The organism is Lacticaseibacillus huelsenbergensis, from assembly GCF_029726355.1.
Taxonomy (GTDB): domain Bacteria; phylum Bacillota; class Bacilli; order Lactobacillales; family Lactobacillaceae; genus Lacticaseibacillus; species Lacticaseibacillus casei.
Window position 1 is genome coordinate 1,903,158 of record NZ_CP120687.1, and the last position, 230,686, is coordinate 2,133,843.

Annotated in this window: 205 protein-coding genes, 30 tRNA genes, 6 rRNA genes, 1 pseudogene, 1 riboswitch and 1 other annotated feature (1 of these 244 running past the window's edge); of the genes and pseudogenes, 161 read left to right on the forward strand and 81 right to left on the reverse strand. The window is 48.5% G+C overall.

The annotated features are described in order from the left end of the window. The first annotated feature begins 107 nt into the window (after nt 1-107). Complete coding sequence (celB, locus tag LHUE1_RS08655) at nt 108-1,469, forward strand: PTS cellobiose transporter subunit IIC (protein ID WP_025012752.1); 1,362 nt, start codon at nt 108-110, stop codon at nt 1,467-1,469. A 166-nt stretch (nt 1,470-1,635) separates the two neighbouring features. On the opposite strand, the gene LHUE1_RS08660 is transcribed toward celB, so the two are convergent. The 4 genes from LHUE1_RS08660 to LHUE1_RS08675 all read right to left on the reverse strand — a co-directional run bounded on the left by LHUE1_RS08660 (nt 1,636) and on the right by LHUE1_RS08675 (nt 6,726). Next, nucleotides 1,636-2,343 carry an MIP/aquaporin family protein gene (locus tag LHUE1_RS08660; RefSeq protein ID WP_049171027.1) on the reverse strand — a complete coding sequence of 236 codons (708 nt, stop codon included), beginning with the start codon at nt 2,341-2,343 and terminating at the stop codon, nt 1,636-1,638. A gap of 14 nt (nt 2,344-2,357) precedes the next feature. Beyond that, on the reverse strand, nt 2,358-4,211 hold the full coding sequence (glpO, locus tag LHUE1_RS08665; protein WP_279280243.1) for a type 1 glycerol-3-phosphate oxidase: 1,854 nt from the start codon (nt 4,209-4,211) through the stop codon (nt 2,358-2,360). 49 nt (nt 4,212-4,260) lie between these two features. Beyond that, nucleotides 4,261-5,778 carry a glycerol kinase GlpK gene (glpK, locus tag LHUE1_RS08670; RefSeq protein WP_049171032.1) on the reverse strand — a complete coding sequence of 506 codons (1,518 nt, stop codon included), beginning with the start codon at nt 5,776-5,778 and terminating at the stop codon, nt 4,261-4,263. A 228-nt stretch (nt 5,779-6,006) separates the two neighbouring features. Further along, complete coding sequence (locus tag LHUE1_RS08675; protein ID WP_049171035.1) at nt 6,007-6,726, reverse strand: glycosyltransferase family 2 protein; 720 nt, start codon at nt 6,724-6,726, stop codon at nt 6,007-6,009. A gap of 355 nt (nt 6,727-7,081) precedes the next feature. Here LHUE1_RS08675 and LHUE1_RS08680 point away from each other — a divergent pair, with 355 nt between their 5' ends. The 10 genes from LHUE1_RS08680 (at nt 7,082) to LHUE1_RS08725 (ending at nt 16,683) form a co-directional block, all read left to right on the forward strand. Next, complete coding sequence (locus LHUE1_RS08680; RefSeq protein WP_010493473.1) at nt 7,082-8,248, forward strand: galactokinase; 1,167 nt, start codon at nt 7,082-7,084, stop codon at nt 8,246-8,248. Between the two features lie 67 nt (nt 8,249-8,315). After that, nucleotides 8,316-9,311 carry a UDP-glucose 4-epimerase GalE gene (gene galE, locus LHUE1_RS08685; RefSeq protein WP_277848320.1) on the forward strand — a complete coding sequence of 332 codons (996 nt, stop codon included), beginning with the start codon at nt 8,316-8,318 and terminating at the stop codon, nt 9,309-9,311. Continuing rightward, nucleotides 9,308-10,765: a UDP-glucose--hexose-1-phosphate uridylyltransferase gene (locus tag LHUE1_RS08690; protein WP_277848319.1), complete on the forward strand. Its 1,458-nt coding sequence runs from the start codon at nt 9,308-9,310 to the stop codon at nt 10,763-10,765. Before galE ends, LHUE1_RS08690 begins: the two co-directional genes overlap by 4 nt. Nucleotides 10,766-10,807: 42 nt before the next feature. Continuing rightward, entirely contained in the window at nt 10,808-11,803 is a 996-nt protein-coding gene (locus LHUE1_RS08695) for a LacI family DNA-binding transcriptional regulator (protein WP_049171042.1), read from the forward strand. Between the two features lie 29 nt (nt 11,804-11,832). Next, on the forward strand, nt 11,833-12,843 hold the full coding sequence (locus tag LHUE1_RS08700; protein WP_049171044.1) for an aldose epimerase family protein: 1,011 nt from the start codon (nt 11,833-11,835) through the stop codon (nt 12,841-12,843). Between the two features lie 654 nt (nt 12,844-13,497). After that, the gene (agaB, locus tag LHUE1_RS08705; protein ID WP_025013201.1) at nt 13,498-13,992 is read left to right on the forward strand and encodes a PTS galactosamine transporter subunit IIB; all 495 of its coding nucleotides are present in this window, start codon (nt 13,498-13,500) and stop codon (nt 13,990-13,992) included. Between the two features lie 30 nt (nt 13,993-14,022). Next, on the forward strand, nt 14,023-14,829 hold the full coding sequence (gene agaC, locus LHUE1_RS08710) for a PTS galactosamine transporter subunit IIC (RefSeq protein WP_049171048.1): 807 nt from the start codon (nt 14,023-14,025) through the stop codon (nt 14,827-14,829). Beyond that, nucleotides 14,816-15,628 (forward strand): PTS galactosamine transporter subunit IID, encoded by an 813-nt coding sequence (agaD, locus tag LHUE1_RS08715; protein ID WP_049171050.1) that lies wholly within the window; start codon nt 14,816-14,818, stop codon nt 15,626-15,628. Before agaC ends, agaD begins: the two co-directional genes overlap by 14 nt. 33 nt (nt 15,629-15,661) lie before the next feature. Further along, the gene (locus LHUE1_RS08720) at nt 15,662-16,090 is read left to right on the forward strand and encodes a PTS sugar transporter subunit IIA (RefSeq protein ID WP_025013202.1); all 429 of its coding nucleotides are present in this window, start codon (nt 15,662-15,664) and stop codon (nt 16,088-16,090) included. A 113-nt stretch (nt 16,091-16,203) separates the two neighbouring features. Then, nucleotides 16,204-16,683, forward strand: a complete 480-nt coding sequence (locus LHUE1_RS08725; protein ID WP_049171053.1) for a hypothetical protein — start codon at nt 16,204-16,206, stop codon at nt 16,681-16,683. A 245-nt stretch (nt 16,684-16,928) separates the two neighbouring features. Here the strand turns inward: LHUE1_RS08725 and LHUE1_RS08730 are convergent, their stop codons facing one another. The 9 genes from LHUE1_RS08730 to LHUE1_RS08770 form a co-directional block, all read right to left on the reverse strand. Further along, on the reverse strand, nt 16,929-17,696 hold the full coding sequence (locus LHUE1_RS08730; RefSeq protein ID WP_049171056.1) for a sulfite exporter TauE/SafE family protein: 768 nt from the start codon (nt 17,694-17,696) through the stop codon (nt 16,929-16,931). Between the two features lie 119 nt (nt 17,697-17,815). Beyond that, complete coding sequence (locus LHUE1_RS08735) at nt 17,816-18,856, reverse strand: serine hydrolase domain-containing protein (RefSeq protein ID WP_277848318.1); 1,041 nt, start codon at nt 18,854-18,856, stop codon at nt 17,816-17,818. Between the two features lie 66 nt (nt 18,857-18,922). Then, on the reverse strand, nt 18,923-19,603 hold the full coding sequence (locus LHUE1_RS08740) for a DUF4867 family protein (RefSeq protein ID WP_049171060.1): 681 nt from the start codon (nt 19,601-19,603) through the stop codon (nt 18,923-18,925). A 20-nt stretch (nt 19,604-19,623) separates the two neighbouring features. Then, nucleotides 19,624-20,562: a tagatose-6-phosphate kinase gene (lacC, locus tag LHUE1_RS08745; protein WP_049171061.1), complete on the reverse strand. Its 939-nt coding sequence runs from the start codon at nt 20,560-20,562 to the stop codon at nt 19,624-19,626. A gap of 249 nt (nt 20,563-20,811) precedes the next feature. Next, the gene (locus LHUE1_RS08750; RefSeq protein WP_213291570.1) at nt 20,812-21,813 is read right to left on the reverse strand and encodes a tagatose-bisphosphate aldolase; all 1,002 of its coding nucleotides are present in this window, start codon (nt 21,811-21,813) and stop codon (nt 20,812-20,814) included. A 59-nt stretch (nt 21,814-21,872) separates the two neighbouring features. Beyond that, nucleotides 21,873-22,391 carry a galactose-6-phosphate isomerase subunit LacB gene (lacB, locus tag LHUE1_RS08755; RefSeq protein WP_025013209.1) on the reverse strand — a complete coding sequence of 173 codons (519 nt, stop codon included), beginning with the start codon at nt 22,389-22,391 and terminating at the stop codon, nt 21,873-21,875. A gap of 47 nt (nt 22,392-22,438) precedes the next feature. Continuing rightward, nucleotides 22,439-22,867, reverse strand: coding sequence for a galactose-6-phosphate isomerase subunit LacA (lacA, locus tag LHUE1_RS08760; RefSeq protein ID WP_010493495.1), 429 nt, complete (start codon nt 22,865-22,867; stop codon nt 22,439-22,441). Nucleotides 22,868-22,929: 62 nt separating this feature from the next. Continuing rightward, entirely contained in the window at nt 22,930-23,694 is a 765-nt protein-coding gene (locus tag LHUE1_RS08765) for a DeoR/GlpR family DNA-binding transcription regulator (RefSeq protein WP_047107290.1), read from the reverse strand. Between the two features lie 499 nt (nt 23,695-24,193). Then, nucleotides 24,194-24,820 carry an HAD family hydrolase gene (locus LHUE1_RS08770; protein WP_025013211.1) on the reverse strand — a complete coding sequence of 209 codons (627 nt, stop codon included), beginning with the start codon at nt 24,818-24,820 and terminating at the stop codon, nt 24,194-24,196. A gap of 65 nt (nt 24,821-24,885) precedes the next feature. On the opposite strand from LHUE1_RS08770, the gene LHUE1_RS08775 reads away from it, so the two are divergent. The 5 genes from LHUE1_RS08775 (at nt 24,886) to LHUE1_RS08795 (ending at nt 30,870) form a co-directional block, all read left to right on the forward strand. Beyond that, nucleotides 24,886-26,010 carry an exonuclease SbcCD subunit D gene (locus tag LHUE1_RS08775; RefSeq protein ID WP_049171527.1) on the forward strand — a complete coding sequence of 375 codons (1,125 nt, stop codon included), beginning with the start codon at nt 24,886-24,888 and terminating at the stop codon, nt 26,008-26,010. After that, complete coding sequence (locus LHUE1_RS08780; RefSeq protein WP_217774591.1) at nt 26,007-29,132, forward strand: AAA family ATPase; 3,126 nt, start codon at nt 26,007-26,009, stop codon at nt 29,130-29,132. The genes LHUE1_RS08775 and LHUE1_RS08780 overlap by 4 nt, the downstream gene beginning before the upstream one ends. 125 nt (nt 29,133-29,257) lie before the next feature. Then, nucleotides 29,258-29,587: a helix-turn-helix transcriptional regulator gene (locus tag LHUE1_RS08785; RefSeq protein ID WP_080978136.1), complete on the forward strand. Its 330-nt coding sequence runs from the start codon at nt 29,258-29,260 to the stop codon at nt 29,585-29,587. Nucleotides 29,588-29,745: 158 nt separating this feature from the next. After that, nucleotides 29,746-29,889, forward strand: coding sequence for a hypothetical protein (locus LHUE1_RS08790; RefSeq protein ID WP_005684115.1), 144 nt, complete (start codon nt 29,746-29,748; stop codon nt 29,887-29,889). Nucleotides 29,890-30,393: 504 nt separating this feature from the next. After that, nucleotides 30,394-30,870, forward strand: coding sequence for an Hsp20/alpha crystallin family protein (locus tag LHUE1_RS08795; protein WP_016363742.1), 477 nt, complete (start codon nt 30,394-30,396; stop codon nt 30,868-30,870). Here LHUE1_RS08795 and LHUE1_RS14375 read toward each other — a convergent pair. Next, nucleotides 30,864-31,090, reverse strand: a pseudogene (locus tag LHUE1_RS14375) (hypothetical protein). The gene LHUE1_RS08795 and the pseudogene LHUE1_RS14375 sit on opposite strands and share 7 nt — an antisense overlap. A gap of 207 nt (nt 31,091-31,297) precedes the next feature. On the opposite strand from LHUE1_RS14375, the gene mutY reads away from it, so the two are divergent. The 6 genes from mutY (at nt 31,298) to LHUE1_RS08825 (ending at nt 35,565) form a co-directional block, all read left to right on the forward strand. Next, nucleotides 31,298-32,413, forward strand: coding sequence for an A/G-specific adenine glycosylase (gene mutY, locus LHUE1_RS08800; RefSeq protein WP_213291589.1), 1,116 nt, complete (start codon nt 31,298-31,300; stop codon nt 32,411-32,413). A 114-nt stretch (nt 32,414-32,527) separates the two neighbouring features. After that, nucleotides 32,528-33,319 carry an alpha/beta hydrolase gene (locus LHUE1_RS08805; protein ID WP_049171535.1) on the forward strand — a complete coding sequence of 264 codons (792 nt, stop codon included), beginning with the start codon at nt 32,528-32,530 and terminating at the stop codon, nt 33,317-33,319. Next, the gene (locus LHUE1_RS08810) at nt 33,316-33,984 is read left to right on the forward strand and encodes an NAD(P)H-dependent oxidoreductase (protein ID WP_049171537.1); all 669 of its coding nucleotides are present in this window, start codon (nt 33,316-33,318) and stop codon (nt 33,982-33,984) included. Before LHUE1_RS08805 ends, LHUE1_RS08810 begins: the two co-directional genes overlap by 4 nt. Then, nucleotides 33,981-34,160 carry a hypothetical protein gene (locus LHUE1_RS08815; RefSeq protein ID WP_025013219.1) on the forward strand — a complete coding sequence of 60 codons (180 nt, stop codon included), beginning with the start codon at nt 33,981-33,983 and terminating at the stop codon, nt 34,158-34,160. The genes LHUE1_RS08810 and LHUE1_RS08815 overlap by 4 nt, the downstream gene beginning before the upstream one ends. Nucleotides 34,161-34,238: 78 nt before the next feature. Next, complete coding sequence (locus LHUE1_RS08820) at nt 34,239-34,763, forward strand: DUF308 domain-containing protein (protein WP_049171539.1); 525 nt, start codon at nt 34,239-34,241, stop codon at nt 34,761-34,763. Between the two features lie 169 nt (nt 34,764-34,932). Continuing rightward, nucleotides 34,933-35,565, forward strand: a complete 633-nt coding sequence (locus tag LHUE1_RS08825) for a hypothetical protein (protein WP_049171542.1) — start codon at nt 34,933-34,935, stop codon at nt 35,563-35,565. A 104-nt stretch (nt 35,566-35,669) separates the two neighbouring features. Here the strand turns inward: LHUE1_RS08825 and thiD are convergent, their stop codons facing one another. The 3 genes from thiD to LHUE1_RS08840 form a co-directional block, all read right to left on the reverse strand. After that, on the reverse strand, nt 35,670-36,491 hold the full coding sequence (gene thiD / locus LHUE1_RS08830) for a bifunctional hydroxymethylpyrimidine kinase/phosphomethylpyrimidine kinase (protein WP_047107306.1): 822 nt from the start codon (nt 36,489-36,491) through the stop codon (nt 35,670-35,672). 134 nt (nt 36,492-36,625) lie between these two features. Continuing rightward, nucleotides 36,626-37,687, reverse strand: coding sequence for a hypothetical protein (locus LHUE1_RS08835; protein WP_025013224.1), 1,062 nt, complete (start codon nt 37,685-37,687; stop codon nt 36,626-36,628). Then, a complete protein-coding gene (locus LHUE1_RS08840) occupies nt 37,680-38,516 on the reverse strand; it encodes a hypothetical protein (protein WP_010493547.1) in 837 nt (278 codons plus the stop codon). Before LHUE1_RS08840 ends, LHUE1_RS08835 begins: the two co-directional genes overlap by 8 nt. A gap of 175 nt (nt 38,517-38,691) precedes the next feature. Between LHUE1_RS08840 and LHUE1_RS08845 the strand changes: the two genes are divergently transcribed. The 6 genes from LHUE1_RS08845 to LHUE1_RS08870 all read left to right on the forward strand — a co-directional run bounded on the left by LHUE1_RS08845 (nt 38,692) and on the right by LHUE1_RS08870 (nt 47,390). Further along, a complete protein-coding gene (locus LHUE1_RS08845) occupies nt 38,692-39,345 on the forward strand; it encodes an NAD(P)H-binding protein (RefSeq protein ID WP_049171545.1) in 654 nt (217 codons plus the stop codon). A gap of 814 nt (nt 39,346-40,159) precedes the next feature. Beyond that, a complete protein-coding gene (locus tag LHUE1_RS08850; protein ID WP_049171548.1) occupies nt 40,160-42,547 on the forward strand; it encodes a beta-glucosidase family protein in 2,388 nt (795 codons plus the stop codon). Nucleotides 42,548-42,994: 447 nt separating this feature from the next. Then, nucleotides 42,995-43,951 (forward strand): ABC transporter substrate-binding protein, encoded by a 957-nt coding sequence (locus LHUE1_RS08855; protein WP_049171551.1) that lies wholly within the window; start codon nt 42,995-42,997, stop codon nt 43,949-43,951. Nucleotides 43,952-44,613: 662 nt separating this feature from the next. Continuing rightward, complete coding sequence (locus tag LHUE1_RS08860; RefSeq protein ID WP_049171553.1) at nt 44,614-45,582, forward strand: ABC transporter substrate-binding protein; 969 nt, start codon at nt 44,614-44,616, stop codon at nt 45,580-45,582. 31 nt (nt 45,583-45,613) lie between these two features. Then, on the forward strand, nt 45,614-46,585 hold the full coding sequence (locus LHUE1_RS08865) for an ABC transporter permease (RefSeq protein WP_049171556.1): 972 nt from the start codon (nt 45,614-45,616) through the stop codon (nt 46,583-46,585). Nucleotide 46,586: 1 nt separating this feature from the next. Beyond that, entirely contained in the window at nt 46,587-47,390 is an 804-nt protein-coding gene (locus tag LHUE1_RS08870; RefSeq protein ID WP_010493560.1) for an ABC transporter ATP-binding protein, read from the forward strand. 148 nt (nt 47,391-47,538) lie between these two features. Here the strand turns inward: LHUE1_RS08870 and LHUE1_RS08875 are convergent, their stop codons facing one another. The 6 genes from LHUE1_RS08875 to LHUE1_RS08900 all read right to left on the reverse strand — a co-directional run bounded on the left by LHUE1_RS08875 (nt 47,539) and on the right by LHUE1_RS08900 (nt 56,819). Continuing rightward, nucleotides 47,539-48,498 carry an acrylyl-CoA reductase family protein gene (locus LHUE1_RS08875; protein ID WP_277848317.1) on the reverse strand — a complete coding sequence of 320 codons (960 nt, stop codon included), beginning with the start codon at nt 48,496-48,498 and terminating at the stop codon, nt 47,539-47,541. Between the two features lie 177 nt (nt 48,499-48,675). Next, nucleotides 48,676-49,857 carry an RNA-guided endonuclease InsQ/TnpB family protein gene (locus LHUE1_RS08880; protein WP_213291568.1) on the reverse strand — a complete coding sequence of 394 codons (1,182 nt, stop codon included), beginning with the start codon at nt 49,855-49,857 and terminating at the stop codon, nt 48,676-48,678. A 327-nt stretch (nt 49,858-50,184) separates the two neighbouring features. Then, entirely contained in the window at nt 50,185-52,851 is a 2,667-nt protein-coding gene (locus LHUE1_RS08885) for a cation-translocating P-type ATPase (protein ID WP_277848316.1), read from the reverse strand. A 350-nt stretch (nt 52,852-53,201) separates the two neighbouring features. Continuing rightward, a complete protein-coding gene (locus LHUE1_RS08890) occupies nt 53,202-54,179 on the reverse strand; it encodes a glycosyltransferase family 2 protein (RefSeq protein WP_213291567.1) in 978 nt (325 codons plus the stop codon). Nucleotides 54,180-54,211: 32 nt separating this feature from the next. After that, nucleotides 54,212-56,425 carry a glycosyltransferase family 39 protein gene (locus LHUE1_RS08895; protein WP_049172448.1) on the reverse strand — a complete coding sequence of 738 codons (2,214 nt, stop codon included), beginning with the start codon at nt 56,423-56,425 and terminating at the stop codon, nt 54,212-54,214. After that, nucleotides 56,412-56,819 (reverse strand): GtrA family protein, encoded by a 408-nt coding sequence (locus tag LHUE1_RS08900; RefSeq protein WP_010493567.1) that lies wholly within the window; start codon nt 56,817-56,819, stop codon nt 56,412-56,414. Before LHUE1_RS08900 ends, LHUE1_RS08895 begins: the two co-directional genes overlap by 14 nt. Before the next feature lie 212 nt (nt 56,820-57,031). Between LHUE1_RS08900 and LHUE1_RS08905 the strand changes: the two genes are divergently transcribed. Together LHUE1_RS08905 and LHUE1_RS08910 are read left to right on the forward strand one after the other, a co-directional pair. Further along, nucleotides 57,032-57,727 (forward strand): response regulator transcription factor, encoded by a 696-nt coding sequence (locus tag LHUE1_RS08905; RefSeq protein WP_049172450.1) that lies wholly within the window; start codon nt 57,032-57,034, stop codon nt 57,725-57,727. Further along, the gene (locus LHUE1_RS08910) at nt 57,724-59,016 is read left to right on the forward strand and encodes a sensor histidine kinase (protein WP_049172452.1); all 1,293 of its coding nucleotides are present in this window, start codon (nt 57,724-57,726) and stop codon (nt 59,014-59,016) included. Before LHUE1_RS08905 ends, LHUE1_RS08910 begins: the two co-directional genes overlap by 4 nt. A gap of 122 nt (nt 59,017-59,138) precedes the next feature. Here the strand turns inward: LHUE1_RS08910 and LHUE1_RS08915 are convergent, their stop codons facing one another. After that, nucleotides 59,139-59,519, reverse strand: a complete 381-nt coding sequence (locus tag LHUE1_RS08915; RefSeq protein WP_025012277.1) for an iron-sulfur cluster biosynthesis family protein — start codon at nt 59,517-59,519, stop codon at nt 59,139-59,141. Nucleotides 59,520-59,750: 231 nt separating this feature from the next. Between LHUE1_RS08915 and LHUE1_RS08920 the strand changes: the two genes are divergently transcribed. Together LHUE1_RS08920 and LHUE1_RS08925 are read left to right on the forward strand one after the other, a co-directional pair. Continuing rightward, nucleotides 59,751-60,410, forward strand: coding sequence for a nitroreductase family protein (locus LHUE1_RS08920; RefSeq protein WP_049172457.1), 660 nt, complete (start codon nt 59,751-59,753; stop codon nt 60,408-60,410). A gap of 51 nt (nt 60,411-60,461) precedes the next feature. Beyond that, entirely contained in the window at nt 60,462-61,568 is a 1,107-nt protein-coding gene (locus tag LHUE1_RS08925; protein WP_049172458.1) for an alpha-hydroxy-acid oxidizing protein, read from the forward strand. A 155-nt stretch (nt 61,569-61,723) separates the two neighbouring features. Here the strand turns inward: LHUE1_RS08925 and LHUE1_RS08930 are convergent. The 5 genes from LHUE1_RS08930 to LHUE1_RS08950 form a co-directional block, all read right to left on the reverse strand. Next, nucleotides 61,724-61,796 (reverse strand) — tRNA-Ala (locus tag LHUE1_RS08930). A 25-nt stretch (nt 61,797-61,821) separates the two neighbouring features. After that, nucleotides 61,822-61,894 (reverse strand) — tRNA-Ala (locus LHUE1_RS08935). A gap of 100 nt (nt 61,895-61,994) precedes the next feature. Further along, the gene (locus LHUE1_RS08940; RefSeq protein ID WP_217774588.1) at nt 61,995-63,005 is read right to left on the reverse strand and encodes a permease prefix domain 1-containing protein; all 1,011 of its coding nucleotides are present in this window, start codon (nt 63,003-63,005) and stop codon (nt 61,995-61,997) included. A gap of 34 nt (nt 63,006-63,039) precedes the next feature. Further along, the gene (locus LHUE1_RS08945) at nt 63,040-63,360 is read right to left on the reverse strand and encodes a PadR family transcriptional regulator (RefSeq protein ID WP_049172463.1); all 321 of its coding nucleotides are present in this window, start codon (nt 63,358-63,360) and stop codon (nt 63,040-63,042) included. Nucleotides 63,361-63,533: 173 nt separating this feature from the next. After that, a complete protein-coding gene (locus tag LHUE1_RS08950; protein WP_010493599.1) occupies nt 63,534-63,839 on the reverse strand; it encodes a SemiSWEET family transporter in 306 nt (101 codons plus the stop codon). Nucleotides 63,840-63,991: 152 nt separating this feature from the next. Between LHUE1_RS08950 and LHUE1_RS08955 the strand changes: the two genes are divergently transcribed. Further along, entirely contained in the window at nt 63,992-64,291 is a 300-nt protein-coding gene (locus tag LHUE1_RS08955) for a hypothetical protein (RefSeq protein WP_010493601.1), read from the forward strand. Nucleotides 64,292-64,321: 30 nt separating this feature from the next. Here LHUE1_RS08955 and LHUE1_RS08960 read toward each other — a convergent pair whose 3' ends face one another. Next, entirely contained in the window at nt 64,322-65,347 is a 1,026-nt protein-coding gene (locus LHUE1_RS08960) for a zinc-binding alcohol dehydrogenase family protein (RefSeq protein ID WP_049172465.1), read from the reverse strand. A gap of 265 nt (nt 65,348-65,612) precedes the next feature. On the opposite strand from LHUE1_RS08960, the gene LHUE1_RS08965 reads away from it, so the two are divergent. Beyond that, the gene (locus LHUE1_RS08965; RefSeq protein WP_010493605.1) at nt 65,613-65,975 is read left to right on the forward strand and encodes a hypothetical protein; all 363 of its coding nucleotides are present in this window, start codon (nt 65,613-65,615) and stop codon (nt 65,973-65,975) included. 89 nt (nt 65,976-66,064) lie between these two features. Here the strand turns inward: LHUE1_RS08965 and LHUE1_RS08970 are convergent, their stop codons facing one another. Both LHUE1_RS08970 and LHUE1_RS08975 read right to left on the reverse strand, forming a co-directional pair. Beyond that, nucleotides 66,065-66,544 (reverse strand): hypothetical protein, encoded by a 480-nt coding sequence (locus LHUE1_RS08970; protein ID WP_049172467.1) that lies wholly within the window; start codon nt 66,542-66,544, stop codon nt 66,065-66,067. Then, on the reverse strand, nt 66,537-67,703 hold the full coding sequence (locus LHUE1_RS08975) for an AI-2E family transporter (RefSeq protein ID WP_049172469.1): 1,167 nt from the start codon (nt 67,701-67,703) through the stop codon (nt 66,537-66,539). Before LHUE1_RS08975 ends, LHUE1_RS08970 begins: the two co-directional genes overlap by 8 nt. Before the next feature lie 474 nt (nt 67,704-68,177). Between LHUE1_RS08975 and LHUE1_RS08980 the strand changes: the two genes are divergently transcribed. Both LHUE1_RS08980 and lexA read left to right on the forward strand, forming a co-directional pair. Beyond that, nucleotides 68,178-68,372 carry a hypothetical protein gene (locus LHUE1_RS08980; RefSeq protein ID WP_010493614.1) on the forward strand — a complete coding sequence of 65 codons (195 nt, stop codon included), beginning with the start codon at nt 68,178-68,180 and terminating at the stop codon, nt 68,370-68,372. A 126-nt stretch (nt 68,373-68,498) separates the two neighbouring features. After that, a complete protein-coding gene (gene lexA / locus LHUE1_RS08985; protein WP_049172471.1) occupies nt 68,499-69,125 on the forward strand; it encodes a transcriptional repressor LexA in 627 nt (208 codons plus the stop codon). A 97-nt stretch (nt 69,126-69,222) separates the two neighbouring features. On the opposite strand, the gene LHUE1_RS08990 is transcribed toward lexA, so the two are convergent. The 6 genes from LHUE1_RS08990 to LHUE1_RS09015 all read right to left on the reverse strand — a co-directional run bounded on the left by LHUE1_RS08990 (nt 69,223) and on the right by LHUE1_RS09015 (nt 73,594). After that, the gene (locus LHUE1_RS08990; protein WP_191978420.1) at nt 69,223-69,687 is read right to left on the reverse strand and encodes a hypothetical protein; all 465 of its coding nucleotides are present in this window, start codon (nt 69,685-69,687) and stop codon (nt 69,223-69,225) included. A 31-nt stretch (nt 69,688-69,718) separates the two neighbouring features. Then, on the reverse strand, nt 69,719-70,666 hold the full coding sequence (locus tag LHUE1_RS08995; RefSeq protein WP_049172475.1) for an AEC family transporter: 948 nt from the start codon (nt 70,664-70,666) through the stop codon (nt 69,719-69,721). A gap of 21 nt (nt 70,667-70,687) precedes the next feature. Beyond that, the gene (locus LHUE1_RS09000) at nt 70,688-71,305 is read right to left on the reverse strand and encodes a flavin reductase family protein (protein WP_049172476.1); all 618 of its coding nucleotides are present in this window, start codon (nt 71,303-71,305) and stop codon (nt 70,688-70,690) included. A gap of 221 nt (nt 71,306-71,526) precedes the next feature. Then, nucleotides 71,527-72,489 (reverse strand): hypothetical protein, encoded by a 963-nt coding sequence (locus LHUE1_RS09005; protein ID WP_049172478.1) that lies wholly within the window; start codon nt 72,487-72,489, stop codon nt 71,527-71,529. A 180-nt stretch (nt 72,490-72,669) separates the two neighbouring features. Further along, complete coding sequence (locus LHUE1_RS09010; RefSeq protein WP_049172481.1) at nt 72,670-73,230, reverse strand: 5-formyltetrahydrofolate cyclo-ligase; 561 nt, start codon at nt 73,228-73,230, stop codon at nt 72,670-72,672. A 7-nt stretch (nt 73,231-73,237) separates the two neighbouring features. Further along, nucleotides 73,238-73,594, reverse strand: a complete 357-nt coding sequence (locus tag LHUE1_RS09015) for a DUF488 domain-containing protein (RefSeq protein WP_191978419.1) — start codon at nt 73,592-73,594, stop codon at nt 73,238-73,240. A gap of 83 nt (nt 73,595-73,677) precedes the next feature. Here LHUE1_RS09015 and LHUE1_RS09020 point away from each other — a divergent pair, with 83 nt between their 5' ends. Continuing rightward, nucleotides 73,678-74,613, forward strand: coding sequence for a magnesium transporter CorA family protein (locus LHUE1_RS09020; protein ID WP_213291566.1), 936 nt, complete (start codon nt 73,678-73,680; stop codon nt 74,611-74,613). A 79-nt stretch (nt 74,614-74,692) separates the two neighbouring features. On the opposite strand, the gene LHUE1_RS09025 is transcribed toward LHUE1_RS09020, so the two are convergent. Beyond that, nucleotides 74,693-75,577 carry a LysR family transcriptional regulator gene (locus LHUE1_RS09025; protein ID WP_049172486.1) on the reverse strand — a complete coding sequence of 295 codons (885 nt, stop codon included), beginning with the start codon at nt 75,575-75,577 and terminating at the stop codon, nt 74,693-74,695. A 349-nt stretch (nt 75,578-75,926) separates the two neighbouring features. On the opposite strand from LHUE1_RS09025, the gene LHUE1_RS09030 reads away from it, so the two are divergent. Beyond that, nucleotides 75,927-77,594, forward strand: a complete 1,668-nt coding sequence (locus LHUE1_RS09030) for a malolactic enzyme (RefSeq protein ID WP_049172488.1) — start codon at nt 75,927-75,929, stop codon at nt 77,592-77,594. A gap of 4 nt (nt 77,595-77,598) precedes the next feature. Further along, a complete protein-coding gene (locus LHUE1_RS09035) occupies nt 77,599-78,585 on the forward strand; it encodes an AEC family transporter (protein WP_049172489.1) in 987 nt (328 codons plus the stop codon). A gap of 94 nt (nt 78,586-78,679) precedes the next feature. On the opposite strand, the gene LHUE1_RS09040 is transcribed toward LHUE1_RS09035, so the two are convergent. Next, nucleotides 78,680-79,177: a thiol peroxidase gene (locus tag LHUE1_RS09040; protein ID WP_049172491.1), complete on the reverse strand. Its 498-nt coding sequence runs from the start codon at nt 79,175-79,177 to the stop codon at nt 78,680-78,682. Nucleotides 79,178-79,403: 226 nt separating this feature from the next. Between LHUE1_RS09040 and LHUE1_RS09045 the strand changes: the two genes are divergently transcribed. After that, nucleotides 79,404-79,913, forward strand: a complete 510-nt coding sequence (locus tag LHUE1_RS09045) for a flavodoxin domain-containing protein (RefSeq protein ID WP_049172493.1) — start codon at nt 79,404-79,406, stop codon at nt 79,911-79,913. Between the two features lie 82 nt (nt 79,914-79,995). Here the strand turns inward: LHUE1_RS09045 and pepF are convergent, their stop codons facing one another. Continuing rightward, complete coding sequence (gene pepF, locus LHUE1_RS09050) at nt 79,996-81,810, reverse strand: oligoendopeptidase F (RefSeq protein ID WP_049172495.1); 1,815 nt, start codon at nt 81,808-81,810, stop codon at nt 79,996-79,998. A gap of 136 nt (nt 81,811-81,946) precedes the next feature. Between pepF and LHUE1_RS09055 the strand changes: the two genes are divergently transcribed. Next, nucleotides 81,947-82,297, forward strand: coding sequence for a hypothetical protein (locus LHUE1_RS09055; protein ID WP_010493644.1), 351 nt, complete (start codon nt 81,947-81,949; stop codon nt 82,295-82,297). A 104-nt stretch (nt 82,298-82,401) separates the two neighbouring features. Here the strand turns inward: LHUE1_RS09055 and ndk are convergent, their stop codons facing one another. Further along, nucleotides 82,402-82,842: a nucleoside-diphosphate kinase gene (gene ndk / locus LHUE1_RS09060; RefSeq protein ID WP_049172497.1), complete on the reverse strand. Its 441-nt coding sequence runs from the start codon at nt 82,840-82,842 to the stop codon at nt 82,402-82,404. Between the two features lie 88 nt (nt 82,843-82,930). Next, nucleotides 82,931-85,279, reverse strand: coding sequence for a cation-translocating P-type ATPase (locus LHUE1_RS09065; RefSeq protein WP_049172499.1), 2,349 nt, complete (start codon nt 85,277-85,279; stop codon nt 82,931-82,933). A gap of 166 nt (nt 85,280-85,445) precedes the next feature. Between LHUE1_RS09065 and LHUE1_RS09070 the strand changes: the two genes are divergently transcribed. The 5 genes from LHUE1_RS09070 (at nt 85,446) to LHUE1_RS09090 (ending at nt 89,730) form a co-directional block, all read left to right on the forward strand. After that, nucleotides 85,446-86,369 (forward strand): proline iminopeptidase-family hydrolase, encoded by a 924-nt coding sequence (locus LHUE1_RS09070; protein WP_049172501.1) that lies wholly within the window; start codon nt 85,446-85,448, stop codon nt 86,367-86,369. Nucleotides 86,370-86,421: 52 nt separating this feature from the next. Beyond that, nucleotides 86,422-86,769 carry a hypothetical protein gene (locus LHUE1_RS09075; RefSeq protein WP_010493652.1) on the forward strand — a complete coding sequence of 116 codons (348 nt, stop codon included), beginning with the start codon at nt 86,422-86,424 and terminating at the stop codon, nt 86,767-86,769. 503 nt (nt 86,770-87,272) lie between these two features. Continuing rightward, the gene (locus LHUE1_RS09080) at nt 87,273-87,797 is read left to right on the forward strand and encodes a GNAT family N-acetyltransferase (RefSeq protein WP_049171608.1); all 525 of its coding nucleotides are present in this window, start codon (nt 87,273-87,275) and stop codon (nt 87,795-87,797) included. Between the two features lie 24 nt (nt 87,798-87,821). Continuing rightward, the gene (locus tag LHUE1_RS09085) at nt 87,822-88,976 is read left to right on the forward strand and encodes a cation:proton antiporter (RefSeq protein ID WP_277848314.1); all 1,155 of its coding nucleotides are present in this window, start codon (nt 87,822-87,824) and stop codon (nt 88,974-88,976) included. A gap of 82 nt (nt 88,977-89,058) precedes the next feature. Continuing rightward, the gene (locus LHUE1_RS09090; protein WP_049171602.1) at nt 89,059-89,730 is read left to right on the forward strand and encodes an HAD hydrolase-like protein; all 672 of its coding nucleotides are present in this window, start codon (nt 89,059-89,061) and stop codon (nt 89,728-89,730) included. Between the two features lie 87 nt (nt 89,731-89,817). Here LHUE1_RS09090 and LHUE1_RS09095 read toward each other — a convergent pair whose 3' ends face one another. Further along, nucleotides 89,818-90,276, reverse strand: coding sequence for a MarR family winged helix-turn-helix transcriptional regulator (locus LHUE1_RS09095; RefSeq protein WP_010493661.1), 459 nt, complete (start codon nt 90,274-90,276; stop codon nt 89,818-89,820). Between the two features lie 122 nt (nt 90,277-90,398). On the opposite strand from LHUE1_RS09095, the gene LHUE1_RS09100 reads away from it, so the two are divergent. Continuing rightward, nucleotides 90,399-91,331, forward strand: a complete 933-nt coding sequence (locus LHUE1_RS09100) for an alpha/beta hydrolase (protein WP_049171599.1) — start codon at nt 90,399-90,401, stop codon at nt 91,329-91,331. A gap of 8 nt (nt 91,332-91,339) precedes the next feature. Here the strand turns inward: LHUE1_RS09100 and nrdI are convergent, their stop codons facing one another. Next, the gene (gene nrdI, locus LHUE1_RS09105; protein WP_049171596.1) at nt 91,340-91,813 is read right to left on the reverse strand and encodes a class Ib ribonucleoside-diphosphate reductase assembly flavoprotein NrdI; all 474 of its coding nucleotides are present in this window, start codon (nt 91,811-91,813) and stop codon (nt 91,340-91,342) included. Nucleotides 91,814-92,062: 249 nt separating this feature from the next. Further along, the gene (locus tag LHUE1_RS09110; RefSeq protein ID WP_049171593.1) at nt 92,063-92,887 is read right to left on the reverse strand and encodes an aldo/keto reductase; all 825 of its coding nucleotides are present in this window, start codon (nt 92,885-92,887) and stop codon (nt 92,063-92,065) included. A 218-nt stretch (nt 92,888-93,105) separates the two neighbouring features. On the opposite strand from LHUE1_RS09110, the gene LHUE1_RS09115 reads away from it, so the two are divergent. Then, nucleotides 93,106-93,903, forward strand: coding sequence for a hypothetical protein (locus LHUE1_RS09115; protein ID WP_191978412.1), 798 nt, complete (start codon nt 93,106-93,108; stop codon nt 93,901-93,903). A gap of 78 nt (nt 93,904-93,981) precedes the next feature. Beyond that, the gene (locus LHUE1_RS09120) at nt 93,982-94,827 is read left to right on the forward strand and encodes an alpha/beta hydrolase (RefSeq protein ID WP_049171590.1); all 846 of its coding nucleotides are present in this window, start codon (nt 93,982-93,984) and stop codon (nt 94,825-94,827) included. A gap of 8 nt (nt 94,828-94,835) precedes the next feature. On the opposite strand, the gene LHUE1_RS09125 is transcribed toward LHUE1_RS09120, so the two are convergent. Then, entirely contained in the window at nt 94,836-95,483 is a 648-nt protein-coding gene (locus LHUE1_RS09125) for a DUF421 domain-containing protein (protein ID WP_049171588.1), read from the reverse strand. Nucleotides 95,484-95,492: 9 nt separating this feature from the next. Continuing rightward, complete coding sequence (locus LHUE1_RS09130) at nt 95,493-95,954, reverse strand: DUF3290 family protein (RefSeq protein ID WP_049171586.1); 462 nt, start codon at nt 95,952-95,954, stop codon at nt 95,493-95,495. Nucleotides 95,955-96,528: 574 nt separating this feature from the next. Here LHUE1_RS09130 and LHUE1_RS09135 point away from each other — a divergent pair. Both LHUE1_RS09135 and LHUE1_RS09140 read left to right on the forward strand, forming a co-directional pair. After that, nucleotides 96,529-97,662, forward strand: coding sequence for a vitamin B12 independent methionine synthase (locus LHUE1_RS09135; protein WP_049171583.1), 1,134 nt, complete (start codon nt 96,529-96,531; stop codon nt 97,660-97,662). 113 nt (nt 97,663-97,775) lie between these two features. Next, on the forward strand, nt 97,776-98,249 hold the full coding sequence (locus tag LHUE1_RS09140; protein ID WP_010493679.1) for an S-ribosylhomocysteine lyase: 474 nt from the start codon (nt 97,776-97,778) through the stop codon (nt 98,247-98,249). Between the two features lie 105 nt (nt 98,250-98,354). Here the strand turns inward: LHUE1_RS09140 and LHUE1_RS09145 are convergent, their stop codons facing one another. Then, complete coding sequence (locus LHUE1_RS09145) at nt 98,355-98,951, reverse strand: TVP38/TMEM64 family protein (RefSeq protein ID WP_049171580.1); 597 nt, start codon at nt 98,949-98,951, stop codon at nt 98,355-98,357. Between the two features lie 91 nt (nt 98,952-99,042). On the opposite strand from LHUE1_RS09145, the gene ruvA reads away from it, so the two are divergent. From ruvA to dltD, 27 genes are all read left to right on the forward strand, one after another. Then, the gene (gene ruvA / locus LHUE1_RS09150) at nt 99,043-99,639 is read left to right on the forward strand and encodes a Holliday junction branch migration protein RuvA (RefSeq protein WP_049171578.1); all 597 of its coding nucleotides are present in this window, start codon (nt 99,043-99,045) and stop codon (nt 99,637-99,639) included. A 79-nt stretch (nt 99,640-99,718) separates the two neighbouring features. Next, nucleotides 99,719-100,750 carry a Holliday junction branch migration DNA helicase RuvB gene (gene ruvB / locus LHUE1_RS09155; RefSeq protein WP_010493685.1) on the forward strand — a complete coding sequence of 344 codons (1,032 nt, stop codon included), beginning with the start codon at nt 99,719-99,721 and terminating at the stop codon, nt 100,748-100,750. Between the two features lie 19 nt (nt 100,751-100,769). Continuing rightward, entirely contained in the window at nt 100,770-101,855 is a 1,086-nt protein-coding gene (gene queA / locus LHUE1_RS09160) for a tRNA preQ1(34) S-adenosylmethionine ribosyltransferase-isomerase QueA (RefSeq protein ID WP_047107365.1), read from the forward strand. Between the two features lie 468 nt (nt 101,856-102,323). Further along, on the forward strand, nt 102,324-103,466 hold the full coding sequence (gene tgt / locus LHUE1_RS09165) for a tRNA guanosine(34) transglycosylase Tgt (RefSeq protein WP_049171575.1): 1,143 nt from the start codon (nt 102,324-102,326) through the stop codon (nt 103,464-103,466). Between the two features lie 90 nt (nt 103,467-103,556). Beyond that, nucleotides 103,557-103,958 (forward strand): preprotein translocase subunit YajC, encoded by a 402-nt coding sequence (gene yajC, locus LHUE1_RS09170; RefSeq protein ID WP_044113052.1) that lies wholly within the window; start codon nt 103,557-103,559, stop codon nt 103,956-103,958. Between the two features lie 327 nt (nt 103,959-104,285). Continuing rightward, nucleotides 104,286-106,892 (forward strand): bifunctional acetaldehyde-CoA/alcohol dehydrogenase, encoded by a 2,607-nt coding sequence (adhE, locus tag LHUE1_RS09175; protein WP_049171572.1) that lies wholly within the window; start codon nt 104,286-104,288, stop codon nt 106,890-106,892. A 159-nt stretch (nt 106,893-107,051) separates the two neighbouring features. Further along, nucleotides 107,052-107,696 (forward strand): metal-dependent transcriptional regulator, encoded by a 645-nt coding sequence (locus LHUE1_RS09180; protein ID WP_010493697.1) that lies wholly within the window; start codon nt 107,052-107,054, stop codon nt 107,694-107,696. A 29-nt stretch (nt 107,697-107,725) separates the two neighbouring features. Next, nucleotides 107,726-109,213: a glucose-6-phosphate dehydrogenase gene (gene zwf / locus LHUE1_RS09185; RefSeq protein WP_070650289.1), complete on the forward strand. Its 1,488-nt coding sequence runs from the start codon at nt 107,726-107,728 to the stop codon at nt 109,211-109,213. A 278-nt stretch (nt 109,214-109,491) separates the two neighbouring features. Beyond that, a complete protein-coding gene (gene dinB, locus LHUE1_RS09190) occupies nt 109,492-110,598 on the forward strand; it encodes a DNA polymerase IV (protein WP_049171159.1) in 1,107 nt (368 codons plus the stop codon). A gap of 116 nt (nt 110,599-110,714) precedes the next feature. After that, a complete protein-coding gene (locus LHUE1_RS09195) occupies nt 110,715-112,028 on the forward strand; it encodes a DRTGG domain-containing protein (protein WP_025012316.1) in 1,314 nt (437 codons plus the stop codon). Between the two features lie 6 nt (nt 112,029-112,034). Continuing rightward, nucleotides 112,035-112,991: a DHH family phosphoesterase gene (locus LHUE1_RS09200; RefSeq protein ID WP_049171156.1), complete on the forward strand. Its 957-nt coding sequence runs from the start codon at nt 112,035-112,037 to the stop codon at nt 112,989-112,991. 5 nt (nt 112,992-112,996) lie between these two features. Then, nucleotides 112,997-114,343 (forward strand): DEAD/DEAH box helicase, encoded by a 1,347-nt coding sequence (locus LHUE1_RS09205; RefSeq protein ID WP_049171155.1) that lies wholly within the window; start codon nt 112,997-112,999, stop codon nt 114,341-114,343. Nucleotides 114,344-114,348: 5 nt separating this feature from the next. Further along, a complete protein-coding gene (locus tag LHUE1_RS09210; protein ID WP_049171153.1) occupies nt 114,349-115,284 on the forward strand; it encodes a hypothetical protein in 936 nt (311 codons plus the stop codon). 294 nt (nt 115,285-115,578) lie between these two features. After that, nucleotides 115,579-118,224 (forward strand): alanine--tRNA ligase, encoded by a 2,646-nt coding sequence (alaS, locus tag LHUE1_RS09215; protein WP_277848352.1) that lies wholly within the window; start codon nt 115,579-115,581, stop codon nt 118,222-118,224. A 206-nt stretch (nt 118,225-118,430) separates the two neighbouring features. Then, entirely contained in the window at nt 118,431-119,522 is a 1,092-nt protein-coding gene (locus tag LHUE1_RS09220) for a hypothetical protein (RefSeq protein ID WP_087911723.1), read from the forward strand. A 104-nt stretch (nt 119,523-119,626) separates the two neighbouring features. After that, complete coding sequence (locus LHUE1_RS09225) at nt 119,627-119,887, forward strand: IreB family regulatory phosphoprotein (protein WP_003564007.1); 261 nt, start codon at nt 119,627-119,629, stop codon at nt 119,885-119,887. Beyond that, the gene (ruvX, locus tag LHUE1_RS09230; RefSeq protein WP_010493748.1) at nt 119,887-120,321 is read left to right on the forward strand and encodes a Holliday junction resolvase RuvX; all 435 of its coding nucleotides are present in this window, start codon (nt 119,887-119,889) and stop codon (nt 120,319-120,321) included. Before LHUE1_RS09225 ends, ruvX begins: the two co-directional genes overlap by 1 nt. Nucleotides 120,322-120,370: 49 nt before the next feature. Beyond that, nucleotides 120,371-120,691 carry a DUF1292 domain-containing protein gene (locus LHUE1_RS09235; protein WP_010493750.1) on the forward strand — a complete coding sequence of 107 codons (321 nt, stop codon included), beginning with the start codon at nt 120,371-120,373 and terminating at the stop codon, nt 120,689-120,691. Between the two features lie 378 nt (nt 120,692-121,069). Beyond that, nucleotides 121,070-121,315: a cell division protein ZapA gene (locus tag LHUE1_RS09240; protein WP_049171146.1), complete on the forward strand. Its 246-nt coding sequence runs from the start codon at nt 121,070-121,072 to the stop codon at nt 121,313-121,315. Nucleotides 121,316-121,327: 12 nt separating this feature from the next. After that, the gene (locus tag LHUE1_RS09245) at nt 121,328-121,861 is read left to right on the forward strand and encodes a CvpA family protein (RefSeq protein ID WP_049171143.1); all 534 of its coding nucleotides are present in this window, start codon (nt 121,328-121,330) and stop codon (nt 121,859-121,861) included. A 65-nt stretch (nt 121,862-121,926) separates the two neighbouring features. After that, entirely contained in the window at nt 121,927-124,287 is a 2,361-nt protein-coding gene (locus tag LHUE1_RS09250) for an endonuclease MutS2 (RefSeq protein ID WP_049171141.1), read from the forward strand. A 66-nt stretch (nt 124,288-124,353) separates the two neighbouring features. After that, the gene (gene trxA / locus LHUE1_RS09255) at nt 124,354-124,665 is read left to right on the forward strand and encodes a thioredoxin (protein WP_010493758.1); all 312 of its coding nucleotides are present in this window, start codon (nt 124,354-124,356) and stop codon (nt 124,663-124,665) included. 519 nt (nt 124,666-125,184) lie between these two features. Beyond that, nucleotides 125,185-125,334 (forward strand): teichoic acid D-Ala incorporation-associated protein DltX, encoded by a 150-nt coding sequence (locus tag LHUE1_RS09260; RefSeq protein WP_005714493.1) that lies wholly within the window; start codon nt 125,185-125,187, stop codon nt 125,332-125,334. 17 nt (nt 125,335-125,351) lie between these two features. Next, complete coding sequence (gene dltA / locus LHUE1_RS09265) at nt 125,352-126,872, forward strand: D-alanine--poly(phosphoribitol) ligase subunit DltA (protein ID WP_049171138.1); 1,521 nt, start codon at nt 125,352-125,354, stop codon at nt 126,870-126,872. Continuing rightward, nucleotides 126,872-128,089 carry a D-alanyl-lipoteichoic acid biosynthesis protein DltB gene (gene dltB / locus LHUE1_RS09270; RefSeq protein WP_049171136.1) on the forward strand — a complete coding sequence of 406 codons (1,218 nt, stop codon included), beginning with the start codon at nt 126,872-126,874 and terminating at the stop codon, nt 128,087-128,089. Before dltA ends, dltB begins: the two co-directional genes overlap by 1 nt. Before the next feature lie 67 nt (nt 128,090-128,156). Beyond that, the gene (dltC, locus tag LHUE1_RS09275) at nt 128,157-128,402 is read left to right on the forward strand and encodes a D-alanine--poly(phosphoribitol) ligase subunit 2 (RefSeq protein WP_010493765.1); all 246 of its coding nucleotides are present in this window, start codon (nt 128,157-128,159) and stop codon (nt 128,400-128,402) included. Then, nucleotides 128,399-129,670 carry a D-alanyl-lipoteichoic acid biosynthesis protein DltD gene (gene dltD, locus LHUE1_RS09280; RefSeq protein ID WP_049171134.1) on the forward strand — a complete coding sequence of 424 codons (1,272 nt, stop codon included), beginning with the start codon at nt 128,399-128,401 and terminating at the stop codon, nt 129,668-129,670. The genes dltC and dltD overlap by 4 nt, the downstream gene beginning before the upstream one ends. A gap of 148 nt (nt 129,671-129,818) precedes the next feature. Here the strand turns inward: dltD and LHUE1_RS09285 are convergent, their stop codons facing one another. Then, the gene (locus LHUE1_RS09285) at nt 129,819-130,301 is read right to left on the reverse strand and encodes a DUF2507 domain-containing protein (protein ID WP_049171131.1); all 483 of its coding nucleotides are present in this window, start codon (nt 130,299-130,301) and stop codon (nt 129,819-129,821) included. A gap of 261 nt (nt 130,302-130,562) precedes the next feature. Here LHUE1_RS09285 and racE point away from each other — a divergent pair, with 261 nt between their 5' ends. Next, on the forward strand, nt 130,563-132,017 hold the full coding sequence (gene racE / locus LHUE1_RS09290; RefSeq protein ID WP_049171168.1) for a glutamate racemase: 1,455 nt from the start codon (nt 130,563-130,565) through the stop codon (nt 132,015-132,017). Continuing rightward, the gene (locus tag LHUE1_RS09295; protein WP_049171129.1) at nt 132,014-132,532 is read left to right on the forward strand and encodes a metallophosphoesterase; all 519 of its coding nucleotides are present in this window, start codon (nt 132,014-132,016) and stop codon (nt 132,530-132,532) included. Before racE ends, LHUE1_RS09295 begins: the two co-directional genes overlap by 4 nt. 78 nt (nt 132,533-132,610) lie before the next feature. On the opposite strand, the gene LHUE1_RS09300 is transcribed toward LHUE1_RS09295, so the two are convergent. Next, entirely contained in the window at nt 132,611-133,342 is a 732-nt protein-coding gene (locus LHUE1_RS09300; RefSeq protein ID WP_010493778.1) for an MIP/aquaporin family protein, read from the reverse strand. A 561-nt stretch (nt 133,343-133,903) separates the two neighbouring features. Here LHUE1_RS09300 and cbpB point away from each other — a divergent pair. Further along, nucleotides 133,904-134,389: a cyclic-di-AMP-binding protein CbpB gene (gene cbpB, locus LHUE1_RS09305; RefSeq protein ID WP_010493780.1), complete on the forward strand. Its 486-nt coding sequence runs from the start codon at nt 133,904-133,906 to the stop codon at nt 134,387-134,389. 56 nt (nt 134,390-134,445) lie between these two features. On the opposite strand, the gene LHUE1_RS09310 is transcribed toward cbpB, so the two are convergent. Continuing rightward, on the reverse strand, nt 134,446-135,351 hold the full coding sequence (locus tag LHUE1_RS09310) for a DUF368 domain-containing protein (RefSeq protein ID WP_049171126.1): 906 nt from the start codon (nt 135,349-135,351) through the stop codon (nt 134,446-134,448). A 54-nt stretch (nt 135,352-135,405) separates the two neighbouring features. Then, nucleotides 135,406-136,281, reverse strand: a complete 876-nt coding sequence (locus LHUE1_RS09315; protein WP_049171167.1) for a mechanosensitive ion channel family protein — start codon at nt 136,279-136,281, stop codon at nt 135,406-135,408. A 769-nt stretch (nt 136,282-137,050) separates the two neighbouring features. Here LHUE1_RS09315 and LHUE1_RS09320 point away from each other — a divergent pair. The 3 genes from LHUE1_RS09320 (at nt 137,051) to LHUE1_RS09330 (ending at nt 138,665) form a co-directional block, all read left to right on the forward strand. Beyond that, nucleotides 137,051-137,479 carry a DUF948 domain-containing protein gene (locus LHUE1_RS09320; protein ID WP_049171124.1) on the forward strand — a complete coding sequence of 143 codons (429 nt, stop codon included), beginning with the start codon at nt 137,051-137,053 and terminating at the stop codon, nt 137,477-137,479. A gap of 14 nt (nt 137,480-137,493) precedes the next feature. Then, nucleotides 137,494-138,000 (forward strand): YtxH domain-containing protein, encoded by a 507-nt coding sequence (locus LHUE1_RS09325; protein WP_010493791.1) that lies wholly within the window; start codon nt 137,494-137,496, stop codon nt 137,998-138,000. Between the two features lie 143 nt (nt 138,001-138,143). Next, complete coding sequence (locus tag LHUE1_RS09330; RefSeq protein WP_049171121.1) at nt 138,144-138,665, forward strand: transcription repressor NadR; 522 nt, start codon at nt 138,144-138,146, stop codon at nt 138,663-138,665. 138 nt (nt 138,666-138,803) lie between these two features. On the opposite strand, the gene LHUE1_RS09335 is transcribed toward LHUE1_RS09330, so the two are convergent. Beyond that, entirely contained in the window at nt 138,804-139,907 is a 1,104-nt protein-coding gene (locus LHUE1_RS09335) for a M24 family metallopeptidase (RefSeq protein WP_049171120.1), read from the reverse strand. 322 nt (nt 139,908-140,229) lie between these two features. Here LHUE1_RS09335 and ccpA point away from each other — a divergent pair, with 322 nt between their 5' ends. Beyond that, nucleotides 140,230-141,231 (forward strand): catabolite control protein A, encoded by a 1,002-nt coding sequence (ccpA, locus tag LHUE1_RS09340; RefSeq protein WP_010493797.1) that lies wholly within the window; start codon nt 140,230-140,232, stop codon nt 141,229-141,231. A gap of 130 nt (nt 141,232-141,361) precedes the next feature. Here the strand turns inward: ccpA and LHUE1_RS09345 are convergent, their stop codons facing one another. Then, the gene (locus LHUE1_RS09345; RefSeq protein WP_049171114.1) at nt 141,362-144,112 is read right to left on the reverse strand and encodes a transglycosylase domain-containing protein; all 2,751 of its coding nucleotides are present in this window, start codon (nt 144,110-144,112) and stop codon (nt 141,362-141,364) included. A gap of 416 nt (nt 144,113-144,528) precedes the next feature. Between LHUE1_RS09345 and LHUE1_RS09350 the strand changes: the two genes are divergently transcribed. Then, complete coding sequence (locus LHUE1_RS09350; RefSeq protein WP_010493799.1) at nt 144,529-145,212, forward strand: YjjG family noncanonical pyrimidine nucleotidase; 684 nt, start codon at nt 144,529-144,531, stop codon at nt 145,210-145,212. 12 nt (nt 145,213-145,224) lie between these two features. Here LHUE1_RS09350 and LHUE1_RS09355 read toward each other — a convergent pair whose 3' ends face one another. From LHUE1_RS09355 to LHUE1_RS09365, 3 genes are all read right to left on the reverse strand, one after another. Beyond that, nucleotides 145,225-145,971, reverse strand: a complete 747-nt coding sequence (locus LHUE1_RS09355; protein ID WP_049171111.1) for a biotin--[acetyl-CoA-carboxylase] ligase — start codon at nt 145,969-145,971, stop codon at nt 145,225-145,227. A gap of 154 nt (nt 145,972-146,125) precedes the next feature. Further along, on the reverse strand, nt 146,126-147,529 hold the full coding sequence (gene pepV, locus LHUE1_RS09360; RefSeq protein ID WP_049171107.1) for a dipeptidase PepV: 1,404 nt from the start codon (nt 147,527-147,529) through the stop codon (nt 146,126-146,128). 157 nt (nt 147,530-147,686) lie between these two features. Beyond that, nucleotides 147,687-149,027 (reverse strand): glycerophosphodiester phosphodiesterase, encoded by a 1,341-nt coding sequence (locus LHUE1_RS09365; RefSeq protein WP_049171104.1) that lies wholly within the window; start codon nt 149,025-149,027, stop codon nt 147,687-147,689. Nucleotides 149,028-149,305: 278 nt separating this feature from the next. Here LHUE1_RS09365 and LHUE1_RS09370 point away from each other — a divergent pair, with 278 nt between their 5' ends. The 8 genes from LHUE1_RS09370 to LHUE1_RS09405 all read left to right on the forward strand — a co-directional run bounded on the left by LHUE1_RS09370 (nt 149,306) and on the right by LHUE1_RS09405 (nt 155,811). Then, nucleotides 149,306-149,620, forward strand: a complete 315-nt coding sequence (locus LHUE1_RS09370) for a hypothetical protein (protein ID WP_010493806.1) — start codon at nt 149,306-149,308, stop codon at nt 149,618-149,620. Nucleotides 149,621-149,821: 201 nt separating this feature from the next. Next, a complete protein-coding gene (locus tag LHUE1_RS09375) occupies nt 149,822-150,889 on the forward strand; it encodes a YibE/F family protein (RefSeq protein WP_277848353.1) in 1,068 nt (355 codons plus the stop codon). Continuing rightward, the gene (locus LHUE1_RS09380) at nt 150,886-151,626 is read left to right on the forward strand and encodes a YibE/F family protein (protein ID WP_049171098.1); all 741 of its coding nucleotides are present in this window, start codon (nt 150,886-150,888) and stop codon (nt 151,624-151,626) included. The genes LHUE1_RS09375 and LHUE1_RS09380 overlap by 4 nt, the downstream gene beginning before the upstream one ends. A 1-nt stretch (nt 151,627) precedes the next feature. Further along, nucleotides 151,628-152,230 (forward strand): metallophosphoesterase, encoded by a 603-nt coding sequence (locus LHUE1_RS09385; RefSeq protein WP_049171095.1) that lies wholly within the window; start codon nt 151,628-151,630, stop codon nt 152,228-152,230. Nucleotides 152,231-152,330: 100 nt separating this feature from the next. Then, nucleotides 152,331-153,707 carry a bifunctional metallophosphatase/5'-nucleotidase gene (locus LHUE1_RS09390; RefSeq protein ID WP_049171092.1) on the forward strand — a complete coding sequence of 459 codons (1,377 nt, stop codon included), beginning with the start codon at nt 152,331-152,333 and terminating at the stop codon, nt 153,705-153,707. Nucleotides 153,708-153,766: 59 nt separating this feature from the next. After that, the gene (locus tag LHUE1_RS09395; protein WP_049171089.1) at nt 153,767-154,393 is read left to right on the forward strand and encodes a YutD family protein; all 627 of its coding nucleotides are present in this window, start codon (nt 153,767-153,769) and stop codon (nt 154,391-154,393) included. 8 nt (nt 154,394-154,401) lie between these two features. Next, nucleotides 154,402-155,178, forward strand: a complete 777-nt coding sequence (locus tag LHUE1_RS09400) for a TIGR01457 family HAD-type hydrolase (protein WP_049171086.1) — start codon at nt 154,402-154,404, stop codon at nt 155,176-155,178. Next, entirely contained in the window at nt 155,179-155,811 is a 633-nt protein-coding gene (locus LHUE1_RS09405; RefSeq protein WP_049171083.1) for a TIGR01906 family membrane protein, read from the forward strand. An 81-nt stretch (nt 155,812-155,892) separates the two neighbouring features. Here LHUE1_RS09405 and LHUE1_RS09410 read toward each other — a convergent pair whose 3' ends face one another. The 3 genes from LHUE1_RS09410 to LHUE1_RS09420 all read right to left on the reverse strand — a co-directional run bounded on the left by LHUE1_RS09410 (nt 155,893) and on the right by LHUE1_RS09420 (nt 158,164). Next, nucleotides 155,893-156,546, reverse strand: coding sequence for a VTT domain-containing protein (locus LHUE1_RS09410; RefSeq protein ID WP_010493822.1), 654 nt, complete (start codon nt 156,544-156,546; stop codon nt 155,893-155,895). Nucleotides 156,547-156,631: 85 nt separating this feature from the next. Beyond that, entirely contained in the window at nt 156,632-157,135 is a 504-nt protein-coding gene (locus LHUE1_RS09415; RefSeq protein ID WP_049171081.1) for a phosphatidylglycerophosphatase A family protein, read from the reverse strand. 42 nt (nt 157,136-157,177) lie between these two features. Further along, nucleotides 157,178-158,164 carry an NAD(P)/FAD-dependent oxidoreductase gene (locus LHUE1_RS09420; protein WP_049171078.1) on the reverse strand — a complete coding sequence of 329 codons (987 nt, stop codon included), beginning with the start codon at nt 158,162-158,164 and terminating at the stop codon, nt 157,178-157,180. 294 nt (nt 158,165-158,458) lie between these two features. On the opposite strand from LHUE1_RS09420, the gene LHUE1_RS09425 reads away from it, so the two are divergent. The 30 genes from LHUE1_RS09425 (at nt 158,459) to LHUE1_RS09570 (ending at nt 167,732) form a co-directional block, all read left to right on the forward strand. Then, the gene (locus LHUE1_RS09425) at nt 158,459-159,043 is read left to right on the forward strand and encodes a peptidylprolyl isomerase (RefSeq protein ID WP_049171076.1); all 585 of its coding nucleotides are present in this window, start codon (nt 158,459-158,461) and stop codon (nt 159,041-159,043) included. Nucleotides 159,044-159,106: 63 nt separating this feature from the next. Further along, complete coding sequence (locus LHUE1_RS09430) at nt 159,107-159,490, forward strand: CvfD/Ygs/GSP13 family RNA-binding post-transcriptional regulator (protein WP_049171072.1); 384 nt, start codon at nt 159,107-159,109, stop codon at nt 159,488-159,490. 844 nt (nt 159,491-160,334) lie between these two features. Further along, nucleotides 160,335-161,904 (forward strand): 16S ribosomal RNA (locus tag LHUE1_RS09435). Between the two features lie 219 nt (nt 161,905-162,123). Continuing rightward, nucleotides 162,124-165,041 (forward strand): 23S ribosomal RNA (locus LHUE1_RS09440). Between the two features lie 200 nt (nt 165,042-165,241). Continuing rightward, nucleotides 165,242-165,358, forward strand: a 5S ribosomal RNA gene (gene rrf / locus LHUE1_RS09445). Together the 16S, 23S and 5S rRNA genes with 25 tRNA genes alongside form the textbook arrangement of a ribosomal RNA operon. A gap of 8 nt (nt 165,359-165,366) precedes the next feature. After that, nucleotides 165,367-165,439, forward strand: a tRNA-Val gene (locus LHUE1_RS09450). Between the two features lie 2 nt (nt 165,440-165,441). Continuing rightward, a tRNA-Lys gene (locus tag LHUE1_RS09455) sits at nt 165,442-165,514 on the forward strand. A 42-nt stretch (nt 165,515-165,556) separates the two neighbouring features. Further along, nucleotides 165,557-165,629, forward strand: a tRNA-Thr gene (locus LHUE1_RS09460). Nucleotides 165,630-165,663: 34 nt separating this feature from the next. After that, a tRNA-Gly gene (locus tag LHUE1_RS09465) sits at nt 165,664-165,735 on the forward strand. A 60-nt stretch (nt 165,736-165,795) separates the two neighbouring features. Further along, nucleotides 165,796-165,869: transfer RNA gene (locus LHUE1_RS09470), tRNA-Arg, on the forward strand. Nucleotides 165,870-165,874: 5 nt separating this feature from the next. Beyond that, nucleotides 165,875-165,948, forward strand: a tRNA-Pro gene (locus tag LHUE1_RS09475). A 26-nt stretch (nt 165,949-165,974) separates the two neighbouring features. Next, nucleotides 165,975-166,048 (forward strand) — tRNA-Met (locus LHUE1_RS09480). An 8-nt stretch (nt 166,049-166,056) separates the two neighbouring features. Continuing rightward, nucleotides 166,057-166,130: transfer RNA gene (locus tag LHUE1_RS09485), tRNA-Ile, on the forward strand. A 48-nt stretch (nt 166,131-166,178) separates the two neighbouring features. Next, nucleotides 166,179-166,252: transfer RNA gene (locus LHUE1_RS09490), tRNA-Met, on the forward strand. A 6-nt stretch (nt 166,253-166,258) separates the two neighbouring features. Further along, nucleotides 166,259-166,332, forward strand: a tRNA-Asp gene (locus tag LHUE1_RS09495). Nucleotides 166,333-166,337: 5 nt separating this feature from the next. Further along, nucleotides 166,338-166,410: transfer RNA gene (locus tag LHUE1_RS09500), tRNA-Phe, on the forward strand. A gap of 19 nt (nt 166,411-166,429) precedes the next feature. Beyond that, nucleotides 166,430-166,500 (forward strand) — tRNA-Gly (locus LHUE1_RS09505). 13 nt (nt 166,501-166,513) lie between these two features. Further along, a tRNA-Ile gene (locus tag LHUE1_RS09510) sits at nt 166,514-166,587 on the forward strand. A 27-nt stretch (nt 166,588-166,614) separates the two neighbouring features. Beyond that, nucleotides 166,615-166,702 (forward strand) — tRNA-Ser (locus tag LHUE1_RS09515). A 4-nt stretch (nt 166,703-166,706) separates the two neighbouring features. Beyond that, nucleotides 166,707-166,778 (forward strand) — tRNA-Glu (locus LHUE1_RS09520). A gap of 9 nt (nt 166,779-166,787) precedes the next feature. After that, nucleotides 166,788-166,879: transfer RNA gene (locus LHUE1_RS09525), tRNA-Ser, on the forward strand. Nucleotides 166,880-166,889: 10 nt separating this feature from the next. Continuing rightward, nucleotides 166,890-166,963, forward strand: a tRNA-Met gene (locus LHUE1_RS09530). Between the two features lie 6 nt (nt 166,964-166,969). Beyond that, nucleotides 166,970-167,043: transfer RNA gene (locus LHUE1_RS09535), tRNA-Asp, on the forward strand. A gap of 48 nt (nt 167,044-167,091) precedes the next feature. Beyond that, nucleotides 167,092-167,164 (forward strand) — tRNA-Phe (locus LHUE1_RS09540). 4 nt (nt 167,165-167,168) lie between these two features. After that, a tRNA-Tyr gene (locus LHUE1_RS09545) sits at nt 167,169-167,249 on the forward strand. Between the two features lie 5 nt (nt 167,250-167,254). Further along, nucleotides 167,255-167,325: transfer RNA gene (locus tag LHUE1_RS09550), tRNA-Trp, on the forward strand. A gap of 9 nt (nt 167,326-167,334) precedes the next feature. Beyond that, a tRNA-His gene (locus LHUE1_RS09555) sits at nt 167,335-167,407 on the forward strand. Nucleotides 167,408-167,414: 7 nt separating this feature from the next. Beyond that, nucleotides 167,415-167,486, forward strand: a tRNA-Gln gene (locus LHUE1_RS09560). Nucleotides 167,487-167,532: 46 nt separating this feature from the next. Then, nucleotides 167,533-167,603 (forward strand) — tRNA-Cys (locus tag LHUE1_RS09565). Nucleotides 167,604-167,648: 45 nt separating this feature from the next. Beyond that, nucleotides 167,649-167,732: transfer RNA gene (locus tag LHUE1_RS09570), tRNA-Leu, on the forward strand. Between the two features lie 417 nt (nt 167,733-168,149). On the opposite strand, the gene LHUE1_RS09575 is transcribed toward LHUE1_RS09570, so the two are convergent. Both LHUE1_RS09575 and LHUE1_RS09580 read right to left on the reverse strand, forming a co-directional pair. After that, nucleotides 168,150-168,344 carry a hypothetical protein gene (locus LHUE1_RS09575; RefSeq protein WP_049172871.1) on the reverse strand — a complete coding sequence of 65 codons (195 nt, stop codon included), beginning with the start codon at nt 168,342-168,344 and terminating at the stop codon, nt 168,150-168,152. Between the two features lie 753 nt (nt 168,345-169,097). Continuing rightward, nucleotides 169,098-169,640 carry a sigma-70 family RNA polymerase sigma factor gene (locus LHUE1_RS09580; protein WP_010493845.1) on the reverse strand — a complete coding sequence of 181 codons (543 nt, stop codon included), beginning with the start codon at nt 169,638-169,640 and terminating at the stop codon, nt 169,098-169,100. 450 nt (nt 169,641-170,090) lie between these two features. Between LHUE1_RS09580 and LHUE1_RS09585 the strand changes: the two genes are divergently transcribed. From LHUE1_RS09585 to LHUE1_RS09600, 4 genes are all read left to right on the forward strand, one after another. Beyond that, the gene (locus LHUE1_RS09585; protein ID WP_390882697.1) at nt 170,091-171,791 is read left to right on the forward strand and encodes an APC family permease; all 1,701 of its coding nucleotides are present in this window, start codon (nt 170,091-170,093) and stop codon (nt 171,789-171,791) included. A 234-nt stretch (nt 171,792-172,025) separates the two neighbouring features. Beyond that, entirely contained in the window at nt 172,026-173,234 is a 1,209-nt protein-coding gene (locus LHUE1_RS09590) for a glycosyltransferase family 4 protein (RefSeq protein WP_049172865.1), read from the forward strand. 2 nt (nt 173,235-173,236) lie between these two features. Next, nucleotides 173,237-174,265 carry a glycosyltransferase family 4 protein gene (locus tag LHUE1_RS09595; RefSeq protein WP_277848361.1) on the forward strand — a complete coding sequence of 343 codons (1,029 nt, stop codon included), beginning with the start codon at nt 173,237-173,239 and terminating at the stop codon, nt 174,263-174,265. A 12-nt stretch (nt 174,266-174,277) separates the two neighbouring features. After that, a complete protein-coding gene (locus tag LHUE1_RS09600) occupies nt 174,278-175,297 on the forward strand; it encodes a lysylphosphatidylglycerol synthase transmembrane domain-containing protein (RefSeq protein ID WP_277848362.1) in 1,020 nt (339 codons plus the stop codon). A 134-nt stretch (nt 175,298-175,431) separates the two neighbouring features. On the opposite strand, the gene LHUE1_RS09605 is transcribed toward LHUE1_RS09600, so the two are convergent. Then, nucleotides 175,432-176,604, reverse strand: coding sequence for a pyridoxal phosphate-dependent aminotransferase (locus LHUE1_RS09605; RefSeq protein ID WP_049172859.1), 1,173 nt, complete (start codon nt 176,602-176,604; stop codon nt 175,432-175,434). 166 nt (nt 176,605-176,770) lie between these two features. On the opposite strand from LHUE1_RS09605, the gene LHUE1_RS09610 reads away from it, so the two are divergent. From LHUE1_RS09610 to LHUE1_RS09645, 8 genes are all read left to right on the forward strand, one after another. After that, nucleotides 176,771-177,046: a YkuJ family protein gene (locus LHUE1_RS09610; protein WP_010493839.1), complete on the forward strand. Its 276-nt coding sequence runs from the start codon at nt 176,771-176,773 to the stop codon at nt 177,044-177,046. A 493-nt stretch (nt 177,047-177,539) separates the two neighbouring features. Then, a complete protein-coding gene (locus LHUE1_RS09615; protein ID WP_049171180.1) occupies nt 177,540-179,636 on the forward strand; it encodes an LTA synthase family protein in 2,097 nt (698 codons plus the stop codon). Between the two features lie 301 nt (nt 179,637-179,937). Then, nucleotides 179,938-180,399 carry a Fur family transcriptional regulator gene (locus LHUE1_RS09620; RefSeq protein WP_025013988.1) on the forward strand — a complete coding sequence of 154 codons (462 nt, stop codon included), beginning with the start codon at nt 179,938-179,940 and terminating at the stop codon, nt 180,397-180,399. 473 nt (nt 180,400-180,872) lie between these two features. Continuing rightward, nucleotides 180,873-182,442 (forward strand): 16S ribosomal RNA (locus LHUE1_RS09625). A 219-nt stretch (nt 182,443-182,661) separates the two neighbouring features. Continuing rightward, a 23S ribosomal RNA gene (locus LHUE1_RS09630) occupies nt 182,662-185,579 on the forward strand. A gap of 120 nt (nt 185,580-185,699) precedes the next feature. Further along, nucleotides 185,700-185,816 (forward strand): 5S ribosomal RNA (rrf, locus tag LHUE1_RS09635). 7 nt (nt 185,817-185,823) lie between these two features. Then, nucleotides 185,824-185,896, forward strand: a tRNA-Asn gene (locus LHUE1_RS09640). A gap of 8 nt (nt 185,897-185,904) precedes the next feature. After that, nucleotides 185,905-185,994 (forward strand) — tRNA-Ser (locus LHUE1_RS09645). Between the two features lie 268 nt (nt 185,995-186,262). Here the strand turns inward: LHUE1_RS09645 and LHUE1_RS09650 are convergent. After that, nucleotides 186,263-188,158, reverse strand: a complete 1,896-nt coding sequence (locus tag LHUE1_RS09650) for a SpaA isopeptide-forming pilin-related protein (RefSeq protein ID WP_279280244.1) — start codon at nt 188,156-188,158, stop codon at nt 186,263-186,265. Between the two features lie 516 nt (nt 188,159-188,674). Between LHUE1_RS09650 and LHUE1_RS14430 the strand changes: the two genes are divergently transcribed. The 6 genes from LHUE1_RS14430 (at nt 188,675) to LHUE1_RS09680 (ending at nt 194,510) form a co-directional block, all read left to right on the forward strand. After that, complete coding sequence (locus LHUE1_RS14430) at nt 188,675-189,034, forward strand: hypothetical protein (protein WP_277848342.1); 360 nt, start codon at nt 188,675-188,677, stop codon at nt 189,032-189,034. Further along, complete coding sequence (locus LHUE1_RS09660) at nt 189,031-191,175, forward strand: WxL domain-containing protein (RefSeq protein ID WP_449273587.1); 2,145 nt, start codon at nt 189,031-189,033, stop codon at nt 191,173-191,175. Before LHUE1_RS14430 ends, LHUE1_RS09660 begins: the two co-directional genes overlap by 4 nt. An 86-nt stretch (nt 191,176-191,261) precedes the next feature. Next, nucleotides 191,262-192,272, forward strand: a complete 1,011-nt coding sequence (locus tag LHUE1_RS09665; RefSeq protein WP_241484798.1) for a DUF916 and DUF3324 domain-containing protein — start codon at nt 191,262-191,264, stop codon at nt 192,270-192,272. Then, nucleotides 192,269-193,315 (forward strand): DUF916 domain-containing protein, encoded by a 1,047-nt coding sequence (locus tag LHUE1_RS09670; protein ID WP_277848343.1) that lies wholly within the window; start codon nt 192,269-192,271, stop codon nt 193,313-193,315. The genes LHUE1_RS09665 and LHUE1_RS09670 overlap by 4 nt, the downstream gene beginning before the upstream one ends. A gap of 30 nt (nt 193,316-193,345) precedes the next feature. Continuing rightward, nucleotides 193,346-193,501: a hypothetical protein gene (locus LHUE1_RS09675; RefSeq protein WP_152902711.1), complete on the forward strand. Its 156-nt coding sequence runs from the start codon at nt 193,346-193,348 to the stop codon at nt 193,499-193,501. Between the two features lie 106 nt (nt 193,502-193,607). Continuing rightward, nucleotides 193,608-194,510, forward strand: a complete 903-nt coding sequence (locus LHUE1_RS09680; RefSeq protein WP_025012484.1) for a WxL domain-containing protein — start codon at nt 193,608-193,610, stop codon at nt 194,508-194,510. A gap of 284 nt (nt 194,511-194,794) precedes the next feature. On the opposite strand, the gene LHUE1_RS09685 is transcribed toward LHUE1_RS09680, so the two are convergent. Then, nucleotides 194,795-195,442 (reverse strand): hypothetical protein, encoded by a 648-nt coding sequence (locus tag LHUE1_RS09685; protein WP_049169107.1) that lies wholly within the window; start codon nt 195,440-195,442, stop codon nt 194,795-194,797. Nucleotides 195,443-195,536: 94 nt separating this feature from the next. Then, a riboswitch (SMK box riboswitch) is annotated at nt 195,537-195,624 on the forward strand. On the opposite strand from LHUE1_RS09685, the gene metK reads away from it, so the two are divergent. Further along, on the forward strand, nt 195,622-196,806 hold the full coding sequence (metK, locus tag LHUE1_RS09690) for a methionine adenosyltransferase (protein WP_010489553.1): 1,185 nt from the start codon (nt 195,622-195,624) through the stop codon (nt 196,804-196,806). (Overlaps the previous riboswitch by 3 nt.) 378 nt (nt 196,807-197,184) lie before the next feature. Next, nucleotides 197,185-198,678: an MDR family MFS transporter gene (locus tag LHUE1_RS09695; protein WP_049169106.1), complete on the forward strand. Its 1,494-nt coding sequence runs from the start codon at nt 197,185-197,187 to the stop codon at nt 198,676-198,678. A gap of 163 nt (nt 198,679-198,841) precedes the next feature. Here LHUE1_RS09695 and LHUE1_RS09700 read toward each other — a convergent pair whose 3' ends face one another. Beyond that, nucleotides 198,842-199,333 carry a MerR family transcriptional regulator gene (locus tag LHUE1_RS09700; RefSeq protein WP_049169105.1) on the reverse strand — a complete coding sequence of 164 codons (492 nt, stop codon included), beginning with the start codon at nt 199,331-199,333 and terminating at the stop codon, nt 198,842-198,844. A 120-nt stretch (nt 199,334-199,453) separates the two neighbouring features. On the opposite strand from LHUE1_RS09700, the gene LHUE1_RS09705 reads away from it, so the two are divergent. Beyond that, nucleotides 199,454-200,932 (forward strand): MDR family MFS transporter, encoded by a 1,479-nt coding sequence (locus LHUE1_RS09705; RefSeq protein ID WP_277848344.1) that lies wholly within the window; start codon nt 199,454-199,456, stop codon nt 200,930-200,932. Continuing rightward, complete coding sequence (locus LHUE1_RS09710; RefSeq protein WP_277848345.1) at nt 200,929-201,654, forward strand: DUF4811 domain-containing protein; 726 nt, start codon at nt 200,929-200,931, stop codon at nt 201,652-201,654. Before LHUE1_RS09705 ends, LHUE1_RS09710 begins: the two co-directional genes overlap by 4 nt. 81 nt (nt 201,655-201,735) lie before the next feature. Here the strand turns inward: LHUE1_RS09710 and LHUE1_RS09715 are convergent, their stop codons facing one another. Next, nucleotides 201,736-202,410 carry a phosphatase PAP2 family protein gene (locus LHUE1_RS09715; RefSeq protein ID WP_277848346.1) on the reverse strand — a complete coding sequence of 225 codons (675 nt, stop codon included), beginning with the start codon at nt 202,408-202,410 and terminating at the stop codon, nt 201,736-201,738. A 126-nt stretch (nt 202,411-202,536) separates the two neighbouring features. Next, nucleotides 202,537-202,730 (forward strand) — a binding site (T-box leader). Nucleotides 202,731-203,045: 315 nt separating this feature from the next. Between LHUE1_RS09715 and leuS the strand changes: the two genes are divergently transcribed. The 3 genes from leuS (at nt 203,046) to LHUE1_RS09730 (ending at nt 208,322) form a co-directional block, all read left to right on the forward strand. Then, nucleotides 203,046-205,457, forward strand: a complete 2,412-nt coding sequence (leuS, locus tag LHUE1_RS09720; protein WP_049169101.1) for a leucine--tRNA ligase — start codon at nt 203,046-203,048, stop codon at nt 205,455-205,457. Nucleotides 205,458-205,963: 506 nt separating this feature from the next. After that, nucleotides 205,964-207,607 (forward strand): putative polysaccharide biosynthesis protein, encoded by a 1,644-nt coding sequence (locus LHUE1_RS09725; protein ID WP_025012494.1) that lies wholly within the window; start codon nt 205,964-205,966, stop codon nt 207,605-207,607. Between the two features lie 4 nt (nt 207,608-207,611). Continuing rightward, nucleotides 207,612-208,322, forward strand: a complete 711-nt coding sequence (locus LHUE1_RS09730) for a pseudouridine synthase (RefSeq protein WP_039639336.1) — start codon at nt 207,612-207,614, stop codon at nt 208,320-208,322. A 142-nt stretch (nt 208,323-208,464) separates the two neighbouring features. Here the strand turns inward: LHUE1_RS09730 and LHUE1_RS09735 are convergent, their stop codons facing one another. Both LHUE1_RS09735 and LHUE1_RS09740 read right to left on the reverse strand, forming a co-directional pair. Beyond that, on the reverse strand, nt 208,465-209,289 hold the full coding sequence (locus tag LHUE1_RS09735; RefSeq protein WP_049169100.1) for an NAD(P)H-hydrate dehydratase: 825 nt from the start codon (nt 209,287-209,289) through the stop codon (nt 208,465-208,467). After that, on the reverse strand, nt 209,286-209,786 hold the full coding sequence (locus LHUE1_RS09740) for an NUDIX hydrolase (RefSeq protein WP_274784574.1): 501 nt from the start codon (nt 209,784-209,786) through the stop codon (nt 209,286-209,288). Before LHUE1_RS09740 ends, LHUE1_RS09735 begins: the two co-directional genes overlap by 4 nt. 310 nt (nt 209,787-210,096) lie before the next feature. Between LHUE1_RS09740 and LHUE1_RS09745 the strand changes: the two genes are divergently transcribed. Continuing rightward, nucleotides 210,097-210,723 carry a hypothetical protein gene (locus tag LHUE1_RS09745; protein WP_049169097.1) on the forward strand — a complete coding sequence of 209 codons (627 nt, stop codon included), beginning with the start codon at nt 210,097-210,099 and terminating at the stop codon, nt 210,721-210,723. 284 nt (nt 210,724-211,007) lie between these two features. On the opposite strand, the gene LHUE1_RS09750 is transcribed toward LHUE1_RS09745, so the two are convergent. After that, nucleotides 211,008-211,092 (reverse strand) — tRNA-Leu (locus LHUE1_RS09750). Nucleotides 211,093-211,225: 133 nt separating this feature from the next. Here LHUE1_RS09750 and LHUE1_RS09755 point away from each other — a divergent pair. Both LHUE1_RS09755 and LHUE1_RS09760 read left to right on the forward strand, forming a co-directional pair. Further along, a complete protein-coding gene (locus tag LHUE1_RS09755) occupies nt 211,226-211,699 on the forward strand; it encodes a glutathione peroxidase (RefSeq protein WP_049169096.1) in 474 nt (157 codons plus the stop codon). Nucleotides 211,700-211,804: 105 nt separating this feature from the next. Further along, nucleotides 211,805-213,010, forward strand: coding sequence for a MalY/PatB family protein (locus LHUE1_RS09760; RefSeq protein ID WP_049169095.1), 1,206 nt, complete (start codon nt 211,805-211,807; stop codon nt 213,008-213,010). Nucleotides 213,011-213,130: 120 nt separating this feature from the next. Here LHUE1_RS09760 and LHUE1_RS09765 read toward each other — a convergent pair whose 3' ends face one another. Continuing rightward, complete coding sequence (locus tag LHUE1_RS09765) at nt 213,131-214,459, reverse strand: metallophosphoesterase (RefSeq protein ID WP_277848347.1); 1,329 nt, start codon at nt 214,457-214,459, stop codon at nt 213,131-213,133. A 201-nt stretch (nt 214,460-214,660) separates the two neighbouring features. Here LHUE1_RS09765 and LHUE1_RS09770 point away from each other — a divergent pair, with 201 nt between their 5' ends. From LHUE1_RS09770 to LHUE1_RS09780, 3 genes are all read left to right on the forward strand, one after another. Continuing rightward, nucleotides 214,661-214,927: an ACT domain-containing protein gene (locus LHUE1_RS09770; protein WP_010489536.1), complete on the forward strand. Its 267-nt coding sequence runs from the start codon at nt 214,661-214,663 to the stop codon at nt 214,925-214,927. Nucleotides 214,928-214,959: 32 nt separating this feature from the next. Further along, complete coding sequence (locus LHUE1_RS09775) at nt 214,960-216,303, forward strand: PFL family protein (protein WP_213291559.1); 1,344 nt, start codon at nt 214,960-214,962, stop codon at nt 216,301-216,303. 136 nt (nt 216,304-216,439) lie between these two features. Next, entirely contained in the window at nt 216,440-217,507 is a 1,068-nt protein-coding gene (locus LHUE1_RS09780; RefSeq protein WP_049169092.1) for a competence protein CoiA, read from the forward strand. A 345-nt stretch (nt 217,508-217,852) separates the two neighbouring features. Here LHUE1_RS09780 and LHUE1_RS09785 read toward each other — a convergent pair whose 3' ends face one another. Next, nucleotides 217,853-218,488 carry a DsbA family protein gene (locus LHUE1_RS09785; protein WP_025012499.1) on the reverse strand — a complete coding sequence of 212 codons (636 nt, stop codon included), beginning with the start codon at nt 218,486-218,488 and terminating at the stop codon, nt 217,853-217,855. 69 nt (nt 218,489-218,557) lie between these two features. Continuing rightward, nucleotides 218,558-219,151, reverse strand: coding sequence for a CYTH domain-containing protein (locus LHUE1_RS09790; protein WP_049169091.1), 594 nt, complete (start codon nt 219,149-219,151; stop codon nt 218,558-218,560). A 166-nt stretch (nt 219,152-219,317) separates the two neighbouring features. On the opposite strand from LHUE1_RS09790, the gene LHUE1_RS09795 reads away from it, so the two are divergent. Genes LHUE1_RS09795 through LHUE1_RS09805 form a run of 3 tightly spaced genes read left to right on the forward strand, consistent with a single transcriptional unit; the run spans nt 219,318 to nt 221,696 of the window. Next, a complete protein-coding gene (locus LHUE1_RS09795) occupies nt 219,318-219,995 on the forward strand; it encodes a GTP pyrophosphokinase (protein WP_049169090.1) in 678 nt (225 codons plus the stop codon). Nucleotide 219,996: 1 nt separating this feature from the next. After that, a complete protein-coding gene (locus tag LHUE1_RS09800) occupies nt 219,997-220,794 on the forward strand; it encodes an NAD kinase (protein WP_010489527.1) in 798 nt (265 codons plus the stop codon). Beyond that, the gene (locus tag LHUE1_RS09805) at nt 220,794-221,696 is read left to right on the forward strand and encodes an RluA family pseudouridine synthase (RefSeq protein ID WP_277848348.1); all 903 of its coding nucleotides are present in this window, start codon (nt 220,794-220,796) and stop codon (nt 221,694-221,696) included. Before LHUE1_RS09800 ends, LHUE1_RS09805 begins: the two co-directional genes overlap by 1 nt. Nucleotides 221,697-221,814: 118 nt before the next feature. Here LHUE1_RS09805 and LHUE1_RS09810 read toward each other — a convergent pair whose 3' ends face one another. The 4 genes from LHUE1_RS09810 to LHUE1_RS09825 form a co-directional block, all read right to left on the reverse strand. Then, a complete protein-coding gene (locus tag LHUE1_RS09810) occupies nt 221,815-222,873 on the reverse strand; it encodes an FAD:protein FMN transferase (RefSeq protein WP_049169110.1) in 1,059 nt (352 codons plus the stop codon). 217 nt (nt 222,874-223,090) lie between these two features. Beyond that, nucleotides 223,091-223,726 carry a copper homeostasis protein CutC gene (locus tag LHUE1_RS09815; protein WP_213291558.1) on the reverse strand — a complete coding sequence of 212 codons (636 nt, stop codon included), beginning with the start codon at nt 223,724-223,726 and terminating at the stop codon, nt 223,091-223,093. A 20-nt stretch (nt 223,727-223,746) separates the two neighbouring features. Then, nucleotides 223,747-224,565 carry an undecaprenyl-diphosphate phosphatase gene (locus LHUE1_RS09820; protein WP_025012504.1) on the reverse strand — a complete coding sequence of 273 codons (819 nt, stop codon included), beginning with the start codon at nt 224,563-224,565 and terminating at the stop codon, nt 223,747-223,749. Between the two features lie 221 nt (nt 224,566-224,786). Continuing rightward, a complete protein-coding gene (locus LHUE1_RS09825) occupies nt 224,787-225,827 on the reverse strand; it encodes a lactonase family protein (protein WP_049169087.1) in 1,041 nt (346 codons plus the stop codon). A gap of 267 nt (nt 225,828-226,094) precedes the next feature. On the opposite strand from LHUE1_RS09825, the gene LHUE1_RS09830 reads away from it, so the two are divergent. Continuing rightward, nucleotides 226,095-226,478 (forward strand): PTS glucitol/sorbitol transporter subunit IIA, encoded by a 384-nt coding sequence (locus tag LHUE1_RS09830; RefSeq protein ID WP_049169086.1) that lies wholly within the window; start codon nt 226,095-226,097, stop codon nt 226,476-226,478. 86 nt (nt 226,479-226,564) lie between these two features. Here LHUE1_RS09830 and rpsN read toward each other — a convergent pair whose 3' ends face one another. The 3 genes from rpsN to LHUE1_RS09845 all read right to left on the reverse strand — a co-directional run bounded on the left by rpsN (nt 226,565) and on the right by LHUE1_RS09845 (nt 229,070). After that, nucleotides 226,565-226,834 (reverse strand): 30S ribosomal protein S14, encoded by a 270-nt coding sequence (gene rpsN, locus LHUE1_RS09835; protein ID WP_003564153.1) that lies wholly within the window; start codon nt 226,832-226,834, stop codon nt 226,565-226,567. A 116-nt stretch (nt 226,835-226,950) separates the two neighbouring features. Next, nucleotides 226,951-227,928: a GMP reductase gene (locus tag LHUE1_RS09840; RefSeq protein ID WP_032958395.1), complete on the reverse strand. Its 978-nt coding sequence runs from the start codon at nt 227,926-227,928 to the stop codon at nt 226,951-226,953. Nucleotides 227,929-228,122: 194 nt separating this feature from the next. Beyond that, nucleotides 228,123-229,070 carry a magnesium transporter CorA family protein gene (locus LHUE1_RS09845; protein WP_010489474.1) on the reverse strand — a complete coding sequence of 316 codons (948 nt, stop codon included), beginning with the start codon at nt 229,068-229,070 and terminating at the stop codon, nt 228,123-228,125. Between the two features lie 66 nt (nt 229,071-229,136). Here LHUE1_RS09845 and LHUE1_RS09850 point away from each other — a divergent pair, with 66 nt between their 5' ends. Next, the gene (locus LHUE1_RS09850; protein WP_213291557.1) at nt 229,137-229,979 is read left to right on the forward strand and encodes a methyltransferase domain-containing protein; all 843 of its coding nucleotides are present in this window, start codon (nt 229,137-229,139) and stop codon (nt 229,977-229,979) included. 339 nt (nt 229,980-230,318) lie between these two features. Then, nucleotides 230,319-230,686, forward strand: the 5' portion of a protein-coding gene (trmL, locus tag LHUE1_RS09855; RefSeq protein ID WP_049169083.1) for a tRNA (uridine(34)/cytosine(34)/5-carboxymethylaminomethyluridine(34)-2'-O)-methyltransferase TrmL. It continues 142 nt past the right edge of the window; only the first 368 of its 510 coding nucleotides appear in the window; the start codon lies at nt 230,319-230,321; its stop codon lies beyond the right edge, outside the window.

Here is a 230,686-nt window from a genome sequence, read left to right on the forward strand (position 1 = left end):
AAATGGTTAAATGTCGGTCATGAGATTTAGGACCATTAGGTGTCATTCTTGATGTCATCTCAAGTATTACCGCGCTGGCCCGCTCATAAAAGTAGGAGGGAACAGTAATGGAAAATAACGGACGCTTTTTCAATTTTATGACGAAGACCTTGCTTAAACCCATGTCGAAGGTAGCCCAGTATCGGATTGTACGTGCGGTCATGGCAGCCGGCATGGCAAGTATTCCTTTCACAATTGTCGGCTCAATGGTATTGGTTCTTAATGTTATTCCTTTAGTTTGGCCGGTGACAGCCGGTTTTTGGAACGCCACCTTTATGAAGTTCAGTGATCTTTATATGGTTATCAACACAGCGACCATGGGCATCTTAGCAATGTACTTTGCGCTGGCGATCGGCTATGAGCTGACCAGAATCATTCAAACAGAGGATAAGCTGAAAGTTGCACCGCTAAACGGCGCGTTCTTGTCACTCTTTGCCTTTTTCATGTGTTTACCTGAACTGGTTGTCAAGGGCGGAAAGATCATTCTACTCAACTCTATTACTTCAAAAGAGAAAGTGATCAATGGGTTTAGAATGACGGCAACGATCGATCGTTTGGGAACTTCAGGCATTTTCACAGCAATTATTATGGCGATTGTGGCTGTCTATTTATACAAGTTTTGTGTCAAGCATAATTGGACGATTAGAATGCCGGAAGCTGTCCCTGAAGGTGTTTCCCGTTCTTTCACTGCTTTGATTCCAACCGCTGTCATTGCCCTTGTTGTGATGGTCATCAATGGTTCGCTTGTCTTGTTGGGGACGGATATTTTCAAAATGATTTCAATTCCGTTTAGTTTTGTCACCAATCTGACGAGTACATGGATCGGCGTCATCATCATCGAATTCTTGATCCATGCCCTGTGGATTGTCGGTATTCATGGTGCAAACATTATCAGTGCCTTTATCACTCCAATTTTATTGACGAATATGGCCGCTAATGCAAAAGGTGCACATATTCCGTTTGCCGGGGAATTCAACAACTCATTTGCCATTATGGGTGGCTCCGGTGCCACACTCGGCCTTTGCCTTTTCATTGCCTTTGCTGCACGCTCGGAACAGCTGAAGGTTTTGGGGAGAGCGTCTTTGGCACCAGCATTTTTCAACATCAACGAACCGCTGATTTTCGGCTTGCCAATTGTTTATAATCCATACCTGGCGATTCCATTTTTCTTGGCACCGATGGCAAGTGCTTCATTGGCCTACGCCGCCTTTTATTTCCGATTAATCAATCCGATCATCACACAGGCACCATGGCCATCACCAATTGGCTTCGGCGCATTGATCAGTACCGTTGATATACGAGCGGTGATTGTAGCCATCTTGTGCGGCATCGTGGCATTTCTCATTTGGTTTCCGTTTATTAAACTGTACGATGCTAAATTGGTCAATGACGAAAAGCAGGTTGCTGCTGGAAAAGAGGCTGAAGCATAGCACTCTCAATCGCATGACTATCGTTGTATAGCCAAAAGGAAGCTGTTCGCAAGATGCTGGAACAGTTTCAGCTTATTAGGAGCTTGCTTTTTAGATGATTCAAAGGTATACAAAAAACCGACATCAATCGCGATGTCGGTTTTTGTGGTTCAAATCAAGTGATAGATTATGGCAAAGCTGCAAAGATCAGCGCGCCAGCCACACCGCCTGCCAGTGGGCCTAAAACCGGTACCCAGGCATAGGGCCAGTCGGAGTCGCCTTTGTTGGCAATTGGCAAAATGGCATGCGCCAGCCGCGGGCCAAGATCTCGGGCCGGGTTAATGGCATAACCGGTGGTGCCGCCAAGTGATAAGCCAATCGCGGTGATCAGGATGCCGACGCCGATTGGATTCAGGCCGTCTGTCCATTTGCCTTTAGTGAAGGCCAACAGTCCGAAAATCAAGACAGCAGTGCCGATGAATTCGGAAATGAAGTTGGCCGCGTAACTGCGAATGGCTGGGCCAGTAGCAAAGACGCCTAAGGTTGCTGCAGGATCTTTGGTAGCTGCCCAGTGCGGGTAGTAATGCAGCCAGACAGCAGCTGCTCCGAGCAACGCACCCAGTAACTGGGCGATAATGAAGGGCAGTACCCACGCCCAAGGGAAGCGGCCAATCGCCGCAAACGCTACGGTGACTGCCGGATTAAGGTGTGCCGGTCCTAAGAAGGCGGCGGTATAAACGCCCATGGTTACGGCCAATCCCCATCCTAGGGTAATGGCAACCCAACCGGCCCCATTGGCTTTGGACTTGTTCAGCGACACGCCTGCGACCACACCATCGCCAAGGAGGATCAAAACGAAGGTACCAATGAATTCACCTAATGCTTGTGTCCACATATGGGTGCCCCTTTCTAGGCTTGAGGAGCCGAAGCCGGCGCCTTCTTCAAGTCATCCAACCGACTCTCACTGATCGCTTGTTCCAAATCAGCCAATTGTTGTGCCTTTGTGGCTTCGTCCCAACCCAAGATGCGGGCCATTTCGTCTACCACCGGCTGTTTCAAGTCAGCCAGCGTTTCGGCATGGAAAAGAATGGCATTGGTCCGGCGCAACAGGTAATCAACCGGCGTCAGCGTCATTTCTTCATTGATTGAATAGCGCAGACTCATGGTTTCCTTGAGACTCAGACCCGGTGCCGGCTGGCCGTCAGCATACGTGACCACGCGACTGATGTTGGAGCCGTAGCGATTGGCAAGGTCGGCCGCATCCTTTTCAGGCATGCCAGCGTCAATCCCGATCCGGGTGTAGAACGCAATCGTATCGTCAACGTTGGTCGGATCAAAATGACCGCCGGAGACTTGAAGCTTTTTGGAGTCAACGGTGCGGGTTTCGGTCGCAAATTTTTCAGCCAAGACACGACGAATCAAGGCGAGGGCGCCAGCCGCCATTTTCCGGTAGTCAGTGATCTTCCCACCGGACAGCGTGATCATGCCATCATCGGCTTGGCGCAGCGAACTACCGCGAGAAATCTGGGATGGGCTTAAGGATGCTTCGGCATGGGCGGTTTCCAGCTTGGAAATGGCGTGCTCAACATCGGATCGGGTCGCTTGGTTGTCTTCGTAATCGTTAACGACTTTGACCAAGGCCTCAAACGAATCATCCGAAACCTTACCAGTGTTAGCGCCACCGCCGTTATAATCGGAGCTGCCGTTGTTGGCAATCAGTGACCGCAGACCGGCCCAGCTGGCCTCGATGTCGTCGATCGTGATGTGGCTTTCCGGGAAGCGCTTGTTGATCACTTTTAGCAGGTAATCCACATCGGCTTGTTCGACACGCGGATGCTTGAAGTCGCCGGTATAATCGGTATCGGTCGTGCCAAAATAAGTCTTGCCTTCACGCGGCACCACGAAGAACATCCGGCCGTCATTCAAACCGGTATCCATATAGGTCGGTTGCGGTACCGGCAGACGTGAACCATCGACAACCAAATGAACCCCCTTGGTTGGGCGCAGCGTCGGAGCCTGATTTTCGTTCTTGTCGAGCGCTTTAAACTTGTCGGACCATGGCCCGGTGGTGTTGATCACGAGTTTGGCATGAATGTCGAATTCGCTGTCATCCAAAAGATCCTTGACGCGCAAACCGATGACTTGGCCAGCGTCATTGTGCAAGACACCGATCGCCTTCACGCGGCTGGCCATGAGTCCACCGAGTTCAGCCGCTTCTTTGATGTTTTCGATAACCAGGCGCGCATCATTGTTCACGAAGTCGAGGTAAACGCCACCGCCTTGCAGCCCGTCTTTTTCCAGCTGTGGTTCACGTTGTAGAATTTCATCTTTCGTAACGGTGTAGTTGGCGTATTGCGAGCCTTCAACGTTTGCCAGTCGATCATAAAGATCCATCGCGATTTTGATGCTGAACATGTCGAAAGTACTGCCAGGTTCCTGGAAAATCGGCAGTAACATCGGGAATGGCCGCGGAATGTGCGGGGCGATGCCTTGAACAACGGCTCGTTCCTTGACGGTATCGGCGACGACGCCAACATCAAACGTCTTGAGGTAACGAATGCCGCCGTGGACCAGTTTGGTCGAACGTGAGCTGGTTCCTTCAGCAAAGTCCTGCATTTCGATCAAGCCAGTCTTGATGCCACTTGCGGCCGCCTGAATCGCCACCCCGGCACCGGTAATGCCGCCACCGACAACCAGAAGATCCAGTTCGGTTTGCTTTAATTGTTCAATCGTTTGCTTGCGGGTTTCCTTTGAAAATGCCATTTTGATAAGCTCCTTTTGAATAATGATTGAATGATATTTTTAAAAAGAATTAGTTGTGATTTTTCGTATGCTTGTACATCTGAGTGGCGGCAACCGCTTGCTTCCAGCCTTCGTACAGATAGTCACGATCGACAGCATCCATTTGCGGTTCGAACCGCTTGCCGACCTTAACAATGCTTTGCAGTTCATCGGTGTTGTTCCAGAAACCGGTGGCCAAGCCGGCAAAGAAAGCGGCGCCCATCGCAGTAGTTTCAAGGTTAGCGGCCCGCTCGATCGGAATCCCCAGAATATCCGCCTGGAATTGCATCAGGTAATCATTGTTGGCGGCCCCGCCATCAACGCGCAGTGCCGGAATCGGCATACCGGTATCGGCGTTCATTGTGTCGACAACATCGCGGGATTGATATGCAAGCGATTGCAAAGTTGCCTTAATAAAATCTTCGCGGGTCGTGCCGCGGGTAATACCAAAAATGGCACCGCGGGCATCGGAATCCCAGTAAGGAGCCCCTAAGCCGGTAAAGGCAGGAACGACATAGACTTCATTTTGACTTTTTGATGCCAAAGCGGCGGCTTCTGAATCACTTGAGCGTTCGATCATTTTCATTGCATCGCGCAGCCATTGAATGGCACTGCCGGCAACGAAGACCGAGCCTTCAAGTGCGTAGGTGACTTTGCCATCAAGACCATAGCCGATGGTGGTCAGCAGATTGTGATTGGAAAGGGTTGGCTTGTCGCCGGTATTCATGACGATGAAGGCACCGGTTCCGTAAGTGTTCTTGACCATACCCGGTTGAATGGCCAGCTGACCGAACAAAGCGGCTTGCTGATCCCCGACCATGCCGGCGATCGGAACAGTGCTGCCAAAGAAGTGATAAGCAGCGGCATCACCATAGATTTCCGAGTTACTGCGGACTTCCGGCAACATTTGCTTAGGAATGTTCAAAATGCGCAGAATCTCATCGTCCCAATCCAACTTATGAATGTTAAACAGCATGGTACGCGAGGCATTGGTGTAATCCGTGACGTGAATCGCGCCGCCGGACAGCTTCCAGGAAAGCCAGGTGTCGATCGTTCCAAAAAGCAGTTCACCTTTTTCCGCACGTTCCTGGGCACCCGGAACGTGATCCAGAATCCAGCGAATTTTGGTTGCTGAGAAGTAAGAATCAATCAGCAGGCCTGTAGCATCGTGAATAAGATCGTCGTATCCATCGGCTTTGAGCTGATCAGCAATCTCGCTGGTTTGCCGTGATTGCCAGACAATGGCGTTATAAATCGGTAAGCCCGTTTGCTTATCCCAGACAACCGTGGTTTCCCGCTGATTCGTGATGCCGATTCCGACGATTTGCCGCGGTTGAATATGTGATTCAATGAAAGCCGTGGCAATCGTTGACAGGGCAGCGTTCCAAATTTCGTTAGCGTTATGCTCTACCCAGCCAGGATGGGGAAAATACTGCGGAAACTCGCGTTGTGCATCCGCCACTTTTTGCCCATTATGGTCGATGATGATGGTCCGCGTGCTGGTGGTTCCTTCATCAATCGCTAAAATATATTGTTGTTCGTTTGTCACGATTAGCTACCTCCAGTGAAATATAATTGCACACAATGAAAACGTTTCCGATAATAGTTATACCTGATCGCCGGGACGAATGCAAGCATTATGCTTATATAAATCATAAGTTATTTTAACCATAAGACCTATATTCGCAATTGAGAATATAGATTGCTTGTTTTTCGGTGAAACTGCGCCCCGACTAAACAGAAAACCCGGCATGGCGGCCGGGTTAGGTAGGGCTGATTAGATGAGTTGCTTGAGCTGATAAATGTGGTCAAAAATTTTGTCTTCCTGTCGCCGATCGTCCCAAGAAAAATTGTGCATGGTGCTGTTCGGCCGGTTGATTTTTTTATACAGAACCGTTGGATTGTAAGCATACTTGCCGCGGGTATGGGCAACATATTCGGCAGTGAAGTCATAGTCTTCAGCAATCCGCAACTGCTCTTTGTAGCGAATGTTGCCGGCATCCAAAGCGGCGTGGGAAAAGGCTTTGTTCCAGATATACCCGCCGATTTCCGTTCCGTGATGGGAAACCTGTTCAAACATTTCGGCCTGGGACAACAAGCGGAACCGATCCGGACCGCCGCGACTGCGATGCCACCAATCGTAACCAACCGCGGTCGCAACGACGCCTGGGGTGAAACCGCGGACAAGCGTCTCGGCAAAAGTCGGCGCGATTAAATCGTCACCGTCAACAAAGGCAATAAACCGGCCATTGGCGTGATCAATCCCGAAGTTGCGGGCGGCGCCGATCCCACGGTGACGATCAAAAGCCGTAGCGTGGTAAGTTGGCACGCCGCGCACAAAATCGGCCGCTGTTTGTGCCGTTCGGTCCGATGAAGCATCATCGATGAGCCACAGTTCCACATCAATTGTCTGTTCCTGAATGGTTTTAAGGGTAGCCGGCAGATACCGGCCAAGATTATACGTTGGCACAATAATGGATATGTCTAAATTTGTCATAAAAACCTAAACCTCCTTGGCGGCACCTCAATTATGCACGGCGCCTAAGCGGTTAAATCATTGCAATATCGAATCTTTGCTTTGATCATTATCGTCAGATTTTGGTAGGCGTCAATTAAAACGACTTGGTTGCCCGCAAGCACGCTGATCAACTTGGCATAAGCAGCAGTGGGATATTAAAATTTTAGTAAAACACAACTAGATAACACAGCAAGGGACGGACATATGTCTCAATCCAAATAAAATATTTTGACAATAGCGCTTCCATTTGCGTGACTTTTTTAGTAAAATAAAAACGGTTACAAAAATCGTGAACAAATTGACTTATCTGTTTTAAATATAGGAGGAATTTAGAGTGAACAGTACAGATGTCACGAAAGGCTTTACGGAGCAATTTGGTAAGCAGGCGGAGCATACGTTCTTCGCGCCTGGGCGAATTAACCTGATCGGCGAACATACCGATTACAATGGCGGGCACGTTTTCCCTTGCGCGATTTCGCTTGGTACTTATGCCGCAGTTGGTGCGAATGAAGACAATGCGTTCCGTTTGTATTCAGCCAACTTTCCTAAGGTAGGGATTATTGACATTCCGTTCCCGGATCTTTTTCAGGAAAAGCGCGGCTTGTGGACGGATTATTTCCAAGGCATGGCGCGAGTGATGAAGACGGCGGGGATTAATTATACCCACGGCTTGAATGTTTATATTAATGGTAATTTGCCGGATGGCGCGGGCTTGTCGAGCTCAGCTTCATTGGAAATGCTGGTCGGCACGATTCTGAACAATCTTTTTGACGGTGGATTTGCCCCGTTGGATTTGGTTAAGTTCGGCGTGAAAGTCGAAAACGATTATATCGGCGTTAACTCCGGGATCATGGATCAGTTTGCCATCGAAATGGGCCGCGCCAACCAAGCAACACTGCTGGATACGAACACGATGAAATACGAATATCTGCCAGTTGAAATGGGCGACAACGTGATCGTTATCATGAACACCAATAAGCGTCGCGAATTGGCTGATTCCAAGTACAACGAGCGCCGCAGCGAATGCGAAAAGGCTTTGGCAATGCTGCAAAAAGGCATTGACGTGAAGAGCCTTGGCCAACTGACTGAAGACGAATTTGACGAAAACACGTATCTCATTTATGACCCGATTCTGATCAAACGTGCCCGCCATGCGGTTTTTGAAAACCAACGGACACTGACGGCGGCACAAGCACTGCAAAAAGGCGACCTGACGACCTTCGGCAAGCTGGTTTCCGCATCTGGGGTTTCCCTGGCATTTGATTATGAAGTTACCGGCGTTGAACTCGATACTTTGGTGACCAACGCCTTGAAACAACGCGGCGTCTTAGGGGCACGGATGACTGGTGCCGGTTTTGGCGGCTGCGCGATCGCGATTGTTAACAGCGCTGACGTCGAGGACTTTATTAGTAACGTTGGCAAAGCTTATACTGAGAAGATCGGCTATGATGCGCACTTCTATGTGGCAGACATTGCCGACGGAGCTAAGCAGTTAAACTAGCGCTGACGAAATATATCAGTTAGTGCAGACGGATGCGGAAGCAAAAAGTAAAGGAGAAAATATTAACATGACAATTGCAGTTTTAGGTGGCGCAGGCTACATCGGTTCACATACGGTTAAGCAACTATTGGCTGACGGGGAAGATGTCATTGTTTTAGACAACTTGATTACCGGTCATCGCAAGGCGGTTGATCCGCGCGCCCGGTTCTACCAAGGCGACATTCGCGATTACCACTTCCTGAGCCAGGTTTTCAGCAAGGAAAAGATCGACGGCATCGTGCACTTTGCGGCCTTTTCAATTGTGCCAGAATCCATGAAAGATCCGCTGAAGTATTTTGATAACAACACCGGTGGTATGATCACCCTGCTTGAAGCGATGAACCAGTTTGGCATTAAAAAGATTGTCTTCTCATCGACTGCTGCAACTTATGGCGAACCGAAGCAGGTGCCAATTAAGGAAACCGATCCGCAAGTGCCAACCAACCCGTACGGCGAAAGTAAACTGGCCATGGAAAAGATCATGCACTGGGCCGACATTGCTTATGGTCTGAAGTTTGTCGCACTGCGGTATTTCAACGTGGCTGGGGCAATGCCGGATGGTTCGATTGGTGAAGATCACCATCCGGAAACCCACTTGATTCCAATCATCTTGCAGGTTGCGGCAGGCACCCGTACCGGTCTGCAAATCTATGGCGATGATTACCCAACCAAGGACGGCACCAATGTTCGTGATTATGTACATGTGGTTGATTTAGCTGATGCCCACGTGTTGGCATTGAACTATCTGAACGCAGGCAACCAGTCATCGGCCTTCAATATCGGCTCCGCTCATGGCTTCTCGAACTTGGAGATTTTGAATGCTGCCCGTAAAGTAACCGGACAGAAGATCCCGGCAACCATGGCACCGCGGCGTGCAGGCGACCCAAGTACCTTAATCGCCAGCTCGGACAAGGCCCGCGACATCTTAGGCTGGAAACCGAACTATGACGACATCGACAAAATTATCGAGACTGCCTGGAACTGGCACGAGAATCATCCGGAAGGCTTTGGTGACCGTAATTGACCGCAATTACCAATCATATTGAGACCATTATTAAGCTGAATCCTGATTATACCCACATGGACGCCGTGTACCTGACCAACAAGTTGCTGAACCTAATCGGGGATGCAGCACTGGACCTGCCAGGTGACGAGGATCCGTTGGAAAATCTGGATTTGATGGTTCAAGCCGCCCAGGATAACGGTAAAATTCCGGATTCACTGTCAGCCCGCCAGATTCTTGAAGCGCAGCTGATGGATTTTGCCACGCCAACTCCGAGTCGTGTTAACCAGATGTTCTGGGATAAGTATCAAGCCGGCCCGCGGGTCGCAACTGACTGGTTCTTTGCTTTAAGTCGGGCGAATAATTACATTCAAACCCGGGCGATTGCCAAGAACCTGGTCTTTCCGGCCAAAACCGAGTATGGCGATCTGGAAATTACGGTCAACCTCTCCAAGCCGGAAAAGGATCCGAAAGACATTGCTGCAGCGGCGCACGCTCAATCCGGCTACCCGGCCTGTGCATTGTGCCTGCAAACGGAAGGCTATGCGGGTCGCAGTAATTTTGCCGCACGCACCAACCACCGGATTATCCGCTTCCTGTTAGGTGGGAAAACCTGGGGCTTCCAGTACTCGCCTTATGCGTATTTCAATGAGCATGCGATCTTTTTGGATGCCATCCATGAGCCCATGGTGATTGATCAAAGCACGTTTGAAAATCTGCTGGCGATTGTGGCCATGTTCCCGACGTATTTTGTCGGCTCCAACGCTGACTTGCCAATTGTTGGCGGTTCGATGCTGGCTCACGAGCATTATCAAGGTGGGCGGCATACGTTCCCGATGGCTAAGGCACCGATTGAGACCCAAGTCGAGATTAGTGGCCATCCGCATGTTTTCGCCGGTATCGTGAAGTGGCCGATGAGTGTCATTCGCTTGGTCAGCGCTGATCGCGAAGAGTTGGTGAATGCCGCTGAGCATGTTCGGCAGGTATGGGATCAGTATACGGATGAATCCGTTGACGTGCGGGCATTTGTGGACGGTAAGCCGCACCACACCGTAACGCCGATTGCCCGTCGTGTCGGCTCCGAATACCAGCTTGATCTGGTTTTGCGTGACAATCAGACCAGCAAGCAGTATCCTGACGGTATTTTCCACCCGCATCAGGATGTCCAACATATTAAAAAGGAAAACATCGGACTGATTGAAGTGATGGGACGCGCCATTTTACCAGCACGGCTCAAGACGGAATTGGCTGAAGTGCAAAAATATTTATTAGGTGAAGCCAATGACATGAAGCCGATGCACAAAGCATGGGCAGACCAGCTTAAGGCCAAATACCAGTGGACGCCGGAGAATGCAGAGGCTCAGCTGCAAGAAGCCGTGGGCCGCGTCTTTGCCCGCGTGCTGGAAGATGCCGGCGTGTTCAAACGCGATGAAATCGGCCAGGAAGCGTTTGGCCGCTTCTGCCGCACACTTTAAGCGCACCTTTTGGCAGCACAGTCAGGGAAACGGAGGGAATCGATGACCACGATTACAGATATTGCGAAGGCGGCGGGGGTGTCGATCGCTACGGTTTCGCGAATTTTGAATTATGACGCGACGCTGGCTGTGACGCCAGAAACGCGGCAGCGCGTTTTGAAAACCGCTGAGAAACTAGCGTATAAACCGCGACGACGCAAACGGGTGCCCACTCAGACAACGGTAGCCCTTGTCCAGTGGCGCAGTGAACAGGAAGAACTGAATGATCTTTATTACCTGCAAATTCAATATGCGATTGAAGCCAAGGCGGCTGGCGTCGGCTACCATTTGCAGAATTTTCACCTTGAACAGCTGGATAGCGACAGTGTTACCAACATCCAAGGCATCATTGCGTTAGGCAAATATGACGCCGGCGAAGTGGCTAAAATGAAAGCACTGGGACTGCCGGTGGTCTTTGTTGATCAGAACATGCTGGCGTTCGACTGCGATTCGGTTACCGCCGATTATGCCGGGCCAATTAAAGAGATCATTGCGCATTTTCGCAAAGTCGGCATTGACGATATTGGCTTTCTCGGCGGACTTGAGACCAGTCGCAGCGGCCGCGAGCAGTTTCAGGATGTGCGCACGGTAACGTTTGATCGTGTGGCGAAAGACGCCGGATTCGCACGCCCTGAGTTTCGGCTGATCGGCGAATTTACGCCGGATTCAGGTTACCGCTTGATGAAAAAGGCGATCGAAACGTTAGGCGATCAATTGCCGCACGGCTTCATTATCGCCAATGACACCATGGCGGTCGGCGCGTTGCGGGCGTTGAACGAGGCTGGCTTAGCAGTGCCGCAACGGGTGTCTGTCATCAGCTTTAACGATGTGGCGGTCGCCAAGTTCACGACCCCGCCACTGTCCACGGTTCATGCTGCCACGGATCAAATGGGGCAGACTGCCGTTGAGTTACTGCAGGCAAGGCTGGGTGACGCCAAGCGGGTGCCACGCCAAGTCAATTTTAAGAGTGAGCTTGTGATGCGGGCTAGCAGTTTGTAGCGTATGCATCACTGATTAAGGAGGGTATGATGGACGTTTCAGTTGAACAATACGGTCAGTACCAAGGACACGACTTGTATGAACTAACATTGACCAATGATCAGGGAATGGTAGTCAAACTGTTAAACTACGGCGCCACTTTGGAAAAAGTGCTGCTGCCGGAAGCTGACGGGTTGCACAATATGATTCTTTCGCTGCCAAGTCGTGAGGATTACTCAAAAGAGCGTAATTTTCTAGGCGGGACGGTTGGCCGCATTGTCGGCCGGATCCGCGGTCACGTTTGGCAACACGGCGATGTCAAAGTCGACTTGCCCATGAATGAAGGCAACAATCACATTCATGGCGGGGATGATGGTCTCGATCGGCAAGTTTACAACTTCCGCATCGAGAAAACGGCAACGACCGCCAGCGCCAGCTTCACGTTTGTCGATCCGGACGGCCACAACGGCTATCCCGGCAATCTCAAACTGCAAGTCACCTATACGCTAACCAACACGAACGCCTTACAGTATCGCGTTGATGCGCTAAGTGACGCGGAAACGCTCTTCAATCCGACTAACCATACTTACTTCGCGTTGGATCAACCAGCATCGATTGATGACACGACGTTGACGATTCCAGCTGATGACTACAAGCCATTAGACGCCGAACACCTGCCAAATCAAGGCTGGCAGCCGGTATCCGGCACTGTGTTCGATTTTCGCCACGGCCAAAAACTCGGCGATGTCATCCACACCCGCGCCGATCAAATCACGTCCGAACGCGGCATCAACCATCCATTTCTTTTGAAAAACGGCAAAACACTGGCGGCCAAGCTTCAAACAGCCAAGCACACTATGACCCTAGTCACCACGGCACCAAGTGTGGTTGTCTACACCGCCAATCACTTCGATGGCACGGGTATTCCTCACAACATCAAACAATTCGACGGTGTGGCCCTTGAATGCCAGTTTGCGCCGGTTAGCGGGGATGACCTCTCGGCGATTACGCTGTTGCCAGGGGAGCCGTTTACGTTGGCGAATACTTGGACGTTTGAATAAGGCATAGTGGTTTTTAATTAGTGGGTTATTTGCACAGAAAGAAGCTTTCCTTGATGGGGAAGGCTTTTTTCTTGTGCTTGGATGTTAATGGCATCAGGTTATGCGTCATAGATGGCAAAAAGCGAAATCAATGGTAGTCAATTAAATTGAGGTCCATTTGTTTAAACCTGTTCTTTTTTGTTAGGAAAAATTATGTCGTAAATAATCTACATGATTAATTTGCAAAGTTTCATAGATTGTCTAAGTACTTACACAACAAGGGGTTAAACTCTCTATAAAATTTATTCAATATTTTGCCAACCTTTTTGAAGATTTTCTTGACTACTGAAAACGCTTGTTTATAATTAAAAGTGAACAGGAACAAACAATAGTTAACAAATTACTGACAGATGATTAAGCGGTGGCCGACGGAACTTTTTGATTCAAAATTGGCATTTCCCCAGATGTTGTTCATTTAAAAAACATCCGATCGATTTTGTAACGCCGCTCAGTCAGACTGGTTTTTGATCTAGTTTTTGAAAGCGCTATAAAAGACCTATCCTGGTTTATTTTGTGAGGATGATCAGGTTTGCAAATAGCATGACGCAGAGCAAAAACACACCGTCAGTTTCTGTTCACGCTGCGAATAATATTTTTATAAGGAGGTGAAAAGTGATGGCTGCAAATATTGTTTTTACACGAATTGACAACCGTTTGGTTCACGGCCAGGTTGGGGTTACATGGACACGCGCCGTTAATGCAAACTTGATTCTGGTTGCTAACGATCAGGCTGCTAATGATCCGCTTCAGCAGAAATTAATGGCAACGACAGCTGATTCGTCAGGTGCAGGAATTCGTTTCTTTACGGTTCAACATACCATTGACATTATTGGTAAGGCTGCTGATCGTCAGCACATCTTTATCGTCATTAAGACACCGGCTGATGCTCGCAAGTTAGTTGAGAATGGTGTGCCAATCAAGGAAGTCAATGTTGGCAACATGCACTTTGCTCAAGGCAAGACAGAAATTACTAAGAAGGTCTATGTCGATGAACAAGACAAAGAGGATCTGTTAGCAATTGTGAACGCTGGCGTCAATATTTTCATTCAGGACTATCCGGGTGATAAGAAGACACCAATTACTGCTGACTTGTTAAAGAATGTCAAATAGTCAATAGATTAAATTGGAGGTGTCAGGTTCATGGATGTTACCTTAACTCAAGGGGTGTTAATCGCGCTTTGGGCAATGATATCAGGTCTTGATTGCTGGCTACAGGCGTTCTTCATTTTCCGTCCGATTATTGTCTGCACAATCACTGGCCTTATCCTGGGCGACTTACAGCTCGGTGTCATTGCTGGCGGGTTAACTGAACTAGCTTTTGCCGGATTGACTCCTGCCGGCGGGACACAACCGCCGAACACGGTTCTTTGCGGGATTATGACGGTTGTTATTGCGGCAACTAACAAAACTGCTCCAGCAACGGCGATCGGTCTTTCATTACCGTTCGCGATGTTAATGCAATATATTCTGCTGTTCTTCTACTCCAGCTTTTCACTGTTTTTGCCGAAGTTCGATCAATATGCTGCAGAAGGGAATACAGGTGCGTTTAAACGTCTGAATTTCATTCCGCTCACGATCGTTACTTTGTCCTTCGGGATCATGGCTTTCCTGAGTGCATATGCGGCACAGGGCCCAATGAAGGCACTTGTTACTTCAATGCCTCACTGGTTGACACACGGATTTGAATTAGCTGGTGGTATCTTGCCGGCTGTTGGGTTCGCAATGTTGTTGAAGGTTATGTTAAAAGGTCAATACTTTGCATATCTGCTTTTGGGATTCGTTATGGCTTCAATGATCCCATTCTCAAATGTTCTGCCAGTTGCCTTGGTTGGCGCGGTATTTGCAATGATCGAATTCTATCGCAGCCGTGATCAGATCAAGTTAGAGAAGCAAGTTAAGGAAGTTGAAAATCAATCTCAAGGAGGAGGCATGAATGATGGCATCTGATGACAAGAAACAAAAGAAAAGCTTGTTTACCAATCATGAAATCTCCATGCTTGGGATTCGGTCTAACTTAGTTCAGGCATCGTTCTCATATGAACGAATGCATTCACCAGGTTGGACATGGGCACAGCTGCCATACTGGCAAAAGATCTATAAAGATGATCCTAAAGGCCTTAAAGCGGTTATGACCGATAACATGGAATTCATCAATAGTTCACCGCCACTGTATCCTATCCTGATGGGTTTGCTGCTGACGATGGAAGAAGGCCACGTTGATCGGACGACCATTAAAGGTTTGAAGAACGCATTGTTCGGTCCTATGGCCGGCATTGGCGATGCGATTTTCTGGTTCACCATTATGCCGATTGTCGGTGGGATTTCTGCATCAATCGCGAAGAACGGGAACGTTTTTGGACCGATTCTGTTCTTCCTGGTTTACCTGTTCCTATTCTGGTCTCGTATTCCGTTGGCACACTTGGGTTATAACCTTGGTACGCGAGCGATTGATGTCATTCAGGAAAACTCTCGGATCATTTCACACGTTGCTTCTATCCTGGGCTTAACCGTTATCGGTGGTTTGATTGCCAGTTACGTCAAGATGTCTCTGACCATTAAGGTTGGCGCTGGGAACACAGTCATCAACTTGCAAAAGCAGTTGCTGGATAAAATCTTCCCGAATATTCTGCCATTTGCCTTTGTCTTTCTGCTGTATTGGCTGTTGAAGAAGAATGTTAACCCAATTTGGTTAATCGTCGTGACCTTTGCGCTTGCCATCGTTATGGCGGCCATCGGTTGGATGTAGCTGTTAGTAAATGATTTGAGGAGGAATTAGACATTGAGTAAAGTTCAAGTGATCGTCACTGGGCATGGTACTTTTGCCGATGGGTTCAAGGGTGCGTTGCATTTGCTGGCGAGCGTACCTGATAACTGGTCGTTCGTAAACTTTTCAGAAGGTATGAGTGACAAACAACTTCAGGCTAAGTTTGAAACGATTCTTGGATCTGATCCCAAGCCGACATTGTTTTTTACAGATTTAGCTGGCGGAACCCCGTATAAAGTGGCGGCAACTCTAGCAAGCAAAAATCCGCAATTGGCGGTTGTCTCTGGCTGTAACCTAGGGTCGTTACTTGAATCTGTATTCAGTGACTATGACAATGCCGATGCCTATGCTGATGCGATTATTGCTGCATCAAAACAAGGCACGCAAAAGTTTACGCTGGATATGCCAGACAATATGGCTACTGGCTCTGATGACGGTATCTAGTTGTCGCTGACTTATCTAGGAGATACAGTTATTGAGGAAGGGGCGTGGCTTTCTAGTCACACCCCTTTTCTGACAAATTTGCATGGTAGAATCAGTTACATGAGGTGAATGATATGGCGACTAACATTTCGATTCTTGTTTTGGCAATGATTGTGGCCGGTATGGGCATCATGCTCTACCAACGGCGTAAGTACTTCTATTTGGGGACATTCTTCATAGGACACGGTATGACAAGCACTGTCATCAATTTAAAAAACAGCGGGCATTACGTCATCAATATCACTAATGTTAGTGAAAATCCCCAAGCGCCTGCTAGCTTTAAAATAGAAGAAGGATCGTTCCGCAAAGATGGAACAGTCATTGACTTGAAGCCGGAAAAATTATCAACTTTTACCTATCCAAACTCGCAGGCTTTAATGACAAATGATTGGGGTGGACATGAGGAGTCGGAATCAGAAAGTCACCAGATATCATTGCAAAACCATGCTCTGATGCTCTCTGGAGAAGAACTTCAACCACTTAATCAGGGAAAAGTCGTGACAGTTAAGCAATTTATGCAGAATAAGAAGAAGCCAAAGTCTGCTAAAGTGTGACTGGTTGAGTCAATGCTTTGGGGTCTGCGTTTGTCAGTAAGATGGAACCAAAAACAGCTAATCTGTCTATGCGGATTAGTTGTTTTCGTATGGTTTCCTTTGTGGCGGCTTTTGGGGCTGAAAAGATCACTTGTAGGAGTGAGAAAACTTACCTTTTTGTGAATCTGGTGCTGATTATCTGTAACGTCTCCGTTTGGCTTGAGTCTAATAGGGTTTTTTAATTAATTGCTGGCTCAATGGGTTAACTAAAAATAGGCCTGCACAAACAAATCAGCCGCCAGCCCAAACGCAGCAAACGCAATTAAAATCCGTAACAGTCTGACTGGCACATGCCGCACAACGATCGGACCACAGTAGCCGCCGATCAGAAAGCCGATGCCAAGCGGCAGGACGACGACCCAATCAATTTTGCCAGTCCACGCGTAAATAACTGTCGCCACTGCGTTAGCCATGAAAGCCATGACGTTCTTGAAGGCGTTGAGAACTGCAAATCTTTGGGGTAGGCTCAGTGTCAAAATTGCGAGGATAATGACACCACCGGCTGCACCGAAGTAGCCAGTGTAGGCACCGATCAAGAAGAGACCGATAGCTTTTAAAACCAGGCCAAACTTGTTCTGATCGCGTAAGGCAGGGACATTCTTCCGGTCCGCTTGGTGTCCGCTGACTAAGAGGAGAACACCGGCTGACAGAATGAAGAAGGGGACGACGTGTTCGAATGTGGATGCCGGTTCAATAAGTAGGAGTGCAGATCCGAGGATGCCGCCTGCTAGCGTGAGGGCGGTTAAGCCGGTCACCAGTTTGCCTTCGCCGCGAAGTTCGCGGGATGATGATGCGGTTGCGCCAATACCGGAAAGCACGAGTCCGGCTGTATTGGTTACGTTGGCAATGACTGGCGGGATGCCGGCTATGAGGAGTGCTGGGTAGGAAACTAGCGAAGCTAAGCCAGCAATCGAAGCCAATAAGCCGCCGAGAATGCCGGCACCGATAAAGTAAATGAATAGCCAAAATGTCATGGTTGCGCCCCATCTGTTTTTCAAATTTTCTCTGTTAGTGTCTCGCTAAGATGTTATGAATGTCAAGAAAACCCCGGTTGAAGTTGGTGGCTTCAGCCGGGGTTGCTTGTCTATGAAGTTTAAAGTTCTTGTGCAGCCTGCTGAATTTTATCAACGAATTCCGTCATATCAGTTTGCGGCTTTAAGACATTGGTCAGCGCGACCGCAGCCTTCTTCTGCTTGCGGTTGATGCTGAGCAAGCCAGTATAGCCGAGGACACTGCCGCTGTTGCCTAGCCAGCCGTCAGCAAGCTTGTGCCAGCCGAATCCGTAGCCGCCTTCAGCAGCCTTGAAGATGGTTTCCCAGCTTCCTGCTTTGAGCAGCTTGCCTTTCAACACAGCTTGCGCAAACTTTTCAAGATCGTCAATTGTTGTGACTAAGCCGCGATCTGCCTGATTTTCATCACCTTTACCAGCGAGGTTCGGATTGCCGGCAATCCAATGATAGCTTTCGGCAAAAGCGTGTGAGGTGCCGATTTTGGTATGTGTCAAAGCCAAAGGATCGTAAATGTTTTCCTTCAAAATGGCTTCAAGCGGGCGTTCCTCAGTGAGCCGATCAAGCACTTCGCCTAGCAAAATGGCGTTGGTGGCGCTGTAAGCAGTCTGGCTACCTGGCTTGAAGGCTAACGGTTGATCATCAACGACATCCAAGACTTTAGCCAGGTCCATGTCCGCGGCATTGTGCTGGTTGATTTGTAAGGCCAGACGCTCATCCGGCAAAGTTGCCGGCGCGTTCGCCTTGAACGGTTCAGCCATGAGCGTTAAGTAATCGGGAATCCCGCTTTGCATCGTGGCAAGCTGACCGATGGTGATTTTGTCAGCCTGCTTATATTCAGGCACGTATTGTGACAGTTTGTCGGTCAGTTTTAGCGCGCCTTTTTCGACAAATTGCATGAGCAAAACGCCGAAGAATTGTTGCGTGACAGTTCCGGCACCGCTGAGCGTATGCGATGCGAACGGAACCTTCATATCGATATGGGCAAAGCCTTGCGAATCTGCTGCTAACTCTTTGTCGGCAGTCACCACTGCGACTGCGCCGTTATAGTGTTCGGTTTGTAAGGAACGGCTTAATGGTGATTCATCTTTAACTGATCTTGTTCTACCATGTATAAACGCCTCCAAAAATGAACGATCGGTCGAGTCTTAGCTTGTGCTTGTTGGGGCATTGGCGTCATCGGCCATCACTAACTAATCTAAATGTGCTACCTTGACGAGCTCGCCTGTCACGCCTACTTGGATCCCTTGCTTGATTTTATCGGTACGGGTGGCATGAACGACTTGGAACTTATTTTGTTTAACGATCAGTTTGTTGTCAGTGTGGTAATCAGCTGGTAAGGGTTGATTACTGCCACGGATCAGCATCACGATAAACTTGAATCCACTGGCATGGGCTTCACACGGGCTGTAATGCAACGTGTCGCTGAAGAATTCAACCACGGTGCCAGCTGGAACAAAGAACAATTTAGCGTTCTTTTCCGCGTTGAATTTACCAGCGTGCATTTGGCCGCGCTTGCCGATGACCATGACGACATCTGTGAAAAAGACGTTCACTTCACTGCCTTGGTGGAATTCCACGGCGGTTAAAGCTTCGGCGTGGCCAGCACATTCGCCTGCTTCGATTGGCAGGCCAGCGAAAACATCGCGGCCGATTTGCTGAACAACCGGAATCTTTTCCATGTCCGGGTTTGACGGAACATAGAGGTTGGCTGCGGTTGGGGCAGGAATCTTGACGTTTTGGTCCATGAACGTTTTGAGCTCACTGACGTCGTATTGCGGGTAGGTGACGCCGTAATCGGCAAACGCCGGATCCGTTAGCTGATGAATCTGCTTATCTGGATTCAACTGCTGAATCTTTTCAAAAGTTGACATTTGATGGCTTCTTTCCAAAATTAGTAATTTTCAATCGTGACTTTGGCAAAATAGGTATCGAACTTCGCCGGGTTGACGAAGCCGGTTTCTGCTTCCATCGTGTTGAGCATCCCAGTGGTCATCGCCGTCTTCATAATGTCTTCGTCAGACTTGCCATCGTGAATGCCCATGGCGAGTCCGGCTAAGGTTGAATCGCCGGAACCAACCGGATTGACGACCTGGATCTTAGGGATGGCGGCGTGATAGAACTTGTCTTGATGCTTAACAAAGGCACCTGCTGATCCCAAGGAAACGACAATCCAATCAACGCCGTCAAAAATCGGATCCTGGAGGTCTTGTTTCAACGCGGCATAATCGGTTTTATCGACTTCGCGGTTAAGCAAGCCGGCAAGTTCTTCATCGTTTGGTTTGATCAAAAGGGGCTTCACTGGCGCTTCGAGTGCGGACTTCAAAGTGGCACCGGATGTGTCGAGCAAGACCTTGACGTTTTTGGCACCGGCATGGGCGATCATTTGCGTGTAATAGTCTTCCGGAAGCCCTTGTGGCATCGAGCCGGAAATCGTCAGCAAGTCTGCCTGATCCAGCAACTTGTCAAAGTGATCGAGAAACTTCTGCGCATCTTCAGGGGTAATCGTTGGTCCGGATTCAAGAATTTCGGTTTGCTTGCCGCCATCATGCAGCATTGCGATGGAACTACGGGTTTCCGCATCGATCGGCAGAAAATCATGGGCGATGCCATCGCGATCCAATTGATTCTCCAACCATTTGCCAAAATAGCCGCCAATAAAGCCGGTCGCAGTAAGATCGTGATCCAGCATGTGAATCACCCGGGAAACGTTCAGCCCCTTACCGCCAGCGGTCTTGCGAACATTTTTGACGCGATTCACCGTGTCGATTTTAAGATGTTCGAGTGGGTAGGAAACGTCGATTGAGGGGTTTAAAGTGACGGTTAAAATCATGAATTTCTTCTCCTTCTGAGCGTGAGCTGGCGCGGTTAGGAGCCGGAGTGTAAGCGGCCTTGGGCGTGATGGCTCGTTTTTGGCCATTGCGACCAAGGTCCTTACATGCAGGCTCCTGCGCCAGGGAACGCGTTATGATGAGCGTGAGCTGGCGTGCATTCATTCAAACGTAACGCTGCACTGCCGCCAGTCGTTCATTTAATAAAAGCCGATTCCCTGGGGAGTCGGCTTTTATGGCCTGCACACGAACTAATCGTGAGTAACCTTGTCCGTCCAAGGGGTGGCAGTTTCAGCCAAAACCTTGTTCAAACGATCGATGTTAGCTTTGCCTTCGGTTTCCAGCCACTTCTTACCGGCTGCTTCGCCTTCAGCAGCAAATGGCTTAACGCCTGGCTTCCAGGTTGCCCGACCGCAGAGAACACCGTTAAAGGTTGAACCTGCTTCCTTAGCAAATTTGAGTTCTTCGAGGAATAATTCATTTGAAACGCCTGCCGAAAGGAAAATAAACGGCAAATCGGTGGCATCTGACTGTGCCTTGTAGTACTTAGCGGCTTCTTCCTTGGTATAAACCGGTGTGACACCTTCATCAGTAAAGCCTTCAACAAACTTCTGGTCAACCGGAACTTCAACTTTGAGGACAGAAACGTTGTACTGTGGCTTGCTGAATTCCTTGGTGATCTTGATAACCTTTTCAGGCTTAGCCTTGGCCCATGCAGCGGTGCCGGTTTCGTTGGTCTTACCATCGTAAGAAACCAATTCAAGGAACAGCGGCAGGTCGTTGGCTTTAGCTTCAGCACCGACACGTTCAACAAAAGCATACTTGCGATCGTTGATGCTGTCTGGTTCGTCTGGATCAATGTACAGCAAGAACTTAACCGCGTCGCCGCCTTCGTTCTTGATGCGCAATGCACTCTGATTGTCGATCAAATCAGGGAAACGGCCAGGTTCGGTCGCATCGTAGCCAGTCTTTTCGTAAGAAAGCAGCAAGCCGGCCTGAGGTGCCCGAACCTTTGCAGCTGGCAAGCCATATTCCGGATCCAGCAAAATGGAGCTAGCGTACTTGGTTAATTCTTCAGATACAGCTTTTTTGAAATCAACAATCGTAGTTTCGTCAGCCGGTTTGTTGGCAGCAGCTGCCAGCATCTTCTTCAGGGACCCACGTTGATCAATGGCCAAAGCTGAGATAACGTTGTTGTCATCAGAAAGTTGTTGTAAATGTTTAAATTGACCCGCAGTAAGGTTAACAGTCATATGAAAATTCCTCCAATTCAGTAAAGGTTAGTGAGCGCGTTAACGCTCATGAAGCCAAATTAGTCGTGATAAACGCCTTCGTCCCACTTTTCGAGTTCAGCATCGAAGAAGTGCGGATTGTCTTTTTGTTCTGGGTTAGGCTTAGCAATTTTGTCAATCTTGTCGATGATCTTCTTGTTTTCCGGAGTTTCCTTGTAAGTTGCGTCAAGGAAAGCTTTAACCGTATCTTCAATCAAATGGATACCGGTAACGGCGCCACCAATGCCTAAGACGTTGGCATTCAATTGTTCACGCGCATAAACTGCTGAAGTTGCGTCATTAGCCATCGCGGCACGAACGCCTTCGTTTTTATCGGCAGCAGTTGAGATACCGATACCGGTTCCGCACATTACGATACCTAAATCTGCGCGCCCATCAGCAACGTCTTCGGCAACGCGTTTGCCATAAATTGGGTAGTGAGTACGATGCGTGTCATAGGTACCTTCATCAATCACCTTGTAGCCCATGTCTTTCAGCATATTGGAGACTTGGATTTTTTCATTGGTGACAATGTGGTCATTTCCGATTGCAATAATCATTAGGATGAAACTTCCTTTCTTGGCTTAAAAATAAACGGAGACGTAACTTAGATCATCTTTTCCAGCATGTCTAACCGAATCTGATGACGGCCGCCAGCATATTCGGTGTCGAGGTAACGTTGAACGATAGCGATGGCGCGATCAGGACCGGTGATGCCGGTGCCGATAGCAATAGCCTTGGCACCATTGTGTTCAGCGGTCATGTGCGCCGTGTTTTCTTCTTGAACAACGGCAGTGACCATACCCTTAACCTTATTAGAAGCCATAGCTGAGCCAACGCCATAGCGGTCGAACATAATCGCTTTGTGAGCGTCGCCGTTCAGCAACTTCTTTGTAACTGCCAAAGCAGATTCAACAAAATCTTCAGCAGGTTCAGGGGTTACATCAGCAACTTGATACTGATGATCCTCCAAATACTTCTTAACCTGTTCCTTCATTGCAAATCCGTCTTTGTCTGCACCAATAATGACATCCATAATTCAATTCTCCTTCTTTGTTTGTGAGCGTTCACCGGCTCTTAACCGCGCCGGTGAACGCATTATGATTTTCCTACGATAACAGAGGTATACTCGCTAAAATGCTGCTTATCGTCAGCGCTGATACCATCATCCGTGATGAGGCCATCGGTTTGATCGAGGTCATAGAAGCTGTAAAAATCTTGCCGATTCAGTTTAAAATGATCCGCAGCAACAAACTTCATGCCGGCATTGTTGAGGGCAATCCGCTGGGTCTGCCCCTCTTCAGGACTGGCATTGCTGATATGGTTGTCGGCAATCCCGTTGACACTGATAAAGGCCTTGGTGGTCGTGAGGTGAGCTAACATCTCATTAGCTAAGCTGCCAATGAAAGCACCGGAGCGCTCTCGCAGCTGGCCACCAATCAGTTTCAGTGAAAAATAATCTGCACGATCCTGAAAACTCTGAAAAACAGGAAGGCTATTGGTAATAATGCGCACTTCCGGTTTTTTGAGGTACTGGGAAATGAGTTCCATGGTTGTGCCGGGACCGATGTACACCGTATCGCCTGACGTAATGATGTCTGCGATGGTCGCAGCAATTTTGCGTTTTTCGTTGACGTGAATGGATCGCTTCTCGTTTCGGGATAATTCGGTTAGCGGCTTAAAATGCGTGCTTTGGGCACCGCCGTGAATGCGGATTAACTCATTTCGATCGGCGAGCTCTTCCAGATCCCGACGCACGGTCATGGTTGAAACGCCTAAACTATCACCAATTTCGTTTACGGTCACAATCCCTTTGCGATCCACTAAGTTGCGAATTGTCAGCAAGCGCTCGTCTTTTAACATTGAATCACCTCACATGATCTGTTCGTTGTTGTTTGTTTTTGTTCCTTATCACATTTTTAAGTTACCACCGGCGACACCATTCGTCAAGCTCATAATGACAATGTTTAACGCCAAGTTTGCGATTTTTGAACGCCTTGTCCGCTTTCTTAAGTCATCGATTATTGCCTGAATAAACTCACAAAGTGCCCGAAAAAGTGAACAGAATATAACAAGCCTTAACATATGGTATATACCGGTTGTGGAAAATCTCACGGGCTTGTGATTGCAACAGAATAGAAGTCATTAAATGACGAGCTTTTTTGATGAAGGAGAACGTGTGTCACCTGCTGCACCAATCAGTTGATAAAGACAAAGAAAAGTCGGCTCCTGCAGGCAAAGTTTGTCGCGGGTCGGCTTTTCTAAATCTTCTATATGAAAATGATCGATTTCTTGTCCATTTTTGGCCTTCTGAAAATTGCGTTGGCGGATTAAATGCGTAGTATATAATAGAAACGACCGTTTATCCTAAGTCCGGAAGCTTCAGCAAATCGTCAGCTCGCTGCAAGACGGCGATGCGTGGGGCGACAGCTGGTGAAGGCGGCGTTGTCCACCCAGCAAGTGCAAAAGCGACATTCGCGTTGGCAGCTGCTTGGGCATCGGTCGAGGTATCGCCGATATAGACCGTTGTTTCTGGGTTGCCACCTAGACGTTCGCGAGCCAATGTAATCGGATCGCCAAATGGCTTGTTGCGTTTGGCTTCACCAGCGACAACTACCGTCTGAAAATAAGGACTGAAGTGATATTTCTTGTCCTCTTCAAGAAACTGCGGTTTATCTTTTGATGTGACAAGACCGAGTTTATATTGCCGACCTAGCTGTTTAAGAACGGCTTGCATATTAGGAAACCAGCTAACGTCAGTCAAAAAAGCCTTTGAATCTTCCCGCCACTCTTCGTGAACCACGGGAACTTCTTCATCGCTGAAGCCTAGTTCTTTCAAGCTATCAACGCCTGCACGGCCATTGGTCCAAGTCAGATCCTGGATAGGTACCTTGCGACCGTGCCGCCGCAGCGTTTTCTGTAAACCGTAGAGATAACCCTCGACATTATCGAGTAAGGTTCCATCGATATCAAAGATAAACGTGTTCATAAATTTTCCTCCTAAATAACCAATATTATTGTAGCAAGTAAGCGGTAACAAAGAAAGGCGTTCAAATGCGATTCTTACACACAGCCGATTGGCATATTGGCAAAAAATTAAATGATTTTGACTTATTAGCAGACCAGCAGGCAGTTTTTGATCGACTAGTGGCGGTTGCGCAGGCGCAACAGGTAGACGGCATCGTGATTGCCGGCGATTTATATGATCGGGCACTGCCGAGCGAAGCAGCGGTGGCGGTGCTGGACCAGATGCTCGTGAAGTTGAATCGCGACTTGCATTACCCGTTGTTGGTGATCTCGGGCAACCACGATTCGGCGGTGCGTTTGCGAACCGGTCGTTCCTGGTTTTCCGCCACCCAAATGTATGTCAATACGCAGTTAGCCGAAGCATTTACGCCGATTGAGCTTGATGGCGTTCAATTTTTCCTGCTGCCGTATTTTGAGCCGTTCGCGGTTCGCGACTATTTTCAGGATCAGACCATTACAAACGTTGCACAGGCGATTCGGCCGATCGTTACCAAGATGAAGACGCTGTTCAAACCGGGGATGCGGCATATTTTAGTGAGTCATTTTTTTGCGGCTGGCAGTGACCATAGTGCTTCGGAAACAAAAGTGAATGTCGGCGGCTTGGACGCGGTGCCGATTGATGATTTGACGGCATTTGATTATGTTGCGTTGGGCCATTTACATAATCACAATGCGTTGCATGGCGAGCCGAAAATTCAATATAGCGGCGCTTTGCTGAAGTATGCAGTAGGCGAGGCGAAGCAGGAAAAGGGTGTCTACATTGTGGATACCAAAACGATGCAGCGGGAATTTGTGCCGTTGAAGCCGCAGCATGACTTACTGGAATTAAAAGCCAGCTATGCGGATTTGACCGATCCGGCGTATTACCAAAAGCAGGATCGAGATGCCTACATCGGGATTGATTTAACCGATACCCAGGTGATTCCCAACGTGATGGCTCAGCTGCGGCAGATTTATCCACGCATCATCAGCTTACGACGGGAAAATGGTGTCCAAGCGGTGAAGCCATTGCAACAGCGGCAACGTGATCTGGATCCGGTCAGTTTATTGAAAGCCTTTTATGAAGAACTGATGCAAACCGATCTGACGGCTGATCAACTGAAGTGGGCAAAGTCCGGTCTTGCCGCGGCAGAAAGCGAGCAGAAGCGATGAAACTAAAACAATTACACATGCAGTTTTTTGGCCCGTATGCAGATGAAACGGTTGATTTTGATGATTTTCAGACCAGTCCCTTGTTTCTGATCAGCGGTCCGACCGGCAGCGGAAAAACCACCATTTTTGATGCGCTGGTGTATGCCTTATATGGTGAAACTTCTGGCGAGCGGGATGGCGTTCAGATGCGGTCGAATTTTGCCAGTCATCATGATTTGACCAAGGTGACGTTGACGTTTGAGCATGATGGCAAACACTACTCGGTCACGCGGCAGCCGCAACAGTTGCAACAAAAAAAGCGCGGGGATGGGCTTACCGAGGTTAAGGCCAAGGTCGTGCTGGCGATTGCGGATGGCGATAAGCAAGTCGCGGAATATACCAAGAAGAATCAGGTGCAGGCGCAGTTAGATGCGGTTTTGCATCTGGATGCCAAACAGTTTCGCCAGATTGTGCTGTTGCCTCAAGGCGATTTTCGGCACTTTTTGGATGCGGACAGTAATGCTAAGGAAGACTTGCTCCGTGACTTGTTTGGCACGCAGCTCATTCAGCGCTGGCAGACAGCGATGTTAGCCAAAACCAAAGAGCAGGGCGCGGAAATTCAGGATCAGGAACGCATGCTCAACCTGCTGACATCTCAGTTTGATTTTGAAGTCGAGCCAGATGAAAATGCTACCCCAGCGGACAAGTTGGACTTGATGCGGGAGACTGTCGAAAAGCAAGCGGTGACTGTTGCGGCGCGACAAAAAGCCGCTGACAGCAACCATCATGCCTATCAGGTCGCACAGGCAGCGCTTCAGGCAGGCAGACAGTTGGCACAAGCGTTCAAAGACCGCGAACAGACCACCACTGCCCTGGCGGAACTCGCCGAGCAGGAACCAGTTCAGCAAGACCGGCTTAAACGCATGGCTCAATTAACCTGGGTTCAGCAACATGAAGCCGCTGCGCAACGAGTCGAAACCACGACACAGGATTTGGCCACTGCGCGGAAGCAAGCAACGCAGATCAAAGCAACCTTGGTGGCGACCCAACAGTCCATGGATCAGGCTAAAACAAGCTTGGTTGAGCTGCAGCAACAAGAGCCTGCCGTTGACGCGAAGAAAAAACAGCTTGATCAATTACAGTCGGTTCGCGAACAACTGGTTGCCATGAGCGCGCAAAAACAACAGGCAACGATGAAAGCCCATGCGGTCACGAAAGCAAGTGCTGCATTGAAGAAGGCGCAGCAAAAACTTGCGGACGATCAACAATCGCTTACCCAGCAGCAAACCGAATTATCCGACTTGTTAGTGACCGATTTAGCAAACCGAGCGGCTGAACATAAACAATTATTGGCGACCTTGACGCCAATTGCGGCGAACTATCAAGAAGCGCAAACAGATGCTTTTACTTTTGGAGAAAAGCTGGCAAAGGTTAAAACATCGCTGGAAAAAGCGACAGAAACCAGCAAAACTGCGGCGCAGCAATTGAACGATCTGCAACAAACCCAGATCAAGCAGCAAATCGCCCGGCTGGCGGCTAAGCTGGAACCCGGCACGCCTTGTCCGGTTTGCGGTAGTCTTGAGCATCCCCACCGAGCCGTGGCCACGACCGAACCATTGGTAACCGAGGCGGCCATCAAGCAGGCGGAACAAACGCGTCAGCAGGCCGCTGCAAAAGAAACAACCTTGCAAACGCAACTTAAAAATCTTGAAGACCAGCAGGCAACGGTGACCCGAAAAGCTAGTGTTGCCCAACGTGACTTTGTGGAAAAACTGGCCCAGCAACCAAGTCTCCTCAGTTCTGATGCTGACAATGCCGATATTTTGGTTCAATTGAGTGCGTTTGAAGCTGAGACTACTAAAATCGTGAAGAAGCTGGCAGCGGCCGAGGCAAAACAAACAGCGCTTGAGACAGCATTGAAATCGTTGCAAACCGCTGTCACGAAGGATACGGACAAGGTTCAAGCCGCTCAAGATGCAGTTAATACTGCCAAACTTGAGGCCGCTACGGCTACGAGTGCGCTGGCAACGATGCAAGCGGCGCTGCCTGAAGGGACCAGCGATTTGGCAACTGTGACCGCACAGTCAGCGGAACTGACCCAAGCGGTTGACACCTATCAGAAAAACCGCCAAGCCGCACAAGACAAAGTAAGCGACTTGGATCGCCAGCTAGCCGGACTCCATGCCGATGAGCGCCACGCCACGGAGCAAATTGCCAAACTGGAAAAAGACCATCAGGAAGCAACGGCGGCCTTTTTACAAGCAGTAACAGAATATTTTGGCGCAGATGGGTCCAAACAATTTACTGCACTAAAAGAGCAATTGGATCAGTTGCCGATTTTGCAACAGCAGACTCAAGACTATAACAATGCGGTTTTGAAGCAAAAGACGTTATTGGAATCCAGCAATAAAACCATTGGCGATCAGCACGAGCCGGCGCTTGATCAACTTGAAGAGCAGGCCACTTTGACGGAGGCTGCAGCAACCAAAGCCCAGACTGCGTTGATTGAAGTGCAGCAGGCGCATGACACGGCCAAGAAGTTGTTGAAGCAGGCTGCGGACATTTTAGCAAAAAATAAAGCCGCGCTGGCTGCCTATGCTGACTTACAGACGTTGACAACAGTGATGAACGGCAATGGGCCGAAGAAGCTGAGTTTGGAGCGGTATGTTCTGCAAGCCTATCTTCAGCAAATTCTGGATGTTGCCAACACGCGCCTGCAGGTTCTGTCCAATCAGCGTTATCAGTTTGTGCTGCACACCGATCTGGGTACGCAAAAGATTCATTCCGGTTTGGAAATCGATGTTTATGATGATCAGGTTGGCGAACAGCGTGCAGTCCAGACGCTATCCGGCGGCGAAAGCTTCATTGCAGCCCTTAGTCTGGCATTAGCATTAGGCGAGGTGATTCAACAGGAAAGCGGCGGTATCAACATTGATGCGTTGTTTGTTGATGAGGGATTCGGCAGTTTGGACACCAATAGCCTTGATGTGGCCATGAACGCCCTCGAGTCATTGGAAGGCGAATCGCGGCTGATCGGCATTATATCCCACGTTACGGAATTACGCGATAATATTCCCGATCAGCTTCAGGTACAACCGGCAGGAACCGGGCGCAGTCGGCTGAAAGTGTTGCATATGGCTTAGTTAAGGGATGTTGAGCGCGGTGCGACAAAAGTTTTACTTGATAGGAATATACCCATATGGTAATGTTCAATGAAACGATTGGTATTTTTGCAAGCACTGAACATGGCCATTGCCAGGACGGATTTATGTTTGAAGTAGACTTTAATGATTCAGCACCCATGAACATTGTGCCAACGACTTCGGCAGCTGATGCGTTGAAGGAATTGATGGCATATCACAATATTACGCAGTCTGAGTTTGCGGAGCACATTGACGTTTCGCAAAAGCAACTCTCATTTATTTTGAATCGGCATGCGTATATGAGTATCAATGTTGCGCGGAAAATTGAGCAAGCCACTGGTCTTAGTGCTAGATGGCTTTTACAGCTTGACTTTAATTATCGGTTGTCACAGGCTGAGACCGATGACCTTGCTCAGGTTAAACGGTTTGAGTGGGCGAAACCCCAAAAGAATTAAGCTTGAAAAACATATGCTGGAAGGCCAAAAATTCATTTGTTCTTCTCCTGAGTCGGTGATCAGATTAAAATTTGGTGTGTCAAGGTGCCATTTAAGTGGTATAACAGAAGTTGAAAGGGTCAAACCTTCTAACTCACACCAAAAAGAGGCGACATCACATGGCATCATTGAGCAAAGAACAGAAGAAAGCTTTGATCGCTAAGGTCGAAAAGGAGCGCCAAGAACATCCTGAAAAGAAACCTAAGAAGTCAGGTTTCGAAACGATTGACGAAGAAGCAGAACGCCTTGAAAATGAAAACTAATTTTTAGCTGAGTCATGGATTCCAAATGAGAAATTGTTTGGGATCTTTTTTTGTGAGCGTGAGCCAGCGCGCTTAAAAGCTGGAGTATAAGTTATAAGTGGCCTTGGGCTTGATGACCCGGGCTTGGTCATTGCGACCAAGGTCCTTATACGCAGGCTTCTGCGCTGGCGAGCGCGTTATAGAACGTAACAGCCCAACCTATCTTTGCAGACAATAGAACAAATACCGATGCCGCTAAAATCACTTACGGCCACAACCAAAAGTACCCCGATGATGGCTACTTCCAACAAAGGTATAGGTAAATACACAACCCGAAAACACAGTAATGACGCCCCATAACAACCGCTAACCAAACTTTTTTCAAAAAACTTTAGCACTCGGCGTTCACAAGTGCTAATTTGTGGTATAACTATAGGTGGAGCGAGGGAGAAGGAACAAAGGCTCCGGAGCTAAGATCGTTCTCCTGAATCCCCAAAGTCTCTGATTGAAAGGAAGTTATCTGTTATGGCTAATGAAGTTATGAATCGTCGTAATAATGAGTTGATGAATGATGTTAATGATCCGTTCTTTGACAACTTGGCACGTCGGTTCTTCGGCCCGGTATCTGACTGGATGGATTGGGCAACTCCTTCCATTGCCAGCACGGCCGTCAACGGATTGCTGACTGACGTTAAGGAGACCAAGGACGCTTACGAAGTTCATGTTGATGTTCCTGGGATCGATAAGAACAACATCAAGTTGAACTACCATGATGGCATTTTGAGCATCAATGTTCACAAGGATGACATCACAGATCACGCCGACAAGAACGGCAACGTCATGATGTCCGAACGCAGCTATGGCACGATGAGTCGGAGCTATCAACTGCCAAACGTTGATGACAGCAACATCAAGGCAAACTACAAAGATGGTGTTCTTAACATCACATGCCCAAAGTTGACTGAATCAAAGGAGTCTGGTCACAACATTGAAATTCAGTAATGGATTGAGTAGTGTTTGTCGTCAGGCGGCTCAAGACTCACGAACTGCATTGCAAGCATGATCAGAAGCGGCACCACTGTCGTTGATGGGCAAAACCCAGTAGTAAGCAAAACGAATCGATGAGAATTGCAGCAGTTGCAGTGATCATTGAACCGTAAAAAGAAATCACCTCTGCGATACGTATGATCGTAGGGGTGATTTTTTTGTGAGCGTAAGCCAGCCCGCTTAGAAACCGGAGTGTAAGTGGCCTTGGGCGTGATGGCGGTCTTTGCCATTGCGTCCAAGGTCCTTACACGCAGGTTTCTGGGCTGGCGAGCGCGTTATAGAAAGCGAAACTTAACCATTCCATTGCCTCAAATAGAACAATCCCCATCAAGCCACCAAACAGTTTCCCAACACCAAACTCCATGGTAAGCTAACTTCTATGATGACAAACAACAAATTAATGGATTGGCCGCCAGAAAAAGTAGCGGCATTTCAACAGGCACTTTTAGATTGGTATGACGGACACGCGCGAACGCTGCCGTGGAGGCAAGATCATGACCCTTATCATGTGATGGTGAGCGAATTAATGCTCCAGCAGACTCAGGTTCAGACAGTGATTCCGTATTACAAACGCTTCATGACACAGTTTCCAACTGTCGAGGCGTTGGCCGCAGCACCGGAAGCGGCAGTTTTGAAGGCTTGGGAAGGTTTAGGTTATTATTCACGGGCGCGGCGCCTACAGCAGGCAGCGAAACAAATTGTGAATGATTATGGTGGAAAATGGCCACAGACGTCAGCTGAGTTACAAACATTGGCTGGCATCGGCCCTTATACAGCCGGCGCGATTGCTTCGATCAGCTTCGGCGAAGTTGTGCCTGCGATTGATGGCAATGCGTTTCGGGTGTTTGCCCGCTTGTTCAAAGTGGACGCCGATATCGCGCGGCCGCAAACGCGCCAAGTGTTTTACGATCTGATTCGCCCATTAATTCCAAAAGATCGTCCTGGTGATTTCAATCAGGCCGTGATGGATCTTGGCTCAAGCTATATGTCCGCCAGTCACCCGGATCCCGAACACTCGCCTGTGCGTGACTTTGATGCAAGTTACCGTGATGGCGTTGTGGCAGATTATCCGGTTAAAACGAAAAAACCGCGACCAGTTGTGCATCGCTATTTTGCTTTGGTCGTGCGCTCTGATGCCGGTTATTTGTTCGAGCAGCGTCCTAGTACCGGTATGTTGGCAGATTTATGGATGTTCCCATTGATTGATATGGCAGATCTCGAAGCTACTATGATGAGCGATCAACTAGATGAAGTGAGTCAGACTTTTGCTGCATCATCAGGCTTGGCCTTAACTTTCGCCGATCTTGGCGTCAAGCAGGTTCAACATACGTTTACCCACCAACGCTGGCAGATGACGTTAATCGGGGCCGATGCCAAAGCTGAGGAGCTGAAGTTTATCCCTGCACGTTGGGTGGCGCCTAAGGATTTTGGCAAAATAGCACTGCCAACCGTCCAGAAGAAGCTGAATCAGGCGCTAGGATTGGATGATTCAGATTAGATTCCAGGCCATTCATGTCGCGATTAGCAGCAAGCTGAAGCGGGCCAATTTTTAGCTGTTTTATAGAAAAGGGCGTTATACTGTGGTCATCGTGATGATTGAGAGGCGATTATTTTGACAGTTAAAGTCACCAAAGATATTGCTTATGGCGATGCTCCTTTACAGAAACTCGATTTCTATGAGCCGGACAAACCAAATGGTGCGGCGATTCTTGATATTCACGGCGGCGGTTGGTTTCGCGGTGAAAAGAATAAGGAAGGTAGCATGGCCGAACGCTTCGCCGCGCTTGGCTATGCGGTTGCCGTTCCGAACTATCGATTAGCGCCGGAAGCCTTTTTCCCAGCAGCGCGGGATGATGTTTTAGCGGCTTTTTCGTGGCTGCGTGATCATGTGGAAACGAAAAAGCTCGGCGTTTTCGGGTCGAGTGCCGGTGGTTCCTTATCGGTTGACGTTGGCTTGGCTGAAGGCGTGCCGATGGTTTCATGGTCGGGGATTTTTGACATTCAAAAGTGGTTTGCCGCGCATCCAAACGTCGTAGCGCAACCTGATACCAAAACCGATTTTGTGAACACCGCGAGCGCTAAAATCGACCAAGGTGGCCGGAACGATCCATTTTACAAGTGGTTCATTTTGAATTATGTGGATGCAGATGAGACCAAGTTTCCGCAAGTCGAACCGTTTGAACGCTTGACAGCGCAGGCGGGTCCGATGTATCTGGCTAATTCACAAGAAGAGATTATTCCGGTGAGCGGCATTTATCAGCTTGGTCAAGCAGCCGCGACGTTGGGCGTGCCGGTGACGTTGCAGGTCATCCCCGGCGGCCAGCATGCGGAAGGTTATCTTGCCGAAGCGTGGCCGGAGACAGTCGCATTCTTGGCGCAACACTTACTGAAGGGGTCAAATTGAAGACATTAGTGGTTATCAGCCATCCGAATATCGAAAAAAGCGACACACAGCAGTTTCTAAAAGCCAGTGCCGCTTCTTTGTCGCAAGTTGTGTGGCACCATTTAGATGCGAACTTGCCGTTTGATGTCGCTGCCGAGCAGCAAATGATTCAGGAAACTGACCGGATTGTCTTGCAGTTTCCGTTGTATTGGTACATGGCGCCTGCGAGCTTGCATCAGTGGTTGACAGAAGTTTGGGTGAAGCAATTCGTTTATGACACACATGGCGGCCTTTTGAAGGGGAAGTCATTGGGCCTCGTGGTGAGCTTCAGCCAACCGGAATCGGCTTATCAACTTGGCGGCCAGGTAGGGTTTAGTTTGAGCCAATTTTTGGCACCTTATGCCGCGTTGGCCGAAAAGACCGGCTTGCGGCTGTTGGCGCCATTGGCCATTGCCCGATTCGCCAACCAAAATGATTCGGAACACCAGCAATTACTGATCCGCTACCAGCAATATTTGACGCTGCAGCATCCTGATAACTTTGAAGCGCAGGCGCAGTGGTTTATCGATCGGTTGCAGGAAGATCCCAAGACGACAATGCTAGCTGACCAACTGGCTACGCAAACCGATGAAATTGACCGCTTGCGTTTGACGTTACATGAGTTGAAGGCAGGTGAATCGGAATGACAACCGATGAACAGTGGCTGATCAACGCGGCTGCCCAGCATGAAAAAGATGCGGTATCTTATGAAAAGGCGGCCTTCTTTGCGGCGTTGCAAACTTTTGTCGCGCAGCAAGCCGAGCGGCGCGAACAACTGGAAGCAGAAATCGACGGCCGTAGCTGGAATCATGAGCAATGGTAAAGTTCAGTCTGACGACGGAGGGGCATTGCCGGGCAATATGCTATGCTTTAATTAGCAAAACAAGGGAGCATCGGATATATGCAAGCAATGTTTGATCGTCTTCAACGGTGGTCGTGGTTACGCGGCCTTCTTATGATTCTGATCGGAGCATGGATTTTAATTGAACCGCACCAAGTCTATCGGAGTTTTCTATGGATCGTGGCTGCGGTGTTGATTGTTGCGGCCATTCCCAAGCTGGTCGACGGCTTCTCGGCTAAAAAGCGCTCCGGAACTTATAGCACATCGCTTTTTACAGGCATCGTCTATCTGTTAGTAGCCCTGCTATTACCGGCGATTGTCATGCCACTGATGAGCATGGGGCCGTTTATCATCGGCATCGTGTTGATCGTTTATGGCATCAATAAAATTATGAGCGCCCGTCATCAGCAGCAATATGTGAATGTCGCACCGTGGCCAACCATCGTCTATGGGATTGCCCTCATCATTATCGGGGCGATCATGGTGATTAACCCATTCAGAACCGTGATGATGGTCTTCTCGTTATTCGGCGGATTGCTGGTCGTGATGGGGATTCTGCAGTTGTTTGGTAGTAAGCAAAAATAAAACCTATGTGTAGAAAAGTCGCGGACCCTGCTGTCTACGGCTTTTTGTTTCATCAGCAACCAAAAACCGCACTACCTTAACCACCAGACAAATTAATTGTGTTTCACCGCCAACATCGCTAAACTCTGTGGCAGGAATGTGATAAGCGCTTACAGAGAGGGGCAATAAAATGAGCGAATTTAATTGGGAGGAAGTCGAACAGGACGAATATTCACGTTCGGCAACGCCAAGTTTTGTTAAATTGACGACGCGGAGTTATATCACGGCAATGGGGGTTGCGCCGAATCGGTTAGCCGATGAAACGTTTACCGATTTAGCAGCGGCTGTCACGGCAGTAGCCAAGCAAATCAGCGAAGGTCCTAACGTTGGCATTAAGATCCCGAATTTTAAGGCGTATCGACCTTATCCATTGCAGGCGGTTTGGTCAGGCGGTGACAAAATCAGCAGTCGGCATGTTTTCAGAATATGGCTCAAGCAGCCGTTGTTTATTGAAAAGGCGCAATTTACGGCTGCCTTGGCGCAACTTGATTTTGATCCTGCCATCGCCAAACAGCTGCATTTTGAACAATTGGCAGAAGGCTTTGAGATTCAGAGTTTCAGTGACACGCCGCTGGACGATAGCGCAGTTGCCTTGACGCGGATTCAGACGATGATTGCGGACAATCAGCTGGTGCCGAAGTACAATGATCGCCACCGTGAAGTTTACGTGGCCGGGTACTCGAAAACAGCCCCTGTACTTTTGCGAATGGCGTTAGACGAAAATTTTGGACAGATTGATGAAGAGCATGTCGTCTATAACTAATCGATAATTGTGGTATTAAACGGTTAAGGTGGCCAAACTAAAATCGGTGCAGGAAACTGTCTGGGTTTCCTGCACCGATTTTGTTTTGCAGTTCTGTGCGTTGTTTAGTTTTGCGGGTAAACGATCTGATTAGCCCAATGATTGATCGGGCCGTATTGGTGACCAACGGCAATGGGATGGCCGATCGCCTGGTTCGTAAAGCGTTTGGCAATCCGAATGGCGTCTTCGATCGTGTTACCCTTACCGATTTCAGCGGTAATGACGGCTGACAGTGTATCGCCGGTGCCATTGACCCGATCGGTATTGTGGTAAGGTTCGCTCAGCCAGAAGGTTTTGCCGCTTTCCAGCAACACGAAGTCACGAACTTCTTTTTGCTCAGGATTATCGTGTGCGCCTTTTAGAACGACATTCTTAGCTCCGGAATCTTGCAGTTGATGCGCGGCCGCCTCGATGTTGGCGTCCGTATCAAGCTTCATGCCGGTCAGGTGCTCGGCTTCGTAGTGATTCGGCGTCACAACAGTTGCCAGCGGGATGAGATCATTTTTGACGGCGTCGTACGCGTCTTGTTCCAGTAACATGGCACCGTGTTTGGTGATAATGACTGGGTCAACTACCAACGCGCCAAAATCATATTGCTGCCAGTTCTTGATAATGTCCTGTACCAAAGCGCGATCAGCCAACATCCCGGTTTTGGCCGCGCGAATCTTCAGATCAGCGGCCAACGACTTGAATTGGGCATCGATGAACGGCAATGGCATCACCATGCTGTCCTGAATGCCATAGGAGTTGCCGGCAACAGCAGCGGTCAAAACGGTGGCACCATACACACCGCGCATAAAGAAACTATGCAAATCGGCTTGAACGCCGGCACTGCCGTCGCTATCCGTACCGCCAATCGTCATTACTTGCGGAAATTCATTAGCCATGGAAAAACCTCCCAACAAATTGTGAGCGTGAGCTGGCCCGCTTAGAAGTCGGAGTGTAAGTAACCGAAATATCCTCACACGTAGAATTCATCACCAGCGAACACGTTAAGCTGCCTGATCTGTGATGATTAACCTTAATTAAACGCCCGTTTCTGCGGCAATACGGCTTTGAGCCATTCACCAATAAACGGATATTGCCGGTTTAATTCAATTACCTGAGTTTCCGGATCCGGATACTTCAGATAAACCATATTATTATCAGGATCAATCAGAACTGTAAAGAGTTTTTGATTGGGCAGCGGTAATTCGTAGACACCTTTTTGTTTGCCTTGCCGCATTAAAATCGCATTGTTTGACGCAATGACAAATAGTTCGTCTAAAGCAGGAGAGTTATTGCCGGCAGCAACCCGCACGACTAATTTGAGATGGTGATTGACCAGTTCTTCCGGAATTGTCGTCGATGCCCATTCGAAGCGATCACTTTTCACATCTTCCGAACCCAGATCTTTCCAGTCGTGGCCGTCTTCATCCAGAATCTGATAATCGAGCACTTTGCTTTCAAGATCTAAGGTGACATTAATGCTAAAGGCGCCTGCTTTGACAACCGTCTTTTTGGCAACTAATGGCTTGAGGTTGTCAAAACGGGTCTTAAAGTGTAGCCCGTTGACAGGTTGTAAGACTGTTTCATCAATTGATGAGAACTGGTAGCCACCTTGGTTAAGCGCCTTGGTCAACGCAGAAAGTGCCTTGACTTCATCGTCATCGTACGGCAACGCATGGCTGTCGCTGGCGGTTATCTGCAATAAGGTTGGCAGATTGACCGCTTTGAGCGTCGCATCGGCGCTTAAAGGATTCACGATCGTCAACAAGGTGTTATTGTCGTTTTCGGTTGCCTGAATGAGCGTGATTTCGCTGTGCTGTGAATCGGTCGTTGTATCTTTGAACCACAACGTTTGCAAAAAGTTGGCCGGAATTGACGCCATGTTTTGCAACGTCTGATAGAGCTTATCGCGCATGAGGCCGGTGTAGCTGGCTAATAATGCCGTCAAAGCGTCGTCATTGGCGCCCCATAGTGGGGAATCAGCCAGACGGTCGGTTTCGGTTTGATAAGCGGTACTAATTTGTTGCCGTAATTGGGAAACAGATAGGGGCTTGGCAATTAAGGCAGCCAGATGTGTGTCATTCAGATTAAGCATTCGTGCGGCCTCCTTCAAGCTTTAATGACTGCATGAAATCGTCCTTTAAATTGGCAAGGACATTTTCAAATTCAGCAACGGAACTGTAAGTATTCATGACGGCCTGATATTCATAGCGCGTGATGGCTGCAGAAACTTCCAGTTCGCGTTTGCGCTTGTCAAAGGTGTCATCAGCAGCCAGCTTTTCTTTGTCAAAGCGGGCTTTGAGTTGTGAAGCGTCTGCGGCTGAAGTTCGGGATGTCGGTGCAGGATCATCGTCGTCGTTTGGATCGATGAAGTTCTTCAGCAACCCCCGGAATCCGCTACCGCCTTGGGCAGGTTGGTCGCGTTCCGGCGCAGCCTCGGCTTCGAGATTATCGATTTGCGTGTGCAGCGAATCAACATCGCGGTACACTTCCTTGCGCATCGCATCCAGTTGTCGATCTAAATAATGATCAGGATCAGCGGAAAAGGCTTCTAATTGCGGCAGAATTTTACGCTGCTCATCGGTCGACTGGGTGATGGCGCGTAAAATAACGTTGATATGACCGAAGTCACGACGGTGGTACCAGTTACCAAAATAGACGGTTCCTTGGTCGTTGACCTCAAAAAAAGGGATGTGCTGACGTAAAAAATCAATGAACCCGATTTGCAAAAAGTCGTGCAACTCGGCTTGGGCGCTTTTGTCGTAGGCTAAGATGTAACCAGGGGCTTCTTCGATGTCTAGCCGCAAGTTTTCGGCGGTTGCATCGATTCCCTGATATAAGCGATAACGTGATTTTTTATGCCAGGCATCGGTAAAATCACTGAAGAATTTTTTTTGGTAAGTTAGACTCGTTTCGATTGACATTTAATATCCTCTCACATTCTATCCGGTTATTTTAAGTGTACCGCATAAACAGGCATATAAGGAAGTTTTATTCTCATTTTTGCCACAGAGAAGGTTGAATCAGCCGCTTTCATCAAATGCATGCTAGAATGAAATCAAATCTGGTTGGTAAGCGTAAACGAAATGAGGTATGAAGATGAAAATAGCTGTTTTAGGTGCGACTGGCCGGGCTGGGAGCGCGATCGTTGCCGAGGCGCAGCGGCGTGGTCATGAAGTGTTGGCAGTCGTTCGGGACACGCAAAAAGCGGCTAGTCGACTTGGCCAAAATGTGCCGACACTGGTGAAGGCACCACTGGAGTTGACAGAAGCTGATTTAGATAACGTTGATGCCGTTGTGGATGCGCTGAGTGTACCGTGGGGATCCGGTCGCGGGTATTTGCATTTGGACTTTGCGACCCACCTGATTAGTTTGTTACGGAATACGGACACTTTAGCGGTTTTCATTCTGGGGAGTGCGAGTCTGTCGATGCCGGGCGCGGATCATCCCATGATTCTTGATTTTCCTGAAAGTGCTGCAAGCCAGCCGTGGTATGACGGTGCTAAGTATCAGTATTATGAATATCGGTTCTTGCAGATGACCGATAATGTTAACTGGATCGGGATTTCAGCGAGCGAGGCGTTTCCGACGGGGCCGGCCACGAGTTATGTTGCCGGTAAGGATACCTTGTTGGTTGGCGAAGATGGACAGAGCCACATTACCACTGGAAATATGGCATTGGCGATTCTTGATCAGCTGGAACGGCCGACTGCGCTGCAGGATCGGATTACGGTGCGTGATGCGGATGCGTGATGGTGTGGTTGGTTGTTTGAGTGAGTAAAACAAAACACGATCCTTGGTTCGATGGTTGGCGGTGTGGTGTGGCTGGTCATCGGGCGGGGGTCGTGTTTTTTGGTTTGTAAGTATGTAGGTGGACTGTTGTGTTCTGTAAGGCAGTTGATGGCGTGGGGGCTGCTTGTAAGGACTTCGAATGGTTGAAGCCGCGTTAACGGGGGAATGCTTTCTATTATAGGCAAGTATGTAGTCAGAGTTTCGTGTTCTATAACGCGCTCACCAGCCCAGAAACCTGCACATAAGGACCTCAGACCTAAATGGCCAAAGACCAGCCATTTAGGTCTGAGGCCACTTATGCTCCGGTTTCTAACCGGGCTGGTTCGCGCTCAACAAAAAAAGACCCCACGCATTGGGGGTGCGCGGGGTTCCCGTGTCAGTGCCATTGGGGGTGGTACTGACTTATTTTTACTTTGGAGGAGTAAAAATGAAAAAAGTTGGGTTGGGGTAGTAGTAAGAAGGGGGTAAACTTCCTTGCTACGGTTAAAAGAATAATCCGTAAATGTGAACTTTTTATGACGATCTGACACAAAATTTTAGAACACGTGTTTTTTCGCTGGTTTTTTGGCAACCACCAGCGTTTATTTGGGAATAAGCGGCAGATTGTCACTTTCCGTCAAAAATAGTCAATTAATTCGATAAGCCTTGGCAAACGTGACATTTCGCTGGTCTTTTTCCCAAAAATGAGGCCATTAACGGGAAATTTTGGGCGAAAAACGTTAAGATTTAAGGAAGACAAAGATGCCAGTTAGAAATTTAAAAATGGGGTAATTTGATGGATCATTCAGTGTCGCCAGTTAATCTTAATAGTCTGACTACTGAAGAAAAAGTGAAATTGACTTCAGGAAAAGACTTCTGGTCTTCCGAAGCGTTTCCTGAGCACGGTATTCCTAGCATTCGGATGAGTGACGGGCCGCATGGTTTGCGTTATCAAGCTGCGGAAGCCGATCATCTGGGCATCAATGACAGTGTGCCGAGTACTAGTTTTCCAACGGCTAGTGCCAGCGCATCGTCTTGGGATCCTGAACTCATTGCTGCAATGGGTGAGGCGATCGGACTCGAAGCACGGAGTCTGGGCGTTGATGTTGTGTTGGGGCCGGGCGTGAATATGAAGCGCAATCCTCTGTGTGGCAGAAATTTTGAATATTTTAGCGAGGATCCGTTTTTGGCCGGGAAACTTGGTTCGGCTTGGATTCAAGGCATTCAAAAGCAGGGGGTTGCGGCTTGCCTGAAACACTTTGCGGCGAATAATCAGGAAAATGGCCGGTTGTCGTCTAATTCGATCATTGATCCGGTTGCGCTGCACGAAATCTATCTGGAAGCCTTTCGCATTGCGGTTACTGAAGGGCATCCGGAATCGGTTATGTGTTCTTACAATAAAGTAAATGGTCGCTATGCCAGTGATAATCATTATTTGATGACGCAGGTTCTGCGCAACCAGTTCGGCTTTGACGGCGCGGTCATTACGGATTGGGGGGCACTTAACGATAAGGTCGCTTCGCTGAATGCCGGTACGGATTTAGAAATGCCCGGGGATCAGCACCTTTTTGACAAAGAGGCGTTGAAGGCTTTTCAGACCGGCGAGTTGCGGCCTGCCAGTCTGGACCGCGCCGCTGCCAATATTGCCAAAATGGCGCGTAAACAGCGACCTAAGTTCACTGGCTCCCGTGAGGACTTGCTACATCAGCATGCCCAATTAGCGCAAAAAATTGCGGAAAGTGCCATCGTGCTGTTGAAAAACGATGACGGAATTTTGCCTTTAGCTGCTAATGAGCAAGTAGCCGTGGTCGGCGAGTTGGCCAAAGAGACCCGCTTCCAAGGTGCCGGTTCATCGCATATTAAGGCGGCGGAACAGGTGCCGATTTTGACTGGACTCAAGCAAGCTGGCATCGCTTATGATTACGCGGCGGGCTATCGACTGGACGATCAAGTCGATGAGGAAGCAATCGCTCAGGCACTGGAACTGGCCCGCACCCACGACAAGGTCATTTTTGTTGCCGGATTGCCAGATAACTATGAGTCTGAAGGTTTTGATCGCCAAAATATGGCCTTGCCGAAAGTTCAAAATGATTTGCTGCAGGCGATTGCTGCAATTAATCCGCATGTCGTCGTTCTGTTGGTCGCCGGCGCACCGGTTGAGCTGCCATGGTTGGATCAGGTACAGGCGGTTTTGGATTTGTATTTAGGCGGTGAACAGATCGGAGCAGCTGCCGGTCGGGTCTTGACCGGACAAGTAAATCCAAGCGGTAAGTTGGCCGAAACTTATCCGGTTCGTTATGCGGATATACCATCTGCGGAGCTTTACGATCACCGTACGCGTTCCGTACCCTATGTCGAAAGCACGTATATTGGCTACCGTTACTTCGACAAAGCGCAGGTGCCGGTGGCGTTTCCGTTTGGTTTTGGCTTAAGCTATACCTCTTTTGTCATTAAAAATGCGCGCCTCACTGACGATCACGTCACCGATGACCAGCCAGTTACGGTGCAGGTGGAGCTGACGAATACCGGCAGTCGCGATGGTGCAGAAGTGGTTCAGGCCTACGTTCAGGAGCAGGCGGCACGTCCATTGCGCCCAATCAGAGAACTGAAAGCCTTCAAAAAGGTGTTAGTCAAAGCTGGGGAAACGATGACGGTTACGTTAGCAATTCCGGCACAGGCGTTCAAAGAGTGGCATGAACAAACCCAGACATGGGAACTGCCTGATGCCGCAAAAGCCGTGGCCATCGGGACAAGTTCTGCGGATATAGTCAGTGTCTTGCCGGTTCAAGTTCACGGACAGGCCTTTACGAATTTTGAAAATGTCCCTGATTGGTATACCACACCGTCTGGCAAGCCGACCGTTCATGATTTTGAACAACTCACCGGTCAAAAGGTACCGCCGCATCATGAGTTTGTTCCTGGTGAGTTCACGCGTCTGAATACGCCGCGGGAAATGCAGAAATATTCGTGGCTGCTGCGCTTGGTCGCACGGACGGTCATTAAAATGCGTACCAAGGATTACATTGACAAAGACGGTCCAGAGGCCAAGTTCCAGCAGGCGATCGTGTTGGACACACCGCTTATTCGGTTGGCCCAACAAGCAAGTGGCGCACTTAGACTAAGTATGGTAGATCGATTGGTAGCGGCCGCCAATCATCAGTACCTTAAAATGATTTTTAGATAACAAACGTATTGTAAAAAGATTAAAAATTTCTCTTGACGAATGTATCTTCCATTCGGTATTCTTAATCCCATACAAAACCGAAGGAAGTGTTGACCGTGATGAATCATCGGCAAACACAACTGAATACCTTTTTTGGCAGCTTTTTTGGATAGCGGTTTGCAGTCAGATGCAAACCGCGCAAGCAACGGTTTGCATCCATAAGGCTGTCACATTAAATGTGTCAACAACGCCGCATGGATGAACAATAATCCATGCGGCTTTTCTATACCGAAAACACGGGCCAGTCGCATGGAAAAATGTGACTGGCCCGCTTTTTATTAGGCGAATGTGTTTATGGGGAGGGCAAGTCAAGGCCAAACTTCCGCGTGTACCCAGTCATCTGCTAAAAAAGGTCTTCACGGTTTTGTCACAGGGTAAATACGCAACGTCACTTCAAGGAGGACTATCATGAAAAAACATCTTTTACTCGCATTGGCTGGCATGGCGCTAATTGGCTTAACGTTAACGGGTTGTGGCAAGCAATCGAAAGCTGCCAGCAAAGAAACTGTTAAAGTCGGTATTTTGCAATTAATGGATCAGACCGCGTTGACCGAGGCACGCAAAGGGTTTGAGGCGGAACTCGCCAAGGCCGGCTACAAAGGAAAGCGCATCAAGATCGATTATGTGAACGCCCAAGGCGATCAGGCGAATCTCAAAACCATGAGCGATCGGCTGGCGCGCGGGAAGAATGACGTGAATCTCGCCATTGCCACGCCGGCCGCCCAAGCGTTGCAAAAAGCCGACAAGAAGACACCGCTGCTTTTCACCGCGATCACGGATCCAAAGTCAGCCGGATTGGTGACGAACCTGACGAAGCCGGACAAAAATGCCACTGGCGTTACCGATTTAGTTGCCATTAGCGACCAGATTGACTTACTGCACAAAACATTTCCGCAAGCCAAAACGATTGGGCTGATGTACAACGCCGGCGAGCCCAACTCGGTCTATCAGATCAAGCAAGCTAAAGTACATCTCAAAAAGCTGGGCCTGCGTTACCAGATCAAGACAGCCGCTACGACTAACGATGTTCAACAGGCAGCCGAAAGCCTAGCCAAAGATGTCGATGCACTGTATTTACCGGCAGATAATGTAATGGCTGCGGCGATGCCGACCATCGGTAAAGTTGCCAAGGAGAAACAAATCCCAGTCGTGCCAGCGGCGTCCACGATGGTCAAAGACGGTGGCACGATTACCAAAGGCATTGATTATCGCGATCTTGGTAAACAAACCGCCAAAATGGCAATCAAACTGCTGAAAGGCACTCCGGTCAAAAAACTCGCCGTCGAAAAACCGGCCAATGTTAAAACCGTGAAAAATGACGCCATGTTAAAAGCGGTGAAACAAAAAGTTAACTTGCCAAAATAACCGGTATAACAACCTTCTTTGACATTTTAAACCGAGCAAAACCTGAGATGGTCAAAATAATCGTGAAAATATGTGTTGACAAGATGAAATTATGAGGATACTCTTAGAAACAAGCCAGAAGGAACAAACTTCTGGGCACAAGGAGTGTTGATCATGAGACAAAGCAAAACAACACAACTTAATCACGCGTACTATTACGGCTATTTCGGATAATGGTTTGTATCTCATGGATACAAGCCAATCAGGTTTGTATCCATGATGGCCGTGAGTATTTCACTTGCAATTAACTGCCACATGGACGAATTCATCCATGTGGCTTTTTCTTTCCCGGGAAAAAAGTAAGAGGCACGCCACACGGATGAGTAAATCCGGTGGCGGGTCTCTTTTTAGAGCAGAGCGTGAATTGGCGCGGTTAGAAGTCAGAGTGTAAGTGGCCTTGGGCGTGATGGCCCGGGCTTAGGCCATTGGGACCAAGGTTCTTACACGCAGTCTTCTGCGTCAGTGAACGCGTTTCAAACTAGTGTCGGCGGCTTTGCAGTGTTTTCTACATGTACTGCAAACCAGAGCCCGATGCTGTCCTACTCACAACCGTGCGCGGGGACCTTAAGCACCCGCCCAAACCAGCACGTCAATTCACCAAACATCTCAGGAGGAAGAAAAAAATGAAACTCAAACGAATCGCTGCCGTCGCAGCAACCGCACTAGCCATCATGACGTTAGTTGGCTGTGGCAAGTCAACCAAAGCCGCGGCTGACAAGAGTCAGGTAAAGGTCGGTATTTTACAGCTCATTGATCAGCAGGCTTTAACTGCGGCCCGCAAAGGCTTCACAGACGAACTTGCAAAAGCCGGCTACAAAGGCAATAAGATCAAGCTGGATTACGTCAATGCCCAAGGCGATCAATCAAATCTTCAAACCATGAGCCAGCGCCTCGCCCGCGACAAGAATGATCTTAACTTGGCCATTGCGACTCCCGCTGCTCAAGCTTTGCAGAAGGCGGATACCAAAACGCCAATGTTGTTTACGGCGATCACTGATCCTAAGTCAGCCGGATTAGTCGCTAATCCCGAGAAACCGAATAAAAATGCCACCGGTGTCACCGATAAAGTCGATGTGGCGGGCCAGATCAAGTTTATTCATAAGGTCTTTCCGAAGGCCAAAAAGATTGGCTTGCTGTTCAACGCCGCAGAACAAAATTCGCAAGTTCAAGTTAAGTTAGCCAAAGCCGCAATTAAGAAGCTGGGGCTGACGGCCGTCGAAAAAACGGCAGCGACAACCAATGACGTTGAACAAAGTGCATCGGCATTGATGAAACAAAGTGATGTCATCTACATTCCAACCGACAACACGATGGCAGCTTCCATGGCGACGATTGGTAAAGTCAGCACCAAAGAAAAAGTTCCTGTGGTTCCGGCAGACGCGACCATGGTTAAGCTAGCCGGAGTTGCCACTGTGGGCATCAACTACGAAGATCTTGGCAAGCAAACCGGCAAACTAGCCGTGCAGTTGCTGAAGGGTAAGAAGGTTAAAGATCTGCCAGTCGAAGAGCCATCCAAGACGCGATTGGTGATCAATCCGGAACGGATGCGGCAATTCGGGCTGACAAAAGCCATGTTAGAAGAAGCAGAATAAATAAACGATTTAAAAAACGAGGGGATTCGTTATGGACATTGTGACATCGAGTATTGCCCAAGGATTATTATGGTCGGTTATGGCAATCGGCGTGTATCTGACTTTTCGTATTTTAGACATTGCCGATATGACAGCAGAAGGGAGCTTTCCTTTAGGGGCAGCGATTACCGCCCATGCCATTGTATCGGGAACGGGGCCGATTGTGGCAACGCTGATGGGATTTGTAGGTGGCGCTGCAGCTGGGGCAGTTTCCGGATTTTTGACCACCAAGCTGCATATTCCGGATTTGTTAACCGGTATCTTGACGATGACGGGCTTATATTCGGTGAACCTGTTCATTATGGGCAAGGCGAATATCAGCTTAATTGGCACCGTCAAAACAGTTTTCAATTTGACTGACAGCGGTGATGCGACGACAATCGGCATCATGGTTGGCGCCATTGTGGTAGCAATGGTCATCGGCATCTTGGTGTTCTTTTTCCATACTGAAATGGGGTTGGCGGCGGCCGCGGTTGGTAACAATCAGGATATGGCAGCGGCGAACGGGATTAACAATGACGCCATGAAGATCATCATTTATATGCTAAGCAACGGGCTCATTGCCTTGTCGGGCAGTCTCATGGCGCAAACCAATGGCTATGCCGACTTATCGATGGGGATTGGCACGATTGTCATCGCCCTTGCTGCCATTATCATTTCGGAGATTCTGGTTCGCGGCGTACCGTTGTGGGCGCGATTGTTGATGATCATCGTTGGCGCCGTGATTTACCGGTTGATTATTGCGGTGGTATTGGACATGGGCGTGGATCCGAACTACCTGCGTTTCTTCTACGCACTCATGTTGACGGTCTTCCTGTCCTTGCCATTACTGAAGAAGAAACTTTTCCAGCTAAAAGTGCGGCATGGCAATCGGCATCCGGTCAAGCAACGCCAAGCGGTAACAACCAAGACGGCAGATACCATGGCAGTTTCGCCGATGGAACAGCAAAAGGAGGCTCGTTAAAATGGCAGTTCTCGAAGTACACGGTTTGCATCAATATTTTGAACAAGGAACCGTCAATGAAAATCACGCATTGAAGGGTATTGACTTGAGCCTGGAACGCGGCGAGTTTGTGGCGATCATCGGGGGTAACGGCGCGGGCAAATCCACGTTGCTTAACAGTATTGCCGGCACGTTGCCGGTTAATCAGGGACAGATTCTCATTGACGGCAAAGACGTGACCTACCAAAACGTTGCCAAGCGTGCTAAATTAATTGCCCGGGTTTTCCAGGATCCCCGATCAGGCACGGCTTCGTTATTGACGATTGAACAAAATCTGGCTTTGGCCGAAAAACGCGGTGACTGGCGCAATTTTTGGGCGAGTGGCGTGAAGCGGCGCGATCGCCAACACTTCCAAGAGAAACTTGCGACACTGGGATTAGGCTTGGAGAAACGATTAGGTGCGGAGATGGGTTTACTTTCCGGCGGCCAACGTCAGGCGGTCACATTGTTGATGGCGACGTTAAAGAAGCCGGCGCTGTTGTTGCTAGATGAACACACGGCGGCGCTTGACCCGCAGACCAGTGCAACCGTCATGGCGCTAACCGATCAGATGGTGAGAGCACAGAAGATCACCACGTTGATGATCACCCATAACATGGCGAGTGCCTTGAAATATGGCGACCGGCTGATCATGCTGGACCATGGCGAAATTGCTGTGGATGTCCGCGGTGAGGAAAAGCAAAATCTGACGGTTGAAGACTTGTTGACGCTGTTCAAAGAACGCAGCGGGCAGGAGTTTGCTGATGATGCGGTTTTATTAAGTTAATGGTTTGGATGTGAACCAGCTAGTTAGTGAGTGAGTGCTAAAAAGTGGCTTAATTGAAAAGACACCTGAATTCCCAACACGTCTATCGTTGGGAGTCCAGGTGCTTTTTAATTTTGACAGATAGCTGACTTTGCTCCTCTAAATATTCTCAAGCCATACTAACAACCGTTCTGACTGGATGGTGCGTAAAGTGGTTGTTTAACGCTTGCGGCAGGTCGGCTAGGCTGATTTTTTGGAAAGGAACCGGTTTTAATTTTGCCAGTGCCGTCCATGCTTTTTGCCGTTGGGCTGTTGGTGCGCTTACGGAATCCACGCCTAGCAGGCTTATGTTACGTAAGATAAACGGGAAAACCGTCAGCGGCAAGGAAGTACCGGCCGCGTTGCCGCATAACGCGACCGCACCATTATAGCGCATGCTTGGCAGTAAACTGGAAGTGAAGCTGCCGCCGAGTGGATCAATGGCGTAATCAAACTGTTGGCGGCTCAGGGCTTTGCCTTTGGGTAATTCATCTAGCGCCAAGGTTCCGGTGGCACCGAGATCGCGAACTTGGGACTGCTGATCAGGGGTGCGCACAACCGCAATTCGATTTGAAAATCCGGCATTTTCTAACAGTTGTAGGGCAATGCTGCCGACGCCACCTGTCACGCCGCCGACTAAGATCTTGGGATTTTGTTCTGGCGTCATGCCAGCTTGCATCAACGCATTGACGCATAATGCTGCCGTTAACCCTGCTGTCCCGAATGCCATGGCCGTTTCTAGCGTCATGTTCGGCGGTAGTGGCATGGCCCATGTTGCGGGGATGCGGGCATATTGGGCATAACCGCCGCCTTGACTGACGCCTAAACCATGACCGGTTGCCAGAATTTGATCGCCTTTTTTAAACTGCGGATCCTGACTAGCTACAACTGTTCCGCTCAAATCAATGCCGAGAACTTGCGGATATTGGCGGATGATTTGGTTGTGCGGCTGGTAAGCCAAGGCATCTTTATAATTAATGTCTGAATAAGCGACGCGGATTAAAAGTTCGCCCGCGGACAGATCATCTGTGGTGATCGTTTGTAGTGTCGCTTTTTGGCCGTCGTGAATGAATGCTTGAAAGAACTGCATCGAGCTACCTGCTATATAAAACGTGGAAGAATGTCTCTTTGGCACCAATAAAGGTTTTATATATTTCCTTTCTTGATTGACAATCCTACATTTCATTTAGTCCCGTCAACAACGGTATTCCCACTCTGAAATAATTCAGCATGACAGTGACCGTCTCCTGAACTTTAAGGATATAGCCTACCCCGTAACCTTTGATTTTGCATAAGCTATCAGATTCTCCACCGCATTTTCGTCTCGCCGCAACTTCACCCCACACTGGTAACAATGATAGTCATCGTGACCCGTACGATGTTTCAAGTTGCCGCTTAGCGTAACCCGTTCATCAGCAGTCTTCACATAACCGCAGCGGGAACAGCGTTGCGTACTGGGGTAATACTGATCTGCCAGCACCAACGTGTTACCATACCAGTCAGCCTTGTACTGCATGATCACTTTGAACTTACCAAACAGTGATCGATGCAGATTCTTGGCGAGATGTTTATTCATGCGCATATGGCGATTATCTAAGTCCTCAATCCCAATTAGGTCATAATCAGTGATAAGCTTCGTCGTAAACTTTTGCAGCAAATCCGTTTGAATCCGTTCAACTCGTTGGTATTGGCGTTTCAACTTGGTTCTCGTTGTGCGATAAGCCTTGGAGTTAAAATGCTTGGGACTTACTTTTCGCTTACGGGCTAATTGACGCTGATAATGAGCAATGCGGGCGTAAAGTAATGGCAAACGCTCAGGTAAGGTGGGTTGAGTCGCATAGCCAGTTGCCGTTTGATAGTCAAACTTACCGATGTTGGCATCAACCCCAGTGGCCGTTAGAACCGGCCGCTTTTCAACAAAAGTCTGAACCTCAATTGAAAAGGAGGCATAGTAACCATCAGCGTCTTGAACGATGCAAACTTGTTTCAATTCGCCTTGCCAACGCGGTTGCTCGGCTAATTTGATGTCGTACCACGTACCAGCACTATGAGGTTTATCTAAACGTAACTTGCCATTCACAAGTTGCGCCCGATCCGTTTTGAACGTTTTGCGAGATCTTTTCTTAGATTTCCAGTTGGGTTTATCGTGATCTGGCATCTTCGGATTGAAGTAGTTTTTCCAAGCCTTACCTAGATCGTTTACCGCAAACTTTAAAACTTGAGCCGATCGTTCGTACTGCCAATCGGCTTTATTCCAAACCAGTTCGTCCCGTACTTTGCGTTCATTTGGTCGTAGCGCTTTGTCCACCATCACCAGAGATGCGTCATACATGCTGTTCCAAGTTTCAAGGGCCTGGTTCCAGCAAAACCGGCGATAGTTGAACAATCGTTCCAGTTCACGCCGCATGGTTGCGTTGGGATAGAGTTTAATCTTATGCGTTTTAATCAAAAGTTGTCACCTCCTCTCAATTAGCTGGTTAAATGCCACTTGAGAGGAAGCTTGAAGTAGACGTTCAAACCAAGGCTAGTTAGCGGAACTTTGGTAAGAACCATCATACAGTACCGATTCAGGCTCTTGTCAATACATTTCGCAGATTAGTTTGGTTTGAACACACGGACAGCTTCCACTTAATTATTCTGTCCATGTTGTACCGCTTAATTCCATATTATTCGTCATATTTGAGTGCTGTTAACCTCCCCCTCGTAATAAGAATCACATCTATGCTCAATTATTAACTAAATCATAGCAGTTTCATTCGTAATAACCAAACGCTCGTTATTCGTTGTCGCTAACCAGATTCGGTTGGTGCCAGGCCGCCAGTTCGTGCCGATGCTGCCAACGTTTGTAGCTTTCGACAATCACCATCGGCAACCAGACGGCGACAAACACAATGAGCCACTGACCAAGTGTCAGAGGAGCTAGCTGGAAGATTTGTTGAAACGGTTGAAGGATTGCTAGCAGCAGAATGATCGCCATGGTCCCCAATAGGCTGACGGTTAAAATCGGATTACTGGTTAAGGCAGTGCGGTTGAGCCGCGCCCGGGTTTTGATCGGGAAGACATCAAGAATCGAACCAATCGCCAGAGTCAAGAAGAGCATGGTCATGCCGACAACCGGTTGATCAGGGCTGACGACGAAGCGTCCGATCGCGTAGATACCAAGGATCAGTCCCACATAAGTCGCTGTGCGCACAGCAACGCGCTTACTGAGGCCATTGGCGAAGATGCTGGCTTTTTTAGGAATCGGCTTGAGGTGCATGATGCCGGGTTCAGCCAGTTCGCGGCTCAGGAAGAATCCCGGAATCCCATCGGCCAGCACGTTGACAATCAACAGCTGTTCCGGTGTCATCACGGCGCCCCAGCCGATTAAAACGGCAATTAACATGGTGAAAATCTGGGCGAAATTGACGGAAATCAGAAATTCAACGGCTTTGAGAATATTTTGGTAAACTGTTCGTCCTTGCGCCACCGCGTCGATAATCGTAGCAAAGTTGTCATCAGTCAAAATCATGTCAGCCGAATTTTTCGCTACGTCGGTTCCGGTGATGCCCATCGCGATGCCGACATCTGCAGCTTTCAGCGCTGGTGCATCGTTAACCCCGTCACCAGTCATGGCGACAACGGCTTGTTGTTGCTGCCAAGCCTTCACAATGCGAATTTTGTCACTCGGCGTTGTCCGTGCAAAGACGCGAATCTGCTGAATAGTGGCGGCTAAGGTTTCATCGCTCATTTGGTTTAACTCGTGACCGGTAATCGCGCGATGACTGCCATCGAGAATCCCGATGTCGCGGGCAATGGCGGTGGCAGTGCCAAGGTGGTCACCCGTAATCATCACGGTGACGATTCCGGCATCTTTTGCTGCTTGAATCGCAGCCGGTACTTCTGGGCGCGGCGGATCGATCAGTCCAATGAGCCCCAGTGGCTGAACCTCTGTAAGTTGATTCTCCCAATCAGCTCCGGGATCGGCTGTGAATTCTTGGTGGCCGGCAGCCAAAACGCGCAACGCCTGGCCTGTCATCTGATCATGGACAGAAGCGGCTTCAGTTTGCCAGTTTGGTGCAGAAAAGGCAATCCGATCCACGGCACCTTTAATAATAGCAAGATAGTGGCCATCCGGAGTGCGGTGTAACGTTGCCATGGTCTTTTTAGCTGATGAAAAAGGGGCCTCAGCGATGCGTGGGTAACGGGTTTCAAGATCGTCGCGGCTTAAGCCATAGTGGGCAAGCAACCGCATAATGGCCAGCTCGGTGGCGTCACCGATGTCTGGTTCGTCCTGATCGGTTAACTTGGCGTTGGTGGCGAGTCCTAAATAGGATAGAAAACGGCGCGTGTCAGTCGTTAGCGGTTCGGCCGTCGCCTTTTGAATATTAAACTGCCCGAATGACCAAAAATGCGTCACGGTCATCTTATTTTGCGTTAAAGTACCGGTTTTGTCCGAGGCGATGACGTTGACATTGCCGATGGTTTCGACTGCAGTAACTTGACGAATGATCGCGCGGCGTTTGGCCATTTTCTGAACACCGTGTGCCAGACTCAAGGTGACAATGACCGGCAATGTTTCCGGAACTGCGGCGATGGCTAAGCTGACACCAAGCATCAGACTGTCTGCCAGAGTTTCCTGATGATACAGCATGGCTAATAACATGGTTAACGCGCCGCCTAAAACTGCAACTAATGATAGCCGTTTGCCAAGTGCGTCGAGCCGTTTAGCGAGTGGAGTGACCTGCTTTTTGGTTTGGTTTAATAGCGAGGCAATTTTTCCCAGTTCGGTATTCATGCCCGTCGCCGTGACGATCGCGGTTGCTTTTCCGCTGGTAATTGCGGTGCCGGAAAAAATGCAGTTGGCCGCATCGCCGAGATTTTCAGGAACTTCAGCTAATGGGGCGGCTGATTTGTCAACAGATTCGCTTTCGCCGGTTAAAACGGCTTCGTCTGCTTCAAGTTCCTGACTTTCAATCAGCCTGGCATCTGCAGCAACGGCATCGCCGGCCTTGAGCAGCATTAAGTCACCTGGAACTAAATCCGCCGCTTGAATGGTTTGCGTTTTATCATCGCGAATCACGGTAACAGTGTGAACAGTCATGGCTTTTAGCGCAGCCAATGCTTTTTCGGCGCTGTGTTCCTGATATAAGGCAATGACAACGTTTAAGATCACAATACTGCCAATGACAATCGTCTTGGTCCAGTTACTGTCCGTCGTCAATGCGAGATAAGCGGATAGGCCGACAGCAAAGAGCAAGATCAATGACGTGATATCGCTGAGGTGATGGGCGATTTGCCGAAACAAGCTAGGCTTTTTGGCAGCGGTCAATTGATTGGAACCATTTTGTTGCCGGTGTTTGGCAACTGCATCAGTTGTCAGACCGGTTGTGAGGTTAGTGTCAAATTCAGCGGCCAAATCGCTCGGCGTCAGAAGTGTCAAGGCTTTGGTCGTTGTTGGCATACACTCAGTCCTTTCTGGTTTGGGTGGATCATGTCAATACTTACTTATAATAACCGTAACATGACAAAGTGTCGTCTGTAAAATTTTGAATCGGCGCAGCGAGTCAAAATACAACGATTGTAACTTCCACGTTGTTACTAGCCGCCTGCCAATTTGCGCTCACCATAATGCGTTCGCCAGCCCAGAAACCTACGTGTAAGGACCTCGGTCGCAATGGCCTAAGCCCGGGCCATCACGCCCGAGGCCACTTACACTCCGGTTTCTAACCGGGCTGGTTCACGCTCACAAAAACAGGACTGCCGAGTGATGACCAGCAGTCCTGTTTTATCGATTGGTTAATAGAATTTTCTTTAATTTTGCAACGCGTGATAACGATAATGCGGCTGTTGCGCTGCTTGGGTTTTGAAGCCATAGGTGTCGGCAACGATGTAAAGCGGTCGATGGCGACTTTCGGCAAACATTCTGCCGATGTAATTGCCAAGTAGTCCGATCGTGAAGGTCACGCCGGCGCCGACAAAGAAGGTGGCACTAATGACCCAAGTCAATAAACTGAGGCGCCCGAGGAGAAGGTTGACGAAGGTGGTGGCAACGGCTATTAAGAGGAAGAAGCCACTTAACCAGTTGGCAATCGTCAAAGGGACAGTCGAGAAGCTGGTAATGCCGTTCATGGCAAGGTGCAGCATTTTCCGCAATGGATAGTGGGTTTTACCAGCGGTGCGTTCTTGCCGATCGTATTCTACAGCGACTTGTTTATAGCCGACCCATGAGACCATGCCGCGAACATAAGGATCTTGTTCGTTCATTTGTTTTAAAACGTTGACAACGCGACGGTCCATGAGTCGAAAGTCGCCGGTGTCAACCGGAATATCGATACTCGTGACGGCTTTCAGCACCCGATAAAACGTCTCGGCGGTCAGCTTTTTAAACCAGGTTTCACCGCTTCGTTTGCGGCGCTTACCGTAAACAACATCAAAGCCTTCCCGCCAGCGCGCCAGCATTTCGGGAATCACGCGCGGCGGATCCTGCAAGTCAGCATCCATGACGACAACCGCGTCACCGCTGGCATAACGAATGCCGGCCGTAATTGCCAGTTGATGGCCGAAGTTGCGTGAAAAATCTACCAGCCGAATCGTCGGGTTTTTGGCCACAGCAGCTCTTATCTGATCGGCACTATCGTCGGTCGAGCCGTCGTTGACAAAAATGAGCTCATATCGTTCCGTTCTTGCACGGACGTAATTAGCCAATTCCTTGATCGTCTCACCGATACCGGCGCTTTCGTTATAGACTGGCAAAACGATTGAGATGAAGGGATCCTTTTCTTGTCGCATAGCGCATCTTCTCCTTTCAAAATGATAATGGGTTACTTGACCATGCTGGCGTCAAGCTCATACAGGGTGCCGCCACCCATGCCACCGCCCATCCCCATACCACCTGGGGACTTGGTGCTTGAGCTGCTTTGACTACTGTATTTGTTTGAAGAAACCTTTTTACCGACTTTGGTGACCCAGGATTCAATCTTGGAATTACCTGAGCGACCTGAGGACAGGTAATATTTCATGTCGCCTTTTTTAACGAGGGCTTTGAATTGTTTGAGGGTAATGGCAGGGTCGGTACCATTAAATCCGCCGATCGCCATGACTGCTTTGCCGGACTTAATGATGTAAGGCGCGGCCGTGCTAGCGTTGCTGGTAGCAAACAGGTATTTGGCGCTGCCTTGATGTTTTTCAACATACTTCAGCAATCCGCTGTCAACACTGCCGCTGCCAATACCGCCGCTGTTACCGCCGGAGGTCAGAAGTGAAGGACCGGCAGACGGAATCGCAGCTGATGAACCGGCAAGCGTCGGCGTAAGTGACCAGAAGCCTGGCGCTACCAAAATAGCGGCAATGGCAACACCCAGGGCTGATTTGCGCCAACTTCTGGTGCGGCCGATGAAAAGAAGCGCTAAGCCGATTAGACCTGCACCAACCACGAGCCATGTCTGCCACTGATAGTACAAGCTGACATACCAAGCCTGGAGTGCCGTTGTTGTCACGATGGCAAGTGGCAATAACCAACTTTGCCAATGCTTGAAGCCCAGCTTGAATTGCTTAAACATTGTGACAATCCCGATGCCGAACAAAGCAGCAATCGGCGGTGCGAGCATAATCATGTAGTAAGGGTGGAAGAAGCTGGCAATTGAGAAGAAACCGGCGACTGGTACGAGCCAACCCATCCAGAAAAGTAAATGATTTTGCTGAGAGGTTGTTTGATACCATTTACGCTTGCGATCAAGATAATAGGCAAATGCACTGATGAAGCCGATTAAAGCAGCTGGGACTAACCAACTGATTTGCGGGCCAAGGTCGGATTGGAGCAAGCGTAACGGGCCAGCAGTACCAATGGCAAAGGCACCGCCGCCACCGCCACCACCTTTGCGGCCGCCCGGAGCACCGCCGCCTGTACCAGGTCCGCCTTTAAAGTTACCTTTTTTGAAGTTGGCAGGCATTTTCCCGCCGGTAGCTTTTTTGGTTTTGACAGTTGCCTGCTGCTTTTTAGTCCCAGTTGGTGGTGTTCCGCCTTGGGTGTTGCCGGTACCTGGTTGACCGGACGTGCCTTTAGTTGACTTGCCACCTGGTGGATTGCCGGTCTTACCGGTTGCGCCAGTTGGTGGTGTTCCGGACTTTCCTTTGGTTCCGGTAGGCGCAGTCCCGGTTTTACCTTTAGTGCCAGTTGGTGGGGTGCCACCGGTCTTGGACTTGGAATTATTCCCCATGCCTGGGAAAGCTGCGCCAGTACCGGTTGTTTGACCTAGTAAGCGTTCAGTACCGTTATAGCCAAAAGCCAATTCCATTTCCGAGTTCGTTTCAGAACTGCCGACATAGGGTCGCTGAGTCGCAGCAGTCGAATCAACCTGCATTGGCCAGGCTAATGTAGTAACCGCCATGGCGACAGCCGCAATGCCTAGTGTGGTAAGGCGGCGCCAAAGTTTCTGGTTCGAGGCGAGCCAGTAGAAAAGCAATAAGGCCGGCAAAATCATAAAGGCCTGAAGCATTTTAATATTGAACGAGACGCCAATTAAGGCAAAACTGACAACCACCAACCATGGCTTGCGGGTGCTAATGGCCTTCATGAGGCACCAGCTAGCAAGCAGTAGGAAGAATTGTAGGGTGGCGTCCATATTGTTTGTCCGCGAATCCGCAACCACAATCGGCGTCAAAGTGAGTGCCAGTGCGGCTAGTCGCGCTGCCCAGGCATTAAAGCGTGGCTTGATCATGTTGTAGATTAAGGCAACGCTGCCGATGCCAAACAAAATGGATGGTAGGACAACTGACCAGCCATGAACGCCGAAAATCTTGGCGGAGATGGCCATAAACCACAGTGCGACCGGTGGTTTATCAACTGTAATAAAGCCAGCGGGATCAAAAGCCCCGTACCAGAAATTGTGCCAACTTTGAACCATACTGGTAATGGCGGCGGTGTAATAATCATTGGCATTGCCTGCTTCCCATATGTTCCACGCGTAAAGAAACGCTGCGAGAATTAAAATGCCAATGAGCCACCAATCAACCGTCCATTGTCTAATTTTTTTCATGTGCCGTAACTCCCTTTTCTCGGAATACCCAGAACTTACTTAAAAGGAAGTTCGTCGGGACAGTAACCATAAGCGAAAACATCGGTGCTAAAGGCTTAGGTAAACCCAAAGCATCATTCCAGAAGCTGGTCAGCACCAGACTTAAAATAAATGTGAGGCCATAAGAGAAATAGTATCGCGGCGCTACACTTTTAAGTTGGCGATGATCTTTGACTTTGAAAACCCAGGTATCATTGAGGAAAAGTCCCAAGATGGACGTTAACCCATAACCGACACCCATTGCAGCGGTCGGATTGATCAATTGGTATAATGTCAGATAGATCAGATAAGTCAAAATGGTGTTGATCCCTCCGACGAGACCGAAGCTAATGAATTGTTTCAGCTTTAGGCGCATCGTATCGCTCCCTTCCTGATGAATGGGATTAGTATGCGATGTGCAGCATAAATTAACCTTAAAGGTGGTCGGATTTTTTCTTAAGAAGGTTTTATGGTTGGTGTGTTAGGCTGAAATAGTGGCTGAAGTGATTGAAGTATCATGCGGCTACTGGCGCAGATTTCTAACCGCGCCAGTTCACGCTCACGCTCAGATTAGTTGGGAGTATAGAAATGACGGTTAAACCAAAAATTCTTGTCATAGAAGACGATCCGGATTTGAATGAAAGCATTGTTGACTTCATTCAGGACTTTGCCGAACCTGAAGCCGCGTTAACCGGGGCGGATGGTTTGTATCAGGCGGAGGAAGGCGTGTTTGATGCGATTATTCTGGATATCATGCTGCCGGAATTGAATGGCTTCGACTTGCTCAAGCAGTTGCGCGCCAAGCAGGTGAAAACGCCAGTGCTTATTTTGACGGCCAAGGATGCGCTTGCTGATAAGTTGCGCGGGTTTGAATTAGGCGGGGATGATTACCTCACCAAACCGTTTCACCGCGAAGAACTCATTATGCGACTCAAGGCGTTATTGAAACGCACTGGACACTTTTTTGATGATGATGGCTTAACTGCTGGGCCATATGAAGTGTATTTAAATCGCCATGAAGTGCTGATCAATGGGCAACCCGTTTCGTTAAATGGTAAGGAATTCGACTTGCTCGTGTATTTGCTGCAGAATCAAAAAACCATTATCACGAAAGATCAGATTTTTGATCGACTTTGGGGCTTTGACTCCGAAACCGCTGTGAGTGTGGTTGAAGTTTATATGTCGAACTTACGCAAAAAGTTAAAACCGCTGAAAGTTGACGGCTGGATTAAAACCATTCGCAATGTTGGCTATATTTTTCAAGAACCGGAGGGCCGTGAATGAATGCAGATAAAGGAATTAAGCGGCAGCAGCGGCGCTTATTTGTCGGTCAGCTACTGAGTTTCGCCGGACTTTTCCTGGTGCTGGGATTTATCGTCTTTTTTCTGTATGAACGCTCGGTTTATCAAGACATTGACCATACGTTAGAGCAGCAAAAGACCATGATCATCAAACCAGCGACAGGGATGACGACCCCCAACGCCCCACGGCAGCCAGGAGGAAGTCGGCCGATTTTGTTTCGGATGAATATGGTGGTCTTCAATAAAAAAGGCAAAATTATTAATCAAGCCATGCTGGGCGAACGCTTTTATGCGTATTTCAAGAAACTGAAATTGGATCGGCAGGCGCTTAACAAACTACAGACTTTAGCGACCTCGACTGGCACATTTCGAACATTGTTGGTTAAAGTGCCGCAGACAGCTGCGGATCCGCAGTATGCCGGTCATTATGTACTGATTTTGCAAAATACCGATGCTCAGGAGGCAGCCATTCGCTCATTCCGGCAGGTTTTGATTGTGACGATTATTTTATTCTGGGCGTTGGCATTGGGGTTATCTTATTGGTTATCGACGCGGGCAATGCGGCCGATTGTGCGGTCGTGGCAACGGCAACAGGATTTTGTTGCGGATGCCGCCCACGAATTGCGGGCACCGCTGGCCGTGATTCAAAGCAAACAGGAATCTCTGCTGACAAAACCGCAAGCGACAATTATCGATGAAAGCGAAGCGATTGCGACTTCGTTAGGCGAGACCAAGCGTTTGCGGCAATTGACCGATGATTTGTTGACGATCGCCAAGGCTGACAGCAATACCATCGAAATCGAGTTGACAGACTTGCGTTTCGATCAGGCCTTAGCGCCACAGCTGGCGTCTTATCATGACATTGCCAAAAGCCAGGATAAGTCCTTCACGACCAAGCTGTCAGCAGACGGCCATGCCTGGTTTGATGCCGCCCGAATCAAGCAATTGCTGGTGATTCTGCTAGACAATGCCTTCAAATACACGCAGGCAGGTGATTCAATCTGGGTTGAAGTCACGCAAACGCCGCGGGACTGGCAACTGATTGTCGGCAATTCAGGGCCGAATATTGCCGATGCCGACAAATCCCGAATTTTCGAACGTTTTTATCGCGAAGACGCTTCGCGCAGCCGGCAAACTGGCGGCAGTGGCTTGGGATTGGCCATCGCCCGGTGGATTGTGACGATTCATCATGGTCACATTGAAGTCAAAGACGTCCATCCCCACGGTGTCTTATTTGTTGTGACGCTACCTAATAAACCGCGTGGGGCTTAGTTGTCAAATGATGGCAAACGAAAAGCAGTCGTTCCGAAGCTTGAAATAGCTTTTGGAACGGCTGCTTTTAAATTTCAATCACTTTTTAAACAACGCTTGGTGACAAAACCCTGATACGACGATTAACGGGCAGGATTATTGCGAACCCCATTGGCTTCCGTGAAATCGATAAAGCCCATGTTCGTATCAATATCGCCGCCATCACCGCTTAAAATTAACGTATTAAGTGTCTTATTGAAGTGGACATTCATATTTGCATTTAAATCTTCTTGTGAGTAACCCTTGATCAGAATCGGCCCGAGGTTGCTATCAATTTTCGTATCATAGTCGGTTGCCGGATCACTGGCTTTGACAACATTCAGTGAAAACTGCACCTGCATATGAATCATAGCGTGCTGTGAATAAGGGCCAACGCCGTCTTCAAAGGTCAAAAGCAGTTTCTTGTCCGGATCCAAATGAGGCTTGATCTTGTCGATGGCACCTTCGTCAAAATGAATTTGCATGCAATCAACTCCCTTCGCCGTAAACATAGGCTGATTAGGAAGCAAAAGCAACTGATTCGACTCGGTGATTGGCTCAACGACGCTGTGGATGTGGTGTTACTTGGGATGATGGGTGAGAAGTTGCCGGTGTTCAGTCACCCGCCTCATAGCATGGAGAATCCTTTGATTATGGACTATATTATTTCGATGAAAGCGATTAATATATTTATATAAGAAATGAGGTAATTCAAAATGACAGATACAGTAGCAGCACCAAAGTTAACGAACAATGATTTGGGCAATGTGATGTTTGACCGCCATTCAGCCCGGAAGTTTGATCCCAACGTCAAAATCAGCCGGGATGAATTGCAGGAAATGATCAAGGAGGCAACCACCGCACCCTCGGCATGCAATCTACAGTCATGGCATTTTGTCATCATCGATACACCGGAAGCAAAAGAAAAGTTGAAGAAAGCGGCCATGAAGTTCAACTATCCGCAAATCGATACGAGTTCTGCGATTATTTTCATTGCAGGGGACACGCAGTCGCATGAAGTTTATCGCGATGTCTGGACCAAGGTTTATAAGGCTGGCAAGATCAGCAAAGAGAAACTTGACCAGATTTTCAATACATTCTTACCGCTTTATGAGCATGCTTCACCGGAGTTCCTGACCCTAGACGCAACCATTGATGGCGCGATGGTCGGCATGCAACTGCTTTTGCTGGCGCGCGCTCACGGGTATGATGCCAATCCTTGGTCTGGTTATGACTTTAAAACAATTATTCCGACGTTGGGACTGGATCCAAAACGGTTTGTGCCAGTTATGGCGATTGCAATCGGGAAAGCAGCGGAAAAACCGCTGAAAACCGACCGTTACGATGTCAATCAGTTAATTGACTACTTGGCATAAGTCGTTAACAAACCATACGATCCGATCTCAAGGGAAAAGAGGAAACAAACAATGATCGATGCAGTTAAAACTGATCCTTTCGGTGAAGTAAACGCGATTGACGTGTTGGATCTGGCAAGCCTGGAAGGCCGCGCAGAGAAGGTGCTCGGTCGTGGCGAATTTGGCTACATTAGTGAAGGCTCCGATGATGGCTATACAATGCGCCGGAACACCACCGCGTTTCAAGATGTGGAGATGCTCCCGCGTGTCTTACAAGGCGTTGAAAAACCAGATCAGTCAACAACCTTCCTGGGCGCTAAGCTGGCTTCGCCGTTACTGACGGCACCCATTGCCGGAAACACGCTGGCCCATTCGAGTGGTGAACTGGGTTTGGCAAAAGGTGCAAAAGAAGCTGGTATTATGATGTCGCAAAGTACTTTTGCTTCCAAGCCCATTGCCGAAACCGCTGCAGTCAGTGATGGTGCGCCTTATATGTTTCAGTTGTATATGCCCAAAGACTGGTCATATTGCGAATATTTGCTCGATGAGGCCAAAAATGCCGGTGCATTAGCGATTATTTTGACAGCGGATTCAACACTGGGCGGCTATCGCGAAAAAGATGTCATGAATCATTATCATCTGAAAGGCCGTCTAGCTAATCTAGAAGGCTATAATAGCGGTCAAACCGGTGTCGGTGCCGGTGGGCTGTTCAAAGAATCCATGCAAAAACTAGATTTGGCACTTATCGACAAACTTGCCAGTTACTCAGGCTTACCCATTATTATCAAAGGCATTCAGCATCCTGATGACGCAGTTGCAGCCATAAATGCAGGCGCAGCAGGAATTTATGTTTCCAATCATGGTGGCCGCCAACTAGATGGTGCCCCTGGAGCGATTGAACAGTTGCCAGCCATTGCAGCTGCGGTCGATCATCGAGTACCGATTATCTTTGATGGCGGCGTGCAGCGTGGAACGCACGTGCTCAAAGCCCTGGCACTTGGCGCAGATCTTGTCGGCGTTGGCCGGCCATTTAGTTATGGCTTGGCGCTTGGCGGCTGGCAAGGCGTCAAAGCAGTCGCCGATCATCTAAAAATGGAAATTAATATTGCCATGCAGCTAACCGGATGCCAAACGATTGAAGACGTCAAACGGATGAAACTTAAGACGCGGTTTGCTTAATTGATTAGGGTGGGCCCCTTACGATTAGGCCTCAGCAAGCACGTTTAGATGAACATGCGTTACCATTTTTTGAGAGCCCGCACCCATCGCAAATTTCACACCATGTAAAAAGCGCCACACACGAAAGACATAACTTTCATGTGTGGCGCTTTTTCTGGATCTTAACGGACTTGAACCGTCGACCTCCTGCATGCCATGCAGGCGCTCTCCCAGCTGAGCTAAAGACCCGCTAATTAAGTAGCTTCAAAGCTAATGGATCCAAACGGACTTGAACCGTCGACCTCCTACATGCGAAGCAGGCGCTCTCCCAACTGAGCTATGGACCCAAAACACAAAGACAATTGTACTGAACTTCTGCGGTTGTGTAAAGAGGATTGTCCTTGATACATGACAGAGGATTGCCAGCCTTGCTATAAACGGCGAATTTTACAAGGATTCATCTCGACGAGCGATTAGTGAAATGATGATATTTTGGCAAGCCCCGCCGATGATGAAGATGACCCAAGAATAGGTCCATGTGTGAAAAAGAAAAGAAACTAAGAAGTAGGTCACTAGGATAAGGGGCCAATAAATCTGACGGAAAAGCGCGATGTCTTGGCTAGTGCGTTGATTGTGGTGGTGCTGTGACGTGTGGAAGTTGTCGCGATGGCTATGATGAAGGCGTGGCTCAGGATCCGGCACAGCTGTCGCGTCAGTATAGCGCTTTATTTGCGAATAATTGATGGCGACATACACAATTAAGTAGGTTCCTAGTCCAGCAATGATGAGGAACAAGGCACCACCGGCATCGTCGCTGATAAAATGCGATAAGTAAGTGGACAGAATCGGTGGGATCAACGCGACAATACAAATCATAATGCCCACGATTAAACCCGCAGAAAATTGCCGCTGATACGTATCGGTTGTTTCTTGGGCAAATCTTTTGGCGCTTTCAGACAAGGGCCGGCCATTGAGCCGCTTCTTTTGGAGGCTAAACATGGTGCCGGCCCAAATGAAGAGACCCACTGCGATAGCATCAAGCAAAAACATACCGATGATGCCGAAGACCTCAAGCGAGGAATCCGTTGTATAGGCGGGCAAGGCGACGCTGATACAACAAAGTAAAACACCGAAGGCAATTTGCGTTGCAAACCGGTCGGCAATGTGCCAAAAATGACTGAGCTCCGTTTCAGAAACTGCATTATCAGGTTCCGCAGTTGCGTCGGTGTTTGCTTGGTCAGCCTGAGGAGCTAGTCCTAGATCTTCCCGTAATTCATCAACGGAGCCAAAAGCACGAATGACGGCACCGATTGCAGTTTCTTCGCTTTTACCCTCGCGCAACAAATCGCGATAATAATCGCGCATATTGGCAAGCATGTCGGCTTTGGCCTGGCGCGTTTTCGGGTTATCCGGAAAAGAAGCAAATAGACTGTCTAAATAAGCTGTAATTGTATCCATGGGCGATCCTCCAAGGTTCAATTTTGACAAGCAGTTAGTTCAAAAATAAATCGACCACATGCTTAACCTGATGCCATTCTTCGGCCTTCATAGCAAGAAAAGCGCGGCCGCTGGGAGTGATGCGATAATAAGTGCGGGGTTTACCGTTCGTAACATCACCCGGATAAGCTTCAATATAGCCGTTTTTGCTCAAGCGAGTAAAGGCGGCGTAAAGCGTGGTTTCACGAATCATATACTGGTCATGGGTGCGCTCGCGGATTTCTTTGCCAATTTTGTAGCCATAAGAATCACCTTGTTGCAAAATGGCAAGGACGAGTGCGTCGTTGTAACCACGCATGGCATCACTACTGATCACGGCGCTCCTCCTTTTGCGAGTTTTATACTGGTGTGCGCGAGAATACAGATGAGACTCATCTTGATTTTGCTGGCTGATTACTTCATCTGTTGGAGTAATATTAACATGATGTAACCATTAGGTAAAGCAAAAAAACACCTTCCTATCAAGAAGGTGTCGTCAGATTTACTTGATTAGTGAACAAAAACCGTGACAAAGGTGATTAAACCAAACAGGATCCCGGGTACATTGGCGATGATGATCGGCCAGTCTTTGGCAGGTTTCATCCAGCCATAACCGGTCCACAAGGTGGCATTGATCATGGCCACCAGTGGCTGAATCGGATTCACCGGAGTTCCAGAAAAGTTAGCCATGATTTCCGGAATGTAGGAAACATACATTAAAATACAGGTAAAAGTTGCCAGCCTGCTAAGGAGATTCAGTCGCTTTGCTTTAACGGGGTCAATACCACTGTGATATTTTCCATTGTCAGCTTGCATCAAAAATGCCTCCTTTTGGAATAAAATAACCGTAACACGATCGAACGTGAAAACCAAGGAAGACATTAACGTGTGATAGAATCAAATAGGCGGCCTGACTTAGGTTGGCAGCTTTAGATTTTTTCTGAAAATGAACGAAATGAGGGAACATCATGGCAGAACAAGAAGCAGATACGGTCACACGCGTGCAAAAACAAGAAGGCGCCGATGCCATCATGGATAAAGGATTTGTGACCGAACGGGATATTCCCGAAATGATGGCGGCGTCTTGGAGTGAAAAGCTATTGGCGGCGATTAATGACGAATTGCGGTTGCGTACTGTTAGCAATCGCGCTGTGTTGCAGCGATTCCATTACTATATGGGCGATGGCTCCATTATTTACGATCCGGGGCAACTTAACTCGGAGGGTGCGAAGATTGCGTTGCAACATGCACTGGGGTTCCGGAAGTAGTGGCTTTTTTCTAACATTTTGAAACTAGCTTTAGTCGCTGAAGGTTCCAGTTAAGACGACCTTACCGACCATATGACCTTCTTCGACGAGCTTTGTGGCGGCCTTCAAGTTGGCAACATTAATGCCGGTAAATTCTTTGGTCACTGAAGCTTTGATCTGGCCGTCTTGATACAACGTTAAGAGCTTGCTGAGGATCGCACCTTGTGTGGCAACACGGTAGTCGAAGTCGGTTTTGGCAAACATGTACTCATAGTCAAAACTGGCCGCTTTGTCTTTGACAACGGCCAGATCAAGACCGCTTTGGGGACCGACAATGCAGCCGATGTGGCCAAAAGCGCGAATTAACTGGCTGGCGGTGGCCAGATACGGTTCCGGATGATAAAGCAAAGCAACGCCGTCAACGGTTTGAACGCCAGCCTGGTGAACCTGACTCACAAGATCTTTATGATAATCAAGTGGCGTTGCAACGCCGTGGGCCCGCAACCAGTCATGATTTTTAGGACTGCTGGTTGCCAAAACATTTAACCCGCTCCATTGCGCCAGTTGACTCAGCATCGAACCGACGCCACCGGCACCGTTAATGGTCAACAAATGCTGGCCTTTGTTGGCATTATATTCCGGGATGAAGCCCATTTTTTCAAAAAGCAGTTCCCACGCGGTCAAACCGACAAGCGGCAGTGCTGCGAGATCAGCGGTGGGTGCTTGTTTCGGCGCTAATGCGATCAGATCGGCGTCCACTGCCTGAAATTGTTGATCACTGCCGGGCTTGCGGGTAGTTCCGGCATAGATGACGCGATCGCCAACGTGGAAGGCAGTGACGGCAGAGCCAATTTGGGTAATGGTGCCGACTGCATCATACCCAAGAATCTGTGGCGTTTCTTGTCGTGGTGCGGTTTGGCGGCGTTTGGTGTCAACCGGATTAACCGAGACCCCAGCCACTTGTACAATGACTTCATTGGGTTCCGGTGTTGGTACTGGTAGCGTGAAGCTTTGAAAGCTATTGGGTTCAGTAATGGGTAGGCCTTCAGTGAAGCCGATGGCAATATTTTTTGGCATCTGAATCGTCCTTTCGTTTGATCGGTTATCTGTTGCTATTGTAACCTTTTTATTAAGAGAGTTGGAAATGCAGTGGTTATTTGGTAAAATGTGCAGGATATTGTAGAAAACGCGTTCGCAGTCGCAGAAATCTGCGTGTAAGGACCTCAAACCTAAATGGCCACAGCCCAGCCATTTAGGCTTGAGGCCACTTACACTCCGATTTCTAAACGCTCCTGCTCACGCTCTTATGAAAAAGCACGTTCAATGACGAAGGAGGCAGCTCGTGAAAAAATTGAGTACAAAGCGTGAATTGATCGGCCTGATCGTTGTTTTGGTTTTGGCAGCGGCAGGCTTTGCATTCTTCGCGTGGTATACGATGCGGCCGGATGATGTCATTGGTACCATTGCAACGATTAGTTTCGGCATTGTTTTGGCTGCCTTGATTGGTATTGCGTTATTTTTGGATGCGGCGGCGACAACTCGGTGGCGCCGATTCTGGGTAGATCTTTTGTTTGCGGCGCTGATGTTGGCGCTCATCGACTACTTCTTCCTCGATACGACAACGCCGTGGCAGATGCTGATCGCCGGTGCCGGATTGGCATTAGCACTGGTTGCACTGCTGGCCATTAGAAAATTAGATGAATAAACGGGCTTTGTCCCGGCTGATCAATGATAAAAACGCCTCGGAAAATTTTCCGAAGCGTTTTTTAAGTGCCAACCATGTTGAGGCTGTGACTAGTTCATCCGCTGCACAGTAACCGGGACTGTTTTAGGAAGTACTTTTGTCAATTCAGTCATCAGGTTCTGAAGACTTGCCTGAAACGTTAGCCGGACCATGCGGCGCTTACTAAGGGCGAAAACCGCAACGACCCATTCCTGGCCATTAGGCAGACTGACAGGTGTCAACGTGATACTGGACATGTTGGTGTAGGGAATAACCCGGGCCAGCAACCCATTTGCAATGAGTCGCGTTGGGGCCAAACCACCTGTGCCCGCCATAATGGACAACACCAGGAAGATTGAAATAAACACAATATACGGCATGTTGTTGACGCGGGTTGTCATGAACCAAAAGCCAAGCAACACCGCCCAAACGAGTTGCGAAACCGCATAACGTGAAGCAAAATTGATTTTATGTTGCCAATACAGATAATAACCGGCGAGTGCAATCAAGACGACATCAAGGCCGATTAGTAAAACATCAAAACTATTCATGAGGGACTCCTTTTTGATCGACATCATCAGTGGGACTGTCAGTTTCGTACAAACCGGAAACCTGCTGGTACCAACTGAAGAATCGGGTCACGACAATTTTCAAAACGGCAAAACCTGGTATGCCAAGGATGACACCGACTAAACCGAAGAGATTGCCGGCCGTGAGCAAGACCACCACGATGGTAATGGGATGCAGCTCGAGCTTGCTGCCCATTACCAGTGGCGAAATAAGTTGCGTTTCAATTAGCCATTCAATGAAGAAAACGACAATGACCGCGAGAATCATTTTTGGCGACGTCAACGCGCCCATGATAAGTGGCGGGATCATTGCCAGTGCCGAACCAAAGTAAGGAATTAGGTTCAATGGGCACGCCAGCAAGCCGAAAATCAAGCCATAACGCAGGCCAATCACCGAATAACCGATCATGAACATAATGGCCACGCACAGCGCAACCGTGATTTGGCCCTGAACATATGAACCGACTTTTTCGTTCATCTCGTGCAGCATTTGTTTGACGGACCCACGTAACTTGGTGGGGATAATGTGCAGCACCATCGGCGTGAACTTGTCGCCGTCTTTAAGCATGAAGAAGAGGATGATCGGGGCTGTCGAAATCGTGATAACAACATTGCCGACAATGCCAATCAGATTTTGCAGCTGCGAAATGGTACCGGTGACGAAAGCGCCTTGCTTGCCGGTGAAGAATGTTTGGACTTCGCTGGCAATGTTGTTCAGGTCATGTTGCGATAAAACATTTTGCTTATCATTCAAGTCATCCAGCCATTTACCGATTTCCGTAAAAATTTGCGGTGCCGAATCGACAATGCTGGTAATCTGGTTACTTACCGCCGGAATGAAGCGCAATAGCCCCCAGACGAGAAGACCGATCAAAACGACGAATAGTAACGCGATCGCCCAGCCGCGATGCAGCCCGGCTTTTTCAAGGCGATTAATGATCGGTACCGTCAAATAGAAGAGAATACCGGCAAAAATAAACGGCGGTGCGATGATACCGAGAAAATCAACCACAGGCTGGAATACCCAAGCAATTTTGGTGAAAACAAAAATAACCAGTAGGGCCAAAAGCAGGTCAATTAAGAAGACCATGAACTTGTTGTTGATGAAGCGGCGGTAGAACCATGAGTCGGTACGTTTCACAGGCGATCCTCCTCTAAGGACGTTAAAGGTTATGACTCGATTTAATCAGCGATGTCATTGGTAACCTTTACAAAAGACGACAAGTCGAGCACGAGATCTGTGGTGAACCAAGAAAAACTTCGACGTACAGTTGTCGTTTTTTACAAGTCAGCTGAGTGCACGTGAGTCATTTTTTCGAAGTTTCTACCCGCCAGACGTCGGATGCTTCTGTATAACAATGATACTAGACTAGCCATGATTTTTCGAGGCTCGGGTTAACTAAAATGGTCAGAAGAAGGTATCGACGCCGTTACAATAAATTTACAAAAACACCGATTTGCCGTTACAAATATTAAAAATGCCTAAATAAGGGCATCAAATGTAAATTTTACATATACAAAAGCTTTACAAATCAAAAAAATCAGGTATGATAAAGTCACAACCAAAACGGTGAGTCAATGTCGGTTTTACCGATACGGAGAGGAGTGACCCCATATGAATTTACTTCGCGGGGCTAAATGGACATTAATAACTCTGACCCTGGTCGCAACATTGCTGTTATTTAGCAACTATGCGACGGCCGGCATCTTGTTGATGGCTCTGGATATTTTCCTAAGCTTCTTCTATGCAGTCATCAAGAGCAGATGTGATCGGCGTCAGATGCATAAGATGCCATTATTGCATAACTAATTTGATGAAATGATCCGCAGCCGTGATGACTGCGGATTTTTTCGTGTAACGACGGCGAAAATGATTGCAAACGTTCGTTCGGTTTGGTATGCTGAGTGTAACAAATGAGAACGGAGCGGTGAGCGGATGCCAACACAAGCGAGTCAAAAACGTTGGAAACAGATTTTACAAACCATCTATGACGCGATCGAGGATCATGGGTATCCACCCACAGTTCGCGAGATCGGCAAGTCAGTTGGCCTTAGTTCGTCCAGCACTGTTGCAGCATACTTAGAGAAGTTGCTAGCCGCTGGATTGATTGCAAAAGACCCATCCAAACCGCGCACGATTGAAGTGACTGCAGCAGGACGTGATTATATCGGCGTTCAGGCAGAGGGCATTCCGATTGTCGGGACTGTTGCGGCCGGGGTGCCGATTACTGCTATCGAGAATATCGATGACTATTTCCCGGTGCCGGATGACCTACCATACTCGGCCGATGAGCTGTTTATGCTTCGGGTTCAAGGCAGTTCCATGATCAAGATCGGGATTCTTGATGGCGATCAGATTATTGTCAAGAAGCAAAACGACGCCGAAAATGGGCAGATTGTCGTGGCAATGACTGAAGAAGACGAAGCCACCGTCAAGCGCTTTTACAAAGAAAAGAACGGTATTCGCCTTCATCCGGAAAATGATGATATGGAAGACATGTTTTTTCCGGATGTGACGATTCTCGGCATTGTTGTGAGTTTGTATCGTCCTGCGCTTGTATAAGTGCTACTAATAAAGCCAGCTAAAAAAGCATTTGCCGCACACATTCAATTGAGTGTGCGTGGCAAATGCTTTTTTGTTGAGGTGACAGTTTCTACCATCAAGGACGGTTAAGCTGATCAAGATCGTCTTTTGGTACCTTTTTGTAAAATGGGCCATCCGGAAGCTGTTTCAGTAATCCCTTTTTAGTAAGTTGGAATTGAACCGTGTTGCTGGCGGCCTGTGGTTGGGCTTTGCCGGTGAAGGTGAAGATTCGCCCTTTTAAAGTCAGTTGGGCCGCAAAAATACCCTGATCCGTACTTTCAAAATCGCCGTCTTGGTTCGACAGCGTTTCGAGGTAATAGCCACTGGTTGACGACAACACGCGAATCGCTTTCTTTTGATCATCCTGTTGGACAAATGCGTGACCGACCAAGGTGGACAAGGTTGCTTTAGGCACGGCCTTTTTTGCCTTTTTCCGGGATTTTACCGGCTTTGATGCCTGTTCACTGGTGGCTGATCGAGTTGATGATGATTTGGCAGTCGGCGTGCCTTGAGAACAACCACTGAGGATAAGTAATAACATGAGCCAAACTAATTTTTTCAATGGCGGTCTCCTAGTGAATGAATTGAATGCAGGTCATGACGATGGGGATGACGATCATGGAGAGAAGTGTGGTTTCCGTGACCATGATCGCAGCATAGTCAGCGTCGGCGTCATAAAGTTTGGCAACCACCGGCGCATTGGTCATGACCGGCATGCAGGATTGCAGAATGAAGATTTGTTTCATTAGCGTCGGAACCGGGGCAAAGGCGACCAGTGCTGTCATCAACAGTGGGGCGAAAAGAAAGCGGCCGCTGAAGATACCGAGTGCTTCCTTGCTGAGGCGCAGTTGGCTCCACCCGGCTTCGTGTAAGGCAATGCCGATAAAGAACATGGAGCCCGGAACCGTCAAATCGCCGATATAAGTCAGATCGGACATCAAAAAAGTCGGCAACTTGATATTCAGTAAAACCAACACAATTCCCAACATGAACCCCAGTAAAGGCGGGGAGAAAACCTTCCCCAAAGCCTTTTTAAGATTAAAGCGGGCTGGTTTGGGGCCGTCGCCTTGAATAAGGTAGACTCCGATGGTCCAAAAAATTGTCGTGTTGGCCATGTAATAGACCAAGACATAAGGCAAACTGCGAGGACCGAATAAGGCCAGGTTAACCGGCAGGCCGATAAAGACCGTGTTGGAGTTGAAAAACATGGACTTAAATGTGCCTTTTCGCGACTTTGGAACTTTTAACAGGTAACACACCAAAAAGGACAACGCGAAAAGCATCATCATGGACAAGACCGGAAACAACAAGTTTGGGAGTAACCGCAGCAGCATGCCGGCCGTGAACTTCGATGCGATGGTCACGATCATATAAGCAGGCAAGGCAACTTGGGTGACAACTTTGGCAATGACTTTACTCGAATGGTTATTAAACCAGCCGCGAGCGGTCAGAAAATAGCCGAGAATGATCAAAATGAGAATTTCCAAAACCCCAAAGACGCTTGAGATAAATGCGGTCAAATATCAACACTTCCTTATAAATTATTTTGGCCGCCGTAACGTAAAAGTTTGACCAAGTTCGGCATAAGTAGGACCGGCGAGGCGAGCTACCGGTGCTAAAGCGGCAGGATTAATGTGTAAGCTTGGCAAATCGAGCACCGTATCGGCAAAGTGGAACTGCCGAACTTCCAGAATAAAGAGATCGGTGATGATCACCCCGGCACGATCACGAATCGGTACATATTGGTAAAGTTGCGTTTCAAAGCGAATACGCGCGGATTGCAGCCCGGGTACCTGAATCTCGGTACTGGCCACTAACGGCAGATCAATTAAGTTCAATTCACTTTGATCAGGGGTTAATCGGGCAGCGGTTTGATTCATCGCTTTGGTGAGATCAACGCTGACCATGTGGACGACCGCTTCATGGCGAGCCAAAAGATTCACCGCCGTGTCTTTTCGTTGCCCGCCATCACGCAAAATGGACACGGATAACAATGGTAACTGATTGGAGATGCCGGTTGTAAATGAAAATGGCGCCAGGTTGATGATGCCGGCCGTGCTCTGCGTCGTGATCCACGCGATGGGGCGGGGAATGATGCTGCCAGACAGCAGTTTGTATTGCTCGCGAGGTGATAGCTTATTGGCAGATAAGTTGATCATAATAGCCTCCGGTGGCTGTTGAATAAGAATCATGAAAATGCTGGGGGACCTAAAAGACACGCCATGACTGCAAGTTTAGCGCAGGCGCGGGGTGGCGTCAAAAGGGGTGTGCCTTGCCTCGTTAAATGACCATGAGTTGTTGACGAAAAAAAGCAGTGCTAGAGATGATGGTGATCTCAAACACTGCTTAAATTGATCGTCTGAAACAAATTGTAATTCTGTTAGTGATTGCTATTGGCGGAAGGAGTGCTAGACGGTGGCGTAGAAGAAGGCGTTTGGCTGTTGTCTGGCACATTGTTCTGGGTTGACTGGCCATTACCACCACCGTTGTTGGTTGATGTACCAGTGCTTCCGTTCGAATGATTGCCTGCAGTACCACCAGCTTGTCCGGTATTATTGCTTTGGCTGTGTTCACTTTCCACACTTGGCGCAGCAGAAGGCGTTGGCGCCACCGAAACCTGCGAAGAAGTAGGCTCGCTGCTATATTGCGATTCTTCACTATATGAATAGTTACTCGTCGCTGAGCTTGACTCAGAACTTGAAGCGGTCTGTTTCGTCTTGAAATCATCAAGGCTGAGAAGCTTTTTCTTTGAGCGTTGCAACGGCAGGCTGGTTGTTAGGTAACGATAATTGTGCGGTGTTTTGCCCTTTAAAGTAATCGTGTTATTGAGTTCTTTCTTTAAGGCCGTGGTGTAATCATGAACAGTGCCAGTTGCCCCTTCTGAGGCATATTCAACCGTTGTTGTCGGCTGATTGTGCTTGTAAGTTTTCGCGCTGGCATACGTATAAACATTGGCGTGCTCCGAGCTGAGCGTTAACTTGCCTTTTTTCTGTTTGACATCGCCAGTATCGTTAATAATTTGCGGTTGGCTTCCCGCGTCAAGAATGATTAAGCGCGTATAGGTTTTGGATGACGTTAACTTCACATAAACCGTCAGATCGTGGTGGTCGCCGTTGGTGTCGGTGACGTCCCCGGAAGCGGTGTAAGTGCCGCTTTTAAATGAACTGGTGACCGTTGATGAAATGGAAATGCTGGTGGCGGAAGACGAAGCTGTTGGTCCTTGTACCTTGGCGCCGCGCAACACCAGCCAAACGAAAACGCCAATGAAAATAACGACCGCACCAATGCCGGTTAATGTGAGGTAAAGCCTCCTTCGATTCTTTCGAATACGTTCACGTCGCATGATTGCCTCCTGAAATATGGTGAAAGCTTTTCCCCAATATTAGGGTAAGCGGGTTTGAAACACAAGCATAACCAAAAAGGCTGCCGGCAAACACTTGCCTGACGCCATTTTGGTTGTTTGAAACGAGACTGCTAGTTACTCGGCATCACGCGCCACTTAGACAATCCCTTAGTATCATTGTTACCTAACGATATCCCCGTTGGCCAGTATTAAGGTTTCAATCGGGACATCAAACGGTTCGATTGGCCAATCAGGTTGGGGAAAAGCCATGACTGGCGGAACCAGTGTCAAAGTGTGGCCGGAATATTCGGCTAAAAAGCGATCATAGTAGCCGCCGCCAAAACCGATACGATATCTGTCTGCCAATGAGAATCCGATTCCGGGCACAATTAAAAGATCCGGCGCCGGTTCAACCAAGTCGGCTTGGTAAGCAGGCTCAGGAATACCAAAGGCACTGGTTACGAGTTGTTCACGACCGGGATCAGGTAAAAAGACCATTTGGCGTTTAGGCATCACCCGCGGCAAAAAAACGGCTTTATCAGCAGCATGTGCCGCAGCAATAATCGGCGCTGTGGCGACTTCAAAAGGGCCACTGACTGTGATGCCGATGCTTTTGGCTTGTTGCCAAACGGTTGTCTTGATTAAAGTCGCCATTAGTGTTTCGCTAGCTGCCTGAGTTTCATCGGCAGCTTCCTGAAGGCGTTTAAGCTGGCGGGTGCGGAATTCGGCTTTTGTGGCCATGGGAACCTCACTTATCTTTAAGAAATTCGCTTAAAACAACGGCTTGGTTATGGGTCTCGTCTTTGGCACCATATAACATGATAATCGGATCCTTTTCGTGTGCTTTCAATGTCTTGATGAAATCCGGCAAATCAGGATTAGCAGCGAGTTCCGCTAAGTAACGCTTTTTGAATTCAGGGTATTTTTCCGGATCGTGGCCAAACCACTTTCGCAGTTCTGCTGTCGGTGCAATGGTTTTGGCCCACAAATCTAAGGCAGCATTGACTTTACTGATGCCCCGCGGCCAAACTCGATCAACGAGGACGCGGAAGCCACTTGCTTGCGGTTTTTGATAGATGCGTTCGAGTGTTACTTTCAAAATCATCACCTCATGATTATCATACCAGTTTTGACAAGTCGTGAATGTTCAAATAGCGATACGGTATACTAGTCAAAAGAGGTGTCAACATGATTACGTGCTATCAAATTCAAAAACAGCGCAATGTGCAGGTGGCGACGGATGATCAGGCTAATTGGATTCGGGTCCAGTCGCCATTGCCACAGGAGTTGCAGACGCTGGCCACCAAGTATGGCCTGCCCAAAACATACGTGGATGCGGCACTTGACAAACATGAAAATGCCCGGGTTGAAGGGCTGGATCCCGCTGATGATGTTCCCGGGTTAATCGTGCTGCGCTACCCGATTGAGATGACTAACGAGATGGGGTTTCGTCAATTTAATACGGTGCCGCTGACCATGATTTTGTTAGCGGATCGGGTTATTACCGTCATGGATCATCCCTTGCAGGCGTTCGATGACTTGGCGGAGCAGAAGCTTTCACCTAAGCCGGAAGAATTTGCGCTAGAAGTGCTGTGGCGGGTTTTACACCAATTTGTCCTCGACATGGACAAGTTGAATGACGAAACGAAACAGATTGAAGGCAGTTTAGGCAAGGCCGCCAAAAATACGCAGCTGTATCAGCTCATGGCGATGCAGAAAAGTCTGGTGTTCTTTGATGCGGCACTTGATCATTCCGGGAACTTGTTGAAAACCTTACGGGCAGGCGAACGCTTTTTCAATACCAATGGCTATCTTCGTCGGCTGCATGATGTCGAAGTCGAGGTCGTTGAGGCGCAAACGATGGTCCGGATTACCAATAAGTTGTTGGATCAGTATTCCACCACAGTTAGTGCCATCGTTTCTAATAATTTAAACCTGATCATGAAGGTGCTGACCAGTCTGACCATTATTTTAACGATTCCCACAATTGTTGGCGGCATTTACGGCATGAATGTTCGGCTGCCATTTGCCAATGCCTACTGGGCGTTCTGGTGGTTGATCGGCGGTACAGCGGTCTTGTGCGGAATCGCTGCTTGGTGGTTGTGGCGGAAGGATTACTTTTAATTGAGCGAAGACTTTTCGGTAAGCAAAAACGGTCGAAGGAAGGCAACTTTCTTTTCGGCCGTTTTTGCTTGGCTGATGACTAAACCACTTTTGGTGCGCTCAAAATCTGAGCAAAGCGATTCATGGTGGGCGTCAAGACGCGATCTTGGCGATAGACAAACGAGATGGTGAAGGCCGGTTGTTTGGGGTCGTCGATTTTGAGCGATGCGAGATGATCGTCAGCCTGAATGGCGACTTTGGTTAAAAAGCCGATGCCTACGTTCTGGGTGACTAAGCGTTTTAGCAGCAGAACGTCACCGGTGCGATAAACCACTTTCGGCGTGAAGGTTTGTTGCTGTTGAAACCAGGAAAATGCCCGGGTATGAACGAACCCTTCACTCAAGGTGATGAACTGGCGATCAGCAAGTGTTGCGAAGGAGACATGCGATTGTTGCGCCAACGGATCATTTTCGGCGGTAATGATGACAAACGGCGCCGTATCGATTTGGATGACGCGCAACTCTGGATCGACTAACGGACCGCTAGCACCCAGTAAGGCAAAGTCGAGATTGCCGTCCTTGATTTGATCAAGAAGTGCGGCCGATCCCGCTTCAAATGTTTCCAGTTGCGGCATCAGCCCGGCAGCAATCAAGTCGACCGCAATTTTTGGAAACAGATAACTGCCAATAATCGGTGGCAGACCAAAGCGAATCTTACTCTTCTGATCCCAAGCAATGTCCTGCTTGGCCAAATCCAACTGATGCAGAATAATCGCGGCGTGACTGGCAAGCTGCTCACCAGCCGGCGTCACACTGATTTCATGATGCCGGCGATCGCGAATAATCAGCTGTGCCTGAAAATGATCCTCCAGCCGCTTGATTGCCGCAGTAATAGTCGGTTGACTAACCGCAAATTTCTCGGCGGTTTGCGAAAAATTCCGGGTATCGGTAAGTTCGAGAAAATATTCAAAGTCTCTGGTGTTCACATGTAAACCTCCTGTGAGCGTGAGCCGGCGCGATTAGAAGCCGGAGTGTAAGTGGCCTCGGCCGTGATGGCTCGGGCCTGGCCATTGCGGCCGAGGTCCTTACACATAGGCTTCTGCGCCGGCGAACGCGTTAATGTGAGCGTGAGCCTACGCGCGTTAACGTAAAGAAAATAATAATCATGAAAGCATATAAAAAGATTTTATCACTCCTGCCAAGTTTGACTATAAGATTGGACGCGGCGTAATGTCTGGACTTGTATTTAAAAGTTGTGTTTGCTTCACGGCATATTAGCGCGCGCCGACCAAAAAGAGTTGGCCCATGTTTAACACAAAAGAGGAGTGTGGCATTTTGAAATATACACCAGAACAAATTTTAAATAATCCCTTTTTAAATAAAGGGACAGCCTTTACCCAAGAAGAGCGGGATCAATACGGGTTAAACGGCTTGTTACCACCAGCTGTCCAGACATTGGATCAACAAGTCAAGCAGGCGTATGCTCAATTGCAGACAAAGCCGACCGATTTAGCCAAGCGGCAGTTTTTGATGACGTTGTTCAATGAAAATCATGTGCTGTTCTATAAGCTTTTTTCGGAACACATTAACGAATTCATGCCGATCGTGTATGATCCGACGATTGCTGATACGATTGAAAATTACAGTGCGCTGTTTGTGAATCCCCAAAACGCCACTTATCTTTCGATCGATGATCCGGATCACATCGAAAGTGCGTTGAAGCACAGTGCTGATGGCCGCGATATTCGCCTGTTGGTGGTGAGTGATGCTGAAGGTATTCTCGGCATTGGTGACTGGGGTACCCAAGGTGTTGACATTTCTGTGGGTAAGCTGATGGTTTATACCGCTGCAGCCGGCATCGATCCGAGTCAGGTCCTGCCCGTTGTCTTGGACGTGGGTACCAATAATGAAGCGCTACTGAATGACGAGCTTTATCTGGGTAATCGTCATAAGCGCGTTTATGGCCAGAAATATCATCAGTTTGTGGATAAGTTTGTAGCAACTGCCGAGAAGTTATTCCCGAATTTGTATCTGCACTTCGAAGACTTCGGTCGCAGCAATGCCGCTGATATTTTGAATCAATATAAAGATAAAATCACGACCTTCAATGACGATATTCAGGGCACGGGCATCATTGTGTTAGCCGGACTTTTGGGTGCCATGAATATTTCCAAGCAAAAATTAACCGATCAAATTTATTTAAGCTTTGGGGCCGGAACAGCAGGCGCTGGCATTACGGCACGCGTGTATGAAGCGTTTATTGAAGAAGGATTGAGTCCTGAAGAGGCTAAGAAGCATTTTTACCTGGTCGACAAGCAGGGTTTATTGTTTGACGACATGACCGATTTAACGCCGGAACAAAAGCCGTTTGCCCGCTCGCGCAGTGAATTTGCCAATGCGGATGAGCTCACGACGCTTGAGGCAGTTGTCAAAGCCGTGCATCCAACAGTGATGGTCGGCACTTCGACGGTTCCCGGTACCTTCACCGAAAGTATTGTGAAGGAAATGGCTGCGCACACCGAGCGACCGATTATTTTCCCATTATCAAACCCAACCAAGCTGGCTGAAGCCAAGGCGGAAGATTTGATTAAGTGGACCGATGGACGGGGCTTGATTGCCACTGGCGTTCCAGCTGCCAATGTTTCGTATAAGGGTGTTAGCTATGCGATCGGCCAAGCTAATAACGCGTTGGTTTATCCGGGATTAGGCTTAGGTACGATTGCGTCCACGGCCAAGCTGCTCACCGATTCAATGATTTCTGCTGCAGCGCACAGCTTAGGCGGCATTGTGGATCCTGATCAGCCAGGCGCAGCGGTTTTGCCGCCGGTGTCGAAACTGGATCAATTTAGTCAGACGGTCGCGATTGCGGTTGCGGAAGACGCCATTAAAAATGGACTGAATCAAGAACCGATCAGCGATGCCAAACAGGCCGTTGCTGACATGACTTGGAAACCGGAATATCGGCCACTGCCGAATTCACTCGAACTAGACTTGGAGGAATAAAACTGTGACTGCATTAAGTACATCGATTCAAAGTGTGCTGACCATTGTTTTACTGATTGCCGTGGGTTATGTTTTACGGCGGCAAGGTCGGTTTGATGATCAGTTTGGGAAAACTATTTCTGATTTGTTGATGAAAATTGCCCTGCCGGCGTCAATCTTTATCTCTGTCTTGCAACGATTGACCCTCGATAAACTGGTAAGCCTGTCATCAGGGTTGGTTTACGGCTTTGGCGCTGTCATTCTAGGCTATCTGATCGCCTTTTTACTGGTCTGGTTGCTTAAAGTTCGCCCGGGGCGTCGTGGAACGTTCATCAACATGTTTGTGAATGCCAATACCATTTTCATCGGGTTACCGCTGAACCTTGCCTTGTTCGGTGATAAAGCGGTACCGTACTTCCTGATGTATTACGTGGTGAACACGGTCTCAACCTGGACAGTCGGCGCCTTTATCATGGCATGGGATGACCCGACGCAGGAGAAAGCAGAAAAAAGCGGTGCAGGCTTTAACTGGAAGAAATTGTTGCCAGCGCCACTGGTTGGTTTCTTGGTAGCCTTGGTCTTTCTTTTGCTGAAAATTCCGTTCATTCACGTTGGGTGGCTAGGATTTGCGGTTAACACATTAAATTACGTTGGTAGTCTGGTGACACCGCTATCGCTGATTTATATCGGGATTATTTTGGCTGATGCCGGCTTGAAAGCGATTCGGTTTGACCGCGATACCATCGTGGCTTTGATTGGCCGGTTCGTCATCGCCCCGGCATTGATCACCGGGTTGATTCTGTTGGGCATGAAGGCAGGCTTCAATGTGCCAAGTCTCGAAGCACAAACCCTGATCATTCAGGCGGCCGCACCTGGTCTTGCCGTACTGCCGATTTTGGCAACGGAAGCCCATGCCGACGTGAAGTACGCCACCAACGTTGTGACGACTTCGACAGTCCTGTTTGTGATTGTCGTGCCGATTTTGATGATGCTGGTTCAAGGATTGGCATAATATTTTTTGAGCGTGAGCCGGTTTTTGCGCCGACGAACGTGTTGTGGCAGCAAGAAAAAAAGAGCCCGAAACGGCTCTTTTTTTTTGCCCAAAATTAAGCTTGATGCGCTTCTAAATAAGCTAAGGCGCTGGTGTAATCAGGCTCGTGTGTTTGTTCCGTGATGAGTTCCCGATATTTAACCGTTCCGGTACCGTCAACGATCCAAACACTGCGGGCATCGGTGTGGTTGTCGGCAACGAATAGCCCCATCGCCTTGCCAAAATTAGCATTCTGGTCGGAAAGCAGCTGCATTTTCGTCACATTTTCCGCCGCGCACCAGGATTGTTGTTCTTGCGGGGTGTTGGTTGAAATCGTATAAAAATCAACATCGTCAAATTCATCCATATCCTGGTTAAAATGTTTGGTTGAGATGCTGCAGACCCGTGTGTTGATGTCGGGAACAACACTGATTAATGTCAGGCGGTGACTGAGATCATTAGTCTTAACCGGCTGTCCCTTGGCATCGGTTACCGTAAATGCCGGTAGTTTTTCGCCTAGTGCTGTTGGATTGCCATTGGTCGTGATGACTGTGCCATGTCGGGTTATTTCCATAAAAAAACACTCCTTTACCTGTATACGCGAAACAGGTGAGATTTAAGACAACACAGTCAGTGTATCATGCTTAAGGGATAAGTGACATGGACACAACTTAATTGGCAAAAATTTATCAGCATATACATTGACGCTAATATAAATATTTATGTAAGCTTAAATTAACGGAGATATTTCAACCGTAATAATGCATATTAACGTTCACGCGTTCAAGGAGGGTTGCCAGATGCAGCAAACATTAGTCGTTTACACATCCGAAACCGGTTTTACCCAGCGGTTTGCGTTGAGTATTGCGCAAACCTTACACTGCGAAGTGATTGATGTTCAGTTTTTGACAGCCTCGGACTTAAAAAACCGCACCTTGATTATTTACGGCGGTCACCTTGTGGGAAATAAGGTGCTCGGCTTGAAATCCTTTTTCCGTCAATTCAAGGATATGCTGCCTGATATGGTCATTGTGTTTGGCAGCGGCGTGGTTCGGCGTGACAATGTGAATTGCCAGCAAATTAAGCAATATCAGTTTATGCATGATTGTCCCGTAACCAGTTTTTATTATGTGCAAGGCTATCCCAAGCTCAGCCAAATGAATTTTCTCCGGCGGCTGCGAGCGATCCGAGCGTTAAAGCACTGGGGAAGCGAGTCATATCCTGCCGTTCAAGAGGCGATTCAGCCACTAGTTGCCGATGTGACCAGCTTACTGAACGGTCCGTTTACGCATGGTGTCGTCCAAATTTGATTGGCAAAGTGCGCGAAGACCAATAAGTGCGTTAAAAAACCGCATCTCCGAAAAAAGATGCGGTTTTTGCATAAATCTATGATTAATCCTGACCAATTTCCTTACTCAAAGCCACGACTTCATCCACCGTATCACCTAAGAAACTGATAGCGTGTTTCAGGGCAGCATCCGTGGTGACATCGACGCCGGCAACACGAGCTGCGGCAGCTGGATCGAGTGAATCACCCAGACTCAGATATCGGAGCCAGCGGTCAACAGCAGGCTGACCTTGCTGCTCAATAGCTTGAAAAGCCTGAGTGGCCACGGTCAAACCGGCAGAGTAGGAATATGAGTACAGCCCCATGTAGTAGTGGCTTTGCCGCATCCAAGTTAGCTCGGCACCTTCTTCAAGCTCGACAGCCGGGCCCCAGAAGTCGGTCAACACTTTACGTTTGATCGCATCAAGGCGCGCCGCATCAAAGCTTTCACCATTGTCGATCAGCGTATAAACCTCACGCTGAAAAGCTGCTTCAAGCAAGTGGGTGACAAAGTTGTGGAAATAGGTGTCATTCAACAAGCGTGACAAAGCAAACCGCTTCATCCGCGGGTCTTTGGCAGTTTCTTCCAGATAATGGGTCAATAATAATTCATTAAAAGTCGAAGGACTCTCAACTAGGTAATCATTGAAGTCCGCATCAAGAACATTGTGCGCTTGCTGCGAGCGGACCATCTGCGCTGTGTGCCCCAGCTCGTGAATCAGCGTGTACACCGCGGGCAGTGTGTTGCTCCAAGTCATTTCGACATACGGATGGACACCATAAGGCCCGGCCGTGTAAGCGCCTGAGTCTTTACCCTGATTAGCGGGAAAATCGATCCAGTGATCCGAAAATGCCTGCATCATCTGATCCTGATAATCTTTGCCCATCAACGCCGTCGCGTTTTTGATCATTTCCTGCGCCTGCGCCAAAGTGATGGTCGGTGCATAGCTCGGGTCAATGTCGATTTGTAAGTCGGTATAACCGATGTGATCCAGTCCCCAAAGCGTTTTGACGTGGGTCACATATTTGCGCATGACAGGTGCTAGGTCGTGCATAATCACATCGATTTGGCGGTTAAACATTTCCCGATTGATTTCCTGGTCAGCGAGCAGGTAATCGATGACGGAATCGTAACCGCGCATGGTTGCCGTAATTTTTTCGCGGGTGACTTGTGCTAAGTAGCCGGCAGCCATGGTGTTTTCATAGCGGCGCAACGTCTTGTTGAACTGAGCATAGGCGGCGCGGCGGATTTCGGTGTCGGGATGCTTTTGGTAATTCTCTTCGTACATCACGAATGAAAGCGGGTAGGTTTTACCGTGAGCCGTAAACGTGCCGAAGTCCATGTCGCCGAAGATCGTTTGGTCGCGAATGTTGCTGGGTGCCTGAAAGACCGGGGACAATTCCGCTAACACCTTTTCGGCAGCAGGTGGCAAGGCGCCTTTCTTGGCTACTTTGATTTGGCGAATGAAGCCGGCGTAGTCAGGCGCCTTGTCGACCACGGCATCAAGCACGGTTTCGGACAACTGGGTGAGTTCGGCTTGGAAGAAACTCAATTGACCGCCGATTTCGCCGCCCAGTGCGGTGACCTGTGCCTGGCGTTCCCGCAATTTAGGGTCGGTGGTATCGGTTGAATACGGCATAAATCCCCAGTGGGCAATTTTGCTATCAAGGGCTACAATCGTGCCGTAGTCGGCCAACGCATCGACAATCACGGCCGGTTCCGTCAATTTTCCCTGATACATGCGGACAAAATCCTTGGTTAAGGCGCGGACCTGTTTGACCGCTTCACCGTAAGCAAAGTCGTCATGAAAAATCGGGGTTAGATCCCAAGTCAGCTTCGGATCAACCGCCTGGCGTTTAGGTAACTCAGTTTCGCTCATATAAAAAGCCTCCTTCACATGGTGGCTAAAGTATAGCATTGATCGCGCTTAAGGTGCGTGTCGGCCTCCTGTTGAACCGATTATTTCTTTCGGCTAACTGCTCATGGTAGAATTATATAAAAAGGATGTGTTATGAATGGGTATCGACAACAATCAGCTAGTGGCGCGCTACTTTGATCGAAAAGCCGACCATGCGGATTTTTTCAAAGCTTTAGAGACCTATCTTGACGATAAACTGGGACAATTATACGCGACTTTGGAAACGACCTTTGCCGACACAGTGGTATTGTCCGTTGACGACGCTATTGCCCAAGCGCATCAGGCCGGGGCAACGATTGATGATCCTGCTGCTGAAGAAATTGCTGCCGCGAATTACTTGTTTAAGGAATTGGCTTCGCGCGGCCTGTGGATCCAGTCACCGGATCAGACGGAGCCGAATACGATTATTGCCAAGCTGAATTTTGGTAATCGGCGTACGTATTATTAAATTTGCTTGCCGCTAACGTGTTGGCATAAAAAAGCCGCGGTGCGATCGTTACAAAGATCATACCGCGGTTTTTTCCGATTATTAGTTATGTACCCGCCCGGTGATTATGATTTAGGCGCGTATTGCTTATCTGCAAACCAAATCGGGATTTCTCGCCGTGCGCTTTCTTCACTATCGGAACTGTGAATCACGTTGCGGATGGTTTGGTCGGCCCATTCCCGCCCAAAATCGCCGCGAATGGTGCCTGGTGCAGCGTCTCCCGGATTAGTTGCGCCCGTCATTTTTCGAACGGCCTCAATGACATTAAAGCCACTGACAACCATGGCCACAAGCGGGCCGCTGGTCATAAACCGTTCAACTTTTGGGAAAAAAGGTTTGTCGACAAGTGCGGCGTAATGCTGGTGCAGTTGAGCAGTTGTTGCCTGAGTGACTTTTAAGGCTTCAATGGTGAAGCCACGCCGCTCAATACGGGTAATGACCTCACCAATGTGCCCGTTCGCGACGCCATCGGGTTTGACCAAAACTAAAGTTTGTTCCTCTGCCATGCGTGTGCCTCGATTCCTAAATATTTTCAGAAAATTCATCCAAATTCAGTATACACGAGTCAAACCAAATGGCGGATGGAATTTTTGTCTACCGCCAATTGATTTTCGATAGCACCCGCCGACCAAGGAATTCTTGGATGAGCAGATAAAACGGTACAGTCGAGACCATGAGGGGTACATAAATCAATGCGAGTTGCCACTGCCACAGGCTGGCGAGCGAAAAGACGTGGTTGAAAATAAAGAATACCAGGAACAACGCTGCGCTTAGACCAGCCAGCAAGCCGACCTTGAGCCGATTGAAGGGACGGGCAACGACCAGTAACACATTAAGGGAAATTGTGCCGATCAACATCGCGACCATTGTTGAGGTGGTGTCGAAGCTGAGGTTCAGGAACGACTCCATCCAAGTTAGCAATAAGGTGTAGACGACCACGCTGATAGCGGCTGGCGCGGCAACGGTCATGACTTTTTGCATGAATTGCCCAGTGACGCGTTCAAAGTTAGGCTCTAGCGTCAGGAAGAAGGAAGGAATGGCAACACCGATGGCCGAAACCGGTGTGAGGTTAATCGGCACGATCGGGTAGTCGAGTGGCAAAAAGACGAAAATGGTGGCCAAAATGACGGAGTACATGGTTTTGACAAGATACATCGATGCCACGCGTTCGATGTTGTTGATGACACGGCGGCCTTCGTTGAGCACACCAGTCATGGCATCGAAGTTCGAATCCAGTAAAACGAAATCCGCAATCGAGCTGGCGGCGTCGGCGCCGGAAGCCATGGCAATGCTACAGTCACTTTGGCGCAAAGCCAGGACGTCATTGACACCATCACCGGTCATCGCAACGGTATGGCCTAATGCCTGGTAAGCCATGATGAGCTGCTTCTTTTGATCTGGGGTGACGCGGCCAAAAACGTTGTACTGCTTGACCAAAGCCTGAAAGTCGGCTTCAGTGGCATCCGCAGCAATTGTGCTCATGTCGACACTGCGATCGGCGCCTTCAAGGTGTGCCTGTTTGGCAATATTGGCAACTGTGATCGGGTCATCACCGGAGATCACTTTTAATGCCACGCCTTGACTCTTGAAGAAATCAAAGGTGTTAATGGCAGTCGGGCGTAATTCGTCGGTGATCAAAATGAGCCCGAGCAACTCCGGGTTCACAAGCGGCTGAGCAAGCGCTTTGACGGTCCCCACCGCCAGCACGCGGTAACCGTTTGAAGCGGCCTGTTTGATTTGGGTCGCAATGTCCGCAGGCAGCTGGTCGCCAAAAGTAAACTGCGGGGCGCCCATAAATAAAGCACGTCCGTCAACCACGGCACCTGACCATTTACGCGCAGATGAAAACGGCATGGTTTGCGTGACCTGCTGGTTGGCGTCAGCGTCGATTGCGGCTTTGATGGCTAAGGCGGTTTCGTTATCATCATTGAGGGCATACACGATGGCTGCCGCAGCACTAGTGACATCTTCGGCGTTGTGGCCAGTTGCCGGCAATGTGTTGGCAACTTTAAGTTTTCCGCTGGTAATGGTGCCGGTTTTATCCAGGCAAATCGTATCGACACGCGCCAAGGCTTCGATGGCAGGCAAGGCTCGAACCAACACGCGTTTGACGGCCAGGTTGCGGGCAGAAACAGCTAACGCCACATTGGTCAGCAACACCAAACCTTCCGGAATCATCCCGATCATGGCCGCACTGGTGGTTAAAATAGCCCGATTATAATTGCCGCGACGAATCATGGAAACGGAAAAAAGAATGATACCGATCGGAATGAGCACATAGGTTAAAACCCGAATGATGCGGTTAATCGTTGCCAGCAATTGACTTTGACTGGCTTTTTCGGCTTTGGCTTCCAAGGAAAGTTTAGCGGCAAAGGTATCTTTGCCGACAGCGGTCACTTGCATGGTAGCTTGGCCGGAAACCACAAAAGCGCCGGAAAGCAACGGATCGCCCACTTTTTTAGTGATTGGCCGCGATTCACCGGTTAACGGACTTTCATCGCTTTCAAGCCCGTTGGTGGCAACAACGGTACCGTCAACCGGAATCTGATCGCCGCGTTTGAGAAGCACCATATCATCCATGACCAGCTGCTCGAGATCGATTTTTTGTTGCTGGCCGTCACGAATGACGGTGGCATGAGCAGCGGCGAGGATGGACATTTTATCGATTTGCCGCTTAGCCTGAATTTCCTGAATGGTACCAATGGCAGTGTTGATGATGGCCACACCAAGGAACAACAGGTTTTTGTAACTGCCGGTGGTGATGATAAGTGCACCAAGGACAACATTGACCAAATTAAATAAAGTAAACGTGTTGACTTGGATAATCTGGCTAATGGAACGGGTCAAAGGCTTGAGCGGAAGGTTGTGTTGACCGCTCTCAAACCGCTGCTGAACCTGTTGTGCCGATAAACCCTGATCAGGTGAAATGTTTTGCGCTGCCATCGCATGCCCTCCAGTTCTTTTTATTTATTTTACCAATCTATGCAACGAGATGCCGAATATCAAACTTGTTTTTACGAATCTTTGAAGTTATACCGGTTGCCGGCTATTGTCTGGTGCCATGGCAACCGTCATAATAAAGGCTAAATGACAGGAAAGAAGCGATTGCATGGTAAAACTAAATCCGAACGGAACCCGTTTTGTAACGTTGCCAAACGGTTATCATCTATGGACCCAGACGCAAGGCCAAGGCCAGATTCGCCTGATGACTTTGCATGGTGGACCCGGCGGCACCAACGAAGTGTTTGAAAACTTTGCCCAAGAACTCGCGCCTTATGGTGTCCGCGTCACCCGTTACGATCAATTGGGTTCATTCTTTTCCGATCAACCCGACTTTGCCGATCCGGCCAATCAAAAGCGTTTCCTCAACATCGATTATTACGTCGATGAGGTGGAAAATGTCCGGCAGCAGCTGGGGATTGATCACTTTTACCTGCTTGGACAGTCTTGGGGCGGCGTGCTGGCGATCGAGTATGCGCTTAAATATGGCGAACACCTTAAGGGACTGGTCCTAAGCTCGATGATTGATAATCTGGATGAATACCTAGTCAACATCAACAAGATTCGCGAAAAGATGTTTTCGCCTGAAGACGTTGCGTATATGCAGCAAATCGAGGCGCGCCATGCGTTTGACGATGCCAAATACCAGGCGTTGGTGAGCGAACTAGGTGAGCATTATCTGCACCACGCAGCCGATCCCCAGCCCCGGCACTTAATCTCAACACTGGCAACGCCGGTCTATCACTATTTTCAAGGTGACAATGAATTTGTGATGGTCGGCGCGCTTAAAAATTGGGATCGCCGGGCAGATATTCACCGAATCACGGTGCCGACGTATTTGACATTTGGCGGCCATGAGACCATGCCATTGACCGCGGCGGAACGGATGGCCCAAACGATCCCACATGCCACGTTGCATGTTACCCCAAACGCAGGGCACGGGCAGATGTTGGACAATCCGACCGATTATTTCAGCCATTTAGGCCAGTGGCTCACGCAAACCGACGCAAAAGCACCTTTAAGTGACAATTAACGTTATAATAAAAGTGGTAATTTAAAGTTGTTTAGGTAATGGAGGTGCTTTCATGGCTAGCATTGATGAATTAAAAGATGATCTATTTGAACCGGTTCATGCGTTTGATAAGGCGATTGAGGAACAACCGGAATTAATGATCCCGATGGCCGTCGTGCATTTGATTCCAATTGCGTTGGCACTTGGCGGCGGCATCATGATCATTCGCGGTCACCAGAAGCTGCGCATCGAAAAAGAGCGAACCAAACAGCTGAGTCTTAAGTTACAAATGCACAAACATCATCACGGTCGCCACAACTGGCGGTTGGCGCCAGAACATCGCGGCGCCCATGACGTCTTTGCACCGGAGTATGAAGAGGTGCCTTTGAACAAGAAGCATCATATGCACCACCGGCATTAAGGTTGTTAATATTAAGGCTGAGATACAGTCCACGGTCTAAATAAAAGGAGAACGCATGCCTAAAAAATCGGGTGCGTTCTTTTTTGCATCAAGATAGGTAATTTGGTAGAAGCATAGGGATCTTAGTGCCAAAGCGGAGCAATCGTAGGCCAGATGGGCTCAGTGGTGAGATTGTACTAGCCGGGCGATCTTCCCGGCGTAGTACAAGGCCGAGCTTAGAGACTCTGCCGGTTTTGCAGAGGCTCTAAGTCGTGCCCACCACTCTAGCTTTGCGGTCGCCAGCCCCAATCTGGCCGGAGATTGCAGAGTTTGGCACGGCGTGGAACTCATTGCCTAGGGTTTTTCTGTATTATTCAGAATTCGTTAAACCTTGAAAGTTTCACAAAACTTTTGACTCAGTTACTAAACTTGAGACAGGGCCTTAACTTTCAACGAGCAGATTGAAACTTGCGGTCAGATGCGGGAAAATAGGGCAATACAATTATTTTTTGGAGATGAAGCTGATGTCAACCATTTTCATGCGCGCGGCGACGACCAACGATATTCCTGATATGATGCGGGTGATTGCGTCTGCTCGCAAGTTTCTAAGCGATCAGGGTATCCCTCAATGGCAAGGCACTTATCCGGATCAGGCAGCCATTGAGCAGGACGTTGCCACCGGGATCGGTCGGGTGCTTGAAGTTGACGGAAAAGTGGCCGGACTGGCGGCACTGGTTGTGGGGCCGGACCCGCACTATCTACGGATCGACGGGGAAGGCTGGCTGGCCGATGTGCCATACCTGGCCGTCCATCGATTTGCGCTTGACGGCAGCATTCGCGGCAAGCAACTGAGTCGGGTTTTCTTCAGCAACATCATGAGTGAAGCCTATCGCCGCGGTTTTACCGACTTACGGGTCGATACGCACGCACAAAACGTGATTATGCAACATGCGATTACCGGGATGGGCTTCGATTTTCGCGGGATTGTGTACATGGATGAGCCGGTGCCGGAACGGAATGCTTACGAGGTGCGGCTGACAACGGGTTGACGATTTTCAAAATGGAGGAGAAATATGCAGGATATTGGCAACTTAGCACTCATCTTGGTAACAACATTGATACTGGCACATATCAGTCGCTTGCTGAAAATGCCCGCCGTGATCGGTGAGTTGTTAGCAGGGATTTTAATTGGACCGGCATTATTGGGCTGGCTGACCCCTAGCCATACGGTTTCATTATTTGCCGAAATTGGCGTTATTATTTTGATGTTTTTGGCTGGGCTCGAAAGTGATTTGGATTTGCTGAAAAAATACTTCAAACCCGGCATGCTGGTAGCGGTGATTGGGGTGATCGTGCCTGTGGTCGTCGTGTTCGGCTTTGCTCACGTCTGGGGATTCAATTTGACCAGCAGCCTTTTTCTCGGCATCACTTTTGCAGCAACATCCGTCTCGATTTCCGTTGAGGTTTTAAAAGAACTGCATGCATTGGATGGCCGCAACGGGGCGACCATCTTGGGTGCGGCGGTGGTCGACGATATTCTGACCGTTTTGATTTTGAGTTTCACGGTTGCGGTGTTAGGGGAACAAAAAACAGCCAGCGTACCGTTCTGGCTGCAAATTGTCGAACAGTTGCTGTACTTCATCGGGATTTATCTGGTGGTCCGCTGGGCGGCGCCGTACTTGATGGGGCTGGCAGAAAAGCTCTTTCCAGCTTCGGCTGTCACGATTATGTCGTTGCTGATTTGCTTGGGGATGGCCTATGTGGCAGATCTTGTTGGCATGTCAGCCGTTATCGGCGCCTTTTTTGCCGGGGTTGCGGTTGGGCAGACCCATTATCGGCAGGAAGTTGACAGTAATCTGAGTGCGATTGGCTATGCGGTGTTCATTCCGGTTTTCTTTGTCAGCGTCGGCTTGAACATGCGCTTTGATACGTTTGGCCGGGATATCGGGTTTATCGTCATTTTGACCTTGCTGGCTTTGGTCACCAAGTGGGTCGGGTGCGGCCTTGGCGATCGCTTGGCTGGGGCCACTTGGTTGCAAAGTAACGTGGTTGGCGCCGGCATGGTGTCCCGCGGTGAGATGGCCTTGATCGTGGCTCAAATCGGTTTTGAGGCTAAGTTGATGGATGCCGAGTATTATTCGGCGGTCATTGTGGTCATTGTCCTCACAACGCTAATTGCGCCCGTGATTCTAAAGGATGCCCTCCATCGGGAACAGGAACTTGTATAATGTAAGTGGTAAGCTCACCAAGACATAAGCGATTATGACGGTTTGAGGCGCTTATGGGCGGTTGAAAATAAGGAGGATTTCAATGGCAACTTTATTTTTTGATTTTGATGGGACCGTGGCAGATTCGGAAGCCGGCATTGTCGCGGGATTAAAATACATGGTTCAGGATCGCGGCTTGCGGCCTTTGGATAATTCGGCGTATGTGCAATTTATTGGTCCGGCACTGGTGGATATGTTACCGAAAGTCTGGCCGGAATTGGATGATGTCGAAGTTAAACGAGCAATTGACGCTTTCCATCATTACTATGAGGAAGAAGGCCTGTATCAGGCAAAGCTCTATCCTAAGTTTCTGGATACCATGACTGAATTGAAGCAACAAGGCGATCAGCTTTATATTGCTTCGGCAAAACCAGAGACCATGTTGCATCGTTTGGTTAAGCATTTTTCACTGGATCAATATTTTGCCGGTGCTTACGGTGCCAGCGATGATGAGCAGACGCGAGTGACGAAGACCGATGTTTTGGCCTATGCGCTGAAGGCGACCCAAACGGATCCGGCTGTCAGTGTCATGATTGGTGATCGAGCAAACGACATGACCGGTGGCTTGGATAATCATGTTCAGCTGCTGGGCGTTACCTATGGCTTTGGTTCAGCCAAGGAGTTGCAAGATGCCGGCGCCAAAGTCTTGGCCAACAAGCCGGAAGCAATTCCGGAAGGCTTGAAAAAGGTTGCCAAACTTAGCGCCAAATCCTGAACGTGTGGTACATCCGCAGGTAACAAAACGACGCCAGAGTTCGGTGTTCCGAACTTTGACGTCGTTTTTATATCCAGACGGTGCAGCCTACTGCTCTTTTTTTGCAGCTTGCCGGGGCTGGATGACTTTTGTGCCGATTTCATTTAAAAGTTTCACAAATTGCTTGGCTTTGCGTACGCCTAAAGCGTTCACCCATTCGTTGAAGCGCTCGCTGGCTTCTTTGGTAATCGCGGCTTCTACCTGCTTACCAAGCGGTGTTAGCTGCAATGTATTACGCCGCCGATCAGCTTCGAACTTGGATTGCGTCACGTAATTCAAATTACGCAACACGCGTATTTGCCGCGCAACAGCCGGCTTGGTTACGCCGCGTTTGGCAACAATGGCAGTCAAGCTGATGGTGGGATCATTGGCAATGTCGGATAAAATCCGGTATTGCTCGAAACTCAAATGGTATTGGGCCATGGGTTCTGAGATCAGTTCGTTGATATTCTTGAATGTTGAGAAATAGGCATCCACATATGCCTCTAGTAAGGGTTTATCAGTCATTTTTCTTCCTCCAGACATTATCTTAACAAAACACAGGCTACATGTAACTTGAAATTCTGAAAAGTTGCGGTACACTTTTTAGTTATGTAAAGGACTTGAACTACTTATGGAGGCTACAAAACTTGCGAAAACATAAAAAGGCGTGGCTGATCGGGATACTGTCAGTCGTTGGGATTATTGTGGTGGGCTTAATTGGTGCCAGTCTTTATTTTTACCAATATGCTTTCGTGCCCTCAAAGAAGTCTTTTTTGAGTGGCAAAGAGAGTCGCATCATTACGGACGGGAAGGCGTGGCTTAAATCCGTACATAAAGAAACCTGGACGCAACAGGCGGTGGGCGACAAGCTTAAGTTGGTGGCGGATTATGTTCCGGCGGCCAAGCCAACGACCAAAACCGTTGTGGTGGCGCATGGCTATATGACGAACAAAGAATATATGGCGCCGCAAATCAAGATGTTCCATGATGCCGGCTTCAATGTTCTAGCTCCTGATGATCGTGGCCAAGGCCAATCGGAAGGCAATTATATTGGTTATGGGTGGCCAGATCGGCTAGATTACCTGAAATGGATTAATCAAATCATCAAAAAACAAGGCAAACAGAGTCAAATTGCCTTGTATGGTGTCTCGATGGGCGGCGCAACGGTGATGTATATCAGCGGCGAGAAACTGCCGTCGCAAGTCAAGAGCATTGTCGAAGATTGCGGCTACACCAGCATTATTGACGAACTTGCTTATCAAGCCAAGTCGATGTTTAATTTGCCAAAATGGCCGTTGGTGCCGGCAGTGGCACTGACCGCAACGCTTAAAGCCGGTTACAACGTTTTTGATGCCAGTGCGATCACGGCTTTGCACAAGAATACACGGCCGATTCTTTTTATCCACGGAGCCAAAGACACATTTGTCCCGACTAAAATGGTTTACCAGAATTATCGCGCAGCCACCAAGGCGAAAAAAGCGCTCTGGGTGGTTAAGGGTGCTGCTCATGCGCGGAGTTTTCCGGATCATCCCCAGGTTTACGCCAAACGCGTAGTCGGCTGGTTTAACGCCAACTGGTGAGTGTGCGTTTAATGCTGCGCTTCATTGGCGGCAACGCGGGTGAGAATCGTGTAAATCCTTTGCGCATCGCTTGGTGTGCCGCGAAGTTCGTAGTCGGCTAAAAATGGGGCGTCGAATTCTTTAGCGTAGCGTTTGGCAGTGAGGCAGTATTGTTCATTAAAATTCCGATTGCCCGAACCGATGATGCCTAAGCAATACTCGGCATTTTCGCCTTCAGCAAGGTAATCGCCCATCGCATTGGTCATCAGTTCCTTGACACCATTGTCGATACCGTTGCCGCCGTCAAGATACGTGGGCACCATGACAAAAAACGGCTTGGTTTCTCCATCGCTCTGGGTGGCTTCAGAAATTTCTTTCAACTGAATCGGTGGATTGTCGGGATTCTGCTGGTGCTGGGTTTCGGCATAGTCAGCCAAGCGATGAGCAAAAGCACGCGTGTTGCCGGAGATTGAAATAAATAAAACGCGAATAGGTTCAGTCATGATGATTGCCTCTTTCGTTTAAAAGTAAAATTGCTGGTTAATGGCCATAATAATGCCGGAAAAAGGAGTCGCGGTGTCGTCGAAAGCGCCGCGACTCCTTTTGGGTGAGCGTGAGCCGGCGCGCTTAGGAGTCGGAGTATAAGTGGCCTTGAACGTGATGGCCCGGGCTTAGGCCATCACGTCCAAGGTCCTTATACGCAGACTCTTGCGCCTGCGAACGCGTTATGGTGAGTGCGTTATAGCAATAAATTAAAACTCCTGATAAACAGCCGGATCCTGATCCCTTAAGCGGCCATCAGGCTTACTTAACTGATCAATGGCTGTCATTTCTTCCTTCGTCAGGCTAAAATCAAAAATATCAAGATTCGTGCGCTGCCGGGAAAGATGAGCCGATTTTGGAATTGGCAAGACACGGTGTTGGAGATCCCAGCGCAGGATAACCTGCCCGACATTTTTACCGTGTTCCGCAGCAATTTGCTTGATGACAGGTTCTTTTAAAACGGCACCGCGGCCTAAAGGACTCCAGGCAACTGTTTGAATGTTATGGGCGTCATCATACTCACGTTGGGTTTGCTGGTTAAAGTAAGGATGTAGCTCCACTTGATTAACCGCTGGCGTGACGCCGGTTTCTTTAATCAGTCGATCAATGTGCTCCGGTAAGAAGTTGGAAACACCAATTGAGCGAATTAAGCCGAACCGTTGTGCCTGAATCAGCGCCTGCCAAGCTTCAACGTAAAGTCCTTCTTTTGGATTAGGCCAATGGATCAAATAAAGGTCGTAATAATCCAGACCAGCGCGGTATAGACTTTCTTCGATGGTGTCAATGGCCTCTTGATAACGGTGATGACGGCCGGGTAACTTAGATGCAACGATCAATTGGCTGCGGGGAATGCCGCTTTGGCGAACCGCTTCGCCCACAGCACCTTCGTTTTCATAATTAAACGCTGCATCGAGCAGGCGATACCCTAAGTTAAGGGCACCGACCATGGCTCTGACGCCGTTCGTGCCATTTAATTTATATGTCCCAAACCCGACTGCCGGCAAGACGTTGCCGTCGTTTAACGTATAGTGCATGCAAACAACCTCCTTGTGAAATACGAAATCGCTGGTGGTTTATCGTGCAATAACAGGTGATGTCGTTGCCGCTTCATTTAGTGTAGTCCAAATGTCAGGATGCGTACAAGTCACGATGGTGCATCGTGTATAATGAATGCCATATAAGGAAGCAGGTGGTCAAAACGAGAACACAACAATGGCGAGCCATTTCCCGAAGTTGGTTTGCATTTTTCACCATGATTTTCTGGGTGCTTCTTTTTGTGGAAGCCTTCAGCACGGGAATGATGCTGACGGTTGGGACACCGGCACGTACTGAACATGTGATTGTTAAAAGTAAAGGGTTGGTGCAGATGACCCAATCCCTAAATAAAGAATTAATCGACACGGCGAACAAGAACGGCGCCACTTTGAATCCGCAGTCGACGTTGGTGACCATTGATGACACGCAACGATTGGCTTCAAAAATGGTGACTGCCAGTGCGGACAATCAAATGCGTGTGTCACTGGATACGATTAAAGAGAGCATAGCAAGTCGCCTGCAGAAAGCCGCTGCCGATCAAGGGCAAAATTTTGATCAAAAGAAAGTGCTGACGAGCCTTACAGCCTTCCTTGATCGCGAAATCAATCAGCTCGTGATGTCCGAAGGCTGGGGACGGGCTTATCCGTTACTGGTGCTCATGACCCAAACCGCGGTCATTGTGGCGGCGATCCTGATGGTGATCGTTTTATTGATTATGCTAAAAACTGCCCACTCTTGGCGCCGATTTTTGGCAGTCACGGGTCGCTCCACTTACATCATGGGCTATATGGGCGGCTTTATGGCAGTTTTAACAACCGCTAGCCCGTTCTTAGGTGCCATTAGTGCCCGAATGCCGGTCAATGCTGAACTGGCGCGCGATTTGCTTCTTGCGTATTCACCGTTGTGGCAGCGCGTGGCCGGTTGGACCATTGTCATTGGGTTGGTGATCGCGGCGCTGAGTCATTTCCTGCCGCGGCCGGCCGTTGATGAAAGTGAGTCGGTGAATGCGGCATGACGGGTTTATTGAATCGCATTAACGCGTTCGCCAGCCCAGAAACCGGGCTGGCGAACGCTCACTAGAAAGGGAGGTTTCATGAAACGAGATAAGTGGCTTTGGTTGGCGTTATTGGTTGTGGTGCTTGTTGCCGGTGCCGGGTGGTATTGGTATAACAACCAGGCCGATACGCCGCCAACTAAAGAAGAAACCACGATTGGACGCACCGCGACACTTTATTTGCATGGCTATTCTGGCGGTGCCGGATCGACGAATACACTGATTCGCCGGGCCGAGGGAACTGGTGCGACCAAAGTGCTGACGGCAACAGTTGCAAAAAATGGCAAAGTTCACTGGACCGGTGATCCGCATCGCGTCAGCAAGCCCATTGTTCAGGTGATCTTTCAAGACAACAAGAATCCTGACGTCGTGAAACTGGCAGATTGGTTGACAACGATTAATCGGCAGCTTTACCAGCGCTATGGTGTGCGCAATGTTAACTTTGTGGCGCATTCAATGGGCAACATGGCGGTGATGTTTTACGCGGTTCGCAATCAGGATCAAGGGAAGTTGCCAAAAATGAAGCACTATGTTGCCATTGCCGGGCATTTTGACGGCATTATTGGCATGGGTGATCAACCTCACCAGATTAAGCTGGCGGCAAACGGTTACCCGTCACCCATGGACGAGAACTACGGCGAATTGGCACGTTTACGGGATCATTTTCCTAAGGGCGTTAAGGTATTGAATATTTACGGTGATCTTCACGATGGCAGCGATTCTGATGGTCGCGTAGCCAATAACTCTTCGCGATCCTTGCGTTATCTTGTCAGCACACGGGCAGCCACTTATCAGGAAAAGGAATACTTTGGCCGTGATGCCCAGCACAGTGCATTACATGAGAATCCGCAAGTAGCCAAAGCCGTCGATTCGTTCATCTGGTAAACTCGCGACTAGTCACGGTCATAAGGCGCAATGACGACTTTACCACCCAGAAAACTTGCCATATACACGTCTTCTGGTTTATAGCCTTGTTCGGCAAGGCGGGCTTTGAGCCAGTCCTCATCGTGGTCAATCGCATCGAGTGCTGCCGGGTCAATCTGGCCGTCTAAGATGAGTGGATACTTGATAGTCTCATCGCCTTTGAAAATGACATTCAACTGTCCGTTCTGTTCAAGATAGGCTTGGCGAACATCGCGCAGATCTTTCACACCAGCGGTACGTAAGCGATAGGCGAGGTCGTTGGCTGACAAACCAACCTGCGTGGCGGTTTCGACGCGAATGTTCCCGTGTGAGACCACTAATAGCGGCTCGCCATCGATAGCCCGTTTGAGCCAGCGATTATGATTCGTCAGGTATTTCGAGCTGAAGACGATGAGCGTCCAGATCAGTAAGACGTTGACAAATTGCAAAATGCTGACGTCGGTATTATAAATGACACCCCCGATAATGCCGCCGAGGACATAGTTTTGCATCTGGTCAACAATTGTGGCCGGGGCTAGATTGCCTTTACCGGTGAGCTTAATCTGGACAACAAACACGATAAAGCCTAAGAGCAGTTTCATTGCGGTCACAAAATATAAATCCTGAAAAAGTGCCATGTGTGCCTCCTACTTGGTGACAAATTGAACTTGCGGGACAATTAAAGTCGTCTTGGTGAGTTGGTAACTATTGTTATCGGCGTTGATCGTGACGGTGTACATTCTTTTCGTGGACTTGCCAATCGTTACCAGCATTCCCGTGTGAACCGTGCTACTGTTGGCATATAGTTGATTGACGGGCACTTGCTTCTGCTTGGCAACGCTGCGCAATAAAGTCGCGACTGCCTGTGAATCAGCAGTGGCGGTACGACTTGCCTGAAGATCGCGAATCTGAATGCCGATGGTCAACAACTCGATGAGAGCCACCAGGATTAGAAGGTCACGATATTTGTTGCTGCGCTTGTGACGGAGAAAATAAACCAGGTAGGCAATGATCGCCACAGCTCCGATGATGATGATGCTGTAACGCAAGGTGTTTTGCCAATTGTCTTGATGAGTCAGCGCTGAATACGCAAAAAAAGTCGTTCCCATGAGACGCCTCCAAAAATAATAATCTGGTCAAATCATAACAGAATGATAACCTGTTTGAAGTTATTCTTGACACGAAACATGACGGTGTTATGATAATCGCAACTCAAAACAGACAACATTGCTTTGCGGAGAAGAGTATCTGAAGCGCGGATCCCAAGCGAGCCTGGACAGTGGAAGCAGGCGATCGGTTAATCGGAGAAGATGAGCTCCAAATAGCTTTTCAGTGGTTCACGCCATTGAAACGGGTGCATCCGTTACCATGCCAGGTATCGATTTGGTACTGGTGAGGTGTTGGCGCTATGCCGACACGAATAAGGGTGGTAACGCGCGTCAAGCGCCCCTTGATCTTTAAAAAGATCAAGGGGCGCTTTTTTTGAGCGTGAACTGGCGCGGTTAGAAGTCGGAGTGTAAGTGGCCTCAGGCGTGATGGCCCGGGTTTAGGTCATTGTGCCTGAGGTCCTTACACTCCGACTTCTGCGCCAGAGAACGCGTTATCGCGATTGCCGCCTCTTTCGTTGCCGTGTGCTCAATGTTGCTTGAGAATCGTCATTTTCATAAAACGGGAGGAATTCTCATGACAGAAGAAGTTAAAATCAAAGCACCATTTCGTGCTGATTTAGTTGGCAGTTTGTTACGTCCGGAAAGATTGAAAGTGGCGCATCAGCAACTGGACATCGGCGAGATTCAACAGGATCAGGAGCTGGCGATTCAGCACGAAGCGATTGATCACATTGTCAAAAAGCAGGTTGAATTAGGCTTCAATGCGGTCACAGATGGGGAATTCTCCCGCCGGTACTGGCATCTTGATTTCTTCTGGGGCTTAAATGGCTATGAAAAAGATGACTCCTGGAAGTATGAGCACGATTTTAAAGGCGGCATCAATGCGGCGGCGAACGTTCATTTGGCGGGGAAAGTCAGCTTTAATCCGCAACATCCGTTCTTTGCGGCATTTGAGTATCTTAAAAGTATCGTGCCGGACGGGGTACTGCCTAAACAGACGATTCCCAGTCCAGCCTTGCTGTTTCGGGATCATCGCAGTGACAACTGGCCGAAGTACTATGACACCTTTGACGATTATTTAGCCGATATTGTCCAGGCTTATGTCGATACGATCCAGCACTTTTATGATTTAGGCGATCGGTACCTTCAAATCGATGACACGAACTGGGCATATCTGATTCAGAACTTGAAGGACACCGAAAACGATCCGAAGAAGCATGAACATTTTGTGGCATTGGCTAAGTTGGCACATCGCGTGATTAAAGCGGTTTTGGTGAAATTGCCGGAAGATTTGACGGTCACCTCACATATCTGTCGCGGCAATTTCCAGTCGACGTTTTTGTTCTCCGGCGGCTATCAATATGTGGCTGATGATATTGGGGACTTGCCATACGACGGGCTGTTTCTTGAATATGACAGTCAACGGGCCGGGTCGTTTGAACCGTTGCCGCAACTTTGGAACGGGGATCCCAACAAACGAATTGTATTAGGTTTGATCACCTCGAAATTTCCGGAATTAGAAGATGAAGAAGCGGTGATCGAGCGCATCAACGCCGCAACTGCTTACGTGCCGCTAGAAAATCTGGCTTTGTCGACCCAATGCGGCTTTGCGTCGACAGAAGAAGGTAATAAGCTGACAGAAGACGATCAATGGGCCAAGTTGGCGTTGGTTCAACGCATTGCCCATCGTGTTTGGGCCGATGCCTAACCTGCAAGTTGTTTTGATGATGAAAGTCGAATCGTGACCGAATTTTTTACGCACCTCCGGCTATTGTGTTATATGATGAATATGTAAACGATTGAGAAGGAGATCTTTTATTTATGGCAAAAGTCGAAAGCTTCACATTGGATCACACGGCAGTCAAGGCACCTTACGTACGTTTGATTACGACTGAAAAAGGTACCAAAGGCGATGAAATTTCGAATTATGATCTGCGGTTGGTTCAACCCAACACCGCAGCCATCGATACGGCTGGTTTGCACACGATCGAGCACTTGTTAGCATCGTTGTTGCGCGATCGGATGGATGGCGTCATTGATTGTTCACCATTTGGCTGCCGGACCGGGTTCCATCTGATTACTTGGGGCACGCACAGCACCACCGAAGTCGCCAAGGCCCTGAAGTCCAGCCTGGAAGCAATTGCCAATGATATTACCTGGGATGATGTACCGGGCGTTGATATCAAGAGTTGCGGCAATTACAAAGACCACAGTCTGTTTTCGGCAAAGGAATGGGCAAAGCTGATTCTGAGCCGTGGCATTTCCGACGACCCATATGTGCGTCAGGTTGTCTGAGTTTGTCAAAATGATCGACGAATGATTGCGCGTCCGTGTGCGCAAAAAAGGCGCTGTCCAAGTTTGTGAAGCGAACTTGGCAGCGCCATTTTTATGGGAACTGATTTAACTGAATAAGTCGATCAACCAGCGGCCGCCATAGAGAAGACTCATACTGTAGGCGAAAATCGTAATGGGCTTGCCTAGTACGATAATCCAGAAGAATTTAGTGAAGGTCATTTTTGTGAGCCCGGCCAGCAGACACAAAACATCATCAGGTGCGACCGGTAACACAATTGCCAGCGTAAATAATCGGTCGAAACGCGTTTGATTTTTTGTATACCCAATGTATTTGTCGTAAGTTTTTTCGGAAATCAAATAAGTCAGCAGCGGTTTGCCGAAACGTTGGGCCAGGAAAAAGTTGATAAAAGAGCCAATCGCAATGCCGACGTAATTGTAAAGAAAGCCAAACCACGGGCCAAAAAGAATGACGCCGGCAGCTGTGCTGACACCTCCGGGAATGATCGGAATGACGACTTGAATAATCTGGATGATCACAAAAAACAAAATTCCGGTTAGGCCGAGTTGAGCAATATAGTTTTGCAAGACCTTAACATCGGAAAGAATGCCAAGGTCGTACCAATAGATGGTCACGGCAATTAAAGCGATGACAACCATGACAGTTGCCAAGTTAATCAAATGGCGAATATTTTTGGGAGTCATATCCTAAACCTCAAAACGATTTATCATCACGAAAACATCTATGCTACAATGAGTCAAGCGTACCAAACGTATGTACTGAATGGAGAGCTATATGTACGAATATTTTGAAGGCACGATTCAAGCAATTACCCCGGCCTACATTGTCATTGATGTCAATGGGATCGGGTTTCGTCTGCTGGTTGCCAACCCATATGACTTTGAAGCCGGTAAGCAGATGCGAATTTATGTGCAACTGATTATCCGCGACAATGATCAAGCCTTGTATGGTTTCGAATCTGCTGCAGATAAGCGCACGTTTAACCAGCTGTTGACGGTTACCGGGATTGGCCCGAAGTCGGCACTGGCTATTTTGGCGAATGTCTCCAGCGGCGGCCTGGCAACCGCTATCGCTCAGGACGACGTTAAGTTCCTGACCAAGTTTCCAGGTATCGGCAAGAAAACCGCGGCCCAGATCATTCTCGATCTAAAAGGAAAAATTTCAGCGGATGCCGAGCCGTCGCCAGCTGCCATCACGCCGACAGCGAGTGACGTGGCACCGGCGCTGGCCGATGCATTGGCGGCTTTAGTTGCTTTAGGATACACCCAACGGGCAGTCGACGGTATCACAGATGCTTTGAAGGCATTTGATGCCACAACGACTGATGCCTATTTGCGTGAAGGCTTGCGATTATTAAGCGGACGTGCGTAGCATTGATTATACTGGAGCCATTCTCGGCCGACAACATGAAGGAACTTATGAATAGGTTAAGAATAGGGGGTGAACCTTTTTGGCAGACGCAAACAAGGATCGGCTAGTTTCAGGCGACATTGATGACCTGAACGAAGCGCAAATTGAAAAGAGCTTACGTCCGCGGATGCTGGCGCAATACATTGGCCAGGATCGGGTTAAACATCAGCTGCAGGTCTATATCACCGCGGCCAAACAACGCGAAGAGTCCTTGGATCACGTGTTGCTTTACGGGCCGCCTGGACTAGGGAAAACAACATTGGCATTAGTCATTGCCAATGAGCTAGGCGTCAACATTCGCACGACTTCCGGGCCGGCCATTGAGAAGCCGGGCGACTTAGTGGCGTTGTTGAATGAGCTGCGTCCCGGTGACGTGCTGTTTGTCGATGAAATTCACCGCTTACCCAAAATCGTAGAAGAAATGCTTTATTCGGCGATGGAGGACTTCTATATTGATATCGTGGTGGGTCAAGGGCCGACCGCGCATCCGGTTCATTTTCCCTTACCGCCGTTTACACTAATCGGTGCCACGACGCGTGCGGGCATGTTATCAGCGCCATTGCGGGATCGATTTGGCATCAGCGAACATATGGCGTATTATTCGCCTGACGACTTAAGTGAAATCGTTAAGCGGTCGGCAACAGTGTTTGACATGGCGATTGATGCTGAAGGTGCTCATGAAATTGCGCGGCGGTCGCGGGGCACACCACGCGTTGCCAATCGCCTGCTGAAGCGGGTGCGCGATTTTGCAGAAGTTGCCGGTAAAAGTCCGGTTGATTTGCAGATGGTTGATCATGCGCTGGATCAATTACAGGTTGATGCGCAGGGACTTGATCAAATTGATCGAAAACTATTGATGTTCATGATCCGCGATTACCAAGGCGGTCCGGTCGGCTTATCCACGATCGCGGCAAACATCGGCGAAGAAATGGCCACCATTGAAGAAATGTACGAACCTTATTTGCTGCAGATTGGCTATTTAAAACGGACACCGCGCGGCCGCATGGTGACGCCGGCCGGATTTGCGCATATGGGGATGACGGCGCCGGAGCCTGATAACCGGGCGCAGTAAGTCAAAACGATTAAAATGAATGGAAGCGAACAAGGTGCAAGACAAAAAACGTTATCGTCAAGTAGAAAATAAAAATTATCAACTTTCGGATTTCGACTATGATCTGCCACATGAATTGATTGCGCAGACACCGCTGAAGGAACGCGATGCCAGTCGGTTATTGGTACTGAATGCTGACACCGGTGCCATGCAGGATCGGCATTTTTATGACATTTTGGATTATTTCAAACCAGGGGACGCACTGGTCATGAATGACACTCGGGTGATGCCGGCGCGGCTTTATGGTGTTAAGCCGGAAACCGGCGCGCACATGGAAGTCTTGTTACTTAACAACACGTCTGGCGATGACTGGGAAACCTTGATGAAGCCAGCGCGTAAGGCACCGGTTGGCACCGTGATTGACTTTGGTGACGGCTTGTTGAAGGCAACGGTCACCAAAGAACTGGATCATGGTGGCCGCATGATTCATTTTGATTACGATGGCATTTTCATGGAAATTCTGGACAAGCTTGGCGAAACACCACTCCCGCCTTACATCAAAGAAAAACTTGACGATCCGGAGATGTACCAGACAGTTTATTCAAAAGAGCTAGGATCCGCAGCAGCACCGACAGCCGGGTTGCACTGGACCAAAGAATTGCTGAAAAAAGTGCAGGATAAAGGCGTCAAATTAGTTTATCTGACCCTGCATGTCGGCCTTGGCACGTTCCGGCCAGTGGTTGAAGAAAATATCGAAGCCCACAAAATGCACAGCGAATTTTACCGCTTAACCCCGGAAGCCGCGGCAACGTTAAATGAGGTCCGCGACAACGGCGGCCGCATCATTGCAACCGGGACAACGTCAATTCGGACTCTCGAAGCCATCGGCACCAAGTTCGACGGTGAAATCAAACCGGACTCTGGCTGGACCGACATCTTCATCAAGCCAGGCTACCAGTGGAAAGTCGTCGACGCCTTCATCACCAACTTCCATCTACCAAAATCAACCCTAGTCATGCTAGTAGCCGCCTTCACCGGCCGCGACACCATCCTGAATGCTTACAAGCATGCGATTGAAGAAAAATATCGGTTCTTTAGTTTTGGGGATGCCATGTTCATCTATTGATGAGCGTGAGCCGGCGCGTTTAGAAGCCGGCGAACGCGTTACGGAAAGCATCAGAGAACATTTTTTCAACAAACACCACACCACGCAAAAAGCCGGCTTGCCCAACGCAAGCCGGCTTTATAACGGACGGGATCACATCAACACACACCTACAGACATGTCTCGATTTTTCTTTTAACGCATCGCTGCGTGGAACAACGTATTCATAGACGATCACAATGGCCGGGTCAAAACCCGGGAAGTGCGAAAACTACGGTAACGGGGATCCCGTCCTTAGGTTTATTTTAACAGGAATCGCGATCCGAAAAAAGCAAACGGGCCTAAATCTGCCAAACTTTGAGCGCATTTCGTTTTGTGATTTAAAACAAGTCCCTTACTTTTAAATCACAAGTAACTCTGTTAAACTGGCATAACGAGAAAATGGAACAGCAATGCTGCGAGGGCACTGCGATGAATAAGGAGTTTGTTCATGGAACCAGCTGTTAAATATCGTCTCATCCATCAAGATAAGCATAGCGGTGCCCGTTTAGGTGAATTAATCACGCCACACGGGACTTTTCCAACACCTATGTTTATGCCGGTAGGGACGCAGGCAAGCGTTAAAACGATGGCGCCGGAGGAACTAGATACGATGGGTGCCACCGTTATTTTAGCCAACACGTACCATCTGTGGTTGCGCCCGGGACCGGAACTCATTGAAGAAGCCGGTGGGTTGCACAAATTTATGAATTGGCATAAAGGCATTTTGACTGATTCTGGCGGTTTTCAGGTCTTTTCACTCGCCGACACTCGGCACATCACGGAAGACGGCGTTACGTTCAAGAACCATCTTAATGGGGCAAAAATGTTTCTGTCACCGGAAAAAGCCATTGCCATCGAAAATGCGCTGGGTCCCGATATCATGATGAGTCTGGATGAGTGTCCGCCATTTTTTGAAAGCTATGATTACGTCAAAAAAAGTGTGGCACGAACCAGTCGTTGGGCGGAGCGGGGGTTAAAAGCCCACAAGAATCCGGATTGGCAGGCGTTGTTTGGCATTGTCCAAGGAGCTGGCTTTAGGGATCTGCGTGAGCAAAGTGCCAAGGACTTGGTCAGCATGGACTTCCCGGGCTATTCGATTGGCGGGTTGTCGGTTGGTGAATCCAAAGATGAGATGAATCACGTATTGGACTTTACGACGCCGCTGCTGCCGGAGAATAAACCACGTTACCTGATGGGTGTGGGTTCGGCGGATGCGCTCATTGATGGCGCATTGCGCGGCATTGACATGTTTGACTGCGTTTTGCCAACACGGATCGCCCGCAACGGCACCTGCATGACCAGTCGCGGTCGCCTTGTTATCAAAAACGCGAAGTATGCCCATGATTTTGGCCCGCTCGATCCTAATTGTGACTGTTACGCTTGTCGCAATTACAGCCGCGCCTATATTCGTCATCTGATTCACGTTGGCGAAGCGTTCGGCATTCGGTTGACGACCTACCATAACCTGTATTTCCTGTTACACCTGATGCAGCAGGTTCGCGAAGCCATTGCGAATGATGATCTTTTGGCGTTCCGTGAAGACTTTTTTGAAGCTTACGGGTATAACAAGGAAAAGGCAAAGAATTTCTAGATTATTGGAGCACAACGCGAAATTCTGGTACACTATGCATTGACAAACTAAAAATAAGAGGTGCCTAATTTGGGAAATGGTAATGTTTCAATGATCGTTCTGTTAGTTGCTTTTTTTGCCTTCATGTACTTTTTCATGATTCGTCCGCAAAAAAAACAGCAGCAGAAGCGTCAAGAAATGCTGAATCAGTTAAAAAAAGGTGATCCGATTGTGACGATTGGCGGCCTGCACGGGGTTATCGACTCCATTGACCAGCAAGCAGGAACGGTTGTCATCGATTCTGACGGGATTTATCTGACGTTCAACTTAAACGCGGTTCGTGGCGTAGCTTCTCGTCCCGCAACACCGGCGCCAGCAGCCAAGTCAGAAGAAGCTGCCAATACGGATGAACAACGAGCAGCCAAAGCAGCTGATGACACTGCATCAGAGGCTGATAGCCAAGCAGCTGCCTCAGACGATACGACTTCGGAAGCAGACAACAAACAGAATTAATCGGCAATTCATTGCTGAATCAAACAAGAGCGGGCACTTGCTGGCTCTTTTTTTGAGCAAGAACGGAAGCGCTTACATAGAGTTTTCTGTGACTACGAGCACGTAATTTCTGATCAAATTGTCGATCACTCGTAATTCCCGGCGATCAAGTTCAAAAAAATACAAAGTGAAAAGCGCTTTTAATCCTTGATACTCCGCTAATAGCAATGAGCAAGCATTTTTTCGTGAAAAAGTTCACCAAAGTTGTTTACAAATTCACATGAATCGGTTATGATCTTCTTGTGAAATGGTTAACAAAAATTCTGCGAAATGCTTGGAGGTAAGCTCATGCTTAAGAATACCGCGAAAACTGCTACTGAAGTTGATGTGAAGCAAATGATCGACGAACTGGTTGCCAATGCGCACTCAGCTTTGAAGATTATGAAAACCTTTGATCAAGAAAAGATCGATCACATCGTTCATCGGATGGCGATTGCCGGCTTGGATCATCATATGGAATTGGCAAAACTCGCCGTTGATGAAACCGGCCGTGGAGTTTGGGAAGATAAAGCCATCAAGAATATGTTTGCCACCGAAGAAATCTGGCATTCAATTAAGAACAATAAGACGGTTGGTGTGATCAATGAAGATAAGCAACGCGGTTTGGTGTCGATTGCCGAACCGATCGGGGTCATTGCCGGGGTAACTCCGGTGACGAATCCGACTTCTACCACAATCTTCAAATCCGAAATTTCAATCAAAACCCGTAATCCGATTATTTTCGCCTTCCACCCGGGGGCCCAAAAGTCTTCAGCGCGTGCGCTGGAAGTCATCCGTGAAGAAGCTGAAAAAGCCGGATTGCCAAAAGGCGCTTTACAGTATATTCCGGTACCAAGCATGGAAGCGACCAAGGCTCTGATGGATCATCCAGGCATTGCGACGATCCTGGCAACAGGTGGCCCGGGCATGGTTAAGTCCGCCTATTCTTCTGGCAAGCCTGCTTTAGGGGTTGGTGCAGGGAATGCCCCGGCATACATCGAAGCCAGTGCCAACATCAAACAGGCCGTCAATGACCTGGTACTTTCCAAGAGTTTTGACAATGGTATGATCTGTGCTTCCGAACAAGGAGCGATTGTTGATTCCAGCATTTACGATGCTGTGAAGAAAGAATTCAAAGCCCAAGGCGCTTATTTTGTCCAACCTAAAGACATGAAGAAGTTTGAAAGCACCGTGATCAATCTTGAAAAGCAAAGTGTCAACCCGCGCATTGTCGGTCAAAGTCCGAAGCAGATCGCCGAGTGGGCCGGTATTCAAATTCCGGAAGGTACCACGATTCTGATCGCTGAACTTAAAGGCGTGGGCGCGAAGTATCCACTTTCCCGCGAAAAGCTGAGCCCGGTTTTGGCCATGGTCAAAGCTGACGGACATGAAGATGCCTTCAAGAAATGCGAAACTATGTTGGACATTGGCGGGTTAGGGCACACAGCGGTTATTCATACGGCAGATGAAGACTTGGCTTTGAAGTATGCCGATGCCATGCAGGCTTGCCGGATCTTGATCAACACGCCATCTTCTGTCGGCGGGATTGGGGACCTTTATAACGAAATGATTCCTAGTCTGACGCTGGGCTGCGGCTCTTATGGCGGCAACTCGATTTCGCACAATGTGGGGACAGTTGACTTGCTGAATATCAAGACCATGGCAAAACGGCGCAACAATATGCAATGGATGAAATTGCCGCCAAAGATTTATTTTGAAAAAAACTCGGTTCGCTATCTGGAACACATGGAAGGCATTAAGCGGGCGTTCATCGTTGCCGACCGCAGCATGGAAAAGCTGGGTTTCGTGAAGATCATTGAAGATGTGCTGGCACGCCGGGAAAATCCGGTTCAGGTGCAGACCTTCGTTGATGTTGAACCTGATCCATCAACCGACACTGTCTTCAAAGGAACCGATATCATGCGATCATTTGGTCCAGACACCGTGATTGCTATCGGCGGCGGCTCGGTGATGGATGCTGCCAAGGGTATGTGCTTATTCAACGATGCAGGAGATGCCGACTTCTTCGGGGCTAAGCAAAAGTTTCTGGATATTCGTAAGCGGACTTACACCTTCCCGAAACTGAACAAGACCAAGCTGGTTTGCATCCCGACGACTTCCGGTACCGGTTCTGAAGTTACCCCATTTGCGGTTATCACGGATTCGAAAGCCGGCATCAAGTATCCCTTAGCCGATTATGCGCTGACCCCGGATATCGCGATTGTGGACAGTCAATTCATTGAATCCGTACCGCCAGTGGTTGTCGCCGACTCCGGTCTCGATGTTCTCTGCCATGCAACTGAAAGCTATGTATCCACTATGGCGACCCATTACACCAAGGGTTTGAGCCTCGAAGCAATCAAGTTGGTATTTGAAAACCTCGAAAAGAGTTATCACGGCGACATCGCTGCGAAATCCAAGATGCATGATGCTTCAACGATTGCCGGGATGGCCTTTGCCAACGCACTGCTGGGAATTAACCACAGTATTGCCCACAAGTTGGGTCAGGCGTTCCATCTCCCTCATGGCCGTTGCATTGCGATCACCATGCCACACGTGATCCGTTTCAATGCCAGTCAGCCGAAGAAGCGCGCTATCTGGGCTAAGTACAGTTACTTCCGCGCTAACGAAGATTATGCAGAAATTGCCCGTTATCTTGGCTTGCCAGGTAAAACCACCGATGAACTGGTAGAAAGCTACGTTCAGGCCTTCATCAAACTGGCACACAGCGTTGGCATCAAGTTGAGTCTGAAGGATCAAGGAGTTAAAAAAGCTGATCTGGACAAACAGGTTGATCGGCTTGCCGAACTTGCTTACGAAGACAACTGCACAGTCACCAATCCACAAGAACCATTAATCAGTGATTTGAAGCACATCATTCTCGATGAATACGAAGGCACAGAATCGACTTTCTAGGCGAGCGCATGCTAATCATTTCACGATGATCGGCAATGGTTCATCAGATTAACCTTTTGTGCCGATCTGCCAAAACACGTCATGAAATTGACGTGTTTTTTTGCGCAAGTCATGGCATAATGTAGTACAGTGACTGCAAATTAAAAGTAAGGACGTAAAATGACACCGAATAAAGAAGATTATCTTAAGTTGATTTTTGAGATCGGCGGTGACACCGAATTGGTCTCTAATAAGCAAATCGTTGCGGGGATGCATGTTTCTGCTGCCTCGGTCAGTGAGATGATCAATAAACTGGGTGAAGAAAAACTGGTCGCGCACACGCCTTACCAGGGAATCCAGTTGACATCGGCAGGCCGAAAAAAAGCGGCTATTTTGGTGCGTAATCATCGTCTTTGGGAAGTGTTTTTAGTTAAGTGCCTGAAGTATTCGCCGGATGCTGTTCATCAGGAGGCGGAGAAACTCGAGCATGCGCTGACACCGGAGATGGCCAAGCGGTTGTCCGCGATGTTGGGGAATCCCGAATACTGCCCACATGGCGGCGTCATTCCGGATGCTGAAGGCCACTATATCCAGCAGAGTCGGGTCACTTTGGGTGCAATGGAAGTTGGCCAACGCGGTCATATCGAACGGCTAATCGATGAAGTCTCGTTAATTGATTACACCGTCAAAATTGATTTGCGACTTGATGATGCCTTTACAGTGACTGCAAAAACGCTGGATGCGGTGGTCATTAAATTGGATCGGACTGGAAAAGAATTGGCGGTCGATGCTGATCGCGCTGCGCATATATTTGTTGAATTGTAATCAGGTTTTGAGAAAGCAGGGTCGTATACATGCCAGAAGAATCACGCGCTGTGATCATTATTTTTGGAGGATCAGGGGATCTGGCTTCGCGTAAGCTATATCCCGCATTGTTTAATCTTTATCGCCGCGGCGTGTTGGCTGAACATTTTGCCGTGATCGGGACTGCCCGGCGACCATGGAGCGATGAACATTACCATGAGGTGGTTGAAACCGCGATTGCCGGGCTTAACCCCGAGCCGGCGCAAGCACACGCGTTTGCCCAACATTTCTTTTATCAAAGCCATGATGTCACCGATGCGGATCATTACATCACGCTAAAAAATCTGGCGGCTAAGTTGGATGATCAGTTTGCGACGGGTGGCAACCGGGTCTTTTACATGGCGATGGCACCGGACTTCTTCGAAACCATTGCCAGCCATCTCAAGTCCGAACATTTGTTGACAGATGTCGGGTTTAATCGGCTCATTATCGAAAAACCGTTTGGCCATGACTACGCCAGCGCCAAAGAACTGAACGACTCGTTAACGGCAACGTTTGACGATGATCAGATCTTCCGGATTGATCATTACTTAGGCAAAGAGATGATTCAGAATCTTTTGGCGTTTCGGTTTGACAATACGATTTTTGAAGGCATCTGGAATAAGAAGTATATCGACAACATTCAAATTACGTTGGCAGAAGCGGTCGGTGTTGAGGAACGGGCCGGCTATTATGAAAAGGCTGGTGCACTGCGGGACATGGTGCAAAACCACGTGATGCAGGTGCTGTCTTATCTCACCATGGACAAGCCGAAGTCCTTTACCACCAATGATATTTTGGCGGAAAAGGATAAAGTGTTCGCGGCGTTGAAGCCCTATGATCTGGCAACAGCGAAAGCCAATTTTGTCCGCGCCCAGTACGTCGGCGCTGAAGTCGATGGGAAAGCCGTTCGCGGATACCGTGAGGAAGAAGGCGTGGCGGCTGATTCACAAACCGCGACATTTGTGGCCGGAAAAATTATGTTGGATATGCCGCAGTGGCAAGGCGTTCCGATTTATATTCGCACCGGCAAGCGTTTGACGCGCAAATCGACGCAGCTGACACTGACCTTCAAGCCAGTCGCTGCGCCGTTGTTCGGCCAATCCGCCGACAGCAAACCGGATACTTTGACGATTTATATCGAGCCAAGTGAAGGCTATTCGTTACAACTAAACGGCAAGGCGTTGGGAACTGGCCTCACCATTGAACCGGATGAATTGCGTTACCGTCATGATCCAAAGGCAGCGGCTGCAGCACCGGAGGCTTATGAACGGTTAATCAACAACGTGTTGGAAGGCGATCAGACCAACTTTACCCATTGGTCCGAATTGTCGGCTTCGTGGCACTTCATTGATGCCATTCAGGCTGCCTGGTCACAAGAACCGAACATGCCGACGTATCCGGCCGCAACCATGGGACCACAGGCAGCGTTTGATTTGTTGTCGCGCGACGGCCGCGAATGGTTCTGGCAGCCGCACCGTGTTCAAATGGCTGATTAAGACTAATTTGCAGTGAGAAGGGACTGTGGCCGGAAAGGTTATGGTCTCTTTTTTAGTGAGCGTGAGCTGGCGCGGTTAGAAGCCGGAGTGTAAGCGGCCTCGAAACCAAATGGCTGGTCTTTGGTCATTTGGTTTCGAGGTCCTTACACGCAGGCTTCTGCGCCAGCGACCGCGTTCGCGTTATAGAAAGCCAGACTTATTCGCCCAACATAGAAAGCTTCCCGTCCACCATAGTTAAGTAAGCACAATCGCTTTTCAATCACCGTAAGGAGGGACACATGGCACTATTCGAATTACCTTTACAAAATGATACGTCCCGAAAGATTATCCATCTCGACATGGATGCTTTTTACGCCTCGATTGAAATGCGCGATAACCCGCAACTGCGACGCAAAGCCTTGGTGATCGCGCGAGATCCGCGCACGACCGGTGGGAAAGGCGTTGTGACGACGGCTAATTATGTGGCTCGGCGCTATGGCGTGCACTCGGCTATGCCTGCTAATGAAGCCTTGCAACTGGTGCCGCGATCGGAACTGGTGTTTAAAACACCGGACTTTCCTAAATACAAGGCTGTCTCAGCACAAATTCACGCCTTTTTTCATCAGGTGACGGATTTAATTGAACCGGTTGCCTTTGACGAAGCATATCTGGATGTGACGGCCAATCACGCTTTTCCCAGTACCATTGCGCTTGCCTTATGGTTGCAGGATCAAATCAGTCAGGCCACGCAACTGACCAGCTCCATTGGTATTTCTTACAACAAATTCATTGCCAAACAGGCGTCTGACTATAACAAACCGAACGGTCGGACCGTGGTGCTACCGGAACAGGCATTACTGTTTTTGGATCGCTTACCGATTAAACAGTTTCGCGGCGTTGGAAAAAAGACGCTGCCAAAATTAACGGATCTAGGCGTGACTAATGGCAAAACGTTACGTGCGTTATCACAGGATCAGCTACTGGGGATGTTTGGCAAGATGGGCTTTGTCTTGTACCAGCATGCCCGTGGCGTCGATAATCGCCCAGTGGCAGTGCGGACCGCCAAGTCGATTGGCAAGGAACGAACGTATGGCACGCCGCTGACTGATTCTGCGAGTGTCCAGACCCAGCTGCGTAAACTGGCGGCGATGGTGGTCACATCTTTGAATCAAAAAGGCATGCATGGCAAGACCGTTGTCCTTAAAGTTCGGGATGTCGATTTTATCACTCAGACAAAACGCTTAACCCAGGATCATTATTTTGAAAATGAACAGGATATTTTTGCCGCTGCATGGCAACTTTGGCAGAGCGTCAAGTTACCAAAGTTAGCGATTCGCCTGCTGGGCATTACCGTGACCGGCCTCGATCCTAAACAGTATGAAAATATTGATTTGCCATTAGGATGAGGATTGGAACTGCTTTCATTGTCATGCCGCCTGTGGCCGAATGGTACTGTTCCCATACTGTCATAGTACAGCCAAAGCTATGGTATACTAACGATAGATTGCAATGAGGTGATGGTATGGCAACAAAGCATGAGCAGATTCTGGATTATATTGCGAATTTAGCCGTCGGCAAGAAAATCTCGGTTCGATCAATTGCTAAACATTTGAAGGTAAGTGAAGGTACTGCCTATCGGGCGATTAAGGAAGCCGAGAATACCGGTTTCGTTTCCACAATTGCCCGAGTCGGAACGATCCGAATCGAACAAAAGCCGTTAAATCCAATTGAATCCGTCACGTTTAAGACGTTAGTTGATTTGATTGATGCTAACGTCTTAGGCGGTCATGCCGGCATGGATAAGAAGCTCGATAAGTTCGTGATTGGTGCGATGACGCCGGCCGCCATGCGGCCATATATTACGCGTAATTCATTGCTGATTGTCGGAAATCGTGAAGACGTTCAGCGCCTGGCACTTGAAGACGGTGCTGCGGTGTTAATCACTGGGGGATTTGAAACCAGTCCGGCGATTATTGCTTTAGCGGATAATCAGCAGCTGCCAGTGCTGCAGACCGCTTATGACACGTTTACCGTGGCGACAATGATTAATCGGGCTTTGTCCGATCAAGCGATTAAGCAGGATATTTTAACGGTTGCCGCGATTTATACCCCACTTTCTCAGATCGAAACGATCGGCGTTGAAGCAACCGTGGGCGATTACTTGGCCATGACGGATCCGCATTATCCGTTACCGGTCATCACCCGCAACGGTCGCCTAGTTGGATTAATGCGTCCGGCATTGGCAGCTGGCAAAAAACCAACCGTGCCGATCGAGCGGTTAATGCAAAAAGATCCGCAAACCGTAAAACCGTATTTGAGTGTTACCACAGTCGGGCACACAATGCAGGATAACGGTATGAATGCGATGCCGGTGGTTGATGACAGTTGGAATCTACTCGGAATTGTGACGCGCAATGCCGTCTTTTCCAGTTTGACCGGGATTGCGCATAGTCGGGAATTGTCCAATACCATTGCGGATCAAGTCAGTGCCCAATTGACGGCGATTACACCGCAAAAGCCGTACGGTGGCGGGTTTGAACTCAAAACGGTGCCAGCGATGACCAATGCGTTGGGGACGATGAGTTTTGGGGTCCTTGCTGAAGCCATCAATAGCTGCACCACAAGGTATCTCCACGCTAGCGGGCGGCGAAATGTGTTGGTTGAAGGTGTGAATCTGACCACTTTCCGCCCTGTACAACTGGAAAGCATTGTGACCGTTTTGCTACGCGTACTTGAACTGACACGTCATGATGCCACCGTCGATGTCGACGTCCTCAGCGATGGGGTTCAGGTGGCTAAGGCGGTTGTGACCTGTCAGTTACTAGAAAGGAATTGATCAAACATGATTCAAACCGATATTATCAACGCCATTAAGGCCAATAATCCCATTATTATTCACCGGCACGTGAACCCGGATCCGGATGCATTGGGATCCCAAGTTGGCTTGGCCGAAGCCATTCGCGCGGGTTTTCCGGACAAGCAGGTTTATCAAGTCGGCAGCGATACCGGGAATTTAAGTTGGTTGGCGCAGGAACAAACCATCAGCGATGATGTTTATAAGGACGCACTGGTGATTGTGACCGATACAGCTGACACACCGCGGATTTCGGATACGCGCTTTAATCAAGGGAAAATGCTGATTAAAATCGACCACCACCCTAATGATGATGCTTACGGCGATCTTACCTGGGTCGATAACGATGCTAGCTCGGCATCCGAGCTGATTTACGATCTTATCGCTGCCAGCGACGGCACGTTAAAATTATCGGATCAAGCGGCACGAATGCTTTATGCCGGCATTGTCGGTGATACCGGCCGATTCCTTTTTAATAACACGACGCCGCATACGCTGCAGGTAGCCGCCGAGCTCATTAAAAAAGATTTTGATCCGACTGCGATTAACAATCGGATGAACACGGTCACATTGGCCCAAGCCCGACTGCAAGGGTATGTGATTGACCATTTGAAGATCAGTCCGGCCGGGGCAGCGAGCGTCACCGTGCCACGTACTGCCATTGAGGATCTGAAATTAGCAGACGATCAGGTAAGTGCCGTGGTCGGAACACCTGGCCGACTCGACATTGTTGTCGCCTGGGCCGAATTTATCGAACAGGCAGAAGGCGGGTACCGAGTTCATTTACGTTCTAAGGGGCCCATTATCAATACACTCGCAAAAGCGCACAATGGCGGAGGGCATCCCTTGGCCAGCGGTGCCAAAGCCGCTAATTTTGACGAAGTGATTCAAATCGAAACGCAACTTGATCAATTGGTCAAAGACTATTCAACTTCAGGAAAGTAGGCATTATGGAGAATCAATTTAAACAATACCAAATCAAACCGTTCGTGATCGCCGGCCTTGATGCTATGGGGATCACGCAACCGACGCCGATTCAAAAAAAGGTGATTCCGGCCTTATTGCGCGGGGAGAATCTTGTGGGCCAGAGTCAAACAGGCAGCGGGAAAACCCACGCCTTTTTGGTACCGTTGCTTAGCATGGTCGATCCTGAACAGGATGCAACTCAGGTGGTCATCACGGCACCGTCCCGCGAGCTGGCCAATCAGATTTATGCGGTTGCCCAACAACTGACCCAAACGGAGCCAGCGATTCGGATCAGTCGGTTAGTCGGCGGGATGGATAAGCAAAAGCAGATTGACAAACTGCAGCATCATCAGCCACATGTAGCCATTGGCACACCGGGGCGGATTCTAGATATGATAAAACGTTATGATTTAGTGCCGGCTTCGGTTCGGCATTTTGTCGTTGATGAAGCCGATATGACGTTGGACATGGGTTTTCTGGAGACTGTCGATGCGATTGCGTCTAGTTTTCCGGAGAATTTGCAGATGGCCGTTTTTTCTGCCACCATTCCGCAAAAACTCGAACCGTTCCTGCGTAAATACATGCATCACCCCACAATGATTGAACTCAAACCACAGTCCGTCATCGCTGACACCGTTGAGAATATTCTGATTGCTGCTAAAGGACAGGATAAAAACGAACTGATTTATCAGCTTGTGACGATGGGCCATCCGTTTCTGGTGTTGATTTTCGCCAATACCAAAACCAGCGTGGATGCGATTCATGATTACCTGAAACATCAAGGGTTGAAAGTTGCCAAGATTCATGGTGGCGTCCAGCCGCGTGAACGCCGGCGCATCATGAAAGAAGTGGCTGATCTTAAATATCAATACGTAGTTGCGACTGATTTGGCTGCGCGTGGCATTGATATCAAAGGGGTTTCGATGGTGATTAATGCCGAGATTCCGCGGGATCTGGAGTTCTTTATTCATCGAGTGGGACGGACCGGACGAAATGGTATGGCCGGTACGGCGATCACGCTTTATGAACCGGGACAGGAAGACCAGGTCGCCGAGTTAGAGCATATGGGTATCAAGTTTGCGCCTAAGACCTTACACAAAGGCGAACTGGTTGACACGTATGATCGGAATCGGCGCGTTCACCGTAAGCCTAAGCAGGAAGAAACGAGTCTGGCGATGCGCGGCTTAGTCAAAAAAGCCAAGCAAAAGCATATGCCAAACTATCGTAAGAAAATTCGTACCGCTGCACTACTGGAACGTAAACGGAATGCCAAAGTTGCCCGTCGCGAAGCCTTATTAGCTGAAAAACGTAAAAACCGCAAACGAGGATAAAAAATATGGCCGTAAACGAGTTGACGCTGCCGACATGGAATACCCTGAATGAAAAACGGCAGCGCTTTATTTTTCAACAGCTGACTCGCTATTTCTTAAGTCCATTGCTGACAGTTGACGCGATTCGTCCGGTGACCGCTACGTTTTACGGTCAGACACTTCACACTTTTGAAGCGATGATCGGTGGTGAGTGGGTGCGGTTGGTTCCAGGAATGACGAATGTCAGTCTGGGATTCGCCGCGGATCTGCAGGAAGAGTTGGCCCCTTACTTGGCGCAAAGCGGTTTGACTCTGGCTGACATTCAACAGCTGCTTTCGCCGGTTAGAAAAACCGATATGCCTCCTATGTTGGTCGCAACAAGGGCAACGCCAGCCAATGAGGAGATTTTGGGACGGGTTAGTTTGACCACCCGAATTTTCAAGGGCAACCATATGGCATATGCGGCAATCCGTGCGCAGGTACTGGCATTACTGGATCGTCATGGCAGCCTTGATCCGTTTTCGCAAACCGGCTGGCCGGCAACCCTGACGAGCGGCAATGTTAAATTGCGACTGGCCAGTGCCCACCATTATCAGGTCAGTATCGTTAAATCGTGGCGTAAGGCTGATTTGAGCAAGTCATTGAGCTATTTTGGCTTCCGTCTGCCGACTCAGGATCAATATGAATACCTGCAAAGTGGCGGGAATCCCAGCCTGTTTCCATTCGGCAATACGCTACCACTGGAAATGCCGCGGTATTTGCCTAACCGCTTTGGCCTGACCATTCCGGTTAAACGAACCGGTAGTGAGCTAATTGTCGAAGACTTGCAAAAAAGCACGGCGTTAACGGCACAGCCGACAGCAAAAGAGGCATTGGCGTTATCGCCGTTTTATCAGGTTCCAGGTGAAGTAGATTTGTCATCTGCCGTGTATCGACGGGTTGCGACAATTACGGTGAATTAGTCGCCAAGCCTTCATGCTCCTTAACAAAGTGAGTTGACCCCACTTTTCAGAAAAGCTATAATGAAAAACCGTTAGGACATGCGTCGACCCCTGTGTGAGACAGAAACAACCGCGTTAGTTGAGAACGGTTGCGCCAGGCTAAGATGTGCTCCCTGATATCAGTTGAACGAATATTAATGAAGTGGTAATGAGTCGCATCATTGCAACCAAGGTGGTACCGCGTGTAAGCGCCCTTGGCAGCAATGGTGCTTTTTGTGTTAACGTGCTTACCAGCCCAGAGGAGGAAGTGCCAAAGTGAAAAAGATGTCAAGTGGCGAGATTCGCCAAATGTTTCTGGATTTTTTTAAGAGTAAAGGTCATGCTGTTGAACCAAGTGCTTCGTTGATTCCGGTCGACGATCCGACTTTGTTATGGATCAACTCCGGTGTTGCGACGTTGAAGAAGTATTTTGATGGCTCGGTGGTGCCGGATAATCCGCGGATTACAAATGCCCAAAAGTCGATTCGAACCAATGATATTGAGAATGTCGGGAAAACCGCGCGGCATTTAACCTTTTTTGAAATGCTAGGCAATTTTTCGGTTGGTGATTATTTCAAAAAAGAAGTGATTCCGTGGGCGTGGGAGTTACTGACGAGCCCTAAATGGTTCGGATTTGATCCTAAGCGTCTGTACGTTACGGTTTATCCAAAAGATAAGGTAACTAAAGAGCTATGGCGCAAGGTCGGGGTTCCTGACGATCACATCGTTGAAGCGGAAGATAATTTCTGGGATATTGGTGAAGGTCCATCCGGTCCGGACTCCGAAATTTTTTACGACCGCGGTCAATCCTTTAACAATGTTGCTGAAGATGATCCTGAAAATTATCCCGGTGGTGAAAACTCGCGATATGTTGAGATCTGGAACATTGTCTTTTCAGAGTTGAATCATCTGCCAGACGGCCGGTTTGTCGAGCAGCCACATAAGAACATTGATACCGGCATGGGGCTGGAACGTTTGGTTGCCGTGATTCAGGGGACACCAACGATTTTTGAAACCGACCTGTTCATGCCGATTATCAAGGCAACCGAAAAGATGAGTGCCGGTAAGAAGTACGGTGCCAATGCGCAGGATGATGTTTCATTCAAAATCATCGCGGACCACGCGCGGACGGTGACATTTGCCATTGGTGATGGCGCCTTGCCAAGTAACGAAGGTCGCGGTTACGTCTTGCGGCGGCTGATCCGGCGTGCGGTTCTGAATGGCAAAAAATTAGGCATCGATCACGATTTTCTGTATCAATTGGTACCGGTTGTCGGCGAAATCATGAAGAGCTATTACCCACAGATTCTGGCTAACCAACCATTTATTCAAAAGGTGATCAAATCCGAGGAAACGCGATTCCGTCAGACGTTGGATGCCGGTGTCAATCTGTTGAACCAGATCATTGCCGAATTGAAGAAAACCGGCAAGAAAGAAATTTCCGGTGCCGATGCCTTCAAGTTGTTTGACACATACGGGTTCCCGGTTGAAATGACCAATGAGTTTGCGCAGGACGAAGGCTTGCAAGTCGATATGGCCGGCTTCAAAAAGAACATGGCCGCGCAACGTGATCGGGCTCGTAAAGCGCGCGGCGATCGCCAGTCGATGGGCAGTCAGGATACGGTTTTAATGAACATTACAACCCCAAGTAAATTTACCGGCTGGACCGAATTGGATCATAAGCATGCGACCTTGCAGGACATTATCGTTGATGATCAGCTGCAGAATGATGTCAGTGATGGCACGGCGCAGTTGATTTTTGACGAAACCCCGTTTTATGCGGAAATGGGCGGCCAGGTAGCCGATCACGGACAAATTAAGGCGCAAGACGGAACGGTATTGGCAGAAGTGACCGATGTCCAACACGCACCCAATGGCCAGAATCTGCATACGGTGACGGTTAACGGTAAGTTGGAAAAAGGCCAAGCATACTGGCTGAGTGTTGATCGGCTGCGGCGGAAGAAAGTATCGCTTAACCATACGGCGACTCATTTGCTTGATCAGGCACTGCGCGACGTTTTGGGCGAGCACACTCACCAAGCAGGTTCATTAGTCGAACCGGATTACTTGCGGTTTGACTTTACGAATTTCGGGCAGGTAACCCCGAAACAGCTCCGCGAAGTCGAAACGATTGTTAATCAGAAAATCTGGGATGCTTTGCCGATTACCTGGAAAGAGATGCCAATCGAAGAGGCCAAGAAACTTGGCGCGATTGCTATGTTTGGGGACAAATATGGCGATGTCGTGCGGATTGTGTCGATTGGTGATTATAACAAGGAATTCGACGGCGGCACGCATCCAACCAATACCAATGCATTAGGATTATTCAAGATCACCAGTGAATCCGGTATCGGTGCCGGTATTCGCCGGGTCGAAGCTGTGACCTCTAAGGAAGCTTATGAATATCTGACGCAACAACAGGATTGGCTGAGAGAAACCGCAGATCATCTGAAGATTGATCAGGTGAAAAACGTGCCAAGCAAGGTTGCCCAACTGCAGGCTGATCTTAAAACCGAGCAGAAAACAGTGGGTGGGTTGCAGGCAAAACTTGCTGCCCAGGCTGCGGCTGGTATTTTTGATCATGCTGAAACGATTGGTGACTTTAAGATCATTACCAAACAGGTTCAAGTTGCCGGGATGAACGAGCTGCGACAATTGGCTGATGAATGGAAAACCAAAAACGCATCGGATGTACTTGTGCTGGGAACGGAAGCCAATGGCAAGGCAAACTTGCTGGTAGCAGCCAATGCAACCGCGAATAAAGCCGGCATCAAAGCAGGTGACCTGATCAAAGCCATCGCGCCAAAAGTTGGCGGTGGCGGTGGTGGCCGTCCGGACATGGCTCAAGCAGGCGGCAAGAATCCGGCTGGCATCGGGGCAGCCTTAAACGAAGCCAAGGAGGTTATTGGCCAACAAGCTTAGTAAACTGAAGTCGTTTTACTGGTAATCATGGTCAGCTTCAGTGCCTAAATTGATCCTCTTGAATGCCATTTAAATAGTTGTACCGTGCGTCAGAATTCGCTAACAGTTATTTTGTTAGTCGAACCCTGACGCATTTTATTTTTGGCGTTATGAGCGCGATGATTCATGGTAGAATGAAGAAAACGATTCCATTGGGGGTGAGTAGCATGAGAGCGTTGCGGTTGGCCTTAACCGATTTCTTGGGGACGCGGGAGGTTTATCAAGTCGTCTGTCGCGATAACCTGGTTAACATAGATTATATTGTTGATCCGACAACGCTGGAAGGAGCGGCCGAGAATGAATTGACAGGAGCGGATGCTGCGGCGTTTATTGCCAAACTATCCGCGCTCGACTTCAATGCCTGGCGCAAACCGTCAGCTGAAAAGTCACCGATGCTGGCTGACACGCGCTGGGAATTGACGATCACTGACGATGGTGGTCAGAAGGATCGCTACGAAGGCGGTCAGCCACTTCCTGAAAATTTTGAAACCTTGCTTAGTTTATTGAAGTATGCCGTTACCGTTCCCGGCGGTCATTTTTTGCCGCCTACAGCGTGGCAGATGGATTATGTCCGTTTTGGCACCATCCAGTTGCCGAAGTTCGATGGACCGGGCCGCTTTTTAAATCGGCAATTACGTTATCGGCGAACGTACCTGATTGATGCGTTGAATAATCAAGTGGTTCTGAAAACTGCCTACGCCGAGCCGCTTTCCGATCATGATGTTGTCTATCATGACCCTGAGCTGGTAGCATCCTTAGCTAAAAAGGTGACCGATGCTGTGGCTGGTTTAGGCGATTTAACCGCCATCACTGTCGATCCTGCTCAGCGGCCGCGAGCGATTCTGGTATTGACGGTAAAGTATCCGCACGGCGAGCCAACGCAACTTCAAGTGAATGCTGAAACCGACTTGAAGATGAAGAAGTTATGGCAGACAGTCACTGCGGCCATTCAGAATTTTCGGCGGATCGGTGAACGACGTGATCTGCAGGAAGCTTATCAACTCGGTCCGCAGTTGATGCATTACATTAAAGTCAACTTCCGGCAAGGGTCCAAGGATTATTTGTATAAAACCGATTTGCCTGGACTGCAGGAAGGCGACGTGGTCATCGTTCCGGTGGGAAATGAAGGGCGTACGCTGCATGGTGAGGTTGTCGATGCGCAGGTTATGCCGCCGATTCATTTTCCAGTGCATCCTGATAAGATTAAACAGGTGATCGGCTTGGCTGATTGGGATGACGAGGATGATGATTGGGTGTAACAGACGCTTTCATTGACTTTTTACTTACTTTTGCTCAGGAATTGTACATTTGCCTGGCTTTCAAGTAAAATGGTCTGTGAAGCGGATAGAATAGAGGTGTAAGAATGAGCACATTAGATCAAACCGTTCACTTTGATTTTCGAGATAACAATCCGAAAAATGTTCACGAAACGTTGGAAACTGTGTATAAGGCGCTTGAGGAAAAAGGCTATAACCCGATCAACCAGATAGTGGGGTATCTGATTTCTGGGGATCCAGCCTATATTCCTCGGTACAATGATGCGCGTAACCTGATCCGGAAACATGAGCGCGACGAGATCATTGAAGAGCTTGTTCGAAACTATCTTGGCAAGGAGCAAGCTTAATGCGCTTAATGGGGTTGGACGTCGGTTCTCGGACTGTCGGGGTAGCGATCAGTGATCCTTTAGGCTGGACGGCACAAGGTCTGGAGATTATTCGGATCAATGAAGATAAACAACAGTTTGGGATTGCCCGCCTCAAAGAGTTGGTCAAGCAATATGAAGTGACCGCCTTTGTTTTGGGTTTACCCAAAAATATGAACAATTCAATTGGACCACGCGCAGAAAAGTCACAGGCTTATGGTGATTTACTTAAAGAGACGTTTGGTTTGCCAGTTGACTTTATTGATGAGCGGCTCACAACCGTTGAGGCTTCGCGCATGCTGATTGAAGAAGCAGACGCCAGCCGTAAGCGGCAAAAGCAGGTCATTGATAAAGTGGCTGCTCAGATGATTCTACAAAATTATCTGGATGCAAAAGGTCCCTTGACGAAGCAATAATCATGGCAGGTGGCAACACAGGTTCCGCCTGTATTTAAGGAGAAGCAAGATGGCGAATAACGAACATGTAACGCCCGGCGATGACAATCAGCAGATTACGCTGATCGATGAAAAGGGCAACGAAGAGCTCTATCAGGTTTTATTCACGTTTGATTCCGAAGATTATGGCAAAAGCTACGTGCTTTTATACCCTGCCAGCGAAAGCGATAATCAGGAAGTTGAAATCCAGGCTTTCTCATTTACGCCGGATGCAAACGGGGATGCCAGCTCGGGAGATCTTTTTCCTATCGAAGACGATGAGGAATGGGATATGGTCGAAGAAGTCCTAAACACCTTCTTGGCCGATGACGATTCAAATCTACAAGATTAACCAAGTCATCCCCCCTAGCAGGCCACCGGAATTGGTGGTCTGCTTTTTGTGTGAGCGCGAGCCGGCGCGGTTAGAAACCGGAGCATAAGTGGCCTTGAGATTAAATGGCTGGGCTTTGGCCATTTAATCTCAAGGTCCTTATGTGCAGGTTTCTGCGCCGGGGAGCGCGTTATGGAGTGAGGACGTATGTTTTCGAGGCGGTCTTTGCCAATGCGACCAAGTTCCTTACATGGAGGTTTCTGCGCTGGGGGAGCGTGTTATGGCAACCGAACACATTTCGAGCAGATAACTCCCAATTTCAGTCGCATTTACCCGCACCTGCTCGCGACCGGTTAACTATGGTAAAATACACCTTAAAAGAGTGGAGGCATTCGCGTCATGACTGAGGAGAAGCGCCGCTTTAAAGCCGTTATTGGCGGTAAAGCGTATACGATTATCGGACCCGGATCCGAGCAGCACTTTTTGACCGTGACAAAGCTGCTGAACGAACGGCTGGATCAAGTTAAAACGCTCGCACCGGATCTGACCGCCGAAGAGCAGGCCGTTTTAGTTGCCTTCAATGCTGTTTCTGATCAGGTTAAACTGTTAGCGGCCCAACAGGATGAGCCGGATCAAAAGGCATAGTGGGGGAACGACTTGATTTCGATTGCGATTATTTTAGTGTTGGCATATTTTTATTACAGTGGGGAACGTCGCGGGGCTGCGTTGCAGTGGCTACACGTGGGCGGATATGCCCTGAGTTTTTTGGCAGCAACTGCCTTGGCCCAGCCATTAGGGGAACACTTCACGTTATTAATTCCTTATCCGTCAGCGACTAATGCCGGTCAATTTGCGTTTTATTCCGATAAAATCGGTTTGACGTTAGATACCGCGTTTTATCGCGGCTTTGCTTTTTTACTGGTACTGACGATCGGCTGGTTAATGACTCGAATTATCTCGTTGTGGTTTCATGATTTGACTTATAAGGCAATGGGTCACCGCAGAAGTGCTGTCATTGGCGGCATTGCCAATTTGGTAATCGGGTATATTTTTTTGTTTCTCATTTTGGCGCTGCTGGCTTTGATTCCGATTGCCGGGATTCAGCAGGGCCTCGACCATTCGATTGTTGCCAAAGTCATGATTAAATATTCACCAGGGTTAACACAATTTGTGAATGCCCTTTGGTTGTGAACACAGTGACGCTCAAGGACGGAGAACGGATGTCTTTGGGCGCTTCGTGGTTATAGGAGCAGAACATGAATAAAAAGATTTTAAAAACACTTGAATACGACAAGATTCAGCGAGCACTGTTGCGTCAAGTCGTAACGGCGAAAGGACGGCAGCTGGTCCAGAATATGGTGCCGTTAACGGATCCGGTGGCCGTACAACGGGCGCTGGATGAAACCGCTGACGGAGCCTCAGCATTGCGGCTCAAAGGTGGCATTCCGGTTCCCCAGCTGGAAAATATTGATCCGGCATTAAAGCGCGTCGATATCGGGGCCGTTTTGAATGGCCAGGAGTTGGCCAGCATCAGTCGGGTGTTGCAAACAGTGAGTGCCATCGATAAATTTTTGACTGACTTACAGGATCAGATTGACTTTCGGCAGTTATATACGTTGCAAGAGGAACTGACAGCATTGCCGCAATTATCTCGGCGTTTGAAGACTGCCGTTGATCCAGATGGCACTTTAACTGATGAAGCCAGTCCCGAGCTGCACGGGATTCGTGAGCAAATTAAACGTATTGAAAGCGATATTCGTAACAAAATGTCTGAATATACGCGTGGCGCCCAGTCAAAATATTTGAGTGATCCAATTGTAACGATTCGTGACGATCGCTATGTCATCCCGGTGAAAGCAGCGTATCGCAGCAAATTCGGTGGGGTCGTTCACGATCAAAGTGCCACGGGGCAAACGCTTTTTGTTGAACCACAGGCTATCGTCGCGTTGAATAACCGTCTGCGTGAGGCGCAGATGGCAGAAACAGCCGAAATCAATCGGGTGTTGGCTGAGCTATCAAATGAGTTGGCACCCTATACAGGGCAGATCAAAGCCAACGCGGCGGTTTTGGGCCATTTTGACTTTATTAACGCTAAAGCCAAGTTGGCTAAGAACCAAAAGGCAACCGAACCACTTGTTTCATCTGATAATGATGTCTTGTTGCGGCAGGCACGCCATCCGTTAATCGACCGGCATCAGGTGGTTGGTAATGATATCCCACTGGGAGCAGATTATCAGGCAATGGTGATCACAGGCCCCAACACCGGTGGGAAAACGATCACCTTAAAAACGTTAGGCTTATTGCAGCTCATGGGTCAATCCGGCCTGTTTATTCCGGCTGACGATGAAAGCCGCATCGGCATTTTTGATGAGGTTTTTGCCGACATTGGCGATGAGCAGTCGATCGAACAGAATCTGTCCACTTTTTCGGCCCATATGGATAATATCGTGCACATTCTTAAACAGCTTTCGCGCAATAGTCTGGTGCTGTTTGATGAATTGGGCGCAGGCACGGATCCACAGGAAGGGGCGGCGCTGGCGATTGCAATTTTGGATGCGGTCGGCGAAATTGGTGCCTATGTTGTGGCCACGACGCATTATCCGGAGCTGAAATTGTATGGCTACAACACCCCCAAAACCATCAACGCGTCGATGGAGTTCGACAGCAAAACGCTGCAGCCAACCTATCGCCTGTTGGTCGGTGTTCCCGGTCGGTCAAACGCCTTCGATATTTCGATGCGATTAGGTCTACCGCAGCCGATTGTCGATCGGGCCAAGTCGATGATTAGCTCTGACAGTCACGAACTCAACAATATGATCAGCGATTTGGAAAGGCAACGTAAGGCAGCAGAAAATGCGCGGGCAGCCGCGCAACGGCAACTGGCAGATGCCCAAGCGCTTCACGACGAATTGGCTGACGCGTATAAGACATTTACCACCGAACGGGACGCTCAGTTGCAACAGGCAAAAGAAAAAGCCAATGCCATGGTTGACAAGGCGCAGGCAAAAGCGGATAAAATTATTAAGCAGCTGCGGCAAATGCAACTGACCAATCCGGGATCCGTCAAAGAAAATCAATTGATTGCGGCCAAAACCGCTCTGAAGCGTCTGCACCAAGACGAGCCACTGCAAAAAAATCGGGTGCTTCGCCGTGAGCGGGAAAAGCAGGCCTTACATGTCGGCGATGAAGTGAAGGTTGCCAGTTATGAACAGACTGGCACTTTATTGGAACAGTTCGACAAGGATCATTGGCAGGTTCAGATGGGCATTTTGAAAATGAAGGTGCCGACGTCAGAACTGGAAAAAGTCAAACCAACCAAACAGGCCTCCGCCCAGCGGCCAGTGGTCAAAGTTAGTGGCGGTGGCATGAGCGGCCCGTCCACCACGCTGGATTTGCGCGGCGAACGTTATGAGCAGGCGATGGCCGATCTGGATCAATATATCGATGCAGCACTGTTGGCAGGCTATCCGTCGGTGACGATCATTCATGGTTTGGGCACCGGCGCGATTCGCAATGGCGTGACCCAATACCTCAAGCGTCACCGCCAAGTGAAAAGCTTTGGATTTGCCCCGCAGAATGCTGGCGGATCCGGGGCAACGATTGTTAATTTCAAGTAGCTGGTAGTATTTTACCAGTGAATGTGCTATGATTTAGTTACAAAAAGTAAGAGGAGGAATCCGTTCATGGTTCAAGCAGTTACAGATTCAAACTACAAGACGGAGACCGACACCGGCGTCACCCTAACCGATTTTTGGGCGACTTGGTGCGGCCCTTGTCGCATGCAGAGCCCGGTGATTGAAAAATTAGCCGAGAGTCGCGATGATGTTAAATTCGTCAAGATGGATGTCGATGCTAACCCGGAGACACCAAAGTCATTTGGCATTATGGCGATCCCGACCCTAGTTATCAAGAAGGATGGCAAGGTTGTCGAGAAGCTGGTTGGCTATCAAACCAAAGATCAGCTTGACGCAACACTGAACAAGTACACCGCTTAATTGAAGCAAAAGGACCAACATTCTGGTCGGAGGCTGCAGTCTGAATAAGGCTGTGGCCTTTTTTAGAAGTGTCAAATAAGACGCGTAACTTTTTAGCACACAAGCAGGTTTGTGCGAAAGTTACGCGTTTTTTCTTTTTCATAACCAGATTGGTGAGACTCAAAAATTGGGGGTTAAAGCAAATACCGTTCACTGTGGATATAAAAAACATGATAAAAAGACGAATCTTAATCCAAATCGAGGAAAATCAGTGGGATTTTGCAGATGTAATCGCTATATTAGGGTTATTTCATCGTGGTGGTTTAGCCTGGGAAACGACCTGTATTGAACACGCATAAACGCGTCCGACGTTGGTATAACAGGAACTTTGAGATGTTAAACAATTGTTTGGGTTGAAGCCCGGTAGATAGTTGTCTGGTTCACATTACGAAACTGTTAGGTGATTGTTACGCTTTTCGTTGGCGAGGCGTTTTCTGTAAAACTATAATAGACGTGTAATTAAGAACGTGGGGTGACAAGATGTTCGCAAAATTAAAAGCGGTGTGGGAAAATCCCACATTTCGGTTCATCTTTTGGACCGTCACGTATTTCGTGATTCTGCTGGTTCTGGTTTATCTATACGGATACAGTGGCATCAATAACAGTAAATTCATCTATAACGAGTTCTAAAAAGGGGGAAAACCGAGATGATCGATAATGTCATCACAGCGATTGATCGGGTCGCCGCAGAGCATCCAACGCGCGTGGCTTATGATTATGAAGGTAAACAATACACATACGCGCAGTTAAAAGACGGCAGTGATCGCTTGGCCGGTTTCTTTGCGGAAACCTTGCCAGATGGTCAGCCGATCATTGTGTATGGCGGACAAACCTTTGATATGGTTGAGGTTTTCCTTGGGCTTTCAAAATCAGGGCATGCCTACATTCCGATCGATACGCACAGTCCGAATGAACGGATCACTCAGGTCCAGGATGTTGCCCATGCACCGGCCGTCATTGAAGTCGCTCCGCTGCCGATTACGGTGCCAGACGTCCAGATTATTAAGGCACCGGAACTCCATGACGCCGAAAAGACGCATGAACCGATTCGTTCCTTGCAACATGCCGTCACCGGAGACGATAACTACTACATCATTTTCACGAGCGGCACAACCGGCAAACCAAAAGGCGTTCAGATCAGCCATGAGAATCTGTTGAGCTATGTTAATTGGAATATCTCCGATTTTGGCCTTCAGGAAGGCGTCGTTTCGATGTCCCAACCGCCGTATTCGTTTGACTTAAGTGTCATGGATCTATATCCAACGTTGGTACTCGGCGGCACGTTAAAAGCTTTGCCAAAAGAAGTGACTGACAACTTCAAAGACTTATTTGCAACGCTGCCAAAGCTCGGTCTGAATGAATGGGTTTCAACCCCGTCATTTGTTGAAATTGCCTTGCTGGATCCGAACTTTAAACAGGAAAACTATCCGAACCTGACGCATTTTCTATTCTGCGGTGAGGAACTTGTCAATAAGACCGCACAGGAGCTGATTACGCGCTTCCCGAAAGCAACGGTCTATAACACTTATGGTCCGACAGAAGCAACGGTTGCCGTGACCGGTATGGCGATCACGCAGGAAATTGTCGATCAATATCCGCGGTTGCCAATTGGGTATGCCAAGCCTGACACCGACATTTTCATTGTTGATGAGCAAGGCAATCAAGTACCGCCTGATACGGAAGGCGAGTTAATGATTGTCGGACCAAGTGTTTCTAAGGGTTATCTCAATAATCCGGATAAAACCGCGAAAGCTTTCTTTAAAGTTGGCAGTAAGCGGGGGTATCGTTCCGGTGACTTAGCAACGATGACGGCAGATGGCATGATCTTTTATCGTGGTCGTACCGATTTTCAAGTCAAACTGCACGGTTACCGCATTGAGCTGGAAGATGTTGACCATAACCTGAATCAGGTTTCTTACATCAAGCAGGCGTCAACGGTGCCGCGCTACGATAAGGATCATAAAGTAGCACAATTAATCGCTTTTGCGGTTGCCAAACCTAACGACTTCGATAGTGATATGAAGTTAACGCAGGCGGTCAAAGCCGAACTTGGCAAGATGGTGATGGAATATATGATTCCGCAACGCATTATTTATCGGGATCAATTACCATTGACAGCGAATGGCAAGGTTGATCGCAAAGCACTGATTGCAGAGGTAAATCACTAATGCTGAATTTACAACCTTATGAAAATCCACAGTATTTTCTCTATTTGATCATCGCCTTGCTGCCGGTCATCATCGGGATGTTTAAAGGCTTCAGGATGCATTGGTATGAAAGCATCTTTTCACTGGTGTTCCTGGTTCTGATTTTTGATGCTGATAAGTGGCCACAGGGTAAGGCACTGTTGGGATATGTTGTCTTCAACCTGTTGCTGGTATATGCCTACTTCAAGTATCGCACGCGAGAAGGGTCGAAAAACTCGACGGCCGTGTTTTATCTCAGTGTTGCGTTAGGCATTGCCCAGCTAGCGGTTGTCAAGTTTACCCCGTTGTTCCAACATCACGGCTCGATTCTGGGTTTTCTGGGAATTAGTTATCTGACCTTCCGTGTCGTCGGAACGATCATGGAAATCCGGGATGGCTCGGTCAAAGACCTGAATATGTGGAAGTTTGTCCAATTTCTATTGTTCTTCCCAACGATCTCAAGCGGCCCGATTGACCGTTATCGCCGCTTCGTTAAAGATTATGATCGGGTCCCTGACCCTGAACATTATGCCCAGCTAGTCACAAAAGCGATGCATTATTTGATGCTCGGGTTCCTTTACAAGTTCATTTTGGGTTACATCTTTGGAACGCTGTGGCTACCTTCCGTCGAGCATATGGCGATGGCAAGTCGCGGTGGGGCATTCTTGGGACTCAGTTGGCCAGTTGTCGGCGTCATGTACGCTTATTCCGGCTATTTGTTCTTCGACTTTGCCGGTTACAGTTTGTTCGCAGTAGCCATTTCGTATCTGATGGGCATCGAGACGCCAATGAACTTCAACAAGCCATGGATGTCTTATAACATTAAGGACTTCTGGAATCGTTGGCACATGAGTCTGAGCTTCTGGTTCCGTGATTACATCTACATGCGGTTTGTGTTCTTCGTGATGAAACATAAGTGGTTGAAATCACGGGTCTCGACGGCGTTTGTCGGGTATCTGGTGTTATTCCTGATTATGGGTATCTGGCACGGGGAAACCTGGTATTACATTGTCTATGGGCTATTCCACGCCATGCTCATCAATCTGACCGATGCTTGGCTGCGCTTTAAGAAGAAGCACAAAGACTTCTTCCCGCACAATAAGGCAACGCATTACTTTGCTATTTTCATGACAGCAAATGCAGTCTGCCTTTCGTTCTTGATTTTTTCCGGGTTCTTGGACACACTGTGGTTCCATTAAAAATGTTGTGGTAAATGGCCGGTCGTTCAATGACCGACTGGAGTTGAAAAGAAAGAGGTAGTTGATAATGGCAGACGAATCAATTAAAAATGGTGTTTTGGATATTTTGGCTGATTTAACCGGTTCTGACGATGTGAAAAAGGATTTGGATATGAACTTGTTTGAAACCGGGCTGTTGGATTCAATGGGAACCGTACAGCTGCTGTTGGAACTGCAAAGCCAGTATGGTGTGAACGCACCGGTATCCGAATTTGATCGTAAGGAGTGGGATACTCCAAATAAAATCATTGCAAAGGTCGAACAAGCACAATGAAAAAACCGATCGGGAAGATCCTTTGGCGCGGACTTGGCCCGCTGCTGATCGCTGTGATCCTGGTCGCCGCCTTGATGCTCGTGCCATTTAAGTTTGGCAGCAGCAGCCAAGCGACGATCAGGCAGGCAGCCAGTTCAATGTCGGCCAACGTGCTTAAAGGCGAAAATATTAAAAATGAAGCCATGGCCGAGAACTATGTCCCGTTCATTGGGTCATCCGAATTGTCGCGGATGGATGCTTTGCACCCTTCCGTATTGGCGCAAAAGTATCATCGCAGCTATCGTCCGTTTTTGATGGGGATGGCCGGTACTCAATCGCTGACACATTTCCTGTCGGTCAACGCGTTGACGCATGCGAATGGGAAAAAGGCTGTGATGGTGCTGTCGCCGCAATGGTTCGTTCCTGGTGGTGTGCGCAAGGCACAGTTTGACTTCTTCTTTTCTCCGGCGCAACTGACGACGTTCCTGTTGCATGCTAATCCGAATTCAGAAGCGGATCGCTATGCAGCGCGCCGACTATTACAATTTCCTTCGACTAACTCGGATCGGATGTCTAATGGGGCTTTGAAGAACATTGCTGCCGGACAGAAGCTGTCGGATGCCCAGTATTGGTATTTGAAGCAAGTTAAAAGTCCGATGGCTGATCATCAGGATGCCTTGTTCTCACAGCTGTTTTTAAATAATAATCAGCCTAAGTTGAATAAGGCGGCCAAACAGTTGCCGGCTAAGTATGATGTTGACGACTTAGACGGTGTGGCGACACAGATAGGCATGAAGGACACGACGAACAATCCTTTTGGACTCAAGAATGACTTTTATTCGAAAAGAGTTAAAAAGAATTTGCCTAAGCTGGAGGGGTCACAAGCGCACTGGAGTTATGTGAAATCGCCGGAATATTCTGATCTGCAACTGGTTTTGAATACCTTTGCGAAAAAGCACATGGAAGTTTTGTTTGTCATTCCGCCAATCAATGCCAAGTGGGCAGCGTATACCGGCTTGGATATGAACATGATCCAAGATACCGTGACGAAGTTGAATTATCAGCTGAAAACACAAGGCTTTAATCATGTCCTGGACTTAAGCCAAGATGGTGCGCAACCGTACTTCATGGAAGATACGATTCATATTGGCTGGCGCGGCTGGCTTAAAATGGACCAAACTGTCCGTCCGTTCCTTAAAACGAATAAGGCAGCAAGAATTCATTACAAACTTAACGACCAGTTTTATACGAAGAGTTGGCAACAGCGGTCAGCCAATGGCCTAGACTGAGGTTCTGAAAATAGCGATAGTTAATATTCGTGCCTGACAAAAAGCGGCCCCGAAGACGAATGGCGTCTTCGGGGTCGCTTTTGCATGATTGCGTCTAATTCAAGGTTGTTCGGTCATCCCTTAAGTTGATGGTCGACCTGAAGGGGAGTTACTGATCATCGGGCGCCAGATCAATGAGATGATCGGCAGTAGGTTGCGAATCTTGATTGTCCATGACAACGGTTAGGACAACGTTTTGGTCGCGCCGTTGAATCGCACTGCCGCCTTCAACGGCAAAGCCCAAGACCTGTTGCAATGATTGGGCTAAAAACCCGGCTTCAAGTTGAAAGTCTGGGTCATCGTATGTACGAATACGGGTTGCCACGACGTCTCCAGCCAGCAAATATTGGCGCTCCTGGCGCTTCTGTTTGAGCGGCGTTAGGGTACCGAAACCGACCTGGGTAAAGAGTTGCGGCAAGGCGGTTTCATCGACTGGCAATTTGGTTGCCAAGTCGCGTCCTGCCCAATAGAGAATATGGTGCTGTTCTTCACCCAGCATATTCGGCAACATCAGATCGCGCATTGCCGTTACCGCAAAGAATGAGACCGAGCCGGGAAGGTTCAGCAGGGTGGTATAATCAGATTTTGCCATGTTGTGCCTCCTGTTTCTATTCGTCTAGTATAGCCGAAAAATGGGTTTAAAAACATGCTTTTCTGAACGCTTGCTTTTTTTAAGATTTAAACTCACAATGAAGTTTCAGAGTTTTATCGCGACAGATAAGTATCAGGGGCCGTCACGTGCTTTCAGTCGGGGTCGCGCTAGATTTTGCAATTTAGTAACAGGCTAGCGTGGCAGTCGACATTAACCAACGGCGATACCTTAAATTGAAGTTTCAAAAGGAGATTCATCATGATGAACAAGCAACCAATCGGATTTATTGACTCAGGTGTCGGCGGCTTGACCGTTGTGAAAGAAGCCTTGCATCAGTTACCGGCCGAAAATACGGTTTATTTAGGCGACCAAGCGCGTCTGCCATATGGACCGCGACCCGCCGAACAGGTTCAGGCATTTACTTGGCAGATGGTTAATTTCCTGCTCACCAAGCACATTAAAATGCTGGTCATTGCGTGCAACACGGCGACAGCGGCGGCTTTACCGTTGATTAAAGCCAAGCTATCGATCCCGGTGATCGGCGTCATCAAGCCGGGCAGTCGTGCGGCCTTAAAAGCAACGCGCACCGGCCACATCGGCATTATCGCAACAGAAGGAACGGTTAAAAGTGGTGCCTATACCCAAGCTTTGCGGACGAAAGCGCCGGACATTCGGCTAACCAGTCTGGCCGCGCCTAAGTTTGTATCACTGGTAGAAAGTAACGAGGCGCATTCGCCAATTGCCAAGCGGGTGGTGGCAGATACCTTGCAGCCGCTTTTGCACACCGACATTGATACGCTGGTTTTAGGGTGCACCCATTACCCGATTTTACGGCCGATTATTCAAAACGTGATGGGCAGCGGCGTCACTTTAATTGACTCAGGCGCAGAAACCGTTAATGATGTTTCGATGCTGCTGGACTATTTTGATTTGGCCAATGACAGCCATGAAACGCCCACGCACGCTTATTATACGACAGGAGCCCCTTCCATGTTTGATGAACTGGGTGAGGCCTGGCTCGAGCTGAAAGCGCCCATGCATGCCCAGCATGTTAACATTGAATCGGAGCCGACTCACTTTGTCGACATGGCAGACATAACGAATGGCAAAACCATCGTGGTAGCCAGCAAAAATCCCGGTAAAGTAAAAGAATTTAAGGCGATGTTTGAGCCCGCTGGCGTCACGGTTAAAAGTCTGGCTGATTTTCCCAGCGTTCCGACTGTCGACGAGACTGGGACGACTTTTGAAGAAAATGCGCGGCAAAAAGCCGACCAGTACGCCAAAGATCTCCAGTTACCGGTGATTGCCGATGATTCTGGCTTGATGGTTGATGCGCTGGATGGTCAACCGGGCATTCGTTCAGCCCGTTATGCCGGCGATGGGCATAACGATGCGGCGAACAATGCCAAACTTTTGGCGAATTTAGCCGATGTTCCTGACGATGCGCGAACCGCCACGTTCCATACAACCTTGGTGCTGGCAAAACCGGATCACCCGGAAGCCGATCTGGTGGTTCATGGTGATCTTTCCGGACAAATCACAGCCATCCCGCGCGGAACTGATGGCTTTGGTTACGATCCATTTTTCTTGGTGCCATCACTAGGCAAAACGTTGGCAGAACTGACTGCCGAAGAAAAAAATCAGATCAGTCATCGGGGCAATGCCATGCGGTCACTGGAGAAAGTCTGGCAGGCATGGTTGGAGGAAGAGATATGAAAATTCTGGCAGTAAGCGACACGCACGGCGATCGTGAAATTCTTGCGACAATCTTGAAACAGCAGCCGGATCTGGATGGTTATTTCTATGCTGGCGATTCGGAGTTACCTGCGGATGATTCGCTTTTTCAAACGTATCATGCGGTTGAAGGGAACATGGACTTTGATCCTAATTTTCCCATGAGTGTGACAACGACGGTTAAAGGTATCACGATTTTCATGACGCATGGTCATCGATTTGGCGTGAACTTTGGATTGGATAAGCTCATGGCTGCCGGCGAAGCTGCCCACGCTCAGCTGGTGATTTTCGGGCATACGCATCAACTTGGCGTGGAGGAGCGCGCTGGCATGGTGATTTTGAATCCAGGCTCAATTAGTCAGCCCCGCGGTCAGTTTACCAATTTAGGCGGTACTTACGCCACAGTTTCCTGGACAGAGGACAAAGTGCACGTTGACTTTTTGAAGCGGGACGGCAGCATCGTTGCGCCATTAAGCCGCGACTTTTTGCAGGCGTGATCGGCATGTTTGAGATAATTAAAAATCGGTTCTAGCGGCAATTGCTAGAGCCGATTTTTTATGAGAATCAAACCGTTGTTACATGAAGAGTTGTTTGTAGGTGAAGACCGCGAGAATGGCTGCAACGATTGGTGCGATTACAGGCACCCAGGCGTATCCCCAGTCGGAACTGCCTTTGTGTTTTAATGGCAAAAGCGCGTGCAGAATTCGCGGGCCGAGGTCACGGGCCGGGTTTAACGCCGGTCCGGTTGGGCCACCCAGCGATGCCACTAATGTCGCCACAAGGAAGCCTAAGCCCATGTGTGCCGTTCCAAGATTGTCTTGGAAGAACGGTGCTTTGGTAATACCAAGGGCGCCGATGAAAAGAATATACGAACCGATAAATTCGTTGACGAAACCGTTTAGTTTGCTCTTCGTCGCACTGATCGTACTAAATGTCCCAAGAATGTGTTGGGTATTGGTCGTGAGATCATAATGCGGTTTGTAAGCTGCAACGACAAACAGCTGTCCGACCATGGCACCGGCCATCTGGACCACAATATACGGCAACACTTCTGACCACGGGAACATGCCAGAGGCAGCTAAACCTAACGTAAATGCAGGATTGATGTGGTTACCGGAAATGGCGCCAAACATCATGGCAGGAATCATGACCCCGGCGCCGTAGCCGACCGCAATCAGCAGCCAGTCCGAGCCATTTCCTTTGGTACCCTTCAAATCGACGTTGGCAACGGAGCCATTTCCTAACAAAACCATAATGGCAGTGCCAATAAATTCGGCGGCCAAACGCACGCCTAGATCATATGTCATTTTTACCCCTCCAAATGATTCGTTCATTGCTAGCATGTGCATGGTGCTTACTTTGATTTGCTTTGTTGCTTGCGATAACGTGTTCTTCCGGCTCTAAGCGGGCTGGCTCACGCTCCACCATAACGCGTTCGCAGTCGCAGAAATCTGCGTGTAAGGACCTCGGTCGCAATGGCAAAGAGCGCCATCACGCCCAAGGCCACTTACACTCCGATTTCTAAGCGCTCCTGCTCACGCTCACCCATAACGCGTTCGCCAGCCCAGAAGTCTGCGTGTAAGGACCTCGATCGCAATGGCCAAAGCCCGGCCATTACGCCCGAGGCCACTTACACTCCGGCTTCTAACCGGGCTGGCTCACGCTCACTAAAAAGTTGTCGTATTTCTTATGAATAACGGCGATCGAAATTCCTTGATGTCATTCATGGTAAAATAACCATATGGTGTTTCCGCCTTTTGACGGATGGCACCGGCATGGATAAGCGGTAAACTGAACCAATAAAGTTAACTAATCTAACTTTTTGCTCGATGTACTTAAACCAAGAATGTTAAAAAGGAGCTACCCAAATGTTAAATCAAGCCATTGCCAATATGCTGATTGAAAATCGTCATCACTTTATGATTTCTGCAGATATGGTTGCGACGGTCTCCGAAGACAACCCATTAAGTCATGCGTTTCTTGTTCTTACCAAGGTGCGCTATGCGAAAATTCCGGTTTTGGATCACGACTCGAAGTTTAAAGGGCTCATTTCACTGCCGATGATTACCGAAACGATGCTGGGTCTGGACCATATCAGTTTTCAGTCACTAGATACCATGACCGTCAAAGATGTCATGGAGACTGATGTGGCGACAATTAGTGACCCCTATGACTTGGAGAACGTTTTACATTTGCTTGTCGACAACCCGTTCATTCCGGTCGTTCAGGATGGATACTTTACCGGTATCGTGACCCGGCGTGAGGTGATGAAGGGCATCAACAATATTGGTCACAATATCGACAAGCATTTCCAGTTGGAACCTTTAGCGTCAGTCGTTGAAAAAGAATCTTAACCCCTTAAAAACCGGCATGCGGACAAACCTGTGTGCTGGTTTTTTTGTTGGCCACATTAGTTAGCGTCTGCGTTGGATTCCGGTTTATCTAGGAAAATGGTCGCTAAAACGCCGATGATGAGGCTAACCACAACCAAAAGTGCCGGAATAACCATGCCAGTAGCCGGCCAATAAGGCGCGATGCCAGTTTCGAGCAGAATGACCACTGCTGCGGCAACAATACCGCATACAGCATAATAAACCTGGGTTTCGAAATGCTCGAGCAAATACGCCATCAATTTGGCCACCGCAATCAGACCGGCAATGGCGCCAAGCATGAAGGGCAGCAGCAACGCCACCGAGCCCATCGCTGCGTTAAATGCCGACCAGTTACCGGAAGCGAATGCCCGGGCTGCATCGCCTAGCTGGCTGACGGCATTGTAGACGGTTCCGTATTGATCAATGACCATCAGCATGACGGAGCCGGAAATACCAGGGATGGCCATTAACGATACCGCAAAGATGCCGGCAAAAGCCATCACACCGGCGTCACTAACACTGCTCAGGCGCTGAATGGCAATGAGGTTCTCCGGCTGGGTCCCGCCAATCTTGGCTAGTCCGTAAATACCCGCAAATCCTCCAGCCACTAGTAAGAGGTACCACCAAGTGAAGGGTTTGAGCACCAATTTGCGATAAATAAACGGGCCGATGCCAAGTACTAACCCGATAAAGAAACCATAACTAGGTAGCGGCCAATGCGTGGTGACGACTAGGACGGCTTTAGTGGAAACCAAGATACCAACGACAGCTCCTAAGCCAATCGGTGCCAAGAAACGCAAATTTTTCTTGGGATTGGCGCGGAAGTGATTCACTGCTTGTAAGAGGCGGTCATACAACCCGACGACGACGGCAAAAATACTGCCGGAAAGACCGGGAATGACAAGTGCAATGCCGATGATGGCACCTTTGATGAAGTTGAGCATAGCATCTCCTTATAAATGGATTTTGGTGTGAATATTGGTAAAACGCCAAACTCTTTATGAGCCAGACTGTAAATTGATCGGCGGCGTTATCACATGAATGCCGGCGGAGTTTAATGCAGCAATGTAAGCAGCGAGAAATGTTCGCTGTAAACTGAGCTGCTCACCGTTTTCAGCGTAAAAAAGAACTTGGTAGGTAAACGTGCCATTTTTTTCCTCTGTCAGACCCAGAATATCCGGACCCTCAGTGATAGTCGTGAACTTTGGAACTAAGTCGTGATTGACGCGTTCAATAGTTTTGCGGACCAAATCGAGATCAGCAGTCGGCTCAAGTGGCAACTTAATGAGTACCTGCATATTGCTGCGGGAAAGGTTGCTGACGATTGTAATGTTGCGATTAGGGATGAAGTTAACCGTACCGTCATAACTCTTAACCACCGTGGTGCGTAAGCCAAGGCTCGTGACCGTTCCGGAAATCTTGCCTAATTGGACAACATCACCAACGTCAAACTGCGCCTCCAGTAGAATAAAGAAACCAGTCACAACGTCATTGACGAAGCCTTGAGCACCAAAGCCGATTGCCAAGCCGGCCACGCCCGCACCAGCAAGCAGTGTCCCCACCGGAACGCCCAACGTTGATAGGATCGCGTAAAAATAGAAGAAGAGCACAAAATAGAAAAATAGATTTCGCGAAAGGGTGTGGATGGTTTTGACGCGCGTGCCTGATAAATGGGCGCGGCGTTGATAGCTTTTAAAAGCTCGATTGATGGCAAACTGGCCTAAACGATAAAGTGCAAGAAATAAAATCGAAAAGAATAGCAACGACAGAACCTTATCAATTACGGTCCCGGCAATTTTATCCCAGTTGATGATTTTAAAATACCGTAACCACACATTGGGTTGTTCAGTTACGGCCGTTGCCGTGAACATCATGCCTGTCACGTGACGACCTCCTCTTGGTGTTGGCTTTATTTTACCAGAACCGGGGCGGATCTGCTGGGGATTTGTCATGATGCGGATAAGTTTTAACTTTTGGTGGGAGAAGGGGTGGGTGAGGGTGGTAGGGAGTAAGTGTGGTAAGGTAATTCGGTTTCGGATGTGTTCGATGGCGCAGGGGGGCGGCGTGTGAGGGCATTGGTCGCAATGGGCAGAGCCGGGCCATTGGGGGAATAAGCTTTGCGGGGCAATCCGGCCCGAAAACGCGCTCGCAGGCCCAGAAATCTACACATAAGGACCTCGAACCTAAATGGCCAAAGCCTAGGTATTGGGGGAATAAATTTTGCAGGGCAATCCGGTTCCGAAACGCGTTTGCAGTCGCAGAAATCTACGTGTAAGGGCCTCAAGCCTAAATGGCTAAAGACCAGCCATGGGGGGAAAATAAGGATAGAAAGGCAATCCGGCTCTGAAACGCGCTCCCTGGCGCAAAAATCTGCATGTAAGGACCTCAAACCCAAATGGCCAAAGACCAGCCATGGGGGGGAAAATAAGGATAGGAAGGCAATCCGGTTCCGAAACGCGATCCCCGGCGCAGAAGCCTGCGTGTAAGGACCTTGGTCGCAATGGCAAAGAGCGCCATCACGTCCAAGGCCACTTACACTCCGGCTTCTAACCGCGCCGGCTCACGCTCTTTAAATCTTTTGCACCACTCTCCCCTCGATGTTATGATTGATGTAACCAACTGGTTTGAAATGGAGGGTGTTGCATGTCAGGTGGAGAGATTGCTTGGATCATTGCTGCGGTTGCTTTTTTGATTATTGCTTTGGCGATTGCCGTCATTGCGATTCGGGTTTCGGGTGTGACCAAGGAAGTTAAGGAAACGGTTGCCGAGACGAATAAGACGTTGAACACGGTCAACGGGGAGCTTGGCATTTTGACGAAGGAAATCGAAGGCCTTCTTGCGAAGAGCAATACCCTTCTTGAAGATGTAAATGGCAAGGTGGCGGCAATTGATCCTGTCTTTACCGCAATTGGTGAGCTTGGTGAAAGCGTTTCTGATTTGAATCAGTCAACGCGTAATTTGACCGAACGCGTTGCCCATGGTGCTAAGAACGGGGCCAAGGCGACGGTTGCGACACGTATGGGTGCCAAAGCATTTTCAATGTTGACCAAAAAGAAACATCATAATGAATAGCAGGGGGAATCAGCATGGCTAAAAAAGGACATTTTTTGCTTGGATTTGTATTCGGAGCTGCCAGTGCCTTAGCAACGACTTATTTATTGACACCGCAAACCAGTGACGAGTTGAAACGACGCGTCAAGCATGCTTCCGCGAATTTAGCCGATCGTGCGGTTGATTATTATGATTACGCCAAAGAGGCTAGTGCTGACTGGAAGCAAAGCGCAACGGATTTTGTCGATGACTTGAAGGCGCGTGGGAATGATGCCGATGGGTCAGAAGCGTTGGCTAATTATGACGCTGCGACTGAGCAATTGCGTGATCAATTGAATACCGCAGCGGATACGGATACTTCGGCTGATTTTGATGACATTGTGCTGGATGGTAAGAGTGCGTTTGCCCAAGCCAAAGACGATGATGAGGGTAGTGAAACCCGCACCGATGAAGTGCCTGAACCGACCGAACCAAAGCCGGTTAGTGGTGCAGCGGCATCAGAAGCCAAACCGGCAAGTTCTGAATCTGAAGCTACCGATTAATCATCACCAGTAACACCGGATTTTGAATATTAAAAATGGCGACAAACGAAAGACACCCCGACGTGAGCGCCTTTCGTTTGTCGCTTTTAGCATCGTAGCTGAATTTGTTTGAAGCATTTTGATCATGAATGAGGGAGAATACTATGCTAAATAGCGAACGTCAGGCACACATCAAAGCCACTTTGAGTACTGCTGCCGAACCGCTCAGTGCGTCGAGTTTTGCGCGGCGGTTTACCGTCAGTCGGCAGACCATCGTCGGTGATATTGCGCTTTTGCGGGCCCAAGGCGAACCGATCATTGCAACGCCGCGTGGTTATACGTTGTCACATCCAGCGGCTCATGAGTTTTTGATTCCTTGCAAACACACGCCGGAGCAAACAGAGGAAGAGCTGCAGCTGATCCTCGACAACGGCGGATGGATTGAAGATGTTTTGGTCGAGCATCCGCTATATGGTCAGTTACGCGGCCAGCTGAATATTCGCACCGTTGCCGATATGAAGCTGTTTTTGAGTCGCCTAGCGCGTTATCAGGGCCGCCTGCTGTCGGAGCTAACCGGTGGCATTCATTTGCACACGATTAGCGTTAGAAATGAACGAAATATCGCCAAAATTAAAGAAGCACTGCGCAAGGCCGGTATTTTATATGAACAGTCGGAAGCAGACTAGTCAATTTCGGTGGTAGAGACAAAAATATCAGCAGTCAACAACATAAAAATGGTCCCGAGGAGGCAGCGTCTACCTCTTTGGGACCATTTTCGATATTAGCGCACTGTTCAGTTTTTACCGACGAGCGATCCGGCGTCATCAGCCTTTAATGACAGTGAATTCCTTTGATGTGTGGGTAAACGGTTCGCAGCCGGTTTCCGTGACGTGGACACAGTCTTCGATCCGAACACCGGCGACACCAGGAACGTAAATACCGGGTTCGATCGAGAAGCACATGCCTGGCTGTAGAATCATGTCGTTGCCTTCCATGATGGATGGAAATTCATGGGTGGACATGCCGATCCCGTGTCCCAAGCGGTGATTAAAGTACTCGCCGTAACCCGCTTTGGTAATAATGTCACGGGCAATCTTGTCGAGTTCGGATGCTTTTAATCCCGGCTTAACGGCATCCATAGCAGTCAGGTTCGCTTCTAGACAAATATCAAAAATTTCACGCGGCTTACCGGTGACCTGACCAAAAGCGACGGTGCGCGTGGCGTCAGACATGTAACCATGGTTGTCCGTACCAAGATCAAACAAGACCAGTTCATTTGGAGCGAGCTTTGTTCCCATCGGTTCGCCATGCGGATTGGCCGCATCTACGCCAGCTTGGACGATGGTGCCAAAACTCATGTGCATGACGCCTTCCTTCATCATCGCATAGTCAATTTCAGCCGCAACTTCCTGTTCAGTGGCACCTGCCTTGATCGCCTTAAAACCTGCTTGGAACGCGCGGTCAGCCTGAGCCCCGGCAATTTCCATTTGTTTAATTTCGGCAGGTGTTTTGATTAACCGTTGCTTTTCAATGAAACGGGAAGCATCAATCGGAAAAGTCGCATCAGGAAACTGCTTCATGAGGGCTTCAAATTTGAAGACTGCGAGGTTATCTTTTTCGATAGCCCACTTGGTCGGATTAGGGTTCACGTCCTTGATATGGGTCGCCATGACGGCAAACGGATCTTCGTGATCAAGATAGCCAAATACCTGATAAGGCCAGCCGGTTTTTTTAACTTCCTCAATGGTGAGTTGCGGGGTGAACAGGAACGGATCCTTGTCCGGGGTGACGATTAAGGCGGTGATCCGTTCTTCGGGATCCTGGAAGAAGCCCGTGTAATAATTGATATTGACCGGGTCACTGATATAGGCAAGGTCGAGGCCTTCTTCGCCAACCCAGGTTTGTAATGCTGCTAAATGCTCGTTCATCGTGTTCCTCCTTAAAAGGGCCCAACACAAAATATCATGCAAAACGAATCTTTTACCATATTTGTGCTGCACCGTGATATTAACGCGCCAGTTGCTCAGGCACCGAAAATGACCCGCACAATAAGGGGACCAATCTCAATGCCTGATGCAACTTTCTCTAACAGTATATCACGAGCAATACGCCGGACTTTCTGAAAAGCCTGTTTGTGAAAATTTCATGGAAAATTCAGTAAAACGCTTGCATTGCCTTTCTCATTCTGCTATTTTGGAATGTAAATAGATGTTTCGTGATTTTCATACTCACGACTAAGGAGAAAATAAAGTGGAAAAACAAACAATAACAATTTATGATGTTGCCCGCGAGGCAAATGTATCGATGGCGACGGTGTCCCGAGTGGTTAATGGTAACCCGAATGTGAAGCCGGCTACCCGCAAGAAGGTTTTAGAGGTTATCGAACGCCTCGACTACCGGCCGAATGCAGTAGCCCGTGGCTTAGCCAGCAAGAAAACGACAACTGTCGGCGTTATCATTCCTGACGTTACCAACATGTTCTTCTCAAGCCTGGCGCGCGGGATTGATGATGTGGCGACCATGTACAAATACAACATTATTTTGGCGAACTCGGATGAAAATAACCAAAAGGAAGTTTCCGTACTTAACACCTTGTTAGCCAAGCAGGTTGACGGGTTGATTTTCATGGGTCATGAACTGACCGATTCGATTCGCGCGGAATTTTCCCGGAGCAAAACGCCGGTTGTACTGGCAGGTTCGATTGATCCGGATGAACAGGTTGGCAGTGTCAACATTGACTACGTGGCTGCAGTTGAAGAAGCGACGCACCAATTACTGGAGAGCGGTAATAAGCGGGTGGCATTGGCGACCGGCTCGCTCACCCATCCGATTAACGGTCAGTTCCGCCTCAAGGGCTATAAACAGGCACTTGAAAAAGCCGGCGTTGCCTATGATGAAAGCCTGATCTTTGAAAATGAGCCAAGTTATCAAGCAGGGTTGGCATTGTTTGGTAAACTGCAGAAAGTCGGCGCAACCGCGGTGATTGCCGGTGATGACGAGTTGGCAGTCGGCATTTTGGATGGCGCACTGGACAAAGGCGTGAAGGTGCCGGATGATTTTGAAATCATTACCAGCAACAACACCAAGTTGACTGAAATGACCCGGCCGCAACTGACATCAATTGATCAGCCGCTTTATGATATCGGTGCTGTTGCAATGCGGTTGCTGACAAAGATGATGAACAAAGAAGAGATCGAAGAAAAAACCGTGATGTTAGGTTTCGATATTTTGAAACGCGGCTCAACCAAATAAAGTTGTTGCGCGAAGTCGGCTTTGGCACCTCGTGAGCAATAAAAAATCGGTTCTAAAGACAGATGATGTGTGTCTTTAGAACCGATTTTTGCGTTACTGGATTGAGTGGCCTTCAAGATGACGCATGAACTTACTGACCGCTGCCAGTTGTAGCAGGTGTGGTTTGCTGATTATTGGTTGTTGTGCCGCCGGTCGTGTTACCGCCAGTCGTTGTCGTGCCAGTGCCGGTTGTTTCGCCGCCAGTGCCAGTTGCGCCGTTTGTCCCGCCAGTACCTGTGGTTTGTGGTTCACTTGGCTGGTTTTCGGAAGTTCCCTGCTGGTTTTTCTGACTGGAAGGCACCGTGACGCTAGGCGTTTGGCTGCTTTCCGTCGTGGCCGGTGTTGTGGTTTCAGGCGTGATTGGCGTTTCCTGATGTTCTTTTTTGGCTTCGGTCGAGCGGCCGTTAGCGTCAGAAACCTGACCATAGCCGTTACTTTTGCCGTTGAGATGGTCATAGAACAACTGATAATTGTCTTTGCTGCCGCCGATGCCAAATTCGGCTTTCGCAGTTGGCTGCCAATCATTGTAAAGGCTGGTAACAGTTGATCCGCCTGTATGATAAGTCCGGCCGTTAAAAGTAAGGGTGCCAGCCGGTTGTCCGGTTTGCTTATCAACAGTGACAGACTTGACGGTACTTGGTCGAGCTAGTTTTTTGTCAACTTTAAATTGCTTAGGGATGGTGTGATAAACCGCATTTGCCAACTTCGACCAATAAGCTTCGTTGGTCATTGAACTATTTTCATCAAGCGTGTAGTTGGTGCCGTTGCTGTTGTCATAGCCCATCCAACTGGCAATGGTGACACCAGGCGTTGAACCGATAAACCAAATATCACGGAAATCGTTGCTGGTACCGGTTTTCCCGATCAGGTTATCGGTGTTGAAGCGCAGCTGATAGTTCAGGCTCTCAGCTGTCCCTGATTCAACCACGTTTTTCAGCATTTGATTCATGATGTAGTTAGTACCTTCAGAGAAAACTTTGGTCTTTTTAACATGATGCCGGTAGACGGCATGGCCTGAAGGGTCAACGATTTCAGAAATGACATAAGCCGGAACGTGTTCGCCTTCATTAGCAAAAGTGGAGAAGGCGCTGGCTTGTTCCTTGACGTCGACGCCATAATCGGTACCGCCCAAGGCTAGACCGAGCTGGCTGTAATCGTTATCGGTGAGGGTATCGATGCCCATTTTTTCCATGTAACTTTTGACATTGACGTTCGGCTTGATGTGTTTATACAGATTAACTGCCGGAATGTTGTAGGATTGGGCAAGCGCTTCGGTGGCAGGGATGAACCGATTTTGAATCTGGTCGCCGTAATCGGTCACACTGTAATTGTTGCCAAGGTTGGTTTTGAAGTCAGCCAAAGCCGTCTGCGAACCGATGACTTTTTGATCGATCGCTGGTGCATACACCAAAAGCGGCTTAATCGTGGAGCCGGGAGAACGTAAGGTGTAAATGTGATTGAGTTCGCCCGAGACCCCGCCGACGAACCCGAGAACAGCGCCGGTTTGGTTGTCCAACACGACAGAGCCGTTTTGAACCGGATGTTTAACGGTTTCGGTTTCGCCGGTTTTAGGATTGATCTGGGTGCTGGTATAGGTTTGGCCGAATGTGTTTCGCGTGGCGCGCATCACAAATTGCATCCGGTCGTACACGTCTTTGTTGATGGTACTTTTGATTTGGTAGTTTTTCGAAGCAAAAAGGTCGCCTGCCTGCCTTAAATAATCGTTGTTCAAGGCATTGTCTTTGGCAAGGTCGGCAGCAGAGTGACCATCATTTTGGGCTAACTTCTCAGCTAATAATGATTTAGCTTCACTGAGTACCATGTTGTAGACATACCCATACTCATTGTCATCCTGCTCCGCGTTTTCAGGCTTGAGGAACGCGCCTTTTAGATCGAATGATTTGGCTGCAACATACTGCTTGTGACTGATGACGCCAGCCCGATACATCCGGAACAGAACGGTCTGTTGCCGATTAATGCCGGATTTGAGGCTGGCTTTTAGTTGGCCATCGGCAGTATACGGTGTGTAAACAAACGGACTCTGCGGCAGTCCGGCGATAAAAGCGGCTTCCGGCAGGTTCACCTGACTGGCAGAGACGCCAAAAAGTCCTTGTGCAGCCGCTTCAACCCCCGCAATGTTTTGCCCCTTGTTATTCCGACCCAGCGTGGCGACATTCAGATAAGTTTCCAGAATTTCGTTCTTGCTGAAGTGGTTGTTTAGACGCCGTGCCAACATGATCTCCGCGGCTTTACGTTTGAAGGTTGTCTCTGAGTTCAAAAACATCATTTTGACAACCTGCTGTGTTAAAGTCGAGCCGCCAGTTTGGTTACCCATGCCGGTTAAGTCGGAAAAGAAAGCCCGAATCACCGCCTTAGGCACCACCCCGTCATGACGATAAAAGTCTTCGTCTTCAGTGGCAATGATCGCCTTGGTCAGCCACGGCGACATGTCACTAAGACTGACCTTTGTCGAATACAAATCGCTTTTGACATCGCTCAGCTTGACGTTATGTGCAAAATACATACTGGAAGTACGGCTGGTGTTGGATAGCGTTGCCTTCATCGCTGCTTCGGTCGGAATCGGCGTTGCATCGATGATCGACACAAAATAACCGCCAAATAAGCCGAGGCCGAAAACAGCTGCAATGCCTAAAACGCCTAATAAGTAATAGACAATACTTTTGATGCTTTGAAGCGTGACATTACCGTAAAAAACAACGGCAGTTTTACCCGTTAAATGTTTGGAATCAGCTTTGGAATCAGGACGCCGCGTCACGAATGCCGTGAACCAGCGGCGAAATCGAGTCCCAAGCGTCTTGACCCGATCGACGAACTTTTTCAAGTGCTTGTCCCACCTTAAATTTTGGTCTAATACTCCTTAGTATACCGTAAAAATAAAGCGGATTCTAATACTGTAAAAAGAGCGTGAGCTGGCGCGGTTAGAAGTCGGAGTGTAAGTGGCCTCAGGCGTGATGGCCCGGGCTTGGCCATTGCGCCTGAGGTCCTTACACGCAGACTTCTGCGCCAGGGATCGCGTTTAGGAAGAGCGTAAGCTGGGGCGCTTCGGAACCTGATTGCCTTACAACCCTTATTCCTCCACGAGCCACCGTTGCCCATTGCGCCAGACAACGCACTTCAAAGCCAACTTACCTGTTTGCCCTCACAATTCATAGTTTCAAGCGGCTTCACTTGCGACCCGCGTTGTGTTGTGCAAGACTGATAACTATATAAATAAGCGTGCGAGAACAGGGGTTAAACATGTATCGAGTTATTTTGTTTGATGTAGACGACACTTTGTTGGACTTTAAAGCAGGGGAACTAAAAAGCCTGGCTAAGATGTTTGCCAGGCTTAAATTACCATATACGCCGCGGATTGAGGCGAGTTATTTGAAAATCAATGCTGATCTGTGGCGTGATTACGAAGCAGGCCGGATTACGCGACCGGAATTGTTTGACGTGCGATTTGCCAAGCTGTTTCGCCATCATCATTTGAACGCCGATCCCCATTTGGCAGAGCGGACGTATCACCATTTTCTGGATCAGGAAGCGATTTTGCTGCCGCGCGTGACGGAAACTCTGGATGCTTTAAAAGACTATCGGCTGTTTATCGTCAGCAATGGCATTGAGCCGGTCCAACGTGAGCGCCTGGCAACCAGTGGCTTAATTGATTATTTTGAGGACATTTTTGTTTCCGATAGTGTCGGGAGCCCGAAGCCGACCGTGGCGTTTTTTGATTATGTTGCCAAGCGAATTCCCCGGTTCAATCGGCACGAAACATTGATTATGGGCGATTCGTTGACGTCGGACATTCAAGGCGGCATCAACGGCAAGATTGATTCAATCTGGTTCAATCCGCATTTTCAACCTAATCGCGAGCAGATAACGCCGACTTATCAGCTGAATGAATTCAGTGATTTGACGAAGTTACTGCTTGCCAACTAGACGATGTGTGGCTTAATCGGCTAAGCGAATGGTGCCAGTTGTAACGACCATTGTTCCTTGGGCCGTTTTTAACAGTAAGGCACCATTATCATCGAACCCGCTGATGATTCCGGTCAGCGGGTTTTGTGTACCGCTAACCGTGATTTGCCGACCGATCCAGGCAGCCTTTTTCCGATAAATCGGCATAATGGTGTCAGGATTCGCAAACAACCGCATGAGATTCGTCAAGAAACGGCCGGCAAACTCCGGACGTGGATCGCTACCGGGCTTTTCAGTAAGAAGGGTAGTGATTGGCTGATCGGTCGGTAACGGCGCTGTCGGGGTCGGAAAAATATTAACGCCGACGCCCAGCACCACAGCATTTTGTTCGAGCAATGCTTCTGCCAAAATACCGGCAACCTTTTGGCCGTTTTTTTGCAAGTCGTTGACCCATTTAATGGCGGTGGCAATACCAAATTGGGTTTCAATGGCTTGCTGCAAAGCGATACCTGCAGCCGGCGTGATTAAGGCACGGCTGATTTGCGGGTGGAAGGCGTAACTCAGATAAAGACCTGCATCTGCCGGACTAGCAAAGTGTTTGCCATGGCGACCCACACCGGCAGTCTGTTCACCGGCAATCAGAATTTGCGGTAACGTAGCACCATTTTGGACGGTTTGTTTTAAAACTGTGTTAGTTGATGTCACCGTTGCCTGCGTTGTGACGGCTGCACGCAAATGTGGATCATCTAACCATGGATTTAAGCTATCAGGCGTTAACATAAGAAAGCTTCCTTTCTGGGATCAATCGCAAGTGCGCCAGAAGTCAGGTGACAGACTTCTGGCGCACAGGCACGAGCATGAATTTCAAAATTTGCCAAGAACTGTAATCAGTAATGTGAATACTGATTACAGTTTAAAAATACAGAGACTTAGCTTATTTGACTAAGCGGCTGATGGCGTCGGCATAAATGGCCACAGCCGTGATGATATCTTTAATCGGCATGTACTCATTCGCCTGATGCATGACATTTTCCTGTCCCGGCATCTGGGCGCCGAAAGCGACACCCCGTTTGATAATTCGGCCATAGGTGCCGCCACCGATGACTTGTTCGTGTCCGGCAATACCAGTGTGGTCAGTAAAAGTTTGCAGTAAGGTCTTAACTAGCGGATCGTCACCAGGAACGTAATGCGGTTCCTGTGCATGGCCACTCAAGGATACGTCGAATTGGTCGGCACCGACCGCGCTTTCAATTTGATCACGGATTTTATCAGCATCGGTGCCTTGCGGATAACGGACATTGACCAATACACTTTGTTCGCCATCCTGGGTAAACGTGAAGATATCCGGGCTAGCAGTTAGCTCGCCCATTAGTTTGTCCGTGTAGTTGATACCTAAGTGGTGGCCGCGTGAATCTAAATGCAGGTATTTGGCGACCATGGTCAGATACGCTTTGCCCGCCGGATCAAAAGGCAGATCAGCTAGCAAGCTTGCCAGATAAGTGGCGGCATTCTTGCCATCCTTTGGTTCCTGGGCATGTGCACCTTTACCCACGATTTCGATCGTCGTAGGATTGCCCAGCGTCAAGGTGAGTTTGACACCTTGCTGATCAGCCCAATCGCTGACTTGGGTCGCAAAGCTTTCAGGCAAATCGCCGGTGATGGTTGCTTTTGCTTCTTGCGGCACCATGTTCGGTCGAATGCCCGCCGAAAACTCATTCAAAGTCAGCTCGGCTTCTGCTGCAGCAACCGGCTTTTGCACGATTTTGAAACTGGCGATGCCTTTTTCACCATTAATAATTGGAAATTCGGCATCAGGAGAGAAGCCAAAGTCCGGTGCAGGTTCGCTTTCGAGATAGCGGTGCAGGCCAACCCAGTCGGATTCTTCGTCTGTGCCTAAGATGAAGTGAATCTTTTTATTGATTGGCAAGCCCAGATCGCGGATGAGTTTCAATGCATAGTACGCGGCGATACTCGGCCCCTTGTCATCGCTAGTGCCGCGGCCGTAAATCTTGCCATCGCGAATCACTGGGTCGAATGGGTCGGTTTTCCAACCAGGTCCAGCGGGAACGACATCGACGTGACCGAAGAGACCGAAAATCTCAGAACCGCTGCCCAATTCGATTCGACCTGCAACATGATCCACGTTGAGCGTCTTGAAACCATCCCGCTCGGCAATAGCCAAAAAGGCATCCAGCGCTTTTGCCGGACCGGGTCCAAGGGGATATTCTGCGGTTTTGTGCTCGGTGTCGCGTTCGGAATTGATCTTCAACAGTGTTGTGAGATCAGAAAGAAGCTGGGGTTCCAATTTTTCTGCTTCCTGCTGCCAATTAATTGCCATGAGGTTAACCTACTTTCTTTCTATCGTTGTCTTTAGAATAGCATGTTTGTTCCACAGAAACGACTGAATCATTCAGAGAAAATAGAAAAGCGGTCAGAACACGGTGAAAAGCTTGTCATGGCGCGATTGTAAGCACACCCATGTCTGGGGGTATTTCTCAACCGATGTCAGTGACCCGAGCATTAAGCAAAGGTGTATCAAATGCCGTGTTACCTAATGCCCAGTGGATGAGCGGCTTTTCTTTTAGTGGAATGCTGCGATAGAGCATGAGCCAGGTTGCCATGTTTTCGGCAGTTGGCAACAGTTGCACGTCTTTGGCTTTTAGCCAGCCAGCTTTGGTTTTTAAATAGAGCCGGCTATTTTCGTAGCGTGCGGCCAGGACCCGTGCGCGGGTATTGTCCGCAACGTGGCCAGTAACGTTTTGCTGGTGCAACGGGTCGGCATAAACCGGCGCACGAAAACCGCGGCTGGTGACGACGATTTTTTGGTGGAGAAACAGGCTGGCCCAGCCGGCTTGAGGGGCGAGGTTGATCGTTGTAGCCGGCACGAAGGCATTGTCGCCGATTTGATAATAGGTGCTGCCAGCAACAGTGACCATCGCAGAAATCGCAATCGGTGTTTGCGGTGCTAACTGTTCAGGACGTAAGAGCGGCTGATAAGGGTTTTCGTAAACCGGAAGCGCCGAGGTACTGGAGTTAGCACCAAGGTCATTGATACTGGTAGTGACGGCTGCAGCTTTCAGCGCCTGAAATTCATGCCCGAGACTCGTGTAGTTGGTCACGACACCGTCAATGTTGAGGTTAACCAGCCATGTCCACCGATCCCGATCCTCGTTCATCTCATCCCAGACATACACTTTTTTGCCAAGGTCATGCAGCTGATTGACCAGCTGCGGCGTGACCAAATCCGAGCTTAAGTTAATCCCGTCCACATAGGTCAACACATCAAAATTGATCCGTTTAAGAGAACCGACAATTAAAATCCGCGGCACAGACGGTAAATCCGCCTGCAAGCGCTTAAGACTGGCAGCTGAAAACGAATGGAACATGACGCGGTTTTCCATGTGGTACTGTTTAATCAAAGCCGTAATTTTGTCTTCAAGGTGGGGATGCGGTTCGCCTTTAACGATTTTGGTTTCAATCAAGAATTTGTGGTTTGTCTGTTGCTCGTGAGCGAAAAGCTCCTCGAGGCTGTGAACCGGTTCGCCATTTTTGGTATGATATTGCTGAAGTTGTGCAAAAGTGCTCTTGGCAATGGTCAGATTGGCGCCGGTCATCCGCTGAATGGTTGAATCATGTTGAATCACGACCACGCCATCAGCACTTTCATGAACGTCAAGCTCGACGTAATCTGCACCATTGTTAAAAGCACTATCGAAACTTTGAAAAGTTTCTTCCGGATAGTTCAGCGGATCGCCACGGTGGCCAACCAGCGTAAACCCTGAAAGCAGAAGAAATAATGGCAGCAGCAAAACTGCCACAGTGAATCGTTTGCCCATACAGGCTGCTCCTTTCCAGAAAAAAACATCATACCATAAACAATAGCATAGTGAGCGCGAACAGGCGCGTTCAGAAGTCGGAGTGTAAGTGGCCTTGGGCGTAATGGCGGGCTTTGTCATTGCGACCAAGGTCCTTACACGCAGGTTTCTGCGCCGGGGAGCGCGTTATAGAAGGAAATGCCAAAACACAAACCATTCGCTGCCGACAGAGCGACAGACACCAACCGCGTGACGATAAACTCAAACCGAAATCAGCAAACAAATAAGGAGCGTCAAAGATGGCAGAAAAATATCAGGTTTTTGATTTGATTCAGGAAATTACCCGGCTGGACGGGAGTCGCTATTTTGAACTGGGGAACGTCATGCTGAATGGCCGTGCCGAAAAGGCTTCTATGAAGGGCTTTATTAAGCGGGTGCGGATTGTTCAGCTGAACATTGCCCACTCAACCGCTGTGGCAACTTATGAAAAGTATATCAACGAGCATTATGAATTTCCGCCGGCTGATTTAACCAGTTGGGAAGAATGGGACAAACCGGAAGGCCCGATTCGCGATGCTTACCATGAGATTCTCCGGCAAAATCATGTCGGGTAAAATAGGACGATGAGGGTTTCTGCCGGCTCGGCACTCGAGGGATAGATTTTAATAAAAACCTCAATTTTTTGAATAATTTCCGTGATTATCGCATAACCGGGCTTGTCAGCGTGACAATTTTCGCGGATAGGTCGGACACGCGCTTTGCGTCACATTGATGCTACTTATATAATGTAAGGCATATGAAAGCGAGGGATCTGCGTGAAGTATTTAGGTAAATGGCTTATCCCGTTCGTCGCGGCGATCGCGGTTTTTATTGGCATGCAATTTGATAGCGGCTTCTATACCAAGCCGGTTGGTCAGGTTGAAGCGGTTAAGGTGGTTAAAACCACCACCCACCAAGACGAAGACGAAAATCGTGATCGCATGGTTAAGCAGCAGGTTCAGATACGCCTACTCAACACCGCTAAACGGGGTAAACGCATCACCATGCACAATACCTACTCGTTTAGTGGTGCATTGGACAATGAACTTCGCGTGGGTGAGCAGGTTTTCCTGGATGTTGACAAGGGTGCCTATACCTTGAACAACGTGAAACGGGATGCGATTCTGGCGGCGTTGTTAGTCTTGACTTTTGGTTTGATCTTTTTGGTCATGGGCCGGCGAGCGTGGTTAACGAGCATTAGCATTTTACTCAACACGTTAATCTTCTTTATCGCAGTTGAGTGGGAGATCGGCAGTAAGCAGTGGCAGGCGTGGTGGTTATTTGTCATTTTGGCGGTGATTTTCACGGTGCTGACAGCAGTGTTTATTGTTGGAATTAAGCCGATTGCCGCAACAATTTCGTTGGGTGCCTTGTTGGCTACCACAGTCGCAGTGGCGCTCGGCTATGGCATTATGGCCTTGACCAATTACAGCGGCATCCACTTTGAAGAGGTCAAATACGCCACTCAAACGCCGCAACTCTTATTCTTTGGTCAAATTGTGATTGGTTCTTTGGGCGCTGTGCTAGACGAGGCGAGTGACATTTCGGTTGCGATCTTTCAGCTTCATGACACGGCCAAGGAGCGGTTTCGGGCAGGGATGGCTATTGGCCGCAATGTTATGGGACCGCTGATTTCGGTTCTGTTTATGATTTTCATCGCCGATACGTTTATGGAATCGGTTTTGTGGATTCGCAACAATAACTCGATTGCGCAAACGGTTATCTGGGTGATGGGGCTGGGATTTGCCCAGAGCCTCATCAGTGCGTTTGGCATTGTACTGGCGGTGCCGGTGACGAGCGGAATAGCGGCGATGATGGCTAAAATTAAGAAGGTGACAGCATGAACGCCATTCTTGCATTAGCCTTGGTTCTGCTTGTCATGATGTTTATTGTCGGCGGCAAGCAAGGCCTGTCAAATTTCTTTGCTTTAGCCGTCAACGCTTTGTTGATGATCCTGGTCGTCATTTTAATGGCCAGCGGGTTTAATCCGATTATTGTAGCCATTATTTTTGGGCTGATTATTTTGGCCAGCACGATTTTCCTCAGCACCAGCCAGCTTTCCGTAGCCGGACCGGCGTTTGTCTCGTCTTTGTTAATCATGACGTTATTGGTCGGACTGATTCTTTTGACGATGACGTTAAGCCAGACAGCCGGATTTGGACCGGAAGATTCCGAGGCACTGGAAGGCTTTTCCGTGTACATCGGCGTCAGTTTCCCGCACATTTTGATTGCCACCACCTTGCTGGGTACGCTTGGGGCAATTGCTGAAGCAGCGATTGCCGTTGCAGCCGGAATGGATGAGATTAAGGATCAGGCAAGTGCCACCGGGATTAAACAAATGGGGCACGAGATTATCGGAACTGCTTTAAATACGCTATTCTTTGGCTTCTTTGGCGGTTTTTCTTCTTTGTTTATCTGGTTTGCCTCACTGCGCTATCCATTTTCACAGGTAATTAATAACAAGATTTTTGTTGGCGAACTCTTGCAGGTCTTGATTTCGGTGATTGCCGTCATTTTGACCGTGCCGATGACGACTTGGGTGGTCACGACCAGACATGCACATCGCCGAAAGGAGCAGTAGCATGCAATATTTTATTGCAGATACGCATTTTTTCCACGCGGATCTTTTAGGAAACAACGATTTTGCTCCGCGCCTGTTTCCAACCGTTGAGGCAATGGACGCGGCGATGATTCAGGCATGGAATGCGCGCGTTGATGATCGCGATATCGTTTATCATTTAGGTGACATTGCCATGAATCCGGAGCATTTTCCCCAACCACCGGAAGTGTTGGCGATCCTATTGCAGCTGCACGGCCGGATTGTTTTTATAAAAGGAAATCACGACTACGAATCACTGTTTAAATTTCTTCATCGCCATGACCCGGGCGTGAACGGCTTGCCTAAGTTCACCTTCCATTCGGTTGGCACGATTATCAAGGATGACCATACGCAGTTTATCATGACGCATTATCCGTTGATGATGGGTATTGTGAAGCAGACGCTGAATTTACACGGCCACATTCACCATAATAGCGTCAACATTGCGGAGAATATCAATGTAGGGGTAGACGCTCCGGAACGGGATTTGTTAGTGCCACATCTGCCTTTTGGAACCCCACTGACGGCGGCTGAAGTGCACAAGATTTACCGGTTGAAGGCTGCAGCGTTAGCTAAGGAACGCTGAGCACAATGTGATGTTTGACCCGTTGTCTTGCAGGGCATAGGATGAAACTAGGGTATTAGTTTAGAAATGTCACCTGAAAGACCGATTAGGGAGGTGCCTTGTGGAAAAGTTAGTGATTCTGCACACGAATGATCTGCATTCTCACTTTGAAAACTGGCCAAAAATTCGCCGGTTTATGTTGGGAACTCGCGCTGCAGAACAGGCAGAAGGGGCGAGCGTTTTAGCTTTTGACGATGGCGATGCGATGGATCGTTCGGTACCGTTAACCGAAGCGACGGACGGGCAGATTAATATTCAACTGTTGAATGAAATCGGCTATGATGCGGTGACCATTGGCAACAATGAAGGTGTCGGCAATCCGCACCAGGTGTTGGAGCATTTGTACGATCATGCTAATTTTCCCGTGGCTTTGGCTAACTTGTTTGAGCCGGATGGCACGCGTCCGCATTGGGCCAAGCCCATCGTCATGAAGCAGACCTCGGCAGGGACGCGAATTGCCATTGTCGGCTTTACGGCACCGTTTTTTCTGACGTATCAGCCAAATGGATGGCAGGTTAAGACAGTAGCAGACGTTTTCCCGGCAATTCTTAAGAAGCTTGAGGGCACCTATGATGTTTTGATTGTGCTATCACATTTAGGCATTGAGGCTGATCGTCATTTAGCCCAGCAATATCCGCAGATTGATGTTGTGATTGGCGGGCATACGCATCACTTGCTTGCAGAAGGCGAATTACATGGCACGACCTTATTAACCGCCGCCGAAAAGTATGGCCATTATGTTGGGAAGATTACGCTAACGCTGGATGATGACCACAAAGTTCAGACGCGTCGTGCCGAAACCTTTCAAACTGCTTTGTTGCAAGGAGCAGCAGCAGATCCGCGAGAAATTCAAGGCTATGAAAGTAAAGGCATTGCCTTGTTAAAGCAGCAAAAAGTTGCTCGCTTGCCTAAACACCTAGCGATTCAGTATGATCGGCCATCACCGTTACTTGATTTTGGCTTGGCGGCAGTCGCTGATGCTGCTAAAACCGATGCGGCGATCCTGAATGCTGGTCTTTTCTTGACACCACTTGGCCCCGGCGTTGTCACGCAGGCTGATCTTCTGACATGTTTGCCCCATCCCATGCATCTGTTGAAAGTAACTTTAAGTGGCAAGGAACTCTGGCGTCTGATCATGGAAATGGAAAAGAACCGCATGTTTCTCCGCCACTTCCACATGATCGGCATGAGTTTTCGCGGCAAAATTTTTGGGGACATCGGTTATCGTGGCATTTCCGTTAATCGTGAAAAGCGAACGGTTTTGTGGCATGGCCAGCCGCTGGTTCCGGAACGGCAATATACGTTCGCAACCGTCGACAACTTTCTGTTCATTCCGTTCTTCCCAACCATCGAAATTATGGGCAGCAATGAATTCCTTTTTCCAAAACTGATACGGCAGGTTGTCGGCGATTATATGGCAAAGGTTTTTCCTTTATAAATTCATGCTATACTTTTACAATTACGAGTCGAATGATTTTTTTAAAAGGAGGGCGCGACTTGGGTGAACGAGAAGCATTATCCGAACAAATTGATGTCGCCTTGACTCCGGACATAACCAAAGAGATGCGGGTTGTCAAAGTCGACCATGATCTGATAACGATTGATGGCCGCCGCTATCGCATTGTCAAAGACCACCGTGATGCTTTTGACCTTGAACGGTTAAATGAACGATACAACGATATTCTCGACAAGTATGATTTTATTGTTGGCGACTGGGGTTACGATCAGTTACGGTTGCGCGGTTTTTACAAAGACGATCGCCGCGGTGCGAGTAAGGATCAGCAGATCAGCACATTAGAAGACTATCTCTATGAATATTGTAATTTTGGCTGTGCTTATTTTGTGCTGGCCCGTTTGGATAAACCGGCAACTAAGTTAGTTGATCGGCGGCACGATCGGGAGCGGAAATCGGCGACAGGCAAAACCGCGCACCGGCAACAATCCAAGACGACGCAGCGGCAACATCATGGCAAACGTAAGCCTTATGCCAAGGCAAACAAGCCATATACGGAAAAAACGACCCGATCGCCGCATTTTCATGGCGAACAGGCCAAAACAGTCAATCAAACACAACCACGCAAGCGGCATTTTACGATCCGTCAACGTGAGACTAACAAGAAGTAGGGACAGACTTGAAGTATAAAGGTTATATGATCGATCTTGACGGGACGATTTATCGTGGCAAAGAACGCATTCCGGCAGCTAAGGATTTTGTCGAACGGTTACAGGCGGCGCAATTACCGTTTTTATTTTTGACGAACAATACGACGAAAAGTCCTGAAGATGTGGTGAAAAATCTGGCGGAGAATCACGATATTCATGTGTCACCGGCGCAGATTTACACGCCTTCACTTGCGACCGCGGCTTATTTGACCGATCTCAATCATGGCGACGTTTCCGGAAAGTCGGTATATATCATCGGTGAGCTGGGGCTGAAGCAGGCACTTTTGGATACGGGATTGCGGTTGAATGAAGTGGATCCGGATTATGTGGTAGTCGGGCTGGATTATGACGTGACGTACCATAAATTTGAGTTGGCCACATTGGCAATTAAACGCGGCGCCAAATTTATCGGAACCAATGCGGATACCAATTTGCCCAATGAGCGTGGCTTGGTACCGGGAGCAGGGTCATTGATTGCTTTAGTGGAGCGCAGTACGCAGCAACGGGCATTTTATATTGGCAAACCCGAACCGACGATTATGGAAAAAGCGCTGAAGAAGATGGGACTGCCAAAAGATGCAGTGGCCATGGTTGGCGATAATTACAACACCGACATTAAGGCAGGCTTGAATGCCGGGATCGATACGATTTTAGTGTATACCGGCGTTTCTACCCGGGATTATGTTTCCAAGCAGGTCCACCAACCAACGCATCAGATTGATGCCTTGACGGACTGGGAGGTCTAGATGAAACGCATCGTTCATTGGCTGACGCTTTGGCTAGCGATTGTCAGTGGCGTCATTTTCGTGACGATTTTCAGCACGCTGCTGACGTTCCCGATTTATGCACATATGGATAATCTGCCACAAATTGCTGCCATGTCGCTGGGACGGTTGTATCATAATTACTTGCAGCTCATGGCATACTTAGACTTGCCATGGATTGGTACGCTGCATATGCAGGATTTCCCCACAAGCCTGCATGGTGCGCTTCATTTTGCCGACGTGCGCCATTTGTTTATTTTGGATATTGTGATTGCCATTGTGACGATACCGTTTGCCATTCGGTGGGTGCATCAGCTTAAAGCAGCCAGGAAGCGATATTTGCTGGTCCGGCCGTTTATGATCGGGGCGGTGGTGCCGATCATCTTAACCGGATTGCTAAGCATTAACTTTGATCGGTTCTTCATCATTTTCCACGAGGTTCTGTTTCGCAATCGTGACTGGCTGTTTGACCCAGCCACTGATCCGATCATCAATGTCTTACCTGAAGGCTTCTTCATGCTTTGCTTTCTCACAGCATTTGCCTTATTCGAGGCTATCATGATATGGGGTATCTGGCGCGGTCGCCAAGATGCCCGGCGTCAGTCACCATTTTAAAAATAAAAAACGCATGTTCCCAATATCGTTGTGACGTTGGGGACATGCGTTTTTGCATACATGGAAAATGCGATGGATAGATTAACGATCCACGACTTTAGCCGTGCGAGTTTTAACGGCAGCAATGACCATTGGCAAGAGTGAAATCAAAACGATGCCAAGCGCTACTAACGAAAAATGCTCTTTGACGAACGTTACGTTGCCGAAGTAGAAGCCACCGAGTACACACAAGGTAACCCAGAGGAAGCCGCCTAATAAGTTGTAGTGGATGAACTTGCCATAATGCATACGCGAGCCACCTGACACGAACGGTGCAAATGTCCGAATGAGTGGCATGAATCGGGCAATCGCAATGGTTTTGCCACCATGCTTGTCAAAAAAAGCTTCGGCTTGCAGCAGCTTGTCGCGGTTGATCAGGCGGCCAAACCAGCCTTTACCGGTAGAAGCGGCAGACCCCACGCGTTTACCGATTTCATAATTCACGGTATCGCCTAAAACCGCAGCAGCCAAAAAGACTGCGAAAAGGATCCAAACGTTTAAGTTATAAGCAGCGTTGGCGGCCAAAGCACTGGCAGCGAATAGCAGTGAATCTCCCGGTAGGAACGGAAAGACAACAACCCCTGTTTCGATGAAGACCATCGCAAAGAGGATGACATAGGTCCAAGGACCGAAGCTATTAACGATGGTGATCAGATGCTCATCGATATGCAGGATGAAATCAAACAGTTGGGTCATTGGGTAAGCTCCTTTAATGAATTTACATTTCATTATACGGGATAATATGAAAATTTCATGAAACAAAGGCAAATTTTAGAAAACGTCAATAAATGTCGTCTTCGATTTCCGGATGCGAATGGGCCAGTCGACTAGCCGCCGCTGCCGCCATGGCTCCCACGATGTCATCAAGGAAGGTGTGGATAATCCCGGGCTCGTGGGCATTGAGCTTAGCTAGAATACCTGGCTTAATCCGATCAATGTAGCCATAATTGGTAAAGCCAATTGAACCATAAACATTGACAATAGAAAAGGCCAAGACTTCATCGACACCGTAAAGCCCTTCATCTTCGGCGATAATTTTCTGCAAAGGCTCCTCAAGCTGATTGGCTTCGGCTGCCTTATCCAGTGCAATGCCGGTCATAACCGCGTTTTGCACTTCGCGTTTGCGTAAAACGATCCGAACATTTTGCGTTGCTTCTTCAATGGTTAAGTTAGGAATGAAACGTTCCTGCAGAAACATGACAAGCTCGCCAATATCGCTCAAGCTGACGCCACGTTCATGCAACAGTTGGATCGTCCGTTCATAAAGCTTCTCTTCATTGGTCATAATCTCACGCTTTCCTTTTGGCTGAGTGGGTAAGGCTGACTTTTATCGATAAAGCTGGGTACTGTGCAACGCTTGCCGCCGTTCCGGATAAAGTCGGCTAAGTGCTTCGTTAATGGCCGTTGGTGCTTCACCGAAGCCACTGGCAATCAGCGGTAGTTTTCCCGCGTAACTGACGGCATCGCCAATAGCAAAAATGCCCGAGCGACTGGTTTGCATCTGTGAATCAACCAGAATGCCGTTACGATCGGTCTTAAAGTGCCAAGCCTGGAGATGGCGCTTGTCGGTGACAAAACCATAATTAACCAGCAACTTATCGACTGTTAAAACCGGCTCGTTGTCACCGCGAACTTCCTTTAACTGCAAAGCGAGCTTGCCATTTTCCTGTTTAACCGCCTCAATCAAATAAGGTGTATGAATGGCAACGCTGCTTTTTTCCAGTGCTGCCACACTTGCCTCGAGGCCACGGAATTTAGCGCGCCGGTGAATCAGACTGACATGCTTGGCCACCGGTTCCAGCGCCAAAGCCCAGTCAATGGCCGAATCACCACCGCCGGCAATCGCCACGTCCTGATTGCGGAAGGTTTCCAGATCCTGAACAAAGTAAAACAATTGCCTGCCTTCTAATGCCGGATCGTAATCAACGGCTAATTTGCGTGGCGTAAAGGCCCCGCCACCTGTTGCAACAATGACGGCTTTACTCCGGAAGTCCCCTTGACTTGTATGCAGAATAAACGTCCCGTCTTCTGCTTCATCAATCGTTTGCACTTCCGTAGCGGTTTTAACATCCGGGTGAAAATGCATAAGCTGCGTCTTCAACTGTGAAACCAGATCTTTTCCGCTAACATGGGGGAAGCCGCCAATATCGTAAAGAATTTTGGCTGGGTATAAATTACCGGTTTGGCCACCAAGCTCGTCCAGACTCTCCAGCAATAAGACGTCTGCCTGACGCAAGCCAGCATAAAAGGCGGCGAACATACCAACAGGCCCGCCACCAATCACGGTGATTTCATATACATGTTGCACTGACATTTGCAATGCTCCGTTTCTATATAGTATGACGTTCATACCCTACCATATTTTACGAATAGTTACCAAGTTGACGAAGGCGGAGAGTGCCGGCAATTTAGGGAGATTAAAGTGCCATAAAGCGCGGGCGTTGCGATAATTGGGGAAAAAGTGTAAAAAGCGCAGCAACTGATTTTTAATGTCAACGTTAAGTCTGTAGAAGGGTTCCATCTATTCATTTGATTGGCGCGAGTTGCCGATGCTGGTATACTACGCCTAGAACGATGCACGTTATTTGACTAAAGAAGGAGAACGAACATGGACTATCCACAATTAGAACTGGCCGATTTCAAAGGCCCAAAAGCGATCTTTAAAACCAGTGAAGGGCAATTTGAAATTGCACTATTTCCGGAACAAGCCCCTAAAACCGTTGAAAACTTCATCGGCTTGGTCAAAAAGAACTATTATGATGGCGTCATTTTTCACCGGGTCATTGAAGACTTCATGATTCAAGGCGGTGATCCGACTGGCACTGGCATGGGTGGTGAAAGCCTCTGGGGAAAGCCGTTTGCGGATGAATTTTCGAATCAGCTTTTCAATCTGAAAGGTGCGTTGTCAATGGCCAACGCTGGACCCAATACGAACGGCAGTCAATTTTTCATCGTGACCAATTCGCATTTGGACCCAAGCATGAAGGCTCAATTAAGCGAGGCAGGCTTCCCGGAACCGATCATTGACGCTTACCAACAAGGCGGGACACCATGGCTTGATCATCGCCATACAGTTTTCGGGCAGGTATTGTCTGGAATGTCAGTGGTTGAGAAGATCAGTAAAGTCAAAACGGGTGCCAATGATAAGCCAGTTGAACCCGTGACGATTGATGAATTGACGATTCAAGACTGATATTGGTTGCAAGTGATTTTTAGGGTATACTCAAAGAGAAATCCAATGAAATGAAGTGTCAGAATGGAATATCGCATAGGAGATATCTTGACTGGCAAAGTCACCGGCGTCCAACCATACGGGGCGTTTGTGATGCTGGATGAGCACACGCAAGGATTAGTGCACATCTCAGAATGCCAGCATGGTTACGTCAAGGACACCAGCGATATTTTTACCGTCGGCCAGCGAGTTGAAGTTGTGATTTTGGACATCGACGAATATACCCATAAAATCAGTTTATCCTTACGTGCTTTACAGGCGCCGCCTAGATTAAGCAAGAAACGCCGCCGCAAGCACTATTGGACCAGTCGTAAATTTCACACCGGCTTTGCGCCGATTGCCGCTCACTTAGATGGGTGGGTCGCTGAAGCACTTGAACATTTAAACGAAGAAACCACTCAAAAATGAGTGGCTTTTTTCTTTCGTTGATGCGATAGGCAACTGTCAAAGCATGAGGGCATGGCAAGGAAGAACGGACCTTTTTGGGAGGGTACGGGGCCTTGCGTGGCTGGTTTGCGGAAACTAGTAGACTTTCATTGAGAAGTAACGATGCAATAATGATCGGTGGCTGATTTGTAAAGCTGATATAAACGCGGGCACTGCACACTATTGGGATGACTGGGTATCAACGATTAGAATCGGTTAGCTAAGAAAAGCGATTTTCAAGATTTGAAGTTTAGCTGAAATGGCGTTTATTATTTTAGATGATTGGCAAATACATGTGAGCGAAGTGCGTCCAGTGACCGTTTTGCTCAGTAGTTAGGGCAAACTGCAGCATACACGGCTATAAGCGCTATGAGTTTAGTGAACTTTAAACGCGTTTTTCTGAATATTGTTCGCGATCAATGCGAATATTTATACAATTTGGATTAAAATGTTCGCTATTTATCGGAACTGACAATTCTTTGAAATTCTGCAATTTTTTTGTTGACTAGATTGTTGAAGTGCTGGTATGATACTTGTTGTTGTCAAAACAAAGACGTCGATTCATGACGGATGAAATAAACCACTCGTATGATGAAGCCACAATTGAAACAGATTGAATAAATATTCACTCTAAAAAGTTGTTGACATGATACGTTGGTCATGATAATCTATCAAAGTTGTCTTTTGGCAAGATCGTCCTTTGAAAACTGAACAAAGTTTCGTTTAAATGTGCAGGGTCCTTGATACTTCGGTATCGAGGCAAAAAGTAACATTTGCGAAGTCAATTCGCTAGAACAACAAATCGAGCTATTCGAACAGCTCATATTTATATGAGAGTTTGATCCTGGCTCAGGATGAACGCTGGCGGCGTGCCTAATACATGCAAGTCGAACGAGTTTTGGTCGATGAACGGTGCTTGCATCGTGATTCAACTTAAAACGAGTGGCGGACGGGTGAGTAACACGTGGGTAACCTGCCCTTAAGTGGGGGATAACATTTGGAAACAGATGCTAATACCGCATAAATCCAAGAACCGCATGGTTCTTGGCTGAAAGATGGCGTAAGCTATCGCTTTTGGATGGACCCGCGGCGTATTAGCTAGTTGGTGAGGTAACGGCTCACCAAGGCCATGATACGTAGCCGAACTGAGAGGTTGATCGGCCACATTGGGACTGAGACACGGCCCAAACTCCTACGGGAGGCAGCAGTAGGGAATCTTCCACAATGGACGCAAGTCTGATGGAGCAACGCCGCGTGAGTGAAGAAGGCTTTCGGGTCGTAAAACTCTGTTGTTGGAGAAGAATGGTCGGCAGAGTAACTGTTGTCGGCGTGACGGTATCCAACCAGAAAGCCACGGCTAACTACGTGCCAGCAGCCGCGGTAATACGTAGGTGGCAAGCGTTATCCGGATTTATTGGGCGTAAAGCGAGCGCAGGCGGTTTTTTAAGTCTGATGTGAAAGCCCTCGGCTTAACCGAGGAAGCGCATCGGAAACTGGGAAACTTGAGTGCAGAAGAGGACAGTGGAACTCCATGTGTAGCGGTGAAATGCGTAGATATATGGAAGAACACCAGTGGCGAAGGCGGCTGTCTGGTCTGTAACTGACGCTGAGGCTCGAAAGCATGGGTAGCGAACAGGATTAGATACCCTGGTAGTCCATGCCGTAAACGATGAATGCTAGGTGTTGGAGGGTTTCCGCCCTTCAGTGCCGCAGCTAACGCATTAAGCATTCCGCCTGGGGAGTACGACCGCAAGGTTGAAACTCAAAGGAATTGACGGGGGCCCGCACAAGCGGTGGAGCATGTGGTTTAATTCGAAGCAACGCGAAGAACCTTACCAGGTCTTGACATCTTTTGATCACCTGAGAGATCAGGTTTCCCCTTCGGGGGCAAAATGACAGGTGGTGCATGGTTGTCGTCAGCTCGTGTCGTGAGATGTTGGGTTAAGTCCCGCAACGAGCGCAACCCTTATGACTAGTTGCCAGCATTCAGTTGGGCACTCTAGTAAGACTGCCGGTGACAAACCGGAGGAAGGTGGGGATGACGTCAAATCATCATGCCCCTTATGACCTGGGCTACACACGTGCTACAATGGATGGTACAACGAGTTGCGAGACCGCGAGGTCAAGCTAATCTCTTAAAGCCATTCTCAGTTCGGACTGTAGGCTGCAACTCGCCTACACGAAGTCGGAATCGCTAGTAATCGCGGATCAGCACGCCGCGGTGAATACGTTCCCGGGCCTTGTACACACCGCCCGTCACACCATGAGAGTTTGTAACACCCGAAGCCGGTGGCGTAACCCTTTTAGGGAGCGAGCCGTCTAAGGTGGGACAAATGATTAGGGTGAAGTCGTAACAAGGTAGCCGTAGGAGAACCTGCGGCTGGATCACCTCCTTTCTAAGGAAACAGACGTTAAGTCTGACGGAAACCTGCACACACGAAACTTTGTTTAGTTTTGAGGGGACGACCCTCAAGCACCCTAGCGGGTGCGACTTTGTTCTTTGAAAACTGGATATCATTGTTGTAAATGTTTTAAATTGCCGAGAACACAGCGTATTTGTATGAGTTTCTAATATAGAAATTTGCATCGCATAACCGCTGACGCAAGTCAGTACAGGTTAAGTTACAAAGGGCGCACGGTGGATGCCTTGGCACTAGGAGCCGATGAAGGACGGAACTAATACCGATATGCTTCGGGGAGCTATAAGTAAGCTTTGATCCGGAGATTTCCGAATGGGGGAACCCAGTACACATCAGTGTATTGCCTGCAAGTGAATTCATAGCTTGTTGGCGGCAGACGCGGGGAACTGAAACATCTCAGTACCCGCAGGAAGAGAAAGAAAACTCGATTCCCATAGTAGCGGCGAGCGAAGTGGGAAGAGCCCAAACCGAGAAGCTTGCTTCTCGGGGTTGTAGGACTGGACATTGGAGTTACCAAAGTTCGACGTAGTCGAAGTCAGCTGGAAAGCTGCGCCATAGAAGGTGAAAGCCCTGTAAGCGAAACGGCGGACCCTCCGTCCAGGATCCTGAGTACGGCGGAACACGTGAAATTCCGTCGGAATCCGGGAGGACCATCTCCCAAGGCTAAATACTCCCTAGTGACCGATAGTGAACCAGTACCGTGAGGGAAAGGTGAAAAGCACCCCGGAAGGGGAGTGAAATAGTTCCTGAAACCGTGTGCCTACAATTAGTCAAAGCCCGTTAAGGGGTAATGGCGTGCCTTTTGTAGAATGAACCGGCGAGTTACGTTTGCCTGCGAGGTTAAGATGAAAAGTCGGAGCCGGAGCGAAAGCGAGTCTGAACAGGGCGAATGAGTAGGCAGATGTAGACCCGAAACCAAGTGACCTACCCATGACCAGGTTGAAGGTGTGGTGAAACACACTGGAGGACCGAACCCATGTATGTTGAAAAATGCTGGGATGAGTTGTGGGTAGCGGTGAAATTCCAAACGAACTTGGAGATAGCTGGTTCTCTCCGAAATAGCTTTAGGGTTAGCCTCGGAGGATGGATCATGGAGGTAGAGCACTGTTTGAACTAGGGGCCCATCAAGGGTTACTGAATTCAGATAAACTCCGAATACCATCGATCTTACTCCGGGAGTCAGACAGTGAGCGATAAGGTCCATTGTCGAAAGGGGAACAGCCCAGATCACCAGTTAAGGTCCCTAAATTTATGCTAAGTGGAAAAGGATGTGGCGTTGCACAGACAACTAGGATGTTGGCTCAGAAGCAGCCACCATTTAAAGAGTGCGTAATAGCTCACTAGTCGAGTGGCACTGCGCCGAAAATATACCGGGGCTAAGCATAATACCGAAACTGTGGGTGCACCCGTCAGGGTGCGCGGTAGGAGAGCGTTCTAAGGGCGTTGAAGGTCGATCGTGAGGACGGCTGGAGCGCTTAGAAGTGAGAATGCCGGCATGAGTAGCGAAAGATCAGTGAGAATCTGATCCACCGTATGACTAAGGTTTCCTGGGGAAGGCTCGTCCTCCCAGGGTTAGTCGGGATCTAAGGCGAGGCCGCAAGGCGTAGTCGATGACAAGCAGGTTGAGATTCCTGCACTAGTTTATTTTGTTTAAGCGATGGAGGGACGCAGGAGGCTAAGGAAAGCGCACGGCTGGAAAAGTGCGTCCAAGCCGCAAGTCTGGTGGCGAGTGAAATGCTTGCGACCATAAGGACAAGCGGTGATGGGGAGCGAAATTAAAGTAGCGAAGTTCCTGATGTCACACTGCCAAGAAAAGCTTCTAGTGAGAAATAAACTACCCGTACCGCAAACCGACACAGGTAGTCGAGGAGAGTATCCTCAGGTGAGCGAGCGAACTCTCGTTAAGGAACTCGGCAAAATGACCCCGTAACTTCGGAAGAAGGGGTGCTGACCGCAAGGTCAGCCGCAGTGAATAGGCCCAAACAACTGTTTATCAAAAACACAGGTCTCTGCTAAATCGAAAGATGATGTATAGGGGCTGACGCCTGCCCGGTGCTGGAAGGTTAAGAGGATGAGTTAGCGCAAGCGAAGCCCAGAATTGAAGCCCCAGTAAACGGCGGCCGTAACTATAACGGTCCTAAGGTAGCGAAATTCCTTGTCGGGTAAGTTCCGACCCGCACGAAAGGCGTAATGATTTGGGCACTGTCTCAACGAGAGACTCGGTGAAATTATAGTACCCGTGAAGATGCGGGTTACCCGCGACAGGACGGAAAGACCCCATGGAGCTTTACTGTAGCTTGATATTGAGTGTTGGTACCGCTTGTACAGGATAGGTAGGAGCCGTAGAGATCGGAACGCTAGTTTCGATGGAGGCGTTGGTGGGATACTACCCTAGCTGTATGAACACTCTAACCCGCGCCACTAATCGTGGCGGGAGACAGTGTCAGGTAGGCAGTTTGACTGGGGCGGTCGCCTCCTAAAATGTAACGGAGGCGCCCAAAGGTTCCCTCAGAATGGTTGGAAATCATTCGCAGAGTGTAAAGGTAGAAGGGAGCTTGACTGCGAGACTGACAAGTCGAGCAGGGACGAAAGTCGGGCTTAGTGATCCGGTGGTTCCGCATGGAAGGGCCATCGCTCAACGGATAAAAGCTACCCTGGGGATAACAGGCTTATCTCCCCCAAGAGTCCACATCGACGGGGAGGTTTGGCACCTCGATGTCGGCTCATCGCATCCTGGGGCTGTAGTCGGTCCCAAGGGTTGGGCTGTTCGCCCATTAAAGCGGTACGCGAGCTGGGTTCAGAACGTCGTGAGACAGTTCGGTCCCTATCCGTCGCGGGCGCAGGAAATTTGAGAGGAGCTGTCCTTAGTACGAGAGGACCGGGATGGACGTTCCGCTGGTGTACCAGTTGTGCCGCCAGGCGCATCGCTGGGTAGCTATGAACGGAAGGGATAAACGCTGAAAGCATCTAAGTGTGAAGCCCCCCTCGAGATGAGATTTCCCATTCCTATATGGAAGTAAGACCCCTGAGAGATGATCAGGTAGATAGGCTGGAAGTGGAAGTGCAGCGATGCATGGAGCGGACCAGTACTAATCGGTCGAGGACTTAACCAAGTAAGAGCGTGAGCAGGAGCGCTTAGAAACCGGAGCATAAGCGGGCCTGAGTTCGTTGGCCGGGTTTTGGCCAATGGACTCAGGGTCCTTATGTGGAGGTTTCTGCGACTGCGAACGCGTTTCGATGAAATACGCCGATTCTCAGCAAAGCAAACGACCAACAATGATAGCCAGTTTTGAGAGCGCAAAGTTCTCATAAGTGTGGTGGCGATAGCAAGAAGGATACACCTGTTCCCATGCCGAACACAGAAGTTAAGCTTCTTCACGCCGAGAGTAGTTGGTGGGAAACTGCCTGCGAGGGTAGGAAGCTGCCACGCTTACATATGGAGGATTAGCTCAGTTGGGAGAGCGTCTGCCTTACAAGCAGAGGGTCACAGGTTCGAGCCCTGTATCCTCCATTGAGCCGTTAGCTCAGTTGGTAGAGCAACTGACTTTTAATCAGTGGGTCGACAGTTCGAGCCTGTCACGGCTCAGAGAATTATTGGTTTTAAATGGCGGCTCAAGTCGATATTTTTGCCGACTTAGCTCAGTTGGTAGAGCATCTGTCTTGTAAACAGGGGGTCGAAGGTTCGAATCCTTTAGTCGGCATGGCACCAATAATTTGATAAGCTTTTTGTTTCATGCGGAAGTAGTTCAGTGGTAGAACATCACCTTGCCATGGTGGGGGTCGCGGGTTCGAATCCCGTCTTCCGCTTTCCAAACGCAGTGCCGAGGGTGCGTTTGGTCGAAAGATTCCTCGGTATTATCATGATTTGCACCCATAGCGCAATTGGATAGAGTGTCTGACTACGAATCAGAAGGTTGTAGGTTCGACTCCTACTGGGTGCATTTGACGGGAAATAGCTCAGCTTGGTAGAGCACCTGGTTTGGGACCAGGGGGTCGCAGGTTCGAATCCTGTTTTCCCGATTGGACGCTAGTCCATATGGTTTTTTCGCGGTGTAGCTCAGCTGGCTAGAGCGTCCGGTTCATACCCGGGAGGTCGAGGGTTCGATCCCCCCCGCCGCGATTGAGCTTGGACCTTTAGCTCAGTTGGTTAGAGCAGACGGCTCATAACCGTCCGGTCGTAGGTTCGAGCCCTACAAGGTCCATCTTTACAGGGTGGTCACTGTTCGGTATAATCGATTTGTTACTGTTATCGCGGGATGGAGCAGTTCGGTAGCTCGTCGGGCTCATAACCCGAAGGTCGCAGGTTCAAATCCTGCTCCCGCAATTATATGGTTCCATGGTCTAGTTGGTTAGGACGCCTGCCTGTCACGCAGGAGATCACGGGTTCGAGTCCCGTTGGGACCGTTTGCGGCTCGGTAGCTCAGTCGGTAGAGCAATGCATTGAAGCTGCATGTGTCGGCAGTTCGATTCTGTCCCGCGCCATTTTCATAATCACCCTTATGCGGGTGTAGTTTAGTGGTAAAACCACAGCCTTCCAAGCTGTTGTCGCGAGTTCGATTCTCGTCACCCGCTGCGATTATGATATGGGCCTATAGCTCAGTTGGTTAGAGCGCACGCTTGATAAGCGTGAGGTCGGTGGTTCAAGTCCACCTAGGCCCATTGTTCCATTAATTTTATATTGCACATGGAGAAGTACTCAAGTGGCTGAAGAGGCGCCCCTGCTAAGGGTGTAGACCGGGAAACTGGTGCGAGGGTTCAAATCCCTCCTTCTCCGTTGTGGCCCGTTGGTCAAGTGGTTAAGACACCGCCCTTTCACGGCGGTAACATGGGTTCAAATCCCGTACGGGTCATGGTTAGATGGAGAATTACCCAAGTCTGGCTGAAGGGAACGGTCTTGAAAACCGTCAGGTGGGCGTAAGTCCACGCGAGGGTTCGAATCCCTCATTCTCCTTTATTATTATCGCGGGATGGAGCAGTTCGGTAGCTCGTCGGGCTCATAACCCGAAGGTCGCAGGTTCAAATCCTGCTCCCGCAATTACATGGTTCCATGGTCTAGTTGGTTAGGACGCCTGCCTGTCACGCAGGAGATCACGGGTTCGAGTCCCGTTGGAACCGTCCCCCTCTAATTGAGGGGAACATCAACTTCATAAAAACGATCTAAATGGCTCGGTAGCTCAGTCGGTAGAGCAATGCATTGAAGCTGCATGTGTCGGCGGTTCGATTCCGTCCCGCGCCATTATGGAGGAGTAGCGAAGAGGCTAAACGCGGCGGACTGTAAATCCGCTCCTTCGGGTTCATAGGTTCGAATCCTATCTCCTCCATTTATAGGGATATAGTTTAATGGTAGAACTACGGTCTCCAAAACCGTCAGTGTGGGTTCAACTCCTACTATCCCTGCTTATCATGGCGGTATTGGTGAAGCGGTTAACACACCGGTTTGTGGCACCGGCATACGTGGGTTCGATCCCCACATACCGCCCTTTTACTGGGGTATAGCCAAGCGGTAAGGCAACGGACTTTGACTCCGTCATGCGCTGGTTCGAATCCAGCTACCCCAATTTTCTCCAACTGCCATAGGAGAAACGCGCTTAACTTGATGAATATGGCGGTGTAGCCAAGCGGTAAGGCATGGGTCTGCAAAACCTTGATCGTCGGTTCGATTCCGATCACCGCCTTATCTTGCGGTTAACGCCCAGCAAGAGAGTGCCATTTTACATTATGCCGGTGTGGCGGAATTGGCAGACGCGCGGGATTCAAAATCCCGTTCCAGCAATGGAGTATCGGTTCGACCCCGATCACCGGTAGACTTGCCCCGTTTTGGGGCTTTTTTTGTACCTTGAAATGGCTTTAAACCGGGATTTTTGATTTTCTGGGGGTAAGTAAAAGCTTTTAAAAATTTTCCCGTTACCGACCACTACGACCATTTTTGCTTTTTGAGCGTTATTCGTTAAAAGTGGTCGGTAGATAGTCATAGAACTTTGACGGTTTTTGTATCTTGAAATGGTGGCAGGGTTCCAATAAAAAACGATCGGCATTTGACAGAAAAGACAAACGGCCGATCATTTTTCATTTATGAGCCGTTTTCGGTCCTGCTGGTCGCTGGCTGACTTTTGGCTGCGCAGCACAGCTTTTTTGACAGGTTCCTGACGTGGCCTGAATGGCACTTTTCACTGTGCATAGGACTTGTCTTCATTTGCCGATATATTGGGCCTAAAAGGGGCTTACTGTCCATTTGCCATAAATTTAAGAATGACAATCCCTAAACCAATGATGATAAGCAGTATTGCAATGAGATTAACGCCGCGGTTGACGCTTCGATAGTGAGTGAAAAACCCATAATCAATGCGTGTGTTTACGGCTGCGATCAACATGCCTAAGACAAATAGCGCACCACCAATGAGAATAACAATGTCCATTTTGATTTCCTCCATTTCTGCGTGGAAATTGACTGCTGAATGATTTGGTTCTTTTTAAAGAGCCGGACAGGCAGTCATAAAAATGCTCATTCAGCATTGCTGTGAACGCCTAAGTGCTATCTTAGGCGTTTTCAATGCCATTTAATTAGACCAAGTAACGGGGAGACAGACACTTTTTATGGATCGATGGTTATGTGCTCATGTTGGTGTTCTTTTGTGCATTGAGTGCTTGTGAAACGTGCAGTCTTTAATCGCACATGTCGAGGCCTGTTACTGTTTCCTCACCGTGGCTTGGCACCTTTGATTGATCATATCAATAATGGCGCCAAAAATCGACTCTTCGGAATCGAACTTTTTGTGTATCCAGTGATTTGGCAGGGATTGAAGGCACTTAGTTGCGATCGGGCTGATTCCAATCTTGAATAAATAAGGTTTTTAAAGATGGTGTGTTTTACAAGGATTTAACAATAAGTTTAGCTGAATCGTCGTGTAATGATCCACTATGGCAAAATTTTTACGGTTGCTGCCTAAAGTCCTTGAGCTGGTAGCTTCTTTGACGGAGTGAGATTATTGCTTCTTTTGACACTTCGAAAACTTGCATGTAGAAACAGCAAACTAAGCTGAATGTCGGCTCATAATCCAGTTTTCTAGCGAAACAAATTCATGCCACGCAAAAACTGCCTTACCATGTCCGTCGTGAACGGTCACGATAAGGCAGCATCTTAGTGATCTCGGGAAGTTTTGGAGTTCTTGTTACTCGTCTTCCCGCGAGAACTTCAGAATCTTCGCGCGAGCGCGTTCCAACGCGCGTCGATGCCGATCAAGCATGGGCTTTTTGGACGGATATAGAATGGCCGCCTCAAATGCCTCATATTCCAAGGGTGACAAACTTTCCAGAAACTGTAAGAATTCGACGCGCATTAGCAGTCCGTCTTCAACTGAGCGAATTGCCAGTCGATCATGCAAGGACTCGAGTGACGTGTCATTGACCGGAATAGCGTTGGCGTCAATGCGGCGTTTATGGGCAAAGTGTTTGCGCAACACCGAGCGCAGGTGGGATTTTAAAACCATCCGATAGTAGGGGCCAAACTGTGAGCCGCTGCTGCCGTCATAGCGAACAACGGCTTTAAGCATCGCAATCCGGGCCTCCTGCATCCAGTCGTCGTATGAAAAGTCTCTGAGATGGTAAGGTTTTAAAACCGTCAACACCAATGGCCGATACTGAGCGAACAATTTGCCAAATGCTGCCGAATCGTTTACAGCTTCACGTATGAGTTCTATTTCTACTTGTTTCATATCGCCTCCTCCCTCCGATTAACTAGCAGTATTACCCTGTAATGACAAGATTATTCTACAATAAAGCGTTTGCAATTGAATAGCGAACAATTGTTCAGTTATACCATTTAATCACTTGTATGCTCGCGAAAAGGAGAACAGATAGCACTTTTGAAAATGCAAAATTAATAACATTATTTTCTTATTTTTTCGCGAAAAAATGAGAGCGCGCGTATTTAATGCCGAAGTGACAGCTTTTTTAAATGAGATCCCGCAACTGAAGCTTCAACTAAATCCCACATTAACGATTGCCAAAATAAAATCGGTATGTGAGGACAGATCGTTTCTATTTTTCGTTTCAGGTGACAAGGATGATTGATTTCTGCAAAGACCCCAAAAAATCTCAGGCACGCGCCACCAGTCCCATGACTTTGTTTGTGGCGCCATCCTACGAGTCAGGTTATTTTACATATGGAGAAATCTGCGTTAAATTATAAAAGTCATTTTATAAGGAGGGTTCATATTATCGCTTCTAAAGGAAAAAATAATAAAATTGGTCTATTTCAATTAGTCATGCTGGCGCTTGGTTCGTTGATCGGTTCCGGCTGGCTTTTTGGATCATGGGAAGCAGCCGCAGTTGCCGGACCAGCTGCGATTTTTTCCTGGATCATTGGTGGCGTCATCATTGGGGTCATCGCTTATAACTATGTCGAACTGGGGACCATGTTTCCTGAGTCTGGCGGGATGAGCAAATTTGCCCAGTATTCACATGGTTCGCTGGTCGGTTTCATCGCATCATGGGCCAACTGGATTTCGTTGGTCACCTTGCTGCCGATCGAAGCTGTGGCGGCCGTGCAGTATATGGCGTCGTGGCCGTGGCAATGGGCAGGCTTTACTCGCGGCTTTTTAAAGGCAGGCAAGATAACGCCGGAGGGCTTGCTAGTCGTCTTTGCGTTTATTATTATTTTCACATTGCTTAATTACTGGTCAGTCACGCTGTTGACGCGGTTTACCAGCTTCATTTCGATTTTTAAAATCGGGGTGCCACTGCTGACGATTATTTTGCTGGCAATGTCGAGCTTCCATCCCGAAAATTATGGACACTCGTTTGCCACCTTGATGCCATATGGGAGCGCACCGATTTTTGCGGCAACATCGGTATCAGGAATTATTTTCTCGTTTAATGCGTTCCAGACCGTGATCAATATGGGCAGCGATGTTAAACGCCCGCAGAAAAACATCGGACGCGGCATCGGCATCTCGCTGTTAATCAGCGGGGTGATCTATATTTTGCTGCAAAGTGTCTTCATTACGACGATCTCGCCGAACATGTTGGCAACGCACGGGTGGAAAGGATTGAATCTCAATTCACCATTTGCTGATCTGGCCATTTTATTAGGAATTCACTGGTTATCCGTTTTACTTTATATGGATGCCTTTGTGTCGCCATTTGGTACAGGCGTCTCGTTTGTCGCTTCATCAGGGCGCGCACTTCAGGCCATGGTCGGGAACAACCATATTCCTAAATTCATCGGTAAAATTGACGAAAAATACGGAACGCCGCGAGTCGCAATGGTAGTCAATGCAGTCTTGAGTATGGTCATGGTCTCGATTTTCCCGTCTTGGGGAACACTGGCAAGCGTCATTTCGACGGCCACGCTGATCGCTTATCTGACTGGTCCGGTTACGGTTATCTCATTACGCGACATGGCACCTGACTTTAAGCGACCGGTTAAGTCAGCCAGATTGCGTTTCATGGCACCCTTGGCGTTTGTGTTAACTTCACTGGCAGCATATTGGGCGAAGTGGCCAACGACAGTGGAAGTCATCGGCGTCATCTTCTTAGGCATTCCACTGTATTTATTTTATGAATGGCGTTCGGGCTGGCGTTCGACATGGCAACAGCTGAAAGCGTCCGCGTGGATGATCGGCTACCTGATCTTCCTGTCGGTCATTTCCTTAATTGGCAGTCGTGAGTTTAATGGTTTAAACTGGATTCACTATCCCATGGACTTTGTGGTGATTGTGATAGGTGCGATTGTTTTCTACTTCTGGGGAATCAACAGCCACATTTTTTCCAAGTATTTCCGCAGAGCACGGCGGGTCAATGCCAAAGTTAAAATGCCGCCATCTGATGACAGCACCCATGCCGAGCAGACGGCTAAAAGATGATTGCTTTATTGGCTATTATTAAAAATGTTATGGATAGCGAATGGAGAAGATAGTTTATAAAAGGCTTGGCTTCAACAATGCTTACAAAACGACTGGGAAAAAACTTACGACTTTTGCCTGATGAGGTTAATTTGACGGCAAGGTAAGATAATTCTAAAGGTTTGTGAGAAAATTGCATTTAGCTAAGCCTATCTTTATACTTATACTAAACAAATGACGTCTGGAGGGGATCAGGTGAATATCGGGATTTTTACAGATAGCTACTTTCCGCAAGTTAGCGGGGTCGCGACGTCCATCAAGACCTTAAAGGACGATCTGGAACGCAAAGGTCATCAGGTTTACATTTTTACGACCACCGATCCACATGTGCCGGATGATGCTGTTGAGCCCAACTTATTCCGTTTTACGAGTGTGCCATTCGTGTCCTTTACCGATCGGCGAATTGCGGTGCGCGGATTGTTCCATGCTTATGCCGTGGCTAAGGAACTGAACCTGGATATTGTCCACACACAAACCGAGTTTTCAATGGGTTACATCGGCAAGTTTGTGGCGAAGCAATTAAAGATTCCGACCATCCATACTTATCACACGATGTATGAAGATTACCTGCACTATGTTTTAAATGGTCATCTGCTAAAGCCTTATCATGTGAAGCAATTTACGCGTGCCTTTCTTTATCATGTCAGTGGCGTGATTGCGCCGTCTGAACGGGTTTACGATACGTTACGGCGCTATGGTGTCAAAACGCAGATTAAGATCATTCCGACGGGGGTTGACCTAACCCAATTTGCCGAACAAAAAGATCCGCATCTTCGCGAAAAGCTGGGCCTTGCTGACGTCCCGGTACTGATCTCGCTTAGTCGGGTTGCTTATGAGAAGCGGATCGACAAGGTGATCAGTGCGATGCCGGCCATTTTGGCGCAGATTCCTAACGCCGTGCTTTTAATTGTTGGCGACGGTCCGGCGCGAGAAGATTTGGAGACACAAGCAGCTGAGTTAGGAATTGCGGATCATGTGCGGTTTACCGGTGAAATCAATCATGATGACGTAGGTGATTATTACCGCGTCGGCGATGTTTTCGTGTCGGCAAGCGATTCGGAGTCCCAAGGGTTAACCTACATTGAAGCCATGGCGGCAGATCGAAAAGTGGTGGCTTTGGCAGGCGATTACACCGATCATTTACTCGATGACCCGGCGCTTGGCACAACGTTTTCAACGGAAGCAGAGATGGTCCATCAAGTTGTTAATTATCTGCGGCATCCCAACGCTTATGACGATCCTAAACCAAGGGCGGAAAAGTTGGCCGCTATTTCTGCGGATCGTTTCGGGGATCGCGTGCTTGATTTCTATCGTGATGTTATCAGTCATTATTCGCCTAATGAAGCTGATGAATCTGCGCCATGGACCGATGAAAGTACGAGTAAACGGACCATGAAAGGCTAACTATGATCGTTATTAACATGTTTTCGTCCGCTAATAAAGTGGCGGGGCAAGGCGTGGGAGCAGTCTACACAGAATTAATGGGGCTGCTCAAGCATGACTTTGCCAATGAGTTTCAAATCAATGTGAATCGTTATACGCGCAGTGACATTAGTCATTATCATACAATTGATCCTAAGTTTTACGCCTCAACCTTTTCCAAAAAGCGAGGTCGAAAAATCGGATTTGTTCATTTTGTTCCCAGCACGTTGGATGCCAGCTTAAAGTTGCCGCGAGTTGCGCGGTGGACGCTTGATAAATATACGCTTGCCTTTTATAAGCGGATGGATGAATTAGTCGTAGTCAATCCCAATTTCATTCCGAAATTGGAAGCTTATGGGATCAGTCCCGAAAAAGTGACGTATATTCCGAATTTTGTTTCGCAGCGGACGTTTCATCCGGTGTCAGCCGAGAAACGGCAGGCATTGCGGCATGCAAATGGGTTTAAGCCCGATGACTTTGTGATTTTTGGTGCCGGTCAGGTGCAAGATCGGAAAGGCGTCGGTGATTTTATCAAATTGGCCCAAAAGAATCCTGACTTTCGGTTTGTATGGGCTGGCGGATTTTCATTTGGCCGGATCACTGAAGGCTATGAACGGCTTAAGCAGGCAGTAGCCAATGCGCCGGCAAACCTGGACTTTACCGGCATTATGCCGCGGGAAACCATGATTGATTACTATAACATGGCGGACCTGTTTCTTTTGCCGTCTTTTGAAGAGCTGTTTCCGATGTCGGTGGTTGAAGCTTTTGCAACCGGTACGCCGGTTATGGTACGTGATCTTGAGCTTTACCAGCAGATCATCACCCCTTATGCCATTACCGCGGCTGATGTCGATGATATGCAGGCGCGGATTCGGGCCTTGGCGGATGACCGGGAGTTGTTGGCAACTTATGCGACTAAAAGTCATCAGGCAGCGCAGGTTTATGCGGAAAGCCGCCTTGAAAAGATCTGGCACGATTTCTACGTAAAGCAAGCCGCGTTAGGGAAGCAATAGCCGAGGAGTTATATGACACGGAAGAACAAACTGGCCGTCCTAATCATGGTTCTGATTGGCGCCGGCATTTTTATTTACGAAGCGCGTGATTTGAATGGCGCCAAGCTGGTGCACGAGTTATTATCACTTGATCTCAAGTGGTTGCTGGTGGCCTTTTTGCTCATGTTCGGCTCATGGATTGTCGAAACGTTTGTCGTCCAGATTTTTATCAAGAACGGGACGGATACACTGGATTTTAAGACGGCGCTGCGGGTTCCACTTGTCGAACAGCTATTTAACGCGATTACGCCAATGGCTTCTGGCGGTCAGCCGGCTCAGTTATTTGCGCTGATGCAAAGTGGCGTTGAGGCCGGTCGTGCGAGTTCGGTGCTCTTGATGAAGTTTGTCGTGTATCAATTTATGGTCCTGATCAATTTCATCTTAACGTTGGTCATCGGTTTTGATCAGGTTTCCAGACATTTCGGCGCGCTGGCTTTATTTATTGTGTTCGGCTTTGTCATTCATGTCATCGTGATTGTCGGTTTGTTGATGGTGATGTACTATTACAAATTTACCAAGCGGCTGGTCAGACTCATCATGGTGCCGGTTGGCTGGTTTGTGAAGCCGGAAAGAAAACTGGCGATGCAGACCGATCTTGATCATAAAATCGATACGTTTTATGCGGAAAGTCTGCATTTAAAGCGGGAAAAAGTACGCGTGATCAAGGCTTGTTTACTGACGCTGGTGCAGCTGTTGCTTTATTATGCGGTGCCGTATTTTGTTCTTCTGGCACTCGGGGTTAATCACGTCAGCATTGTTGAGGTGATTGTTCTGCACGTCATGATCGTTATGATCGTCAGCCTGTTCCCGATTCCTGGCGGTGCTGGCGGTGCGGAATACAGCTTTAAGACGCTGTTTGCGACGTATGTTGCCTCGCCGTCCAAGTTGGTGTTAGGGATGTTATTGTGGCGTTTTTTAACTTATTATCTCGGCATGATTTGCGGCATCATTGCGATGGCCTTACCACCCAAAAAGTCGGATAAGGTTTCCTGAACATCAGGTGTTGCGCTGCGGTTTGCGCCCAGCGACTCAGACAAATCAAAAGTGACGTTAGAGACATGAATCAAGATTGCCTCTAACGTCACTTTTTTAGGTGCTGTGCTCAGTCAGTACATTTTTGGCAGCAATCAGGCAGTGCGACTGGCGATGAAAGCGCGCAGCCGTTTGACCGCTTCTTTAAGGTCGTCCATTGAGGCGGCATAACTGATCCGGATGTAGCCTTCACCACCAGGGCCGAATGCAGTTCCTGAAATCAGGGCCAGCTTCTGTTCATTGGCTAGCGCTTGGGTAAATTCACGCGAATGCATATGAAGCCGTTCGGGAATTTTGGCAAAAAGGTAAAAAGCACCATCAGGGCGGGCCACTTCAAAGCCCATTTGAATAAGGGCAGCATAAACAAAATCGCGCCGTTTGATATAGGCTGCCTTCATGACCTGGGCATCGTCGGCACCATTCGTTAAGGCTTCGATGCCGGCACGTTGCGCAATGGTAGTTGCAGCAGTAACGAGATACTGGTGCACCTTTTTGGCTTCAGCGATTAAGTGACGCGGACCCATCAGGAAACCGATGCGCCAGCCGGTCATGGCGTGGGATTTAGATAAGCCGTTGACGACGAATGTCCGATCGTAAGCGTAACGCCCCATTGAAATATGGGTAGCGTCATAAGTTAACTCAGAATAAATTTCGTCACAAATAATATAAAGGTCGTGTGCTTCGGCAATCGAGGCGATGGCCTTAACTTCGGCGGCGTGGTAGGTCACGCCCGTGGGATTGCTAGGGTAATTCAGGATGATACCCTTAATTTTGGCATCAGGGTTGGCAGCAATGGTGGCCTCGATGAGTTCCGGTGTCAATACAAAATCGGTTTTGCTGGTGTCGATATAAATCGGCGTTACATGATTCAAGGTTAAAAGCGGGATGTAGCCGGGGTAGATGGGGGAAGGCACCAGGATCGCATCACCAGGATCGCTAATCGTGGTAATCGCTGTTGCTAAGGCTTCAGTCGCGCCCACGGTCACCAGGATTTCATCCGCGGCATCATAATCCGTTCCATACTTAGTTTTGAAGAAATGCTGGGCCGCTGCCCGTAATTCAGGGTCACCAACCATGCCGGTGTAATGGGAATAGTTTTCCTGAATGGCTTTGATACCCGCCTGTTTAACGTGTTCTGGTGTGTTAAAATCAGGCTCACCCAAGGTCAATTTCAAAATGCCGGGAATTTTACTGACGCTTTCGTCAAATTGCCGGATTTCACTGACCTCAATCGCCGGTAATTGTTCATTTAGTGGTTGCAATATCATACGCGCGCTCCTTATATGTAGGTTGCAAATAGCATAGTCCATTTACCCGTCGTCGCGCAACGTTATCAAAGCGGATAAAACTGCAATTTGAAGTGATATTTCTCCCACAGAGGCGGCGGTTTATGCTAAGCTATTTCTTGAAATAGGAAAATTAGGAGGCCATTTTATGAAACAATCACAGCTCGTGGCCATCATCAAACGCCTCGAAGCCATGCAGACAGGCGACGGCGAGACACAGTCACGCCGCTTCGAAAAAAATGGTGATGAAAAGGGCCTCGTGACATACGATCCCAAGACCGAAACTTATGAACTCGAAGAACTAGGAACGCACCAGACTTTCCAGTTTGACAACATCGATCTTGCGGCCATGGAAATCTATGATCTGATGGATTTTGATGAAGACGAGGACACTAACGATACTAACGACAGCGACCAGGCATAAGTCTGAGTGCTGAACGAGGCGGACTTGAAAGGGTTGGCCTCTTTTTTATGTGAGCGTGAGCAGGAGCGCTTAGAAATCGGAGTGTAAGTGGCCTCAAGCCTAAATGGCTGGGTTTTGCCATTTAGGCTTGAGGTCCTTACACGTAGATTTCTGCGACTGCGAACGCGTTATAGAAAGCGAAAATCAATTAGCTTTTTGCCTCTAATAGAACAATCCCCAGTAAGAAATCATCGGCCATTGCGCCAAGACCCTTACAATGCAGACTTCTGCGCCAGCAAACGCGTTACAGAAAGCAAAGTTTTGCATGCACACGCGCCGTAAATAATACAACACCTGTTCTGCAGCATATCCGGACGTCCCATTTTAAGGCTTCTTTAAGATTGCCCATAATTAAGCTTTAATCAACGGTGAACATTTGTCTTTTGAGAAACAAGCGGTTATCCTAGCGAATGTGCTATACTTTTGACATTAAACAATGACTTGGAGGCTCCAAATGAACCAGATCGGCACTAAACTTCGAGGTTTTTTCAATACAAGACTCGGCTTTTTGGCCCTTGCCATTGTCTTATTCTGGGCAAAGACGTACTGGGCATATCAAGCCAAATTTAACTTGGGAGTCACCGGCAGCTTTCAACATCTGATTTTGGCGATTAATCCCATCCCGACAACGCTTTTTCTTTTTGGCATTGCTTTATATATGTCCGGACGAAAATCGTATGTCACGATGCTGGTGATTGATTCATTGACGTCTGTTTGGCTTTTTGCCAATGTGCTTTATTATCGGGAATTCTCAGACTTCTTGACGTTTGCGTTGATCAAAGGATCGGGAGCAGTTTCCAATAACTTAAACAAAGGGATCATGGGGATTGTTCAACCAACGGATTTCCTGGTTTTTGTTGACGTTGTGGTTTTGATTTTGTTGCTGGCGTTTAAAGTGATTCGCATGGATATTCGCCCGATCAAAAAACGGTTTGCTCTCGGTGTTTCGTTGCTGGCGGTATTGATGTTTGGCGCCAACTTGGCGATGGCCTACAGCGATCGTTCCGGTTTGCTGACCCGGACATTTGATAACAACTATATCGTCAAGTATCTCGGTTTAAACGCCTACACAGTTGTTGACGGCGTTAAGACAGCAAAAAACAGTGCCACCAAAGCTAATGCCGATTCCAGCGATGTTAAGTCAGTGTTGAACTACTTAAACAAAAATCGTGTTGCCCCCAATGCGGAATACACAGGTGTGGCAAAAGGCAAAAATGTTTTTATCATCCATCTGGAGAGCTTGCAGCAGTTCATGATCGACTTCAAATGGGATGGCCAAGAAGTCACGCCAAACTTGAATAAGCTGTATCACGAATCTGATACTTTATCGTTTGATAACTTCTTTAATCAAGTTGGCCAAGGTAAAACCGCGGATGCCGAAATGATGATGGAGAACTCATTATTTGGCTTACCTGAAGGCGCAGCTATGGTGACAGATGGCACGACCAACACGTTCCAGGCAGCTCCGGCTATTTTGGATCAGCATGGCTACACGACCGCTTCATTCCACGGGGATGTACCAAGCTTTTGGAATCGCGATAATACGTATAAGTCTTGGGGGTATGATTACTTCTTCTCGAAGAATTACTTCTCAAGCGGTAAGAATTATGACGTGGGCTATGGTCTGAAAGACAAGATCTTCCTTAAAGATTCGGCTCAATACATTGAACAGCTACCTCAGCCGTTTTATGCCAAAATGATCACGGTTACCAACCATTATCCGTATACTCTAGATAAGGCCAACCAAACGATCAGTAAAACCGATACAGGCGATGACACGGTAGACGGGTATGTGCAGACAGCGCGCTATCTTGACGAAGCCATGGGTGAATTTTTCAATTGGTTAAAAGAAACCGGATTGTATGATAAGTCAATGATTGTGTTATACGGCGACCACTATGGGATTTCCAACAACCATAAAAAGGCGATGGCTAAGTTAACCAACATCTCCGGCTTTAATGACTATAACAACGCCATGTATCAACGAGTGCCGTTTATGATCCATATGCCAGGACTCAAAGGCGGCATTAATCACACGTACGGTGGGGAAATCGATGCGTTGCCGACCATTTTGAATTTACTTGGTGTCAAGGATAACAACACTGTTCAATTTGGTTCTGATTTGCTCTCACCAAACCATCCACAAACAGTTGCATTCAGAAACGGGGATTTTGTGACGCCTGACTTTACCAAGGTGGGAAGTCAGTACTTTAACACCAGCACTGGCAAGAAGATCAGCAAACTATCAGCCAGTCAGAAAAAGACAGTTGATGCGGCTACCAACCGCGTGACGACTGAACTTTCCTTGTCAGATCGCGTGATTAACGGCGACCTTCTCCGATTCTATACGCCAAGCGGCTTTAAAAAAGTCGATCGCAGTGACTTTTCGTATAAGTTAACCGATACGAAGAAGAAGCTCAAAGCTGCCCAAAAAGACGGTACGAGTCTGAAGGCACAAAATAAGGGTAAGTCTACGGTGGATGAATACAAAACCGATGCGCCCGAACTTAAAAGCAGTAGTGATGACGATAGCAGCGATGACTCAAAGTAGTCACGATGATTATGGTTTAGCAGTGCCCACTGAGGCGCTGCTTTTTTCAATTGACAGCCTGTCTTCATAGGGGCGCTTTGTAATGTGTAAAGGTGACAATATGATCAAAGCACTTGGCCAAATTAGATGTATCAGGGTTGTCGCTGAGGGATAGTCCGTTTTGGTGTACACAAATTCATGCGTGAGTCTTAAGTATCTAGTACTGAGAAATTCTAAACTTTTGTAAGTAAAGGTTGTGCTACATTAGAAAAAGGCGTACAAGTTTACTAGATGATAATGTTTATAAATTAGGAGGTTGGCGATGAATCAGGCAGTTTATAACAAGACAATTAACTTGCTCAAAGCAAAGCAGATTCGGGTCACACCACAGCGTGAAGCGATCATTTCATACATGATCGACAGCACTGCACATCCGACAGCCGAGATGATTTATGCAAAGCTTTCACCGCAATTTCCGCATATGAGTGTTGCCACGGTGTATAACAATTTGCGTCTGTTGGTGGACCTTAATCTAGTTGAAGAAATGTCTTCCAATGATGCGGCAACACATTTTGATTTTCCAATTGAACCGCACTACCATGCGATCTGTACAAATTGTGGTAAGATTTTTGACTTTACCTACCCAGGAGTGACAGACGTTGAAGCCGTTGCTGCCAAAGAAACTGGATTTAAGGTGAGCGGCCATCACCTTGAAGTCTACGGTATTTGTCCTGATTGCCAGGTTAAATTGGGTATGAAGCCAGCAAAGCAGCATACAAAGTGAACAATAATTTGCATCGAAAAAGTTAAGTTATTTCAGTTTATGCGGTTTTCAGGCCTAACCTGATTGCCGCACTTTTTGATTTTGCAAGAAAAGTTGTGAGTGAGTGGATACTTTTCCTTTGTGACAAGCATTTTACGACCATGAATCATGCAGATATTTTGAGAAAAATGCTTGCGCGCCGACGAGGTTACTGGTATTATATTATTGCTGTCAAAAACCGAACTTTCTTTTTAGAAAGTGATAGAAGGCGCTTCATAATCTTGTTGTGAAGCTGATTAATAAAAAGTGTTGACACTCGTTTGTTGGCATGATAATCTATCAAAGTTGTCTTTTGACAAGATCGTCCTTTGAAAACTGAACAAAGTTTCGTTTAAATGTGCAGGGTCCTTGATACTCCGGTATCGAGGCAAAAAGTAACATTTGCGAAGTCAATTCGCTAGAACAACAAATCGAGCTATTCGAACAGCTCATATTTATATGAGAGTTTGATCCTGGCTCAGGATGAACGCTGGCGGCGTGCCTAATACATGCAAGTCGAACGAGTTTTGGTCGATGAACGGTGCTTGCATCGTGATTCAACTTAAAACGAGTGGCGGACGGGTGAGTAACACGTGGGTAACCTGCCCTTAAGCGGGGGATAACATTTGGAAACAGATGCTAATACCGCATAAATCCAAGAACCGCATGGTTCTTGGCTGAAAGATGGCGCAAGCTATCGCTTTTGGATGGACCCGCGGCGTATTAGCTAGTTGGTGAGGTAACGGCTCACCAAGGCGATGATACGTAGCCGAACTGAGAGGTTGATCGGCCACATTGGGACTGAGACACGGCCCAAACTCCTACGGGAGGCAGCAGTAGGGAATCTTCCACAATGGACGCAAGTCTGATGGAGCAACGCCGCGTGAGTGAAGAAGGCTTTCGGGTCGTAAAACTCTGTTGTTGGAGAAGAATGGTCGGCAGAGTAACTGTTGTCGGCGTGACGGTATCCAACCAGAAAGCCACGGCTAACTACGTGCCAGCAGCCGCGGTAATACGTAGGTGGCAAGCGTTATCCGGATTTATTGGGCGTAAAGCGAGCGCAGGCGGTTTTTTAAGTCTGATGTGAAAGCCCTCGGCTTAACCGAGGAAGCGCATCGGAAACTGGGAAACTTGAGTGCAGAAGAGGACAGTGGAACTCCATGTGTAGCGGTGAAATGCGTAGATATATGGAAGAACACCAGTGGCGAAGGCGGCTGTCTGGTCTGTAACTGACGCTGAGGCTCGAAAGCATGGGTAGCGAACAGGATTAGATACCCTGGTAGTCCATGCCGTAAACGATGAATGCTAGGTGTTGGAGGGTTTCCGCCCTTCAGTGCCGCAGCTAACGCATTAAGCATTCCGCCTGGGGAGTACGACCGCAAGGTTGAAACTCAAAGGAATTGACGGGGGCCCGCACAAGCGGTGGAGCATGTGGTTTAATTCGAAGCAACGCGAAGAACCTTACCAGGTCTTGACATCTTTTGATCACCTGAGAGATCAGGTTTCCCCTTCGGGGGCAAAATGACAGGTGGTGCATGGTTGTCGTCAGCTCGTGTCGTGAGATGTTGGGTTAAGTCCCGCAACGAGCGCAACCCTTATGACTAGTTGCCAGCATTCAGTTGGGCACTCTAGTAAGACTGCCGGTGACAAACCGGAGGAAGGTGGGGATGACGTCAAATCATCATGCCCCTTATGACCTGGGCTACACACGTGCTACAATGGATGGTACAACGAGTTGCGAGACCGCGAGGTCAAGCTAATCTCTTAAAGCCATTCTCAGTTCGGACTGTAGGCTGCAACTCGCCTACACGAAGTCGGAATCGCTAGTAATCGCGGATCAGCACGCCGCGGTGAATACGTTCCCGGGCCTTGTACACACCGCCCGTCACACCATGAGAGTTTGTAACACCCGAAGCCGGTGGCGTAACCCTTTTAGGGAGCGAGCCGTCTAAGGTGGGACAAATGATTAGGGTGAAGTCGTAACAAGGTAGCCGTAGGAGAACCTGCGGCTGGATCACCTCCTTTCTAAGGAAACAGACGTTAAGTCTGACGGAAACCTGCACACACGAAACTTTGTTTAGTTTTGAGGGGACGACCCTCAAGCACCCTAGCGGGTGCGACTTTGTTCTTTGAAAACTGGATATCATTGTTGTAAATGTTTTAAATTGCCGAGAACACAGCGTATTTGTATGAGTTTCTAATATAGAAATTTGCATCGCATAACCGCTGACGCAAGTCAGTACAGGTTAAGTTACAAAGGGCGCACGGTGGATGCCTTGGCACTAGGAGCCGATGAAGGACGGAACTAATACCGATATGCTTCGGGGAGCTATAAGTAAGCTTTGATCCGGAGATTTCCGAATGGGGGAACCCAGTACACATCAGTGTATTGCCTGCAAGTGAATTCATAGCTTGTTGGCGGCAGACGCGGGGAACTGAAACATCTCAGTACCCGCAGGAAGAGAAAGAAAACTCGATTCCCATAGTAGCGGCGAGCGAAGTGGGAAGAGCCCAAACCGAGAAGCTTGCTTCTCGGGGTTGTAGGACTGGACATTGGAGTTACCAAAGTTCGACGTAGTCGAAGTCAGCTGGAAAGCTGCGCCATAGAAGGTGAAAGCCCTGTAAGCGAAACGGCGGACCCTCCGTCCAGGATCCTGAGTACGGCGGAACACGTGAAATTCCGTCGGAATCCGGGAGGACCATCTCCCAAGGCTAAATACTCCCTAGTGACCGATAGTGAACCAGTACCGTGAGGGAAAGGTGAAAAGCACCCCGGAAGGGGAGTGAAATAGTTCCTGAAACCGTGTGCCTACAATTAGTCAAAGCCCGTTAAGGGGTAATGGCGTGCCTTTTGTAGAATGAACCGGCGAGTTACGTTTGCCTGCGAGGTTAAGATGAAAAGTCGGAGCCGGAGCGAAAGCGAGTCTGAACAGGGCGAATGAGTAGGCAGATGTAGACCCGAAACCAAGTGACCTACCCATGACCAGGTTGAAGGTGTGGTGAAACACACTGGAGGACCGAACCCATGTATGTTGAAAAATGCTGGGATGAGTTGTGGGTAGCGGTGAAATTCCAAACGAACTTGGAGATAGCTGGTTCTCTCCGAAATAGCTTTAGGGTTAGCCTCGGAGGATGGATCATGGAGGTAGAGCACTGTTTGAACTAGGGGCCCATCAAAGGTTACTGAATTCAGATAAACTCCGAATACCATCGATCTTACTCCGGGAGTCAGACAGTGAGCGATAAGGTCCATTGTCGAAAGGGGAACAGCCCAGATCACCAGTTAAGGTCCCTAAATTTATGCTAAGTGGAAAAGGATGTGGCGTTGCACAGACAACTAGGATGTTGGCTCAGAAGCAGCCACCATTTAAAGAGTGCGTAATAGCTCACTAGTCGAGTGGCACTGCGCCGAAAATATACCGGGGCTAAGCATAATACCGAAACTGTGGGTGCACCCGTCAGGGTGCGCGGTAGGAGAGCGTTCTAAGGGCGTTGAAGGTCGATCGTGAGGACGGCTGGAGCGCTTAGAAGTGAGAATGCCGGCATGAGTAGCGAAAGATCAGTGAGAATCTGATCCACCGTATGACTAAGGTTTCCTGGGGAAGGCTCGTCCTCCCAGGGTTAGTCGGGATCTAAGGCGAGGCCGCAAGGCGTAGTCGATGACAAGCAGGTTGAGATTCCTGCACTAGTTTATTTTGTTTAAGCGATGGAGGGACGCAGGAGGCTAAGGAAAGCGCACGGCTGGAAAAGTGCGTCCAAGCCGCAAGTCTGGTGGCGAGTGAAATGCTTGCGACCATAAGGACAAGCGGTGATGGGGAGCGAAATTAAAGTAGCGAAGTTCCTGATGTCACACTGCCAAGAAAAGCTTCTAGTGAGAAATAAACTACCCGTACCGCAAACCGACACAGGTAGTCGAGGAGAGTATCCTCAGGTGAGCGAGCGAACTCTCGTTAAGGAACTCGGCAAAATGACCCCGTAACTTCGGAAGAAGGGGTGCTGACCGCAAGGTCAGCCGCAGTGAATAGGCCCAAACAACTGTTTATCAAAAACACAGGTCTCTGCTAAATCGAAAGATGATGTATAGGGGCTGACGCCTGCCCGGTGCTGGAAGGTTAAGAGGATGAGTTAGCGCAAGCGAAGCCCAGAATTGAAGCCCCAGTAAACGGCGGCCGTAACTATAACGGTCCTAAGGTAGCGAAATTCCTTGTCGGGTAAGTTCCGACCCGCACGAAAGGCGTAATGATTTGGGCACTGTCTCAACGAGAGACTCGGTGAAATTATAGTACCCGTGAAGATGCGGGTTACCCGCGACAGGACGGAAAGACCCCATGGAGCTTTACTGTAGCTTGATATTGAGTGTTGGTACCGCTTGTACAGGATAGGTAGGAGCCGTAGAGATCGGAACGCTAGTTTCGATGGAGGCGTTGGTGGGATACTACCCTAGCTGTATGAACACTCTAACCCGCGCCACTAATCGTGGCGGGAGACAGTGTCAGGTAGGCAGTTTGACTGGGGCGGTCGCCTCCTAAAATGTAACGGAGGCGCCCAAAGGTTCCCTCAGAATGGTTGGAAATCATTCGCAGAGTGTAAAGGTAGAAGGGAGCTTGACTGCGAGACTGACAAGTCGAGCAGGGACGAAAGTCGGGCTTAGTGATCCGGTGGTTCCGCATGGAAGGGCCATCGCTCAACGGATAAAAGCTACCCTGGGGATAACAGGCTTATCTCCCCCAAGAGTCCACATCGACGGGGAGGTTTGGCACCTCGATGTCGGCTCATCGCATCCTGGGGCTGTAGTCGGTCCCAAGGGTTGGGCTGTTCGCCCATTAAAGCGGTACGCGAGCTGGGTTCAGAACGTCGTGAGACAGTTCGGTCCCTATCCGTCGCGGGCGCAGGAAATTTGAGAGGAGCTGTCCTTAGTACGAGAGGACCGGGATGGACGTTCCGCTGGTGTACCAGTTGTGCCGCCAGGCGCATCGCTGGGTAGCTATGAACGGAAGGGATAAACGCTGAAAGCATCTAAGTGTGAAGCCCCCCTCGAGATGAGATTTCCCATTCCTATATGGAAGTAAGACCCCTGAGAGATGATCAGGTAGATAGGCTGGAAGTGGAAGTGCAGCGATGCATGGAGCGGACCAGTACTAATCGGTCGAGGACTTAACCAAGTAAGAGCGTGAAGCGGCGCGGTTGCGCCGGTGAACGCGTTTCGATGAAATACGCCGATTCTCAGCAAAGCAAACCAGCAACAATGATAGCCAGTTTTGAGAGCGCAAAGTTCTCATAAGTGTGGTGGCGATAGCAAGAAGGATACACCTGTTCCCATGCCGAACACAGAAGTTAAGCTTCTTCACGCCGAGAGTAGTTGGTGGGAAACTGCCTGCGAGGGTAGGAAGCTGCCACGCTGTTTATTCCGGTTTAGCTCAGTTGGTAGAGCACCTGACTGTTAATCAGGTTGTCGTCAGTTCGAGCCTGACAACCGGAGTTTTTTATGGAGAGTTGTCCGAGAGGCTGAAGGAGCATGGTTGGAAACCATGTATACGGGTTTTACCTGTATCAAGGGTTCGAATCCCTTACTCTCCGTTTTGTTGTCTCTACATACTTTCCAAAAGAACCCGAAATGCTGATTCGATAGCATTTCGGGTTTTTTTTTTGCCCTATTTTGATTGTTTTAAACTTTCGGTGCACAAGCTGTGCACAAATCGAGATCCTTCAGGTATTTGCAACAGCTAGTTTACTGATTATTATATCAATTTTGTGTAAAGTGGCTACGTTTTAAACGTTACTTTAGTCCAAGATCAATGATAACAGCCTCATTATGGCATCATGGCAATTTTCCGCTTAGTTCAATCTACTTGCGAACTTTAACGAACAGGACAACGCCAATTAATGTTAGAAAGCTACCTAACATGGCGGCAGCGATTTTCAGGCGTTCGCCAGTGTCCGGCAGACGACGCTGATTTTGAGAATGATTCGTGCCTCCGGGCTGGTTGTTAGATTTGGATAGCAGCTCGGCACTTGAATTAGAAGAATCACTTATGGATGTAGAAGGCTCTGACCATGTTGACGGGTACTTGGGTCTTGAGGTAGAAGAACTGCTTACAGATGTGGGGGACTCTGACGAGGTAGATGGCAGCTTGGAACTTGAATTAGAAGAATCACTCACCGATGTGGAAGGTTCTGACGACGCGGACGGATCCTTGGGTCTTGAAACAGAAGGATTGCTTACTGATGTGGAAGGTTCTGACGAAGTGGATGGGCCTTTGGGTCTTGAAGCAGAGGAATCACTTACTGATGTAGAAGGCTCTGACGATGTTGACGGGCGCTTAGGTGTTGAGGTAGAGGGATCACTTACCGGTGTGGAAGGTTTTGATGAGGTGGATGGGAGCCTTGAACCTGATTCAGAAGGCTTGCTTGCAGACGCAGAAGGCATGGATGAAGTCGAGGGTTTAACTGGTGGCGGGGTCACGGAAGCTTGGTCGTTTGCTTGAATGGTGACTTGCGGGTGTTGGATATTAATTGTAAAGGGTAACGGCGTTTGGTTGCGTTCGTAGCCATTAGGTGCTTTTGTCTCAACAAAGTAATAGCTGCCAGCCAATAATTGACGAACCGTTAGCTGGCCCTGGGTGTCGGTTGTTAGGTTTGCGTGAACCAAGGTGTGATTGGCACGGTAAAGTGCAAAAACCGCGCCTGTTAACACCTTTTTGGGTTGGTCTTGATCACGTTTGGTTAGTGTGACTTGGCCAACTTTACCGTTACCGCTGCCATTATCTGTCCACACGATTTTGCCTTTTGCGTTTGTTGGCAAACCGCTGCCTTGATTCTGGCCTTCAGCAGATACTTGATTTGTCCACGTTGTCGTTTGGGCAAAACTGGTTGGGTTTGGATTTGTCCATAAATCAATCTTAATGGTTTGATCGATATTACCTAGTTCAATTTTAATTTGGTTGCCGGTGATTTGATAATTCGGATTTATGGTGCCGCTTTGGTGGAACGCTCCTTGGGAATAGCTGCCAGTTTCAACTTGGATTTTTCGAGTGGCGTCAAAAGTTTGACCACTGCCAAGGGTGTCATTGAGAACTAGGTGGTTAACTTGGACCATTTGGGGATTGACGGTAATTTCCCACTGCAGAATCTTAGGTCGGCCAAGGCTATCGACATACTGAGCTTTTTCAGCTGCTGAAGCATTAGCGGGTGGCAGGACTGCCCATCCTGATTTAGCAATATACCAGCCGACTTGATGATGCTCATGGTCATCATATGTACCTTGGGCAGTAAAGGTTAAAGTACCAGTTCGCCCTACAGTGGAATGACTGAAGAAGTCGGTGAACGTCAAAAGAGCTGTTTGGCTGCCTGCTTTAGCGGAAAATTTGCCGATAACGGCGCCTGTTTTGGGATCTTTCACTGGAAAACTAAGATCGGTTTGAATGACGACCGTGGCCGGTAAGTTAACTTTTGCCATATCGCCAGCCGCAATGACAATTTGGTCGGGCACGCGCCAATGGTAATTAAGGGTGTAGATGAAGTCTTTGGAAAGTTTAGGCTCACTGGTGACATCATGGCCATTCATATCGGTAATCGTCGCATCGTTGCTATTCAATCCAATCATCGGAATACTTTTGTCAGCACTCGTGGTTGCAGCTTTGCTTGACGTGAATGCCAAAGACGAAACCAACAACGAAAAAACAAACAAGATAACAAAGAACCGACGTGAAACGCGGTTGCCTTCACGACTTTGACTTTGCACGGGAACACCTCCAGTCAATTTCTATTAAATAAATTATAACATGATGACATCTGCTTGATTGATTGCTTTCGCACAATGTATCGCTAACCTCCATATAAAGGCGTCAAACGGATCAGTTTTATAAAATTACTTATTTAGCAATCAACTACTCACAAGAAGCTTAACTGACAGTCAGTAATTATGAATAACTGAAATTTAGGCGAGTACGGTGACTGTTACTATTTGTCTAAAACTCAAAAAATGAACATAACGAGTCAGAAACAATAAAAAAGCAATTTGGAGCTTGCAATATTCACATAAAAATTAAAAACACGGTGTTTTCATAAAAGTTTATGGCCTTAATAGTTTATTTGGGAAACCAGAATATAAAAACGGGTATTATATTAACTTATAAGTTATGAAATATACATAATATTATGTTGTCGATGTTTAACTGTCTTGTTATAGTTATCGTACGGTAAGATTCGATAAAAGAAAACGCTTTTAGGAATTGTTGAAAAGTTGGGGGTGAAGTGGGTGAAACGTGTACTGACGATTGCTGGGATTTTCGTTGCGATGCTTTTTATGTTATTGTTTCCGATTCAAAAGGCCGTAGCGGCGGATGATGATATTCCACCTGATTCGGGTATTCCAGATTCTGCATTAAAGGCGCCGGATTACTTTTTCAAGAGCACGGCAAAGCCGGAATATAACCAGAACCGTTCGTCTTTTAGTACAACTTATCCGCAAGCATTGATTGTGACTGGGTCAGCGAATTATCAAAATTGGCAAATTGGTGGTATGTGGAGAAACAGCGGATTGATCTTAACAGCGCCTTTACCTACGAGACTGCTCATTACTTTGGTTCGCGGCCTGGTTATGATGCAGACGGGATGACGTTTACTTTGCAAAATGATCCTGAAGGTATTGCCGCTTATGGTGCGCCGGGCGGGGGCTTAGGCGCGTATCCGTGGTCCAGAAGCGGTCCGCCGAAGCAGGAGTTGATCAGCCACTATATTCAAAATGCACTGTCTATTGAAATGGATAGTTACTGGAGCGGCGATACGGCTCAATTTGATGATATGTATGATTATGATTATCCCAATACCAAAATGACCGGCCATTTAGGGGTCGTTCGACCGGGTGAGACCCCATTGACCACCAAAACATCTAGAGACGTTGGGCATCTTCAATATGTTCCCTTAACGGATGCGACGAAACTTTCGAATGGTAAGTTTCGCCCGTTTACAGTTAAATGGACCCCATCGGTAACTTACAAAGATGGGGTGCGAATTCTGGGTGGCGATCTTCAATACTATATGGATGGTAATCCGGCAGAGGGAAGCATTTTTAGAATTAACAACGTATTGGATTACTTCAAATCAGACAAGGTGCTTTTCGGTTATACCGGTTCCAGCGGTACGCATCCGACTTTCCAAGCAGTGGCGTTGCTTAAGATGCCGCAAAATGCCCAGCCGGTGACTGTTAACTTTGTAGACACGGCAGGCAATGCAATCCAAGATCCGCTCACGATTCCCGGCGATCCGGGAAATCAGTGGGATGCGGCTAAGCGGCGGCCGGAGTGGATTCACAAAGGCGACGACTGGTATCAGTACACAGGTAAATATACGGCGAATACGCCAGATCAAAAGGATGCCGGAACGTTTTCAGCCACTGTCCCGTATACCGTGACCTATCAATATGAAGCCCGCCGACCCCCGTTGAGTTATGTCTTGAAAAAGGCGGTTCGTAACGATACGGCTGGGGAAACGGATTTTAAAACATCAACTAACGCAAAAGACGGTGATCTGGTCACTTATGAGCTGACTTACACCAATTTGCTTGGCGGCACCACTGGTAGCATTAAAGACCAACTTGACGCCAACCACACTTACCAAAATGGCTCCTTACAGATGGCCAACGCTGACACAGGCGGCGCGTTTAAACCATACACTGCGGCTGAAGAAAATTTTAAAACCAATCATACGATTCCATTCCCTTACACCATTAAAGACGGCGACAGTTTTAAGATTCGGTTTACTGCCAAAATTGCCCGCCAAGATACTGCTGAAACGATTCTTAATCAAGCGTCGGTTGGCGGTTCCGGGAGTGATCAAATCACCTCAAATCAGACCACGATTCATTTACCGGCCACAACCGGTAAAGTTACTTTCAGCTATGTGAATCGGGCTAGCGATATGGCTAAGCCGGAAGTGATCGCACCTGAAGTGACAGTCACGGGCAAAATCGGGCAGAAAGTTTCAGACGTTGATGCTAGCGCAATTCGGCCTAAAGCGATTAAGGACTGGACCGTCATTGATCAGGCCAGCAGCTCCGACCTTACCCAGGCAACGTTTGATCAAGCTGCAGTTGTCGATCCGGTTTTCAATAAGGAAGAAACTGTGATCACTTATCGGTATGAGAAACCGATGCTGAAATTGACGGTTGACCCGTCGTTGGATTTTGGTGATTTTGACACCAACAGTGTTGATCGGACCTATTACATTGGCGAGAATCAGGCAAAAACCAAACAGAAATTGCCGTTTGGGGTCACGATTGAAGATTATTACGGGGTTTCCCAATGGCAACTTAGTGTTCAGCAAAATGGACAATTCACTTCGGAGGTAAAACCTGACAGCCAAAATCCTGATTTGCACGTGTCGCATACATTAGATAATGCCACATTGCATTTTCTGAATCCGCGGCTGCAACACACGATGGTTTCCGGACCGGCCTGGGCGCAACAAGACAATTTGATTTATAAAGCACCTGATGACTTTGCTTTGGATCCAACAGCTACAAAATCCACTGTCTTGGCTGCAATTGATAAGCGAGGTCATTATCTCAAGGACGATGCTGAACAAGCCGAAGCAACCGGCACCCAGTATGACAATAGCGGGGCAAGCACGTGGCGATTGAATTTCGGGGACGCTGACAGTGCCCCAACAAGTGTCGGTCTGCATGTACCAGCAAGCACCAAGCGTTACCAGGCACACTACAAAACAACGTTGACCTGGAATCTGTCGATGTTGCCGTGAGGGTCGAGTTGGCCAACCTGCCGCATTTGGTTAAAGCGGCAAGCGAGGGGGAATGAGGTTTGAAATGGAAAAAGTCGTGGTACGGCATGCTGCTTATTTTGGGGCTTGTGTTTTTTGGAACCGTACCACAACGCGTGTTTGCAGAAAACGAAAGTGAAAAGACTGATTTTGAAGTGCAACCGGTTTTGCCCGATGCCCAAACCAATACCCAGTTAAATTATTTTGACTTGGTTTATCCAAAAGATTCCACCCATACCATTCAAATGCGGGTTCAGAATTTTTCAGATAAAAATATTACGGTGGCCAGCGACTTGCGCAATGCCTATACGCAAGATGGTGGCGGGATTGAATTTACGCCTAAGACCAGTGATTTGGATCCGAGCTTGAAACATCCATTTACAACGGTGGCAACGTTAGACCGCGGCAGTGCCACGATTAAACTGGCGCCTAAGCAGATGAAGGTTATCACTGCCACGATTACCATGCCTAAGACCAATTATGACGGGATGATTTACGGTGATTGGCATTTCATTGAGCGGGTGGATAAAGGCAAATCAGGCAGCACGGCGATCGGTTCGAACTATGCTTATTCAGTCGGTGTCGTTTTGCGGGGACAGAACTATGAGGTCTTCCCGGATGTTAAATACGACGAAACCAAACCGATCTTGTTTCAAAAGCATCCGGCGTTAGGGGTGACCCTGCGCAATGTTGAACCGATGGCGATCTCACAGGCAAAAGTCAACGTTAGTATCGGTGCCGATCAAGGCGAGGTTCGCACTTACCAGGCCAGCAACGTCATGATTGCGCCAAATTCAAAAATGGTTTTCCCTGTCTCTTGGAGTTACGACGAGATGAAGCCGGGGACTTATCACATTAAAGCAACGATAAAGGGCCTGAGTACTTACAATCGTTTTCCAGTGAATTGGACATTTAAGAAAACCATGAAGGTGACGACTTCGCAGGCCAAAACCGTTAATGAACGGGCAATAAAAAAGCCGGTTAACCACTGGCTCTATGCCACCATCGGCAGCGGCGTGCTGTTGCTAGCGAGTTCAGGGGCGCTGTTATGGGTGCTTAAACTGAGGCCAAAGTCATGAAAAGGCGATTACGCTGCCAGCAATTGGCATTCATTGCGATGTTACTTGCGTGTTTGTTATTTAGCGGTTATCAGATAAAAACAGCGGTTGCAGCTGTCAATACCCCTCAACAGACGCTTATGGTGGCGCCTGTTATTCCCAACGATAATCAGGTTAAAAAAGCGGCAGGATACTATGAGCTTCAATTGCCGAAAATCGAAGATCGGACGATTACCGTACAAGCCTATAACGCCAGTGCAAAAGCTTTAACTGTCGGGGTATCGATTCTCGACGCCCAAACCGGAACTAACGGGGTTGTGCAGTATGTCAAACCCAAACAAGTGAATCGGCAGTATTTAACCATTGCTGGCAGTGACCTAGTCAAAACGCCAGCGCAGATCACACTTGCACCGGGTGAGACAAAGGATGTACCGGTTGTCCTAAAAGCGAGTAAGGCCCGGCCAAAAGGCACTTACCTGTCTGCTATTCATCTAATCGCACTGACACCTACCGACACGGCCAACGTTCGTCAGCGCATTGCGTACACCATCGGGCTGGTTTTGCATCAAGGACGTGATTCCCAAAGTCTAAAGGCGCTGCGCCTAAAGCAGACGAGTTTAGTCAAAAGGTCATCCGGATTTCAGTTGCGCTACCAGTTTCTGAATCCAGAGCGCCATTTTTTAAAAGATGCAACGGCATCCGTGCAACTGACCAATGCCTCCAGTCGCTTTTTCTCGCTTAAAATGCAGCAGCCGTTGTCACGGATCGCGCCTCAGACTCAGTTTGTGATGACGCACGATATTCAAGGGCAAAAACCTGTATCCGGTCAATATCGACTGGTTGCGGAAATTAAACAGGGACGCCATTTAAAGACCATCACCCAGTATGTGCGCATTACCGGTGATGGCAAACTAATCGCCGGCTCGCGCATCGCATTTCGCCTGGCGCAACAAAAATGGAATTTGCTGAAGGTTGCGATCGTCATCGTGGTGTTGGGCATCATCGGTTTTGTCCTTTTCCGCTGGCGTCAACACCGTAAAGCCAAAAAATCGGCTGAGATCTGATCGTAACATGCAACAAAGGAGGTGATGCAGGTGCAGGCATTGATCACGCGTTTTTCGTATCGTCGTGTCAAATGGTTCTTAATCGGCTTGACGATCATCTTATTGATTGCTTTTGTGATTTGTCTGAGTTTAACGATTAAGACTTACAACGATTTCAATACGTGGAAAACAGTTAATCTATTTTAGCTGATTTAGCTGGGGGACACAGGTTTTGGATGATTTTATCTCATCATCACGCATTCACTAAGGCGTTCGCAACGATGATGGGATTGAATAACTAAGGAGGGTTTTCATGTTTAAAGTGACAAAAATGACCAGTGCACTTGCTACTGGGGCGCTGCTTCTTTCGGGACTGGCGATTGCAACACCGGCTGCGGTTCAAGCAGCAACGGTTGACGGTAACGCGAATGTTAACGGTGGCCAGGCGTTACCGCAGGAAGGTAAAACAACTGCAGGGATTTCCTTTGGGCAAACGGCACCATCTGGGAACACGGGTTATCTGCGACTACAGATGGTGCCAAAGATTCTTGACTTCGGGAATCACGAATCATTTGTTTCTGAATATCCGGTCTTCACTGCCGACGGGATCAACGCCGGAAATGCAACGAACAACCGGTATCCTAACTACAAGAGTGGCGACACAAACCTCACCGCGATTTTAAACACCGATGATAAGGCTCTGTCTGCCGTTAAAGGAAAAGTTTGGACCACCGTTGTTGACAAGCAAACCACGCGGACCGATGCAGAAAATAAGCTGGATGCAAGTGGTAAAACTGACAGCAAGGCCGGTTCCTGGACGCTTAATGTCAAAGCTGATTCTCCGTTGACACTGAAAAACGATAACGGTGGGGACACCGGTAAAACCATTGATGATGCAACTTTGACCTTCACCAACACGGCTTATGGCCAAACCGGCAGCGTCTATGCCTTGACCAACGAAGTGCAGGATGACGGCTTCACCCCTGTAGGCCCGCTGACACCGGTGGCTGACATTGCCAAGACCACAACGTTGAATCTGGGCACAAACGATACAAGTCATCAAGTTGCCTATGCCGCACCTGAACAAGGTGAAGGCGCGAACGTCTTTGCTTGGGACAAGAAAAATATCAAGCTGGTGCTACCTAAGACCGCAGTTGTTCAAAACGGTATCTATGAAGCAAGTCTGACATGGACGCTGGCATACGGCTTGAACTAATCAAAAGCTATGGGCTAATGCCAACAAGGATTTGCTGAATCAATATCAGTTGTTAATCTAAAAAATGCCTGCAGCATTCAATTAAGTTAAGCGTCAGCCTCCCGAAAAAGGAGCTGACGCTTTTTCTGCGACTGGGAGCGTACTATAGAAAAACAAATTGATGCCCAGTATTTTAACTGGGGAAAGCGTAAATTTAGGCTGAATTTCGACACAAAAGCCCGCAACAACCACCGTCGCGGGCTTGAATAAGTTGACATATTTAGAGATGGACAACCGAAGTGCTACTACCCATGCAACCGCGTTAAGTAAAGCAGTAACGCCAATACAAGAGGACTGAATTGATAGCTGTAAGCCGGTAACTTAAAGGATCGACGACTGCTGATGGCGAGCGCTACAACCAACATACCAGCAATCGCAATTAGGTTCATGCGCTGTTGGAAATAACCGATAGCCCCGACGACCAGTAGCAGGATTAAGTCAGCCCATTTTGGCAGGTGGACGGCCCACAATCCAATGAGCGCAGGTAAATAAAGAAGCGCTAAATCCAATAACATCGTCCGATTGAAGAAGTGTAGGCAGGCATATATGATGATGACCTGCGCTAAAAGTGCTTGGCCGAAGATCACGGTATTCATCCATTGGGAGGGCATTTTCTGAGTTCGTAAAAGTAACGTGATCACGAGTTGCACCACAATTAGCGGCAGCAATAGCCATTGATTGATGGCACCGAGAATGCCCATGATGGCAGCTAACAGCAGCATCAGGTCGTAACGTTTCACAAGCCCCGTGCCGGCGAGACAGAGTGTCATAAGTAAAAGTGCGATCAGCTGGAAGTTCCAACTGATTTGCAATCCGGTGGCAATTAAGAATGGGTAAGCAAGTACCTGGCCAATAAAAGCTGCTGCATAGGCATTTTGATTGAACTTTTTCAATATGAATGTCCTTTCCGTAACAATTTCATTTTACAAAACCCTAGTGGCATAGACAAAGATTTTCGGAAATTTTACAAAAATTATGTTATGCTACTATAGTTGCAAAACATTCCCGATGGGGTTCGTTATCCGTTAGCGAACATGCCTTGTAACCGAAAATCATGAGGGGGAAACAAACGATGCAAGAACGCCATTTATTTACTTCTGAATCTGTTTCAGAAGGGCATCCGGATAAAATTGCTGACCAGATTAGCGATGCTATCCTAGATGCGATGCTAGAAAAAGATCCCGATTCCCGGGTTGCGTGTGAAACAACCGTGACGACTGGCTTAGTTTTGGTTGTTGGCGAGATTTCGACGAATGCCTATGTCGACATTCAATCCGTTGTCCGCGGCACAATCAAGAAAATCGGGTATACGAAAGAATCCGGTTTTGATCCTGACAGTGTCGGTGTTTTAGTGGCACTGGACGAGCAAAGCCCTGACATTGCTCAAGGTGTGGATGAAAGCCTTGAAGCCCGTGAATCGGATACCGATCCTTTAGACAAGATCGGTGCCGGTGATCAAGGGATGATGTTTGGGTTTGCGATTGATGAAACCGATACTTATATGCCTTTGCCAATTTCGTTAGCCCATGCGTTAATGCGGCGGACCGATAAGTTGCGCCATAATGGTGAAATCAGTTATTTACGCCCGGATGCGAAGGCGCAAGTCACGGTCGAATATGATGACAACGAACAACCGATTCGCGTTGATTCGGTGGTCGTGTCCGTTCAACATGACCCTGACGTCACCCTTGAAGAAATTCGGCGTGATGTGGAAGCCAAAATTATTCGCAAAATCATTCCGGCTGACATGATGGATGATGATACGAAAATCTATGTCAATCCGACTGGCCGGTTTGTCTTAGGTGGTCCCCAAGCCGACTCCGGTTTGACCGGGCGCAAGATTATTGTCGATACCTATGGCGGCTTTGCCCGACATGGCGGCGGTGCCTTTTCCGGTAAAGATGCGACTAAGGTTGATCGCTCCGCCAGTTATGCCGCTCGCTATATTGCTAAGAACATTGTAGCAGCTGGTTTAGCCAAGCGCGTTGAAGTCCAACTGGCTTACGCGATCGGCGTTGCCAAGCCCGTATCGGTATCCGTCAATACCTTTGGCACCAACGCCATTTCCGAACAACTGATTGAACAGGCGATCCGTGAGAACTTTGACTTACGGCCCGCCGGAATTATTAAAATGCTAGACCTCAAGCGGCCGATTTACGAACAAACGGCGGCTTATGGTCATTTTGGACGTACAGATGTTGATCTTCCTTGGGAACACCTCGACAAGGTGCAAGCACTTCTCAAGTACCGAGATTAGCGAGAAAAGAGGCGGCCATAGCCGGAAAAAACCGGTTGGGTCGTCTTTTTGTGTGAGCGTGAGCCAGCCCGGTTAGAAACCGGAGTGTAAGTGGCCTTGGGCGTGATGGTCGGTCTTTGACCATTGCGACCAAGGTCCTTACACGCAGGTTTCTGGGCTGGCGAACGCGTTATGGAGAGCGAAAGTGCGGGGCTGGGCTTTGGCCATTTAGGCTTGAGGTCCTTACACGTAGATTTCTGCGACTGCGAACGCGTTATGAAGAGCGAAAGTAAGGGGCCGATTCTTTAACCTACAGACTTCCACGCTAGCAAACGTCTCCCACACTTCACCGCTGCTGCTCGACCATCAACATCGCATCACCACTTTAGAGAGGTAGTTATGAAGCAAAGAAAAACAAATGTTGCACTTGTCACCACGGCCATCTTCATCGGCACTTTTATGACCGCCATTGAAGGCACGATCGTCTCGACCGCAATGCCAACGATTATCGGCAGCCTGCATGGTGTGCATCTCATGAACTGGGTCTTTTCGATTTTCCTGTTGACCAACGCCATGGCGACGCCGATTTATGGCAAATTAAGTGACAAAATCGGCCGTAAACCGGTCTTCTTAATTGGTCTGACTATTTTTGTCATTGGCTCGTTATTATCCGGCTTATCGCAGTCAATGATCATGTTGATCATCTTCCGGGCGATCCAGGGCATTGGGGCCGGGGCCATTATGCCGGTGACGTTCACGATCATTGCGGATATTTATCCATTTGAAAAGCGGGCCAAAATGCTGGGCTTTAACGGGTCAATGTGGGGGATTGCCTCGGTGATTGCCCCGCTGCTTGGCGGGTTTATTGTCGACCAGTTGAGTTGGCATTGGATTTTCTTCATCAATGTGCCACTGGGCTTGCTGACGTTCGGCATTGTTTGGTTCTTTTTGCAAGAAGATCGACGGCAGGTGCGGCAGCCGCTGGATGTTCGCGGGACCGCCTGGTTACTGATTGCGTTGCTGGCGTTGATGTACGGATTTCAAGCCCTTGCAGAACCAAACGCACTTTGGCAAATTGCCGGCATGGCCATTGTGGCAGCTTTTGGCTTTTGGCAATTCTGGCAAGCGGAAAAGCATGCGATTGATCCGATCATCGATCTTAAGTTATTCGAGAACCGGACGTTTGTCGTTCACAATTTGATTGCAGCGCTGATTTCAGGATTCGTGATTGGTTTTGAAGTCTATATGCCGATGTGGATTCAGGGTATTCTCGGGATGGACGCCTCGCTCGGTGGATTTGCCGTTACCCCGAGTTCGTTGATGTGGGTCGTCGGTTCCTTCGTTGCTGGTAAGTTGCTCGGTCGCCTCCAGCCTAAGCCGATCCTGACCGGTGCCATGCTTTGGTTGCTTGGCGGTAGTCTCATTTTGGCGCTTGTACCGCAGTCAACGCCTTATTTTGTCTTCTTGCTGGTGGCTGGCGGTCTTGGCTTTGGTTTTGGCTTGGTGATTACGATTACGACTGTGACGGCTCAGGCCATTGTTGCGCCTGATCAGGTAGGGGTCGCAACGAGCTTTAACACGTTATCGCGGACGTTGGGGCAAACGCTGATGGTCTCGATTTATGGCATTGTTCTCAACTTGCGGCTGACACAAGGTGTTGCCGCTGATGGCCGCTTAAATAGCAACATGCTTAATGAACTCATCAATCCGCACACGGCTCGGAATTTACCAGCGGCTGTTTTGCCGACACTTCGTCAGATTCTCTATGAAGGACTCCACAACATCTATTTCTTCTCCATAGTGATCGTTGCGCTGGCTCTTATTGCGAACCACTTCGAAGCAAAAAAGGTTCTGTCAAAAGAAGCAACTCAGGAAACTGACGAGGAAGCTTGAATTGTTGGTAAAAGGGTCTTTTAGCTTGTGAGATGGTAAAAGCCATCCTGCGCTTTATGACAGGGCAAAAAAACGATCCTCGATAGCAAGCAAATTTTGCGTTGCTCTCGAGGATCGTTTTTGCCTGAAAATGGTTGCTGATGCTAGTTTTGCCATCGCGGACTTATAAAGTTGACCTACCTGTAGCATCTTTATTTTCGGGAAGCGAGCCTTGATGCGGTGGCATAGGTGGTTGGATGGCTTTTTTATACAGCTTAGCAGTATTTTCCTGAACCACGGCAACGACATCAAAACCAGGGTCATTTTCCAGCGGGCCGAAATTTAAAAAAGTTTGATCGTCGTCATACTGAATGCCTTGCAAACGGGTGCTCATGAGGACGTGTAGCTTATCGGCTTTTTGGTGTGACTTTTCGATTTCTTCACTGGCCTTGGCTAAGGTGTAGCCTTCATCCAGCATGGATTTGATCATGACGATCAACGCGATATTAGAAAGCGAATAACGCTTGTTGCCATTTGCTTCGTGTCGCAGTGAGTGGATCAGATGCTTTTTTTCCCAATAGCGGATTTGGGTCGGGGTGGCCCCGGTAACCCGGCTGGTTTCGCCGATACCTAGCGAAATATCGAGTGAGCGTAATCGTTCATTGAAGAGTCCCATGGTCTGGTCTGCCTCCTTTGCCTTGACAACTAATCAGTTTAATTGTAATATTTTATCTTGTCAATATTACATTGTGTGATATAGAAAACACAAAACATTATAAAGAAATCAGGCGAAGTTATGGACGTTAAAGATATCAACGGGAAGCAGGTTAACGTCCCTATGATGGTCATCACGCTCATTGTCGGGACGTTTATTACAGTACTGAACCAGACGATCCTTTCCACTGCGTTTCCGACGTTGATGAAAGCCTTCGACATTTCGACCGCAACGGTGCAGTGGTTGTCGACTGGCTTTATGTTGGTCAATGGGATTATGATCCCGGTTTCGGCATACTTGAGCGCGAAGGTGCCTTCCAAATGGTTATATATGAGTGCCATGGGAACTTTCTTTGTTGGCACACTGGTCGCTTTTGTTGCCAATAGTTTTGCGATTTTATTGGCCGGCCGGTTGATTCAGGCTGTCGGTGTTGGGATCACGATGCCATTATTACAAAATATTATGATGTCGATTTTTCCGCCAAACCGACGTGGCGCCGCCATGGGGATGGCCGGCATCGCGATCGGGGTTGCGCCAGCGATTGGACCGACCCTTTCCGGATATATCATTGATAATTTCGGCTGGCGGGTCTTGTTCGGGATGATTCTCCCGATTGCCGGTTTGGTCATCATCGCGGCGTTGTTCTTCTTCAAAAACGTTTTGCCGCTGTCGAATCCCAAATTGGACGTGCCGTCACTGATTGAATCGTCCATTGGCTTTGGTGCCTTGCTATACGGATTCTCCGAAGTCGGGAACGATGGCTGGGGTGATCCGATGGTGCTTGGTTCAATTGCCGTGGGGCTGATTTTCATCGTGATTTTTGGCTATCGGCAGCTGCATTTAAAAGAGCCCTTTGTCGAGCTGCGGGTGTTTAAGAGTAAAATCTTTGCGCTGTCAACTGTTTTGGGGACGATTGCCAACATGGCGATGGTCGGTGTTGAAATGATTCTCCCACTATATTTACAGATTATTCACGGTAAAAGTGCGCTAGAATCTGGCTTGACACTGCTGCCGGGGGCACTTTTGATTGCGGTCATGAGCCCGGTCACTGGCCAAGTGTTCAACCGTATCGGTGCCAAACGGTTGGCGCAATTGGGGCTTTTTCTCCTCACGATTGCGACACTGCCATATTTCTTCTTGACGACAAACACCCCGTCAATCTTCATTACAGTGATTTATGCGGTACGGATGTTTGGGATTTCAATGGTCATGATGCCATTGACGACCAATGGGATGAATGCGTTGACGCCTGACATGATTCGCCATGGCACGGCGGTGAACAACACAGTACGACAGGTTGCGACTTCGATGACGACGGCGGTTTTGATCTCAGTCCTGTCAAACGTCACCAATCTCACTAAACCGGCAGCCAGCCTGGTAAAAAGTAATCCGCTGCAGTATAAGCAAGACTTTTTCAATGCTACACTCAACGGTTATCACGCGGCCTTTTTACTGGCAGTCGGGTTTAGTCTTGTCGGCTGGATTCTGACATTCTTCCTGAATAGTCACGCCATGTCGCAAGAAGTGACGATTAAAGATGAAAAGAAGGTGAAGGCATGATTCTTTGGTTTTTAGGGTTGATGGTCGTTGGCCTTTATCTTAGTTTCATCATGATGCACCGTTCGCTTAAACGCACCGCATTGATCATTGTGTTTGGTATCGGCGTCGTGGGCAGTTTGTTGCTTATCACGCTGAATGATAATGCCCATTTTGGGATGGTTAAGCGAACAACGACCGACGAGCAGACTATTTATACTGCATCGCCTAATGCGCAAATGCCGATGCTTTTGAAGCAAACCGTGGGGACTGCCGGCAAACACGCCGTTTATATTTACAAAACGGATCCTAAGAAAAAGGCCGTGCATACCAAAGCCGACCTAGCCGTGCATAATAAAGTTTCCAGAACGTCTGATACGTCCGCTTCGTTAACCAGTAAGACGACACGGTGGGAATATCAAAATGGCTTTTATGGTGCACTATTCAATCATGAAGGTGCCGACCAGTTCGTCTCTCAGCATAACCAGCTCGCCATTCCCAAAAGCTGGTTCGTTTTGACCACGACGCAGGCCAAGCAGCTGAGCACCAAGTTAAAAGCGTTGCAGCACCCAACTGCGCAGCAAAAAGCCGCCTTGGCGACAAAGGTGAAAGCCAAAGCAGCAGAATTGGTCAAAGCCGATCCGAAGTTGGCGACGGATCAGACCACGCTAATGAAGCAGGCTCAAAAAGCCGTGCAACAAGAGCTGATCCAGCAAGACGTGCAGGATGTGCAGGCACATAAATAGTTAATGACAATGTATGTGGTGCAGTGATGCACGCACAATAGTCAACTCAAGGCATTAAAAAAGCAGATGGCGAGTTTTCTCTCAGCGATCTGCTTTTTGCTTACGTTGATGCTGGCGAGATAAGTAGGGATTGAAAAACCACCAACTCAGCATTAACAAGGCGAATCCCAACGAAAAGCCGGCAAAGACATCGGTCGGATAGTGGACACGGACAAAGATGCGTGAATAGCCGGTCAAGCCGATCATCAAGACTGCCAGGATCGTGATCAGCCATTTGCCAGTCGGATGTTTGAGCAATGTCCATGCCAAAAGAATAATCGTGCCATAAAACATCATGGTGCCACTGGAATGCCCGCTGGGGAAACTGAATCCGCTGGCTTTGACTAAGGCGCGAATTTGCGGATCGGCGATGAACGACCGCGGCCGTTGGATCAGATATTTGATGCTGACATTGAGCACCCCCATGATGGCGCCAACGCTGGCTGTAAACACGGCTGCACTCCGATAACGGCAAATTAAAAGCCCTGCCGCCAAGACCATGGTTAAAACAATTAAAATGCTGGGGTTTCCTAATTCGGTAATGACGAGAAGCAGCGGTTTAAGCGTTGCTGCGTGAAATTGGGTCACAAAGGCGATAACGCGCTGATCGACCGTATGAATCCAGTTTGCGTTGTTAACAATGCCGACTAGTAAGGTGATGAAAATGATTAATGCAGATCCTGATAGATAAAGTGGTAGTGAACGACGTTGTGCCAAAACAAACCTCCCAAAATAAGCACAATCGACTGTAACGAATGCGCTAAGAAAATGCCTAATATAAATAGAATAGCATAATGACCATTGAACACATCTAAGGTTTTTGCTATGATTGACGCAATCATCAAACGAACAAAGGAGTAGTAAGTCGATGCGGGGATCAGAGAGCAGGCGGTGGTGCGAGCCTGACGATGCTAAGACTGAACTGGCCTTTGAAGTTGCTGCGGTGAAGCCAGTAATCGCAGCCGGTCGGACCGTTATCTCCTTCGAGCGCTGTGCAAACAGAACTTAGGTGGTACCGCGGCTGAGCCGTCCTAATGAAGATAGGGCGGTTTTTTGTTTGAAAAATTAGTGAACTAGTTCACGTTATAGCGCGCCGGTTCACGCTCACATTAACGCGTTCACCGGCGCAGGAGCCTGCGTGTAAGGACCTTGGTCGCAATGGCCTAAGTTCGGGCCATCACGCCCAAGGCCGCTTACACTCCGACCCCTAAACGCGCCGGTTCACGCTCACATTAACGCGTTCACCGGCGCAGGAGCTTGCGTATAAGGACCTTGGTCCACGCCCAAGGCCACTTATACTTCAGCTCCTAAGCGCGCCGGTTCACGCTCACAAAAAATCAGGAGGTAAAGAAATGGCATACGATCATCATGAGATCGATAAGAAGTGGCAACGTTATTGGGCAGAGCATAACGAGTTTAATACCACGACTGATCCGAAAAAACCGAATTTTTATGCATTGGACATGTTTCCATATCCGTCAGGCCAAGGCCTGCATGTTGGGCATCCGGAAGGGTATACGGCAACCGATATTGTTGCGCGAATGAAACGGATGCAGGGATTCAACGTGTTGCATCCAATGGGCTGGGACGCATTCGGTTTGCCGGCTGAGCAATATGCCTTGAATACCGGACACAATCCGCGTACCTTCACCAAGCAAAACATTGAAACGTTCAAGCGTCAAATTAATAGTCTTGGCTTTTCATACGATTGGAATCGCGAAATCAATACGACAGATCCAAATTACTACAAGTGGACGCAATGGATTTTTGAACAGTTGTATAAACATGGGTTGGCCTATGAAGCCGAAGTGCCGGTTAACTGGAGTCCGGACTTAGGAACCGTTGTGGCCAATGAGGAAGTTATCGATGGCAAAACCGAACGCGGCGGCTTTCCGGTCATTCGCAAACCAATGCGGCAGTGGATGCTGAAGATTACGGCGTATGCGGATAAGCTGCTTGCTGATCTCGATGACCTAGACTGGCCGGAATCGATCAAACAGATGCAACGCAACTGGATCGGCAAATCCACCGGTGCGCAGATTACCTTTGCAGTCACCGACAGTCAGGAAAAATTCGACGTGTTCACAACGCGTCCGGACACGCTTTTTGGCGCGACCTATGTGGTGATGGCGCCTGAACACGAATTGGTTGAAAAGATTACGACACCAGAACAGCAGGCAGTTGTCGATGCCTATGTGGAGGAAGCTGCGCATAAGTCTGATCTGGATCGGACTGCGCTGGATAAAGAAAAAACCGGCGTCTGGACTGGTGCCTATGCTACCAATCCGGTTAATGGCGAGAAACTGCCAATTTGGATCTCGGATTATGTCCTGGCGACGTATGGTACTGGGGCAATCATGGCGGTACCGGCGCATGATGATCGTGACTATGCCTTCGCCAAAAAGTTTGGGATCGAAATCAAGCCCGTTATCGAAGGTGGCAACATTGACGAAGCGGCCTACACTGGCGATGGGGTTCACATCAATTCTGAATTTTTGGATGGTTTAAACGAGCAGGATGCCATTGATCGGATGATTAGCTGGTTGGAAGACAAGGAGATTGGTCACGCCAAAGTTAATTATAAGTTGCGCGATTGGGTCTTTTCCCGTCAGCGGTATTGGGGCGAGCCGATTCCGGTGATTCATTGGGAAGACGGCGAAACCACACTGGTACCGGAAGATGAACTGCCACTGGTATTGCCTGAAGAAGTCGATATCAAGCCAAGCGGGACTGGTGAAAGTCCATTGGCCAATTTGACAGATTGGGTCAATGTTGTCGACAAAAACGGGCGCAAAGGCAAGCGGGAAACCAACACGATGCCGCAATGGGCCGGTTCTTCATGGTATTTCCTGCGCTTTGTCGATCCGCACAATAAAGAAGCACTTGCCGATTACGACAAGCTCAAGCAGTGGATGCCGGTTGATCTTTATATTGGCGGCGCTGAACACGCCGTCCTGCATCTTTTGTACGCGCGCTTCTGGAACCTGTTTCTTTATGATATTGGCGCGATTCCGAATAAAGAGCCATTCCAGCGCCTGTATAACCAAGGCATGATTCTGGGCGACAATCATGAAAAAATGAGTAAATCCAAAGGCAATGTCGTCAACCCTGACGATGTGGTCGACGAATATGGTGCCGACACGCTGCGCCTCTATGAGATGTTCATGGGCCCGCTGGATGCAGGCATCGCGTGGTCCACAAAGGGCTTGGCCGGTGCGCGCAAGTTCCTGGATCGCGTCTGGAGTGCCTTTATCGATGACGAAGGCAAACTGCGTGATCGCATCACAACCATCAATGACGGCCGTTTGGACAAGGTTTACAACGAAACCGTTAAAAAGGTAACCGAAGACTACGAAGCCTTGCATTTTAACACTGCGATTTCTCAAATGATGGTCTTCATCAATTCGGCCCGAAAAGACGACGATTTGCCGCTTGAATATGTCGAAGGTTTTGTCAAAATGCTCGCGCCGATTGCCCCGCACTTGATGGAAGAAATCTGGTCGCGGCTCGGTCACGATCACAGCCTGACATACGCGCCATGGCCGACTTACGATGAAAGCAAGCTCAAGACCGATACGTACGACATGATGGTCCAAGTCAACGGCAAGCTCCGCGGCTCCATCACTGCCAATGTCGACGAATCCGACGACGATATCAAGCAAGCTGCACTGGCCAATGAAAACGTTCAGAAGTTCACGGCCGGTAAGGATATTAAAAAGATCATCGTGGTTCCAAGAAAAATCATCAACATCGTGGCCAAGTAATGAGATGATATTGCGAGTTATTGAAGATCCGTGACGTCAAGATCTTACGACAACCATTCAACGTTAGGTTCCAGCGAAACAAAATCGGTGCCAAAGACTGAGAAGGTCGATGGGACTGATTTTTTTGAGCGCAAGTCAGCGCGGTTAGAAGCCGGAGTGTAAGTGGCCTTGGGCGTGATGGCCCGGGCTTAGGCCATTGCGTCCAAGGTCCTTACACGCAAGGCTTCTGCGCTGGCGAGCGCGTTATGGCGAGCATCAACCAGCCCCCTAACAACTATAAACACAAGTTAACCCCCCCCAAGCAAAGCCCGTCATTCCAGACTATCCCAGACTATTACGCCAAGTCGGTCTTTAAACATCTTTTGACGTGGTATCATATTAATAATTGTGTTATCGACAATTATCAAAGTTTTCTTTTGATTCACCAAAGAAATCCGGGAAAGATTGCAAGTGAGGCGTGGATTGCCTAAAATATAAAGGATTACGCAACACGACAGGAGCTTATCATGGAAAATTTGCTGGGCAGCGGTAATCAGCCGCCGCGTTCAGACAAGGAAAAAATGATCCGCGGTTCGGCGTGGATGACTGCCGGCAGTGTTTTTTCGCGGATTTTAGGAGCCATCTATGTCATTCCGTGGCGTATTTGGCTCGGTGCAGCTTTTCTAACGGCAAATGCCTTATTTACCAAGGGCTATCAGATTTATAGTCTGTTTTTGATTATTTCAACCGCGGGTGTTCCAGGGGCGGTTTCCAAGCAAGTTGCCCGGTACAACGCGATGGGCGAGTATAAAACGGGCATGCGGCTCTTTTATCATGGAACAATCGCCATGCTGCTTATGGGTGTTTTGTCTTGCGGTGCGATGTGGCTTTTGGCACCGTTATTAGCGGCAGGGGATGCGCGGATGATCCCGGTTTTCCGGTCGTTGGCGTGGCCGTTGTTGCTAATCCCATCGTTGAGTCTGATTCGCGGCTTTTTCCAAGGGTACAATGAAATGGCACCAAGCGCGATCAGCCAGTTTGTTGAACAGGTCGCCCGAATTTTGTACATGCTGGTGATGACGTATGCGATTATGGTTGCCGGCAATCATCATTACTTAGATGCGGTGGTTCATTCAACATTTGCGGCGTTTATTGGCGCAGTTTTTGGACTCGGTCTATTGGTTGTGTATTTCGTTCAGCAAAAGCCGCGCTTAGATGCGTTAGAGGCGCAAAGTAAACAGGCTCTGAACATCAGCGTCAACGAGATTTTGTTGGATGTGGTGCGTCAGGCAATTCCATTCATCATCATGGATTCGACGATTAACATTTACTACATCATCGATCAATATACGTTTAACCCGATGATGAAGGCTTTTTATCGCGTAAGTGAGGATCAGCTGGATCGGTTCTATGCCTTATTTGCCGGTAATGCGAATAAGTTGATTATGATTATTGTTAGCTTGGCGGTTGCCATGGCCATTACCGTTGTGCCCTTGCTGGCCGGTGCCAAAACGCGTGGTGATGTTGCGGGGTTGGCGCGGCAAATCACGAACACCTTACAGCTGTTCTTTATTGTGATGATTCCTTCAGCCTTTGGGATGGTGGCGGTTGCGCGTCCCTTATATGTTTTGTTTTATCGTGATATGGATTGGTTGGGCATCAGGCTATTACAGTGGTCATCAATTTTAGCAATTTTACTGGGCCTATTTACGGTGTTAGCTGCGATTCTTCAGGGCCTGTTCAACAATCGTCTGGCAATTCAGGAAATGTTAGTGGGGATGGCGGTCAAAGTCATCGCGCAGTGGCCGATGATTTTCTTTTTCGATGTCTATGGGCCGATTATCGCAACGATGCTTGGCATGACGGTATCAAGCCTGTTGATGCTGTATTCGACGAATCGGATGTACAATATTCACGTGCGTCAAACGATTCGTCGCGGTATCGGTATTCTGGCGTTTTCATTGATCATGTGCGCCGTTTGCTACCTGATCGTGAACCTTTCCGGCATGATCATCAACCCGCAAAGTCAGTTTGGCGCTGCTTTGGTTTTGCTGGTAGCGGTTGGTGTCGGGGTACTGATTTATGGTTATTTAATTTTAAAAACGCGCTTGGCAGATATGATTATTGGCGAACGAGTCAGTCGGTTACGCGAAATTTTACACATTCGGTGATGTTATGCGATTAGATAAGTATTTAAGTCATTTGCAATTTGGCAGTCGAAAAGAAGTCAAGGCGCTCATTCGTGATAAACGCGTTCGGGTTGCCGGGGAACTCGTAACGGATCCGGGCTACAATATTTTACCGGGCGTTGCAGTGGAAGTGAACGATGCGCAAGCCGATGGGCCACTTGAAGTCGATTATTTGATGAATAAGCCGGCAGGGGTCATTACAGCAACCGAGGATCCGGTACAACCGACTGTTCTTGATTTGATTCGGCCGCATGATTACCGGCCTGGTTTATACCCGGTTGGCCGGTTGGATAAAGACACGACGGGACTATTATTACTGACCACCGACGGCAATTTAGGGCATCGACTCTTGGCGCCGAATCATCACGTTGCCAAAACCTATACGGCTACACTGGCAAAAGCGCTCACTGATGACATGAAGCGCCAATTAGAACAAGGCGTGGTTTTAGAGGATTTTACGACAGCTCCGGCAGAAGTAACGGTGGTGCCGGCAACTGACAATAAAGTGATCCAAATGACGATCACGGAAGGTAAGTATCATCAGATCAAGCGGATGCTGCTGGCGGTCGATAATGAGGTGCTGGCTTTGACCCGCATAGCGATGGGACCGCTGCGTTTACCGGAAAATATGGCAGCTGGCGACTATCGCGCGTTGACGGATGAAGAACGGGCACAGTTGGCACAGATATCCCAATAACGGCTAGATTGGTTTGGAGCGTAAATAAGCTGGCGTTAATAAAAAGCGGCGGCAAGAGTGGAAAAATCTGCTCTTGCCGCCGCTTTTAATCTGACTTGCCTACTTATATGAAGGAAATGCTCTGAACTGGGCGACAACCTTTTTAAGATTCAGACAATTGTTTCAGATAGGCAGGCAGCTCCCGAATCACCATCGTGGGTAATGCCACGTAGCTATTCATAGCGACAATATCAGCGACGTGTGAGTGGACGAATACGGCTGCTAACACTGCCTGTTTAAGCGGTTGAAACTGGCCGGCAAACGCAGCAATGATGCCGGTTAGCGTGTCGCCAGAGCCGCCTGTGGCCATTGCCGGACCACCGGCCATATTTTCATAAACGTCATCGCCAACAAAAACATGCGTCTGGGAACTTTTGGCCACAACGATGCCAGGGATGTGGCTGGCTGCCTGTTGACTGGCGGTGACAGTTTGGTCGGGGAGTGCAAGGCCAGACAACCGCTGCCATTCGACCTGGTGCGGCGTCCAAATGAGCTGCGCGTTCGGGTAGTCAAGATGATGTGAAGCCACAAGGGTAATGGCAGAACCATCAATGATTAGAACCTGCGTCTGCTCAACTGCCGCAAAGACTCGCTTTAAAATCGCCAAGGCAGCGTTATCGGTTCCCAATCCCGGACCGACGACAATTACCGTGGCTTGACGAATAGCCGTTTCTAGGGCAGATGAGGCAGCATCGAGAATCATGGCTTCAGGCAAGCGGGCGTGCAAGGCGCTGCGGTTGACCGGATCGGTCGCTACACTGACTAATCCGGCGCCGGCATAAACCGCCGCACTGGCACTCATGATTGCGGCACCCCCGAATTGAGCGTTGCCCCCGACAATGAGAATTTTACCAAAACTACCTTTGTAAGTATTGCGTTGCCGCGGCCGCACGATTGCCTGCGCTAACTGTTCCGTTAATTGCTTCATGAATCAGAGCCCTCCTTCAAGACAGTCCATTCACTAAATGTTTTAGTGGTTAAATCCGCCTGACCGGTTTGTAAAAAGCTTTTTGCAAACATGACCAGTGGCGAAGCATTATCCCAAGTTAATTTTTCCAGTGGGACGGCCTGTGCGCCAAGTGAATCCTGACCGATGAATTGCGGTACGGTTTTAGCTAATTGACCACCGGTGATCGTGAGTGTGTAGAAAACACAGATATGTTGATTAATGGTCCAGTGCTCATACTGCCAAGGATAAACAAAACTGGTAGCGCCCAACTGACGATCAATTGTGGTGGTGAGCCCCGTTTCTTCGTTGAACTCCCGCAGGACATCATGTTCGAGCGGCTCGGGTCCGTCTAAGCTGCCGCCGGGAAGGTCAAAGCGGTGGATGTAAGGGCCGCCATTTTTACGAATGACGATCAAGCGTTGATCAATGGTTGCAATCCCATAGCAGCCAAATGCGCGGTGCGTTTTATGTGTCATTGGTTCGCCTCCATCTTTTAAGGTTAAGAGTGTTTTTATTGACATTTGGGTGATCTCCGGTAATACTGATATCGAGTAAGCATCTTGCTTAGTATGAGATTGAAGGGGGTGTTAGTCATGGCTACGAAGAGCTTTCAAACGGATTTTAAATTCACTTCGAAAACCGCGAGTGCTTTGGCTAATGCGTTACAACAGTCTAAGCGTGTTGATGTTGAGTTGACACAAAAGGTTCGACACTACTCAAGCACTGACTTAAGTAAAACTACCAAATTTGATTCTTTTTTTGGTAGTGGACATGAGAGGACGAAAGTTGGCCCTTGATCTCGTTTCTCTAAATGGAATTATAAAAAAGTATCCTGAGGAGCAGGTTCGTGAGAGCCTCTCCTCTTTTACTTCAATCAATAAAGACGTAGAAAATTTCTTACATGAGCGTTGCATTGAGTTTGAAAAAATCTCGTTAGCACGGACAACACTTGTGTTCAGCTCATACAAAGGTAGAAGCGTGCTTGTTGGTTATTTTTCTATTTCATCTAAACCACTGACCATATCAAAGAAGAATTGGCGTGGACTTTCGAAGTCTGTGCAACGCAAGCTGATGCCGATGGGCTACAGGACAGAGCAAGAGAATTACGCCGTTTCTTCGATATTACTAGGGCAGCTTGGATTAAACTTTCAGTATCATGACACTCATCTTATTACCGGGGCAGAATTGCTGAGTTTGGCGTATAAAACCATAAAAATTGCAAATGAAGTGGTTGGTGGACTTGTTTTATACGTTGAAGCTGACGACGAACCTCATCTACGTGAATTTTATACAAACAACGGTTTTTCGCAACTTGTGGTGAAGCATCCGGATAACTCGAACAATGGACACACCCATCCATATCTTACAGCAAACGGTCAACACCTATACACAAAAAAGATAAGTGATTTATAAAGATACAAGGTGGCGTGAATCTTAGATGCAGTATTGGCGATAAGCGTTCGAGCACATTTGTGGCCATTTGCTTTTTTGCATTTTTGATAGTATTTGAGCTGAGCAGTTTAGTTCCAGCATACACAGTCTCGATGATTCGTTTCTTTTGCTCGAGGAGACTTATTTTGTCCCCTTCTTGTCCCCCCGAAAACAAAAACAAAGCCCTCCTAAGATAACCTAGGAGGGCTAAAACGTTGATATATAGGCATTTCATTTTCTAAAGAAGTCTAAAATATCCTATGAAATGCCGCGAACAGGAATCGAACCTGCACGGGAATAAATCCCACAGCGACCTGAACACTGCGCGTCTGCCAGTTCCGCCATCGCGGCAACAACATAAATGATTATAGCGGAAGCACGTAGGCCACGCAAGCAAAAGTTTTAAGAATTTTTTCGGTACCGTTTGTTTCGCCAAAAGTGTTAGTATAAGGCATCAACTTTGATTAAGAAAGGCGGACCAACTATGTCAATTTATGATTTCGATGCAACTTTGGAAGATGGCGCAGAGTACTCATTAAGCAAATATAAGGGGCAACCGTTGCTGATCGTGAATACGGCGACTAAATGCGGGTTTGCGCCACAATTTGACGGTTTGGAAAAACTGTATAAAAAATACAAAGATCAAGGATTAGTCATCTTGGGTTTCCCTTCTGATCAATTCAAACAGGAGTTGGCGGACGGTCATGCGGCGGCGGAGGCGTGCCGAATGAAGTATGGGGTTAGTTTCCCGATGCATCAGCTTATCAAAGTTAACGGTGCGCACACGGCCCCACTTTTCAAATATCTTAAAACCGAAGCGCCTGGTGAGTTGGGAAAGTCAATCAAATGGAACTTCACGAAGTTTCTTGTGGATCGCGATGGCCGAGTTGTAAAACGTTTTGCACCGAAAACAACGCCTGAAGCGATTGAGCCGGCGTTGAAACAGGTTCTTGCTTAAGTGCATTAGCTGTAAGTCGATAGCAAGAATTCGGTCTGACCGTGGTGGACACACCCTGACAGGATGCGTACAATGACAACAAAAGCAAGAAAGCAGGGATCGTTGATGGAAGAATTGCCAGCTGACGTTGCAGCCTTTGTTGATGCGCACTTGGTTGATCGGCGAAATAGTAACGCCGTCAAGTGGGATGGCTTAAAAGAAGAATTTGGCCGGGATGATTTGTTGCCAATGTGGATTGCCGATACAGAATTCAAGGCGCCGCAAGCGGTTTTGGATGCACTAACCGCCCGTGTGCAAGAAGGGACGTTTGGTTATTCTATCCGCCCACAATCGTATTATGATGCGTTCATTAATTGGCAAAAAGAGCGCCATGGCGTGACAGTCGAACCGGAATGGATGCGGTTTGGCGTCGGCGTGGTGAAGTCGTTATATGCCATGGTCAACTGGCTGACCGACCCCGGCGATCCGGTTTTAATCATGCAGCCGGTTTATTATCCATTCATGAATGCGATCAAAGACCTCGGACGCCGCGTGGTTTCGGTTGATCTGCAATTAACTGCCGATGGCTGGCGAATGGATTTCGATCAACTGGAAAAGACGCTGGCAACAACCCACATTAAAGCGATGATTTTGTGTTCCCCGCATAATCCGGTCGGCCGGATTTGGACCCGGGACGAATTGAACCGGCTGTTTGCGATTACCAGTCAGCATGATATCACGGTGGTTTCCGATGAAATCCATGGCGACCTTGAAGTCAGCGGCCCTAAATTTACGTCAGCCTTGCAGGTGGCGGAAGGCAAAGCCCGCCAAAATCTCGTGGTGTTGAATGCCCCTTCGAAAACGTTCAATCTTGCTGCGTTGCTGAATTCCCATATCATCATTCCGGATGAAGAACTGCGCGCCAAGTATGACGATTTTATCAAGCAGCTGCATCCAGTTGATACCAGCCTGATGGGCCAAGTTGCCGGCGAGGCTGCTTATCGGCATGGCGCTGCGTGGCTGGATCAGGTCCTTCAGGTGGTTCGGTTTAACTACCGGCAATTGTTGGATGGCTTAGCGCAGGCGGCTCCCAAAGCGACCGTTGCTGATCTTCAAGGGACTTATTTAGCCTATGTTGATATTGGTGCATACGTGGCCCCTGATCACATCAAAGCCTTTGTTGAGGGCATCTGCGGTTTGGCAGTTGACTACGGTGCATGGTTCTCGCCCAAAACGGCGACGTATATTCGCTTGAACCTCGCCACTGATCCGAAACTCGTTGCTAAAGCGATCACTCGGTTAACAGAGCATTTAAGCCAGCCGCAATTGTGATCCTAGTCTCCAGAAGCCATTCGTTCATCAATACTGATAAAAGCAGGACTTAGATTAACGCTTTTGGCGTTGACGCTAAGGCCTGCTTTTTAGAAAATAAAACATTGCCGATGAACAGTATTAGGGATGCTTGATGACAAGATGTTGATCATTCAGATTGTGGTCCTGCACAATGGTTTTAAGATAGCGACGCAACTTCGGCGAGCGTTCGAGGACAGCCCAACCTGGATCGGCATGAAGACGCTTGAGTTCAGCCTTGCTCGGGTGGTCATCACCTGTGAAAAAGCGCCAGTTAAGGATCCCCATCAGTCTGGCCGCTGCATCTAAATCGTGTTCATTGGTCACACCGTTGTCCATCAAATCACCATATGCCAAACCTTCACCATCTTGAAGGAAGAGACGTTTTAAGTATCGTTGATAATGCAATAAATCAGGATTTTTTCGTTGCGCAGACGTCAGGTAAGGCGTTAGATCCGTAGCTTTTTTCTGATAAGTAATTTTATTCGGACTGAAACTAACAATGCCATAACTTGCCGGACTGATTGAAAAAGCCCCGCTGACGACTTCAATCGTTGGGCACTGACCAGTCGGATCACGACTGATGTCCTGGGCGTGGATATGACCAGAAAACAGTAGCGGAACATGATATTTGGTCAGTAACTTCTTTAACGCATCACTATTGTCTAAAACATAGCCCTCATTCACAGCCTCATTATGGTTGTATAGGTTGTGGTGCATAAAAACGATTGACTTGCGATGGGCATGAGCGCCAATGGCAAGCTGCTGACGGACCCAACTCAATGTTTGCGGCGAGAGTTTGCCACCTGTGTTAGGCGGGCGATTGGATGGCTCTATCGTGTAAATATTGCTGTCGAGAAGCAGTAGCTGGTATTGGTGGTTCAGATTCACGCGATAGCTCAGACTGTTCGAATCCTGAGCCGCCGCCTGTGCATAACTGGTATGAAAAATCTGCCGCCAGTCGCTGGGACTGATTTGCTCTGTCATCAGTTGCTGCTTGCCTTTGTAAGCACGTGCCCAGCCGTCGTAAATGTCATGGTTACCCGGAATGATCAAAACCTTGGTGCCATTGTCGACAAGCGGTTGCAGGCGCCGCATCAAGCTTTCCGCGCTGGCTTTTTCGCCATTAAATGTCACGTCACCGGTGATGATCAAAGCTGTTGGCCGCGCCTTAAGCGCGCTTTGTACCAAGGCATGAATGGCTACCGGTTGATAATCCATGTCCTTACCGGCAGCGGATTTCTTGATTTCAGTGTAAGCGGTGCGCTCATCGTGCAGGCTAGGCGCGATGAAGTGGGTATCGCTCAGCACCCAAATGTTGGCGTGAGTATCATTGATTAAAGGCGCGTTGTGATCGGGATGTACCTGACTTAACACGAATGCGAACAGCACCATGCCGAGCAGTGCCGCAAAATATTTAACGACTTTCATTTTCTGCCTCCACGATTTAGTTTATCACGGCATTTGTTCAGTGCTGCCTTGAATCTTAAGATAGTTTGATTGAAAAAATAATTTGTCGATGCCAAGGTCTAAGTACTTGAAGATCTCCCCAAGTTTCGAAGCAGATTATGGTAAAATGAGACATCGTTTTAAGCACCAATCAAAATGAAGCTTTTAGAGAGAGGACAAATCATGCAAGTCATCGTAACCGTTATTGGAACTGATAAAGTCGGGATCATTGCCCAAGTGACAACGGCATTGGCCGACCTGAACGTCAATATTTTGGATGTATCGCAAACCATCATGCGAGGAGCTTTTACCATGATGCTGCTTGCCAAGATCCCGGATGATGCCAGCTTCAAGTCCGTTAAGCAGCATCTGACGGCTTTAGGCGACAAGATCGGTGTGGAGATTAAAGTTTCCCGCCAAGAAATTTTTGATGCCATGCATCGGCTTTAATCACCATCAATCAGCTCAATGAGGGAGTAGTCATGGAAACGCAACAGATTAAAGAAACAATTGAAATGATCAGCGAGGAAAACCTGGATATCCGCACCATCACGATGGGAATTTCCTTGCTGGATTGTGTGACCGGCGATTTACAGACAACAGCCGATCACGTTTATGCCAAAATCATGCGCAAAGCCGCCAAACTTGTTCCGGTTGCAGAGGCCATTAGTGATGAGTACGGCATTCCGATTGTCAATAAACGTATCAGCGTGACACCGGTCAGTCTATTGGCAGGTGCTGACCCAACGTTGGATTTTCGTCCGGTTGCCAAGGCAATGGACCGGGCAGCGAAGGATCTGGGTGTTGACTTAATCGGCGGCTATTCGGCTTTGGTTCAAAATGGCAGCACGGATGCGGAAATTGCCTTGATGAAAAGTTTGCCTGAAGTATTGGCAACGACCGAGCGGGTTTGTGCCTCGGTCAATATTGGCAGCACTCGCAGTGGCTTGAACATGGATGCCGTGAAGCTAATGGGTACGGTGGTCAAACAGGTCGCCGCTCGTAAGCCACAGAATGCAATGAAACTGGTGATCTTCTGTAATGCCGTTGAAGATAATCCGTTTATGGCCGGCGCCTTTTGGGGTGTTTCTGAAGGTGATGTAGCGATTAATACCGGCGTTTCCGGTCCCGGGGTCGTGCAACGAGCGTTAGCCGCTGAACCGCGCGCCAGTTTTGAAGGCGTGTGTGAAACCATTAAACAGACCGCGTTTAAAGTGTCACGAATGGGTCAGTTTGTGGGCAAAGTGGCGGCTGAGCGGCTAAAAGTACCGTTTAATATCGTTGACCTGAGTCTCGCACCAACCCCGGCCAAAGGCGATTCGGTGGCCCAGATTTTAGAGACGATGGGCCTCAGCCATGTTGGCACACCGGGAACAACGGCGGCGCTTGCTTTGCTTAATGATGCCGTGAAAAAAGGCGGCATTATGGCAGCAGAACGGGTCGGCGGTTTGTCAGGCGCCTTTATTCCGGTATCCGAGGACGCAAACATGATTACGGCCGCAGCTAACGGCCAGATCGGTTTGGAAAAGTTGGAAGCAATGACGGCTGTTTGCTCGGTCGGACTGGATATGGTGGCAGTTCCGGGTGATACACCGGATACCACGATTAGCGGCATGATTGCCGATGAGGCAGCGATTGGCATGATCAATAATAAAACCACGGCCGTCCGCGTCATTCCCGTGCCAGGCAAACACGTGGGTGAGCAGGTAGAATTCGGCGGGCTTTTCGGTACGGCTCCGATCATGGCAGTCAATAACGGTGATGCCACTCAGTTTATCAACCGCGGCGGGCGGATCCCGGCGCCAATTCACAGTTTTAAAAATTAATTTGGGTGTCCATTTTAACTTTGCAAAAAGTGTCTAATTCAATAGCTCGTAACCGAAATGCCTTGTCCAACCGATGATTAGCGGAGGGACAAGGCATTTTTGATTGTTGGCGTAATCTGTAGACGAGGTGAAAATGATGTTTGTAGCGTTAGACGAGAACAATCGCCGCATCACATTAACCAGTCATCAGCAGGCGCGTCAATTGGCTGGCGGTCGTTTTCATTGCCCACTTTGCCAACAGCGGGTGTTCATCAAAAATGGGGTCGTACTGCCGGCACACTTTGCTCATCGCCACCGCCCAGTTGGTGAAGGCGAACCGGAAAGTGCCGAACATCTGGCCGGGAAAAGCTGGTTGGCAACCTGGCTGCGTCAGCATGAGCGATCGGCAACACTGGAATACTATGATGCCGCGATCCGCCAGCGTGCCGATATTCTGATTCACCAACAACCACCTAAAGTGTTGGAATTTCAGGCGAGTCCGTTGAGTATTCCTGACTTAAAGAAACGGACGACGATGTATCATCGCCGTGGCTGGCAAGTGAGTTGGATCTTAGGACGTCGGTACCACGATTCACAAGGGAAAAGACAAGCCCGCAAATTCTTGACGCTAGAAAATGATCGGTTAACGTTGTGGTACTTAAACGTACAGATCGGAACTTTGTCGCGGTTACAGCTAAAAGAAACAGGTCGGCTTTGGACGCACTATGCGCATGACCACTCGCCAAGCCAACAATGGCAGTCCGAATCAGTTGATGGCTATCGACAGGCTAGACAAATCGCTTTAAGCTTGCAGAAGCGCGCTCATCCATGGATGAGTCTCCAAGCATTGGCATATGAAAGGCGGCATAATTTGCAAGGTGCCCCCTGGGTGGTTCATAACCAACCGCATCCGCTGCAGCATTTTGGCGTGCCGGAATTACGGTTGCGGATTCAGTGGCTACTGACATTTGAAGGTCGGAGCTTCACAGCAGCGCAAAGCCGGCGTTTCTGGGTAAGCGCGTTACCAGATGTCTGGACGCCTTTGTTACCAGCCGGGACGCTTGCTAGGGCGCTTGATACGCATTGGCTGGCGCTGATTAAAGATGCTGGCCTCATCGGTTTTGATGGTTCACGTTATCGTTGGCGGCAATTGCCACAATGGTTTGCGGATATTGACCGGAAGCTGGCTAACATAACGCGCTTATCAGGAAAAGATTGCGGATGAGTGGTTCAGCATTTAAATGGTTAAAGTCTTTGTGCACGATGGCTAAAATTAGCCTGACTTAACGCACGCCATAACGCGTTCGCTGGCGTAGGAGCCTACGTAAGGACCTTGGTCGCAATGGCCAAACCCGGGCCATCACGCCCAAGGACACTTACACTCCGGCTTCTAACCGGGCTGGCTCACGCTCATATAAAAAGGACCTTGCATGATCGCAAGGTCCCAAGTACACCATAGAACTATTCAGCTAAACTGTTTGCTGCCAGATGAAACCGATCAGCTAAGAAACCCGCAAGTTATCAAGCCAGGTCGCTTAATCGTGAAGGTGGGTGACGACGTTAGAGGCGTTTAAAAGAATCGGAAATGACCGCCCATATTTTCCGGTTGTTCAGTGAAGAATCGCGCCGGATCTGTTCTGATGAGGTCACAAAGTTGCGGAATGAGATCGGCATCACTGATTTGCTCGATTAAAACAGCATGACCGTCATCAACGGCGCGATCCGTGTCCACAATGACAAGAGAAGGGGTCTGCGTAATGCCCATTTGATTGGCGGTACGCTGGTCGGAGTCAAACCCCATTTTGACTTCAGTACGCTGCCGATCTTCATAGAACATTTCATGATCTAAATGACATTTCGTCAGCATTTTGGCAACGAAGGCGGCATCGTATTGATACTGAACCAGCGGCGCGTGTTGTTGTAAACGCAACAGCAACATGCGCGCCTTCTTATTGCCTTGGTACTGGGCCGCTTTATAATCCAATGCAAGGTTATAAGCGGCACGCAACAACTGATTTCGTTTGGCAAGGCTGTGAACGTTTAATTGTTCGTACTGCATGAATTGTTCAATAATGTCCAGATTGAGAACCGGAACAAAATGAACTTTTACCTCTTGTTGGAATTTATCCAGTTGGTGTAGCAGCTTCTGCTCGGTACTCAGACAGATACTGCCAATCGGATTGAAAAAAAGAAAAATTTCTAACACGGTCTTGGCCTCCAATGTGCTGGCAACAAATTTCTACACTTACTTTATCAGAAATCGCGCAAGTAACAATTATTTAGCTTGTGAATCATGCACATGCTCATATGCACGTTGTACTTTATTGATGACAGGTTGTTTTTTTATGTGAAAATTCTGTAGCAAGTTATCGTAGAATTTTTTGGCTTCATCTAGGTTTTGATACTCCATTTCCAATTCAAAATCGGAAGTTTGGTCGATATAAAAGGTCTGATCGAGTGTTAACAAGCCAGCCGGCAGATGTGCGAGTCGTCTGGTTGTTTTGGCTTGTGTTTGCGGATGGACGCTTGCCGGGTCAATGTGGCGGGCTGCCAATGCTTGGGTGACCTGGCCGGGCTTAAGCTCACCCCGCTCAATTAAATTTTGCGCTTCCATCGATGTGAGCGGATCGGTAATTTCCTGAAGATCGCGATGTTGACTGTTGTTGGGAACTTTTAGCGTTTGCTCGGCGTGGTCGGCAAACTGGCGAATCCGCAAGCCAAGACGTGCCGCTTTGACAGCGCCGTCAGCTGTGTCATAATAGGTGTTCATTTGGGAAAAAGCCGGGTCAAACTCAAAATGATTCAAAATCGCCAGGAATGCGGTTTTGGTTAAACAAGTTTTAAATTCCTGTTCGCGGGAAATAGCCATGGGTTGCCTCCAAACGCAACGGCACCGGTTACATGCCAAAAATATGATAGAATGGTGGTCGTGAGTGCTGTCGTTAGCTGTTGGCAAGTCAACCGATTGAACTTGGACTTGTTGACTGACAAAACACATACCACATTATTAGTAGTTTAGTATGGGAGGGCCAGTAATGCAAAGAGACTGGGACAGTTTCTTAATGCCGTATGAACAAGCGGTCGGGGAATTAAAGATTAAATTTCGTGGCATGCGTAAACAATTTCAACAGGCCAATGAGCATACGCCCATTGAATTCGTGACGGGACGGGTTAAACCGGTCAGTTCGATTATTGAGAAGCAGAGTCGCCGGTTCATTAGCGATGAGCTTTTGGAACAGGATATGCAAGACATTGCTGGTCTGCGAATTATGTGCCAATTTGTGGAAGACATTTATCAGGTGGTCGATCTGCTTCGTCAACGGACAGATATGAAGATCGTCGAAGAACGGGATTACGTGACCAATGTGAAACCTTCCGGCTATCGCAGCTACCATGTTGTGATTGAGTATCCGGTGCAGCTGATTCACGGCGAAAAAAAGATTCTAGCCGAGGTCCAGATTCGCACCATGTCGATGAATTTTTGGGCAACGATCGAGCATAGCCTGAATTACAAATACAATGGCGAGTTTCCGGACACGCTAAAAGCCCGGCTTAAGCGAGCGGCGGAAGCTTCCTTCATGCTTGACAAGGAAATGTCCGATATTCGCGAAGAAATTCAGGAAGCTCAACATTTATTTGTTTATGGCAAGGGACAACAACCGTATCCCGATGCGACTGACGAAAAAAAGCCTGACAGTAAAAAGGATGAATAAGATGCGCGTAACGGTTTTTCATAATAGCATACCTGCCTCCATCACGGCAGCCCAAAAGTTAATTAAACTGTTAAAAAACGGCCATTTTGAACTGGATGAACGGCACCCCGATGTTGTCATCACAATCGGCGGTGATGGCACGTTGTTGTCGGCCTTTCATCGGTACGCTGACCAACTGGATACCATTCGCTTTATTGGCGTGCATACCGGTCATCTGGGATTTTACACGGACTGGCGTGATTTTGAAATTGAAGATCTTGTCATTGCCTTAAAAGAAGATTCCGGGCAAAGCGTGAGCTATCCGCTTTTGGATGTTCGTGCCATGTATGCGGATGCTACGAGTGCCCATTATTTGGCGCTTAATGAATCAACTTTGAAGCGATTAAACGGTACGATGCGGACAGAAGTTTATATTAAAGGCGATTTCTTCGAGAGCTTTCGAGGCGATGGCTTGTGTGTTTCCACACCGACCGGTTCGACAGCTTACAGCAAATCAAACGGCGGTGCCGTCATGCATCCGCGGTTGGACGCGCTTCAGGTAACCGAAATTGCGTCGATTAATAATCGGGTGTTTCGAACGCTCAGCTCACCGATCATTACGGCGCCTGATGAATGGGTGACGCTGGAGCCAACTGGTCGGGATGATTATGTGATGACAGTCGATCAGTTCGTCATCAATCCGCCAACGATCAAACAGATTCGTTATAAGATTGCCAAAGAGCGGATTCATTTTGCCCGTTATCGGCACATGCATTTTTGGGATCGGGTCGAAGATGCTTTTATTGGAGCGAAACATTAATGCGTTTTGAATGGCATTACGAAGGGCCACCGCTTAAGTTGGGGGCTTTTTTAAGACAACAGGGCTTTTCCCGTGCCCAACTCAAAAAGCTCCACTATCAAGGCGGTTTTATTTTTGTCAATAAACGGCAACGCAATACCGCGTATGGGATTCGCACAGGCGACCGAATCCTGGTTCAAACCGCTCCCGAGCAAGCGGCAGACAGTGTTGTTCCGTACCCGCATGATCTGACAATTTGTTATGAGGATGATGATTATCTAGTCGTCAACAAACCAGCCGGCGTGGCGTCGATTCCAGCGATTGGTCGCAAGAATGACAGTATGGCCAATATGATCAAGGCGTATTTGATTAAAACCCATGCGGAAAGTCAGGCGGTCCACGTTGTCACTAGGTTAGATCGCGATACCAGTGGTTTAATGGTATTTGCCAAGCACAGTCTGGCGCATAGTCTGCTGGATCGACAACTGCATAGTGAGGGGTTCCTGAAGCAATACGTGGCAATTGTCACCGCTAAGTCGCCGTTGCCTGCCCATGGGTGGATCGTGTTGCCGATTGGGGTGAGTCAAGGCTTTTATATGCGGCGAATCGTGAGCACGACTGGCAAGCCATCCGCGACCGAATATCGAACGCTGGCGCAGAATTCGCAGGCAGCGGCGGTGTTGGTCACGCTGCACACCGGCCGGACGCACCAGATTCGGGTGCATTTTGCGGCGATCGGGCACGTGTTGTTCGGGGACGATTTGTACAGCCGGCAACGCGTCAGCTTTGAACGGCAGGCGTTGCATTGTGCCCATCTGCATTTTTGGCAGCCGCTGAAAAAGCAATGGCTGGATTTGCGGGCGCCATTGCCAAAGGATATGGCGGGGCTGGCTGAGCGTTTGCAGTTATCACTGCGAGGATGAGTGGGAAAATTTTACACATTTCCAATTAATAAATTCATCTATTTTTGTATATAAATACGCCCAAAGCCGGCTTTAAACGGTCATCGACTTTGGACGTATTTGTATTTAGCGCGAAGCTTTAGAAATTACCTTTGTGGTAACCTGAATCAGCATCAAATTTAAATTGTTTCTTGAGTCCGTTTGTTAAGTAGATCTTTTTGTCGTTGGTAATGAAGATGGCTTGAATGTGCTGATCGTTTTTAGCATTCATATATTGCAAGCCATCTTTGAGTCCCTTGTCAAAAGCGGCGTTTGACAGCGCATCGCCATCCACGCTTTTTTTGGAAACAATGGTGACTGAAGCTAGATTATTGTCATAAGGATAACCGGTTTTGGGATCAAAAAGGTAAATGTATTTATGGCCGTGGGAAATCAGATATTGCTCGTAGGTACCGGCAGTGACGATCGATTCATCACTTTCCGGAATGGTGCCAACAGCGGTGCCGCGCGCGGCAGTCGGATCCTGGATGCCTACATGCCAGTCGCGTTTGGCACCCAGTGGCGAGTGGCCCATGACAACCACGTTACCGCCAAGATCGATAATGGCCGCGGTGACGCCATCTTTGCGTAACACTTCGCGGACTTTATCAGCCACCCAGCCTTTAGCAATGCCGCCGAAATCAAGGCGCATACCTTTTTTGGTGAGATAGGCGGTGTTGTTCTTTGAATCAAGCTTGACATCGCGCCAGTTAACCAGCGGTAATGCTTGGTCGATCTCGCTTTGTGCCGGTACCCGCGCCCCTGGTAAGCCGATTTGCCACAGATTCGTGACCGCACCGATCGCCATATCAAAACTGCCATTTGAGTTTTTGGAAAAGTAATAAGCTTTCTCCAATAGCGGCATGAAGTCTTTTGGCACTTTGACCGGTTTAATGCCGGCATTGTCATTGATTTTATCAAGCACCGAACCACCGCGTGTCAGCGTCGCTTCATCGTCAACATGGTGGATCATGTCAAAACCATCTTTGAGCGCCGATTTTTTGCCTTTATCATAAATCGTCAAGGTACAAGTCGTACCCATCACAAATTCGTTTTGGGTATATGGCGTTTTGAGGTAAGTTGGTTGGGCCTTTTTCTGGCAGCCGGATAAGGTCAAAAGGCCGAAAAACGCTATTATACCGATAAAAAATTTTCGCATCATGCGTAACCCTCGTTTCATTTTTCCCTCTAGTATCATACCGCGCGTTATCTAAAAAGAAAAACCGGTTTGAGCTAGTTCGAAGCAGTTTATCAATGTATCAAAAAATCGGTTCCGAGACGAAAGGCGTGTTGGTGGGCCTTTTGTTCCGAGAACCGATTTTGGTGTAGCCTTATTCAATCGCGTCTAGCACAGGTGAGAAGCGATCGGGTTTGGTTTAAAATTGAATCAACTTAGTACCGTGCAATTCTTTGACGCCTAACTTGTCAGCAATCGCCGCGGCGTTTTGACTGGTGATCCCGCCGCCGGGAAGAATCGTGATTTGATCCGCGGCGTGAGCGATCAGCGTTTGTAAATGGGGCAGAGTGGACTCGATTGGGGTCGTGAGCGGTCCGCCATGCGTTAAGATGCGGTCAACATGATGGGCCGCCAGCCAGTCGATAGCGGCCGGTTGCTGGTCTTCGGGGATAGCATCAAAGGCCATATGGAAAACCACACTCATGCCGGCACTCGCAGCAATCAGACTGGTCATCGCGTCTTCGTCGATCAGGCCATCTGCGGTTAAGGCGCCAAAAGCAACGCCGTCAACACCGAGAGCCTGGGCTTCAAACAAGTCGGCCTCCATTATTTTTAATTCGGTGTCATTGTAGACAAAGTTTCCGCCCCGTGGCCGAATCATGGTCACAAGGCTGCGACCATGTTCGTGAACATATTTTGCACTTTCCGCCATAACGCCTTTCGAAACCGTTGTGCCGCCCACCGCCAGATTATCGTTAAGTTCGATGCGATCGGCACCGGCAGCTAAGGCTTGGGGAATATGCGTATAATTTTCAACAGCAACTTCTCGTAACATAACATCCTCCTATGGCATAATTAAAGGAACATCACAAGCAACACGATAGCACCGAGCGCGATTCGGTACCAGCCAAAGGGTTTAAAGTCATGTGTCTGGACGAATTTAAGCAGCCACTTGATGGCGACGATGGCAACCAGGAATGAAACGACGGAGCCGGTTAACAAGACCATCCACTGCTCACCGGTGAAGCCGTTGCCTTGTAGCAAGTACTTGCCGATTTTTAGAATCGACACCCCAACCATGGTCGGAATCGCCAAGAAGAAAGAGAACTCGGTCGCAACATAACGGGATGTACCGATTAATAAGGCCCCCAGGATCGTTGCACCGGAGCGGGAAGTGCCAGGGACAATTGACAGAACCTGGAAAAGACCGATCAACAGCGCTGTTTGGTAAGTGATGTCAGCCAATGTCGTGATGTGTGACGGTTTATTTTTGAGGTAGTTTTCAACGATGATGAACAAAACCCCGTAGACGATTAAAGTAGTGGCAACGACAAGTGGTGTATGTAAATGTTTATCCATCCAATCGTTGAGCGGCAGGCCAACGACGACGGAAGGCAAAACCGCAATGATGACTTTTGCCCATAACTGCCAGGTTGCGTTTTGTTCCTTAACGGTTGGCTTGGAAAATGGATTCAGCTTATTGAAATATAATAAAATGACGGCTAAAATTGCACCGAACTGAATGACGTATTCAAACATGTTCATGAATTCGCGTCCCTGAGACAACTTAACGACCTGATCAACCAGGTCAATGTGGCCGGTGGAACTTATCGGGAGAAATTCCGTCAGCCCTTCGACGATGCCGATAATCACGGCTTTAATAATATCAAACATAATAACCCTCCAATTCTCAATGTTAACAGTATACAAGGTTTTAGCCCGCTTGCCACATTGAAGCCGCAATTTATTGGGATCTTAGAGAATCCGGTGGCAGTGGTGGTTGTGATGGTCGAAGACGGGTACGGGGGATGTCGTCAAAAAAATCGGACAGCATTTGCTGACCGATTTCATCATATGTGGTAATTAAGCAGGTTCCACGCGAGTTAAAAACTCAGTTACTTATCCGCTAAGAACAAGACATTGACGGCTTCCGGTGTCGGGATGTCGCGTTGCTGTTCCGTGAGTGTACCGGTTTTCGGATCGCGGCTGTATAAGGTTCCGTTGCTGGTATTTTGATTGACGGCCAAAATGTAATGTTCAGTCAAATCAAAATTGAAGTCGCGTGGAAAGTCGCCAGCTGTGCTGATTTGCTGCAACTGCGTCAAATTGCGGCCGTCGGGGCTGACAGCAAAGACCGTTAAGCTGTTGAAACCGCGGTTAGAGACGTAAAGAAAACGTTGGTCACTGCTGAGGCGGATCGCGGCGGCACCATTGTGGTCGGTATAGTCGGTCGGGATGGTTGGCAATGTTGTAATAAGCTCAAAGCTGCCGGTAGCGGCGTCGTAGCTTAAAACACTGACTTTGCTGGATAACTCACCAAGCAGATAGGCGATTGGCTGATTGTGATTAAAGGCAATATGCCGCGGGCCAAATCCGGGTTCGGTATGGAAGACGACGGGATCGCTGAGTTTGCCGGCATCGCTAACGGCATAGGTCGTCAAGGTGTCGTTACCAAGATCTACAACTGCGAGTCGCTGAAAATCCGGTGTGACTGCCGCAAAGTGGACGTGCGCACTGTCCTGTTCCGGACGGGGGCCGTTGCCTGAATGAACGACCTCATCCGTTGCCGTTAGACTGTGGTCGCGGTTGATTTTATAAACATTGATGCGGCCTTCGTGGTAGTTACTGGCATAAACGAGCTGACGATTTTCATCGATGGAAACATGGGCGGGTGATGAGCCGGGCGCTAAAACCCGGTTGATCAAGCGGGGAGGATTAGTATTCAGATCATAGCTGGCAACCCCGCCTTCATCACCTTCTGCATCGATGGCATATAAAATATTGTCATCGGATACAGCTAAGTAGGTCGGTGAGCCTAAATCGGAAATCAGTGGGGTAGGCGCAGCCAATTGTCCCTGAGTATCGTCAAAAGTACCTGCGTAAATACCGGCACCGCCATGGCGCGTATAACCGCCTAATAAGAGTCTTTGCTTCATGAACCGATTGCTCCTTTCGAATTTATGTTGAGTATAGCATGTTTTGACTTTGCTTATGCTATGATATAAAGCGTGACCTGATTGGAAATAGCGGACGACCGGGCGTGGCAGCAAGTTCTAGTTAGCGAACTTGGTTGATAAGCGTTGCTTTTTCCAGGATGCCAAAGTAATTATTTTACACTTCAAGAACGCATAAAATTTTATGGTTATTTACCGTGACTGGCTTAACGAGCCGGTTCGCGCTCAACAACAATCGGAGGCTTTAACATGCAATTTAAGGCAACAGTAACGGCAATTGGCAAGGATGCATTGAGTTCCAAGGATCCCATGATTATTTTGTTTGGACCGCAAGCAACGGACGCATTACGTGACGTAGCGGTGATTCAGCAATTTGCTGATCCCACATCACTTGCGCAGTTCTCGATTCAAGCAGGCGATCGGATAACGATTGACGAGACAACCTTTACGATGACCTACGTTGGGCAACTGGCGATTAGCAATCTGAAAGCAATCGGGCACGTGACCTTATTGTTTCAGGATGTACCTGCAGACAAGCCAATGCAAAACGCGATTTATCTCAAGCCTACGCACCGGCCGATCTTTAAAGTTGGCACGACCTTGCTGTACGAAACACAGAACGAGCTGAAGTAGCGGTTTCCATAACGCACCCATAAAAAAACACCTAGCATGGCTTGCTCCGCCAAGATTTGGAGGACAAGCCAGCTAGGTGTCTTTTTTTACCAAGATGCCTTGCGAACGCCGGGGATCTGACCTTTATGGGCCAAATCACGGAAGTTCAAGCGCGACATCTTGAATTTACGCATGTAAGCATGTGGCCGACCATCAAGCTCATCACGACTATGGGCACGAACAGGGGACGCATTACGCGGTAACGCCTGTAACGCAGCATAATTGTGCTCAGCCTTATACTTGGCACGCAGCGGTGCGTATTTGGCAATCGTCGCTTCAATCTTTTTTTCCTTGGCAATCTTTGACTTTTTAGCCATGTATGCTATCACTCCTTGTTTGTGGTTTGTTTTTTAACGGTTATATTCGAACAGTTCAACCCACTTAGCATAGCACAGCCGCAGTCGACTCGCAATACTTACAAAAGGTAAGCTTTTTAGTATTGATCACCATTAAAAATTGAATTTTTAACGATGACGTAATCAACTTTGGTTAAGGCTTCAAGGTCGCGGCCACCAGCATAGGAAACAGCAGACTGCAGATCTTCCTGCATTTCTTTTAACGTGTCGCCAATCTTACCCTTCACTGGCAAAAGAATCTTCTTACCTTCAACGTTGTGGTGGGTACCTTTTTGATATTCCGATGCGGAACCGTAATATTCCTGGTATTCTTTGCCATCAATCGTGACGTGTTTGCCCGGTGTTTCCTCATGGCCGGCAAACAAGGAGCCGATCATGCACATGGTCGCACCAAACCGAATGGACTTGGCAATGTCGCCATTATTGCGGATGCCGCCGTCAGCAATGATCGGTTTACGGGCGGCTTTTGCGCACCAGCGAACGGCAGCCAGCTGCCAGCCACCGGTCCCGAAACCGGTCTTTAATTTGGTGATGCAGACTTTACCGGGGCCAATCCCGACTTTAGTTGCATCGGCGCCGGCGTTTTCGAGTTCGCGGACAGCTTCGGGCGTACCCACGTTGCCAGCAATCACAAAAGCATTTGGTAGGTAGTGTTTGATATGTTGAATCATGTCAATCACAATTTGCGCATGACCATGGGCAATATCGATGGTGATATAGTCCGGGCTCAATTCATTAGCTGCCAGTGCTTCGATAAAATCAAATTCTTCATCTTTGACGCCGACACTGATTGAAGCAATCAGGCCGCGCTTCTTCATGTCACGGACAAAATCCATGCGCCGTTCCGGTTGAAACCGGTGCATAATATAGAAGTAATCGTGTTCGGCCAGCCAGATCGCCAAAGGTTCATCAATGATGGTCTGCATATTGGCAGGAACAACCGGAATCTTAAAGGTGTGTGGGCCGAATTTCACACTGGTATCAACCTCTTTGCGTGAGCGCACCACACATTTGTTGGGAATCATTTGAATGTCTTCATAATCAAAAATCTGCATGCCGTTGTTCATCGGATTCATCCTTTCGCAAAAGCCGAACATTGTTAAGCATTTTTGGCGTTATTCAAAACACCAAGTGCTAAGATACGCGAATCAAATGTAAAAGTCAATCAAAATAGGTCATTTTCTTTTTAATGTTCGGATTTTACCTAGAGAAAAAGAAAAGCCGGTGATTCCGGCTGGGTAGGACGCGCTCAAAAGTACTTGTTGCGCCAAAATTGAAAGGCCAGGACAACGGCGAGCGCGATGGAGATGGCAATAGTGATGATCCAACTGACTTTCATATCTGCCAGCGGTAAATGGACGTTCATACCATAAAAAGAGAAGACCAGCGTCGGAATTGTCAGTAGAATCGAGTAGGAAGTTAAAAACTTCATGACACCGTTCATGTTATTGTTGATAATTGACGAGTAGGTATCAGCGGTTTCATTGATGATGGAATTGCTGATTTGCGCCATCTCAACTGCCTGCTGATTTTCGATAAGGGTATCTTCTAAAGAATCCTGATCGTCTTCGTTGAGATTTAACGGATTGGTTCGTTTGAGTTGTTCCAAAACATTACGATCCGTCCGAAGACTCATCATGAAGTAAACCAGGGAACGTTGGATGCCCATCAACCCATAAAGTTCTTCGTTACGCAGGTTATGTTGAAGTTTACTTTCAATGGCTTCGCGAGCTTTGTTTAGGTCGCGCAGATAAGTCAGGTAACTAATGGAAATTTGATAAAGAATTTGAATCACGGAACGGCTTTGGTGTTCAGGGTTAAAGTTACTGATCTTGCCTTCAGAAAAAAGGCTTAGCAGCGGAATAGGCTCTTCATTGATCGTGATCACCGCGATATTGGTGATAATGATGGCTAGCGGGCCCGTTTTGTAAACGACTTTTTTGCGTGCATCCCGCGTGACGGTGGGCATATCAAAAATAAATAGGTGGCTGTCATTGTCCTCATCAAATTCGTAACGGGCACCTTCATCGGGATCAAGTCCGTACAGTAGGAAAGCCTCTGAAAGGTTGGCTTTATCCTGAAGTTGCTGACGCTCTTCCGGTGTGGGATTGACAGCATTAATCCAGACGCCGGGGCGAATACGCGATTGCGGATTCAGCTGGCCGGATTTCTCATCAAAGCGATAAATTGAAAGCATGGCACGCTCCTTGGCTTTTTTCTTTTAGTTTACAACAAGCGCCAGTAATGTACAGAAGGGAAAATAATGCGAAAACGTGAAGCAAAAATTCAATTAGCCGCGCAGCAGGAGCCACTTTTTGCCTGTCCGGTTTGCGGCAACGCGATGCGGATTGAGAAGGACTCGCTGGTATGTTCCCAGGGGCATGTCCGTGATTTTAGTCGAAAAGGGACCGTGAACTTTTTAAGCCAGCAAGTCGCAACCGAATATACAGCGACGATGTTGGCAGCTAGACGGCGAATGCTTGCGGCCGGCTTGTTCAGGCCATTTTTGGATGCTATGGCAGCACATTTGCAACCTCATCAACGCTTACTGGATGTTGGCTGTGGGGAAGGCACTCCGACTGCTTATTTGGCGGAACAAAAGCAGCAGGTGGCCGTGGGCTTTGATATCTCGGCGCCAGCGATTAACTTAGCTGGTAGCTTGGCGACGCCGGCTTTATTTGCGGTGGCTGATTTGGCCCATTTGCCATTTGTCGATGCTGCTTTTGACACGGTGACCGATATTTTTTCGCCTGGCAACTATCAAGAATTTCGCCGGGTGTTGCGGCCGAACGGTCAGTTGTTGAAAATTATTCCGCGCGCTGGGTACCTCAAGGAACTTCGGACCGGTTTGTACGCCGGAACCGCCAAGGCAACTTACGACAATCGCCCGGTGCTGGATCGCTTTTTGGCGACTTTTCCTCAAGCAAAAATTCATCCGATTACGTATGACTTTCCGTTAGCAGCCGATCAGTTTGCCGATTTGTTGACGATGACGCCATTGTCTTGGCAGGCACCGGCTGAACGTCGCCGCGCGATGCTTGCGAATCCGCTTTCAAGTATTCACATTGAAGTCGATCTGTTAATCGTTGCACATCTTGTCAAGTAAAGGGGTTGAAAACGGGGGTAGCCGGTGTTAATATTCTTTTAAGCTATTTATTTCGGGCTTTTATCAGGGCTAGCTTTTGGGTAATTGATAAAAGTTTGCGATAAATTACTTCACTAACGTATCGCTTCGCTGAGTGCGCTCCGAAGCAATGCGTTTTTTTGTTGCCCAAAAACGGCCTTGCTCAGAGCTTCTCGTTGTTTTGCCACTTTGGGTCATGAAACGTCTGAGATGCCAAAGCGAAAATCAATTGAGAGCTGACCACAAAGTTGCGGTGATACGGACGGACTGTGCGCTGCAAGTGTGCTACACTGAAAGCACTTGTGTTGAAGGGACGATAACATGGCGAATCACATAGTTTTATTTGAACCGCTGATTCCGGCAAATACCGGCAATATTGCGCGGACCTGTGCCGCAACCAATAGCTACCTACATCTGATTAAGCCGTTGGGGTTTGAAACCGATGATAAGCACTTACGGCGAGCTGGCTTGGACTATTGGGCGAAGGTGCGGATTATTTATCACGACAGCCTGGATGATTTTATGGACACAGTCGCGGATCCGCAGCACCTGTATCTCATCACTAAGTTTGCCGATCAGACATACTCAGATCGCGATTATACCGATACGGATGTGGATCATTACTTTTTGTTCGGCAAAGAAACCACCGGATTGCCAGAGGGTTTTATGCGGCAGCATGCCGACCAGTG

Bases quoted from the DNA above. Each gene is read 5' to 3' on its own strand.
- LHUE1_RS09610 (WP_010493839.1), top strand. From the start codon at position 176,771: ATGAAACAATCACAGCTCGTGGCCATCATCAAACGCCTCGAAGCCATG.
- nrdI (WP_049171596.1), bottom strand. From the start codon at position 91,813: ATGACTGAACCTATTCGCGTTTTATTTATTTCAATCTCCGGCAACACG.
- LHUE1_RS08820 (WP_049171539.1), top strand. From the start codon at position 34,239: ATGCAAGCAATGTTTGATCGTCTTCAACGGTGGTCGTGGTTACGCGGC.
- agaB (WP_025013201.1), top strand. From the start codon at position 13,498: ATGGCTGCAAATATTGTTTTTACACGAATTGACAACCGTTTGGTTCAC.
- tgt (WP_049171575.1), top strand. From the start codon at position 102,324: ATGGAACCAGCTGTTAAATATCGTCTCATCCATCAAGATAAGCATAGC.
- LHUE1_RS09355 (WP_049171111.1), bottom strand. From the start codon at position 145,971: ATGTTAACGCCTGATAGCTTAAATCCATGGTTAGATGATCCACATTTG.
- LHUE1_RS09140 (WP_010493679.1), top strand. From the start codon at position 97,776: ATGGCAAAAGTCGAAAGCTTCACATTGGATCACACGGCAGTCAAGGCA.
- LHUE1_RS09145 (WP_049171580.1), bottom strand. From the start codon at position 98,951: ATGACTCCCAAAAATATTCGCCATTTGATTAACTTGGCAACTGTCATG.
- LHUE1_RS09825 (WP_049169087.1), bottom strand. From the start codon at position 225,827: ATGAAGCAAAGACTCTTATTAGGCGGTTATACGCGCCATGGCGGTGCC.
- yajC (WP_044113052.1), top strand. From the start codon at position 103,557: ATGATCGTTCTGTTAGTTGCTTTTTTTGCCTTCATGTACTTTTTCATG.
- LHUE1_RS09120 (WP_049171590.1), top strand. From the start codon at position 93,982: ATGAAACGAGATAAGTGGCTTTGGTTGGCGTTATTGGTTGTGGTGCTT.
- LHUE1_RS08855 (WP_049171551.1), top strand. From the start codon at position 42,995: ATGAAAAAACATCTTTTACTCGCATTGGCTGGCATGGCGCTAATTGGC.
- ruvA (WP_049171578.1), top strand. From the start codon at position 99,043: ATGTACGAATATTTTGAAGGCACGATTCAAGCAATTACCCCGGCCTAC.
- LHUE1_RS09080 (WP_049171608.1), top strand. From the start codon at position 87,273: ATGTCAACCATTTTCATGCGCGCGGCGACGACCAACGATATTCCTGAT.
- rpsN (WP_003564153.1), bottom strand. From the start codon at position 226,834: ATGGCTAAAAAGTCAAAGATTGCCAAGGAAAAAAAGATTGAAGCGACG.
- LHUE1_RS08740 (WP_049171060.1), bottom strand. From the start codon at position 19,603: ATGTCAACTTTTGAAAAGATTCAGCAGTTGAATCCAGATAAGCAGATT.
- LHUE1_RS08825 (WP_049171542.1), top strand. From the start codon at position 34,933: ATGAGCGAATTTAATTGGGAGGAAGTCGAACAGGACGAATATTCACGT.
- LHUE1_RS08920 (WP_049172457.1), top strand. From the start codon at position 59,751: ATGACAGATACAGTAGCAGCACCAAAGTTAACGAACAATGATTTGGGC.
- cbpB (WP_010493780.1), top strand. From the start codon at position 133,904: ATGTTAAATCAAGCCATTGCCAATATGCTGATTGAAAATCGTCATCAC.
- LHUE1_RS09015 (WP_191978419.1), bottom strand. From the start codon at position 73,594: ATGATTTTGAAAGTAACACTCGAACGCATCTATCAAAAACCGCAAGCA.
- LHUE1_RS08795 (WP_016363742.1), top strand. From the start codon at position 30,394: ATGGCTAATGAAGTTATGAATCGTCGTAATAATGAGTTGATGAATGAT.
- LHUE1_RS08875 (WP_277848317.1), bottom strand. From the start codon at position 48,498: ATGCAGTTCTTTCAAGCATTCATTCACGACGGCCAAAAAGCGACACTA.
- ruvX (WP_010493748.1), top strand. From the start codon at position 119,887: ATGCGCTTAATGGGGTTGGACGTCGGTTCTCGGACTGTCGGGGTAGCG.
- LHUE1_RS08790 (WP_005684115.1), top strand. From the start codon at position 29,746: ATGGCATCATTGAGCAAAGAACAGAAGAAAGCTTTGATCGCTAAGGTC.
- LHUE1_RS09225 (WP_003564007.1), top strand. From the start codon at position 119,627: ATGAGCACATTAGATCAAACCGTTCACTTTGATTTTCGAGATAACAAT.
- LHUE1_RS09845 (WP_010489474.1), bottom strand. From the start codon at position 229,070: ATGCTTTCAATTTATCGCTTTGATGAGAAATCCGGCCAGCTGAATCCG.
- LHUE1_RS09325 (WP_010493791.1), top strand. From the start codon at position 137,494: ATGGCTAAAAAAGGACATTTTTTGCTTGGATTTGTATTCGGAGCTGCC.
- LHUE1_RS09240 (WP_049171146.1), top strand. From the start codon at position 121,070: ATGACTGAGGAGAAGCGCCGCTTTAAAGCCGTTATTGGCGGTAAAGCG.
- LHUE1_RS09130 (WP_049171586.1), bottom strand. From the start codon at position 95,954: ATGGGAACGACTTTTTTTGCGTATTCAGCGCTGACTCATCAAGACAAT.
- LHUE1_RS09200 (WP_049171156.1), top strand. From the start codon at position 112,035: ATGATTCAAACCGATATTATCAACGCCATTAAGGCCAATAATCCCATT.
- LHUE1_RS09040 (WP_049172491.1), bottom strand. From the start codon at position 79,177: ATGGAAATAACCCGACATGGCACAGTCATCACGACCAATGGCAATCCA.
- celB (WP_025012752.1), top strand. From the start codon at position 108: ATGGAAAATAACGGACGCTTTTTCAATTTTATGACGAAGACCTTGCTT.
- LHUE1_RS09350 (WP_010493799.1), top strand. From the start codon at position 144,529: ATGTATCGAGTTATTTTGTTTGATGTAGACGACACTTTGTTGGACTTT.
- dltC (WP_010493765.1), top strand. From the start codon at position 128,157: ATGGCAGACGAATCAATTAAAAATGGTGTTTTGGATATTTTGGCTGAT.
- LHUE1_RS08675 (WP_049171035.1), bottom strand. From the start codon at position 6,726: ATGACAAATTTAGACATATCCATTATTGTGCCAACGTATAATCTTGGC.
- LHUE1_RS08700 (WP_049171044.1), top strand. From the start codon at position 11,833: ATGGACGTTTCAGTTGAACAATACGGTCAGTACCAAGGACACGACTTG.
- LHUE1_RS09385 (WP_049171095.1), top strand. From the start codon at position 151,628: ATGCAATATTTTATTGCAGATACGCATTTTTTCCACGCGGATCTTTTA.
- LHUE1_RS09790 (WP_049169091.1), bottom strand. From the start codon at position 219,151: ATGGCTATTTCCCGCGAACAGGAATTTAAAACTTGTTTAACCAAAACC.
- LHUE1_RS08815 (WP_025013219.1), top strand. From the start codon at position 33,981: ATGACAACCGATGAACAGTGGCTGATCAACGCGGCTGCCCAGCATGAA.
- LHUE1_RS08960 (WP_049172465.1), bottom strand. From the start codon at position 65,347: ATGCCAAAAAATATTGCCATCGGCTTCACTGAAGGCCTACCCATTACT.
- LHUE1_RS09705 (WP_277848344.1), top strand. From the start codon at position 199,454: ATGGACGTTAAAGATATCAACGGGAAGCAGGTTAACGTCCCTATGATG.
- LHUE1_RS09315 (WP_049171167.1), bottom strand. From the start codon at position 136,281: ATGATGTTCACGGCAACGGCCGTAACTGAACAACCCAATGTGTGGTTA.
- LHUE1_RS09415 (WP_049171081.1), bottom strand. From the start codon at position 157,135: ATGACCAATGAAGAGAAGCTTTATGAACGGACGATCCAACTGTTGCAT.
- LHUE1_RS09405 (WP_049171083.1), top strand. From the start codon at position 155,179: ATGAAACGCATCGTTCATTGGCTGACGCTTTGGCTAGCGATTGTCAGT.
- LHUE1_RS08835 (WP_025013224.1), bottom strand. From the start codon at position 37,687: ATGCTTAATCTGAATGACACACATCTGGCTGCCTTAATTGCCAAGCCC.
- LHUE1_RS09770 (WP_010489536.1), top strand. From the start codon at position 214,661: ATGCAAGTCATCGTAACCGTTATTGGAACTGATAAAGTCGGGATCATT.
- galE (WP_277848320.1), top strand. From the start codon at position 8,316: ATGACAATTGCAGTTTTAGGTGGCGCAGGCTACATCGGTTCACATACG.
- LHUE1_RS09055 (WP_010493644.1), top strand. From the start codon at position 81,947: ATGGGTATCGACAACAATCAGCTAGTGGCGCGCTACTTTGATCGAAAA.
- metK (WP_010489553.1), top strand. From the start codon at position 195,622: ATGCAAGAACGCCATTTATTTACTTCTGAATCTGTTTCAGAAGGGCAT.
- LHUE1_RS09005 (WP_049172478.1), bottom strand. From the start codon at position 72,489: ATGCGACGTGAACGTATTCGAAAGAATCGAAGGAGGCTTTACCTCACA.
- LHUE1_RS08925 (WP_049172458.1), top strand. From the start codon at position 60,462: ATGATCGATGCAGTTAAAACTGATCCTTTCGGTGAAGTAAACGCGATT.
- LHUE1_RS09755 (WP_049169096.1), top strand. From the start codon at position 211,226: ATGTCAATTTATGATTTCGATGCAACTTTGGAAGATGGCGCAGAGTAC.
- LHUE1_RS08885 (WP_277848316.1), bottom strand. From the start codon at position 52,851: ATGCCAACAACGACCAAAGCCTTGACACTTCTGACGCCGAGCGATTTG.
- ndk (WP_049172497.1), bottom strand. From the start codon at position 82,842: ATGGCAGAGGAACAAACTTTAGTTTTGGTCAAACCCGATGGCGTCGCG.
- LHUE1_RS09800 (WP_010489527.1), top strand. From the start codon at position 219,997: ATGCGCGTAACGGTTTTTCATAATAGCATACCTGCCTCCATCACGGCA.
- LHUE1_RS09780 (WP_049169092.1), top strand. From the start codon at position 216,440: ATGTTTGTAGCGTTAGACGAGAACAATCGCCGCATCACATTAACCAGT.
- LHUE1_RS08845 (WP_049171545.1), top strand. From the start codon at position 38,692: ATGAAAATAGCTGTTTTAGGTGCGACTGGCCGGGCTGGGAGCGCGATC.
- pepV (WP_049171107.1), bottom strand. From the start codon at position 147,529: ATGGCAATTAATTGGCAGCAGGAAGCAGAAAAATTGGAACCCCAGCTT.
- LHUE1_RS08980 (WP_010493614.1), top strand. From the start codon at position 68,178: ATGAATTTACTTCGCGGGGCTAAATGGACATTAATAACTCTGACCCTG.
- LHUE1_RS09085 (WP_277848314.1), top strand. From the start codon at position 87,822: ATGCAGGATATTGGCAACTTAGCACTCATCTTGGTAACAACATTGATA.
- LHUE1_RS09795 (WP_049169090.1), top strand. From the start codon at position 219,318: ATGCAAAGAGACTGGGACAGTTTCTTAATGCCGTATGAACAAGCGGTC.
- LHUE1_RS09760 (WP_049169095.1), top strand. From the start codon at position 211,805: ATGGAAGAATTGCCAGCTGACGTTGCAGCCTTTGTTGATGCGCACTTG.
- LHUE1_RS09730 (WP_039639336.1), top strand. From the start codon at position 207,612: ATGCGATTAGATAAGTATTTAAGTCATTTGCAATTTGGCAGTCGAAAA.
- LHUE1_RS09840 (WP_032958395.1), bottom strand. From the start codon at position 227,928: ATGCAGATTTTTGATTATGAAGACATTCAAATGATTCCCAACAAATGT.
- LHUE1_RS09295 (WP_049171129.1), top strand. From the start codon at position 132,014: ATGAAAATTCTGGCAGTAAGCGACACGCACGGCGATCGTGAAATTCTT.
- LHUE1_RS09805 (WP_277848348.1), top strand. From the start codon at position 220,794: ATGCGTTTTGAATGGCATTACGAAGGGCCACCGCTTAAGTTGGGGGCT.
- LHUE1_RS09595 (WP_277848361.1), top strand. From the start codon at position 173,237: ATGATCGTTATTAACATGTTTTCGTCCGCTAATAAAGTGGCGGGGCAA.
- LHUE1_RS09380 (WP_049171098.1), top strand. From the start codon at position 150,886: ATGAACGCCATTCTTGCATTAGCCTTGGTTCTGCTTGTCATGATGTTT.
- LHUE1_RS09115 (WP_191978412.1), top strand. From the start codon at position 93,106: ATGATTTTCTGGGTGCTTCTTTTTGTGGAAGCCTTCAGCACGGGAATG.
- LHUE1_RS09070 (WP_049172501.1), top strand. From the start codon at position 85,446: ATGGTAAAACTAAATCCGAACGGAACCCGTTTTGTAACGTTGCCAAAC.
- LHUE1_RS08940 (WP_217774588.1), bottom strand. From the start codon at position 63,005: ATGGATACAATTACAGCTTATTTAGACAGTCTATTTGCTTCTTTTCCG.
- LHUE1_RS09180 (WP_010493697.1), top strand. From the start codon at position 107,052: ATGACACCGAATAAAGAAGATTATCTTAAGTTGATTTTTGAGATCGGC.
- LHUE1_RS08950 (WP_010493599.1), bottom strand. From the start codon at position 63,839: ATGCAAGCTGACAATGGAAAATATCACAGTGGTATTGACCCCGTTAAA.
- LHUE1_RS09095 (WP_010493661.1), bottom strand. From the start codon at position 90,276: ATGACTGATAAACCCTTACTAGAGGCATATGTGGATGCCTATTTCTCA.
- LHUE1_RS08860 (WP_049171553.1), top strand. From the start codon at position 44,614: ATGAAACTCAAACGAATCGCTGCCGTCGCAGCAACCGCACTAGCCATC.
- pepF (WP_049172495.1), bottom strand. From the start codon at position 81,810: ATGAGCGAAACTGAGTTACCTAAACGCCAGGCGGTTGATCCGAAGCTG.
- dltA (WP_049171138.1), top strand. From the start codon at position 125,352: ATGATCGATAATGTCATCACAGCGATTGATCGGGTCGCCGCAGAGCAT.
- LHUE1_RS08770 (WP_025013211.1), bottom strand. From the start codon at position 24,820: ATGAACACGTTTATCTTTGATATCGATGGAACCTTACTCGATAATGTC.
- dltB (WP_049171136.1), top strand. From the start codon at position 126,872: ATGCTGAATTTACAACCTTATGAAAATCCACAGTATTTTCTCTATTTG.
- dltD (WP_049171134.1), top strand. From the start codon at position 128,399: ATGAAAAAACCGATCGGGAAGATCCTTTGGCGCGGACTTGGCCCGCTG.
- LHUE1_RS09195 (WP_025012316.1), top strand. From the start codon at position 110,715: ATGGCAACAAAGCATGAGCAGATTCTGGATTATATTGCGAATTTAGCC.
- LHUE1_RS09670 (WP_277848343.1), top strand. From the start codon at position 192,269: ATGAAAAGGCGATTACGCTGCCAGCAATTGGCATTCATTGCGATGTTA.
- LHUE1_RS09700 (WP_049169105.1), bottom strand. From the start codon at position 199,333: ATGGGACTCTTCAATGAACGATTACGCTCACTCGATATTTCGCTAGGT.
- LHUE1_RS09210 (WP_049171153.1), top strand. From the start codon at position 114,349: ATGGCCGTAAACGAGTTGACGCTGCCGACATGGAATACCCTGAATGAA.
- LHUE1_RS08765 (WP_047107290.1), bottom strand. From the start codon at position 23,694: ATGTTAAAAGACGAGCGCTTGCTGACAATTCGCAACTTAGTGGATCGC.
- LHUE1_RS09045 (WP_049172493.1), top strand. From the start codon at position 79,404: ATGCAGCAAACATTAGTCGTTTACACATCCGAAACCGGTTTTACCCAG.
- LHUE1_RS09125 (WP_049171588.1), bottom strand. From the start codon at position 95,483: ATGGCACTTTTTCAGGATTTATATTTTGTGACCGCAATGAAACTGCTC.
- LHUE1_RS09680 (WP_025012484.1), top strand. From the start codon at position 193,608: ATGTTTAAAGTGACAAAAATGACCAGTGCACTTGCTACTGGGGCGCTG.
- LHUE1_RS08900 (WP_010493567.1), bottom strand. From the start codon at position 56,819: ATGCGCCTAAAGCTGAAACAATTCATTAGCTTCGGTCTCGTCGGAGGG.
- adhE (WP_049171572.1), top strand. From the start codon at position 104,286: ATGCTTAAGAATACCGCGAAAACTGCTACTGAAGTTGATGTGAAGCAA.
- LHUE1_RS08725 (WP_049171053.1), top strand. From the start codon at position 16,204: ATGGCGACTAACATTTCGATTCTTGTTTTGGCAATGATTGTGGCCGGT.
- LHUE1_RS08990 (WP_191978420.1), bottom strand. From the start codon at position 69,687: ATGTTATTACTTATCCTCAGTGGTTGTTCTCAAGGCACGCCGACTGCC.
- LHUE1_RS08785 (WP_080978136.1), top strand. From the start codon at position 29,258: ATGTTTGAAGTAGACTTTAATGATTCAGCACCCATGAACATTGTGCCA.
- LHUE1_RS09810 (WP_049169110.1), bottom strand. From the start codon at position 222,873: ATGCGAAAATTTTTTATCGGTATAATAGCGTTTTTCGGCCTTTTGACC.
- LHUE1_RS09220 (WP_087911723.1), top strand. From the start codon at position 118,431: ATGAGAGCGTTGCGGTTGGCCTTAACCGATTTCTTGGGGACGCGGGAG.
- LHUE1_RS08895 (WP_049172448.1), bottom strand. From the start codon at position 56,425: ATGAAAAAAATTAGACAATGGACGGTTGATTGGTGGCTCATTGGCATT.
- LHUE1_RS09335 (WP_049171120.1), bottom strand. From the start codon at position 139,907: ATGAACGAGCATTTAGCAGCATTACAAACCTGGGTTGGCGAAGAAGGC.
- LHUE1_RS08870 (WP_010493560.1), top strand. From the start codon at position 46,587: ATGGCAGTTCTCGAAGTACACGGTTTGCATCAATATTTTGAACAAGGA.
- LHUE1_RS09010 (WP_049172481.1), bottom strand. From the start codon at position 73,230: ATGGCCACAAAAGCCGAATTCCGCACCCGCCAGCTTAAACGCCTTCAG.
- LHUE1_RS09260 (WP_005714493.1), top strand. From the start codon at position 125,185: ATGTTCGCAAAATTAAAAGCGGTGTGGGAAAATCCCACATTTCGGTTC.
- LHUE1_RS09135 (WP_049171583.1), top strand. From the start codon at position 96,529: ATGACAGAAGAAGTTAAAATCAAAGCACCATTTCGTGCTGATTTAGTT.
- LHUE1_RS09235 (WP_010493750.1), top strand. From the start codon at position 120,371: ATGGCGAATAACGAACATGTAACGCCCGGCGATGACAATCAGCAGATT.
- lacC (WP_049171061.1), bottom strand. From the start codon at position 20,562: ATGATTTTAACCGTCACTTTAAACCCCTCAATCGACGTTTCCTACCCA.
- zwf (WP_070650289.1), top strand. From the start codon at position 107,726: ATGCCAGAAGAATCACGCGCTGTGATCATTATTTTTGGAGGATCAGGG.
- LHUE1_RS09725 (WP_025012494.1), top strand. From the start codon at position 205,964: ATGGAAAATTTGCTGGGCAGCGGTAATCAGCCGCCGCGTTCAGACAAG.
- LHUE1_RS08890 (WP_213291567.1), bottom strand. From the start codon at position 54,179: ATGCGACAAGAAAAGGATCCCTTCATCTCAATCGTTTTGCCAGTCTAT.
- LHUE1_RS09850 (WP_213291557.1), top strand. From the start codon at position 229,137: ATGCGAAAACGTGAAGCAAAAATTCAATTAGCCGCGCAGCAGGAGCCA.
- queA (WP_047107365.1), top strand. From the start codon at position 100,770: ATGGAAGCGAACAAGGTGCAAGACAAAAAACGTTATCGTCAAGTAGAA.
- LHUE1_RS09020 (WP_213291566.1), top strand. From the start codon at position 73,678: ATGATTACGTGCTATCAAATTCAAAAACAGCGCAATGTGCAGGTGGCG.
- LHUE1_RS09775 (WP_213291559.1), top strand. From the start codon at position 214,960: ATGGAAACGCAACAGATTAAAGAAACAATTGAAATGATCAGCGAGGAA.
- LHUE1_RS09110 (WP_049171593.1), bottom strand. From the start codon at position 92,887: ATGCACTATACGTTAAACGACGGCAACGTCTTGCCGGCAGTCGGGTTT.
- LHUE1_RS09830 (WP_049169086.1), top strand. From the start codon at position 226,095: ATGCAATTTAAGGCAACAGTAACGGCAATTGGCAAGGATGCATTGAGT.
- LHUE1_RS09765 (WP_277848347.1), bottom strand. From the start codon at position 214,459: ATGAAAGTCGTTAAATATTTTGCGGCACTGCTCGGCATGGTGCTGTTC.
- LHUE1_RS09310 (WP_049171126.1), bottom strand. From the start codon at position 135,351: ATGCTCAACTTCATCAAAGGTGCCATCATCGGCATTGCACTTGTCATT.
- dinB (WP_049171159.1), top strand. From the start codon at position 109,492: ATGGCACTATTCGAATTACCTTTACAAAATGATACGTCCCGAAAGATT.
- agaD (WP_049171050.1), top strand. From the start codon at position 14,816: ATGATGGCATCTGATGACAAGAAACAAAAGAAAAGCTTGTTTACCAAT.
- LHUE1_RS09065 (WP_049172499.1), bottom strand. From the start codon at position 85,279: ATGGCAGCGCAAAACATTTCACCTGATCAGGGTTTATCGGCACAACAG.
- LHUE1_RS08970 (WP_049172467.1), bottom strand. From the start codon at position 66,544: ATGAATAGTTTTGATGTTTTACTAATCGGCCTTGATGTCGTCTTGATT.
- LHUE1_RS08695 (WP_049171042.1), top strand. From the start codon at position 10,808: ATGACCACGATTACAGATATTGCGAAGGCGGCGGGGGTGTCGATCGCT.
- agaC (WP_049171048.1), top strand. From the start codon at position 14,023: ATGGATGTTACCTTAACTCAAGGGGTGTTAATCGCGCTTTGGGCAATG.
- LHUE1_RS08915 (WP_025012277.1), bottom strand. From the start codon at position 59,519: ATGCAAATTCATTTTGACGAAGGTGCCATCGACAAGATCAAGCCTCAT.
- LHUE1_RS09250 (WP_049171141.1), top strand. From the start codon at position 121,927: ATGAATAAAAAGATTTTAAAAACACTTGAATACGACAAGATTCAGCGA.
- LHUE1_RS08905 (WP_049172450.1), top strand. From the start codon at position 57,032: ATGACGGTTAAACCAAAAATTCTTGTCATAGAAGACGATCCGGATTTG.
- LHUE1_RS09735 (WP_049169100.1), bottom strand. From the start codon at position 209,289: ATGAAGCAATTAACGGAACAGTTAGCGCAGGCAATCGTGCGGCCGCGG.
- glpO (WP_279280243.1), bottom strand. From the start codon at position 4,211: ATGGCATTTTCAAAGGAAACCCGCAAGCAAACGATTGAACAATTAAAG.
- LHUE1_RS09575 (WP_049172871.1), bottom strand. From the start codon at position 168,344: ATGGACATTGTTATTCTCATTGGTGGTGCGCTATTTGTCTTAGGCATG.
- LHUE1_RS09605 (WP_049172859.1), bottom strand. From the start codon at position 176,604: ATGATATTGCAACCACTAAATGAACAATTACCGGCGATTGAGGTCAGT.
- LHUE1_RS09585 (WP_390882697.1), top strand. From the start codon at position 170,091: ATGGAGAAATCTGCGTTAAATTATAAAAGTCATTTTATAAGGAGGGTT.
- LHUE1_RS09740 (WP_274784574.1), bottom strand. From the start codon at position 209,786: ATGACACATAAAACGCACCGCGCATTTGGCTGCTATGGGATTGCAACC.
- LHUE1_RS09660 (WP_449273587.1), top strand. From the start codon at position 189,031: ATGACGTTTACTTTGCAAAATGATCCTGAAGGTATTGCCGCTTATGGT.
- LHUE1_RS08780 (WP_217774591.1), top strand. From the start codon at position 26,007: ATGAAACTAAAACAATTACACATGCAGTTTTTTGGCCCGTATGCAGAT.
- LHUE1_RS09665 (WP_241484798.1), top strand. From the start codon at position 191,262: ATGCTGCTTATTTTGGGGCTTGTGTTTTTTGGAACCGTACCACAACGC.
- lacA (WP_010493495.1), bottom strand. From the start codon at position 22,867: ATGGATGTCATTATTGGTGCAGACAAAGACGGATTTGCAATGAAGGAA.
- trxA (WP_010493758.1), top strand. From the start codon at position 124,354: ATGGTTCAAGCAGTTACAGATTCAAACTACAAGACGGAGACCGACACC.
- LHUE1_RS08865 (WP_049171556.1), top strand. From the start codon at position 45,614: ATGGACATTGTGACATCGAGTATTGCCCAAGGATTATTATGGTCGGTT.
- LHUE1_RS08955 (WP_010493601.1), top strand. From the start codon at position 63,992: ATGGCAGAACAAGAAGCAGATACGGTCACACGCGTGCAAAAACAAGAA.
- LHUE1_RS09365 (WP_049171104.1), bottom strand. From the start codon at position 149,027: ATGGGCAAACGATTCACTGTGGCAGTTTTGCTGCTGCCATTATTTCTT.
- LHUE1_RS09820 (WP_025012504.1), bottom strand. From the start codon at position 224,565: ATGTTTGATATTATTAAAGCCGTGATTATCGGCATCGTCGAAGGGCTG.
- LHUE1_RS09420 (WP_049171078.1), bottom strand. From the start codon at position 158,164: ATGTCAGTGCAACATGTATATGAAATCACCGTGATTGGTGGCGGGCCT.
- LHUE1_RS09430 (WP_049171072.1), top strand. From the start codon at position 159,107: ATGGAATATCGCATAGGAGATATCTTGACTGGCAAAGTCACCGGCGTC.
- LHUE1_RS09600 (WP_277848362.1), top strand. From the start codon at position 174,278: ATGACACGGAAGAACAAACTGGCCGTCCTAATCATGGTTCTGATTGGC.
- lacB (WP_025013209.1), bottom strand. From the start codon at position 22,391: ATGATTATTGCAATCGGAAATGACCACATTGTCACCAATGAAAAAATC.
- LHUE1_RS09615 (WP_049171180.1), top strand. From the start codon at position 177,540: ATGAACCAGATCGGCACTAAACTTCGAGGTTTTTTCAATACAAGACTC.
- LHUE1_RS08750 (WP_213291570.1), bottom strand. From the start codon at position 21,813: ATGACTGTTAACCTTACTGCGGGTCAATTTAAACATTTACAACAACTT.
- LHUE1_RS08730 (WP_049171056.1), bottom strand. From the start codon at position 17,696: ATGACATTTTGGCTATTCATTTACTTTATCGGTGCCGGCATTCTCGGC.
- LHUE1_RS09710 (WP_277848345.1), top strand. From the start codon at position 200,929: ATGATTCTTTGGTTTTTAGGGTTGATGGTCGTTGGCCTTTATCTTAGT.
- lexA (WP_049172471.1), top strand. From the start codon at position 68,499: ATGCCAACACAAGCGAGTCAAAAACGTTGGAAACAGATTTTACAAACC.
- LHUE1_RS08660 (WP_049171027.1), bottom strand. From the start codon at position 2,343: ATGTGGACACAAGCATTAGGTGAATTCATTGGTACCTTCGTTTTGATC.
- LHUE1_RS09695 (WP_049169106.1), top strand. From the start codon at position 197,185: ATGAAGCAAAGAAAAACAAATGTTGCACTTGTCACCACGGCCATCTTC.
- LHUE1_RS09620 (WP_025013988.1), top strand. From the start codon at position 179,938: ATGAATCAGGCAGTTTATAACAAGACAATTAACTTGCTCAAAGCAAAG.
- LHUE1_RS09410 (WP_010493822.1), bottom strand. From the start codon at position 156,546: ATGACCCAACTGTTTGATTTCATCCTGCATATCGATGAGCATCTGATC.
- LHUE1_RS09425 (WP_049171076.1), top strand. From the start codon at position 158,459: ATGGACTATCCACAATTAGAACTGGCCGATTTCAAAGGCCCAAAAGCG.
- LHUE1_RS09815 (WP_213291558.1), bottom strand. From the start codon at position 223,726: ATGTTACGAGAAGTTGCTGTTGAAAATTATACGCATATTCCCCAAGCC.
- racE (WP_049171168.1), top strand. From the start codon at position 130,563: ATGAACAAGCAACCAATCGGATTTATTGACTCAGGTGTCGGCGGCTTG.
- thiD (WP_047107306.1), bottom strand. From the start codon at position 36,491: ATGGCTAATGAATTTCCGCAAGTAATGACGATTGGCGGTACGGATAGC.
- LHUE1_RS09205 (WP_049171155.1), top strand. From the start codon at position 112,997: ATGGAGAATCAATTTAAACAATACCAAATCAAACCGTTCGTGATCGCC.
- LHUE1_RS08840 (WP_010493547.1), bottom strand. From the start codon at position 38,516: ATGTCAATCGAAACGAGTCTAACTTACCAAAAAAAATTCTTCAGTGAT.
- mutY (WP_213291589.1), top strand. From the start codon at position 31,298: ATGACAAACAACAAATTAATGGATTGGCCGCCAGAAAAAGTAGCGGCA.
- LHUE1_RS09000 (WP_049172476.1), bottom strand. From the start codon at position 71,305: ATGATCAACTTATCTGCCAATAAGCTATCACCTCGCGAGCAATACAAA.
- LHUE1_RS08850 (WP_049171548.1), top strand. From the start codon at position 40,160: ATGGATCATTCAGTGTCGCCAGTTAATCTTAATAGTCTGACTACTGAA.
- LHUE1_RS09090 (WP_049171602.1), top strand. From the start codon at position 89,059: ATGGCAACTTTATTTTTTGATTTTGATGGGACCGTGGCAGATTCGGAA.
- LHUE1_RS09285 (WP_049171131.1), bottom strand. From the start codon at position 130,301: ATGGCAAAATCTGATTATACCACCCTGCTGAACCTTCCCGGCTCGGTC.
- LHUE1_RS09370 (WP_010493806.1), top strand. From the start codon at position 149,306: ATGGCAGAAAAATATCAGGTTTTTGATTTGATTCAGGAAATTACCCGG.
- LHUE1_RS09330 (WP_049171121.1), top strand. From the start codon at position 138,144: ATGCTAAATAGCGAACGTCAGGCACACATCAAAGCCACTTTGAGTACT.
- leuS (WP_049169101.1), top strand. From the start codon at position 203,046: ATGGCATACGATCATCATGAGATCGATAAGAAGTGGCAACGTTATTGG.
- LHUE1_RS08910 (WP_049172452.1), top strand. From the start codon at position 57,724: ATGAATGCAGATAAAGGAATTAAGCGGCAGCAGCGGCGCTTATTTGTC.
- LHUE1_RS09580 (WP_010493845.1), bottom strand. From the start codon at position 169,640: ATGAAACAAGTAGAAATAGAACTCATACGTGAAGCTGTAAACGATTCG.
- LHUE1_RS08775 (WP_049171527.1), top strand. From the start codon at position 24,886: ATGCGATTCTTACACACAGCCGATTGGCATATTGGCAAAAAATTAAAT.
- LHUE1_RS09320 (WP_049171124.1), top strand. From the start codon at position 137,051: ATGTCAGGTGGAGAGATTGCTTGGATCATTGCTGCGGTTGCTTTTTTG.
- LHUE1_RS09075 (WP_010493652.1), top strand. From the start codon at position 86,422: ATGGCTAGCATTGATGAATTAAAAGATGATCTATTTGAACCGGTTCAT.
- LHUE1_RS09300 (WP_010493778.1), bottom strand. From the start codon at position 133,342: ATGACATATGATCTAGGCGTGCGTTTGGCCGCCGAATTTATTGGCACT.